The following is a 222,596-nucleotide window of genomic DNA, read 5'->3' on the forward strand; positions in this document are numbered from 1 at the left end:
CCGGGCTGTTTTGTGCCGGATCGGCCTGTCGGCAAGGGCGGCGCATTCTGGTGCTGGACCATGCCCGGAATCCGGCCGAGAAGATCCGCATCTCGGGCGGAGGACGGTGCAACTTTACCAACCTTGCCACTGCGCCGGACCGGTTTCTGTCGCAGAACCCGCGCTTTGCCGCCAGTGCCCTGTCGCGCTATCGCCCCGAACAGTTTGTCCGCCTGATCGAGGGCGCCGGAATCGCCTGGCATGAAAAGACGCAAGGTCAGCTTTTTTGCGATGGCAAGGCGACGCAGGTGACAGGGATGCTGCTGGACCGGATGAAAGGTGCCGAACTGCGGCTGGAGACCGCCCTGTGCCGGGTCAGCCACGACGGTACGGGCTTCGTGATCGAAACGGACAAGGGCCATATCGCCACCTCTCGGGTTGTGGTGGCGACGGGCGGCAAATCCATCCCCAAGATGGGCGCGACGGGCTTTGCCTATGACATCGCCCGGCAGTTCGGGCTGCGGATCGTGGATACCCGCGCGGGCCTTGTGCCGCTGACATTCGCGGAACAGGATCTGGCGCGGTGCCGTCCCTTGGCAGGCGTGGCGGTCGAGGCCGAGATCCGGCACAATGGCGGGCGCTTTCGCGATGCCCTGCTGTTCACCCATCGCGGCCTCAGCGGACCGGTGATCCTGCAGATCTCAAGCTATTGGCAGCCGGGCGAAAGCCTGGAAATCGACCTTGCTCCGGGTCATGACGTGGCCGCGGACCTCAAGGCCATGCGGGCGCAGGCGGGTCGCATGACGCCGGGTTCGGCCCTGGGACGCATCCTGCCCGCGCGCCTTGCCACGGCCATCTGCGCGGAAATGGGGCTGGCCGACGCGCGGCTGGCCGATCAGCCGAATGCGAGGCTGGACCAGGTGGGCGCACGGATCAACCGCTGGCAGGTCCGGCCCGTGGGCACCGAAGGCTATCGCACCGCCGAGGTGACGATGGGCGGGGTGGACACTCGCGACCTGGATGCCCGTACCCTGCAAGCCCGGCGGGTGCCCGGCCTGTCTTTCATCGGCGAATGCGTGGACGTGACCGGCTGGCTGGGGGGCTATAATTTCCAATGGGCCTGGGCGTCCGCCGATGCGGCCGGCCGCGCGCCCTGACCCATGACGGGATCGGCCTTGGCCAGGCGGTCAAAGGCCATCAGCGACGACACCAGGGCCTCCATCCGGTCCAGCGGCACCATGTTCGGTCCGTCCGAAGGGGCATTGTCCGGGTCTTCGTGGGTTTCGATAAACACCCCCGCAACCCCGATCGCCACCGCCGCGCGCGCCATCACGGGCGCGAATTCACGCTGCCCCCCCGATGATCCGCCCTGCCCGCCCGGCTGCTGCACCGAATGGGTGGCGTCCATGATCACCGGCCAGCCGGTGCGCGCCATGATCGGCAGCGACCGCATGTCGGCAACCAGCGTGTTATAGCCGAAGCTGGCCCCGCGTTCGGTCAGCAGGATCCGGTCGTTGCCGGTCGAGACGACTTTTTCGGCGACATTCGGCATGTCCCAGGGCGCAAGGAACTGGCCCTTCTTGATGTTGACCACGGCGCCCGTGTGCCCTGCCGCCAGCAGCAGGTCGGTCTGGCGCGACAGGAACGCGGGGATCTGGATCACGTCCACCGCCTGCGCGGCCGTCTGCGCCTGCTGGGCATCATGAACGTCCGTCAGCACCGGACAGCCCAGCCGGTCGCGCACCGCGGACAAGATGGACAACCCCTCGTCCATGCCGACGCCGCGCCGGCCCGCCAACGAGGTGCGATTGGCCTTGTCGTAGCTGGCCTTGAAGATAAAGCCCGCCCCTGCATTTTCGCAAAATCCGGCCATCCTCTCGGCGATCATCAGGGCATGGTCCAGGGTCTGCAACTGGCATGGCCCGGCGATCACCGTCAGCGGCAGGTCGTTGCCGCAGATCAGGGGGCCGATGGGGACATGCTTGGGCGGGGTCATGTGGATACCTGTTCGCGAAGGATCGAGGCTGTCAGCGACAGCATCAGGTAGATACCAGAAAAGATCAAAAAGGCCACCAGCGTGTTCTGGAACGCCTTGGGATAGGTTGCCTCGTCCGGGGATACGGGCGCCACGGACAGCGACAGGTAACGGACCTGTTTGTTGGCCTCGATCCGGGCGGCTTCCATCTGCGCCGCCGCCGTCGCCATCAGCCCCTGCCGCGTCGCCAGATCGCTTTCGGCGATGCGCAATTCGCCCGAGATCAGCGCCAGAGAACTGCGCGAATCGCTGCCCTGGGTCAACTGGGTCCGCGTCTGCGCGATCATGTCCTGGATCCGCGCGATATCGCCGCGCACCACGTTCACGCGGCTTTGCAAGGGCCGGGGATTGGTCAAAAGCTGGCCGAGTTCCAGCCGCCGGGTCGCAAGCTGGGTTTCCAGCGCGGCGACCTGGTTCATCACAACGGTGCTTTCGGCCACCGGGTCCAGAACACCCAGGGTCCGCTGCAAATCCTGCACCCGGCGCTGCGCGGCCAGAACCTTGGCCTCGGCGTCGCGATAGATGGCGATGGCCCCCTCCATCTGGTCGTCGCGCAGACGCGCGGTCATGCGGTCCACCTGTTCCTCGGCATAGGCGATCAGGGCCAGGGAAAATTCCTGGCTCTGCAGGGGATCGGGGGCGATCACCTCCATGTCGATCATCCCCTCGGTCGGGTCATAACCGATCTTCACCGAGTCCTTGTAGAGCGCAAAGGTTCGTTCGTTCGTTGCCTCGGGCGGCAGCCGCCGGATCGGATCGATCTTCTCCCCCTGAAAGGCCGCCCTGAATCCTTTGTCCGCGTCCAGCCGCAGCATGGCGTCGCGCGATGTCAGATAGCTTTGCACGGCTACGGAATCCGTATTGGTCGCCAGTTGCGACCCGCCCAGCAGACCGCCCAGACCGCTGGCCGTCGCCCCCCCCTGGGTTTCAGCCGACTGGATGCGGAACTGCGACACCGTGGCATAAAGCGGCGTGGCGATGCGGAAATAATACCACCCCGCCAGCGCCGTGGGCAAGACGACAAAGGCCAGCAGCCGCAGGCCCAGCATCACCATGCGCCGCCGGCGGCGCTGCGCGATGTCGCGCTGGACCCTGAAAATTTCGGCGGCGCGCTTTTCTTCGGTCAACGCCTCGCGCGAGGGCAGCGCAGGGGGCTGGGCCGCTGCAGGGGATGCGGTTTTCGGAACGGACGGCACGACCTGCTTGCGCGGCATCACGGCAGGGGCATTGGCCGCCGGGCGGACCTGCGCGCGGTCGCCTTCGCCGGACAGGACCTGACCAAGCGCGGCGCGCTGCAACGGGTCGATGCCGCGCTGGCGCAGCCGCAGAACCACCTCCTCGTCCGAGGCCGCCTCGATCTGGTGCAGCGCCGCGATCCGGCGGGCGATGCGAAACTGCCGGTCGGACAGATTCTCGCGGCGGATCGCGTCAAGCTGCGCGTCCAGGGTGTCGCCGACATCCGCGCGTTGCGTCGGCCGGATATCGGGCAAGCCGTCATCGACGGGATCGGTCCGCATCAGTCTTTCGCGCCGATCGTCCGGGGGGGCGGTCTGCGGGCGCCCCGCACGCCCGACCTGCAGGTCCAAGGCGGCCTGCCCCTTGCTTGACGCGGCATCCGCCTCGGCGACGGGGCGCACCGATTCACTGACCGAAGCGTGATAGCGGCGGACCTTAGGCGGTGTAGTCATAATACTGCTTGGCCTCGGCAAGGGATTCGAAGGAATACAGCCGCCCGTCCCGCAGGATCGCGGCCGAGCGGCAGAATTTTTCGATCGTGGCGGGCTGATGGGACACGATCACGACCGTCGCCGTTCGCAGCCGGTCGTAAAGCACGGCCCCCGCCCGCCGGTTGAATTCTACATCGGTCGTCTGGGGCATTCCCTCGTCGATCAGGTAGATGTCGAATTCCAGCGCCAGTAGCAGCGAAAAGGTAAACCTCTGTCGCATCCCCGCCGAATAGGTCCCCACGGGCATGTCGAAATATTCGTGAATATCGGTCAGCCACCGCGCGAAGGCCGAGACATAATCGGCATCCAGGCCATAGATCCGCGCGATATACCGGGCATTCTCGTTGGCCGAATGCTTTGCAACGATGCCGCCCACAAACCCCAATGGAAACGATATGCGGCATCCGCGCCGGATCGTTCCTTCGTCCGGCTTCTCCAGCCCGCACATCATGTTGACCAGCGTCGTCTTGCCGGTGCCGTTCGGTGCCAGGATGCCCAGCGAATGGCCAGGCTCGACCCGGAAGGACGCCTGGTCCAGGATCACCTTGCGCCGGGTCCCGGTCCAGAACGACTTGGAGACGTTGTCGAATTCCAGCATCGCGATCCCTGCCGCGGCGCGGCCCCCGGCCTGGGCTGACAGGCATTTACAACCTTAGGATGCGTTTTGCGCGCTGTCCAGTTGTCTTGGTTGATGCCCGGCCTTCTTCCCCGTGTCATCTTTCAAAAGTGCTGCATTTTCACTATCTGTTCTTCATGCAGACGCTGAAAGATGCCATCCGCCAATGCCGCATCTGCGCCCCGCGCTTTGCGGCCACCGCCACCGCCCACGAACCGCACCCGATGGTCTGGTTCCGGTCCGCCGCACCCATCCTTGTAGCCAGCCAGGCTCCGGGCATGAGAGTGCAGCACAGCGGCATCCCCTTTGCCGATCGGTCGGGCGACCGGCTGCGGGACTGGATGGGCATGGACAAGGCCACCTTCTATGATCGCGATCGCCTGTCCATCGTTCCGATGGCCTTCTGCTTTCCCGGATATGACCGGAACGGATCGGACCTGCCGCCGCCGTCCGTCTGCGCGGCCACCTGGCGCGAACGCGTCATGGCACCGCTCTGCCCCCGGCTGACCCTGGTTGTTGGCGGTCATGCGATCCGCTGGCATCTGGGCCTGCGCGATGTGACCAGGACGGTCGCATCCTGGCGCGATCACGCGCCGTCGGTCTTTCCCCTGCCACATCCGTCCTGGCGGAATACGGCTTGGCTGCGCCGCAATCCGTGGTTCGAAACCGACCTGCTGCCGGATCTGCGCAGCGCCATCGCGGCCGCCCTGGCCGATGCCATCTGACCTTTGATCCGATTGACAGACTGCGCAAATCCGGCCATCCCAACGCGATGACCACTGATATCCAGATCGCCCGCACCGCCCGCAAGTTGCCCATCGTCGATATCGCGGCCCGCCTGGGACTGGGCGAAGGCGACATCCTGCGATACGGGGCCGACAAGGCCAAGATCGCTCATCACGCGCTGAACGGGCTGACGGACCGCCCGCGCGGCCATCTGGTTCTGGTCACGGCCATCAACCCCACCCCCGCGGGCGAGGGAAAGACCACGACCACCGTCGGTCTTGGCGATGCGCTGAACCGCATCGGCAAGCGCACCACCATCTGCATCCGCGAGGCCAGCCTGGGGCCGAATTTCGGAATGAAGGGCGGCGCGGCGGGGGGCGGCCATGCCCAGATCGTTCCGATGGAGGAGATGAACCTTCACTTCACCGGCGACTTTCACGCCATCACCGCCGCCCACAACCTGCTGGCGGCCATGATCGACAACCATATTTACTGGGGCAACGATCTGGATATCGACACCCGCCGGATCACATGGCGGCGCGTTATGGACATGAACGACCGCGCCCTGCGTGACATCGTGGTGGGGCTGGGCGGCGTGTCCAACGGGTTCTCGCGGCAGACCGGGTTCGATATCACCGTCGCCTCCGAGGTCATGGCGATCCTCTGCCTTGCGCATGATCTGGACGACCTTCACGCGCGTTTGGGCCGGATCGTCGTGGCCTATACCCGCGACCGCCGCCCGGTCACGGCCCGCGACCTGCGGGCCGACGGGGCAATGACGGTGCTGCTGCGCGACGCCCTGCAACCGAACCTGGTGCAGACGCTGGAAAACAACCCCGCCCTGGTCCATGGCGGTCCCTTCGCCAATATCGCCCATGGCTGCAACAGCGTGATCGCCACGGATACGGCGCTGCGCTTGTCCGACTATGTCGTGACCGAAGCGGGTTTCGGCGCCGATCTGGGGGCGGAAAAGTTCCTCGACATCAAATGCCGGCTGGCCGGGCTGGCACCCGCCGCCGCCGTCCTTGTGGCCACCGTCCGTGCGCTCAAGATGAACGGCGGCGTCGCGCGCGAGGATCTGGGGACAGAGAATGTGGCGGCTGTCGTCAGGGGCTGCGCCAATCTGGGCCGCCATCTGGAAAACCTGCGCGGCTTCGGTCTGCCCGTGACGGTCGCCCTGAACCATTTCTTGGGCGACAGCGCGGCCGAAATCGCGGCCGTGCAGGATTACTGCGCCCGTCATGGCAGCACCGCGATCCTTTGTCAGCACTGGGCCAGGGGCGGAGCGGGGGCTGAAGAATTGGCCCGTCGCGTCGTGGACATGGTGGAAGGCGGCGGTGCCGATTTCCGCACGCTTTACCCGGATTCCATGTCCCTGTGGCAAAAGATCGAAACGATCTGCACCCGCATCTATCGTGCCGCCCATGTCGAGGCCCTGTCCGGCGTGCGCGCCCAGCTTGATCTGTGGGAGGAAGGGGGCCACGGCCATCTGCCCGTCTGCATCGCAAAGACGCAGTATTCTTTTTCGACCGATCCCGACTTGCGCGGCGCGCCCGAAGGCCATGTCATTCCGGTCAGGGAAGTGCGGCTGAATGCAGGCGCCGGGTTCGTTGTCGCGATCTGCGGCGAGATCATGACAATGCCGGGCCTGCCCCGCCATCCCGCCGCCGAAACCATCGGCCTGAACGACATGGGCCAGATCGAAGGGCTTTTCTAGGCGGCCATCGACAACCCCGGCCGGGGACTGCTCCAGCGTCGATAAATCGCCGCATGCAGGGCCAGCAGGACGGCAAGCGTGGGCCGCAGGGCCAGCCCGGTTCCCTCGGCCGTTCCGAACCCCATCCGCATGGGAAAGGAACCGTCCGGCCGCTGGCTGGCGATCACATCGGCCAGCATGGCGGACGCGTCATGGTCGGGGTCGATAAGGTACAGACAGAACACCATTTGCGCCAGCGGCATCAGCCGCCCTCTGCGTTCGGCCCAGTCGGCAAAGCGCAGGCAATTGGCAAAAGCATCGCCATAGGTTCTGGCGCGGGCGAAGCGCGGCCGTTCGGCGCCAAATCGGTAACACAGCGCCAAGACGCGCGCATAGGTGTCAACCGACTGGTCCGTCAGCCTTTCATCGGGAACGGGCTGGCGCAGCAACGCCTCGGCCTCGGCCAGAAGCGCGGGGTCCGACGGACCGGACCGCATCATCCGTTCCGGCAGGCCGCCCGGTTCCAGACCGGACGACCGGCTGGCCAAGAGCCATTCCGGCGAAGGCCCTGGGCCAGCCCCCAGCCGATTGCGCAAAAAGACCTGCAACGGCGCCTCGGTTCCCCGAAAGCCGCCGCAAACCTGCGCCGTCAGGGCGATTTCCGCCACCGCGGCGTCTGCAGCATCATCCAGACCGGATGTCGGGTCCAGAAGATTGATCTGCTGGCGCACCCAGTTCTGGCTGCGTGCCGCGATCAGGGTCAGCAACTGGGTATAGGCAGGGCTGTCAGACATGGGCTCGCTCCCTGAACCGCTAGAAAGACAATAAGCGTCGGTTAAGGATTTGGCAGTATTCCGGGCTGGGTGTCACCGTGCAAACTATCACAAACAAGCCGAAAAATCTTTGTATCCTGCCTGCAAGAACCCCGATGTCCCGTCCCGTTACGTCTGCCGACGTTCACCAGCCCGTTGCGCAGGCAAGGGGAACCAGCCGGCAGTCCCATATCAGGACGCGGGTCCAATCTGCCCCTTCGCCTGCCTTTACGTCAAGTGTTAACAGGCGTCGCAGTTCGGCCCCGCCCCCGGTTCCTCGACGACCTTTGTCGCTCTCGCGGGACCACCACGGGAAAGCCAGCTTATAGGAGAACGCGGTCAGGCGTGGACGCGGGTATAGGTTCCCCGACCCTCGAGAATGGTGCGGAACCCGCCCGGCTCGTCCAGGGAAAAGACGATGATTGGCAGGCGGTTGTCGCGCGCCAGGGCAATGGCAGAAGCATCCATCACGCCCAGGTGCTTTTGCAGAACCTCGTCATAGCTGACCTCGCCGTAGCGCTTGGCGTCGCTGAACTTTTTCGGGTCTTTATCATAAACGCCATCGACCTTGGTGCCCTTGAAGATCGCCTCGCAGTTCATCTCGTTCGCGCGAAGCGTCGCGGCGGTGTCGGTGGTGAAATACGGGTTGCCGGTGCCTGCGGCAAAGATCACGATGCGCTTCTTTTCCAGATGGCGGATGGCGCGGCGGCGGATATAGGGTTCGCAAACCTCGTCCATGCGAATGGCGCTGATGACACGGCAGTGCAGGCCCTTGGCTTCCAGCGCCGACTGCATCGCCAGCGCGTTCATGACGGTGGCCAGCATCCCCATGTAGTCGGCGGTCGTCCGCTCCATCCCCTGCGCGCTGCCTTGCAGGCCCCGGAAGATGTTGCCGCCGCCGATCACCATGCAGACCTCGACCCCCATCTTCTGGACCGATTCGACCTCGTTGGCGATGCGGGCGACGGTCGGGGGATGCAGGCCATAGCCCTGATCGCCCATCAGCGCCTCGCCCGAAATCTTCAGCATCACCCTGCCGTATTGCGCGGGCGCCGCGCCTTGATGATTGATCATGTTGGTTCCTTCGTGTCCGCGCCGGTCGCTTTCATCGCGGCGCAAAATGTCGCAAAAGGCAGCCGTGTTCAACCGGCCGAAAGGTATCGTTCGTGACGGATCCGGCCCAGATCGATCCCAGGCGCCATGTCCTGATCGCGGGTCCCACCGCCAGCGGCAAATCCGCGCTTGCGCTGCGGATCGCGCGGACACAGGGCGGGCTGGTCGTGAACGCCGATGCCTTGCAGGTCTGGTCCTGCTGGCGCGTCCTGACCGCGCGCCCTTCGCCGGCCGAGGAGGCTGCGGCCGCCCATGCGCTGTATGGCCACGTGGCCCCGGGCACGGCTTATTCGGTTGGCGACTGGCTGCGGGAGGTGGCAAATCTTCTCGACCAGCGGCTGATCGTCGTGGGGGGAACGGGGCTGTATCTGACGGCGCTAACGCAGGGCCTGGCCCATGTCCCGCAGGTTCCCGCGTCCATCCGGACCGAAGGCGATGCGCGCCTTGCCCGCGATGGCGGACTGGCGCGGATGGTGGCGGACCTTGATCCCGCCACCCGGTCGCGCATCGACATCCGCAACCCAGCCCGTGTCCAGCGCGCATGGGAGGTTCTGGCTGCCACGGGCCGGGGCCTTGCGGACTGGCAGGCCGACATGCCCCCGCCCCTGATCGCGCCCGATCAGGCGCAGCGGATCGTTCTGACGGCGGATCGGGACTGGCTGGCCAACCGGATCGCCCGGCGATTTGACCTGATGCTGGAACAGGGCGCCCTGGACGAGGTTCGCACGATGCTGCCCTTCTGGAACCCCGCACAACAATGGACGAGGGCCATCGGAGCGCCGGAACTGGCCGAAGTTGCGCGGGGAGAAACCGATCTGGCGACTGCAGCCGGACGAGCCATCATTGCCACCCGCCAATATGCAAAATCACAGCGCAGTTGGTTCCGCAGCCGCATGAAGAACTGGCAGATGCTCAGCGCCGAGACAGGGGAATAACACGCAATAATTGTTTTATGCAAAAGCACATTGATCGGAACGCGAATAGCGGCAACAATCAGCCGATAACTTTTTGTTGTGGCGGCCTTCATGTCGGCATTTCAGCAATCGCAGCGGAACATGGGATTTCCGTTTTCGCCCGGCATCATCGGGGCAGGACGGACGGTATCTGCGGGCGATGTGAACTCGCCGGTGGTGTCCGAACCTGCAGATCGGGTACTTCCAGAAAATCCTGCCGTTACATGGCCGGAAAGGCCTGGTTTTGTCACCGCGCGGCAGCCTGAACCGCCTCGGCCATATGCTGCAAAACATCACGACGGGTTTCGGATTCTGCCGCTGGAGGCATTCGCCTGGGGCAGCCGGACCGATCCGTCCAGTCCCTGCACCCGGCCCGATCATGTCCTGATCTGGCTGGTCAAGGGACAGGCCGGGGTGCGTTTTTCATATGGCGAAACCCGGCTGCGGGCCGGTGAGCTTCGATACATCCCGGCGGGAACAGCCTTTGCCACGGTTCCGGATGCGGGGGTCTGCGGTCATGTCGCGCTGATTGCAAGGCGTCTGGCGGACACGGCCGAGCCGCCCCTGCCCTGCCGGGCGATGACGGTTCGTGTTGGCCCGCATGGAGACCAGATCAAGGCGACGCTGCAGGAACTGGCCATTGAAAAGTCAAAGGCGAATGCACGGGCCCTGTCCTGTCTGATCAATCTGTTGTCGCTGCGGCTGGGACTGCTGTCTCGTGGGAATGCCCCGGGTCGCGCGGCACCGAACCCGCCTGACCGGCCATTGGTAGACCGCTTTCTTGATCTGGCACGGCAGAGATTGGGCAGCGCGCAGGCGGTCGCCGAACTTGCGGCTGACCTGCACAGCACCGTCGCGCTGCTGGATCAGGCCTGCATGGCTGCCCATGGCAAGCGGGCCATAGAACTGATCCACGACCTGCAACTGGAATGCGCCGCCCTGCTGCTGCGCAACACGGCCCAGCCGACCCATCGCATCGCGGCAGACCTGGGCTATTCCAGCCATGCCCATTTCGTCAGGGCCTTTGCCGCGGCGACCGGACGGCGGCCGGATGTCTTTCGCGCTCAGTCCGGCTGAACGTCGGCCCGCCGACCGTGAAAGCCGGTGGCGACCACGAATTTCTCGGACGAATCGCTGCGGCTGGCCGGCGGCTTGACATTGGCCACCTTGTCGAAATTGCGCTTCAGCATGGCTTGCATTTCGGTTTCCGCGCCGCCCGCCAGGACTTTGGCGACAAAGGTTCCACCCGGTTCCAGCACGTCGAACGCCAGGCCCGCCGCCGCCTCGACCAGGGCCACGATGCGCAGGTGGTCGGTGCCCTTGTGGCCCGATGACGCGGCGGCCATGTCGGACATCACCACATCGGCAGGACCGCCCAGCCATTCCTTGACCGTTTCGTCAGCGCCTTCGGACAGGAAATCAAGTTGGTGAATTTCGGCCCCGGCAATCGGATCAACCTGTTGCAGGTCGATGCCCAGAACCTTGCCGACCGGTTTTCCGGACTTTTCACCAAGCGCGTTCACGCGTCCGACAGCCACCTGGCACCAGCCGCCTGGCGCGCATCCCAGATCGACGACGCGCGCGCCCGGCACCAGGAACCGGTACTTGTCGTCCAGTTCCAGGATCTTGAAGGCCGCACGCCCGCGATAGCCCTCGCGTCTGGCCCGCGCCACATAGGGGTCATTCAACTGCCGTTCCAGCCACAGCTTGCTGGACAGCTTGCGGCCCTTGGCGGTCTTGACCCGCACCCGCAGGTCGCGCTGCCCGCGCCCGCTGGATTTGCCTTCCCGGCTGCCCGGTGCCTTGGTCATTGCGGCGCCCTTGTCATCATGCCACCCCGTTCAGGCCTTCCGATTCCAGAACTCCATCGCGCACCATCTGGGCATAAAGCAAGCCCTCGCGCAGGCCGCGATCCGCGACCGACAGCTTGCTGGTGGGCCAGATCCGCATCAGGGTTTGCAGGATCGCCGCCCCCGACATGATCAGCGCATGACGTTCCCGACCGATGCGCGGATCGGCCCGGCGTCCATCGGGGCCAAGTTGAAGATAGGATTGAATCACCCGGTCAATCTGGCTGCTGGTCATTTCCAGCCCGTCCACCTTGGTCCGGTCGTAACGGCGCAGGCCCAGGAAACTGGCCGCGACCGTCGTGACTGTCCCCGAGGTGCCGATGATCTGGAACCCCTCGTCGGGCGAGCCCTCGGCATAGGGGGTAAAGCCCGCCAGCATCTCCTCGAAATACCAGCTCATCAGGGCAAAGCGGCCCTGGTCGTCCTCGACATCGGCGAACTGGTCGCGCAGGGTCGCCACCCCCAGCGGCACGCTGATCCAGTCCACCACCCGCGCGCCCCCAGGCTGCGGGTTGCCGAACCCGTCGGCCAGCCGCATGATTGCACGCGGCCGTTCCTTGGGTTCCACATCCTCGAGGTCGATCCATACCAGTTCGGTCGATCCGCCGCCGATGTCCACGACCATCAGCGTCTCGGTCTTGTGGCTGACCAGCGGTGCGCAGGAAATCACCGCCAGCCGCGCTTCTTCCTCGGCGGTGATGATCTCGACAGGCAGGCCGGTTTCGCGCCGGATCGTGCGCAGCAGGTCGCGGCTGTTGCGCGCCCGCCGACATGCCTCGGTCGCCACCAGACGCATGTTGCCCACGCGGTGCTGATCCAGCTTGCGCCGGCACACCTGCAAGGCATGAACCGTGCGCGCCATCGAACTGCGGGACAGCCGCCCCGAAGCCTCCAGCCCCAGGCCCAGTTGCACGGGCTTGGAAAAGCTGTCGATGACCTGGAACTGACTGCCCTTGGGGCGGGCAATCAGCATCCGGCACGAATTTGTGCCCAGGTCGAGGGCTGCATACAGCACCCCTTCCTCGGGTTGTCGGGTGGCAGACGGCTCTACCGTATGATTCGGGAACGCGTCCACACCCGCAGGACGCTTGGGCGTCATGACACACGCCCTCTGATTTCAAGTTAACAGAAAGGTAACGTGCCGGCCTTGTCCGATCAAGGGGCGGCGCAGGATGGATTGCGCAACGGCCGCATTCCGGTCGATAGTGACGGTCCAGACAGCATCGCGGATCGCCATGACCCAGACCGGCTCCCCCCTTTCGGAAGCGACCTTGTCGCGCATCAGCGACAGTTTTGCCCGCCAGGGGCTTATGGCTCATCTTGGCGCAGAAATCGCCGGCATCGGCCCCGGAACCGTCACGATCCGGCTGCCCTTCCGCCCGGAACTGACCCAGCAGCACGGATATTTCCACGGCGGCAGCACGGCAGCGATCGCCGATGCCGCTGGCGGCTATGCGGGCAGCACCCTGATGCCCGACAACAGTTCGGTGCTTACGGTCGAATTCAAGCTGAACCTGCTGAACCCTGCGCAGGGGGACTGCCTCGAGGCGGTGGGACGGGTCATCAAACCCGGCCGGACCCTGACGATCAGCCAGATCGACGTCTGGAGCCTGTCCGGCGACCGGCGGGTCCATGTGGCAACCGGGGTGCAGACCCTGATCTGCGTTCCCCAAAATACCGCATGAAGCCGCAGTTCTGGCAACTGCCCGTCACTGCGCCACCCCCTTGCGACGCCGAAACGCACGGCCTATATCTTCCTTGTCGGGCGCAAGTCCGACTATGGACATAAACGCGCATGGAATAAGCGGATCGGACCCGGGGGCGGTACCCGGCGACTCCACCAGATCACCCTCGTTGGGGGGCCTTGGGGTCGAAACAGGATCGACGAACGTCTAAAGATGTTTGCTTTGTCTCGGTGAGCCACCACCGTTATCGGTGCAAAAAGTACAGTTGCCAACGACAACCGTGCTCCGGTCGCTCTGGCTGCGTAAGCAGCTCGGGTAACCGAAACCTTAAGCCCTTGCGCCTAGCAGCGTAAGGCGGGGCCCGCAGGAGCCTGGCAACAGAATCCTGCACCTTCCCTCCCTCTCCGATGGCCGTGTCAGCAGCCGGATTGTCGGTCGCGGCATGGTTGCAGCTTTCTTGCTGTTGCCTGGCCCGCCCCCCTTTTCAATGCCGGTCATATCCCTATGCTGGCCGCAAATCGAAGGGTATGGGCATGGCGCGTTCAGGAATCGATTATGGCGGAATGATGCGCAGCGCCCTGCAGGGCATGATCGCGGATATTCTGGAACGTGTTGCGGAACACGGCCTGCCGGGCGACCATCATTTCTTCATTACGTTCGACACGCGCGACGAGGGCGTCGAGATGGCGGACTGGCTGCGCGAGCGTTATCCCGAGGAAATGACCATCGTCATTCAGCACTGGTTCGACAACCTGACGGTTGACGACGAAGGGTTCGGCGTCACGCTGAATTTCGGCAATTCGCCCGAACCCCTGCGCATCCCCTTTGATGCGCTGCGGACCTTTGTCGATCCCTCGGTCGAATTCGGTCTGCGGTTCGAGACGCAGGATATCGACGACGATGCGGATGACGAGGGGGACGAAAGCGGCGGTGACAGCCCCGACGACACTCCTCCCGGCGGCGGCGAAGTGGTTCAGTTGGACCGCTGGCGGAAATAGGATTTCAGCCGGCGGCCGATCCGGACATTCGGGTCCGTTGGAATTTTCTAATGCGTCCAGGGGGCGCGGCGGTCGGTGGCAAAGTTTTCGCCGTAACCGCGAGGGCGTATGTTGACGCCGCGCTGATGCGGCGGCTGGACGATATAATCCAGCCCCCTTTCGCGGGCATATTCCTCGGCCTGCTTCAGCGTGTCAAAACGCAGGCGAACCTGGCTCTGGGTATCGTCGCTGCTGGTCCATCCCATCAGGGGATCAAGGTCGCGCTGGTCGGACGGTGGAAATTCCAGAATCCAGGACCGGGTCCGCGCCGTGCCGGACTGCATGGCATTACGGGACGGTTGATAGATGCGGACACGCATTCAGAAAGCTACCTTTCGCGGACGGACGCTGGCCGCGTTATCGCCAATGATGCGGCAGGGATCAAGACCCGGAACGCCTGCCCCTTCCCGGCGTTGAGCCTGCTGCAACCACAGGAGGATACCATGCCATTCCGCACCGCAGCAGCCTTGGGGCTGTTGATGACGCTGCCCGCGGCCGCGCAGGATGCCCTGGCTCCGGCCTCGACCCCGACCGAGGGCCAGGCTGCCATGATCGCCGAGATCAAATCCCCTCAGGGCGAAAGCCATGGCACGGCAACCCTGGCGCCGACCCCTTCGGGGATGATGCTGGTCACGCTGGATCTGACGGGTCTTCCCCCAGGCATCCGGGGTGTGCATATCCACGAAACCGGCGAATGCAGCCCGCCGGATTTCGACTCTGCAGGCGGACATCTGGCGGATGGCAAGGAACACGGGACCATGGCCGAAAATGGCCCCCATCCCGGCGATCTGCCGAACCTTCATGTGCCCGAAGGCGGCGCACTGATGGTCGAGTTCTTTGCGGCAGGGCTGACCCCGGACCTGCTGGGCGACGATGACGGGTCGGCCATCATCATCCATGAACAGCCTGACGATTACGTGGGCCAGCCTGCGGGCAATGCGGGCACACGGGTCGGATGCGGCACGTTTGCCCAGGCTGAATGACCCGATTGGCGGCGTTCGACAGGGCGCCGCCACGGGCAATGCCGTGGCCTCGCGCCATGAGGGGCAATCAGCCCAGCGAAGTGTTTTCCGAATCGAAAGGCCTTTTCATGATCCTGCGCCTTGCCTGTCCGCTGTTGTCCGCGCTGACCCTCGCATCCTGCACGGCGGGACTGCCGCTTACCGTCGATGCGGCGCGATGCGACCCCGTCCGTCACCAGACACTGGTGGGAATGAATATCGGAGAGGTTTACCTGCCAGCGCAGTTGGAACAGCGCATCATCAGCCCCGGCCAGGTCACAGACTTTGCCTATCGGTCCGAACGGCTGAACATTTTTGTCGATCCCAAGGGCTGGATCGAACGGGTTTCCTGCGGCTAGATCGTCAACCCCGGACGCCGGCCACGATGCTTTTGGCCCGTTCGATGGCCTCGTGGATGGACAAGCCGGTCGTATCCAGCAGCACGGCGTCAGGCGCGGGCTTCAACGGCGCTGTCGCCCGCTCGCTGTCGCGCCGGTCGCGGTCGCGCAGTTGTTCCAGCACAGCGTCAGCATCGGTCCCCAGTTCGGCCGCCCGCCGAATGGCCCGTGCGCGGTCCGACGCCGTGACATACAGCTTGACCGCCGCGTCCGGGCAGATGACCGTGCCGATGTCCCGCCCATCCAGAACCGCACCCGGTTCCTGGGCGGCAAAACGGCGCTGATATTCCACCAGCGCATCGCGTACCGCAGGGATGGCCGCCACCCGGCTGGCCGCCTGCCCGGCCTCGGCGCTGCGCAGGTCCGGTCGGGCCAGATCCTCGACCGACAGGGATCGCGCCGCCAGGACCGGATCGCCGCCCTTCGCCCCGGTGGCCCGATACAGCAGCCCCGTATCCAGATGATGAAATCCGAAATGCCCGGCGATTGCGCGGGCGATCGTCCCCTTGCCCGAGGCAGCCGGTCCGTCGATGGCGATGATAAAGGGCATTGCTCCGCCGCTCAGATTTCGGACGCTGCATGACATGGGCCAACAAGGCCGTCCAGCCGGGACGCATGAAAAACGCCGGCCCAGGGGGACCGGCGGTCGTGTGACGAAGCGAAGCGATCAGGCGCCGCTGAGGGTCTTAGCGACCTCGGCCGCGAAATCCTCTTCCTTCTTTTCGATGCCCTCGCCGACAGCCACGCGGGCAAAGCCAGTGATCTCGACCCCGGCCTCTTTCGCGGCCTGCTCGACCGTCAGGTCGGGATTGATCACAAAGGGCTGGCCCAGCAGCGTGTTTTCGCCCACGAACTTCTTCATCCGGCCGGGAATGATGTTGTTCTGGATCACGGCCTCGGGCTTCGGCTTGGCCGAGGCGGCGTTTTCCTCCAGCGCCTTGGCGGTCTGGACCTGCAACTCACGCTCCAGCAAAGCCGGGTCCAGCGTCGCCTCGGACAGGGACAGGGGGCTGGTCGCGGCGATATGCATGGCGAATTGCTTGCCGATGGCCTGGGCCTTTTCCGCATCGCCCTTCAGCGCCACCAGAACGCCGATCTTGCCCATGCCTTCTGCGGCCGCATTGTGGACATAGGACACGACCGTGTCGCCTTCCAGCATGTGCATCCGGCGCAGGGTCATGTTCTCGCCGATGCGGGCGATGGCATCGGTCAGAACCTCGGACACCGGCTTGCCGTTCAGGCGAGTGGCCTTCAGCACCTCGACGTCGTTTTCCGTGGTCAGGGCAATATCGGTGATGTCGCGCACCAGTTGCTGGAAATCGGCATTCTTGGCGACGAAGTCGGTTTCCGAGTTGATCTCGACGGCAACCCCGCGACCGGTCGTGACCTGAACGCCCACCAGGCCCTCGGCGGCAACGCGATCGGCCTTCTTGGCGGCCTTGGCAAGGCCCTTGGTGCGCAGCCAGTCGATGGCGGCGTCTATGTTGCCGTCGGTTTCCGTCAGCGCCTTCTTGGCATCCATCATCCCTGCGCCGGTCGTTTCGCGCAGTTCCTTCACCATCGCGGCGGTGATTGCCATGATCCGTCTCCTTTGTTCAACGCATCAGGCGGGGCATATCCCCGCCTGACGACAAATCCATGAATGTCGCAGAACGCGCGTCGGTCAGGCGTCGGCGGTCGCCTGTTCCTGGGTCGGCTCGTCCAGCAGTTCCTCGGGGGCCTCGGACAGGGCGCCCATGTCCACGCCCGCCGCGCCCATCTGGGCCGACATGCCGTCCAGCGCCGCGCGGCTGGCCAGGTCGCAATACAGCGCGATGGCGCGGGCCGCGTCGTCGTTGCCGGGGATGATATAGTCCACGCCATCGGGCGAACAGTTGGTATCGACCACGGCGACAACCGGGATCCCCAGTTTCCGGGCCTCGAGGATGGCCAGGTCTTCCTTGTTCACGTCGACCACGAACAAAAGGTCGGGCAGGCCGCCCATGTCGCGGATGCCGCCCAGCGAGGCCTGCAGCTTCGACTGCTCGCGCTCGAGCTGCAGGCGTTCCTTCTTGGTCAGACCCTCGGCCCCGCCGGCCATGGTCTCGTCGATGGCCTTGAGACGGCTGATCGACTGGGACACGGTTTTCCAGTTGGTCAGCGTGCCGCCCAGCCAGCGGTGGTTCATATAGAACTGGGCCGAGCGTTCGGCGGCATCCGCGATGGGCTTCTGGGCCTGGCGCTTGGTGCCGACGAACAGCACGCGGCCGCCCTTGGCAACCGTGTCGCGCACGACCTGCAACGCCGCGTCCAGCATCGGTAGCGTCTGCGTCAGATCCAGGATGTGGATGCCGTTGCGGTCGCCATAGATGAATTCCGCCATGCGCGGATTCCAGCGCTGCGTCTGGTGGCCATAGTGAACGCCAGCTTCCAAGAGCTGACGCAGGGAAAATTCGGGAAGCGCCATTCCATGTTCCTTTCCGGTTTGCGCCTTGGCAGGGATTTCAGGACATGTGTCCCAACCGGTGGACCTTTTGCGGATGTCTCCCGCAAGGGCCCTTCCCTGCCTGTGAAGTAGGCGGGCAAATAGACCCGCCAAGGCCGATTTGCAAGAGCCAATGCCCGGCAACCCGGCAAGACATGACGATTCTGTCAATTGTCCGATGTGCCGGTCTGGGGCAGGATGATCCCATGAAGGGTGCATCATGACCAGTCGCCAGTTTTCATTCGGCCGCCAATACGATTTCCATGAACTTCTTGCAGACGGTGTCGTGCACGGAATCGGCATAGTCCTGGCCCTGATCGGGGTGACGGCCCTGATCTTTCATGCCACCTTGTCGGCGCCCCGCGCGGATGTGGTGGCCACCGCCGTCTATGGCACCGGCCTGGTTCTGGCCCTTGCAGCATCGTTCATCTATAACATGCTGCCGCATTCGACGCTGAAATGGCATTTCCGCCGTCTGGATCACTCGGCGATCTTTATCCTGATTGCCGCCACCTATACGCCGTTTCTTCACAAGGCGTCGACCGACCCTACGGTTCAAAAGCTGCTGGTCGGGATCTGGGTCATGGCCACCCTGGGCGTGGCGCTGAAATGCTTTCTGCCCGGCCGTTATGACAAGCTGGCTATCCTGCTTTATATCATGATGGGCTGGAGCGGGCTTGTCGCCTTCCAGCCCATCGCCGACCACCTGCCCCCCGTATCCATGCTGCTGATCGTGATCGGCGGCATCGTCTATACCGTCGGGGTGATCTTTCATGTCTGGCAGCGGCTTCGGTTCCAGAATGCCATCTGGCATGGTTTTGTGGTCACTGCCGCCACGATCCACTATGTCGCCGTGCTGGTGGCGATCTGATAGCGTTATCATATTTTGCGCCGCAGCGCGGCAAACCCTTGCATCGGTCCCTGCCTGCGGGCAACCTGAGCCCGTATCGCCAAGGAAGGCTGTGCCATGAACCCAGAAATCCAGTCGAACCGGACCCGGGCCTTGTGCGGGCTGGCCCCGGTGATTCCGGTTATCGTCATCCGAAATGCCGAACGGGCGGCGGGCCTTGCACAGGCGCTGATCTCGGGTGGGCTGCCGGTCCTCGAGGTGACATTGCGCTCGGACGCCGCGCTGGAGGCCATTCGCGCCATGTCGGCCGTCTCGGGCGGGCATGTGGGCGCCGGTACGGTTCTGACCCCTGACGATGCCAGGCGCGCCAAGGACGCTGGCGCGAGCTTTGCCGTCTCGCCCGGCCTGACCGACCGGCTGATCGCCGCTTGCGAGGATCTGGCCCTGCCGCTGCTGCCGGGCGCGGCCACCGCGTCCGAGGTGATGCGCGCGGCGGATGCGGGCTATCACATGCTGAAGTTCTTTCCCGCCGAGGCGATCGGGGGCGCGCCGGCCCTGAAATCGCTGGCCGGTCCCCTGCCCCGGATCAGCTTCTGCCCGACCGGGGGCATCTCACCCGCCATTGCGCCTGACTATCTGGCGCTGCCGAACGTGGTCTGCGTGGGCGGAAGCTGGATCGCGACCGACGCCGACGTGAATGCCGAGAACTGGGGCGAAATTCAGGAACGCGCCCATGACGCCGCGCGGCTGAACCGGCGCTGATCTTGGCCACAGACCAGCACCGTGCCCGACGAAACGTGATCGTGCTGGTCGCGGCCCAGGCGATTTTGGGCGCGCAGATGTCGGTGATCTTCATCGTTGGCGGCCTTGCCGGCCAGATTCTGGCGCCTTATCCCTGCATCGCCACCCTGCCCCTGTCGATGATCGTTCTGGGATCGGCGCTGACGGCCAGGCCCCTTGCGCGGTTCATGCAGGACCGGGGCCGCCAGGCGGGGTTCATGCTGGCCGTTCTGGCGGGGGGCCTTGGCGCGGCGCTGGCTGCCTGGGGTTTGTCGGCGGGGTCGTTCTGGCTGTTCATGGGGGGCTCGCTGCTGACCGGCGTCTATATGTCGGCGCAGGGTTTCTATCGCTTTGCCGCCACCGACCTTGCGTCCGAGGATTACGCCCCCCGCGCGATCAGTTGGGTGATGGCGGGCGGCCTGGCTGCGGCGATCATCGGTCCCGCCCTGGTGCGCGCGACCGACGGGCTGACGGCGGTGCCGTTCCTGGCGACCTATCTGGCGGTGATCGGTTTGAATGCAATGGGTCCGATCCTGTTCGCCTTTCTGGACAGCCCGCTGCCCGCAAGCCGCGCAACGGGCCCGGACGCGGGCCGCCCCCTGGCCCTGCTGGTGCGCCAGCCGCGCATTGCCGTCGCGATGATCTGCGGAATGGTTTCCTATGCGCTGATGAACCTGGTCATGACCTCGACCCCGCTTGCCGTCGTGGGCTGCGGTTTTGCACCGAGGGATGCGGCCAATATCGTCAGCGCCCATGTGCTGGCCATGTTCGGACCCAGCTTTTTCACCGGCCACCTGATCGCCCGATTCGGGGCAGAGCGGATCGTGGCGGCGGGATTGTTCCTGCTGGCCATTGCGGGGGCGGCCGCCCTGTCGGGGGTCGAACTGGGCAATTTCTTCGCGGCCCTGGTGCTTTTGGGAATGGGCTGGAATTTCGGCTATATCGGCGCCACCGCCATGCTGACCCGCGCCCATGCGCCCGAGGAACGGGGCCGCATCCAGGGGCTGAACGACGCGGTGGTGTTCGGCGGGGTGTTTCTTGCCTCGCTGTCGTCGGGCGGGCTCATGAATTGCAGCGGCGGGTCGGTCGTGGCGGGCTGGAATGCCGTCAATCTGGCGATGCTGCCCTTTCTGGTTCTGGCGGGCGGCGCCCTGATCTGGCTGATGCTGCGCCCGAAGGATGCCCGGTCAGAATAGCGATTTCTGTTCGGGCATCCCGGTCTTTCGTCCGCCTTTGCCGGGCGCGCCTTCGGGGCGAACCGGCAGGCGCTGATCCCCGGCGAACTGCAATTCCAGCCGGACATGCTGCCGGGCATCGGCGATGGATGTGATCACGCCGTTGTCCGGACCTCGCACCACCACGAACCCCCGTCGCAGCGTTTCCTCGTGGCCCAGCGATTGCCGCATCCGGTCCAGCCGTTGCAGGGCCTCGTCCCGAATGCGGATTGCCCGCTGCGCCGCCAGGTCGAGACGCCGCGACAGATCGGCACCTTTCTGGCCCTGTTGCGCGATCGCCCGCCGTGTGGTCGCGATCACGCGCGCGAGAGAGGCATCCAACCGCTCTCCCATGGCTGTCGCCCGGTCGCGGCGCCGTTCCAGCCGCCGGGCTGCGGCTGCGCCCAGCCGATGCGCCAGCCCCTCCAGCCCATGGCCCTTGCGGTCCATGAAGCGGCACAGCAAGGCCAGGGGCATGGGCCGCGCGGCCAGGTGATGACGGCGCGTGCGCAGCAGGGTATGCAGGGCCGGGTCCAGCCTGCCCGACCAGAGATCCAGCCGCTGCCGCGCCCCTTCGGTCAGCGATGCGGGGCGGCCCAATGCGCGAGACAGATCGCGCAGCCGCTGCCGGGGCCGGTCGATGTGATGGCGGCTGCATCGTGTCAGCCTTGCCTGGGATTCGGCCATGCGTGCGGCCAGTTCCGCCAGCACCGGCACAGCCATTTCGGCCGCTGCCGTGGGTGTCGGCGCCCGGCGGTCCGAGGCAAAGTCGATCAGCGTGGTATCCGTTTCGTGTCCCACGGCCGAAATCAGGGGGATGCGGCTTTCGGCGGCGGCGCGGACCACCGCCTCCTCGTTGAAGCCCCACAAATCCTCCAGACTGCCGCCACCCCGCGCAACGATCAGCAGGTCGGGTCGAGGAACCGGCCCGCCCTCTGGCAGATCGTTGAAACCCCGGATCGCCGCCGCCACCTGCGGCGCACAGCCATCGCCCTGCACCGCCACCGGCCAAATCAGGACATGGGTCGGAAAGCGGTCGCGCAGCCGATGCAGGATGTCGCGGATCACCGCCCCCGAAGGCGAGGTGACGACCCCGATCACCCGCGGCAGGAACGGCAGGGGCCGCTTGCGCGACTCGTCGAACAGCCCCTCGGCCGCCAGCGCCTGGCGGCGCTTTTCCAGCATGGCCATCAGCGCGCCAAGGCCGGCAGGCTCGATCTGATCGACGATCAACTGGTATTTCGACTGTCCCGGAAACGTGGTGATGCGGCCCGTGGCGATCACCTCCATCCCTTCCTCGGGGCGTTGGGCCAGCTTGGCCGCCTGCCCTTTCCAGGTCACGGCGGCCAGGACGGAACGGTCATCCTTCAGGTCGAAATAGAGATGCCCGGAAGACGGCCGCGATACCCGTCCGATCTCGCCCCGCACGCGGACCCGGCCGAACTGATCCTCCAGGCTGCGCTTGACCGCCCCGGACAGTTCGGACACCGTGAATTCGTGGGCGTTGCTGCCCGGCGCATCTTCCAGCAATTCCATGCGACTTGTTCCCCTTGGCGGGCCAGACTAGAACGCCCGCGCGGCAAACGAAAGGGCGGCCCCATGAACATCCTGATCCTCGGCGGCGGCGGGCGGGAACACGCCCTGGCCTGGGCGGTCCGGCAGAACCCGAAATGCGACCGACTGATCGTGGCCCCCGGCAATGCGGGCATCGCCAACGTCGCCGAATGCGCCGACCTGAACATCCTGTCGCGCGCCGAGGTTCTGGAATTCGCGCAGGAAAACGCCATCGATTTCGTGCTGATCGGCCCCGAGGCGCCGCTGGCCGCCGGCGTCTCCGACGCGTTGCGCAACGCCGGTTTCCTGGTGTTCGGCCCGTCGCAAGCCGCAGCCCAGCTTGAAGCCTCGAAAGCTTTCACCAAGGAGATCTGCGACGCCTGCGGCGCGCCGACCGCAGCCTGGGCACGCTTTTCGGATGCCGACAGCGCCCGCGATTACGTCGCCCGGCAGGGCGCCCCGATCGTGGTCAAGGCCGACGGCCTGGCTGCGGGCAAGGGCGTGACCGTCGCCGATACGGTCGAACAGGCACACCAGGCCATCGAGGCCATCTTCGAGGGCGAGTTCGGCAAGATGTCGGTCGTGATCGAGGAATTCATGCCGGGCGAGGAAGCAAGCTTCTTCGTTCTGTGCGACGGAACGAACTGCCTGCCCATCGGCACCGCCCAGGACCACAAGCGGGTGGGCGACGGCGATACTGGCCCCAACACCGGCGGCATGGGCGCCTATAGCCCGGCACCCGTTCTGACCCAGGCTTTGCAGGATCAGGTCATGGCACGGATCGTGCAGCCCACGGTGGCCGAAATGGCCGCGCGCGGTACGCCGTTCCAGGGCGTCCTGTATGCCGGTCTGATGATCGACCGCGGTCAGGCCCGTCTGGTCGAATACAACGTCCGCTTCGGCGACCCCGAATGCCAGGTGCTGATGATGCGTCTGGGCGGACAGGTGCTGGATCTGCTGCTTGCCTGCGCCGAGGGGCGGCTGGCCGGAATGTCCGTCCACTGGGCCGACGACCATGCCCTGACGGTGGTGATGGCCGCCCAAGGTTATCCCGGCGACTATCGCAAGGGCAGCGTCCTCACCGGCCTGGACGGTCTGTCCGAAACCAGTTTCGCCATGACCTTCCACGCCGGGACTGCGGCCAGGGACGGCCAGGTCATCGCCGCCGGCGGCCGGGTCCTGGCCTGCACCGGGCGCGGTGCGACCTTGGCCGAGGCGCATGAGCGCGCCTATGCCCAGGTGGATGGGATCGACTGGCCCCAGGGGTTCTGCCGCCGCGACATCGGCTGGCGCGCGCTCTAGCCTTCTTGGCCCCCGTCATGCATCCCCCGCCAGAGGCATCCGGCGGGGCATCCAGACCCCCCAGTCAGGCCCCCCAGTCTCAGGCCCCCAGTCAGGCGGTCGAATACAGCCCTTCATAGATGGGCAGCAGCGTATCCACCTCGAACAAGCTGCTGACCGAGGTGCCGTTCCAGATGTTCAGGATGGCCTGCGCGAACATCGGGGCGGTGGGCACGATGCGGATGTTAGGGGCGGATTTCACCGCCTCGGTCGGCTGGATCGAATCGGTGATGACCAGGGATTTCATGACCGAACTGCTGACCCGTTCTACTGCCGGGCCGGACAGCACGCCGTGGGTGATATAGGCGTGGACCTCGGTCGCGCCGTTGTCGGTCAGAACCTGCGCGGCTTTGACCAGCGTCCCGGCCGTGTCGCAGATGTCGTCCACGATGATGCAGACCTTGCCCGCGACATCGCCGATAACGATCATCTCGGCCACCTCGCCGGCCTTCTCGCGGCGCTTGTCCACGATGGACAGCGGCGCGCCGATCCGGGTCGCCAGTTCGCGGGCGCGGGCCACGCCGCCCACGTCGGGGGACACGACCATCAGATCGTTCATCCGGCCCCGGAAATGATGCTGCACATCCAGCGCAAAGACCGGGGCGGCATACAGGTTGTCCACCGGAATGTCGAAGAACCCCTGGATCTGCGCCGCGTGCAGATCCAGCGTCAGGACGCGGTCGATGCCCGATTCGGTCAGCAGGTTCGCCACCAGCTTGGCGCTGATGGGCGTGCGGGCCTTGGCGCGGCGGTCCTGCCGGGCATAGCCGAAATAGGGAATGACCGCCGTGATCCTGGCCGCCGACGACCGCTTCAATGCGTCGGCCATGATCAGCAGTTCCATCAGGTTGTCGTTCGCGGGGTTCGAGGTCGGCTGGATGATGTACATGTCCTCGCCCCGGACGTTTTCGTACACCTCGACGAAGATTTCTTGGTCGTTGAACTGCTCGACCCGCGCATCGCACAGGCTGACGTTCATGCCCCGGTGCATCGACATCCGCCGGGCAATGGCTGCGGCCAGCGTCCGGTTGGCATTGCCGGAAATCAGCTTGGGTTCTGTCATGACGGGCATCAAGGGGGGCCTTTCGCGGGGATTCGCCAGATTGCGCCCGCCTTACCACCCGGTTAGCCTGCCGGCAAACCGCGAAGGGATGATCGTCATGGCCCATATCGACTATTATTTCGGAACCATCAGCCCATGGGCCTATCTGGCCGGCGACAGGCTGGAACGGATCGCCGAACGCCATCGCGCCACAATTGCCTACAAGCCGCTGGACATCTTGCAGCTCTTCGACCGGACCGGCGGCGTGCGCCCTGCCGACCGCCATCCCAGCCGGATGGAATACCGCGCGCAGGAACTGCCCCGCTGGGCCGATCACCTGGGAATGCCGCTGAATCTCAAGCCCGCCCATTGGCCGGTGAACATGGCGCCGTCGTCCTATGCCATCATCGCCGCGCAAAAGGCGGGAGGCGGCAATCCCGGCGGTCTTGTCCAAGGATTTCTGCGCGCGGTCTGGGCCGAAGACCGCGACATCAGCGACGACGGCGTGATCCGGTCCATCCTGTCGGAACACGGCTTCGATCCCGCGCTGGCCGATTCCGGCCTGTTCGTCGGTGCGGAAACCTATGGCCGCAATCTTGAACAGGCGGTCGAGGCCGGAGTCTTCGGCTCGCCCTTTTATGTCGTCCGCGAAACCGGGCAAAAGTTCTGGGGACAAGACCGGCTGGAGTTTCTGGACAAGCATCTGTCCCGGGCATGACGGGGCTTCACAAGCATCACTGGCCCGGCGATCCGGATCGCCCGGCGCTTGCGCTGCATTGCATGATGGGCAGCGCAGCCTATTGGGGGCCGGTGGCCGAACGTCTGGGCAGGCGGGTCGATCTGCGGGGTTTCGACATGCCGGGTCATGGGCGCAGCGGCCCCTGGGTCGAACAGCCCGGAGGCCCCGATTTCCACACCGCCGTCACCCGCATCGCCGCCAGCTTCATCGACCGCCCGCTGGACCTGATCGGGCACAGCCTGGGGGCCACGGTCGCACTTCGCATCGCGGTGGCCGCACCAGACGCCATTCGCAGCCTGACCCTGATCGAGCCGGTGCTGTTCGCCGCAGCCCCGGACGCCGCTCAGGCCAGCCGGGATCGCATCCTGGCAGACCTGCTGGCCCAAGGCCGGGCCGAGGAGGCCGCACGCTTGTTCATCGACGTCTGGGGCGCCATGCCTTTCGACGATTTGCCGCCGCCCACGCGTGCGGCGATGGTCAGGCAGATCGCCTTCGTCGCGGCGACGGACGAAACCTTGTCCCGCGATGGGGCGAACATCCTGCACGAGGGCGGGCTTGAATCGATCGACGCGCCTGTGATGATCGTTCTGGGCCAACGGTCGCCACCGGTGGTCCATGGCATCGCGCAGGCCCTGGCGCAGCGACTGCCCGATGTCGGCCGCGCCGTGGTTCCCGGCGCCGGCCACATGCTGCCGCTGACCCATCCCGACCAGACCGCCGACGTGATTGCCGTCAATCTCGACCGGTCATAAGGCGACAACCGGTCAGCAGCAGGAATCCTCGAACGCACGCTCCAGAATTTGCACGCGCCCCTGCCGGTCCACCAGGGCAGCATCAAAGCGCAGTTCCGGCAGGGGCGAATGGCCGTGGCTTTCGCAATATTCCAGCGCGGCCTGCATGATACGGCCCTGCTGGGTGCGGCCCAACCGCTGCGCCGCCTCGTCCAGCGTGGCGGCCTGCTTGACTTCGACAAAGATCAGACACGCGCCATCGCGGCAGATCAGGTCGATTTCACCGGCCTTGCCCCGCCAGCGTCGGGCCAGCACCGTCATGCCCCCGGCCTCGGCCAACCGGGCAACGCCTTCCTCGGCCAAGGCACCGGACAGGCAGGCGGCGCGGCCCCGGGCCCGGCGTGCAGAAGAGACCGGCCGGGCAGAGGATGGCCGGTCCAATGTTCCTGCGCGATCCCCGATCATGCCTCATCGTCCTTCTGTATCGCCAACGCGATCTGATACACGTCGCGCCGCGCCAATCCCATGTCGTCCGCGACATCCCGCGCGGCATCCTTGACCGTCATCCGCGACAGCCGGTCCCGCAGCGCCTGCCGGACCCGGTCATCGTTGACCACAGCCGCGCCCGGTCGGTCGATCAGCATCACCACTTCGCCCTTCAGGGCAGCCATCCGGGTATCTTGGGCCAGTTCCCGGGCCGGACCCCGGATCACCTCCTCGAACTTCTTGGTCAGTTCGCGTGCCACGACCGTAATCCGATTCGGGTCAATCTCGCAGATTTCTTGCAATGTCCGGTTAACGCGCCGGGGACTTTCGAACAGGATCACGGTAGCGTCGATGGCCATGGCCTCGTGTAGCCATGTCATGCGCGCGCCGCGGGTCGATGGCGGAAAGCCGGCGAACAGGAACCGGTCGCTTGGCAGGCCCGACAGGCTGAGCGCCACCAGCGGTGCCGAAGGACCGGGGACGGCATGAACGCGGTGGCCCGCCGCCGCCGCCTCGCGCGCCAGCCTGAATCCGGGGTCGGCTACCAGCGGCGTTCCGGCGTCCGAGGCATAGGCAAGGCTGGCCCCTTCGGCCAGGGCCTCCAGCAGCGCAGGACGTGCGCGATCCCCGTTATGATCGTGATAGGGCAGGATCCTTCGCCCGCGCAGGGGGATGCCGTGAATGTCCATCAGGTGCCGCAGCACGCGCGTATCCTCGGCCGCAAGGACATCGGCCGCGTTCAGGACGTCCAGGGCGCGCAGGGTGATGTCGCGCGCGGTGCCGATGGGCGTGGCCACCAGATACAGACCGCCGTCCAGCCGGGCCGCCTCGACATGGGCGTTCAGGCGATGGGGGGGCTGGATGTCCATGGCGATGTCCTTTCCACTGATTGCCAAGCCGGCCGGTTGGTCATAGGCTGCCCGCACCTTGCCGATACCCCAGAGCAGGAAGGTTTCCCATGGTTGTTTCCGCCCCCATCCGGACTGGCACCGGCTTTCGCGGCGTTCTTGCACGGGCCGCAGCCGTCGTGTCGGCCCTTGTCCTGGCCGCCTGCGATCCCGTCGGTGGCACGCAGCAGGCCCGCGGCCCCGCCTTTGGCCCGACGATCGATCCGGGCCAGCCGGTTCGCGTGGCCTTGCTGGCCCCCGGCGGCAGCGGATCGGCCGATCTGGAATGGCTGGCCCGCAGCCTCAAGAACGCGGCGCGGATGGCGGCCGCCGATGCCCAGGGCGCGGCCATCGACCTGCGCGTCTATGACACGGGTTCCAGCACGGAACAGGCGGTGGCCCAGGCAAACGCTGCGGTCGATGCGGGCGCGCAGATCATTGTCGGACCCTTGTTCGCCGAGGCCGCGAACGCCGTGGGCAATGCCATGCAGCCCCGGAACGTGAATGTCCTGTCCTTTTCGAACAACGCCGAGATCGCGGGCGGCAACGTCTTCATCCTGGGCAACAGCTTTGCCAATATCTCGAACCGTCTGGTGGGCTATGGCGTCCGGCAGGGCAAGCGCAACGTCTTTGTCGTGGCCGAGGACGACATCGCGGGCCAGCTTGGCGCACGCGCCATCGAATCGGCGATCGCCCGCAATGGCGCGCGGCTGGCAGGCCGCATCAACCATCCGGTTTCGATCACGGGCATCGACACCGTGACACCCCAGATCGCCGCCGCCGTCCAGTCGGGCCGGGTCGATGCGGTGTTCATGACCGCCAACAACCAGGCGGTGCTGCCCTATCTGACCGAGCGGCTGGCCGCGGCCGGCGTTCGTTCGCCCGTCACGCAGATGATGGGACTGACCCGGTGGGACCAGCCGCCCGGCCGGATGAGCCTGGCGCAGTTGCAAGAGGGCTGGTTCGCGATCCCCGACCAGAACCTGAGGGCGCAGTTCGATGCCCGCTATCGCAGCATGCACGGGGAACAGCCACACGAGCTTGCCAGCCTGGCCTATGACGGGGTGGCCGCGATCGCCTCGCTGGCGCGCAGCGGCAACCGCAATGCCGTGAACACCGTTGGCCTGACACAGAATTCGGGCTTTTCGGGCGTCGGCGGGGTGTTCCGCCTGCGTCCGGACGGAACGGCGGAACGCGCGCTGGCCGTCGCCACGCTGCGGGGCAACCGCCTGGTGATCCTTGACCCCGCCCCGCGCGGTTTCGGCGGCGGCTTCGGGTTCTGATCTTGTCCGACCTGCCGGCACCGCTGTTCGCGCACCCTGCCCCGGCCCTGGCCGGGGCACATTCCATTGGCGATCCTGCCGTCCTGTTGCCGCGTCTGGAAGACGCCCTGTCCGGCCTGACCGACAGCAGGGCCATCCGCGCCCGGACCGTGGCCCTGCTGGCCCAGGTCCGGACCGAGGGAATGGCCGCGATCGAAGCCGGCCTTGCCAGCCATCCCCGCGCCGCGCGCGAAACCGTGCGGGCCATCGCCGGGCTGACCGACGCCATCATGATCGCCGCCCATCATGTCGCCACCCGGTTCCTGCATCCGCCGCAGTCGTCCTCGGAGGCCGAGAAGATGGCGGTTCTGGCGGTGGGGGGCTATGGGCGGGCCGAAATGGCGCCTGCCTCGGATGTGGACCTGCTGTTCCTGACGCCTTGGAAGATCACCGCCTGGGCGGAAAGCGTCGTCGAATCGATGCTGTATATCCTGTGGGATCTGAAGCTGAAGATCGGTTATTCGATCCGCAGCATCGAGGATTGCATTCGCCTGGGCATGGGCGACATGACCATCCGCACATCGCTGGTGGAACATCGCCTGGTCACGGGCCACGCCCCCCTGGCCGAGGAACTGCGCGAACGCCTGTGGGTCGAGCTTTTTTCAAGGACCGTACCCGAATTCGTCGAAGCCAAGCTGGAGGAACGCGCCGCCCGTCATCAGCGGCAGGGGGGGCAACGCTATGTCCTCGAGCCCAACGTCAAGGAAGGCAAGGGCGGCCTGCGCGACCTCCAGACCCTTTATTGGATCGCCAAGTACATCCATCGCGTCGACCGCGCCGTCGAACTGGTCGATCTGGGCGTCTTCACGCGCGAGGAGCATCTGGCCTTCTGGCAGGCCGAGGATTTCCTGTGGGCCGTGCGCTGCCACCTGCACCTGATCGCCGGCCGTCCCGTCGATGTGCTGTCCTTCGACATGCAGGTCGAGGTGGCACGGCGCATGGGATACAGGGACAATTCGGCGCGGCGGGGGGTGGAATATTTCATGCAGGACTATTTCCGCCACGCCACCCATGTCGGAGAGCTGACGCGGGTGTTTCTGACCGAACTCGAGGCCAGGCATGTCCGCTCTGCCCCCTTTCTGGGCCGGATATTCCGGCGCAGGCGCAAGGTGCGTCCCGGTTTTACGGATCAGGGCGGACGACTGGGTATCGAGGACGAGAACGCCTTTCTGGCCGATCCCCTGAACATCCTGCGCCTGTTCGAGGAGGCGCTGCGCACCGGCATCCTGATCCATCCCGACGCGATGCGTCTTGTCGCGGCCAACCTGGATCTGATCAACGACAAGGTCCGGTCCGACCCCGAGGGGATCCGGATCTTCATGGACCTGCTGCTGCGGCATGGAAATCCCGAACGCGGCCTGCGGCGCATGAACGAACTGGGGGTGCTGGCAGCCTTTATCCCGGAATTCGAACCCGTCGTGGCGATGATGCAGTTCAACATGTATCACCATTACACGGTGGACGAACATTCCATCCAGTGCGTCGCCGCCCTGGCCGAGATCGAGCGGGGCGAGCATCCCGACGACCTTCCCCTGTCCAGCGAGATCATGAAAGGCGGCATCAATCGCCGGGTGCTGTATCTGGCGGTCTTCCTGCACGACATCGGCAAGGGCCGGACCGAGGATCATTCGATCCTGGGCGCGCGGCTGGTGCGGCGCATCGCCATGCGCTTCGGCTTTGTGCAGGACGACATCGACACCGTGGAATGGCTGGTCAGGAACCACCTGCTGATGTCGGACGTGGCGCAGAAACGCGACATTGCCGACCCCCGGACGCTGCGCGATTTCGCCAAGGCGGTGAAAACGCGCAAGCGGCTGGACATGCTGCTGGTGCTGACGGTGTGCGACATCCGCGGGGTCGGCCCCGGCACCTGGAACAACTGGAAGGCCGCCCTGTTGCGCCAGTTGCACCACGAAACCGCGCGCCTTCTGGAAAGCGGTCACGAGGCGCTGAACCGCGATCAGCGCCAGAACGAGGCCAAGCGCAGCCTGCGCCACATGCTTGCAGCAAAGGGATGGGAGCCCAGGACATTGCGGGCCGAACTGGGACGTCACTACGACAGCTACTGGTCCGGACTGCCGACCGAAACCCATGCGGCCTTTGCCAGACTGCTGCGCGACGTCACCCCGGACGAGATCCGCATCGACCTGGAGGCCGATCCCCACCGCGACGCGACCCGGGCCGCCTTTGTGCTGGCCGACCATCCGGGAATCTTCTCTCGGCTGTGTGGCGCGCTGACGCTGATGAGCGCGAATGTCGTCGATGCGCGCACCTATACCACCCGCGACGGTTACGCGACGGCGGTGTTCTGGATACAGGACCCCGACGGCAGCCCCTTTGCCGAGGATCGGCTGCCCAAGCTGCGCCAGACGATCCTGCGCATCCTGGCCGGCGAGATCGTCGCCCGGGAAGCCTTTGCCACCCGCGACAAGCCCAAGAAGCGCACGCGGGAATTCCGCTTTCCCACCCACATCACCTTCGACAACGAAGGCAGCGACATCTATACCATCATCGAGGTCGATACCCGCGACCGTCCGGGACTGCTGTACGATCTGACGCGGACGCTGGCGGCGAACCATATCCAGATCGTCAGCGCCGTCATCGCGACCTTCGGCGCCCAGGTGGTGGACAGCTTTTATGTCAAGGACATGTTCGGCCTGAAGCTGCATGGCGAGACCAAGCGCGCCTCCCTTGAACGGAAACTGCGTGCCGCCATTGCCGATGGCGCCAAACGGGCAGAGGCTTGAGTTCATGAAAACCGGACTGGTGCGCGGCTTTCTGTCCGTGGGATCGTGGACATTCGTATCGCGGGTGACGGGCTTTGTCCGCGACATCCTGATGGCCGCCTGGCTTGGCAGCGGCGCGGTGGCCGACGCCTTTTTCGTGGGTCTGTCGCTGCCCAACATGTTCCGCCGCTTTTTTGCCGAAGGCGCCTTCAACACTGCCTTCGTGCCGATGTTTTCCAAAAAGCTGGACGACCGCGCGGATGCCCAGCGTTTCGCGTCCGATGCTTTTTCGGGTCTGTTCATGACCGTCCTTGTGCTGTCGGCGGCGGCGATGGTGTTCATGCCGGGGCTGGTCTGGCTGATGGCGGCGGGGTTTGCCGGGGACGAACGCTTTTCCCTGGCGGTGCAGTATGGCCGGATCATGTTCCCCTATATCCTGCTGATCTCGATGGCCTCGATGATCTCGGGCGTGCTGAACGCCAATGGCCGCTTCATGGCCGCAGCCGCCGCGCCGGTGCTGCTGAACCTGCTGTTCATCGTCGCCATGGCCCTGGCCTGGTTGCAGGGCTGGGACGTGGGCCTGACCTTGGCCTGGGCCACGCCGCTGACCGGCATCGCCCAGCTTGCGCTGGTGTGGTGGGACGCACGGCGCACGGGCTGGTCGTTCCGGCCCCGGCGCCCGCGCCTGACACCTGACATGCGCCGCCTGCTGGCCGTAGCCCTGCCCGCGGCCTTTGCCGGGGGCGTGGTGCAGATCAACCTGCTGGTCGGCCGCCAGGTCGCCAGCCATTTCGAGGGCGCGATCTCCTGGCTGTCCTATTCCGATCGCTTGTATCAGTTGCCCCTTGGCGTCGTCGGCGCGGCGGTGGCGGTGGTGCTGCTGCCCGAACTGGCGCGTCGCCTGCGCGCAGGCGATCACGCGGGGGGACAGTCGGCCTTTTCCCGTGCCACGGAATTCGGTCTGTTCCTGACCCTGCCCGCCGCCTTTGCCATCGCCGTGATCGCCGAACCCATGGTCCGCACCCTGTTCGAGCGTGGCCAGTTCACCGCTTTTGACACCACCCAGACCGCCCGCGCGCTGATCGTCTATGCCTTTGGCCTGCCCGCCTTCGTGCTGCAAAAAATCCTGCAGCCGCTGTATTTCGCGCGCGAGGATACCAGGACCCCGTTCCGCTATGCCCTGTGGTCGATGGTCGTGAACGCCATCGTGGCATTCGGCCTGATGCCTTGGCTGGGCTTTCTGGCGGCGGCGCTTGGCACCACGATTGCCGCCTGGATCATGGTGGCGCAACTGTGGTGGGGCACGCGCGGCATGGGCGACGCCGCCCGCGCCGACGATCGGCTGCGCCGCAAGACGCCGCTGATCGTGCTGTCATCGGCCCTGATGGCGGGGGCGCTGTGGCTGATGATGGATTGGCTGGATGCGGGCGGGATCGGTCGCGTGCCGGGGCTGGCGATCCTGGTCTTTGGGGGCGCCGCGATCTATTTCACGCTCAGCTTCATGACCCGCACCTATCGGCTTTCGGATCTGAAGGCCGCCGTGCGCCGACGCTAGCGGGCGCGGATCTGGTGCAGCACCCGCTGCACCCCGCCTGTGACAAGCACGAAGCTGAGCAGGAAACCCGTGCCAAAACCCGCGATTTCGGCGATCCAGCCATAGCCTGCACCACCAAACGCGATGCCGAAAACCAGTTGAAACCCCAGCAGCATCCCAATCAGGGCAAAGGCCCGCATCCGGTTGGCGTGGACCGCACCCAACCGCGACCAAAGCAGAAAGGTGAATGCCCCCACCAACCCATAGACCGCCGGATAGCCCCCGATCAGCGGCCCAGGCAGGCCCGGCAGCATGGAAATCGCCGCCGTATAGACCAACGCACCGCCGATCGCCGATCCCAGAAACAGCGCCACGACCGCCCAGGGGCGGAATTCGCGCGCGATCATGTTGCCAAGCGCCAGGGTGAACACCACCACGAACAGCGCGTGGGTGAACGATGTGTTGACAAAGCTGTAGGTCACCATGCGATAGGCCTGATCCCAATCGACCGCGCCAACCTGCCACATCCTCTGCACCATCTCGGGCGCAAAGGCGGTTGTCTGCATCGCGCCAAGGCGCAAGCCGATACCCTGTGCGCCGCCGATCAGCCCGGTCCGGCCCAGCATGAACACGATTTCCCCCGCAATGACGGGCAGGGCCAGCGCCCACAGCACGGCGGGCAGCGGGTTGAGGGGCGAGACGGGCATGGCCTGGCGCATCGGGGTTCCTTCGCGGTTGCGGTCGCTTTGGCCAAGGGCTAAGCCACGGGCAGGCAAATTCCAAGCAGGCCCGACATGACCCCGACGACGAAAGTCCGCTTCACGCCACGCATCTTTTCAGGGATCCAGCCCTCGGGGGGGCTGACCCTCGGCAACTATCTGGGGGCGCTCAAGCGGTTCGCGGCCCTTCAGGGCGGCGAGGCCGAAACGATCTATTGCCTGGTGGATCTGCACGCGATCACCGTCTGGCAAGACCCAGAAACCCTGCGCCGCAATATCCGCGAGGCTGCTGCGGCCTTCATGGCGGCGGGCGTCGATCCCCGGCAGTCGATCCTGTTCAACCAGAGCCAAGTATCGGCGCACGCCGAAATGGCCTGGCTGTTCAACACCGTGGCGCGGGTGGGCTGGATGTACCGGATGACCCAGTTCAAGGACAAGGCGGGCAAGAACACCGAAAATGTCAGCCTGGGCTTGCTGGCCTATCCGGCGCTGATGGCTGCCGACATCCTGACCTATCAGGCAACGGCGGTTCCCGTGGGCGAGGATCAGAAGCAACACCTGGAACTGACCCGCGACATTGCAGCCAAGTTCAACCACGACTACGGGGTCGAGCAGTTCCCCCTGACCGAGCCGTTGATCGAAGGCGTGGCAACCCGCGTCATGTCGCTTCGGGACGGCTCCAGAAAGATGTCGAAATCCGACCCCTCGGACGCCAGCCGCATCAACCTTACCGACAGCGCCGACGCCATCGCGCAGAAGATCCGCAAGGCCCGCACCGATGCCGAGCCCCTGCCCGGCAACATCGACGGCCTCAAGGACCGGCCCGAGGCCCGCAACCTGGTCAACATCTATGCGGCACTGGCGGATGAAACGCCCGATCAGGTTCTGGTCCGATTCCAGGGCCAGGGCTTCGGCGCCTTCAAGCCCGCACTTGCAGAGCTGGCGGTAACGTCGCTGGAGCCGATCACCCGGCGAATGAACGATTACCTGGCCGATCCCGCCGAAATCGACCGCATCCTGGGCGCGGGCGCCGTGCGCGCGGACGAGATCGCCACCCCGATCCTGGAGCGCACCAAAGAGATCATGGGACTTTTACGCACCCGGCCTTGACCGCTGTGGCGTCAGACAGCCGCCGCCTGGCCGGCATCCTGCATTGATTGCAGCACATCCGCCGCGATCTCGAAGCTGCGAAGACGCGCGGCGTGATCGTGGATCTGCCCGGTCAGGATCACCTCGTCCGGGCGATACTGACCGATCAAGGCCTGCAACTGGGCGCGCACCTGGGCAGCGTCGCCCACCGCGCTGATCCGCAGGGCCTGATCCACCATGTGCCGCATCGGAGCACCAAGTTCCGCCTCCACGTCACGAACCGGCCGCGGCAACTTGCCGGGCATTCCGGTCCGCAGCCGTGCAAAGGCCAATTGCATCGAACTGCGCAGGTAATGGGCCTCGCGTGCGTCATCGGCGGCAAAGACATTGATGGCGATCATCACCTGCGGACGGTCGTTCCAAGGTCCGGGGCGGAACCGATCACGATAAATGGCGATCGCCTGATCCATGTCCGAGGGGGCAAAATGACTGGCAAAGGCATAGGGCAGGCCCAGATGCGCGGCCAGTTGCGCTCCGAACAGGCTGCTGCCCAGAATCCAGACCGGGACATTCGTCCCCTCGCCCGGCAGGGCGCGGACCGGGGCACCGGGCCGTTCGGGGCCAAGATAGTCCAGCAGTTCCACCACATCCTGCGGAAAGCTGTCGGCCATCGGATCGCGGCGCAGGGCCCTGATCACGGCCCCGTCCCCACCCGGCGCACGGCCAAGCCCCAGGTCGATGCGGTCGGGAAATGCGGTCGCCAGGGTTCCGAATGCCTCGGCCACGGTAAGGGGCGCGTGGTTCGGCAGCATGATGCCGCCTGCGCCCACCCGGATACGCGAGGTCGCTTGCGCGACCAGGCCGATCAGAACCGCCGTGGCCGCACTGGCGATGCCCGGCATGTTGTGATGCTCGGCCAGCCAGAATCGGCGGTAGCCCCAGCCTTCGGCCTTGCGGGCAAGATCCAGGGTGTTCTTGATGGCCTCGCTGGCCTCATGGCCCTCGGGCACCGGCGACAGATCGAGAAGGGAAAACGGAATGGTCATGACGCCGAAATATGATCTCGGCCCGCGAATGCAAGCGTTTCGGCACGAAATATGAAGCAGGCTTTTTCCTTATCCAAACGTCGTGGGAGAGGAATGGCGCACCTCCACGCCACAGGGGGCATGGGCGCCCCCCGACGCCCTCAGCCCATCTTGCGCAGATAGGTCCAGGTGGGCACGCGGGCATTGCGCGCGACCGACCAGCTTTCTGCATCGCCCAGATAGACAAAGCCGCAATTCGTCAGCACCCGGGCCGAGCCCGGATTGTCCTGAAAGACCTCGGCGAACAGGGTGCGGGCCTTGTGCGGATTGGCCCGGACAAGGGCATCGACGGCCTCGGTGGCAAAGCCGGTGTTCCAGAACCCGGCCCCGATCCAGAAGCCGAGTTCGGACTGGCCACCCTCCATCCGCGTCAACGACACCACGCCCAGAAGCTCGGCCAGGCGGTTGGCCGAACCGTCGATGGCCCAGACATCCTCGGTCCGGTCCGCGGACAAGGCACGTGCCACAAAGGCGTCGGACGCGCCGGGCGGCAGAGGATGGGGAATGGCCCGCGTCCCCTCGGCAACCCGCCGGTCGGCAGTATAATGGGCAATCAGGCCCGCATCGGACGGACGCAAGGGTCGAAGCTGGAACCGTTCAGTTTCGATGACCGCCGGAGTCAGCGTGACATCGACCATTTTCAGGTCGTCCAGGGGCGTCCCCTCCCGCATGGGTGCCGACATGACCATTTCTCCTCCCCCAAAAAGAACCGGGGACCGGCTTTCGCCGATCCCCCCTGTAACAGTGAATTGTTAAATCCGGGTTACTCGGCTGCCATCTGCACTGCGGGAACCACCGAAATGAAGGTGCGCCCCTTGAGGCCCTTTCGGAACGTCACCTGACCGTCGGACAGGGCGAACAGGGTGTGATCCTTACCCATCCCGACATTGTCGCCCGGCCACCACTTGGTGCCGCGCTGACGCACGATGATGTTGCCGGCAATGGCTTCCTGGCCGCCGAACAGCTTGACGCCCAGACGACGACCGGCCGAATCGCGACCGTTGCGGGACGAACCGCCTGCTTTCTTGTGTGCCATGGTCCTGTCTCCTTACGCGTTTTCTTTGCTGCGGGCGCCTGCCGCCGTCTTGACGCCGGTGCCGTCCGCACCCTCGGCCAGAACGTCGGTCACGCGCAGCAGGGTCAGTTGCTGGCGATGCCCGCGGGTGCGCTGCGAGCTGTGCTTGCGGCGGCGCTTGACATAGGTGATAACCTTGTCGGCCTTGATCTGGTCGATCACCTCGGCCTGAACGCAAGCGCCGGTAACCAGCGGCGCACCCAGGGTGGACCCGACCATCAGGATTTCGTTGAACTGGACCTTGTCGCCAGCGGCGGCATTCAGCTTTTCAACGCGCAGGACATCGCCAGCCTGCACCTTGTATTGCTTGCCGCCCGTCTTGAGAACCGCGAACATCGCTTCGTTTCCTTCGTTGCCGCGTCCTGTGGCCCCGGACCAAGCCGGCGTTCGGTTTCCCGCCTTCGGACAGCGCATCCCTGGACGGGATGGTTTTGAAAATAACAGACCGGCCAAGGGCGCCTGCCCGGCCGGTGCCCCTGCATATGACGAATCCCCGCCGCCAAGTCAAGCGCACGGCGCCCGGATTTTCCAGGGCGCGGTGGAACCTTGACCCGGATCCCCGCCTTGTCAGCAGGCCATCCAAGGGAAAACTCATGCAATCCTTTACATGCCCCGACTGCGGCAACCGGGTCTATTTCGACAACATGTTCTGCGCCTGCGGGGTGCCTTTGTTCTACGAGCCCGAGGCGCGGGCGATGCAGAACGACGGACAGGCCTGCGCCAATCGCGAAACCATCCAGTGCAACTGGATCGCCGTTCCCGGAGAACCCCTGTGCCGATCCTGCACCATGTCGGACACCGTGCCCGCCCTGCATGTCGGCGACAACCAGCAGTTGCTGGAACGTGCCGAACGGGCCAAACGCTGGGTGCTGGCGAACCTGTCGAACTGGAATTGGTTCACGGACGCCGACCGGGGAATGCGGCCGCGGTTCCAGATGCTGTCGGAAAACACGGGCAGCGGGCGTGCCCAGCAGATCATGATGGGGCACGACAATGGCGAGATCGTCATCAACGTGACCGAGGCAGACGAGCTGATCCGCATCCAGCGGCAGCACAAGCTGGGCGAACAGTATCGCTCGATGGTCGGCCATTTCCGTCACGAACTGGCGCATTTCCTGTTCGATCGCCTTGCCGTCGCATCGGGGTTTCTGGACGAATTCCGTCCCATCTTCGGCGACGAGACCGCCGACTATAACGCGGCCCTGCAAGAGCATTATGCCAATCCCAAGAACCCCGGCGACGAGTTCATCACCACCTATGCGACCGCCCACCCGCACGAGGACTGGGCCGAAACGGTGGCGCATCTGCTGCACATGGTCGATTTTACCGACAGTTTCGTCAGCGCGGGCCTGTCGATGACCGGCGTGCCCGACAAATATCGGCCCTATGCCGACACCGACGCAGACCATCTGCTGAACATCGCGGCCGATGTGGCCATCGCCATCAACGACATCAACCGCGCCCTGGACAATTCCGACCTGTATCCCTTCGTGCTGACCCCCTTCATCCGCGAAAAGATGAAGTTCGCGCATGGCTGGATCAGCAGCCACATCGAACGCGGGGCCTAGGACGCCGCCTTTTCCTCAAGCATCAGCCATTCCTCCTCGGCCGCAGCCAGGGCGTGCTGGCGTTCGGCCAGCGCCTCGGTCGCCTTCCGGAACTTGGCCGGGGCGGACTGGAACAGGTCGGGCTGAGCCAGGAACTCGGACAGCTTGGCGATTTCGGCCTCCAGACGCTCGATCATCGCGGGCAGCGCATCAAGACGGTGGCGTTCGGTGAATGACAGGCCGGTCCTGACGGCTTTCGGTCTTTCGGCCATCGCTTCCGGTTTTTTCGCCGTCTCGGGCTCGACCGGCACATCCTCGCCACGCTGTGCGCGGTAATCTGACCAGCCTCCGGCATAGACGGTGGCGCGGCCGTCACCCTCCATCGCGACGGTGGTATCGGCCACCCGGTCGATGAAATCGCGATCATGGCTGACCAGCAGCACGGTGCCGTCGTAATCGCCCAACAGATCCTGCAGCAGATCCAGCGTTTCCACATCCAGATCATTGGTCGGCTCGTCCAGCACCAGCAGGTTCGACGGCCGCGCCATCAGCCGTGCCAGCAACAGCCGGGCCTTTTCGCCGCCCGACAGGCTGCGCACCGGCGCGCGGGCCTGCGCGTCATCGAACAGGAAATCCTTGAGATAGGCGACCACGTGACACGGCTGGCCGCGCACCATGACCTGATCTGCCCGCCCGGACACGCGCATGTCGGGATCGCCGGTCAGGGATTCCCAAAGCGTCTGGTCGGGGTTCAAGGCCGACCGGGTCTGGTCAAAGATCGCCAGTTCCAGATTGGTGCCCAGTGTCACCGCGCCCTGGTCGGGGGCGATCTCTCCGGTCAGCATCCGGATCAGCGTGGTCTTGCCCGCGCCGTTCGGGCCGACAAAGGCCACCCGGTCGCCCCGGTTCACCCGCAGATCGAAGGGCCGCAGGATCGCTCGGTCGCCAAAGGTCTTGGCGATGCCCCTGGCCTCGATCACCTTCCTGCCCGATTGCGGACCCGAATCCAGCGCCATCGCCGCCGTGCCCTGCCGCCGGATCTGGGCGCTGCGTTCGTCGCGCAGCGCCGCCAGGGCGCGGACCCGGCCCTGATTGCGCTTGCGGCGCGCGCTGATCCCTTCGACGGCCCAGCGGGCCTCGGCCTTGATCTTGCGGTCCAGCTTGTGGCGCGCCTCGTCCTCGGCGGACCAGACGGCCTCGCGCCAGTCCTCGAAACCCTCGAAGCCCCGTTCCTGCCTGCGGACCTCGCCCCGGTCGATCCACAGGGTCGCGCGGGTCAGGCGGCGCAAAAAGGCGCGGTCGTGGCTGATGATGACATAGGCGGCGCGCGTCTGGGACAGGTGATCCTCAAGCCAGCCGATCGCCTCGATGTCCAGATGGTTGGTCGGCTCGTCCAGCAGCATCAGCTCCGGCGCCTGCGCCAGCAACCGGGCCAGCGCGGCGCGGCGGCGTTCTCCGCCCGATGCGGTGGCGACGGGGCGACCGGGGTCGAACTTCAGTCCTTCTGCCGCCATCTGGACCCGGTATCCCTCGGCCTCGGGGAGGCCGGCGGCGGCGAACTGGCCCAGTGTCGCATAGTCCGAAAGGTCCGGGTCTTGCTCCATGTAGCCGGTCGATACCCCCGCCCCCAGCACGATTTCACCCCGGTCGGGTTCCACCAGGCCTGCCATGACCTTCATCAGGGTGGATTTTCCCGATCCGTTGCGCCCCACCAGGGCGACCCGGTCGCCCGGCTGGATGGTCAGGGACAGACCATCGAAGACGGGGGCGCCGCCGTAGGTCAGGGAAATGTCGCTCAGTTGCAAAAGGGGTGCGCGTGCCATAACCGCGCCCTAGCGCGCGGCGCGAGAACGGTCAATGGACCAGCGGCAGGGACTTGCGCCCTGCCGACAACGGTTCCACAACCGCAGCGACACAGACGCAGGGACATCATGGCGCGCAAGATCATCATCGACACGGATCCCGGCCAGGACGACGCGGTGGCGATCCTGCTGGCACTGGCAAGCCCCGAATTGCAGGTTCTGGGCATCACCGTGGTGGCGGGAAACGTGCCTCTGCCGCTGACCTTGCGGAATACCTGTCAGATCGTCGAACTATCCGGGCGCGACGATGTTCCGGTTCACGCAGGTTGCGACCGGCCGCTGGTGCGGCCCCTGGTCACGGCCGAGAACGTGCATGGAACCTCGGGGCTGGACGGGATCGACCTGCCCGAACCGGCCCTGCGACCCCAGCCGGGCCATGCCGTCGATTTCATCATCGACACGCTGCGGAGCGAACCGGCGGGCAGCGTGACACTGGTTCCCATCGGCCCGCTGACCAACATCGCCACGGCCTTTCGCCGCGCGCCGGACATTGTTTCGCGTGTCCAGCAGATCGTGCTGATGGGCGGCGCCTATTTCGAGGTGGGCAACGTCACCCCCGCCGCAGAGTTCAATGTCTATGTCGATCCCGAGGCCGCGTCCGAGGTCTTTGCCTCGGGCATCCCGTTGGTGGTGGTGCCGCTGGACGCCACGCACCAGGCGCTGACCTCACGCGACTGGATCGAAGGGATGCGCGCCCTGCCCGGCCGCTGCGGCCCCGCCGTTGCAAGCTGGACCGATTTCTTCGAGCGCTTCGACAAGGAGAAATACGGCAGCCAGGGCGCGCCCCTTCACGATCCCTGTACCATCGCCTGGCTGCTGCGCCCGGATCTGTTCACGGGCCGGCAAATCAATGTCGAGATCGAACTGGAGGGACGGTTTACTGCCGGCATGACCGTGGCCGACTGGTGGGGCGTAACGAACCGCCCGCCGAACGCTTTGTTCATCCGGCATGTCGATTGCGACGGACTGTTCGGAATGCTGACGGAACGGCTGTCGCGGCTGCCCTAGTTCTGTTGGTCCTGTGGCACGGTCAGGGGCACCGTGCCCTGGCCGTCGCCCAAATCCGCGTCCAGCCGCGCAACCAGGTCGTCGGTCATGTCGATGGCGTCCAGCGACACGAAGACGGTGCGCCGGTCCAGGACAGCGACCGCGCCGCGTTCCTGCATCATCTCGCCCATCAGCGGCAGAGCCGCGCGATAGAAGGCCGCGCGATCGGCCTCGGCCCAGCCATTCAAGTCCTCGACCACCTGGGCGCGCTCACGGCGGATGGCGGTGGCGCGGGCGTCGAAGGCCTCGGCCAGACGGCGGAACTCGGCCGGGTCCAGGGTCGGGCGCTGATCGGTCAGTTCGGACTCTTCGGCGGCAAGCTGGGTCGCAAGGCGCTCGTTTTCGGCCGCGACTTCGCGCCCGGTCTCCTCAAGCACGCGCTGCGTGCGCCGGCCCCAGGCCGATCGGGAAAACAGCGCCTCCTGATCCACGGTCAGAAGGGGGATGGCCGCAACAGGCGACGAATCGGCTGGTGCCGGGATGGTTTGCGACGGCATCGCGGGTGCGGTTGTCCCCCCGCTGGCCGGCCCCTCCTGCGCCGCGACGCCGCCTGCCCAAACGGTCAGGACAAGGGCTGCGATCCGACCGGCAGCCCGCATCAGAACCGGGTGGAGATGGTCAGGTCGAAGTTCTGTTCCTCGTCATAGTCCTCTTGCCGGACCGCTTTCGAGAAATTGAACCGCAGCGGGCCGATGGGCGTCGTCCAGAACAGGGATGCGCCGACGGACGCCCGGATATACATCGAATCGTCAACCGGGGCGCCGCCGGTGCCGATCGTATTGTCCAACCCCCAGATCGACCCGACATCGGCGAACAAGCCGCCCGAGATGCCGTATTCCTCGGGCAATCCGATGGGAAACTGCGCCTCGCTGCGGACGGCCCAGAAGTAGTTGCCGCCAAGCCCGTCCTCGTTCGGGGCGGCCAGATCGCGCGGCCCGATGCCGTTCGGCTCGAAACCCCGGATGCGGGTGCCGCCGCGATAGCGGTCCAGGATCCAGGTCGAATAATCGTCATAGGACAGGATCGCGCCCGCCTCGAACTCGGCGCGCAGGGTCACCTCCTCGCGCCAGGCGTTGCTTTCCACGCCCGCCAGCAGTCCCGTGGTGACGCTTTTCGTGTCGCCCCCCAGCCCCGCGAAATCCTGAGAGAACCGCAGCTTGTAGCTGGTCAGAGGATCAAGCCCGGTGATGCGGGTATCCCATTCGTAGCTGTAGCCCAGGGCCGAGGTGACGCGCTGCCCTTCCTCGGCCTGCAAAAGCTCCGAACTGTCGTCCTCGACCCCGCCCAGGGTTTCCTTGGACAGGCTGTATCGCAACTCCAGCCGGCCGTTCTGCGAGATGGGGAATTCGATGGATGGACGGACCCCCACCGAACGGGTGTCATAGTCGGAATTCAGGCTTTCAGTTTCGTTGTAATAGGTGTTGAAGCCGAACCGCAGGTCGCGACCCAGAAAATAGGGCTCGATAAAGGTCAGGGACGAGGCCTGATCGCCATCGGCGGTCGAGATCGACAGCCCGACCGTCTGGCCCCGGCCCAGGAAGTTGTTTTCCTGCAACGATGCGTTCAGGCCCACGCCCGAGGCCACGCCATAGGAGGCGCCGAAGGACAGCGAGCCGGTCGGCTGCTCTTCGACGTTCACATCGACGATGACCTGTTCCTGGCTGCTGCCTGGACGGCTTTCGACCTGTGCATCGGCGAAATAGCCAAGGGCGCGGATGCGCTCGGCGGCGTTGCGGATTTCGCGCGGGTTGAAGGGGTCGCCTTCGACCGTGTTGAACTGGCGGCGGATCACCTGGTCCAGCGTGGTCGTGTTGCCCTCGATGTCGATGCGTTCGACAAAGATGCGCGGTCCGCGGGTGATGGCAAAGGTAAGGTCCAGCGTCTGGTTCTGCGGGTTGCGCGTCACGCGCGGTTCGATATTGACGAAATTCAGCCCTTGCTGGATCGCCACTGTTTCCATCCGGCGGATGGTATTGTCGATGGCGGCAGGGTTGTAGACATCGCCCCGGCCTACGCGGTTCTGCGCGGCAAAGGCTGCCGTATCGACGCCCGGAATCTCGGACACGGTGTTGACCTGCGCAAAACGGTAACGCGGGCCTTCCTGGATGTTGAAGGTGATGTAGAAGGCGTCGCGTTCGCGCGCCAGTTCCGGGGCCACCGCCTGCACCCGAAAATCGGCATAACCCCGCGAGCGATAGAAGTCGGTCAGAAGCTGTTCGTCCAGTTGCAGCCGTTCCGGCGCAAAGGTGTCGCGCCGGATGAAGGTACGCAGGATGCCCGCCTGCTTGGTATCCAGCACATTGCGGAGGCGACGGTCGCTGAAGGCGCGATTGCCGGTGAACCCGATACGCTCGATCTCGGTGACATTGCCCTCGCGAACCTCGAACACCAGATCGACGCGGTTGTCGCTGCGGCGGATGATGCGGGGATCGACGCGGGCAGCCAGCCGACCCTGCGCGGCATAGGCCTGGGCGATGTTCTGGGCATCCTGCAACGCCTGGCTGGGCTGATAGACCCTGCGCGACTGGCTTCGCACCACCGCGGCCAGTTGTTCGTCGTTGATGCGGCGGTTGCCTTCAAAGCTGATCTGGCTGATCGTCGGGTATTCCTGCACCCGGATCACCAGCACGCCGCCCTGGGGGACGATCTCGACCGTTTCGAACAGGCCGGAATTCTGCAGGCGTTGCAGCGCGTCGTTCAGTTCGCCCGCCGATACATCCTGGCCGCGTGCGATATTGGCATAGGACAGGATCGTCGCCGGCTCGACGCGTTGCGATCCCTCGATCCGGACATCGTTGAACACAAGCGCGGCCGCCGCGCCCGGCATCACCACCACCGGCGAGGCGATTGCCATGGCCGTCACCAGCGCAGCCGCGCCCTTGCCCAGTTTCCGTGTCATCGCTGCCCCTCTTCGTCAGCCCGCATGGACGCTGCTTGCGGCGTCCTTGTTTGGGTCCAGCTTGTGCATCAATCGACCGGTCCTGTCAAAACGCATCGCGCCTCAGGGGCACAAAAGATCGTTCGTCAGGCCGAAAATCATCAGCGACAGGACAGCAGCCATCCCGAACGCCGTCAGCAGGCTGAGGATGCGGTCGGGCGGCGGGCGGCCGGTGACCGCCTCATAGGCGTAAAACATCAGGTGCCCGCCATCCAGGACCGGGATGGGCAGCAGGTTCAGGAACCCGATGGCTGCCGACAGCACGGCGATCCACCACAGGAAATTGCCGCCCCCCGCGCTGGCCGCCTGCCCTGTGCTTTCGGCGATGCTGATCGCGCCGCCCAGGTTGCAACTGTCGATCTGTCCGGAAATCATCGCCCACATGCCCGTCAGCGACGACGAGATGATGCCCCAGGTCTGCGCGATTCCCAGCCCCAGCGATTCCAGCGGTCCGACGCTGCGGGTCGCGGGCTCGAAAAAGCTGGCGCCCCCCGTGACCCCGATCAGCCAGCGGCGTTCGAAACCGCCCCCTTGGGCCGGCAGATCCTGCATCTTGGGCGTCAGCGCCACGTCGATCACGCCCTCGCCCGGTCGCCAGATGCGCAAGGACAGGGCCCTGCCCTCGGCCTCCTCGACGGCCTGACGCATCTGCGCGAAACGGGTGATCGGCTGGCCGTCGATGGCCAGAACCACGTCATTCGCGCGCAACCCCGCCTCGGCCGCGGCGCTGCGGGGGGCTATGCCGCTGATCCGGGCGGGCAGCGGGTCGGGGCCACGGACCGTCATCTGGGCCCCGTCGCGCAGGACATCCCAGGTCTGATGGTCTGCCTGCGGCAAGGTCTCGGCGATCCGGCCGATATCGCGCCAGGTTTCGACCGGCTGGCCGCCAAGCGCCAGGATCACGTCGCCCGGCTGCAATTCGTTCACGACGCCCGGCGGCGAGGCGGCGATGGCGCCCACGCGCGGCTCGTCGGTCGGCAGGCCCTGGAACAGCGCGAAACCGCCAAAGATCAGGATCGACAGGACGAAGTTGAAGACCGGCCCCGCAAGAAGGGTGGCGAACCGCGCCCATAGCGGTGCCCCGGTCAGGGTCTGGCGCCGCAGCGTCGAATCGACGGCCCGCCCCTTGCCCGCGCTGGCGGCATTGTCGTCGCCCAAAAACCGCACATAGCCGCCCAAGGGAATCGCCGCCAACTGCCAGATCGTCCCGTTGCGGTCGCGGCGAGCCAGCAACCGGGGTCCGAAACCGACCGAGAACACCTCGGCCCGGATGCCCGACAGCCTGCCGACATAATAATGGCCGAATTCGTGGACCGTCACGATCACCGCCAGCGCAACGAAAAACGCGGCCAGCGTCCATAGGGTGCCGCCGAATTGCGGAAGAAGGTCGGTCATGCGGCGGCTTTCCTACGTGCTTGGCCGTCCCAGTGCAGGACGGTTTCCAGATCGGCGGGATCATCGCCGAAACCGGACTGCGCCGACAGGGCCTCCAGGGTCATTTCCACGCGAGGCGCCATGTCCGTGAACCCGATGCGCTGGGCGATGAAATCGTCAAGCGCCTGTTCCTTGGCCGCGTTGAAGACCGCGCCGGCCATGCCGCCCGCCGCCATGACCCCGCGCGCAAGACGCAGGGCAGGCCAGCGACCCTCGTCGGGCGCGCGAAAGGTCAGGCTTCCGATGGCGGCAAGGTCCAGCGGCGCGACCGGCAGCGGTGCGCGATGGGGCCAGTTCAAGGCAAAGCCAATGGCATGGCGCATGTCCGGCGCCCCCATATGGGCGATGGTGCCGCCATCGACATGGCTGACCATGGCGTGAACAATGGATTCGGGATGGACCAGAACCCGGATCTGGTCGGCGCGGAGGCCAAAGAGCTCCTTTGCCTCGATCACCTCCATGGCCTTGTTGAACATGCTGGCGCTGTCGATGGTGATGCGCTGGCCCATGGCCCAGTTGGGATGGGTCGATGCCTCGGCCACTGTCGCCGTTGCCAGACGATCCAGCGGCCAGTCGCGGAACGCACCGCCGGATGCGGTAATGGTCACATCCTTGACATTTTCGATATTTTCCTGTCCAAGAGCCTGAAAAACAGCGGAATGTTCTGAATCGACAGGCAGAACGGTTGCGCGGCTGCAATGGGCCGCCTGCCTGATCAAAGGTCCGGCGCAGACCAGTGATTCTTTGTTGGCAAGCGCCAGGATGCCGCCCTGCGACAGGGCGGCCAGGCCCGGTTCCAGCCCTGCCGCCCCGACGATCGCCGACAGCACCCAGTCGGCCGGACGTTGCGCGGCCTCGACCAGGGCGCGCGTCCCGGCGGCGGCCTCGATTCCGCTGCCGGTCAGGGCGGTTGTCAGATCCTCCAGCAGGTCCGGATAGGCTGTCACGGCAATCTCGGCGCGCAGTTCGCGTGCCGTCTGCGCCAAAAGCGAAATGTTGCGCCCGCCTGTCAGGGCGACGACGCGATACGCTTCGGCCCCGCCCGCGCGTCGGATCAGATCGACCCCGTTCCCTCCGATCGAGCCCGTCGCCCCCAGGATGGAAATCCGCCGCATCCCTCAGGTTACCACCGGCAGGGTGGTGAGCAGTCCGATCAGCATGGTCGCCAGGACCGCCCCCGTCACGGCATCGAAACGGTCCATGAAGCCGCCATGGCCGGGGATCAGGTTCGAACTGTCCTTGACCCCTGCCCGGCGCTTGAGCCAGCTTTCCGCGATATCGCCCATCTGCCCGGCCAGGCAGACCAGCGGCGACACCCAGATCAACGACGGATCGCCGCGCCCCGCCATCCACAGGATCAGCCCCAGCAGGATCGCCCCGGCCCAGCCCGCCACGGTTCCGGACCAGGTCTTTTTCGGGCTGAGCGAGGGCCAGAACTTCGGCCCCCCGATCATGCGACCGAAGAAATAGCCCGCCGTGTCGGAAACGATCACGATCCCCATCAGCCACAGCACGAAGTTCAGGCCGTAAGCCTCTCGGAACCCGACAAGCCCATAGGCGACCAGCATGATCGCAAGCCCGAAGATCGCATAGGTCCAGCGGTCGCGGGTGGCGGCGCCGGGGATGCCGGCGACAAGGGGAAACAGCAGGGCCAGGATTGCCAGCGGATGATCGAACAACTGCGCGATCATCTGCGACATGAACGCGATGACCGCCAGCGCGACCGGCCGCCAGGCACCGAAGATGCCCGGATGCAGGCGGGGATTTCGCCAGCCGGTCATCGCGGCAAGTTCCCAAAAGGTGATGGCCGAGATCGCCGCCATCGCCACTTGCAGCCACAGACCCGTAGCCACCGCCAGCATGACGCCAATGCCCAGAAGCACCAGGGTCGAGGCGACGCGCCGCGACAGATCGGCCCATTTGCCCGCAGGCCGGCCTGTCGTTGTGTCGCGCTGCGGCTTCATGCGCCCCCGAAACGGCGCTCGCGCAGGCCGAACCGGTCCAGGATCTGCGCAAGATGATCGGGCGTGAAATCTGGCCACAGGGTCGGCGTGAATTCGTATTCGGCATAGGCCGCCTGCCAGGGCAGGAAATTCGACGTGCGCGTCTCGCCAGAGGTCCGAATCACAAGGTCCGGGTCGGGATGGCCGGCCGTATCCAGACAGGCGGCCAGATCGGCCTCGGTCGGGCGCTCGACCTCGCCGCGGGCGATCTGTTGCGCCAGCCGGGTCGCCGCACGGGTCAGTTCGTCGCGCCCGCCGTAATTGATGGCAACGGTCAGGTTCAACCGCGCATTGCAGGCCGTCCGCGCCTCGATCGAGGACATCAGCCCCTGCAGCTTGTCGTCCAGGCGGTCGCGCCCGCCGATAAAGCGCAGCCGCACGCCCTCGGCGGCCATGCCTTCGGCCTCGTGCTGGATATAACGGCGAAAGATCTTCATCAGACCCAGAACTTCCTCGGTCGTGCGCTTCCAGTTCTCGGTCGAGAAGGCATAGATCGTCAGCCAGTTGACTCCCAGGTCGGGACAGGCTCGGACGATCTGCTTGACGCGCTCGGCCCCCCGGCGGTGTCCCACCAGGCGCGGCCAGCCGCGATTGGCGGCCCAGCGGCCATTGCCGTCCATGATGATCGCGACATGCCGGGGCCGCTGATCGACCCCGCCGGATGTCAACAGCGGTGCGGTTTCAGCGGCCATGGTCGTCCCTCAGACCTGCATGATTTCAGCTTGCTTGCCCTCAAGGGCCTGATCGACGGCGCCGATCATCCGGTCCGTCAGATCCTGGACGGCGGATTCCCAGAATTTCTGGTCGTCCTCGGGCATGCCGCTGGCCTTGCCCTTCCGGATCTGGTCCATGCCGTCACGGCGGACGTTTCGGATCGCCACGCGGGCACTTTCGGCATATTGGGCGGCCACCTTGGTCAATTCCCGGCGGCGTTCCTCGTTCAGTTCGGGGATTGGCAGCATGATAATGGTGCCATTCGTCTGCGGGTTGATTCCCAGGCCGGATTCGCGGATCGCCTTTTCGACCTTTCCGACCATGCCCTTGTCCCAGACATTGATCGTGACCATGCGCGGTTCGGGCACGTTGACGGTGCCCAACTGGTTGATCGGGGTCATCTGCCCATAGGCCTCGACCTGGACCGGCTCGACCATCGAGGCCGAGGCCCGCCCGGTCCGCAGCGACGCGAATTCGTGGCGCAGGCTTTCCATCGCGCCCTTCATCCGCCGCTCCAGATCGTCGATGTCGATTTCGATGTCCTCTGCCATGAAGAAAACTGCCTTTCGTAATTTTGTCCGCTTGTAGCCCCAATGCCGTGGCTTGGCAAAGCCTTTGCCCCCGAAGGCGGCAGGCATTTGCCGTCTGTTTCCACGGCTTTCGCACAAGATCGTGAATGATGCAGGCCCGCCACATGGCCGCGCGCTTTTCCGCCCGCCATGCCGGGCGGTCTGTCTGGCCGGTCGCGCCGCGGCTAACATGGCGCGGGGCGGTGCATCAAGACATCCCCCGAAACCCGAGCAGACGGGCGCAAGCGCGTCCGCGTTACAGGAGCATATCTCATGTCGAAGAAACTTGTTCTCGGCCTTGTGCTGGTGTCGGCCTTTGCTGCGTGCCAGCGTCAGGCGCCCGAGCCCGAGGTTTACGTGCCCGCCCCGGCCCCGATCACGACCGAGCCGGTCTATCAGGGCAAATACGGTTCCTGAATCCGGGCGGCGCCGCGCGGGCGGTCCGGCTGCCCGCGTTCCTCCGCCATGTCCGATCCGCCGCAGGAATTGTCATGCTCAAGCACCGAGGTTTTCCGGGACGCCTGCCGGGCACCGATTTTCAGTTCGTCATCCGCCGCGAAAACCGCAAGAAAGGCGCCACTCCGATCACCCGCCGCGAACGGTTCCGGGACCGCAGACCCGCGGACCGGCGCGCCGATGCAGGCTTTCTGGCCGCCCTGATAGACCATTTCGGCGAAGAACCCTTTGTCCGCGGCAATCTGGACGCTGGCCGCCTGGGCTGGCTGATCGGCCGCGAGGTCAAGCCCGTGGGCGACTTCGATCCCGCCGACTATGACCAGTTGCTTCGGGTGGACATGGCGGCGGCGCAGGAATCGTTTCCCGAACTTTTTGCCCCGGACGAGCGGCCCGACTTCGGCTGGAACGACGAGCCCTGGGATGACGATCCCGATCGGGATTGATGCGCGGCTTGCTGCCACTCGAATCGTCATCACCGCGTCGTCAGTTTGACCTGCACCCAGGCTATGTCATAAAGATCCACGAACGTTCACTGGCCCGATGCGGCCCATAAGATCAGGTAAGACTAAATGACCACTTCGCAGTTCACCCGCGCCGCTGCCGGCGTCTTTGTTCTTCTGGGGCTCGCCGCGTGCGAGCAGGGCTATGGGATGGGCGGGGTTGCGCCCGACGCACAGCGCGCCGCCGGCGGCGCGGTGGCCGGCGCGGTGATCGCCAAGGCTCTGGACGAGGATATCGCGACGGGCGCGGCCATCGGTGCCGTGGGCGGCGCGCTGTGCGACGATGCGGGCGTCTGCCAGCGCCGCTACTGATCCGGTCCTTTCCGTCCAAGAAAAGCCTGGCCGGATTGCAAGGTTGATCCGGCCAATCAACTGACAGGAATATCCCAATGACCAAGTTTCTTGCCATCGCCGCCCTGGTTGGCACCACCGCCATCGCGGGCTGCACCCAGGGGATCAACCCGACCGACACCGACCGTGCGCTGATCGGCGCCGGCGTTGGCGCCACCATTGCCAGCGTGAGCGGCGAGAACGTCGTGAAAGGCGCGGCCATCGGCGGCGCGGCAGGCGCGCTGTGCAACGACGCACGGCTCTGCGAGTGATCCGCTGAGAGGCGGGATGCCTTGCAGACCGCCAGGGCTTTCAGGCCGTCCGGGGACATGCGCCTCCGGACGGCTTTTTCATGGGCCTGACGGAACCGGAACATGACGGGGGGTGCGGCTCTGGCCGATCCCCGTGTGGTGGCCGCCATGATCGGTGGCAGCGTGGTTGCGGGCGGCTGGGTCGTGACGCATCTGTTGGGGGCCGCCCGGGACAGGGCTGCCCGCGCCGAACGGGTGCGGGATGTGCAAGGCGCGCTTTATGCCGAAATCCGGGTCCATGTCGCCACGCTGAAAAGCCAGAACCTGTCCGACTATGGCGCGCAGATGGAGGTTCTTATCGCGCAGGGCAAGGGCTTCTTTCCGGTCATCCCGACCGAACACAACGACCGCCTGTTCAGCGCCATCGTCAACGACATTCACGTTCTGCCGTTCCGCGTGGTCGATCCGGTGGTGCGCTATTACAGCCAGCTTGCCACCATCGGCGCCATGATCGCGGACCTTCGCAAGCTGCGTCTGGACCGGATGGACGCATCGCGCGCCGCCCGCATGTATCGCCATTACATCGAAATGAAGATCGAGGCGATCGACTTGGGGGACGAAGCGATGGCCTTTCTGCTGGCGCATCTCACGGGCGGGAACGCAGCCGTGGACGATTTGATCGAAACGCAGGAAAAAGCCCGCCTTGCGGAAACCAGGGCGGGTCTTGCGTCGTGGATCGAGACTGAACGGGCGCGTCAGCGCCGCGCATAACCCGGCATCGGGCCGGTGCGGCCGGTGACAGGGGGCGGATTGTAGGACGTCGTGTTCATGATGGCCTCCTTATCCTTGAGAAAAAGATAGGCGATCCGGCCCCGAATTTCAATCCCTAGGGCAGCAGTCCCGCCCGGCCGATTTCCTGGCGGCGTAGCGGCAGGCGGTCGATGGCGCGGCTGATTTCCCGGACATCCCACGGCAGGGGCCGACGCTGCTTGACCTGCCCGTCCTTGTCGATGATGACCAGGGAAAATCCCCGGGGATGCAGTGTCTGACGCCACGAACTGTCCGCTTGGGGATCGCTGTCGAAGATCACCACCACATCCCGTTCGGCCAGGACTTCGGCCCTGGCCTCAAGCGCCTGCATCTGCTCGCGAAAGGCCGGATCGTCCGGGGTATCGGCAAAAACCACGACCGGGCGGGCGTTCCACAGAAAATCGGCAGGATCGGATTCCGCCGCCGGCAGGATGCGCAGTTCGGGACGCCGGTCGGGTTCAGCAGGGGGCTGAGCCTTCTCGGGCAGAACGGGCTGTGCCTCGATCCGGGGCGGCGGGGCCTCCCGAGTCGGCCCCATGGCCGCGACCGTCATTGCGAATATCAGCAATATCAACTTCATCGTCACCCCATCCTTGTTCCAGATATAGGATGCCGCCGGCCGCACAAAAGGACTGGCGGCCTGACGCGCCGCCCGCCTGGTATCCCTGCAGCAGGGCCGGCATGACATCACGACAAGGCAGATTGCCTTGTCCGAACGGGTGTGAAAGCCTTGCCGCGCGGCAACGGGGCCATCTGGATGGACAGCGATCAGATCAAGCAGATCATCTGCATCAAATGGGGCACGAAGTTCGGCCCGGAATATGTCAACCGCCTGCACGGGATGATCGGGCGCAACATCACGCCGCCGTTTCGGCTGGTCTGCTTTACCGACGACGGCGCCGGACTGCATCCCGGCATCGCCGTCCGGCCGCTGCCCAAGTTCGACTACAAGGCGCCGGTGAATACCCCCGGCAAATGGCCCAAGTCCTGTTTGTGGGGGGATCTGGGGGATGTCACGGGGATGGTCCTGTTTCTGGATCTGGACGTGGTCGTCACCGGCAATCTCGACCCGTTCTTCAACTTCGGCGATCCCGACGACACCATTCTGGGCCGCAATCCGAACACGCCGCTGGAACGGCTGGGGCAAACCTCGGTCTATCGGATGCAGGTGGGCAAGCTGATGCCCCTTCAGGACATCTTCCGGGCCGACCCGCAAGGTGTCGCGGATACCTATCGGTACGAACAGCGCTTCTTGACGCGCAACGCGCCGGGCGGGGTCAAATTCTGGCCGCGAGGCTGGCTGGCGCATTTCCGGATGCACTCGGTGCCGCCCTTCCCCCTGAATTATCTGCGCGAACCCCGCATTCCGAAAAACAGCCGCATCGTGATCTTTGCCGGCCATTTGAACCCGCCCGATGCCATCGCCGGCCGGTGGCACGAGGACGACGTGCATCGCCCGCCGCTGGATCATTTGCGCAATACCTTTTCGGACAGGCGCCGCGAAGGCTTGTCCGGTCACCTGCGGCATTACCTGCTGCCGGCGACCTGGGTGCGGGATTTGTGGCGCGAATAGCATGACACCTCCGGTGACCCCCATCCGCCTGCCCGACGAGATGGCGATGGCCATCGGTCACGCCGTTTCGGCCTTTGGCTTTCTGGAAGAGGCTTTGAAACGGGCAATCTTTTCCCTGACCCGTCGGGAACTGGGCGAGGATGTGGGCGACAAGGCCCTGCGCCAGTGGCTGCGGCGGATGGACGAGATCGCCGACGACACGCTGGGCACCTTGATCGACAGCTTTGTCGCGGCCATGAAAGGCGCAGGCATCGCCGGTCCCCCTGGGCTGGCCGAGGATCTGCGCGCCATCCGCCTGTCCCGCAACCTGCTGTGCCATGCATCCTGGCGACCGGGACAAGAACCGGGCTACTGGCATCCGACGTTTGTCAACACCAAGGGCGAACGCTATCCTGACGACATGGACCCCGATGCGATTTTCGCGATCCATGCCGCCACGCTGGCTGCGGCGGGGCACGTTCTGGACGTCATGCAGCAGACCGGCATCAACGGCGAATGGCCCAGTCCAGAAGGAAAGGACTGATGCGCCTTACCGCCGATTATCCACCGATCTGGCTGGCGGGCTTCGGACTTGTCGGATGGCTGGCCGGAAGACTGGCTCCTCATGGGCCAGACTGGGTCGCGATCTGGGGATGGGCCATGGTCGTCGTCGGGGTGATGCTGATGGCATGGGCAGTGTGGACGCTGCACCGCGCGCGAACCACCGTGGACCCGCACGGAAAGCCCAGCAGCCTTGTCACATCGGGCCCATTCCGGTTGTCCCGCAATCCGATCTATCTGGCCGATGCTCTGATCCTGGCGGGGCTTTGCCTGGCCTTTCGGGCGCCGCTGGCGGTCCCGCCGCTGGTTGCCGGCTTTGTGGCGGTCATCTCGATCCGCTTCATCCGCAACGAGGAACAGCGCCTGGCCCGTGCCTTTCCCGATGCCTTCAAGACCTACTGCCAGCAGACGCGGCGCTGGCTATGACCGCGGCCTTTCGCGCGTTGCATGACAGCGCGGGCCACGGTAACAGCGGGCAACCTTAGGACAAGAGGCCCTCATGTCGTCCCCCCTTCGCCCCGATCCCCTGAGACTTGGCATCGCCGGGCTTGGCACCGTCGGGATCGGTGTCGTCAAGATCGTCCAGAAACACGCCGACTTGCTGGCCCGTCGCACCGGCCGCCCTGTGGCGATCACCGCCATCTGCGCACGGGACAGACGCAAGAACCGCGATGCCGACCTGTCCGGCTATCGCTGGGAAGACGACGCCATGGCCATTGCCACGGCCGACGACGTGGACGTGTTCGTGGAACTGGTGGGCGGCGACAGCGGCATCGCCAAGGACAGCATCGAAGCTGCTCTGAAATCGGGCAAGGACGTGGTGACGGCCAACAAGGCGCTGCTGGCGGTCCATGGGCAGGCCCTTGCCGAACTGGCCGAATCCCTGGGCCGCACCCTGCGGTTCGAGGCGGCGGTGGCCGGTGGCATCCCGGTCATCAAGACGATGACGGAATCGCTGGCCGGCAACGAGATCCGCCGCGTCATGGGCGTGATGAACGGCACCTGCAATTATATCCTGACCCGGATGGAAAGCGCCGGCCTGCCCTATGAGGCCGTGTTCGAGGAAGCCCGCCAGCTTGGATATCTCGAGGCCGATCCGACGCTGGACGTGGGCGGCATCGACGCGGGCCACAAGCTGGCGATCCTGTCGGCGATCGCCTTTGGAACCCAGGTCAATTTCGATGCCGTGGAGATCGAGGGAATCGAGCGGGTCAGCATCGACGACATCCGCCGTGCCGCCGACATGGGCTATCGGATCAAGCTGCTGGGTGTGGCGCAGATGACTCCGCGCGGTCTGGAACAGCGCATGTCGCCCTGTCTCGTGCCCGCCGACAGCCCGTTGGGCCAATTGATGGGCGGCACCAACATGGTCGTGGTCGAGGGCGACAGCGTGGGCCAGATCGTGCTGCGCGGCGCAGGAGCGGGCGAAGGTCCGACCGCCAGCGCGGTTTTGTCTGATATCGTGGAAATCGCGCGCGGGGTTCGCCTGCCCGTGTTCGGTCAGCCTGCCGGAACCCTGAAGGCCGCCCAGCCCGCGCGGACTGCCGTTCCGGCGGCCTATTACATGCGGCTGGACTTGCAGGACAAGCCAGGCGCCTTGGCCAAGGTGGCGACGGTCCTGGGGGATGCCGGCATTTCCATCGACCGGATGCGGCAATACGGCCAGCACAGCCCGGAAAGCGTGCCGGTCCTGGTCGTGACCCACAAGACCACGCCCGAGGCGATCGACTTTGCCATCGAGGCCCTGCCCCGCACCGGCGTCCTGGTCAGCGCCCCGGTCGAGTTGCGGATCGAGGAAGTGTAATATCCCTTTTCACCGCTGCTTCAAAATGTCCTGCTGAACCGCGATATACCATCCGGCGAGTTGCGCCTTATCAGGAAAGGTCATGATCTTGCGGCTGATCGCCATGGCCCGGCGCGCCGCGCGCAGTTGCGGAAACCCCCATCGTCGACTCAGTCCATCTTTGAGAAGTTCGGCCAGCAGGCGGCGGGACATCAGCAGCGCCCATCGGCGCCGGTCGCGGTCCAAATCTGGGCTGTGCTTGCGCAGCAGATAGGCTGCATTACAGATCGACAAGACCAGTTCCTGCTCCCGGCGGATACGACTAGCCGCAACCTCATGATGATAAATACGGGCTGCAGGAGCCGTACAGATCATTCCGATCCGGCTCAGTCGATAGGAAATGTCGAAATCCTCCCCCGGGCAATAGCTGCGGAAGGCAGATTCGAACGGCTCGCGCAAAAGGGCACTGCGGCGAACTGTCATGCGACAACCGGGCAACTGGATCGTGGGCCTCAGGTCCAAGCCCTGTGCCGCGGCCCAATCCGGCACAGGCGATCCAAAAGGTCCCTCATATGACACAAAGGTTGCCGCGCGGTTCATCAAGAACAGATGTTTCCATAAAAACATCCCAATGTGCGATCCCGCTATGGCACGAGCCCGACCGGATGCGGCGCTTCCTTCCTTTTGCGCCACATCATCCAACGACAACGGAGACGGTCCGTCGCCTCCCGCGATACCTAAAATCATTGCCTTTGTATCAGCTTCGTAAATGCGCATGATGATTTCAGCGCAATCCGCATGCATCAGACTGTCGTCGTCGATCAGCATGCAAATGTCTGCATTACAGGCCGCAATAGCTGTGTTCCGCTGCACTGTCAGAGATCGTTCTGGCGCCGGAAGGTAAACCAGCGGTACGCGATCCCCGACCAGCACCCGGATCCGTTCGCGGTTAGCCTGCCAATCAGAGCTGGCGTCGACGATGACAATTTGATGCGGCGCGCGGGTTTGGGCCATGGCGCAGGTGACGCAATGTTCCAGCATGTCGATGCGATCAAGGGTGGCGACGCACAGGGCCCATGACAGCGAAGCAGTTGCATCGGCATCGGGCGGAGGAGTTAAAGAAGAGTCGGAAAATGACATATGATAACTCGATATGCGCAAGCCTTGTGACACAGATTATTTGCACAACCATCTGTTCAACTTGGCTTTATTTATAAGAGAGAGTAAGGCACCACGGTGTCGTGCCTGAAAGTTGGAGTGTATCAGCTTCCGGCGATGACCCGGACATAGTTGCGCGTTTCGCGATAGGGCGGGATGCCTCCGTATTTCTGCACCGCGCCAGGGCCCGCGTTATAGGCCGCAAGGGCCAGCCGCCAGTTGCCGAACTGGTTGTACATCATTCGCAGGTACCGCGCCCCGCCCTGCAAATTCTGGGCAGGATCGTGGGGATTGACGCCCAGCTTGGCCGCCGTGCCCGGCATCAACTGCGCCAGCCCCGTGGCGCCCTTGTGCGAACGGGCACGCGGATTCCAGCCTGATTCCTGTTGCACCAGGCGCAGGAACAGATCCTCGGGGATGCCATGCTGGCGCGCGGCCTGGCGGGCCAGCGGAATGAAATCGCTGCGTCTGCCGCGATAGGCGGGGATATTGGCCGAAAGTTCGATCTCGGTCGAACTCGATCCCCGCAGGCCCTTGGGCCGCAAGCGGGCCGATTGCTGGTACTGCGTCGCCAGCCGCGAATCCATCAGGCGCGTCTGGCGGGCAAACTGTTCGGCCCGCGACTTGGATGAGCTGCCAGACAGGCGCAGCCCCTCGGCCCCGGCGGGCAGAGCGATGCCTGCGATCAGGATCGCGCACAGACCTGTCCTGACGGTTCGGAAGATGGTCATGTCCCCGTCCCTCGTTGTTGCGGGTTTTGACGCGACTATACAGATTTCGGATCGTCTCGCCAGCATGGCTTTCCGGGCAATGCCCGATCCATCGGCAACAAAGCGCACATTTGCATCGTCCGGGGGGCTGCGCTAGAGCTTGGGCCAAGGACATTATCGCAGGAAAACGTCATGGCAGGCAGCGTCAACAAGGTCATCCTGATCGGCAACCTGGGCGCCGATCCCGAAATCCGCACCTTCCAGAACGGCGGCAAGGTGGCCAGTCTGCGGATCGCCACATCGGAAAGCTGGAAGGACCGCAATTCGGGCGAACGCAAGGAACGCACCGAATGGCACAGCATCGCCATCTATTCCGAACCGCTGGTCCGGGTGGCCGAGCAGTATCTGAAGAAAGGCAGCAAGGTCTATGTCGAGGGGCAGTTGGAAACCCGCAAGTGGCAGGACCAGTCGGGCGCTGACCGCTATACGACCGAGGTGGCGCTGCGCCCGTTCCGCAGCGAACTGACCATGCTGGACGGACGCAGCGGCGGCCCGGGCGGGGGCGGCGGTCGCGACCAGGGCGGCTATGACGATTACAGCCGCGGCGGATCGTCGGGCGGCAGCACTCAAGGCGGCGGCAATCCAGGCGGCGGCAGCCGCAGCGATTACGACGACGAAATCCCGTTCTGAAGGGGCCGGGAACGCGCGCGGACTCAGCGCGCGTCCTGCAAGACCTCCGATAACAGGCCGGCTTGCACCTCGTCGCTGACGAAGGCCTGCCCGATGCCGCGGGCCAGCACGAAACGCAACTGCCCGTCCTGGACCTTCTTGTCCTGTCCCATCAGGTCGATCAGGCGGGAATTGTCCGGCAGATCGCCGGTAATGTCGCGAATGGCGGCGGGCATTCCCATGCGCCTCAGGTGATCGACCACCCGCGAGGGCGATTCCTGGCTGCACAGGCCCATCCGCGCCGAGAGATCAAAGGCCAGCGCACAGCCGATCGCCACGCCTTCGCCATGCAGCAGACGGCCCGAATAGCCCGTGGCGGATTCCAGCGCGTGACCGAACGTATGGCCCAGGTTCAGCAGGGCGCGGTCGCCTTGTTCGGTTTCGTCGCGCACCACGATATCGGCCTTCATGGCGACGCAATGGGCCACCGCCTGCTGGCGCAGGGCCGGTTCGTCGCGCAGGCGGGGACCGTTTTCATCCAGCCAGTCGAAAAAATCCGCGTCCCCCAGAAGGCCGTATTTCGCCACCTCGCCATAGCCGGCCAGAAAATCGCGGGTCGGCAGGGTGTCCAGAACGGCAATGTCGGCCAGCACCAGCGAGGGCTGATGGAAGGCGCCGATCAGATTCTTTCCTCGCTGGCTGTTGATGCCGGTTTTCCCCCCGACGCTGCTGTCCACTTGCGCCAGCAGGGTGGTGGGGATCTGCACGAACCGCACGCCCCGGCGCAGGATGGCGGCTGCAAAGCCCACCAGATCGCCGATCACCCCGCCGCCCAGGGCCACCACCACGTCGCGCCGTTCGACCCGCTGTTCCAGCAGCCATTCGACGCAAGCCGTCAGATGCGGCCAGCTTTTCGTCGATTCGCCTGCGGGCAGCACCAGGGCCTCGGACACGATGCCATGCACGGTCAGCGCGCCTTGTAGCCGCGGCAGATGCAGGGCGGCGACGGTGTTGTCAGTCACGATGGCCACGCGGGGGCGGCGCAGCAGGGGCGCGATCTCGGCCCCGGCGCGGTCGATCAGCCCGGACCCGATACGCACGTCATAGGCGCGGTCGCCCAAGGGAACATGAACGGTGACGGGGTCGGAATGGCGTGTCATGGCGTCTCGTTTGCAAGCTGGGGGTCGGCGGCATGGATGGCGTCCAGAAGCCGCGCCGCCGCGGCATCGACGCTGTCGCCGGGTCGGGCGGGAAAGGTCAGATCCGCCAGGGCATAGGTCGGATCGCGTTCGGCCAGCAGACGGGCCAGCGTTCCCTTGGGATCGGCAGTCTTCAGCAGGGGGCGCGTGCTGCGCTGGCGCACCCGATGCCACAAGGTTTCCAGGTCGCAGGCCAGCCAGACCGACAGGCCCGCCGCGCGGATTGCCGCGCGGTTGCGATCCTGCATCCATGCCCCCCCGCCGGTCGAGATGACGCGCGGCGTATCCCTGAGGATTCGTGCAATGACCTGGGCTTCGCGGTCGCGAAAGAACGCCTCGCCGTCGCGGGCAAAGATTTCCGCAATGGTCATGGCGGCGGCCGTCTCGATCTCGGTGTCGGTATCGGTAAAGGGAACGTGCAACCGCCGGGCCAGTTCGGACCCCAGCACGGTCTTGCCGGCCCCCATCATTCCGACCAGCACGATATGGCGCCTCAGGCGCTGGCGCATGTCACCCCCCGTCCGTTGGGCCGACTGAATGGCGTGATCTTTTGGAAAATGCCATATATATTCCGGCCAGGACGGCAAAAGACCGGCCCCGAGAGACGAAAAACAACGACTGACGAGGCAAATTCGATGCGGCTGCTCAAGGTTCTGGTGGTGCTGATTCTGGCGGCCGTGATTGGCCTCGTGGGCTATGCCTATCTGGGCGACATGCAGCCTGTCCGGTCCGAGGTCCGCAGCCCCATCGGCGCGGCGGCCCCGGTGCCCGTGCCTGACCAGGCCGCGCCGGCTGAAGACGCGGCGACGTCCGAGTGAGGGTTCCGATGCGCCTGCTGCCCGCAGTCGTTCTGTGCGCCTTGTCGTTGCCTGCGCAGGCCCAGCAACCGCTGTCGGCCAGCGACTGGCTGTCGGGCAGCGTGCAGGGGCCGAGCCGCGAAAGCTCGGCCTGGAGGCCTGGCGATCCGCCGCCAGCCGGCGTCCCCGGCGCCCCCGGCCCCAAGCCGGTAGCCGAAACGGCCGAGGTCGGCGCCGTGCAGGTCACGCGTCTGGGAAACGGCAATCCCGACGCGACCGGCCTGATCTCGGCGCGCAAGGCCGGCCTGCCCGCCAGCCTGTGGCAGGGCAGCAGCCCGCAGGCTCTGGCCGACCAGATTTTGCGCACTCCCGCCCGGTTGCCTGCGATGAACGCGCTGCTGGAACGCGTCCTGACGACGCAGTTCATTCCGCCCGTCTCCGATGTCGGGGGCGCGCCGGGCGGTCTGTTCCTGGCCCGCGTGGACCGTTTGCTTGATGCCGGCGCCCTGGACCGCGCGCAGGCCCTGCTGATCGCCGCCGGTCCCAGCGATCCCGAGATTTTCCGCCGCCTGTTCGACATCGCCCTGCTGAAAGGCGACGAAGGGCGCGCCTGCGACATCATGAACACCACGCCCGGCATCGCCCCCAGCTTTTCCGCGCGCATCTTTTGCCTGGCCCAGACCGGTGACTGGGCCGCCGCGGCCCTCAGCCTGAACGGGGCCGAGGCACTGGGGCTGCTGAACAGCGACGAGGCGGTGCTGCTGACGCATTTCCTGGACGATACCTATGTGGACAGCGAGGAACAGCCGCCCGTCCCCGAACGGATGACGCCGATCCAGTTCCGCATCCACGAGGCGATCGGCCAGCCCCTGCCCACCTCGTCGCTGCCGCTTGCCTTTGCCCATTCCGACCTGCGTCCCAACAATGGCTGGAAGGCCCGTCTGGACGCGGCCGAACGATTGGCCCGTGCAGGCGCCATGCCCCCGGCCACGCTGCGCGCGCTTTACAGCGAACAGGCGCCCGCAGCCTCGGGCGGGGTATGGGACCGGTCCGGCGCCATGCGCAGATTCGAGGCATCGCTGGCGGATGGCGATCCCCTGGCGGCGCTGCCCGACGCATTCGACATATTCCGCAGCGCCGGAATGGCCCCTGTTCTGGCCGCGATGATCGCCGCAGACCTGCCCGAGGGGGACGAGGGCCGCCCGGCCGAGATCGCCACCACCCTGCGTCAATGGCAGGGCCTGCCGGTCGCCGCGCCGCTGGAGCCTGACCCGGCCCTGAAGGCCGACCCCTTGCCCCCCCCGGCGACCCGCCTGGGCGAGGCCTTGCTGGGGGCCATGGCCGATGTGGATGCGGGAATGGACGGCGATCTGCCCCGTGCCGCGCGCGGTCTTGCCATGCTGCGCGTCCTTGGGCTGGCGGCCGAGGCGGAACTTGCCGCGGCCCAACTGTCCCTGCTGCCCGCCATGGGGCCGCAGCGATGATGGCCGATCACCGCGCCATATCGGCCTTTCTGGATGCCAAGGCCGCCGAATCCGGATCGGCGCGCAACACCGTTCTGGCCTATGGGCGCGATCTGCGCGACCTGTCGGACTGGCTGGACGCGCGGAACCTGGCACTGGCCGACCTGACGCGGGAACGGATCGAGGATTACCTGACCCACAGCGACGCGCGGGGCCTGTCGCGGGCCACGCGGGCGCGGCGGCTGTCGGCCATCCGGCAGTTTACCCGCTTTGCCCTGGAAGAAGGCTGGCGCAACGATGACCCGGCCATCCGCATCGCCGGGCCGGGGCGGGCCCAGCGTCTGCCCAAGGTTCTGGACAAGGACGAAATCGAAGCCCTTCTGGCCGCGGCCCCCCGGATCGGCCGGAACGAGGCGGAACGGGTCCGCAACCTGTGCCTGATCGAAATCCTGTATGCCACCGGAATGCGGGTCAGCGAGCTGGTGGCCCTGCCCGTGGCCACCTGCCGGGGCGACCCGCGCCTGCTGCTGATTCGCGGCAAGGGCGACAAGGAGCGGATGGTCCCCCTTACCCCTCCGGCCCGCCGGGCGCTGTCGGCATGGCTGGCCATCCGCGACGATGCGCCCAAGGACAGCGCGCTGGGCCGGCTGATCGCCGGCAAGGGCGCGCGCTGGCTGTTCCCCGCCCCCGGCGGCGCCGGACACATGCCGCGCCAGTCCTTTGGCAGGCTTCTGGACGAGATGGCGATATGCGCGGGCGTGCCGCCGTCGCGTGTCACCCCCCATGTCATCCGCCACGCCTTTGCCACCCACCTGCTGGAAGGCGGCGCCGACCTGCGCAGCATCCAGACCCTTTTGGGCCATGCCGACCTGGGCACGACCGAGATCTATACCCATGTCCTGAACGACCGGATGCGTGACCTGGTCCTGACGCATCATCCGCTGGCAAACGACGCCGAGGGACTTGGCCCTGCACCTGTCGAGCCCTAGAAGGGCTCTCATCATTCAGGCAGGAAACCGATGACGATCCGGGCAAGCGCATCGATGCCGACAAACGGCCCGCACGGCGATGCCGGTTCGCAAACCGCCGGCATCGCGCTGCTTCTGGCGGCGATCCTGGGCTTTACGCTGATGGATGCGACGGCCAAGCACCTGACCCAGTTCTATCACCCGGTGCAGGTGGTGTGGGCGCGTTTCATCGGAAACCTGGCGATCTTTGCGGTGATCTTCAGGGCCTCGATGCTGCCCCTGATGCGCACCCGCCGCCCCGGCCTGCAATTTGCCCGGTCAATGATGCAACTGGGATCGGTGGGCCTGTTCTTCACCTCGCTGCAATACATCGGGCTGGCCGAGGCGACGGCGATCATGGACCTGAACCCGGTCCTGATCACGCTGGGCGCGGCCCTGTTTCTGGGCGAACGGATCGGACCCCGCAGGTTGGCGGGCATCGCCGTGGCGCTGATCGGCGCCATGGTCATCATCCGCCCCGGACTGGGCGTCTTTCAGCCCGCCGCCCTTCTGCCCCTGGCCGGGGCCTTCACCTATGCGGCTGGCGCGCTGCTGACGCGGATGGCGCGGACGGATTCGGTTGCCACATCCGTGATGTGGTCGGCGGTGGTCGGCAGCGTCATCACCTCGGCCGCCGTGCCGATGGTCTGGCAGCCGATCCGCGCGGGGGATCTGTGGATCTTTGCCCTGCTGGGTATCTTCGGCACCGCCAGCCAATATCTGCTGGTCCGGGCATTCGCCGTCGCCGAAGCAGGGGTTCTTGCGCCCTTCGGCTATACCGGTCTGGTCTGGGCGGGGTTGTGGGGCTGGCTGCTGTTCGGCCAGTTGCCCGATCCGTGGACGGTGACGGGCGCGGCGATCATCGTCGCGGCGGGTCTTTACGTCTGGTCGCGCGAGGCCCGGTTGACGCGGCCCGTCCGATGATCCGGCCCGAAACCCCTCCCCTCTCCGACCGCATCGCCAATGCCGCGTTTCTTGCTGTGATCGGCCTGGCCGGCCTGCTGCCCTATGAACGGCGCATCCCGGCGGTGGGCTGGCTGTTTGCGCATGTGCTGGCCCCGCTTGCCGGATGGCGGCGGCGCATCCGCGAAAATCTTGCGCTTGCCCGACCCGACCTGACGCCCGCCGAGGTCAAGGCCCTGATCCGCGCCGTACCTGACAATGCTGGCCGGTCGGTGGCCGAAATCTATTCGGCCGAGGAATTCACCAGCCGCATCCGCGACGCTGACCCGCTGGAAGGTCCGGGCCTGCCCGCGCTGGGGGCGGCCTTCGACGCCCATCGTCCGGTCATCGTCGCCTGCGCCCATTTCGGCAATTACGACGCCATGCGGGCGGCCTTGGCCGGGCGCGGCTGGCCGGTGGGCGCGCTCTATCGCCCCATGAACAACGAGGCCTTCAACCGCCACTACATCCCCGCCATCGGCGCCATCGCCCAGCCCCTGTTTCCGCGCGGGCGGGCGGGCCTTGCCTCGATGCTGCGGTTCCTGAAGGGGGGCGGATGGCTGGCGCTGGGCTTCGATCAATACGACCGCCACGGGGCAGAGCTGCGGTTCTTCGGCCTGCCCAGCCGGACGGTCCTGACACCTGCCGAACTGGCCCTGCGCTATGATGCGCTTCTGGTGCCGGTCCACGGCATCCGATGTTCCGACGGGCTGCGGTTCCGGGTTCTTGTGGGCGAACCCATAGAGCCCGGCGAGCCCGGCGCGATGATGCAGGCGCTGAACGACGATCTGGAAATGCTGGTGCGGCGTCACATGGACCAGTGGTTCTGGGTGCATCGCCGCTGGAAATAGGCCCGTTTCCCGCTGGACACAGGCGCGGGGGCCGCCCAGTATCGCGATGCCGCCGCCAAGGGGGAATGGCAATGCTGCCCGATCGCTCCGTCTTTCCACAGGATTTTACCTTTGGCGTCGCCACCTCGGCCTATCAGATCGAAGGGTCGGCCCATGGCGGCGCCGGGCCGTGCCACTGGGACACGATGGCCGCCACGCCGGGCACCATCGCAGACGCCAGCAACGGCAGCCGGGCCTGCGATCATTATCACCGCTGGCCCGAAGATCTGGACCTGATCCGCGATGCCGGCTTTTCGGCCTATCGCTTCTCCACGTCCTGGGCGCGGGTGATGCCGGACGGGGTGACGGTCGATCCGGAGGGGCTGGATTTCTATGACCGGCTGGTGGACGGGATGCTGAAACGCGGCCTGGCCCCTCACCTGACCTGCTATCACTGGGAACTGCCGGCGGCGCTGTCCGATCTTGGCGGCTGGCAGGATCGCGACACCGCCGCGCGCTTTGCCGATTTCTGCACAATCGTCCTGGATCGGCTGGGCGACCGTCTGGCCAGCACCGCGACCTTGAACGAACCGTGGTGCATTGCCTGGCTGTCCTATTTCCTGGGCCATCACGCGCCGGGCCTGCGCGATATCCGCGCCGCCGCCCGTGCCATGCACCATGTCCTTCTGGCGCATGGAACCGCGATCCAAGCTCTGCGGGGCGGGGGCGCGCGGAACCTGGGGATCGTTCTGAACTTCGAAACCGCACAGTCTGCCGACGACAGCCCGGAGGCTGCACGGGCGGCAGCAGTTCAGGATGCGATCTACAATCAGTGGTTCATCCGCGCGATCACGGGCCAAGGTTATCCGCCCCTGGCCCTTGAAGGGCTTGCCCCGCATCTGCCCGACGGGTGGCAGGACGACATGGATCTGATCGCCCAGCCGATCGACTGGCTGGGCGTCAACTATTATACCCGCCGTCTTTACGCCGCTGGCCACGGGCTGTGGCCAGGGGGCGAGGCGGTTCCCGGTCCCCTGCCAAAGACGCAGATGGACTGGGAAATCCGGCCCGAGGGACTGACCGAGTTTCTGGTCCGTCTGAAGACCGATCATGTCGGCAGCCTGCCGATCATCGTGACCGAAAACGGCATGGCCGAGGCGGCGGGCCCGGATGTGACGGACGATCCGCGCCGCATCGCCTTTGTCGGCGATCACCTGCGCGCCGCGCGGGCCGCCATGGATCAGGGCGTGAACCTGCGGGGGTTCTTCTACTGGTCGCTTCTGGACAACTTCGAATGGGCCTGGGGCCTGGGGCCGCGCTTCGGGCTGGTCCATGTCGATTATGCGACAATGGCCCGCACCCCCAAGTCAAGCTGGCACGCCTTCCGCGCCATGCTGACGCCATAGCCCCGCAGTTGCGGCGGGGGGCGGCAGCGGCTATCTGGGACCGAAGCAGAAAAGGAACCCTCATGATCGTCATCGCTGCCGTCGTCATCGGGGCCTTCCTAGGCTGGCGCCGTGCCGGCCAACTGGGCGGAACGCGGCGCGACCGGATGCAATATGCAGCGGCCTTTGCCATGGCCTTCGCGGTTCTGGGCCTGTTTGCCACCGTGATCCTGGACCGGATGGTCTGATGTTCATCCCGTTCCTGGACAGCCTGCGCCGGCAAGGGGTTCCGGTCTCGCTGCGGGAATGGCTTGATCTGATGGCCGGGATGCAGGCGGGCGCTGCGGACTGGTCGGTGGACGGCTTCTATCACCTGGCCCGGCTGGCCCTGGTCAAGGACGAACGCCATATCGACCGCTTTGACCGTGCCTTTGCCGAGGCTTTTTCCGGATTGGAGCAGATCCCGGTCGAGGCGCTTGTGACCGAACAGGCAATCCCCCGCGAATGGCTGGAAAAGCTGGCCGAGAAGCTGCTGACCGATGAGGAAAAGGCGCAGATCCAGGGCAGCGGCAGTTTCGAGGAATTGATGCGCAGGCTGCGCGAAAGGCTGGCCGAACAGCAGGGCCGCCATCAGGGCGGCAACAAATGGATCGGCACTGGCGGCACCTCTCCCTTTGGTGCCCATGGCTACAACCCCGAGGGCGTCCGGATCGGACAGGACGCATCCCGCCACCGCCGCGCCGTCAAGGTCTGGGACAAGCGCGAATTCCGCGACTTCGACGACAATGTCGAACTGGGCACCCGCAACATCAAGGTCGCGTTGAAACGCCTGCGCCAGTGGGCACGGCACGGCGCGGCCGACGAACTGGACCTGCCCGCCACGATCCGCGCGACGGCCGACCACGGCTATATCGACGTGCAGACCCGGCCAGAACGGCGCAATGCGATCAAGGTGCTGCTGTTTCTGGACGTGGGCGGGTCGATGGACGACCATATCCGGGTCGTGGACGAGCTGTTCTCGGCCGCGCGGGCCGAGTTCAAGCATATGAAGCATTTCTATTTCCATAACTGCCTTTACGAAGGCGTATGGACGGACAACCGGCGCCGCTGGACGGAACAGACGCCCACCTGGGACGTGCTGCACCGGTTCGGACGCGACTACAAATGCATCTTCGTGGGCGATGCCAGCATGTCGCCCTATGAAATCGCGGTGCCGGGCGGGGCCAACGAACACTGGAACGCCGAGGCCGGAGAGGTCTGGTTGCGCCGCGCGGTCGAAACCTGGCCCGATCACGTGTGGCTGAACCCGGTGCCGCAGGCGCATTGGGGCTATACCCCGTCCATCGCCATGGTCGGGCAGGTCTTTGAACACCGGATGATGCCGCTGACGCTGGACGGGTTGACGCAGGCGATGCGGATCCTGGGATGACGCTCTGGCACAGGCGGCACCGCTTGCCCATATTGGCACGGTTATGAAGTTCACGCCGATCATCCTGTTGATCCTTTATCTGGCTGCCATGTGGTTCTTTTCCCTGTGGCGCCTGAAACAGGATCTGAACCAGAAATCGACGCCGCTGACCCATCCGCGCCTTACGCCGATGCTGGAACGGCTGGGGCGCGCCATGGACCTGCCCCCCGTCCGCGCCCATGTCTATGAAGTCGAGCCGGTGAACGGCCTTGCCGCCCCGGACGGGCGCATCTTCCTGACCCGCGGCTTCATCCGCAAGCTGGACGCGGGCGAGGTCACGCCCGAGGAACTGGCCAGCGTCATCGCCCACGAACTGGGCCATGTCGCCCATGGCCATGCGCGCCGTCGGATGATCGACTTTGCCGGGCAGAACGCCATCCGCATGGCGCTGGCGACGGTGCTGGGCCGCTTTATCCCCGGCCTTGGAGCGTGGATTGCCGGGCTGATCGCCTCGGCCGTCGCGGCCCGCCTGTCGCGCGACGACGAGTTCGAGGCCGACCGCTTCGCCACAGCGCTGATGATGCGTGCAGGGCTTGGAACCGCCCCGCAGATCTCGCTGTTCCGCAAGCTCGAGCGCCTGACTGGGGGAAAAGGCGCAGCAGCCCCCGCCTGGCTGCTGTCCCATCCCCCGATCCCGCGCCGCATCGCCGCGATCGAGGCGCAAGAAGGCCGCTGGCGTCAGGGGTGAAGGGCCTTGCGCCGACGGCAGGGCATCCTATGCTGCCAGCGCACGACCGGACACCGTCATGACATCACGCTTTCGCCGCCGGATCTCTGCTGTTCGCTGCCATGTTTCGTTGCCTACAGCCGGCCAGCCATGGCGGTGTGAGCAGGCATCCGGTGTTCATGCATGCGTCCCTGGCTTTGGGGTATGCCCGCCCTCCGGGGGCCCCGGGCGATGAAGCCTCCGCGTCCCGTGGCGACCGAAGGCCGCGGCAGCGTGCTGCGCTTTGCCAGATCCTTTCGCCGCGACCTGCTGTCGGCGCTGCCGGAACGGCTTTACCGTGCCTGGATGGCCGATTTTCGCAGCCCCTTGATCCGCAGTCTTCTGTGCAACGACCCCGATCTGATTCGTCTGGTCCTGAAGGACCGACCGGGGGATTTCCCGAAATCCGACCGCCTGCGGACGGGACTTGCGCCCCTGCTGGGGCAATCGGTGTTTGTCACCAATGGCGACCAGTGGGCCGCGCAGCGCCGCATCATCGACCCCGCCTTTGCCGGCGGGCGCCTGAATGACAGCCTGCCGGCCATTCTTGGCGCGGCCGAGGCGCTTGTGGCACGCCTTTCCCCAGGGACCTTGGATATCGAGCCGGAATGCAGCCATGCCGCGGCCGACATGATCTTCCGCGTCCTTTTCTCGACCCCCATCGAATCCCGCACGGCATCCGAAGTGCATCGGGTCTTTCGCGCGCACCAAGAATCGCAGCCGGTGGTCAATCTCGCGGCTCTGCTGCCCTGGCCACGCTGGCTTCCGTTGCCCCATTCCCGCCGCACGCGCCGCACGGCCGCCCGGCTTCGCCATCTGATCGCCGAACTGGTCGATGCCAGGGCGCGGGCCATCCGGGACGGCATCGCCCCCGACGATCTGGCGACCCGCATCATGACCACGGCCGACCCCGTGACGGGTCTGCTGTTCTCGCCAGCCGAGATGGTGGATCAGGTGGCGATCTTCTTTCTGGCCGGCCACGAGACAAGCGCATCCGCGCTGGCCTGGGCGTTATGGCTGCTGGCGGCCAACCCGGCCTGGCAGGATCGCGTTCTGGCCGAGTCCCGGTCGATGACCTCCGACATGGCAGGCGTCAATGCCCTGCGCGTGACCCGCGCCGTATATCGCGAAACGCTGCGCCTTTACCCCCCGGTCCCGATGATGGTGCGCCAGTCCGCGCGAGACGTGACCTTGCGCGGCCGCGTCGTTCCCGCCGGCGCACAGATCATCCTGTCCCCCTGGCATCTTCACCGCCACCAGCGATTGTGGGACCGCCCGGACGATTTCGACCCGGACCGATGGGAGGATCCCGCTGGCCGCGCCAGCGCACGCGAGGCCTTTATCCCCTTCTCTGCGGGTCCGCGGGTCTGTCCGGGCGCGGGCCTTGCGATGATCGAAGGGGCCGTCATGCTGGCCTTTGTGGTGCGCGCCTTTCATCTGGAACCGGGCCCTGTTGCCCCGGTTCCGATTGCGCGGCTGTCGGTTCGCGGGCGCGACGGAATCACCATCCGCCTGACCCGGCGCGAAAACCGATCCGCGCCCCCGCCACCGGCTTGACTTTCCCCCTCGCCGGGACAAAAAGGGCGCCAGTGGGGCCGTAGCTCAGTTGGTAGAGCGCGTCGTTCGCAATGACGAGGCCAGGGGTTCGATTCCCCTCGGCTCCACCAGTCCAAATATCTCACGCGGATTCAGACCCGACCGGCTGGGCAGCGATTTTTGGGGACGAGGTGGTCAGGCTGTCGGTCTGAAGGGCCGTCCTTAGACTGTCCGCGCCCGACATCACCTCGCGATAGATCCGGGCATCTTCCGCATAATGGCGTTCGACAAAGGCGCGAACCTCGGGCATGTCCAGGATGCCGCTGGCCTCGGCGGCGCTTTTCCTGGCCGACAGCACGCGCAACGCGCCGTCCTTGATCCGGGCATGAAGGTCCAGCGGCAGCGTCCGGCGCAGCAGGTCGTTCATCCGATAGGCAATCCCGCCCAGCCGTTTGAAGCGCAGTTCGACATTCTGGTTGCTGCGCGTGCCGGCCTCCATGGGGGTATCGGTGATGCGGCCGATATGAGCGATGAAGTCGGGAACCAAGCTCATGGGGATCAGATGATCGACCATGCACCGGTCGCCGTCGAAGATGAAATCGCGCTGCCGGGCAAAGAAGATGAACTGGTTGGACGGATTGTCCAGTTCCGACGCGACATCCTTGAGAATCGCCAGGGTCAGGGTCTGCAGCTCGTCAGGCGGAATCAGGGTCATCGGCCGCTGGTGATAACGCCACAGCATCTGCCTCAAGGACGAGCCGAAACGCTCCAATGGATCGCGAACCACGGCATAAGAGGTGAACCGTTCCAGAGACGAGTATTCCTGGGGGAAATGCTGCCGCAGCAGCCGCAGCGGAACATGGCCAAAGTCGATCTGGCCCAGAACGGGATGGGTGCCGACCTCTCCCATGGCTATATGGTCGGGGTCGCACTTGACGATCTGTGTCCGCACCGAGGTTCCGGCGCATTTCGGAATGTGGACAAAGACGAATGCGTGGCGGGGGCTGATGATCATACGGCGGTCCTTGCTGGTTCTTGGCGCGTTGAAACCGTTCCCCGGCACGACAATCAAGGACAAATGCCGGCTTTGACCGAAAAAACGGACAGGGGCGCCGGAGCCAGCGGCTACAGGGCGCAGAGGACGGCGGTCAAACGGCCCGAGGGCGGTCGGGCCCCCGTTTCAGCCCGCCAAGGCATCGGGCTGCGGATGCGCCGCAGCTTCGCGGCGATTGCGCAACTCCTCGGCCACCAGAAAGGCCAGTTCAAGCGACTGGCTGGCGTTCAGACGCGGGTCGCAGGCAGTGTGATAGCGGTCGGACAGATCCTCGTCCGTCACGGCGCGGACGCCGCCGGTGCATTCGGTCACGTCCTGGCCGGTCATCTCGAAATGCACGCCGCCGGGGATCGTGCCCTCGGCCTTGTGAACGGCAAAGAACTCGCGCACCTCGCGCAGGATCGAATCAAAGGCGCGGGTCTTGTAGCCGGTCGATGACTTGATGACGTTGCCGTGCATCGGGTCGCAGGACCAGACGACATTGGCCCCCTCGGCCTGGACCGTCCGGATCAGGCGCGGCAGGTGATCGCCGACCTGGCCCGCCCCAAATCGGGCGATCAGGGTCAGCCGGCCCGGTTCGTTGTCGGGGTTGAGCCTGGCCATCAGCACCTTGAGGTCGTCTGCCGTGGTGGTCGGCCCGCATTTCAGGCCGATGGGGTTCTGGACGCCCCGGCAGAATTCGACATGCGCGCCATCGGGTTGGCGCGTGCGGTCGCCGATCCAGATCATGTGGCCCGAACCGGCCACCGGCAGCCCGGTGGTCGAATCGATACGCGCCAGGGCTTCCTCGTATTCCAGCAGCAGCGCCTCGTGGCTGGTATAGAAATCGACCTTGGAAAGCTGGTGCGCGGTGTCCGAATTCACGCCCGCCGCCTGCATGAAGGCCATCGCGTCGCTGATGCGGCCCGCGATGTCGCGGTATTTCGCGGCCTCGGGACCGCCCACGAAATCGGCGATCCAGCTCTGGACGCGGTGCATGTCGGCAAAACCGCCCGTTGAAAACGCGCGCAGCAGATTCAGCGAGGCCGCAGCCTGGGTATAGGCCGCCAGCATCCGCTGGGGGTCGGGCATCCGCGATTCAGCGGTAAAGTCAAATCCGTTGATGATGTCACCGCGATAGGAGGGCAGTTCAACCCCCCCAATCGTTTCAGTCGGGGCGCTGCGGGGCTTGGCGAACTGCCCGGCCATGCGGCCCACCTTGATGACGGGCATCTGCGCGCCCCAGGTCAGCACCACGGCCATCTGCAAAAGCACCTTGAAGGTGTCGCGGATGTTGTCGGCGCTGAATTCGGCAAAGCTTTCGGCACAGTCGCCGCCTTGCAGCAGGAACGCCCTGCCCTGGGCGGCCTGCGCCAGTTCCGCCTTGAGCCGCCGCGCCTCGCCCGCGAAGACCAGCGGGGGATAGCGGCGCAACTGCGCCTCGGCCGCCTGCAGGGCGGCGGGATCGGTATAGTCCGGCATCTGCACGCGCGGATAGGCACGCCAGCCGGCCTTGTCCCAGGACGGGTTGGCTGCGGTCTTGCGAGGCTCCGGCGTCATCATGCGCACTCCGTTCAAAAAGATCGGGACGGTATAGACGGGAACGGCGGAAAGGGAAAGACGGATGACGGCGACGGAGATCCTTGCGGCAGGCCCGAAACCCTGATGATGTGTCGCGATCACGCGCAAAGACTGCCCCTATGCCATCCGACAAGCCACGCCGCTTTACGTTCCTGTTGCTGGACAGGTTCACCATGATGCCGTTCACCGCCGCGATCGAGCCGCTGCGCCTGGCCAACCGTGCCTCGGGCCAGACCCTGTATTCCTGGCGCCTGGTCGCGGTCGCCGGCGATCACGCGACCTGCTCCAACGGCACCAGGGTGGCCCTTGACGGAACGCTGGACGCAGAGCCTGTGCCCGATCGTGGCGACGTCGTCATCGTTTGCGGCGGGACCGATATCGCGCGGGCGGCCACGCGGCCGGTGCTGAACTGGCTGCGCAAGCAGGCGCGCGGGGGCGCCACAATGGGCGCCGTCTGCACCGGAGCCTGGGTCCTGGCCGAGGCCGGTCTTCTGGACGGGCGCAAGGCTACCATCCATTGGGAAAACCACGACGGCTTTGCCGAGGCCTTTCCGCAGGTCGATCTGTACCGGTCGGTCTTTGTCAACGACGGCAACCGGATGACGGCGGCAGGCGGAACCAGTTCCATCGACCTGATGCTGCACCTGATCGCCGATGCCCATGGCGAGGCCCTGGCGACCGAGGTGGCCGACCAGATGCTGCACACGGCCATCCGCACGGACCAGGACCGTCAGCGGCTGTCGATCCCCACACGGATCGGCGTGCGCCACCCCCGCCTTGCCGCCGTCATCGCCCGGATCGAAGGCAACCTGGAAGACCCTATCAGTCCCGCGCAACTGGCGCAGGACGCCGGCATGTCCACCCGCCAATTGGAGCGCCTGTTCCGCAGGTATCTCAACCGCAGTCCGAAACGGTATTACATGGAAACCCGGCTTGCGCGGGCGCGCAACCTGCTGATGCAGACCGACATGTCCATCATCGAGGTCGCCCTGGCCTCGGGGTTTTCTAGCCCGTCGCATTTCTCGAAATGCTACCGGGCACTTTATGGCAGCACACCCTATCGCGAGCGGGGCACGGGGACGGTGTCCCACGCATGAGAAAACGCCGGTGCGGGGTGGCCGCGCCGGCGTCTGGTGGTTTTCCGGTTCCGGTCAGTTCGGAACGGTGGACTGGTTCGGGTCCAGGCCGACATGGGTGCCAAGGGCCTCCATATCGGCCAGCAGCTTGGCGGCGGCGGTCACGACATCCTCTCCCACGGTTTCACGGCGGGATTCGGCGCTGCGGCGGTTACGATGCGCCTCGGCCATCATGTCGTTGAAGATGTCCTGTGTCATCTCGTCCCGCGCATGGCCGCGTTCGGCCAGCAAACTGACCGAGTCCGGGCCGATCTCGACAAATCCGCCGGTGACGGCGAATTCGGTCTGCGATCCGTCGGCGCCGATCACCGTGACCAATCCCGGCCGCAGCGTGACGATGGTGGGCGCATGGCCGGGCATGGCGGTCAGGTCGCCATCCGTGCCCGGCAGGCGCACCTCGCGAACCGGAACAGAGACAAGGCTCCGTTCCGGGGACACAAGGTCGAACTGCATGGTATCGGCCATTTCGCCTCCTTACGCGGCTTCTGCCGCAAGACGCTGGGCTTTCGCCTTCACGTCCTCGATGTCGCCGACCATGTAGAAGGCCGATTCCGGCAGGTGGTCGTATTCACCCGCCACCACGGCCTTGAAGGACGCGATGGTCTTTTCCAGCGGCACCTGAACGCCGTCGGACCCGGTGAACACCTTGGCCACGTCGAAGGGCTGGGACAGGAAGCGCTGGATCTTGCGGGCCCGGGCCACGGTCAGCTTGTCCTCCTCGGACAGTTCGTCCATGCCCAGGATGGCGATGATGTCCTGCAGCGACTTGTACTTCTGCAGGATGCCCTGCACGTCGCGCGCCACCTGATAATGCTCCTCGCCCACCACGGCGGGGTCGAGGATCCGGCTGTTCGAATCCAGCGGGTCCACCGCCGGATAGATGCCCAGTTCCGAAATCGCGCGCGACAGAACGGTCGTGGCGTCCAGGTGGGCAAAGGTCGTGGCGGGGGCCGGGTCGGTCAGGTCGTCGGCCGGAACATAAACGGCCTGGATCGAGGTGATCGAGCCGTTCTTGGTCGAGGTGATGCGTTCCTGCATCGCGCCCATGTCGGTGGCCAGCGTCGGCTGATAGCCCACGGCAGAGGGGATGCGGCCCAGCAGGGCGGACACTTCGGACCCCGCCTGCGTGAAGCGGAAGATGTTGTCCACAAAGAACAGAACGTCGGTGCCCGAGGCATCGCGGAACTGTTCCGCCACGGTCAGGCCGGTCAGGGCGACGCGCATCCGCGCCCCCGGAGGCTCGTTCATCTGGCCATAAACCAGCGCAACTTTCGATTCCACAAGGTTGTCGGGAACAATAACGCCCGATTCTACCATCTCGTGATACAGATCGTTGCCCTCGCGCGTCCGCTCACCCACGCCGGCGAACACCGAGTAACCGGAATGCACCTTGGCGATGTTGTTGATCAGTTCCATGATCAGAACCGTCTTGCCCACGCCGGCGCCGCCGAACAACCCGATCTTGCCGCCCTTGGAATAGGGCGCCAGCAGGTCGATGACCTTGATGCCCGTCACCAGGATTTCGGAACTGGTCGCCTGCTGCGCAAATTCGGGCGCAGGCTGGTGGATCGCGCGACGTTCGGTCACGTTCAACGGCTCGCCCTCGTCAACCGGCTCGCCCACCACGTTCAGGATGCGGCCCAATGTGACATCGCCAACCGGAACGGTGATCGGTCCGCCGGTGTCTGACACCGGCTCGCCCCGGACCAGACCCTCGGTCGCATCCATGGCGATGGTGCGGACAGTGTTCTCGCCCAGATGCTGGGCCACTTCCAGGATCAGCTTCTTGCCGTTGTTGCTGGTTTCCAGTGCGTTCAGGATCGCAGGCAGGTGAGCCTCGAACTGCACGTCAACGACGGCGCCGATCACCTGCGTGATTTTACCAGTGGCCTCTGCCATGTTTCTACCCCTACGTGTCAGAGCGCCTCGGCGCCCGAAATGATTTCGATGAGTTCCTTGGTGATCGCGGCCTGACGCGAGCGGTTGTACTCGGTCGTCAGACGGTCGATCATGTCGCCCGCATTGCGCGTGGCGTTGTCCATGGCCGTCATCCGCGCGCCCTGTTCCGAAGCCGCGTTTTCCAGAAGCGCCGCAAAGATCTGCGTTGCGACCGAACGCGGCAGCAGGTCCGTCAGGATGGCCTCCTCGCCGGGTTCATAGTCATACAGCGCCGACGCCCCGCCAGCGGCCTCGCCCTCGGGCATTTCCGCCGGGATGATCTGGCGCGCGGTGGGAACCTGGCTGATCACGGATTGGAAGCGGTTGTAGAACAGGGTCGCCACGTCGAAATCGCCGGCCTCGAAGCGGTCCAGCACATCATCGGCAATCGCACGGGCATTGTCGTAACCCACGCGCTTGACTTCGGCCATGTCGACATGGCCGACGAACAGGCTGCCATAGTCGCGCTTCAACTGCTCGCGGCCCTTCTTGCCGACGTTCAGGATGGCAACGTCCTTACCTTCGCCGCGCAGGCGGTCGGCATGTTGCCGGGCCAGTTTGACGATGGAACTGTTAAAGCCACCGGCCAGACCGCGTTCCGATGTCAGCACCACCAGCAGATGCTTGCGGTCGTCCCCCGTTCCGGCCAGCAGGCGCGGCGCCGAGGACGAACCGGCCGCATTCGCGGTCAGCCCGGCCATCACCGCCGCCATCCGGTCGGCATAGGGGCGCGCGGCCTCGGCCGCCTCTTGCGCGCGGCGCAGTTTGGCGGCGGCGACCATCTGCATCGCTTTCGTGATCTTCCGCGTGTTCTTGACGCTTCCGATCCGGTTCTTGAGATCCTTGAGGCTGGGCATCTATTTCCCCTCTCAGGCGCGGGTCTTGTTGTATGCGTCCAGAGCGGCCTTGATCGCGTCTTCCAGATCGCCCGAAACCTTGCGGTCGTTGCGGGTCATGTCGTCCAGCAGGTCGGATTTCTGATTGCGCAGGAACTGGATCAGCCCGTCTTCCCAGGCCACGACATCGCGCACCGGCACATTGTCGATATAGCCCTTGGTCCCGGCATAGATCACGATCACGATCTCGGCGTTGGTCAGCGGACGATACTGCGGCTGCTTCATCAGCTCGGTCAGGCGCGACCCGCGGTTCAGCAGGCGCTGCGTCGCGGCGTCCAGGTCGGACCCGAACTGCGCGAAAGCCGCCATCTCGCGGTACTGCGCCAATTCCAGCTTGACCGGACCGGCGACCGATTTCATCGCCTTGGTCTGGGCGGCCGACCCCACGCGGCTGACCGACAGACCGGTGTTCACGGCCGGGCGGATGCCCTGGAAGAACAGTTCGGTTTCCAGGAAGATCTGGCCGTCGGTGATCGAGATCACGTTGGTCGGGATATAGGCCGACACGTCGCCTGCCTGGGTTTCAATGATCGGCAGCGCGGTCAGCGAACCGGCGCCATTGGCCTCGTTCAGCTTGGCCGAGCGTTCCAGCAGACGCGAGTGCAGGTAGAACACGTCGCCCGGATAGGCCTCGCGGCCGGGCGGACGGCGCAGCAGCAGCGACATCTGGCGATAGGCCACGGCCTGCTTGGACAGGTCGTCATAGATAATCAGCGCGTCCATGCCGTTGTCGCGGAAATATTCGCCGATCGCGGTGCCAGAATAGGGCGCCAGGAACTGCATCGGCGCCGGGTCCGAGGCGGTCGCGGCCACGACGGTCGTATAGGCCATGGCGCCGGTTTCTTCCAGTTTCTTGACCAACTGGGCGACGGTGGAACGCTTCTGACCCACGGCGACATAGACGCAGTGGAGCGTCTTCATGCCGTCGGCTTCGCGGCCATTGTAGTTCAACTGGTTCAGGATGGTGTCCAGCGCGATCGCGGTCTTGCCGGTCTGCCGGTCGCCGATGATCAGTTCGCGCTGACCGCGGCCCACCGGGATCATGGCGTCCACGGCCTTGAGCCCGGTCGCCATCGGCTCGTGCACCGATTTGCGCGGCATGATGCCCGGCGCCTTGACGTCGGCGATGCGACGCTCGGTCGCCTCGATCGGACCCTTGCCGTCGATGGGATTGCCCAGGCCGTCCACGACGCGGCCCAGCAGGGCCTTGCCCACCGGCACGTCCACGATTGAACGCGTGCGCTTGACGGTGTCGCCTTCCTTGATGTCGCGGTCGTCGCCGAAGATCACGATCCCGACGTTGTCGGTTTCAAGGTTCAGCACCATGCCCCGGACGCCGCCCGGAAATTCGACCATCTCGCCGGCCTGCACCTTGTCCAGGCCATAGACGCGGGCGATGCCATCGCCCACCGACAGCACCTGACCGACCTCGGCCACCTCGGCCTCCTGGCCGAAATTCCTGATCTGATCCTTGAGGATGGCCGAAATCTCGGCAGCCTGGATTCCCATTATCCGACCTCTTTCATAGCATTCTGGAGGGAGGCGAGCTTCGAGCGGACCGACGAATCGATCATCTGCGAGCCTAGTTTCACAATCATGCCGCCGATAAGGGTTTCATCGACGCGCGTGTTCAGTTTGACTTTCTTGCCCGACTTCTCGGCCAGCGTCCGCGTCAGGCGGGCCTGCTGGTCGTCGGTCAGCGCGACCGCGCTTGTCACGTCGGCCGTGACCTCGCCCCGTTCCTGGGCGATCAGCGCCTGCAACTGGCGCACCAGTTGCGGCAGCACGAACAGGCGGCGGTTCCGCGCCATCAGTTGCAGCGTGTTGGCCAGCACCGTCGAAAAGCCCATCTTCTGTGCAAGCGCCGCGATGGCACGGGCCTGATCGTCGCGGGTATAGAGGGGCGAGCCGATCAGGCTACGCAGATCGGCGCTGTCGGCCAGGGCCGTGCCAAGATCGTCGGTCTGCCGGGCCAGGTCGTCCAGCCCCCCTTCATCCCTGACGATATCGAAGACGGCCTGCGCATAGCGTCCGGCGATGCTCTGGGACATGGAAACAGAGTTGGCCACGGTCATCCTTTACGGTTTGCGCAAACCCCGCTGGCGGGCCGGGCCTTGGTCCGGTCAGTCGCGGGGTGCGGGTCGCATTCGCACGGCTTGTGGGGGGCCGCGCGGAAATCTGCGGCGTCTCTAGCAGGTCGAAACGGTCCGGGCAACCGGCTGGAATGCGGAAAAAACATGCTTTGTGCGCGGGGATTGCCATTGTTTGCGGTCACGGGGCGAAGCGGCCGGAAGATATGCCCGATAGGCCCGGCATGACGATGAGAATCGCGGGCGTGCCGTCCGGCCGCCGAACAGCCCGGCGCGGCCATCCGACGGGGCCGATGGATGTGCGCGCCGGGCGTCACTGGCAACAATACAGGCGGGCATTTTGCCGTTCGCCAGGCGGGCCTGTCACGAACGGAGGCACATTTTAATAAAAGGCTACCTTTTACCTCCTCCCGCATAGGATATTTCGCTGCACTGCGGCAGTTGGCCTTATGGACAGGTTTGTCCCTCTGGATGCGGTCAATGGCGGGGGCCGTTCCTTCGGGTTTTCCCAAGATTGCCGCCCGTCGGCGACCGCGCAGGGCGCGGACCGACGATGCCGTCCAATATCTGCAACGGACTGGGCACATGCACCCGCAGGTCAGGCCCGATGGGCGCGCGCACCTGCTTGGACAGCTCGATCAGGACCACCCCGGCAATCAGGACACGGCTGATGCGCATCCCCGTGCGTTCCCACATCTGGGCGCTGCCCAGCCAGAAGCGCCGGTCCGAAGGGGGAATATAGACAGCCGATCCGTGCCATTCGGGCACGAACCCCGCCTTGCGCGCCTGAGCCTCGATCTGCCCGGTGGTATAACTGCGTCCCAGGCCAAAGGGCGTGCGTTCTGACGCGGCCCACAGCCCCGCGCGGTTCGGCACCATGACGATCATCCGCCCCCCCGGCCCCAGGACTCGCCACGCCTCGGCCAGCAGGGCCTTGGGGTGATCGCTGGTTTCCAGGGCGTGCAGCATCACAAGACGGTCAACGCTGCCGGTCTCCAGCGGCCATGCGGTTTCATCGCACAGAACGCTGTGGTTGGGCAGACCGGCCGGCCAGGCCATGACCCCCTGGGGGCCGGGCATCAGCGCCGTCACCCGCCGGGCGGCAGGCAGATAGGGCCGCAGCATCGGCGCGGCAAAGCCGAATCCCGCCACGGTCATTCCGCTGCACTGGTCTGGCGCCCACCGCGACACAAGGCGGTCCCGCAGGATGCGCTGCACCACGCGCCCCAAGGCACGCTGGTAATAAAAGCTGCGAAGCTCTGCGATGTCGTGGTGCATTGCGCCCCGGCCCGGCATTTGACAGGCTGACCTCATCACAGGATGGGGATTTTGCCAATGCCGCTGGAACTGGTCACTCTGCGCTGCCTTCAGGACAACTACGCCTATTTTCTGCATGGCGACGAGGGCGCGGTCCTGATCGACGCGCCCGAAGTCGATCCCGTTCTGCAGGAATTGTCGGCGCGCGGCTGGCCGTTGCGGGCGATCCTGCTCACGCATCATCATGGCGATCATACCGACGGCGTGGCCGGAATCGTGCGCGAAACGGGCGCCATGGTGATCGGCGCCGCAGCCGACGCCCATCGCCTGCCCCCCCTGGATCTGCGCGTCACGCCCGGCGAGCCGCTGGAGATCCTGGGCGAGCCGGTCGAGGTCATCGACGTCCCCGGTCATACCATCGGTCATGTGGCCTTTCACTTTCCCCGGTCAGGCCATGCCTTTACCGCCGACAGCCTGATGGCGCTTGGCTGCGGACGGCTGTTCGAGGGCACGGCAGACATGATGTGGAACAGCCTGTCGCGCCTGAACGCCCTGCCGCCCGATACGCTGATCTGTTCGGGCCATGACTATTGCGCGGGCAACGGCGCCTTTGCACTGTCGGTCGAACCCGAAAACCCGGCGCTGCGCCGGCGCCTGGAAAACGTCCGGCAAGGTGCCAGCCCCTGCGCCCCGGCCCCTCTGTCCCTGGAACGGGACACCAACCCCTTTTTGCGCGTTGCGGCCCTGCGGCCCCTGTTGAATATGGCAGACGCCACCGATGCAGAGGTCTTTGCCCGCCTTCGGTCCATGAAGGATGCGTTCTGAAAGCCGATCACAAGCAGGCATGGGCGGGCCTGGCGCTTGAAAAACGCACGGGCGCGCATCACATCTGCCTCAACTGTGGGAAAATCCCGGCATCCCGATGAAAAACCACTTGATGCCGGCTCAATTCCACCAAATCTTAACTGTATCGTGACAGTCTGGGCAGGTGGGCACAAGATATGCCCATACCGCCAGTCGACTGGACAGGAGACGACCGTGCCAAGCTTCTCGACAACCCTGGAACAAGCCATTCACCAGGCCCTTGCACTGGCGAACGAACACCGACACGAGCTTGCCACGCTCGAACATCTGCTGCTGGCTTTGACCGAGGAGACGGACGCGGTCAAGGTCATGCGGGCCTGCAATGTCGATCTGGACGAGCTGCGCAAGCTGCTTCTCGATTTCATCGAGGATGATCTGTCCACCCTGATCACCGACGTGGAAGGCTCGGAAGCCGTGCCTACTGCAGCATTCCAGCGCGTGATCCAGCGGGCTGCGATCCATGTCCAAAGCTCTGGCCGGCAAGAGGTTACGGGCGCCAACGTGCTGGTCGCGATCTTTGCCGAACGCGAATCGAACGCGGCCTTCTTTCTGCAGGAAATGGACATGACCCGCTATGACGCGGTCAACTTCATCGCGCATGGCGTGGCCAAGAACCCGTCCTTCAACGAAAACCGCAAGGTTGTCGGTTCGGACGAGCCCGAACAAAAGCAGGCCGAAGCCGCCGCGCCCGAGGCCAAGGACGAGACCGCATTGGGAAAATACTGCGTCGATCTGAACGCCAAGTCGAAAAAGGGCGATGTGGACCCGCTGATCGGCCGCGAGGCCGAGGTCGAGCGCGCCATCCAGGTGCTGTGCCGCCGCCGCAAGAACAACCCGCTGCTGGTGGGCGATCCCGGCGTGGGCAAGACGGCCATCGCCGAGGGCCTCGCGCTCAAGATCACGCGGGGGGAAACCCCCGATGTTCTGGCCGGAGCCACGATCTTTTCACTGGACATGGGCGCGCTGCTGGCGGGCACCCGCTATCGCGGCGACTTCGAGGAACGGTTGAAGGCCGTGGTCAAGGAACTGGAGAACCACCCTGACGCGATCCTGTTCATCGACGAAATCCACACCGTGATCGGCGCCGGCGCGACCTCGGGCGGGGCGATGGATGCCTCGAACCTGCTCAAGCCCGCGCTGGCAGGCGGCAAGCTGCGCTGCATGGGTTCGACCACCTACAAGGAATACCGCCAGCACTTCGAAAAGGACCGGGCGCTCAGCCGCCGGTTCCAGAAGATCGACGTGAACGAACCCACGGTGGCCGACACCATCAAGATCCTGATGGGCCTCAAGCCCAGCTTCGAAAAGCACCACGACCTGCGCTATACCAATGACGCGATCAGGTCGGCGGTGGAACTGGCCAGCCGCTATATCAACGACCGCAAGCTGCCCGACAGCGCCATCGACGTGATCGACGAGGCTGGCGCGGCCCAGCATCTGGTCAGCGAGAGCAAGCGCCGCAAGACGATTTCCCCCAAGGAGATCGAGGCCGTGGTGGCCAAGATCGCCCGCATCCCGCCGAAAAACGTTAGCAAGGACGACGCCGAGGTTCTGCGCGATCTGGAAATGACCCTGAAGCGCGTGGTCTTTGGCCAGGATGCGGCCATCACGGCGCTGTCGTCCGCCATCAAGCTGGCAAGGGCGGGCCTGCGCGAGCCCGAGAAACCCATCGGCAACTATCTGTTCGCCGGCCCCACAGGCGTCGGCAAGACCGAGGTGGCCAAGCAGCTTGCATCCAGTCTCGGGGTCGAGTTGATCCGCTTCGACATGTCGGAATACATGGAGAAACATGCGGTTTCCCGTCTGATCGGCGCGCCTCCGGGCTATGTCGGCTTTGACCAGGGGGGCATGCTAACCGACGGCGTGGACCAGCATCCCCATTGCGTGCTGCTGCTGGACGAGATCGAGAAGGCGCACCCGGATGTCTACAACATCCTGTTGCAGGTGATGGACCATGGCAAGCTGACCGATCACAACGGCCGTCAGGTGGATTTCCGCAACGTGATCCTGATCATGACCTCGAATGCCGGGGCGTCGGACATGCAGAAGGCCGCGATCGGGTTCGGTCGCGACAAGCGCGAGGGTGAGGATACCGCCGCCATCGAGCGGACCTTCACGCCCGAATTCCGCAACCGTCTGGACGCGATCATCAGCTTTGCGGCGCTGTCGCGCGATGTGGTGGTCCATGTGGTCGAAAAGTTCGTGCTGCAACTGGAAGCGCAGTTGATGGACCGCAACGTCCATATCGAGCTGACCCCCGAAGCTGCCGACTGGCTGGCCGAAAAGGGCTATGACGACAAAATGGGTGCCCGCCCTCTGGGCCGGGTCATTCAGGAAAACATCAAGAAGCCGCTGGCCGAGGAACTGCTGTTCGGCCGGCTGACCAAGGGCGGGGTGGTCCGCGTCAAGATCGAGGACGACAAGCCCGTCTTCGACATCACCGGCCCCGACGCGCCCCGGATCGGCAAATCCAAGACGCCGCTGCTGACGGCGGATTGATCGTCAAAACCGATCTGAAAGCCCTGCCCCGGTTCGCCGCGGCGGGGCTTTTGCCTGCTTTAAGGGCGCCAAAGGCACAGTGTTTCGGATCCTTTGATGGGCAAGGAACGCTTTGCGTTCAAACCAGCCTCGCCCGGATCAGCCGACGCAGGGCGTTCCCCATGAACAATTTGCCCTTTTTCAGATCCACGGGCGAAAGCAGGGCTTCCTCGGCCTGGCCCGATTGAATCAATGACTGGCGCAACACGCCCGGCAACAGCCCGCAGGTCAGCGGCGGCGTCAGCAGCCGGTCTCCTCGTTGCAGGAACAGGCTTGTGATCGTGCCTTCGCAAACCTCGCCACGTTCGTTCAGAAGGATCGCTTCGTCGATCCCGGCAGGCAACGCCGCGCGGGCGCGATCATAGACCCGCCGATGAGATGTCTTGATCCGCAGCCATGGATCGGCGCTGTCGATCCGCAGCGAAGCCATCGCCACCTGCCAGAATCCAGGATTTGGCGGCAGCGGCTGACACCTCAGCAGGACCGTTCCCGTGGCATCGACCGACAGCCGCGCCCGCGACACCTGCCCGCGCGGCAGACTGTCCAGAGCAGCCTGAACCTGCCTTCCTTCCAGCGGAAAGCCCACCGCCGCGCATCCCCGCTGCAAGCGGTCGCGATGCAGCGGCCACAGGACGACGCGCCCGTCCGGCTCGACACGCATCGTCTCGAAAACGGTCAATCCTTCGGGGACAGGTCCAGGAATGCGGCCTTGCATATCGCCTCCTCCCATTCGGACCCCGCGCGGCTGTCATGGGTGATGCCGCCGCCGACGTTCAGCCGCAACCGCCCCGGCCCGATCATGACGGGCGTGCGGATCGCCACCGAAAACCGCATCGGCCCGGTCGGATCGATCCAGCCGATCGCCCCACAATAGACCCCGCGCGGGGTCTGTTCCAGTTCGGCGATGATCTCCATCGCGCGGATCTTGGGCGCGCCGGTGATCGAGCCGCAGGGAAACAGGGCGCGCAGGATGTCGGCAAACCCCATGCCATCCGCCAACTGGCCGGTGACGGTCGAGGTCATCTGATGCACCGTCGCATAGCTTTCGACCTGAAACAGGTGCGGCACGCGCACCGTGCCCGGCCGACAGATCCGGCTGATGTCATTGCGCAGTAAGTCCACGATCATCAGGTTCTCGGCCCGGTTCTTGGCCGAGGACGCCAGTTCGGACGACGCCGCCCTGTCCCTGCCGGATGTTGCACCGCGCGCGGCCGTGCCTTTCATCGGGCGGGTCGTGATCTGGCCGCCCTGATCGACCGAAAAGAACAGCTCCGGGCTGCGCGACAGGATCGGACGATTGTCCAGATCGACAAAGGCCCCCTCGCCCACCGGCTGCCGCGCCGCCAGGGCAGCATAAAGGCTCAGCGGATCGCCGCCGCACGGGGCCTCGGTCGGAAAGGTCAGGTTGATCTGATAGGTATCGCCCGCCGCGATATAGTCCCGGATCGCCATGATGGCCCGGTCATAGCGATCGCGCGACCACAGCGGCTGCGCCGGGCCGATCCAGGCCCCGTCGGGATCAGGCAGCGGCGGCGCCGGACGCGGACCGTCGAAGATGCCCAGCAGGATCAGCGGCATGTCGCGATTATCGGGCAGCAGGCCGGACAGCCGCGGGTCCAGCGCATAGCCCAGTTCATAGGACAGGCAGCCTGCCACCCATGCGCCCTTGGCCTGGGCCTCTGCGACGGCCGCCAGGGCCAGCGGAACCTCGGCAGGCGTATCGGCCCGGACAAGGTATGAAGGGTCTGAAAACGACGTACCCGTTTCCAGCGGACCCCGGTCGAAACGGATCAGGCTCACGTGGCGGCCCTGGCCTTGGCCGCCAGATCGCGGACCACGGCAAAGGCGCCCTTGATGCGGTCGGCATCCGATTTCCAGTCGCAGGCCACGAAAATCCTGTTTTCCGTGATCCTGGCCTGGCCCTGATGATCGGTCAGGAATTCGACCAGGCCCGCAGGGTTGGGGAACTTGTCCATGTGGAACTGCACGGTCGCGCCCTTGGGTCCGGCATCCAGCCGCGCGATGTTGGCCCGTTTGGCCATGGCCTTGATGCGGATCACCAGAAGAAGCGTATTGACCTCGCGCGGCAAGGGGCCGAAGCGGTCGATCAGTTCCGCGGCAAAGCCCTCAAGCTCGACCTTGGTGGTCAGCCCCGACAGACGGCGATACAGGCCCAGACGCACGTCCAGGTCGGGGATATAGCTTTCCGGGATCGTCACCGGCACGCCCAGGTTCAACTGAGGCGCCCATTCGTCCTCGGGCGTGCCCTCGATCTCTCCGGATTTCAGCTTGGCGATCGTCTCCTCCAGCATCTGCTGGTACAGTTCAAACCCGACCTCCTTGATGTGGCCGGACTGCTCCTCTCCCAGCAGGTTGCCGGCCCCGCGCAGGTCCAGATCCTGCGACGCCAGGTTGAATCCCGCGCCCAGCCCGTCGATGGATCCCAAGAACTTCAGCCGCCGCATCGCCTGCGGTGTCAGAGGCTGGCGCGGTTTCGTGGTCAGATAGCAATAGGCACGGGTCTTGGACCGGCCCACCCTGCCCCGGATCTGATACAACTGCGCCAGGCCGAACATGTCGGCCCGCCAGACGATCATGGTGTTCGCCGTGGGAATATCCAGGCCGGATTCGACGATCGACGTCGCCACCAGCACGTCATGGCTGCCGTCGTAAAAGGCGTTCATGCGTCCATCCAGATCGCCAGCCGCAAGCTGGCCATGGGCGACCAGATAGTTGATCTCGGGCATGTTTTCCGTCAGCCAGTGTTCGACATCGGGCAGGTCGGTCAGGCGCGGGACCACGAAGAAACTTTGCCCGCCGCGATACTTCTCGCGCAGCAGGGCCTCGCGGATGGTGACGCTGTCGAATTCGCTGACATAGGTTCGGATCGACAGGCGGTCTACCGGCGGCGTGCCGATCACCGACAGGTCGCGCACCCCGGTCAGGGACAGTTGCAGCGTGCGCGGAATGGGCGTCGCGGTCAGCGTCAGCACATGGATGTCGCTGCGCAGTTCCTTGAGCCGTTCCTTATGGGCGACGCCGAAATGCTGTTCCTCGTCGATGATCAGCAGTCCCAGGTTCTTGAAGCGCACCTGCTTTGCCAGCACGGCATGGGTGCCCACGACAATATCGACGCTGCCGTCCGACAGGCCCGTGCGGGTAGTCGCGGCATCTTTGGCGGACACGAAGCGCGACAGGGGACGAACGACGATGGCCGTACCCCGGAAACGGTCGGCAAAGGTCTTGAAATGCTGCCGGGCCAGCAGCGTGGTCGGCGCCACCACGGCCACCTGCATCCCCTGCGACGCGGCGATGAAGGCCGCGCGCATCGCCACCTCGGTCTTGCCGAATCCGACGTCGCCCACGATCAGCCGGTCCATCGGACGGCCAGCCGCCAGATCTTCGGCCACATCGTCGATGGCGGACAGTTGATCGTCGGTTTCGGAATAGGGAAAACGCGCGGCAAAGGCCTGCCAGTCGTGATCCTCTGGCTCCAGGACCGGGGCGGGACGCAGCAGGCGTTCGGCGGCGACCCGCATCAGCTTGTCGGCAATCAGCCTGATGCGTTCCTTGAGCCGCGCCTTGCGCGCCTGCCAGGCCCCGCCGCCCAACCGGTCCAGCAGCCCTTCCTCGTGACCATAGCGGGACAGCAGTTCGATATTCTCGACCGGCAGATACAGCCGGTCCCCGCCCGCGTATTCCAAGGCCACGCAGTCATGGGGCACGCCCATGGCCTTGATCGTTTCCAGCCCGGTGTAACGGCCGATGCCGTGTTCGACATGGACGACCAGATCGCCCGGCGTCAGGCTGGTGGTGTCGCGCAGGAAATTGTCGGCCTTGCGGCGTTTTCTGGCGCCCCGGATCAGCCGGTCGCCCAGCACGTCCTGTTCGGAAATGACCGCCAGCCTGCCAAGCGCCTGCCCGTCGGCGACAAACCCTTCGTCCAGCGGCCAGACGGCAAGGCCTACGGCTCCCGGTTTTTCGGGCAGATCGCGGATATCGGTGATGGCCTTGGCACCGGCCATCCCCTCATCCGCCAGCAACCCCGTCAGGCGTTCCCGCGCGCCGTCCGAAAAACTGGCGATCACCACGCGATGATCCTTGGAAAGCGCCTTCACATGATCCGACAACGCCTTGAACAGATTTATGCTTTCGGCCTGCCGCTCGGGGGAGAAGTTGCGCCCCGCGCGCCCGCCTGCGTCCAGCACCCCCGGCCCTGGTGGCTGCGGCAGAACCGACAGCCGCAGTACACGGTGATGCGACAGCCAGTCATTCCATTCGTTTTCGGTCGGAAACATCGCTTCGGGCGGCACGGGCTTGTACACCGTATCGCTGCGGCCCTTGGCGGCCATGGCGGCCTTGCGCGCCCCGAACTGTTCGTCGATCATCGCCCGGCGGGCGTCGACGACCTGCCCCACATGATCGTCCAGCATGACCGAGGCGCCGGGCAGATAATGGAACAGGCTTTCCATCCGGTCGTGAAACCAGGGCAGCCAGTGCTCCATTCCCGCGGTCTTGCGGCCGGCGCTGACGCTTTCGTACAACGGATCGTTGGTGCCGCCGCCGTATTCCGTGCGATAGTTCTGGCGAAACCGTGTGATCGCATCCTGATCCAGGATCACCTCAGACATCGGCGCCAGTTCGATGCGGGACAGCTTTTCGGTGGTGCGCTGCGTTTCGGCATCAAAGCGGCGCGCGCCGTCCAGTACATCGCCGAACAGATCCAGCCGCACGGGGCCGGACTCTCCCGGCGGAAAGATGTCGATGATGCCGCCCCGAACAGCATAGTCGCCGGGTTCGGTCACCGTGGGCGATTGCGTGAAGCCCATGCGCGCCAGGAAATCGCGCAACGCCCCTTCGTCGATGCGGTCGCCCACGCGGGCCACAAAGCTGGCGCCCCGGACGACATCGCGCGCGGGCACCCGCTGCAGCACCGCATTCAGCGTGGTGAGCAGCACGAACGGCCCCTTGACCGCCCCCTGCGCCAGCCCGGCAAGCGTCGCCATCCGCGCCGCCTGGATGTCTGGCGAGGGCGAGACCCGGTCATAGGGCGTCGTGTCCCATGCGGGAAAATCCAGCACCGTCAGTCCGGGCGCCAGGAACGCAAGGGCTGCGCGCATCGCCGCCATCCGCCGGTCGTCGCGGCCGATGTGGATGACAGGGGCGCCCTTGTTTTCGGGGCGCGCGGCCTCGCGCGCGATCAGGGCGGCGTCATAGCCTTCGGGCGCGCCGGAAAGGATCAGGTGTTCGGCCATGGGCGTCAGGTAAAGTGCCGCGCGGCGGAGTCAAGTTCAGAAACCATAGGGATGGATCACCGACCACAAGGCACCCAAAAGCGCCGTCGTCGCGACCGAGATCATGGACAGGATCGTGACAAGCCGTCTGTGGATCACCATCCGGCGCAGAACGGCGGCGCCAACCTCGGCCACGGGTCGGGCCCCTTGTTCGGCCTGTGCCAGCAGCGGGACAAGACGGCGCGCCAGCCCCAGGCGCAGCCAGACCAGGATCGCCCAAGGCAGCAGCAGCAGGAACGAGGCCAGCGCCAGTTCCAGACCATAGCCGAACCCCATGATTGCAAGCGAGGTCAGTACGAAGGCGCCAAGGGCCAGCATGGCCGCCCCCTCGCGCCGCCCGACCTGCCATTGCGGCAGAACCAGCGACAGCCAGTCCAGCAGATGCAGAACGACTGGCGAATCGCCCTGGCCAGAGTCCATGGCGGCGCGGGCGCGGCTGACGATCTCGACCGGAATTCCGATCACGGCACGGCCGGTCAGGGACCAGGTGCCGATCACCACAAGCCAATACCAGATCGTGCCAAAGGACCGGCTGTCCAGAAAGCCGATCAGGCTGTCGAATTGCGGCACGTGGGTTTCCTTGTTCTTGGTCGCGGGCGACCTTAGAACGGTCGGACGCCAAGGAAAAGCCGTCCCGGAACAGGAACATGCCCATGCCGACGCCGATCATCGCCCCCTTTCCCGCCTCGCGCCTTCGCCGGCTGCGCCGTACCCCCGCGATCCGCGCGATGGTGTCCGAGTGCGACATCACGCCCGCCAACCTGATCTGGCCGATCTTCGTGACCGAGGTTCCCGGGGCCGAGGGCGCGATCCCCTCGATGCCGGGAGTGGAGCGCCTGACACTGGACGGGGCCAAGCGCGCGGCGGAACGGGCGGCAAACCTGGGCATTCCTGCCATCTGCATCTTTCCACATTCCGATCAGAATCTTAGAACAGAAACCTGCGAAAGGGCGTGGGATGCCGACAACATCGGCAACCGCGCCATCCGCGCGGTCAAGGAAACCGTTCCGGACCTGGCGGTGATGACCGACATTGCCTTGGACCCTTACAACGCCAACGGCCATGACGGCATTGTCGTGGACGGCGAAATCCTGAACGACGAAACCGTCGAGGCCTTGGTCCGCATGGCCTTGGTCCAGGCGGAAAGCGGCGCCGACATTCTTGGCCCCAGCGACATGATGGACGGTCGCATCGGCGCCCTGCGCGGCGCGCTGGAACAGGCGGGCCACAAGCATGTGGCGATCCTGTCCTATGCGGCCAAGTTCGCCAGTGCCTTTTACGGCCCGTTCCGGGATGCGGTCGGCGCCTCGGGCCGGCTTGTGGGCGACAAGAAAACCTATCAGATCAACCCCGCCAACCGGGGCGAGGCGATCCGCTGCGTCGCCCGCGACCTGGCCGAAGGCGCCGATATGGTGATGGTGAAACCCGGCCTGCCCTATCTGGACATCTGCCGCGCCGTAAAGGACCAGTTCGGCGCGCCGACATTCGCCTATCAGGTCAGCGGCGAATACGCGATGCTGGAAGGTGCGATCCGCAACGGCTGGCTGTCGCGCGATGCGATGATGGAAAGCCTTTTGTGTTTCCGCCGTGCGGGTTGCGACGGCATCCTCACTTATTTCGCCCCTCAGGTGGCCGAGGCGGTCCGGTCCTGATGTCCTGCAAGGGCGCGGTGGCAGACAACCGCCGCCGGCCGGGAACCGCGTGACAGTGCCCCACAAAGGGATTACCCTTCGCCCCAACGGGCCGGAACGCGCCCGGCGGTCAGATCGAGGGCAAGGGATGGGCAGTTCCAGACTTATCAACCGGCGCATGGCGCTGGCCTGCGGCGGCAGCGCGTTGGTGCTGGCGGGGTGCAGCAATGCGGTCGGGACCAATGCGGCGGCCGAACTGGATGCCCGCGTCGATGCCACGCACCAGTATCTGATCCAGAACTATCCCTCGGCACAGACCCTGGTGCAGAATGCACGCGGCGTCCTGTATATGCCGCTGATGACCGAGGCCGCGCTTGGCATCGGCGGGGCCTATGGGCAGGGCGCGCTGCGCATCGGCGGGGCCACGGTGGATTACTATTCCGCCACCCGCGCCACGGTGGGTTTCCAGGCGGGGGCGCAGCAATACGCGCATGTGCTGATCTTTCAGACCGACGGGGCTCTGGGCTCGTTCCGGGCATCACCGGGATGGCTGGCCGGGGCCAATGCCTTTTATGCGATCCCCCAGGGCGGCATGGCGCTGGGCGCCGACACGATCACGGCACAATTGCCTGTGGTGGCGATGATCTTCGGTCAGGCCGGGTTGATGGCAGGGGCCTCGATCGAGGGAACGAAATACACCCGCGTCATTCCTTCGGAAATCCCCCGGCTGGGCTTTGGCGGCCTGGGACTGCCGCAGATGGGCCAAGGCTAGGACTGCGTCAGGTGCCGCAGCCCGTGCGTGACATCGGCGCGCACGGCCAGCCGCAGGGCGGGCTCGTCCCCGGCCCGCAACGCAGCCAGGATCATCCGGTGGTGGCGCGGCGGCTCGTTGCGCTTCACCCGGCCATACAGCGCCCGCATGGTGGGTCCCAGTTGCAGCCAGATCGTTTCCAGCATCGCCAGCATGGCCGGGGCCTGGGCGCGCAGATACAGCATCCGGTGAAAATCCAGGTTGCAGCGGATATATCCCACCGCGTCGTGGTTTTCGACCGCATCGGCAATGCGGGCGTTCATCTGCGCCAGCCGGTCGATCAGGGCGAAATGCGCGCGCGGCAGGGCCCGGGCGGCCAGTTCCGGCTCGATCAGCGCGCGCAGGGCGGCCAGTTCCTCGATCCGGTCGTCCGACAGCGCCGGGGTCGAGACACGCCCCGAGGCCGAGATTGTCAGCGCGCCTTCGGCCACAAGGCGCCGCACCGCCTCGCGCGCGGGGGTCATCGACACGTGATGATCGCGGGCGATGCCGCGCAGGGTCAGCGCCTTTCCGGGCGGCAGTTCGCCCAGCATGATGCGGGTGCGCACGTTGCGATACACCTGTTCATGCGCAGAGAGGTCGGCGGGACGGGCTGGCGCGTTCATGTCCCGCATGTGATCACAGCCGCAGGGCCTGTCAATCCCCGCAGGGATCCCTGAACCGCCAGGCCATCAGCCCCGCCCCATTCTGCCGCAGCCAGGCGCGTTCGCCAATATGGCCCGGATACAACGCCTCGACCGTGGACCAGAAGCGGGGGGAATGGTCCATGTGGCGCAGATGGGCCACTTCGTGCGCGGCGACGTAATCCAGAACCGCGGGCGGCGCCATCGCCAGCCGCCAGGAAAACATCAGCCGTCCGTCGGTCGTGCAACTGCCCCAGCGGGATCGCGTGTCGCGCAGTACCAGCGCGCGATAGCCCTGCCCCAATGCGGCGGCATGACGGTCGCACGCGGCACGCAGACGCTCAGCCGCCTGGTGTTTCAGAAAGGCCTGCGTCACCGGACCGGCCGGACGGCTGGCCGGCAGCAGCAGGGCAGTCCCTTCGATCCGGGCCGCCCGAACGGCGGCGGGGGTCAGCGTCAGCCCCTGGCCCATCACCGGCATGACAGCGCCATGCCGGACGATGCTGGGCTGGGGGCGCCGCCCCGTCGCCTCCAGCAGCCAGCGGGACTTGGATTCCGCGAATGCCGCGCCTTGGGCCAGGGACACCCCGGCCGGCAGCGTCAGCACCACCGGCCCGCCGTCGCGCGGCACCCGCAGCGTCATGCGCCGCGCGCGGGGGGACCGGCGGCAGGCAATCCGCAACCCGTTGGCGATGGTGAACGCTTCGGCCATCCGCCTGTCCTTGCCCTGCCCTGCGGTCCCTGTCAGAAAAGCCTTTGACACCCCCCCGTGCCTGTGGCAGGGGGACCACCGATTTCCCTAAACGCGGCGGAAGGAGAATGCCATGCCCAAAGAGGAATGGGGCACGAAACGCCTGTGCCCGCACTGTGCGACGCGGTTTTATGACCTGCGCGCCAATCCGATGACCTGCCCCGCCTGCGGGAACACGTTTTCGCTGGAAAGCCTGACCGACAGCCGCGGCAAGACGCTGGTCACCGAAAAGACCGCCGTGCGCGACGACGAGGATCTGGTGGACGAAGAGGAGGATCTGGGCGACGACGCCGGCGAGCTGGACGACGATCTTCTGGAAGAGGACGATGACGACGGCGACGTGTCGCTGGACGACATTGCCGATGTCGCGGAAAGCGACGAAGACTGAAACGGAGGCCGGTCGCAGGACCGGCCTTTTCCGTTTCGCCTTAGCCGAGCGTCAGGTTCTGCTCGACCACCGCCTCCATCGAGACGTGGCTGGATGTGTTGTTCACAAAGGGCAGGGTCGAGATCTTTTCGGCCATGATCCGCCGGAAATCCGCCATGTCACGCGACCGGACCTTGAGCATATAGTCGCACCCCCCGGCGATCATGTAGCATTCCTCGACCTCGGGGATGGCGCGGACGGCCGCATTGAACTGCTGCAATGCAGCCTCGCGCGTGTCGCTCATGCTGACTTCAAGATAGGTCACATGGGTCAGTCCCAGCTTCACGGGCGACAGGATGGCCCGATAGCCGGTGATCAGGCCGATCTCCTCCAGATGCCTGATGCGCAGGGACACGGGCGTCTTGGACAGGCCGACCTTGCGGGCCAGTTCGGCCACCGGGATTCGGGCATTGCAGAGCAGTTCGACCAGAATCTTGTGATCCAGCGCATCCAGTTTGACGGTCATCCCAAAAATCCTTCATTCTTTGGCCGGATCGACCGCGTTATATCCCATATTCAGGCCCCTGGCCCGCGCAGGTTGGGATATACAGTCCGGGTCAGTCAAGGAGTCAGGTCATGTCGTCCTCCGTCAGCGCCAGGGTTTTTTCCACAGAGGCCAAGTTTGCGGATGAGGCACCCCTTCTGGAACGCCTGGCCGATCAGGCCGCCCTGTCAGCCCAGGCCCGTGCGACCATCGCGGCCCGTGCCGCCGATCTGGTGCGCCGCATCCGGGCCGAGGCGCGGCCCAGCCTGATGGAACACTTTCTGTCCGAATACGGCCTGTCCACCCGCGAGGGCGTGGCCCTGATGTGCCTGGCCGAGGCGATGCTGCGCGTTCCCGACCGCACCACCATCGACGCGCTGATCGAGGACAAGATCGCCCCCTCGGACTGGGGCCGGCACCTGGGCGAGGCATCGTCTTCGCTGGTCAATGCCTCGACCTGGGCGCTGATGCTGACGGGCAAGGTGCTGGACGACGAGGGTGACGGGATCGCCGGCACCCTGCGGCGCGCCATCCGCCGCGTGGGCGAACCCGTGATCCGCACCGCCGTGGGCCGCGCCATGAAGGAAATGGGCCGCCAGTTCGTGCTGGGCCAGACCATTGGCGACGCGCTTGACCGCGCCCGCAAGCGCGAGGCGCAGGGTTTCACCTATAGCTACGACATGCTGGGCGAGGCCGCGATGACCGGCGCGGATGCCGCCCGCTATGCCCAGGCCTATGCCGATGCCATCGCGGCCATCGCCGGGGCCTGCGACAAGGGATCGGTCGAACGCAACCCCGGCATCTCGATCAAGCTGTCGGCGCTGCATCCGCGATACGAGGTCGCGCAGGAAACCCGCGTGATGCACGAGCTGGTGCCGGTCGTCCTGCGGCTGGCGCAGCAGGCCCGCGCCGCGAACATGGGCATGAACATCGACGCCGAGGAGCAGGACCGGCTGGTCATCTCGATGAAGGTGATCGAGGCGGTGCTGTCGGACCCCTCGCTGGCCGGGTGGGACGGGTTCGGCGTGGTGGTGCAGGCCTATGGCAAGCGCGCGGGCCGGACGATCGACTGGCTGCACGATCTGGCTGTCCGGCTGGATCGGCGAATCATGGTGCGGCTGGTCAAGGGCGCCTATTGGGACAGCGAGGTGAAGCGGGCCCAGGTCGAGGGCCATCCGGGCTTTCCGCTGTTCACCAGCAAGGCCGGCACCGATGTCAGCTATATCGCCAATGCGAAAAAGCTGATCGGCCATGCCGACCGGATCTATCCGCAGTTCGCCACCCATAATGCCCACACGGTCGCCGCGATCCTTGAGATGGCAGGCGATACCGCCTTCGAATTCCAGCGGCTGCACGGCATGGGCGAACGGCTGCATGATATCGTTTTGCGCGAAAATGCGGGACGGCCGGGGGGGGCACGCTGCCGCATCTATGCGCCGGTGGGGGCGCATCGCGACCTGTTGGCCTATCTGGTGCGGCGGCTGCTGGAGAACGGCGCCAACAGCAGCTTCGTGAACCAGATCGTCGATGAGGCCGTCACCCCCGAGGAAGTCGCCCGCGATCCGTTTGGCGCGCTGGCCACGGCCAAGGCCCCGGCATCGCTGCGGGCGCCTGCCGATCTTTACGGCGCGTCGCGCCGCAATTCGGCCGGGTTCGACCTGTCGGACGAACAGACGCTGGCCCGGATCAATGCGCTGCGCGACGTGGCGATGCCCGATGTGGCGCCGCTGACCGTCTCGCAGCCTGCCGGAACGGTGCAGGATGTGCTGAACCCCGCCACCGGGGACAGACTGGCCGGGGTGATGATGGCCGATGCCCCCACGGTCGCGCGGGCCATCGACGACGCGCGTCCCTGGGATTTGCCTGCCGCCGAACGCGCCGCCGTCCTGCGCCGTGCCGCCGATCTGTACGAGGAAAACTTCGGCCCGATCTTCGGCATCCTCGCGCGCGAGGCCGGCAAGACTCTGCCCGATGCCGTCGCCGAACTGCGCGAGGCGGCGGACTTCCTGCGCTATTACGCGGCCGAGGGCGAGACCAACCCCGGCGCGGCGCGCGGCATCGTCGGCGCGATCAGCCCGTGGAACTTTCCCCTGGCGATCTTCACCGGCCAGATCGCGGCGGCGCTGATGGCAGGCAATGCCGTCATTGCCAAGCCCGCCGAGGCGACGCCAGTCATCGCCGACCTGGGTGTCAAGCTGCTGCATCGGGCGGGCGTGCCGCTGTCCGCGCTGCAACTGCTTCCCGGTCGCGGCAGCGTGATCGGCGCAGCGCTGACAGCCGATTCCCGCGTCAAGGGGGTGGTCTTTACGGGCTCGACCGCGACGGCAAAGACCATTGCCCGGACCATAGCGGCAACCCTGGCCCCCGGCACGCCGCTGATCGCGGAAACCGGCGGACTGAACGCGATGATCGTGGATTCGACCGCCCTGCCCGAACAGGCGGTGCGCGACATCGTGAACGGCGCCTTCAGGTCGGCCGGGCAGCGGTGTTCGGCCCTGCGCTGCCTGTATGTCCAGGAAGACATCGCCGGGCACGTGATTCCCATGATCCAGGGCGCCATGGACGAGCTGGTCTTGGGCGATCCGTGGGATCTGGCCACGGATGTCGGCCCGGTCATCGACGCATCGGCGCGGGACGCCATCGCCGGCTATATCGCCGCCAACGCCAGCCGGGTCATTCACAGTCTGGAGGTGCCTGCCCAAGGCACATTCATCCCGCCGACCATGCTGCGGGTGGGGGGCATCGCCGATCTTGAACGCGAGATCTTCGGCCCTGTCCTGCACGTCGCCACCTTTCGCGGCGACGAACTGGACCGCGTCGTGGCCGACATCAACGCCCGTGGGTTTGGCCTGACCTTCGGGCTGCATACCCGCATCGACAGCCGTGTCCAAGCGGTGTCGGACGCGATCCATGTCGGCAACATCTACGTGAACCGCAACCAGATCGGTGCCGTCGTGGGCAGCCAGCCCTTTGGCGGCGAAGGGCTGTCGGGAACCGGCCCCAAGGCGGGCGGGCCGCGCTACCTGCCGCGCTTCTTTGCCTCTGCCGTGCCGGGCGAGGCTGGTGGCGACTGGCAGGGTCCGGCCGATGAGTCAGGCATTCAGGCCCGGCTGATCGCCCATCGGTCACGCAAGATCGACGAGTGCCTGATGCCCGGACCCACGGGCGAACTGAACCGTCTGACCGCCCATACCCGCCCCCCGGTCCTGTGCCTCGGGCCCGGCGCAAAGACCGTCGCGGCCCAGGTGGCCGCCGTCGTGGTTTTGGGGGGTGACGCGGTCGGGGCGGACGGCCCCCTGCCCCCTGACGCGCTGACCCGCCTGCCCGCCATGGGCGCCGTTCTGTGGTGGGGGGACGATGCGAAAGGCAGGCTCTATGCCCAGGCCCTTGCCGCGCGCAAGGGCGAGATCGTCCAGCTTGTGACCGGAATGCCCGACCTTGCCCATGTTGCCCATGAACGCCACCTGTGTGTCGATACCACCGCCGCCGGCGGGAATGCCACGCTGCTGGCAGGATAGGAATTCCCGCGGATGTTTCTATTTGGATAGACTTATCCATTGCCGAACACGCCTGCGTCGGGCAATCAGCCTTGTGCATCGCATGACCAGACCTGTCTTTTAAGAAGCGCCCTGCTTGCAAAAATCTTCTTCGGGTGGGTTTTTATAAAAACGGCCTGTCTCTCGCATCATCATGGCCTTGCTTTTCCTGCATTTCATCCAATAGTTGATAAGCCTGCTGCTTATTCTCCGAGACAGCAAAACTTTGCCGGTTAAGGTTTCACATCAGTGGCGGGATGCCATTGATTCGGTGATTGTCTCAGGAGAGTGGCTTGTATATCAATTTATTGGCGGCGGTTGCCGTCACGTCCGTCATGGCCGGACAAGCAGGCGCGGCGACCTATACGGTTGCGGAATACGACATGCAGGTCCGGTATGAGGGGACAGGGTTTACCAGGGCGTATGTTTTATCGTTGCCTGACCTTGAGACCGTTTACGAGGGCAGTATCCCCGCTGGTGATACAACGTACGGCTTTGATAGCTATCTGTTCGGCAAACCGCAGATAGGTACGATTTTTCAATTCCAGTTAAAGATTGTTCATCCTCATGTTCCGATCTACGATTTTTTTTATGACAACGGCGGGCGCGCCCCGGTCTGCCAATTGGGACCGTGGGATTGTACCAGTGTTAATATCACAAACATCAACGGCAACCACATACGCTTTGGGTGGGACGATATATTTTCGGCCTCGGTCACACTCACGAAAGGATCTGTTCTAGATATAAACTTCTGGTCAGCCTATGCCAGCCATGACGGCCCTTATCCTTTTCGTATTTCAGAGGATGGTCGTTATGGTTATGAATACCGCGACGAATACTCCCAGTTCACCATCCTCGACATAAAAGACCTGGCGCCGGTGCCGCTGCCCTCGGCCATCGCTCTGCTGCCTCTGGGTATCGGCGCCCTGGCCTTTATGCGCAAACGCCGCCGCCTCGTGGCCGGCTGACCCGCAACTGCCGGCAAGGCAGGGGCCGGGATCGCCTGGCCCCTTTGAAATTTCCAACATCATGGAAAGATAACGCGCACCAATAAAAACAGTGAAATGGTGCCCGGAGGCGGATTCGAACCACCGACACGCGGATTTTCAATCCGCTGCTCTACCAACTGAGCTATCCGGGCAACCGGCGCGACGTTTCGGACGCGTGGCGTGACGGGTGTTTACGGGCGCTGGGCGCCCCTGTCCAGACCCCCGTCGCGGTTTTTTTCACCCTCGTCCGGGGCAAGGTCATCCAGCGGGCCGCCTGGAATGACATAGCTGCCGCGCAGCCAGCGGCCCAGGTCGATATCGGCGCAGCGCTTCGAACAGAACGGGCGATAGGCGGGCTCGCTGGTCTTCCGGCAGATCGGACAGGCCATCACCGATCCCCGTTTGACAAGCGATGGAGCGGAATGCGGTCGCGCTTGCGGTTGATCTCGTAAAGGCCCATCGTGGTCCAGCCGATCAGCGAGGTTTCGGCGCTCTCGCTCTTGAAGGCCGCGCGCAGAACCTGATCCAGCGTCGCCCGGTCGCGCTTGGGAATGGGGGCAAAGTCGATCACCACCTGCCCGCCCAAGCCCCGGAGGCGCAGTTGCCGCGGCAGGTCGCGCGCCAGGGCGATGTTGGCCTTGAGGGCGGCGGCCGGGCTGGTATCGCTGCCGGTGTTCACGTCGATGGCGACCAAGGCCCGGGTCGGCTGGATGGCGGCATGGCCACCACCGGGCAGCGCGACGTCGGGCGACAGCAGCATGTCCACCGCCTCGAGCACGCCGCAACGTTCAAGGCTGTCGTCGCCCTGTTCGACGCTGTCCGGTTCGGGGTCGGCCCATTCCATCCAGGCCAGTTCGTGGGGTGTCGGCGCGCCCAGCAGCAGTTCTGGCGGGCCGGCCCCCTCGGCCATGACCCGGACGCATAGCTCCAGAAGGCCCTGCATCTCGGCCTCGATCTCATCGAGCGGTGCGGTTTCCGCCAGGCTTCTGAAGATGATGCCGGTCCCGGCCGGCGGCCCGGCAGATTCGCCCAAGGTCGTCAGGTCTGCCCGAACCCCCTCGTCGCGGATGCGGCGCGAGACGTTGATTCCGGGTGCGCCCGGCGTGACCAATACATGACGGCCGCGAAACAGGATGCGTGCGGTCAGGGGAATGGCCTTGCCGTCCTCGGCCACGCCGGCGACTTGGACCAGAAGCGACTGCCCCTCGGCCAGACCGGACCGGTCACGCAGATAGCCGCGCTGCCCTTCGGGCAGGCGGACGAACACCCCGCCCTGACCTTTCATCAGTCGTTCGACCGTGCCACGGCAGATGTCGCCGGGCGTCAGGGACGCGATGTCGCCCGCATCGACGAACAGGTCGATCAGGCGCCCTTCGTCCAACAAGGCGGCGGCCTCGGCGCCAAACAGCCGGCCCAGAACGATCTGACGTCCCTTCATCGCGCATCCTTTCCCGCGGTGATACCCGATGCTGCCAGCATGGCGGCGGTTTCCGACAGCGGCAGACCGACGACCGACGAAAACGATCCCTGTATCCAGGGGATGAACGCGGCGGCTGCCCCCTGGATCGCATAGGCCCCGGCCTTGCCCTGCCAGTCGCCGTGATCGAGATAACGTTCCAGTTCAACCGCCCCTATGGGCCGCATCCGGACAATGGTTTCAACCAGGCGGTCGCGCATCGTTCCGGCATGGCGGATCACCACCGCCGTAAGGACGCGATGGCGGCGGCCAGACATCAGGCGCATGAAATCCCCCGCCTCGGCGCGCGACATGGGCTTGCCGAGAATGCGCCGCCCCACGGCGACGGTGGTGTCGGCGCATATCAGAACATCGCCGGACGGGACTTCGACCGCATCGGCCTTGGCGCGCGCGATCCGGCGGACATAATCGCGCGCCGCCTCGCCTTTGAGCGGGGTTTCGTCGATGTCGGCACTGCGGATTTCGTCCGGAACAATCCCGATCTGCCCCAGCAATTGCAGGCGGCGGGGGCTGGCAGAGCCCAGGATCAGGCGCGGGCAGGACACGGCCATCGCGGCGCCCCCCGTCAAACCGACCGCCGAGGGACGAGCGACATCACTTGAAGCGGTAATTGATCCGGCCCTTGGACAGGTCATAGGTGTTCATTTCCACCTGAACCTTGTCGCCCGCCAAAACACGGATGCGGTTCTTGCGCATCTTTCCTGCCATATGTGCGATGATCTCATGGCCGTTTTCCAGCTCGACCCTGAACGTCGCATTGGGCAGGAGTTCCTTTACGACACCCGGGAATTCGAGCATTTCTTCCTTGGCCATGGTCACTCCATTCTGATCGACCCGCCTGATTCGGGACCGTGGTTACATGCGTCGGCACCGCTGGGATTTCAAGCCCAAACAGCCGATCACACGGCCGAGGCGAGCCGCGCCGGCCCCTCCTCGGCGGTCATGGAAGGGTCGGTCAGGACGCGGAACGGGTCGCTGTCCGCAAGATCGGCAGGCGGCAGATCCGGCAATGGTTCCACCCGGTTCAAGGGCTGCTCGACGGGCTTGTGGGACGGGTCGTAAAGGCGGATGGCATAGCAGCCGGCGGATTCGCCCAGCTTGCCCCTGGCCAGAACCTGGCCCGTGCGTGTTTCCAGCCGCGCCTCGGCCAAGGTGACGCGCGGCAGCGCCAGCAACGTGCCCGGCTTCAGCGCGCGCAATTCGCCCAAAGTGATCCGGCGCCGGCACAGGATGCCCATCACCTCGACCGGGGCGGCGGTCACGGTTTCGGCCAGGGTCACGACGGCCGCAGCGCCGGGGGCGGTGGACGCCGGGCCTGGGGAGGCCGCAAGCCGGGCCTGGGACGTTTCGGCGCCGTGGGGCACGGCAATGAGGATCTGGCCCTCGCGGGTTTCGGTCCCGCCCAGCCGCAGATCGAGGGCCAGGCTGCGATAGGCCCGATCCTCCAGCATCAGGATCAACGGGCGGGGATCGTCCAGATGCGTTGCATAGCGGTACCCATCCAGCGATCCGTAACCCTCGATCCCCGCCATTTCGGTGGCCAGTTCCGCCATGACCGCATTCACGAAATCCACGCAGATCGCCGCATCGCTGCGCGTCACCCGGCGCCGTTCGGCGGGGCGGGACGTGACGCGGCCCAGGGCCTGCACTTCGATCAGGGCCGTCACCGTCTCGAAACCCAGCGCCATGACGCCCAACTGGTCGCCCGGCCCCTGCAGAACCACAAGAAGGCCCTGTTCTGGCAGAAGTTCGGGCAGCTCGGCCAGCGTGGTCGCGCCGGGCCGCACCTCGACCGGCAGAACCGGCATCCGGTACAGGCGTTCCGCTGCGCGACCGACCGCCATCGCCGCGGCACGGGCCGGGGATATAGGCTGGGGCTGCGGCAGGCGCGCGGGTTTGCCGGGACCATTCTGCGCACGGGCGAGCAGCAATGCCCGCAACCGCTCTGCCTGACCTGATTGCGCCATGATCACCCCGAATCGCCGATTATCCGCAGCCACCTTTGCAAGAACCGGTTGAGAAAGGGTTTACGCCCGATGCCGCCACCCCGCGTCCGAGGGAACCGGCGGTCGGCGCGGCAGCACGACACGAAAGGCCGCGCCACCCTGTCCGGGCAGATAGGTGATCTCACCCCCCAGGTTCGCCATGATCTCCTTGCAGATGGCCAGGCCCAGGCCCGCGCCGCCGGCCCGGGCCGGGTCGTTCAGACGAGCAAACTTTTCAAAGATCAGCGCCTGCCGCGCCGGCTCGATCCCCGACCCGTTATCGGCGATGTCGATCTGCGCGCCTCCCTGCAGGACCCGGATGACCCGGATGATCAGCACCGGATGTTCGGCATCGCAGTATTTGCGGGCATTGCTGATGACATTGATCAGCACCTGCAACAGCCGGTCCGCATCGGTGATGATGCCCACATATTCAGCCAGTGGGTCGCGTTCGACCCGGAAATGCCGTTCGGGCCGGGTCGCCGAGGCCGCGGTCAGTGCACGGTCGATCAGGTCGTGCAGGGTGACGGGCATCACCGACAGCCGGGCCTGTCCGCTCTCCAGAACGGACAGGTCCAGCAGGTCGTCCAGCAGCCGGGTCAAACGCCCGGCCTCGTCATGGATGATGCCCGCGAAGCGGCTGCGCTCCTCGGGCGTCAGGGTCGGGTTCTTGAGGATTTCCGAAAAGGCCCTGACCGACGTCATGGGGGTGCGCAATTCATGACTGATCTGGCCCAGAAAGGCGTCCTTCTGGACCGACAGGGCCGTCAGCTTGTCATTGGCCTCGTGCAACTGTCGGGCCGTGCGGGCCAGTTCGGCGGTGGCATTTTCCAGACGCTGGGTTTCCTCTTTGGCGCGCTGCGCCTCGTCGGCGACCTGCATGAGGTCGGATACGGTCAGTTTCACCCCGCCCGCCACGCTGTCGATCATGGCATGCGCCGTGGCCGACCCGATCGAGCCCGCCAGCCGCCGTTCCAGGCGGGTCAGAAAGCCGGGCGTCAGGTCGGGCAGATAGCCGGACTTGCCTTGCAGAGCGGCTTCGGTCTGGAAAAAGCGCAGCGCATCCTCGGCCCCCCAGACGCGGCGCGCCATGACCAAGAGCGGCTCGGCCTGATCGACGCCGCGTGCGACGCGGCTGTGGCGGATCGGGTCCACCGCGCTGACGAAGGACAGGCCCTGCAGACGCTCTACCGGATCGGGCATGCCAAAGATGGACAACGCGATGAAGGCCAGCGTGTTGACCGCAAGCGACAGCAAGATCGCAAAGGCCAGCGGATCGACCTCGGGCGGGACGGGCAAAAGGCCGTCGATGCCCAGCGAGGGCAGAAAGATCATCAGCATCCACAAAAGCGACCCCGTGCCGACACCGGCATAGGCCCCCTGCCGGTTGGCGCCGCGCCACAGCAGCCCGCCCAGCATTGCAGGCATCACCTGCGCCATGCCGGTAAAGGCCACCAGCCCCATCGAGGCCAGGGCGGCGGTCCCGCCGCTGGCCTGATAATAGGTCCAACTGACCGCCATCATCGCCAGGATCGCCAGCCGCCGGGCGTTCAGGACAAACCCGCGCAGATCCTCGGGATCTCCCGACTGCGGCCTGCGGCGCAGGGTCAGCCACAGGGGCGTCAGCCAGTGGTTCGAAATCATCGTGGACACCGCGATCGTGCAGACCACGACCATCGAGGTCGCCGCCGAAAAGCCGCCCAGAAAGACAAGAAAGGCCAGCCAGTTCTGGCCCGACTGGGCAGGCAATGTCAGAACGTAGAGGTCGGGGTTGGCATCGGCGGGCAGCACGTCGCGGCCCATCACGGCGATGGGCAGGACAAACAGCGACATGGCGAACAGATAGGCCGGAAAGGCCCATCCGGCGGTTGCCAGACGATCCTCGTCGGCAGCCTCGACGACCAGAACCTGAAACATGCGCGGCAGCGCGATCACCGCGGCACCCGACACCAGGATCAGCGCGGTCCAGCGGTCGGGTTGCAGCAGCCAGCCCCGGTTTTCGGGATCGGTTGCGGTGCGGTGGATACGATCCACCATGTCGGCGGGGCCGTCGGCCAGCCCCCAGACCACAAAGATTCCCAGGGCCAGAAAGGCCAGGATCTTGACCACCGCCTCAAGCGCGATGGCGGTGACGACCCCGTGGTGACGCTCGTCGGCGGCCAGGTTGCGGGTGCCGAAGATGATGGTGAACAGCGCCAGACCCGCCGCCACCCACAGCGCGGTGCCCTGCATCCCGGCCACGCGGATGTCGCTCAGGCCATCGGTGGCGAAAACCTCGAAGGACAGGCTGACCGATTGCAGTTGCAGCGCGACATAAGGCGTCGCGGCGACCACCACGATCAGCGTGACAAGGCCAGCAAGACGGTTCGACTTGCCGAACCGGGCCGAGATCAGATCCGCGATCGAGGTGACGTGATGCATCCGCGCCACCCGCACCAGCCGCCGCAGTCCCCACCACGCGCCCGCAAAGACGATCGTCGGCCCCAGATAGATGGTGGCGAATTCCAGCCCCGACCGGCTGGCATATCCCACCGCGCCGTAAAACGTCCAGGCCGAGCAATAGACAGACAGCGACAGCGTATAGACGACCGGATGATCCAGCCATCGCACCTTGCCCCGCCCCGCCGCCCGGTCCGCCGCAAAGGCCACGCCGAACATCAGCGCGACATAGGCAAGGCATCCCGCGACAAGGGCTTCAAACGGCATGGTCGTCGGGCCTGGGGTCAGTGATGGCGCGGCTTGCGCGCAGCGTCGTGGCATCGGCGCGGCGCAGGGTCCGATGCAGCATCCATATCGCCACGATCAAGGCGGCCCACAGACCGAACAGCCAGATTGCCCCGCCCGCGGAACTGATCCGTTCGGGCATCCACCAGACCGGCACCAGAACCAGCAGCAGGGCCAGCACCGGCATAACACGCGCCGCATCGCCCAGGCGGCGGCGGCGGAACGAGGCGCGTTCAAGAAACAGCGGCCGGTCCGGCATGGCGCGCCGTCAGACCAGCATCCTGCGCACGACAGCGCGCAGGTCATCATTGGCAAAGGGCTTGGCCAGCACCTCGTCCGCCAGAGGCACATGGGCCTGCCCCCGCGCGGTCAGCAGCAAAACGGGGGTGGCGGCGATAGAGGGGTCATGATCGCCGCGCAGTTCCGCCAGAATCTCGGTTCCCGAACGATGCGGCAGCATCACGTCAAGAATGACCAGTCGCGGCTTTGCGCCCCGGATCGCTTCGATCCCGCCCAGACCATCGCCGTGCAGCGCCACCTGCCAGCCGTCCCGGGACAGAATGAACTGCACCGCATGAGCGATATTGGGCTCGTCCTCGATGATCAGGATATCGGGCATCAGGCGCCGGCCCCCTTGCTGGCGTTTGTCACGATAATGTGTCGCCAGGCCACGGCCTGTCAAAGCCTGTGTTCACGCGGTCGCCAGGATCGACGGTTCGCGCCGGGCCGGGCAGCCGATGCGCGGGCAGATGCGGCAGGCTGGGCCGATCGGCAGGCCGGCCTCCCCCGGCTGGCCTGCCTCCTCGGGCAGGATCAGCATCTGCGCATGGCTCAGCACCGGGCCCTCCACGCCCAGCGGCTGATGCCGCGTCGCCAGCGACAGTGACCGGAAACGACGACCTGACGGCGCCTGAAGCCTTGCGGCAATGGCGGTCTGCGGCTGCGCCAGCGCCTGGAACAGGGGCCACAGCGGGCAGGCATCGCCCGGCCGAGCCAAAGGAAAGCCCGGCGACGGGCTGCGCAGGATCAGGGCGCCCGATCCGTCGCAAATCAACAGCCCGGCGTTTTCAAAGCCTCTCGGCTTCAGGTCCGCCAGGCGGCGCATGACCAGATCCAGCGGCTGTTGCAGACGGGCCGCCATGCGCAGGGGATCGGGTTCCAAGGCCGCGGCGTCGGTCAGCACCCTGTCTGGCAGAACAGCGCGGTCCCGGGTCAAGCGGTCCAGATGATCGCGCGCCAGGGTGCGCGCAGCGTCCGAAGCCAGGTCGGCCGCCTCATCGACAGGCGGGGCGCCAGCGGCAATCCATGCCTCGACCTCTTCCTGGGGGGTGAAGATCGCCCCCTGGGTATCGAAGCTGTCCAGATAGGCCACAAGGGCCTGTGCGGTGCGCGACAGGCGCAGGCTGTCGCCGTCCAGATTGGCATGGAACCGGTCGCGCCAGTCCGGGGGGATCTCTCCGCCCTCGGCCAGGATCGAGGCCGTGGACCGGATCGAGGTCACGGCCGACAGCACCTCGTGCAGCGTGGTCAGCAGGTAAGGGTCTTGGGTCATCCGGTCGGACAGGGTGACAAGCTGCCGCTCCAGCCCCTCGGCCCGACGTGCCGTGGCGATCAGCACCGCCGCCCAGCCGGGAAAACGGGCCAGCATCTCGGGGGCCTGGTCCAGTTCGGCCGCGACCTCGGCGGGCAGGCGCGCCGCAGCCTCACGCAGGGCGGCGATCCGGGCCTCCTCGCGCCCTTCGGCCAGTTCGGCGGCCGGCACATCCAGAGCAGCGGCCAGCCGAACCACCAGATGCTCGCCCACGGGGCGGCGGTTGTGTTCGATCAGATTCAGATAGGCCGCAGAAATGCCCGCCGCCCGAGCGACATCGGCCTGCCGCCGCGACAAGGCCAGGCGTCGTTCGCGGATGCGTGTTCCCGTCAGGATCCGGCTGTTGCTGCGCGTCATCGCCCGATCAAAGCCTGCCCTCCGGCCCGGCGCAAGATGCAACGGAATCTTGACCTTTATGCGTCATGGTCGGGGCATGATTCACCCCTATCCCGTCATCCAGCCCCAGGCGGCCCTTGCCCGGATCACTTTGCAAACGCTAGAGCATCCTTTGCAAAGAAGGGGACATGGGATGGCTGCACAAAAGATCTATGCCGGCAATTCGCTGCGCGAGACACGGGGGCGCAGTGGACTGACACAGCGGCAGTTTGCGGAACGGCTGGGGGTATCCCTGCCCTATCTGTCGCAGATGGAAAACAACCACCGCCCGATCTCGGTCGGGGTTCTGGTGAGGCTGGCGCAGGAATTCGGCGTCGATCTGTCGAAACTGGCGACAGGCGATGCGGAACGCATGGTGATCGACATGCAGGAGGCGCTGGCCGATCCGCTGTTCGACGCGATGCCGCCGCCGGCCGACCTGCGGCTTGCGGCCACCAACGCCCCGGCCTTTGCCCGCGCCTTTCTGGACCTTTACCGCATCCACCGCCAGGGCCAGGAACGTCTCGCCGCCCTGGACGAAGCAATCGGCGCCTCCAGCCGGAACGCCCTTTCCACCCCCTGGGAGGAGGTGCGGGACTTTTTCCATTACCGCGATAATTACCTGGACGCGGTGGACCGGGCGGCGGAACGCTTTGCCTGTCCGGCGGGCCAGCGGCTGGACCCCTGGCAAGCGGGCGTCGCCGCCCTGGCACAGCAGAACCTGCGGGTCACGCAGGTCGAATTGCCTGCCCATGCCGTGTTTCATCGTGCCGGTCCGGACATCCAGGTCAATGCCGCGGCCGAACGTCCGACGCAGGTATTCCAGTTGCTGCATCTGGTGGCGCTGGAACGCCATGCCGACCTGCTGGAAGCCACGCTGGATCAGGCCCGGTTCCGCAGCCCGACCGCGCGCGCGGTGGCGCGGGTGGGGCTGGCCAACTATTTCGCGGGGGCAGCACTGATGCCCTACCGTATTTTTCTGGCAGCAGCGCAGGCCGAACGACATGACCTGGAACGACTGGCGCATCGATTCGGCGCCTCTCTGGAACAGGTGGCACATCGGCTGTCCACGCTGCAACGGACGGGTGCAAAGGGGGTGCCGTTCTTTTTCGTGCGGGTGGACCAGGCCGGAACCATCACCAAGCGCCATTCCGCGACCCGGTTGCAATTCGCCCGCTTCGGCGGCGCCTGCCCGTTGTGGAACGTCCATCAGGCCTTTGAACAGCCGGGACGCTTTTTGCGGCAACTGGCCGAAACCCCTGACGGAGTGCGCTATCTTCTGATGTCGCGCGACGTGTCCAAACATCCGGGCGCCTTCAACGCCCCCGTCCGCCGCTTTGCCATCGGCCTGGGCTGCGAGATCGCCCATGCGGGCAGCGTCGTTTACGCTGACGGACTGGATTTGACCCGGCCGCGCGCTTTTGAACCCATCGGCATCTCGTGCCGGATCTGCCCCAGATCGGACTGCCATCAGCGGTCGGTGCCGCCAATCGACCGTCCCCTCCGGATTCCTGCCAATCGGAACGGCCCCCTGCCCTATGAAATTTGCTAGCAATTTCAGGCCGTCATTTCCCAGGTCGGCGGAAACTCGCGCGCAAGGGCAAGGATTCGCGCATTGCGGGAACCCGATTGTCCGGGGATGTTGCCAAGAAGGCACAGCTACGGTTTACCCGCTGGCACCAGGAACAGAACGTCCGGCCCGATCCGGATGCCACCTCGGGGGACATGATTTGCCAAATGCGACAAGCCGTCTGAATGCCACGCTGGAACGGCTTCTGCCGGAAAAGCGCCTGTTCCTGCGGTCCGGAGAAAATGCTTGCTTTGTCCGCCTGCGTCCGGCGACCCAGCTTGCCGCCCTGGGGGGAATGGGCCTGGTGTTCGGCTGGACGCTTGTCGCGACCTCGATCCTGGCCATCGACGCGGTCACCACGGCGGGATCGCGCGACGGCACCATGCAAACGCAGGCCGCGGTCGAGCGCCGCCTGGCTCAACTCTCGGCTGAACGCGACGCGCGTGCAGCCGAGGCGCTGGCCGCGCAGAATCGCTTTGCCGTCGCGCTGGATCAGGTGTCGCAGATGCAGACGCAACTGCTCGCATCCGAAGAGCAGCGTCGCGAACTCGAAGCCGGATTGCAGGTGGTCCAATCCTCGCTGGGCGATGCGTTGGTCGCCCGCAACGACGCCCTGGGCACCCTGGCGGCCGACGCCCAACCCGATGCCGTCCGCCAGGACGAAGTGGCGGCAGCGCTGGATATCCTGACCAGCGAACTGCGCCAGGCCGCCGACGAACGTGCCAGTGCCCTGCAAGAGGCCGAAGCCGCCCGCAGCGAGGCGCAGGAACTGGCGCTGGAGCGCGATGAGATCCTGGCGCGCAACGACGAGATCCTGGCCGAGGTCGAAGATGCCGTCACCATTTCGGTGGAACCGCTGGACGATGTGTTCCGGTCGGTCGGCATGGACCCCGATGATGTGCTGTCCACGATCCGCAGCGGCTATTCCGGGCAGGGTGGGCCGTTGACGCCCTTGTCGCAATCCACCCGCGGCAATGCCGCGCTGTCGAACACCGAAAGCAAGGCCCGGCAGATCATCGTGACGCTGGATCAGGTGAACACCTATCGGATCGCCATGGAAAAGCTGCCCTTGGCGATGCCGGTGACGCAGTCGTTCCGCTATACCTCGAATTTCGGGCCGCGCTGGGGACGCAAGCACGAGGGGATCGACATGGCGGGTCCGGTGGGCACCCCCATCCAGGCAACCGGAGACGGGGTGGTGATTTTTGCAGGCCGATCGGGAGCTTATGGAAATCTCATCAAGATCCAGCACGAGTTGGGGGTCGAGACACGCTATGCCCATCTGTCGCGAATCCGCGTCAAGGCTGGCCAAAGGGTGTCGCAAGGAGAGCGGATCGGTGATATGGGCAACACAGGACGCTCGACCGGTTCGCACCTGCATTACGAGGTGCGGATGAACGGTCGGGCGGTCGACCCGATGAGCTTCATCAAGGCTGCAAGCAATGTTCAGTAAGACCCGCGTGACCGAAAAACCGCAAACCCCCCCCGCCCCGTCCGCAATGCCCGACCTGCCCGCCGCGACCCCCGGCCATGACCGCATCGACGCGCCCGCCACGCCCGCCGCACGGCGCAGCACGCCGTCGGTCCTGTCGTCGGATCTGACGGTCACCGGCAATATCCGCACCGAAGGCGACATCCAGATCGAGGGCACCGTCGAGGGCGACATCCGCGCCCATCAACTGGTGATAGGCGAAAGCGCCACCATCCGGGGCGAGATCGTGGGCGACGAAGTGGTCGTGAACGGCCGCGTGATCGGGCGCGTGCGCGGCCTGAAGGTTCGCCTGACCGCCACCGCGCGGGTCGAGGGAGATATCATCCACAAGACCATCGCCATTGAATCGGGCGCACATTTCGAAGGTTCGGTCCAGCGGCAGGAAGATCCCCTTGCCAACGGCCCAACCAAGAAGCTGGCCGCACCGACCGCCGAATAAGGCCCCTGTGCCGTTTCGTGACGATGCCCTGCCCGCGACAGCGGGCGGTTCCGGCATCTGCAGGCCATTGTCCACTTTCGCGCCGGGATGCATAAAGCCTCTTTGCATCTGGCAAAGTGGTGCTGTCCGACCTGGGCTAGGCTTCGGGCGCAAATCTGAGGAGAAAACACATGAAACTGGTTCGCCATGGCGCACGCGGCGCTGAACGTCCGGGAATTCTGGATGCGGATGGCCGGGTGCGCGACCTGTCGGCGCATGTGTCCGACATTTCGGGCACCACGCTGACCACCCACGGCCTTCAGGCCCTGCGCGTCCTTGACCCGGAAACCCTGCCGCTGGTCCACGGCATACCCCAGCAGGATCTGCGACTGGGCCCCTGCGTGGCCGGGGTGGGCAAGTTCATCGGCGTGGGGCTGAACTATGCCGATCACGCGGCCGAGGCGGGCATGGACGTCCCGACCGAGCCGATCCTATTCACCAAATGGACAAGCTGCATCACCGGCCCCGACGAGGATCTGCATCTGCCCAAGGGTTCGACCGCAACCGACTGGGAGGTGGAACTGGGCATCGTCATCGGGGACGGCGGTCAGGACATTGCCCAGAACCAGGCCCACCGGCACATCGCCGGTTTCTGCGTCATCAACGACATCAGCGAACGCGACTGGCAGTTGCGCCAGGGCGGCACCTGGGACAAGGGCAAGGGCCATGATGGGTTCGGCCCGATCGGCCCCTGGCTGGTCACGCTGGACGAAATCCCCGACCCCCGCGCCCTGCGCCTGTGGCTTGCGGTGGACGGGCACCGCTATCAGGACGGCACCACCGCGACCATGGTGTTCGGCCCCGAGGAAATCGTGTCTTACGCATCCCGGTTCACGACGCTTCATCCCGGCGATGTGATTGCCACGGGCACCCCGCCCGGCGTTGGCATGGGGCAGAAGCCGCCGGTCTATCTGCGGTCGGGACAGGTCATGGAACTGGGCATCGACGGGTTGGGACAGCAGCGTCAGCGGGTGGTCTGAGCCATGGCCCGGCCGCCATCCATCATCGTCACCGGCGCCGGCAGCGGCATCGGGCGGGCCACCGCCCGGCGGTTTCTGGATGCGGGTTGGCGCGTCGCGCTGCTGGGCCGCCGGGCGGATATCCTGGCCGATACCGCGACCGGACGGCCCGCGCTGATCCTGCCCTGCGATGTCACGGACGAAGCCGCCGTGGATGCGGCCTTCGACCGATGCGCTGCCGAGTGGGGGCGGCTTGACGCGCTGTTCAACAATGCCGGTCGCGGTGCAGACCCGGCCCTGCCCGATGCGATGGATGCCGACACCTTCCGCGATGTGGTGGCCGTGAACGTGACGGGCATGTTCCTGTGCGCCCGCGCGGCATTCCGAATCATGCGGGCGCAAACCCCCCGGGGCGGTCGGATCATCAACAATGGCTCGATCGCGGCCCATGCGCCCCGGCCGGGATCGGTGGCCTATACCACGTCGAAACATGCGGTGACGGGCCTGACCAAGTCCCTGTCGCTGGATGGGCGCCCTTTCGACATCGCCTGCGGCCAGATCGACATCGGCAATGCGGCGACCGAATTGCTGGCCCAGGTCAGCGTCAACAGCCCCGGTGCCGAACCCTCGATGGATGTGGGTGTCGTGGCGGATGCGGTGTTGCACATGGCCGGTTTGCCCCGTGGGGCCAATGTGCAGTTCATGACCGTGATGGCCACCGCCATGCCGTTCATCGGACGGGGCTGACCGCCCGAGGCATGAGATTCCCGGCATCGCGGCCCCGTAACACCGCGCCAGGATGGAAAAAGACAGCCCTTATTCGCGAAACCGGCTTACCAGCGCCGCCTGCACGGGGGGCGTCACGAATTTCGAGACGTCGCCGCCCAGCCGGGCGATTTCCTTGACCAGCTTTGATGCGATGGCCTGACGGCGGGCGTCGGCCATCAGGAAGACCGTCTCGATGCTGGCGTCCAGGGCGCGGTTCATCCCGACCATCTGGAATTCGTATTCGAAATCGGCTACGGCACGCAGCCCGCGCACGATGACCTGCGCCCCCACGTCGCGGGCGCAGTCGATCAGCAGGTTCTCGAACGGATGGACGATGATCTCGCCCCCGGTGCGGGGGATGATCTGGTCGCATTCAGCCTGCACCATGGCGACGCGATGGTCCAGGTCAAACAGGGGAGACTTGTCGCGGTTGATCGCCACGCCGATCACCAGCCGGTCCACCAGCGCCATGGCACGCTGGATGATGTCCACATGACCCAGCGTGATGGGATCGAAAGTACCTGGATAAAGACCGATGCGCATCAACTGGCGTCCCCGTGCTTGCCCTTTTCAAAGGCAAAGCGGATTGCCAGGAAAATTGCAAGCAATCGCCGGCCCGTCAGGACCCCATGATCATCCCGGTCAGCGCCTCTTTCTCGGCGGCGAGTTCCTTGAGCCGTCCGCTGACGGCATCGCCGATCGACACCACGCCCAGCATGGCGCCCGTGTCGTCCACGACCGGCATGTGGCGGAACCGCCCGTGGGTCATGCGTTCCAGGATGTCCAGCGCGTCGTCGCCCATGGTGCAGGTCTGGACCGAGCGGGTCATCACCTGACCGATGGGCTGCGACAGCACCCCGGCTCCATGGGTGCCAAGCTGATGCACGACATCGCGCTCTGACAGAATGCCCTGCGGCGTCCGTCCGTCGTCCGATACCACCACGGCGCCCACCCCGTGCTTGGCCAGCAGCGCCGCGGCATCCGCCAAGGTTGCGTCCGCGCGGATGGTGAGCATTGTCTGCGCCTCGATCCCCGGCTTGCCCGAGGTGGATTTCATCGACAGCAACTGCTTGACAAGCATCAGAGGCCCTCCGTGGCGCAATTCGTGACGCGTTGGTTCCCTCCACCTTTTCCCTCGAAGCCGGTTCCGTCAAGCCCGCATGGATTATCAACGCCAAGCTGACGTTCCAGGCGCGCGACTTCGGCCCGAATGCCCTGGGCCAACAGGTCGGCCAGAAGCGACAGGCGGCGCGACGCCCGGTCGTCGGCGTGGCGGATCAACCAGAAGCTGCGCTTCAGGACAAGGCGGTCGGGCAGGACGACCCGGACACCGGGGGCAAAGGGGATGGCAAAGTCATGCACGATCCCCACCCCGGCCCCGACCCGGATCGCCTGCATCTGCACCGACACGGAATTCGACGTGATCGCCGCCGTCTGAACCCCGGTTTCCGACAGGTAATCCAGTTCCCGGTCGAAGATCATGTCGGGGATATAACCGATCATTCGATGATGCCGCAGGTCTGCCAGATCACGGATCGGCGGGGCGGCGCGCAGGTAATCGTCATGCGCGGCCAGATGCAGGTGGTAATCGGTCAGCCTTTGCACCGTCAGCCGCCCGGTATCGGGCGGGGACACGGCAATCGCCATGTCGGCCTCGCGCTTGGTCAGGTTAACCACGCGCGGCAGGGCGACGATCTGGATTTCCAGCCCCGGATGGGCGATGCACAGATCGCGCGCCACCTGCGGCAACAGATAGTTCGCGCAACCGTCCGGGGCGCCGATGCGAAGCTGGCCGGTCAGCCCGGCGTCCCGGCGAGTGGCCTCGGCGGCGGCGTTGGCGCCCTGTTCGGCGGCTTCGGCCGGGGCCACCAGCCGCGCCCCCTCGGCCGTCAGCGCGTATCCCTGCGGGGTCTTGGCAAACAGCGCGGCCCCCACCGCACCCTCCAGCCGGGCAATGCGCCGCCCGATGGTTGACGCGTCCATGCCCAGCCGGCGGCCGGCGCCGGACAGGCTTTCCGTCCGTGCGACCGCCAGAAAGATGCGCAAATCGTCCCAGTCCATCCCGCCCCTTTGCAGAAACGCAAAACGTCTTTGCCGACCTTCCTCTTTATCCCGCAAATCCGCAAGGCTATGGTCACGCGAACCGCGCAACGGAGGATGCGATGAAAGAGATTCACCACTGGATCGACGGCTCGGAATACAAGGGAGCCTCGGGCCGGTTCAGCGACGTCTTCAACCCCGCCACCGGCGAGGTCCAGGCGAAACTGTCGCTGGCCACCAAGGCCGAGATGGATCACGCCGTCGAACGCGCTGCTGAAGCCCAGGTCGCCTGGGGCGCCACCAACCCGCAGCGCCGCGCCCGCGTGATGATGGAGTTCGTTCGGCTCATCAACCGCGATATGGACACGCTGGCCGAGGCACTGTCGTCGGAACACGGAAAGACCTTTCCCGACGCCAAGGGCGACATCCAGCGCGGGCTGGAGGTGATCGAATTCTGCATCGGTGCCCCCCACCTGCTGAAGGGCGAATTCACCGACAGCGCCGGTCCCGGCATCGACATGTATTCCATGCGCCAGCCGCTGGGCGTGGTGGCGGGCATCACGCCCTTCAACTTTCCGGCCATGATCCCGCTGTGGAAGATGGGCCCCGCGCTTGCCGCCGGGAACGCGATGATCCTCAAGCCGTCGGAACGCGACCCTTCGGTGCCGCTGATGCTGGCGCAACTGCTGCAAGAGGCCGGGCTGCCCGATGGCGTCCTGCAGGTCGTCAACGGCGACAAGGACAGCGTGGACGCGATCCTGGACAGCCCGGTCATCCAGGCCGTGGGCTTCGTCGGGTCCACCCCGATCGCGCAGTACATCTATGAACGCGCGGCGGCGACCGGCAAGCGCGCGCAATGCTTTGGCGGCGCCAAGAACCACATGATCATCATGCCCGATGCCGATCTGGACCAGGCCGCCGACGCCCTGGTGGGCGCGGGCTACGGGGCTGCGGGCGAACGCTGCATGGCGATTTCCGTCGCGGTGCCGGTGGGCGACAAGACCGCCGACGCGCTGATCGAACGGCTGGTGCCGCGGATCGAAAAGCTGAAGGTCGGCCCCTGGACCGCCGGCAACGACGTGGATTACGGCCCGGTCGTGACCAGGGCCGCCAAGGAAAACATCCTGCGGCTGGTGCAGTCGGGCATCGACCAGGGCGCCGAACTGGTCGTGGACGGTCGCGACTTCAACCTGCAAGGCTATGAGAACGGCTTCTTCGTCGGTCCGCACCTGTTCGACCGCGTGACTCCGGACATGGACATCTACAGAACCGAAATTTTCGGCCCGGTCCTGTCCACCGTCCGCGCCAAGTCCTATGAGGAGGCGATTGGCCTGGCGATGGATCACGAATACGGAAACGGCACCGCGATCTATACCCGCGACGGCGACACCGCCCGCGATTTCGCCAACCGCATCAACATCGGCATGGTGGGAATCAACGTGCCGATCCCCGTGCCGCTGGCCTATCACACCTTCGGCGGCTGGAAGAAATCCGGCTTCGGCGACCTGAACCAGCACGGCCCCGACGCTTTCCGGTTCTATACCCGGACCAAGACGGTCACGGCCCGTTGGCCGTCCGGCATCAAGGAAGGCGGCGAGTTCAACTTCCGCGCGATGGACTGACAGGCAAGGGCGGGGCAATCCCGCCCTTTTCGCCTGCGACGGTCTGCAATCCGCGACCGCGGCCGGACAAATTGACCAAATAGACAGCTACCGCTTTTCAACAGATAGGATAGTTATGTCTGTGTTAGTTGGTTTCGGTGTAAGCGGTTGAAATTGTTGAGTGGCCCTGCCCTTTTTGGCAGGGCCGGTCGACTTGCTGCTGAACCGGGTTGTTCAGGGGCAAGTCACCATGCGGACATTCTGCGCGCAAGACGATTCCTGCATATATTTCTTTCCGGGGATGGGGTATCGCCCGGTCGCCCAGGCGATCCAGCGGGATCAATACGGCGACCATGCGGTGCTGATCGTCGGCGATGATTCCCCCCTGGAGGGCAAGGTGCCGCCGGGATGGATGATGACGGATCTCCCGGTCGAGCCCTATGCCCCGCTTGGCGGCCCATCCGTCCTGGCAGGCCTGACCCCGGCGACCCTGGCCGGCGGCGGCTTCGCCGTGCCCGCCATCGCTTCCTGGGGCGGCGGCGGCTCGGGCGGATCGGTCCTGCCCCGGTTTCCGGGCGTGCCCCCCGATACGGGCGGCCCCGGCAATCCGGGCCGCACCACGCCAAGGCCCGAGCTTCCGCCGATCGGAGGCGATTCGTCCGAGCCGCCGGTGATCGGCAACACCTCGACCCAGCCGCCCGCGGGCCCCGACCTGCCCCCCCTTGCACCGGTTCCAGGACCAGAAGCGGGCGTGATGCTGATTTCGGCGCTTGTCGTCCTGACGCTGATGCAGGGCGCGTGGCGACGTCTGCACGGCTGACGGCAAACGCCCCTTGCGGCCAGACGGCAAGCAGGCTTCCATGGCGCAAAGGCCGGAAGCAGACATGACCGAAGAACCGGATTTCACACTGGGGATCGAGGAGGAATATCTTCTGGTCGATCCCGACACCGGCGATCTGTCCCCCGCGCCGGACGGCATGATGGCGGCCTGCCGTTCGGCCCTGGGCGATCGTTTCAGTCCCGAGTTCCTGCGCTGCCAGGTCGAGGTCGGCACCCCCGTATCCCCCACCATCGCCGAGGCGCGCGGCCATCTGGCCGACCTGCGCCGGACGGTGGCGCGGATCGCCGGCGATTACGGCCTTGCGCCGATCTCGGCGTCCTGCCACCCCTTTGCCGACTGGCGCGACCAGCATCACACCGACAAGGACCGTTACCACCAGTTGTCGCGCGACATGGCCGCAGTGTCGCGGCGGATGCTGATCTGCGGAATGCACGTTCATGTCGGCATCCCCGACCGGGCGATGCGCATCGACCTGATGAATCAGCTGACCTATTTTCTGCCGCATCTGCTGGCGCTGTCGGCCTCCAGCCCGTTCTGGCTGGGCGGCGACACCGGGCTTGCATCCTATCGCACCACGGTTTTCGCCGGAATGCCCCGCACCGGCCTGCCCCCGCATTTCGCAAGCTGGGAGGATTTCGAGCGACCGTTGCAGGTTCTGGCCGACCTGGACGTGGTCGAGGATGGCAGCAAGATCTGGTGGGATCTGCGGCCGTCGCATGGCTTTCCGACGCTGGAGACGCGCGTCTGCGACGCCTCGCCCCGCCTGGCCGACACGATCACGCTGGCGGCCCTGATCCAGGCGACCTGCCGGATGCTGTGGCGCCTGTCGCGCCAGAACCAGCGATGGCGGCAGTATGATACCCTACTGATCGGGGAAAACCGCTGGCGGGCCGCACGATATGGCATGGCCGAGGGCATCATCGACTTTGGCGCCCGCCGGATCATCCCCTTCGGCCAGGCGATCGAGGACTGGCTGGCGCTGATCGCCCCCGACGCCAACCGCCTGGGCAGCCAGCCCCATGTGGCCCAGGCGCGCGAGATGGTCCAGGGCGGCGGATCGGCCGCCCGCCAGCGCGTCGTTCTGGCCCGCGCCATCGCCGCAGGCGCAACCCGGCCCGAGGCCCTGCGCGAGGTGGTCCGTAGCCTGGTCCAGGAATTCCGGGAGGGGTTGTGATGACTTGCCAGAAGGCGGCATTCCGGGTTCAAATGAACAATCGTTCAATTCATCGTCCAGAGGAGGGTCGGGCATGGATTTCGCACTGACCGATGAACAGGCGGCCATCTTCGACATGGCGCGCGATTTCGGCCGGACGCGCATCGCCCCCCATGCCCGCGACTGGGAGGATGCAGGCACGATCCCCCGCGAACTGTGGGCCGATGCGGCCGAACTGGGCCTGGGCGGGATGTATGTATCCGAGGATTACGGCGGCACCGGCCTGTCGCGGCTGGATGGCACCCTGGTGTTCGAGGCCCTGGCGATGGCCTGCCCGTCCGTCGCGGCCTTTCTGTCGATCCACAACATGTGCGGCGGCATGATCGACAGGTTCGGGTCTGACGCCTTGAAAGACCGCTGGCTGCCCGGCCTGTGCAGGATGGAAACGATCTTTTCCTATTGCCTGACCGAACCGGGCAGCGGGTCGGATGCCGCCGCCCTGCGCACCCGCGCGGATCGGACCGGCGAGGGCTGGCGGCTGAACGGGACCAAGGCCTTCATCTCGGGCGGGGGGTATTCCGACGCCTATGTCGCCATGGTCCGCACCGGCGGCGACGGGCCGCGCGGCATCAGCGCGATGGTCGTGCCGGACGGCGCCCCCGGCCTGTCCTTTGGGGTGCCGGAACACAAGATGGGCTGGCGCGCCCAGCCTACCGCGCAGGTCCAGTTCGACGACTGCGAGGTGCCCGCCGACAACCTGCTGGGCGAGGAAGGGCGCGGCTTTGCCTATGCCATGGCGGGGCTTGACGGGGGGCGGCTGAACATCGCCGCGACCGCATTGGGCGGCGCGCAGGCGGCGTTGGACGCCACGCTGGTCTATATGGGCGAACGCCGCGCCTTTGGCCAGAACCTCGACCAGTTCCAGGCCTTGCAATTCCGGCTGGCCGACATGGAAACCGCGTTGCAATCAGCCCGCATCCTGCTGCGCCAGGCGGCATGGAAGCTGGACACCGGGGCGCCGGATGCCACCCGGTTCTGCGCCATGGCCAAGCTGCACGTGACCGACCGCGCCTTTGACGTGGCGAACGGCTGCCTGCAACTGCATGGCGGATACGGCTATTTGGCCGACTACGGGATCGAGAAGATCGTGCGCGACCTGCGCGTCCATCAGATCCTGGAAGGCACAAACGAGATCATGCGCCTGATCGTCGCGCGGGCGATGCTGGCCGAACGGGGGTAACATGCTGACCGAAGGGACAAGATGGCAGACCTGAACATCCGCAAGGCGGGCCGCGCCGGGCGCATCACCTTTACCCGGCCCCAGGCGCTGAACGCGCTGACGCATGACATGGCCCTGTCGATCCATCGCGCGCTGAACGGCTGGCGCGACGATCCCGATGTGGCCTTGGTCGTCATCGACGCCGAAGGCGAGCGGGCCTTTTGCGCGGGCGGCGACATCGCGGCGATCTATCGCGCCGCGCTGGCCGGCGATCATGCCGTCGGGCAACGATTCTTTGCCGACGAGTACCGCATGAACGCGGCCATCGCCGATTATCCGAAACCCGTCACGGCCTTCATGGGCGGCTATGTCATGGGCGGGGGCGTGGGCGTGGGCGGCCATGCCAGCCACCGCATCGTCGGCGACACGACGCAGATCGCCATGCCCGAATCCGGGATCGGCCTGATCCCCGACGTGGGCGGAACCTGGCTTTTGTCCCGCGCACCGGGGCATATCGGCGAATACCTGGCCCTGACGGGCGCGCGGATGCGGGCGGGCGATGCGATCCTTGCGGGCTTTGCCGACATCTACCTGCCCGAGGATCGCTGGCCCGGCCTGATCGCCGGGCTTGAGGAAACGGGCGACACCTCCCTGATCCGGGGCGAGGCCCCGGCACCCGCGCCTCTCAGGGACCGCGACCTGTCCGCCTTTGCGGGGGCCGACCTTGCCGCCGTGATCGACGCCCTGACCGAGGATGGCGACGCCCGGACCATCAATGTGCTGTGGGGCAATTCCCCCCTGTCGATGGAAGCGGGGCTTATCATGGTTCGCGCCGCGCGGAACGACCGGCGGATGCAGCACTCGCTGGCCCGCGAATACCGGTTTACCCATCGCGCGACGCAGCACAGCGACTTTCTGGAAGGCGTGCGTGCCCAGATCATCGACAAGGACCGACGCCCGCAATGGAAGGCCGATGCCGGCCCCGGCCATGTGGCGGCCATGCTGGCGCCGCTGGGGCCGGACGAACTGACATGGGAGGATCGGACATGAGGGTCGCGTTCATCGGACTGGGCAACATGGGCGCGCCCATGGCCCGCAATCTGCATGAGGCCGGACACCCGGTCACGGGCTTTGACACCGCCGCCCGCCCCGAGGGGCTGGCCCTGGCCGACAGCGCCGCCGCCGCCGTGGCGGATGCCGATGCGGTCATCACCATGCTGCCCAACGGGGACATCCTGCGCGCCGTGGCCGGTCAGGTCATCCCCGCGATGAAGCCGGGCGCGGTTCTGTGCGATTGTTCCACCGTCGATGTGGACAGCGCCCGCGCGGTGGCCGACCAGGCGCGGGCAGCGGGGCTGGAGGCCCTGGACGCCCCGGTTTCGGGCGGGATCGGCGGGGCGCAGGCGGGCACGCTGACCTTTATGGTCGGTGGTTCGGATCAGGCCTTTGCGACCATGCGGCCGCTGTTCGACATCATGGGCCAGAAGGCCGTCCATTGCGGCGACAGTGGCGCGGGGCAGGCGGCCAAGATCTGCAACAACATGATCCTGGGGGTCACCATGATCGCCACATGCGAGGCGTTTGCCCTGGCCGATCGTCTTGGCCTCGACCGGCAAAAGATGTTCGACGTGGTGTCCACCTCGTCAGGGTCGAGCTGGTCCCTGAACAGCTATTGTCCCGCGCCGGGGATAGGGCCGAAATCGCCCGCCGACAACGGCTATCGCCCCGGTTTCGCCGCCGAGCTGATGCTCAAGGATCTGGATCTGTCGCAGACCGCCGCCGCAGCCGTGGCGGCCGAGACGCCCATGGGCAATCTGGCCCAGCGCCTTTACCGGCAGTTCGTGGATCACGAAAACGGCCGGGGACGCGACTTTTCGGCAATACTGACACGTTTCGTTGAAAAAGACCCCGAGAACGGCGGAACTGCCTGATCGAGGGGGAACCCGCACGGCCCGCCGCATGTTGGTTTTTCGCACAGGAAGAGAGCTGCAAGAGCCTGCCATGATCCCGAAACCCGCCATGATCGCGACCGCTGTTGCCGGGGTCATCGCTGTTGCGCTGACCGCCAGCTTTGGCCTTCAGGCGCAGGGAACGCCGGCCACGCCCCCCCGGATCGAGGCGCCCCGGCTGATGCCCGGAGATGTGCTCCGGGCCGATCAGGTCCGTATCATCGAGAACCCCGGCCAATACGGTCTTGGGTCGGGCGTGCGCGGCAGCCGCTATGCCATTGCCGAAGGTCACCTGATCCGCATCGGCCCCAAGAGCCTGCGGGTCCAGTCGGTCATCCGCACCAAGGTCAGGCCGGTGGACTGATCGGAAAAGGGTTGGAGCGGGTGATGGGAATCGAACCCACGTATTCAGCTTGGAAGGCTGCTGCTCTACCATTGAGCTACACCCGCATGGGGACGATATAGGCGAGGCAGCCAGCAGGCGCAACCGTCAACGGCGCGCCTGAAAAAACCCTTGCAGGATCGCGCGGGCATCGTCCGCAGCAATCCCGCCATAGACATCGGGACGATGATGGCACTGGGGATGGTCGAAAACCCGCGCGCCGTGGTCCACTCCGCCCATCCGGGGGTCGCTTGCCCCATAATACAGCCGCCCGATCCGCGCGGCCGAAATGGCCGCGGCGCACATCGGGCAGGGCTCCAGCGTCACCCACAGGTCATGGCCCGGCAGGCGTTCGGACCCTGCGGCGCGACAGGCGGTCCGGATCGCCAATACTTCGGCATGGGCCGTCGGGTCCGATAATTCGCGCGTGCGGTTGCCGGCTGCCGCCACGACCCGGCCCGCCGGGTCCACGACCACCGCCCCCACCGGCACCTCACCCCGCAGGGCGGCGGCCCTTGCCTGGTCCAGGGCCAGCGCCATATGAGAAACGAAAGGGCTCATGCGCCGGTTGTCGCAGGGGCCTTGCCGGCACGCAAGCCGCCCTTTCCACGCTCCCGCGCATCCGCTAGAAGCGCGGTCTTGCCACCGCAGCGATGCGCAGGAGATCGTCATGACCGAAGAAACTACCCCCCCCTCAGCGGATCAATCCGCGGACCGCATCGCCAAGGTGATGGCCCGCGCAGGCGTCGCCAGCCGCCGCGAAGCCGAGCGGATGATCCTGGAAGGTCGGGTCACGGTGAACGGAAAGAAGATCGACAGCCCCGCCTTGGACGTGCTGGCCGGCGATCGCATCACCGTGGACGGCAAGCAACTGGACGAACCCCAAGAAACGCGGCTGTGGCTGTATTACAAGCCGCTGGGGCTGGTGACGACTGAATCCGACGAAAAGGGGCGGCAGACGGTGTTCGATGCCCTGCCCCGCGACCTGCCGCGCGTGATGACGATCGGGCGGCTTGACCTGACATCCGAAGGACTGCTGCTGCTGACCAACGACGGCGAGCTGAAACGGCGGCTGGAACTGCCCTCGACCGGCTGGCTGCGGCGTTATCGCGTGCGGGTGAACGGCACGCCCAGCGACATGACCTTTGACCCCCTGCGCCGCGGCGTGACCATCGACGGCGAGGATTTCGCCCCCATGGAGATCAAGCTGGACAGCCAGCAGGGTGCGAATGCCTGGTTGACCGTCGGAATCCGCGAAGGCAGGAACCGCGAGATCCGCCGCGCCATGACCCATGTGGGCCTGCAGGTGAACCGCCTGATCCGCATCGGATACGGTCCCTTCAAGCTGACCGGCATGGAAAAGAACGAGGTGGTCGAGGTCAAGCGCCGCGTGCTGCGCGACCAGTTGGGCGGCCTGCTGACGGGCGATGACACCGCCCCCAAGGACCGCGCGATGCGCCCCCGCGGGGCCGAAGGGCCGCGCCGCGAGGAGGGAGAGCGTCGCGGTCCCCGGCCCGAGGGCGAAGGCCGCTTTGCCCGCAAGCCCGGTCCCCCGCGGGGCGACGGCGACCGCCCTGCCCGATCCTGGTCCGGTCGGCCCGGCAAGCCCCACCCCGGCGGGGCCGGCGACGAAACCCGACCGCGTTTCGGGGCAAAATCCGGCGCCCCTCGCGACGACACCGACCGTCCTGCGCGGCCCTGGGCCGGCAAACCCCGCGCGGAAGGGGCCGACCCGCGGCCTCGTCCCGCCAAGCCTGCGCGCAAGGACTGGGGCGGCGACCGGCAAAGCGGCGCCGAGACCCCGCGCGGCGAACGTTCGGAAAGCGGGCGCGCTTTCAAGCCCCGCCGTGATGGCGACGGGCCCGACCGCGCGCAGGGCTTCAAGGGGCGGGGCGCTGCCAAGCCGGACGGCTTGGGGCCGCGCAAGGACGGCAAGCCCGCCGGGGAACGCAGTTCCAAACCGCAAGGCGGCGGCAAGCCGAGAGCCGACAAGGCGGGGGGCGGCCGGGCCTTCGGCAAGCCGGGCGGGTCAAGGCCCCCGGCAGGGGCGCCCGGCGGCAAGCCCCGGTCCGGCGACGCGCCGCGCGGACGCCCCGGTGGCGGCAAACCGGGCGGCCGCCCCCAGGGCAAGCCACAGCGTTGAGCCGGACAGGGCCGCCAACCCCATCGGCGGCCCTGTCCAGGCTCACTTGGTCAGGATCAGCTTGCCCGCGCGGGTAATGCGCAACTGATAGATCTGTTCGTCCAGAATGATGAGAGCCTGATTCCCGCCTTTTGTCAGGGCCGTGGCATCATGCTGGGGAATGCGCGCCAGAACGCTGGCACCAGGCTGCTGGAATTCTGCGGGACGTATTGCGGTCATGGTTGCCTCATGGATTTCGTGATCTCCTGAAAAACTGACAAATTACATCGGGATTGTCAAAGCAAAAGAGTCAGAAATTCAGAGCCGCTCATGGGGTTCAAGAAAACCTGATTTATCGCAAGGCATTAGGACTCAGACAGGCATGTCGTCAGGGTGTCCGCGATGCCTGTCATCAAATCGGCATACAGATCTTCCCCTGCCGATCCGCTTCCTTCGGGCGACAGTTCGCCCGCCATGCGGATGCCGGTTCCCTCGGTGATGGCGCCGATTGCCCTCGGATCGCTTGCATATTCCGGAAAGGCGCAGACCGCGCCGGATTCGGCAATCCTGTCGCGGATCGCGCTCAGCCGTGCAGCCGAGGGCGTGGAGGCATCGCCCAGCGACACCGGGATGGCAGGCTTCAGGCCGAAATGGTCGGTGAAATAGCCATATGCATCGTGAAAGACGACAAAGCTTTTGTCCGCATGGGGGGCCAGTCGCGATTGCAGGTCGCGGTCCAGGCTGGCGATCCGATCCGCAGCCGCCTTGGCGTTCGCGGCATAGGTGTCGCGTTTTTGCGGATCTGCCTCGCCCATGATTTCGGCAATCGCCGCCAGCCAGACCCGCGCATTGTCCGGGTCGAGCCAGGCATGAGGATCGGTCGCATTCTCGTGATCATCATGGCCCTGGTCATCATGGCCCTGATCGTCGTCATAGGCGCGCAGATGTGTTCCGGCGACTTCCAGCAGGCGCAGTTGCGCGATATCGCCCGCCAGCGTCGCCGCTGCTCGATCCAGCCAGGGGGTCAGTTCCGGCCCCGTCCAGACCAGCAGGTCTGCTTCTTGCAGGCTCTGGGCATCGGATGGGCGCATCTGATGGTGATGCGCGCTGGCGCCCTGCGGCAGCAGAACCCGAACCTCCCCCTCCGCGTCCATTACTTGCAGCACCAGCGATGCGGTGACGGGCGTATCCGCCACCACCTGGATAGATTGCGCCCAGGCCGGAACCGCCGTCAGGAATGCAAGAATGGAAAGCAAAAGACGCATGGGATGTCCTTTCGTTGGATTGCGGACCCGTCCTTGCCCTGTTATGTGATAACACGTCAATAGAAATGTAATAAGGTAACACGCGTTGCCCGAACCGCTTGAGCCCGAACCGCTTGAATCAGTCCCCGCAGCATTTGCCCCTCATGACCACCGCGCCTGTGAAACCCGTGTCCTGGACGAGGCTGCGGATCGGCTGGCGGAGCTGGGCGGCCGCCTGACACCGGTGCGTCGCCGGACGCTGGAAATCCTGTTGGAATCCCATCGTGCCATGGGCGCTTATGAGGTGCTGGACCGGCTGGCGACCGAAGGCTTTGGCCGACAGCCGCCGGTCGCCTATCGGGCGCTGGAATTTCTGGTGGAACACGGCCTGGCCCATCGGTTGCAGCGCCTGAACGCCTTTGCCGCCTGCCTGCATCCCGGCCGCGACCACGCCCCCGCCTTTCTGATCTGCCGGGCCTGCGATGCGCTGGCCGAACTGCCCGCGGCGCCCGTTCGGGCGGCGCTGGCAGACCTTGCCGCCGACACGGGCTTTATCATCGAACGCGCCACCATCGAGGCGGTCGGCCTTTGCCCTGTCTGCGTCAAGGCCGCCGCATGAGTGCCCTGATCGAGGCCCGCAACCTGACCATCCACCGGACTGGCAGCACCGAGCCGGTCCTGCGCGATGTCGATTTCCGCATCCTTTCGGGCGAGATCGTGACCGTCCTGGGGCCAAACGGATCGGGAAAATCCTCGCTGGTGCGCGCTTTGCTGGGTCATCTGCCGCTGGCGGCGGGCCGCATCACGCGCCGCCCCGACCTGCGCGTCGGCTATGTTCCCCAGCGGATGCAGTTCGAGACGGCCATCCCCATGACCGTGCGACGTTTTTTGTCCCTGCCCCGCCGGATCGGCGACGATGCTGCGGCCCTGGTTCTGGCCCGCACCGGGGCCGACGGGATGCAATCGCGCCAGATGACGCAGCTTTCGGGCGGCCAGTTCCAAAGGGTGCTTCTGGCCCGCGCGCTGCTGCACGACCCGCACCTGCTGGTCCTCGACGAGCCGACGCAGGGTCTGGACCAGCCGGGCATCGTCGCCTTCTATCGTCTGATCGAGGAGGTGCGCCGACAGACCGGGGCAGCGGTGCTGATGGTCAGCCATGATCTTCTGGTGGTGATGCGGGCATCCGATCGCGTGGTCTGCCTGAACGGCCATATCTGCTGCGAGGGTTCGCCCGACCATGTCAGCGGCGCCCCGGAATACCGCGCCCTGTTCGGGACGGGGGCCGAGGGCACCCTGGCCCTTTATCGTCACCATCATGATCACGACCATGACGGCGATGAAGCCTGCGATCGTCACCATCACCCTGCCGGGGCATCCTGATGCTGGACGATTTCTTTGTTCGCGCCATGCTGGCCGGGCTGGGGGTGGCGGCGGTCGCCGGTCCCCTGGGCAGCTTCGTCGTCTGGCGGCGCATGGCCTATTTCGGCGATTCCACCGCCCATGCCGCGATTCTGGGCGTGGCGGTCAGCCTGGCCTTCAATATCTCGGTCTATGCGGGCACGATGCTGATCGCGCTGGCCATGGCCTTGGCGGTATCGGCCCTGGTGACCCGGGGGCAGGCCATGGACACGATGCTGGGGGTGCTGTCGCATTCGGCCCTTGCGGTCGGTCTGGTGGCGATCAGCTTTGTGCCCCAGGCGCGCTCTGACCTGTCGGCCTATCTGTTCGGCGATATCCTGTCGGTCGGGCGTGGCGATCTGGCGCTGATCTGGACGGGGGCAGCAGGGGTGCTGGCTGTCGCGCTGTGGCGTTGGCAGCGCCTGCTGACCGCTACGGTGTCCGAGGATCTGGCCATGGCCTCGGGGATCGACCCCCGGGTCGAGCGGATCGTGCTGTCTCTGGGCCTTGCGGTTGTGGTGGCCTTGTCGATTCGCGTGGTCGGTTCGCTGCTGATCTCGGCGCTGCTCATCATTCCCGCCGCGACCGCGCGCGGATTGTCGCGCACGCCCGAGTGGATGGCAGGCATGGCCACGCTGATTGCCGGCCTTGCGGTGATGGTCGGCCTGACCGCCAGCCTGCATCTGGACACGCCGGCAGGGCCATCCATCGTGACGGCTGCGGCAGGGATCTTTGGCCTGACCCAGGCGTTCCGCCGCAATCCGTAGCAGGATTGTCACACCCCCGGAATGCGCCCCGCAGAACCCGGAACCAAGGGCTGCGGGGGGTGTTGGCCAATATGCAACAGTCTGCAAAGACCCGCGACGGATTTGAATTGATGCGCCTTTCAAACAATCCGGGAGTATGCAACTGTCGCCTCGATGTTGCCGGTGACGGCAGCCTTCAACGAAACGGAGCATGATCATGACCAAATTCGCTACCTTTGCTGCCGCTCTCGGCCTGACCGCCTCGTCGGCTCTGGCCGGTGGCTATGTCGCCCCCGTCGTCGACGTCGAACCCGTCGTCGTGGAAGAGCGTCCCGCCTCGACCAATGCCGGCCTGGTGGTTCCGGCCCTGCTGCTGCTGGGCGTCATCGCCGCCGTCGCTTCTGACGACGACGACTCCCCGGACGCGACCCCCGGCGAAGAAGACTGATTTCCAGCGGAGCCTCGGTTCCGTCAGGATCAGGGCTGGTCTTCGGACCGGCCCTTTTCGTTGTGCTCGACACAGCACGCCTCCGGGCCTAGCATGGATCGTGCAAGGGTTTCCTGTCCGGGGGGACATCATGGAACGATTGCTGATCCTGACATTGCTGGCCATGCCCGTACCCGCGGTTGCCCAGTCCGAGGTCGAGGACGGGCTTGGCCTGGTCGAACGCGGCCTTGGCATCATTGCCGAAAACCTGCGCAACGAATTCGGCCCCGATCTTGACCAGTGGGCCCAGGACATGGGGGTTGCCCTGTCCGACATGGCGCCGATGCTGCGCGATCTGGCCGTGCTGGTGGACGATCTTGGCCATTACGAGATGCCCGAGCGTCTGGAAAACGGCGATGTGCTGATCCGGCGCAAGGCCGATGCCCCGCCCCCGCCGCCGCTGGGGGATCTGCCGGGCGGTGGCGATGGCCCCTCGCCCGCCCTTCCCGATGTTCCGGTCGATCCCGACCAGCCGGAAATCCAGCTTTAGCCGGCGGTGTCCCGGACATGGCCGCCACGCCCCTTCGCCCCACCGATGAGGATGCACGTCGGTCCGCGCGGGGGATGCTGGCCGTCATGCGCCACGCCACCCTGGCCGTCAACGACCCCCAGACCGGCCACCCGCATCTGTCGCGCATTGCTTGCCAGCCCGATGCCGGCGGCCTGCCGCTGGCGCTTTTGTCCGGGCTGGCCGTGCACAGCCGCATTCTGACCCTGGACCCTCGGGCCGCGCTGTTGATCGAAGCGCAGCGGGATCGCGGCGATCCGATGACCTGGCCGCGGTTGTCGTTGCAGGTTGTGGCCAGGATGGTGCCCCGCTCGGAAACCCTGCGGCGGCGCTGGCTGGCCGCGCATCCCAAGGCGGCGGTGTTCATCGACCTGCCGGATTTCCGGTTCTGGCGGCTTGAACCGCAGTCAGGCCTGCTGAATGCCGGCTTCGGATCGGCCTTTCGCCTGACATCCGCCGATCTGACGACCTGTCCATGAGGAACGCCAAGCCTCTTGTCGCAGCAGGGCCGACGGCAAGGTGCGGGTTCGGGCCGGGACAATAGGGCAAACGATGCCGACAGGGGGCCCGACCGGACTTCAGAAGTGGATTGCCCGGCCATAGGCGTCCAGCACCGCCTCGTGCATCATCTCGGACAGGGTCGGATGGGGAAAAACGGTTTCCATCAGTTCCTGTTCCGTCGTTTCCATCTGACGGCCGATGACATAGCCCTGGATCAGTTCCGTCACCTCGGCGCCGACCATGTGCGCGCCCAGAAGCTCGCCGGTCCTGGCGTCGAACACGGTCTTGATCATGCCCTCGGGCTCGCCCAGTGCGATGGCCTTGCCATTGCCCATGAAGGGGAACCGGCCGACCTTGACCTCGTGGCCCAGTTCCTTGGCCTTGGCCTCGGTCAGGCCCACCGAGGCGACCTGCGGATGGCAATAGGTGCAGCCCGCGATGGACGACGGCCTGACCGGGTGCGGATGCCCGCCGGCGATCAGTTCGGCCACCATGACGCCTTCGTGGCTGGCCTTGTGCGCCAGCCAGGGCGCGCCGGCGACATCGCCGATGGCATACAGTCCCTCGACTCCGGTACGGCAGTATTCGTCGGTCAGGACATGGGTGCGGTCCACCTTGACGCCCAGATCCTCCAGCCCCAGGTTTTCCACGTTGCCGACAATGCCCACGGCGGAAATCACCGTGTCGAAATCCTGCGTTTCGGTCTTGCCTCCGGTTTCGATGTGAGCGGTGACAGTGACGCCCTTGCGGTCCAGCTTCTTGACCGTGGCCTTTTCCAGGATCGTCATGCCCTGCTTGACGAAAGCCTTCCTGGCAAAGGCGCTGATCTCGGCATCCTCGACGGGCAGCACGCGGTCCATCACCTCGACCACCGTGGTGTCGGCGCCCATCGTGTTGAAGAAGCTGGCGAATTCGATGCCAATGGCGCCCGATCCGATGACTAGAAGCCGCTTGGGCATATGCGGCGGCACCAGTGCGTGCTTGTAGTTCCAGACCAGCTTGCCGTCCGGCTCCAGCCCCGGCAGTTCGCGGGCGCGGGCGCCGGTGGCCAGGACGATGTTCCTGGCGGTCACCTCCTCGGTGCCCTTGTCGGTCTTGACGCTGACCTTGCCCGGCGCCGTCAGCCGCGCCTCGCCCATGATGGTCGTGACCTTGTTCTTCTTGAACAGATGGCCGATGCCGCCGGTCAGTTGCTTGGCGACGCCGCGCGACCGCTGCACGACCTTGTCCAGATCGAAGCCGATGCCCTGCGCGGACAGCCCGAAATCCTTGGCACGGTGCATCAGGTGGAACACCTCGGCCGACCGCAGCATCGCCTTGGTCGGGATGCAGCCCCAGTTCAGGCAGATGCCGCCCAGATGCTCGCGTTCGATGCAGGCCACCTTCAGGCCCAGTTGCGCACCCCGGATCGCGGCGACATAGCCGCCGGGTCCGGCACCGATCACCACCATGTCGAAATTCTGGGCCATGAGGCTGTTCCTGTCTGCTGTCGATAGTTCAGCGTTAAACCATCGTGCCGGGGCCGACAAGCAGGGCAGTCATGCCGCCGGGCGGTCCACGGGGGGCGTCTGGCGTTCGTCCAATGCGGCCTCGACCGCGACGGTCGTGGCGCTTGGCGCGATGACGGCATAGTTGCCCTGCTCCTCGGGGGTCAGGGCGCGGCGACGCGTCGTGCGCCAGCCGGCATAGACCGTCAGAAGCGCCAGCAGCGCCAGCATATGTATCCAGAATCCGTCGGGCCCCAGCACCTCCATCAGCCAGCCGGTGATGAGCGGCCCGCCCATCGACCCGATCCCGTAGATGAATAGCAATCCCGCCGAGGCCGAGGCCATGTCCGCCTGGTCCAGATAGTCGTTGGTATAGGCCAGAAGCAGCGCATAGATCGGATTGGCGATCCCGCCCATCAGCGCCCCGGCAATCACCAAGCCCAGGATGCCGGGCTGTGCCGCCACCACGATCACTCCTGTCGCGGTGCCGACCGCCGCAAGCAACAGCACCAGCCTGCGCCGGTCATAGCGATCGGAAATCCAGCCGATCGGATATTGCAGCACCAGACCACCCGCATAGCTGGCCGCGACGAAAGCCGAAATCTGGGCCACCGACAGCCCGACCGCGGCCCCCCAGACCGACGACATGCCCGACAGCGCCGCAAAAACCCCGCCCATCAGGAAGATCCCCACGCAGCCCAGCGGCGAGGCGCGGTAAAGGCGCGCAAAGCTCATCCGCTTGATGGTCTGGAAGGGCGGCGCCTGCTGGCGCGACAGAAGGATCGGCATGAAGGCCAGCGACACCATGACCGACGCGATGATGAACAGCAGGTATCCCCCCGGATCGCTGGTGTTCAACATGGCCTGTGCCGTGACGATGCCCAGCAATTGCACGATCATGTAGGCTGACAGCGTCCGGCCGCGATTCTCGTTCGTCGATCCGGCGTTCAGCCAGCTTTCGGACGTGATATAGACGCCGCAAAAGCAATAGCCGATGATCATCCGTAGCACCGTCCACCAGATCCAGTTCGGCTCGACCGCATAAAGCACCAGGACGGACGAGATCATCGAGCCCAGGGCGGCGAAGACCCGGACATGGCCCACGTTCTTGATCAGGCGCGGCACGGTCAGGCTGCCCAGCAGAAAGCCCGCGAAATAGCCCGACATGACCACGGACATCTGCAGGGTCGGAATCCCTTCCAGCCCGCCGCGAATGCCCAGCAGCGTGCCCTGCATCCCGTTGCCAACCATCAGCAGCAGGATGCCCAGGAACAGGGGCCATGTGCTTCGCAAAACGGAAATCATCGCAGTTTGTCTCATGTCAGGCGGGAACGCCCCGGTTGTGGCCGATCCGGGCAGGAACGGCTATCGGGAAACCGACCTCAGGGGATCAGCAGCGACGCATCGCCATAGCTGAAGAACCGATAGTTCTGCCGGACGGCATGGTCATAGATGGCGCGGATGCGGTCCTGCCCCATCAGCGCCGACACCAGCATCAGCAGCGTCGATTTCGGCAGGTGGAAATTGGTCATCAGCCCGTCGGTCACGCGAAAGCGATAGCCCGGATAGATGAAGATGTCGGTGGTTCCCCGGAACGGCTGCATCCGCCCGTCCGGGCCGGCCGCCGATTCGATCAGGCGCAGCGCCGTGGTGCCAACCGGGATGATGCGCCGCCCCTGGGCCCGCGCGCGGTTAATGGCCTCGGCGGCGTCTTGGCCGACCTCGCCCCATTCGGCATGCATCCGGTGGGTGGTCACGTCCTCGACCTTGACGGGCAGAAAGGTGCCGGCGCCCACATGCAGGGTGACATGGACGAATTCGATCCCCATCGCAGCCAGCCGGCCCAGCAGGGCGGCGTCGAAATGCAGGCTGGCGGTCGGTGCCGCGACCGCGCCCTTTCGTTTCGCCCAGACGGTCTGGTAATCCTGGTGGTCCTGTGCGTCCGGCGGTCGCAGTGCGGCGATATAGGGCGGCAGCGGCATCGCCCCCACCTGCGCCAGCGCGGCATCGAAGGCGTCGCCCTGGGCATCGAAACGCAGGCATACCTCGCCCCCGGCGATCGAGACGACCTCGGCCGACAAGGCGTCGCCGAACCGGATCGCCTCTCCTGCCCGCAGCTTTCGCAGGGGTTTGGCCAAGGCCCGCCAGCCGTCGGGGACGGGCTCCAGCAGCGTGACCTCGATTGCAGCGGTGGCATCGCCCTGCGGCGTGGCACGGGTGCGGCTGCCCCGGAGACGTGCGGGAATGACCTTGGTGTCGTTCAACACCAGAACGTCGCCTGCCCGCAGGATGCCCGGCAGGTCGGATACCCGCCGGTCGGCGATCCCCTCTCCTTCGGCCAGCAGCAGGCGCGCAGCCGTGCGGGGGCGGGCGGGCCGCGTGGCGATCAGCGCGGGCGGCAGGTCGAAATCGAAATCGGTCAGCTTCATGGCCGCGCTTCTGCGTCCGCCTGTCCTTCTGGTCAAGACGCCGCCGGCATCTTAGCAAAAAAGTCGGCTTTACTTTCCTGACAGATTCGCTAGCTTTCCGGCGAACCAGGAGCCCTGCGATGATCGTTTGCCATTGCACGCAAATTTCGGACCACGATATCCGGGCGGCCATCGACTGGATGCGCGCCGCCGATCCCCAGACGATCATCACGCCGGGCAAGATCTACCACGCGCTTGGCCGACGCGCGGATTGCGGCGGATGCATGCCGCTCTTTCTGGACACCATGCGCGACTGCGATAATCTGGGCGTAGCCCCGCCGATTTTGCGGGTGAAATCAGGTATTGCAAAGGATATGCACCATGAAGGGCGACGCAAAGGTCATCGAGTATCTGAACGCAGCGCTGCGGTCTGAACTGACTGCGGTCAGCCAGTACTGGCTTCATTACCGGCTGCAGGAAGACTGGGGCTTTGGGCGCATCGCTGACAAGTCGCGCGAAGAATCCATCGAAGAGATGCATCACGCAGACCGCCTGATCCAGCGAATCATCTTTCTGGAAGGGCATCCCAACCTGCAAAAGCTGGACCCGCTGCGGATCGGGCAGACTCTGCGCGAAACGCTGGATGCCGATCTTGCCGCCGAACACGAGGCGCGGACTCTGTACCTGGAGGCGCGCGAATACTGTTCCAGCATCAATGACCAAGTGTCCAAGTCCTTGTTCGACGACCTGATCAAGGACGAGGAAGGTCATATCGACTTTCTGGAAACGCAGATCCATCTCTACGAGACCATCGGCGCCCAGAACTATGGCCACCTCAATGCCAAGCCCGCCGACAAGGCGGAATAGGACGAGGGGCTATCCCAGCCAGTCCCGCGCCAGGTCGGGCAATTCGTCGAAATGCCCGATCAGGGCATCCGGGGCCAGGCGGGAAATCGCCTCGCCCTCGGGTCCGAAGGACACCAATGCGACCCGGACCCCGGCCGCCGCGGCCGTCTTGCGGTCGGTTTCGGTATCACCGACCAGAAAGGATGCGGCGACATCGCCCCCCGCACGTTCGACTGCTGCGCGATAGGGGCGCGGATCGGGCTTGCGCACCGGCAGCGTATCGGCGGCGACCAGCGCGGCAAAACGGTTCCTGACCCCCAGGGCGGTCAGCAGCGTCTCGGCAAGACCTTGGGGCTTGTTGGTGCAGACGGTCATGATGTGCCCATCGGCCAGCAGCCGGTCCAGCGCATCCTCGACCCCCGGATACAGGCGGGTATGGACGGCGATATTGCGGCCATAGTAATCCAGCAGGCGGGGGTAATCCTCGTCCTCGGCCCCCGGCGGCAGCAGCAGATCGCCTCCCATCCGGCCATAGCCCGCGCGCAACATCGCCCGCCCGCCGTGGAACGCCGTCAAGGCATCCACCGTCGGGTCCAGCGCCACGTCGATGCCGCGCGCCGCAAAGCAGGCGTTTGCCGCGGCGATCAGGTCGGCCGATGTGTCCGCCAACGTGCCGTCCAGGTCAAAGACCACCGTTCCCGCCATGCCTGCCCCTTTTCGTTTTCGCAACGATCCGACACCAAAGGTGAACGCGCAGGGCTTTTCCCTGCGCCCTGCCCCGATTAGAACGCCAGGCAGGAAATGAAAACAGGCGACAAGGGGCGGGCATGTCCGACAAACCGGTGGCGATCGTGGTTCTGGCGGCCGGCCAGGGCAGCCGGATGCAATCCGACCTTCCCAAGGTGCTGCACCGGCTGGGGGGCGTCCCGCTGGTCGGCCATGCCCTGGCCGTGGCGCGCACGCTGGAACCCGAACAGGTCATCGTGGTCGCGGGCCACGGCGCCCATCATGTGACCCGTGCCGTGGGCAGGATCGATCCCGACGCGCGGATCGTGCTGCAGCCCGAACAGCTTGGCACCGGCCATGCGGTCCGTCAGGCGCTGCCGGAACTGGAGGGATTCGAGGGGAAAGTGATCGTCCTGTACGGCGACACCCCCTTTATCAGCGAGGAAACCCTGGCCGCCCTGGCCGCCCATCCCGCCGATCTGGTGGTGCTGGGCTTCGAGGCCGAGGATCCGGGCCGTTATGGCCGTCTGATCGTCAGCGCGCGCGGCCTTGAACGCATTGTGGAGTACAAGGACGCCGATGCGGCGACCCGCAACATCGCGCTGTGCAACTCGGGGGTGATGGCGCTCGAGGCCGCGTTGCTGCGGCAACTGATCGTGCGGCTGGGCAACGACAACGCCTCGGGCGAATATTACCTGACCGACCTCGTGGCCCTTGCACGGGCCGAAGGGCGCCGCGCCGATGTCGTGACCTGTGACGAATCGGAAACCCTTGGCATCAACACCCGTGCCGAACTGGCCTCGGCCGAGGCGGTCTTTCAGGACCGGGCCCGCCGGCAGGCCCTGGAAAACGGCGTGACCCTGTGCGATCCGGCAACCGTCTGGTTCGCCCTGGACACGGTGATCGGCCGCGATGCGGTGATCGGCCAGAACGTCATCTTTGGCCCCGGCGTGACGGTGGAATCCGGTGCCGAGATCCTGCCCTTCTGTCATCTGGAAGGCTGCCATGTCTCGGCGGGGGCGACCGTCGGGCCGTTCGCGCGGCTGCGTCCCGGCGCCGAACTGGGCAGCGACGTTCACGTCGGCAACTTCGTGGAAATCAAGAATGCCGTGCTGGACGAAGGCGTCAAGGTCGGCCACCTGACCTATCTGGGCGATGCCCATGTGGGCGAACACACCAATATCGGCGCCGGCACCATCACCTGCAACTACGACGGCGTGATGAAGCACCGGACCGAGATCGGCGCCCGTGCCTTTATCGGCAGCGACACCATGCTGGTGGCCCCGGTGCGCGTCGGCGACGACGCCATGACCGGATCGGGCTCTGTCGTCACCCTGGACGTGCCCGACGGCGCACTTGCGCTGGGCCGGGCGCGTCAGGACAACAAGCCCGGCCTTGCCCTCCGCCTGATGGCGGCCTTGCGCGCGAAAAAGGAGGCACGCTGATGTGCGGCATTATCGGAATCCTCGGCTCTCACGAGGTATCGCCGCAACTGGTCGACGCGTTGCGTCGGCTGGAATACCGGGGCTATGACAGCGCGGGGGTGGCCACAGTCGATGCCGGCGGCCGGCTGGACCGGCGTCGCGCGGTGGGCAAGCTGGTCAACCTGTCCGACCGGCTGGTCCATGATCCCCTGCCCGGCCACATCGGCATCGGCCATACCCGCTGGGCCACCCATGGCGCCGCGACCGAGGTGAACGCCCACCCCCACCAGTCGGGCCGCGTGGCGGTGGTCCACAACGGCATCATCGAGAATTTCCGCGACCTGCGCGCCGAGCTGGCCGAACACGGCATCCAGCCGCAATCCCAGACCGACACCGAAACCGTGGCGCTGCTGACTGCGCATCACATGGACGCGGGCCTGTCCCCGGTCGATGCCGCCCGCAAGACGCTGGCCCGGCTCAACGGCGCCTTTGCCCTGGCATTCCTGTTTGAGGGCGAGCACGATCTGATGGTTGCCGCGCGAAAGGGCAGTCCCCTGGCCATCGGCCATGGCACGGGCGAGATGTTTTTGGGGTCCGACGCCGTGGCGCTTGCGCCCTTTACCGACCGGATCACCTATCTGGAGGACGGCGACCACGCCGTCCTGACCCGCGCGGGCGTGCAGGTCTTTGACGCCGATGGCAACCAGACCCATCGGGCCGAGGCGCGGATCGACACCGGTTCGACCGCCATCGACAAGGGCGGCTATCGCCATTTCATGGCCAAAGAGATCGCCGAACAGCCGGTGGTGATCGGGGATGTTCTGAACCATTACATCAAGAACGACCGGATCGTGTTGCCGGACGGCCTGGATTTCAGGGACGTGGACCGCCTGTCGCTAGTCGGCTGCGGCACGGCGCATCTGGCGGGCCATGTGGCGAAATACTGGTTCGAACAGTTGGCGGGCCTGCCCTGCGACATCGACGTGGCGTCCGAGTTCCGGTATCGCGAACCGCCCTTGTCGCCCCGAAGCTGGTTCATCGCCGTCAGCCAGTCGGGCGAGACGGCCGACACCCTGGCGGCGCTGCATTACGCGCGCGGACGGATTGCGCGCACGGTGGGACTGGTGAATGTCGGCACATCGGCGATCGCGCGCGATGCCGACATCGCCCTGCCCACCCTTGCGGGGATCGAGGTCAGCGTTGCATCCTCCAAGGCGTTTACCTGCCAGTTGACGGTGCTGGCGATCCTGGCGCTGAAGGCGGCCCATGACCGGGGGCGCCTTGACGACGACGCGCTTGGCCGCCATCTGGAAGACCTGCGCAGCATTCCCGGCCTGATGCAGCAGGCGCTGAACCTGTCAGACGATTGCCGGACGCTGTCGGAATGGCTGTCGCAGGCCCGCGACGTGCTGTTTTTGGGCCGGGGCGCGCTGTATCCGGTGGCCCTGGAAGGGGCGCTGAAGCTCAAGGAACTCAGCTATATCCATGCCGAGGGTTATGCGTCGGGCGAACTCAAGCACGGCCCGATCGCGCTGATCGACCGGGACGTGCCGGTGATCGTGCTGGCGCCGCATGACGCGCTGTTCGAAAAGACCGTATCGAACATGCAGGAGGTGATGGCCCGTCACGGCCCGATCCTGCTGTTGTCTGACGACGCGGGATTGGCCTCGGCCAGCCACGGGACGCAGGCGGTGCTGCGGATGCCGTCGGGCGGCGGCGCGTTCCAGCCGATCCTGTATGCGATCCCGATGCAGTATCTGGCCTATCACACGGCCGTCGCCAAGGGCACCGACGTGGACCAGCCCCGCAATCTGGCGAAATCGGTCACGGTGGAATAAGAAAGGCGCGCGGGCAGCCCCCGCACGCCCATACCGTCAGGCAACGCTGGCGCGGCCCTCGGCGGCAATGCGCGCATCCAGTTCCAGAACCTGATGCACGGCATTCGCCGCCTCGGCCCCTTTCTTGACGAAGTGGTCGCGGTAGAAGCCGGTCAGCAGGTCCGTTTCCTGGTAATTGTGCGGCGTCAGCGAAACCGAAAAACACGGCACGCCGGTTTCCAGCCCGACGGTCATCAGGCCGTTCACGACGGCGCCCGCCACGAAGTCATGGCGATAGATGCCGCCATCGACGACCAGCGCGGCGGCGACCACGGCGTCAAATTTGCCGGTCTGGGCCAGCTTCTTGGCCAGCAGCGGCATCTCGAACGCGCCGGGAACGTCATAGGCCACCACCTCGGCACCGGGCATGAGCTTCTTCTGTTCGGCCAGAAAGCCTTCGTGGGCACGGTCAACGACATCGGAATGCCAGCGGGCCTTGATGAATGCGATACGGGGGGTCTTGTGGGTCATCTTTCAGGAACCTTACGTTAGCTTGCGTACGGTCCCAGGACACGAGCCATGACCGCCCTTGGGAAAGGACGCGGCCACGGTTCTCTTTCATCCAGACTATACTGTCGGCCCCGGAGTTTCACCGGATCTGCTGACCCCTTCGTTTCCGAAGGGCGCTCGCGGGCTGTGACCGCCGGTGGGGAATTGCACCCCGCCCTGAGAACATTCCATAAATAACAGTCAAGGCCGCGTTCGCCAAGGGGGCTTTGGAATTATTGACGCCGCGCCATGGCCTCGGCTACGGCCCTGTGCAATTGATCCTCGCCATAGGGCTTGCACAGCAGAACCGCCTGTGGGGGGCAATCGGGGGGCAGCGCGCTGTCGCCCGTGGCATAGACCACCGCTAGACCGGGGCGCATCCCGACGGCCTGCCGGGCCAGATCGTTTCCATTCATGTCGGGCAAGCCCAGGTCGGTCAGCAGCAGGTCGAAGGTTTCCTGGCCCAGGCTGGCCAGAGCGGGCGCCCCCTTGCCGGCCTGAACGACGCGGTGGCCGCCCTCCTCCAGCATGATGGCCGTGTCGGCGCGGATCAGCGAATTGTCCTCGACCAGCAGGATCGACAACGGACGGCCATCCGCGCCATCCTGATTCCCGTCCGGCTGGGAGGCAGAGCCGCCACCGCCTTCGGGGCGGGCCTGCCGGGCATTGGCGATGACATGGCGCAGGCGCCGGGCCAAGGCTTCGTGGGTATAAGGTTTTGACAGCAGTTCGATCCCCGGGTCCAGCCGACCGCCATGAACGATCGAATTCTCTGTATAGCCCGACGTGAACAGCACGCCCAGTCCGGGCAGGATCTCTTGCGCGCGCCGTGCCATGTCCCGGCTGGTCAGGGAACCCGGCATCACCACATCCGTGAACAGCACGTCGATATCCGCGCCGCTCTCGACAACCGCCAGGCCCGATTGCGCATCGCGCGCCGTCAGCACGCGATAGCCTAAGGAACCCAGAAGATCGACCACCGTGGTGCGCACGGCGTCGTCATCCTCGACCACCAGAACGGTTTCGCTGCCCCCGAGGATGGGTCCGGTATAGCGCGGCAGGTCCGGCTCTTCCTCGGCATCCGCTCGGGGCAGATACAGGCGAATGGTGGTGCCCTGCCCCGGCTCGCTGTAAACGGCCACATGGCCGCCCGACTGCTTGACAAAGCCATAGACCATCGACATGCCAAGACCCGTTCCGCGACCCTCGGGCTTGGTGGAAAAGAACGGATCGAAGATCCGCGCCACGATATCGCCGCTCATGCCGCAGCCGGTGTCGGTCACGGCCACCATCACGTAATCGCCCGCCGTGACATCCCCTGCGACCGTGGCATAATCCTGGTCAAGCTGGGTGTTCATCATCTCGATGGTCAGGCGGCCGGGGCCATTCATGGCGTCGCGGGCATTGATCGCCAGATTGAGAAGCGCGCTTTCCAGTTGGGCGCGATCCACGCAGATGTTCCACAGATCCGCCGGCACGATCACCTGCACGTCGATCGTCTCGCCTAGGGACCGGCGCAGCATCTCGTCCATTTCGCTTAAAAGCCGGCCAGGCTGGATGACCCGGGGCTCCAGCGGCTGCCGTCGGCCAAAGGCCAGAAGCTGGCTGGCCAGCTTGGCGCCGCGCGCCACGGCGGTCAGGGCCTGGTCCACCCGCTGCCCGGCGCGGTCGTTGCCCGCCACATCGCGCGCCAGCATTTGCAGGTTTCCCGCGATCACCTGCAACAGATTGTTGAAGTCGTGGGCGACCCCGCCGGTCAACTGGCCCATCGACTCCATCTTCTGCGCCTGGTGCAGGGCGTGTTCGGTCTGGCGATGGCGCGCGACCTCGTCGCGGACACGGGCCTCCAGCGTTTCGTTCAACTGGCGCAACTGATCCTCGGCGCGCAGCCGATGAGCGATCTGACGCTGCATATCCTCGGCCTGGGCCTGCAATTCGGCCTCGCCCAGACGCCGGTCAGTGATGTCGGTATGGACACCGACCCATTCCACGATTTCGTCGCGATGATCCAGCATCGGCACCGCGCGGACGGCAAAGACCCGGTATTCCCCATCGGCGCGGCAGACGCGGTGTTCCCATTCAAAGGTTCTCCGCGCGGCGACTGCGCGTTCCCATGCGTCGACGGTGGCCTGCCGGTCGTCGGGGTGAATGGCCTGCGACCAGCCATAACCCTGGCATTCATCGACGGTCTGCCCTGTCAGGGCGGTCCAGCCCCGCTGTTCGCCGGTCATCCGGCCATCAGGCCCGTTGGTCCACAGGATGCCATGCACCGCATCGACCGCCGCGCGGAACCGCTCATTGCTGTGGCGCAGGCTGGTCTCGATCTGCTTGCGGTCCTCGACATCGATCAGGATCATGTAGACGCCGTCGATCCGACCGTCGCCCGTCGTTCGCGGCAGGCAGCGCATTTCGAAGGTGCGTGGCCGATCGCCGGGCAACTGGACCACGGCATCGACATTCACCGTTTCCCCGTTCCGGGCGCGATGCAGCAAATCGTTGGTCGTAGCCGCCTGTTCTTCCCCCAGAACATCGGCAATCCGGCGGCCGAGAACCTGATCGAGCGCGACGCCGAATACCTCCAGAAAGCACCAGTTGGCAAAGCGGAAGACCAGCGTTTCGTCCAGAAAGGCCACCAGTATCGGCAGCGCGTCCGACAGGCGATACAGTTCGGCCCGGCTGTTGATCAGGGCCTGACGCGCCCGCACCGTTTCGGTGATGTCCAGAGCCGTGCACAATACACCGTCCACGTCGATGCCTGCCTCATCATGGATCGGGCTATAGAACAGATCCAGAATGACCTCTTCAGGTTGGCCGTTCCGGTTCAGCACGATGGGGTGTTCGCGAAAGGCCTGCACCTCGCCCCGCAGGCCGCGTTCCAGGACCGCCTTGTTGAAGTCCCACATTTCGGGCCAGATCTCGGGAACCCTGCCGCCCAAGGCGCGGGGGTGGTTATGGCCCACGATGCCGATAAAGGCGTCGTTGTAGATCACAACATGATCCGGCCCCCACATCAGCACCTGGGGAATGGGGGAATTGACCAGCGAATTGACGTTGACCCGCAGGTGCGGGGGCCAAGACCCGATCGGTCCCAAGGCCGTGCCGGCCCAGTCGAACCGGCGAACCAGATCGCCGCATATCCCCCCGTCCACGGGCCATGCGGGCACCGCCGCCTCAGTCGTCATTCGCGTCCCGCCGATCCGTGTCACCCGCGGAGGGCATGATTAAGCCTTATTCCGCAGCGCCGCAAGTTGCGACACAGGGGATTTTTGTTTACGCCCACAGGACCATGGTGCGGACCAGCCGGTCCAGAGGCCTGTCGCGGAAAAGGAGATCACATGGCACGCACGGGCGGGGCATTGGTGGTGGATTGCCTGATGGCGCTGGGCGCGACCAAGGCCTTCGGCATTCCGGGCGAAAGCTATCTGGCGGTGCTGGACGCGCTGCACGACACACAGGGGCGGCTGGATTTCGTGCTGTGCCGTCACGAAGGAGGCGCCTCCTTCATGGCGTCCGCCTGGGGCAAGCTGACGGGCAGTCCGGGCGTCTGCCTTGTGACGCGCGGCCCCGGCGTCACCAATGCCGCCATCGGCATTCACACCGCGATGCAGGACAGCGTGCCGATGCTGGTTCTGGTGGGCCAGGTCGGGACCGACATGACCGGGCGCGAGGCGTTTCAGGAAATCGACTATCCGGCGGTCTTCGGCAGCATGGCGAAATGGGCCGCCCAGATCGACCGGGCCGACCGCATTCCGGAAATCCTGGCCCGCGCCTGGAAGACCGCCACCACCGGGCGTCCCGGCCCCGTCGTGATCGCCCTGCCAGAGGATGTGCTGACCGCCGTCACCGATGCCCCGCCCCTGACCGGCCCCGCGCCCATCGCCGCCCCCGCGCCCCTGTCCCAGGCGATGGACCGGACGATGGCGATGCTGGCCGGCGCCCGGCGACCGCTGATCCTGACGGGCGGCGCGTCCTGGAGCGAGGCGGGCCGCGCCGCCCTGCAACGCTTTGCCGAGGCCTCGGACATCCCGGTTCTGGCGGCCTTCCGGTCCCAGGACGCCTTTGACAACCATTCGCCGGTCTATGCGGGCGAAGCGGGCGTTGGAATGCCGCCCCATGTGCGCCGCCTGATGGCGGAATGCGATGTGCTGCTGGCGGTCAATATCCGCTTTGGCGAGATGACGACCGACGGATACAGCCTGCTGAGGGTGCCGCAGCCCGAACAGGCGGTGATCCATGTCCATGCCTCGGACGCCGAGATCGGCAAGATCTATCAGCCCAGCCTGGGCATCCAGGCGGGGGCCGATGCCTTTGCGGCCCTGCTGCGCCCGGTGGCGGGCGGCTGGGCCGACTGGCGCAAGGCTGCGCGGCAGGGATACCTGTCCTCGATGCAGGCCCCCGCGCAGCCCTCGCCGGTGGACATGGTGGCGGTGATGGACCATCTGCGGGCCTGCCTGCCCGGCGATGTGATCGTCACGCATGGCGCCGGCAATTTTGCCGTCTGGCCCGACAAGTTCCTGTGCTATGGGGTCGATGCGCGGCTGCTGGCACCGCAGTCGGGGGCGATGGGCTATGGTCTGCCCGCGGCCATCGCGGCCCGCATCGCCCATCCGGGGCGCACGGTGCTGTGCTTTGCAGGCGACGGCGATTTTCAGATGACCTGCGCGGAACTGGCCACCGCCATGCAGGCGGGCGCCCAGCCCGTCGTGCTGGTTCTGAACAATGGCATCTACGGCACGATCCGCGCCCATCAGGAACGCCAGTATCCGGGGCGCGTGTCGGGCACCACCATGGTCAATCCCGATTTCGTGGCGCTTGCCAAAGCCTATGGCTTTCATGCCGAACGTGTTGCAGACACAAGGGATTTCCCAGCCGCCTTCGACCGCGCCCTGCAATCGAAAACGGGCGGCCTGCTGGATCTGGACATCGCGCCCGAGGCCCTGACCCCGCGCCAGACCCTGACCCAGATGCGCGAGGCGGCGTTGACCAAAGGGCCGGCCTAGACCGCGATCCCGTGCCGCCCGGCCAGGTCGGTAAAGAACTGCCAGGCGACCCGGCCCGACCGGGCGCCGCGCGTGGCCTGCCATTCGATCGCCTCGGCCCGCAGGGTGTCGGGCGCGACCGTCACGCCATAGGCTGCGCAATATCCCTCGACCATGGCCAGATATTCGTCCTGAGAACAGGGGTGAAAGCCCAGCCACAATCCAAATCGGTCGGACAGCGATACCTTTTCCTCGACCGCCTCGCCGGGGTGGATGGCGGTGGCGCGTTCGTTGTCGATCATGTCGCGCGGCATCAGGTGACGGCGGTTCGACGTGGCATAGAGGATGACATTGCCGGGGCGTCCGCTGATGCCGCCGTCCAGCACGGCCTTCAAGGATTTGTACTGCGTATCGTCGTGGCTGAAGGACAGGTCGTCTGCGAACAGCAGGAAACGCCGGCCGGCCTCATGCCCCAGGATCGCCAGCAGGCGTCCGACCGATCCCAGATCCTCGCGCGCGATCTCGACCAGAACCAGCGGCAGGTCCTGGGCCACCGCCTCGGCATGGACGGCCTTGACCAGGGACGACTTGCCCATCCCCCGCGCGCCCCACAGCAGGGCGTTGTTCGCGCCAAAGCCCCGCGCGAACTGCAAGGTGTTGTCCAACAGGATCTGCCGGGCGCGGTCGATGCCGATCAGTTGCATCAGATCCACCCGGCTGACCGTCTCCACGGCTTCCAGCCGATCGGGATCGGGATGCCAGACATAGGCTGCGGCCTCGGCAAAACTGGGAACCGGCACGGGCGGCGGGGCCAGACGCTCAAGCGCGTCGGCAATCCGCCCCAGCGTGTCGGTCATGCCTTTTCTTTCTCGTCATCCTCGTCCCACAGCCCGTCGGCACGCAGTTGGGCCTCGCGCCGACGCTCTATCCGGCGGATCAGATGGATCGAGATTTCGTAAAGACTGAAGATGGCCATGAAAAGGACGACCTGCGACATCACGTCCGGGCCGGGCGTCACCACGGCAGCCATCGTCAGGATGCCTACCACGGCATAGCGACGCATCGATTTCAGTCCCGCCGAGGATACCAGTCCGGCCTTGCCCATCAGAGTCAGCAGAACCGGCAACTGAAAGCTGAGACCGAAGGCAAGGATGAATTTGGTCGTCAGGGACAGGTATTCGTTCACCGACCCCTGAAAGACGATGCCCGCCATCGGGTTGTCAACCGGCGCAGCCCCGGCCGGATCGTCGGGCAATGTCAGCGGCCCCTGCTGGAAGCCCAGGAAGAAATCATAGGCCAGCGGCAGGATCGCATAATAGGCAAAGGCCGCGCCCACAAAGAACATCAACGGCGAAGCCAGCAGAAACGGCAACAGGGCAGCCTTTTCCTTGCGGTAAAGACCAGGAGCCACAAAACGCCACAACTGGTAGCCGATGATCGGGAAAGCAAGAATGAACCCCCCGAAGAACGAAATCCTGATGGCGACCAGAAACCCCTCTTGCAGCTTGACCAGGATCAGCCCGCATTCCTGACCGCGCGTTTCCAGGGCATTGCAGATAGGAAGCGTCAGAAAGTTGTAGATGGGGTTCCAGACGACATAGGACAGGCAGGTCGCCACGACGAAAGCCAGCAGCGACCACAAAAGGCGCGTGCGCAGTTCGGCCAGATGCTCGATCAGCGGGGCCGAACTCTCGTCGAGATCGTCCTGCGGTTGGGGTTTGGCAACCACGTCAGTCGTCTTTCCTGTCACTGCGGCGCACGGCGCGCAGTTGTCGTTTTCCGGCACCCACATCCTCGGCCATGTCGTCGGATGCCGGTGCGGCGGGAATGGGGGCGACGGTCTTTACCCCGTCAGAGCCTGCGGTCTCCACGGGCACGGAAGACATAGTGGCCGGGGGCTTGGGGGCCACCGGGTCCCGTTCGGCACGCCTGTTGTTCTGCGGCAGCTTTGGATCCCATTTTTCGAACCGGTCGGCAGCCCGGTCAAGAGCATCCAGCCCCAAGGATCGTTTGGACGTCAGCGTCCGGATGTCGTTGAGCGACTTTGCCGCCTCGTCAATACCGGTATTTTTTGCCGCATCGTCCATTGCACTGGTGAATTCGCGCGCCATGCTCCGCGCTTTGGCCGTAAAGCGGCCAAGCGCGTGGAACAGATGAGGCAGGTCCTTTGGCCCGACAACGATCAACGCGACGATGCCGATCAGCAAAAGCTCGGTCCAGCCGACGTCGAACATGGCCCTGCCTTAGCTGCGGTCGGTCGCGTGCGGCGTCACGTCGCGCGCGGTCTCGCCTGGCATGGGGCGCACGGGATCGACGGTCGGACGAACGGTTGTCTCGCCATGCACGGTATGCGTATTGTGCGTGCTGTCTTCGATTTCCTTGGCGCCATCGTTCACACCGCGCTTGAAGGCCGTGATCCCCTTGCCGACTTCACCCATCAGCGAGGACACCTTGCCGCGGCCGAACAGCACCAGCACGACGACCGCGATCAGAAGAAGGCCGGGAAGGCCGAGATTGTTCAGCATCAGAAGCTCCCTTGTCGTGCGGCCGATGCCGCCCGCGGGTGATATGTATTCCCTGGAGCGGGCGAATGCAAAGCCCGAATCCGTGATAGTCGCCCCGGCCGCCCCCGATCCGCCTTGGCAGACCGCAAGGCGCGGGCGATAAGCGCGCATGGACCTGTCGATCTATGTGACCGCCTTCGTGACGCTGTTCGTGGTGATCGACCCGATCGGCCTGGCGCCCGTATTCATTGCCCTGACGCCCGGCATGACCGCCGCACAGCGCCGCCGAATCGGCATGCGCGCCCTGGTGATCGCAGCGGTGCTGATGACGATTTTCGGCATTGCGGGCGAATCCATCCTGTCGGCCATTGGCATCTCGATTTCCGCATTCCGCATCGCGGGTGGCCTTCTGCTGTTCCTGACCGCCCTGGACATGCTGTTCGAACGCCGCACCCAGAGGCGCCAGACCCAGGGGGACGCCGATCCCCTGCACCATGACCCGTCGGTCTTTCCGCTGGCAATGCCCTTGCTGGCGGGGCCAGGCGCGCTGGCCTCGATGATTCTTCTGACGGGCGAGGCGCAGGGCCTGGGTCACATGGTCATGGTCAATCTGGTGATGCTGGCCGTGCTGGCCATCGCCATGGTGCTGTTCGTGATCGCCACCCCCCTGGCCCATGCGCTTGGGCAGACGGGGGTGATGGTCGTGACCCGGCTGCTGGGGATGCTGCTGGCGGCGCTGTCAGTGCAGTTCGTGATCGACGGGCTGAAGGGATCGGGGCTGTTCCCATGAGCGGCGGCGACACCCTGCAACTGACCTATTATGCCGTCCTGCTGGTGGTGATTGGCGGGGCGATGCTGTTCGAGCTTGCAGGCCGGGGCGGCCGGATGCTGCGCCAGATTGTCCTGTGGATAGTGATTTTTGTCGGGGTGGCCCAGGCCGCGACATGGTGGATGGGCGGTACCGCCCCCAGGCAGCAGGTTCTGGAAGGCGGCAGGATCGAGATCCCCGTGGGCCGCGACGGCCATTTCCACCTGACCGCGCAGGTCAATGGTCGGGACGTGCGCTTCATGGTCGATACCGGCGCGTCGTCCATCGCCCTTGGCCCGGCGGATGCGCGGCGGATCGGACTGGACCCCGACGATCTGGCCTATGTCGGCACCGCCATCACCGCCAATGGCCAGGTCCAGACCGCCCCCGTCACGATCGAGGAAATCGCCATCGGGGACATCGTGGACCGCAATGTCCCGGCCTGGGTGATCGGCGCCGATCTGGACGGATCGCTGCTGGGCATGTCCTATCTGCGCACCTTCGCCCGCGTCAGCTTTGAAGGTGACCTGCTGATCCTGGAACGATAGGCTCAGTCCAGGAGCAGGGGCGGTGTCGGCCCGCTCTCCTCAAGGTGCCAGACCGCCTGCCAGCGTCCGCCCGCGCGCTCCAGCGTCAGGAAGTTCCTTTCGGCAACATAGCGGTGCTTCTGACCCGGCAGCGGACGGATGCGGATCGGATGACCCGGCAGGGGCGCCTCTCCCAGGCCCGCGAAGAGGCCCAATGCGCGGGCATAGCCCTTGGGCGGTGCCCGATGCGAGATTCCCGAGGCGACAAGCTGGTGGATCAGGGTGTCATGCGGCCCCATCTCGGCACGGGTGGCCAGATGGATTTCTCCGGACAGGATGGTCACAGGCGCGGTTTTCCGCATCCGCAGAATCTGACCCAGCATCCGCCGCCATTCGTCGCGATGGGCATGGCTTTGCCACTGGTCGCGCAGGTCATCCTCGTAGTGCTGCATCCGGGGCACGGCCATCATCAGCGTTTCCAGCAGCGACAGGCGCGGCCCCAACAGCGGCACACTGGACACCATGAAGACATGATCGCCCGCAGGCTGCATGGTTTCGACCGCAGCCCAGCCCCCCGGACCCATCACCCGCTGGCGGCGGCGTTCGGACCGCAGGTCGGGGGCGAACAACGTCACCCCCGGCAGGTCGCGCCGCCAGCCCAGGCTGCTTCCTGTCGGGTCGGCGAACAGGGCGGGCACGTCGGCATCCGTCGCGCCATGCTGGAACAGCAGGTACATCCGTCGTGCAACCCCGAACAGGGCCTGCCCCACCGCCGATTCCGTGCAGCTTTCGGGCAGCGACCCCCATCCATCGCAGATGTCATGGTCGTCCCAGACCGACAGGGACGGCACACCGGCGAACAGGCCGGCGCACGCTTCGGCCGCCAGGACCATCATGTAGCGTTGGGCGAACCTGTCTTCCAGATGACGGACCAGATCGGCCAGATCGGCGGATGACGGGGACTCGGGCACCCGCTCCGGCCAGTCTTCCGACAAGGGTTGGCCGCGCGTCGCCTCGTCGGCATAGATCTGGTCGCCCCCTTGCAGCAGCAGCGCAAAGGGCGCGCGGGCGTGATCGGCCCGCAGTTGCGCCCACATCAGATTGCGTTCGGCGGAATCGCGGTCCAGATCGCCGTTTTCCTCGCCATTGCAGGAGACGAAGGCAAAGCGGATGTCGCCATCCAGCCGGGTGACGACAGCATGGTCGCGCCCGTCAAGCCGATAGCCTGCATCGCCCGGTGCCAGGTGGAAATCATGGCGCCAGACCGACAGGCCCGCAACCCGCGCCAGCAGGACGGGCGCAACCGTTTCGGCCCCCGCCTCGACCGGTCCCGGCGCGGGCGCCCCATCGGGCCGGATGGTGACGGCCGCAAGGCGCATCCCCTTGGCGTCGCAGCCCCGAAAATGCAGGATCGGTACCGCGGAACCCTTTATGTCGGCCATGCTTTCTGTGCACCCCTATGGATCGTCTGGCCTTCACATAATCGTCCCGACGCGGATTGCACCCCGTCACCCGGCCAGCGGTTCCAGGCGGGCCAGTTCCTGCGCATGGCTGGCCAGACCGGGAACCAACGGGAACAGGTCGGCCTGCAGGGCATGATAAATATCGGGCTTGCCGGTGAACTGGCCTGATGCTGGTCGGCCTGCGGTCCCCGCCTCGGGAAACCAGCCGCCCCGGCCATGGTCGATCAACGCCGCGTCGGCAAAGCGCCACAGGCGGCGATACCAATCCTCGTCCCCCGGCCGGGGATCGGCCTTGAGCAGCGCAGCCAATGCGCCGATCGCCTCGGTCACGGGCCACCAGTAGCGGTCAGCCCGCGATACCCGGCCGTTGAAATCCAGCGTATAGGCCAGCCCGCCGCCCGAGTCCCAGGCGTCGGGCAATGCCGTTTCGACCAGACGGCGCGCCTGATGGACGGCATCGGCACCGGGCCGCCCCGCCAGATCCCACCATTGCAGCAGCAGCCGCGCCATCTCGAAGGAATGGCCGGGGGTGGTGCCCGCGGGGCGGAACATCGGATTGCCCGCATAGGCATGATCGGGCCGCCAGTCCGCATCGTAATGTTCTGGAATGCGCCAGTCCTGCGTGGCAGCCTGCCCGGCAATGAAGAAATCAAGGATGCGCCCGGCGCGGTGCAGGTATTCGGACTCTCCCGTGGCCTCGTGCGCGGCCAGCAGGGCTTCGGCCCCATGCATGTTGGCATTCATGCCGCGATAGGTCGAAAAGACCTGCCAGTCGCGGGTGAATTCGTCGGCGAACAGTCCCGCCTCCCTGTCCCAGAACCGGTCGTCCAGAACGGTGGCGATGTCGGCCAGCAGCCGGTCGGCATCGGGATGCCCGGCCATTCTGGCCGTGGATGCGGCCAGCATCACGAAGACATGCCCATAGGCCAGCTTGGTGCCCTCAAGCACGTCGCCGTCCCGCACCGCCCAGACATAGCCGCCATGCCGCCCGTCGCGATGGGTGCGCCACAACAGCTCCATGCCCCGGTCGATGATATCCGCCCGGTCGGGGCGCCCGGCCATCCGGGCCAGTCCGTACGAATGGATCAGCCGCGTCGTGACATGCAGTTCCAGCGCGCGATCGGGCAAAGGCAGGCCGTCCCTGTCCAGCATCCGGAAACCCCCATCCGCGCCTGGGCTGGCATCGAAAAAGTCGAGGGCGCGCAGGGCATCGCGAATCAGGAAACTCCGATGGGCCGGGTCGTCCAGCCACCGGATCGCACCGTCCGCTCCGGGTTCTGCGTGGTTCATGGGCCGTTTCCTTTCAATTCGCGCAAATCCTTGCGACTGCACCCCTTGCAATATCGCGGTTCGTCTGCCATCTGCCATTGCAGCGGTACCGGGCCCCTCTGGCGACAGCAATGTCGTGATGTCGGACCGCATCGAGCGTGTACTCGATGCAGGATGGCCCCGTCTGTTGAAGCCCTGGCATCGATGCACAACAGCAACGATGAGGGCATTATGGAAATCCTGCTACTTTTGGTGATGGGCAAGCCGCTTTGGATGTGGCTGCTGTTCATCGCCCTGGTGATCGCGCTTCTGGCTTTCGACCTGGGGGTGCTGCACAAGGACGATCACGAAATCGGCGTTGCCGAAAGCCTGCGCATGTCGGCCATGTATATCGTTCTGGGCCTGACTTTCGCGGGCTTCATCTACTGGCAGATGGGGACCGAAGCGACGGCCCAATACCTGACCGCCTTCGTGGTCGAAAAAACCCTGGCGATGGACAACATCTTTGTCATCGCGCTGATCTTCGGCTTTTTCGCCATTCCCCGCGAATATCAGCATCGGGTCCTGTTCTGGGGTATCCTGGGGGTGATCGTGCTGCGCGGCATCATGATCGGCCTGGGGGCCACGATCGTCGCCAACTATCACTGGGTGCTGTACATCTTTGCGCTGTTCCTTGTCTTTACGGGCATCAAGATGCTGTTCGCCAAGGAGGAATCGCACGACCTGCATGACAACAGGCTGGTGCAGTTCATGCGCCGCCGCTTTCACGTCACCGACGAACTTCATGGGCAGAAATTCATCGTCAGGCTGCCCGAACCCAAGACCGGCAAGATCGTTCGCCATGCCACGCCCCTGCTGCTGGCCCTTGTGATGATCGAGATTGCGGATCTGGTCTTTGCTGTCGATTCCGTCCCGGCGGTCTTCACGATCACGACCGATCCTTACATCGTCTATACCTCGAACATCTTTGCGATCCTGGGTCTGCGGGCCTTGTATTTCGCGCTGGCCGCCATTCTGCACCGCTTCAGCTATCTGAAATATGCGCTGTCGGTTCTGCTGGTCTTCATCGGGTCCAAAATCTTCATTGCCGATGCAATGGGCTGGGAAAAATTTCCGCCGACCTGGTCGCTGGGCATCACCTTTGCAATCCTGGGCGCGGGCGTGGTCTTTTCGCTGTGGAAAACCAACAGCGACAAGAAGAACCATATGTCCGCCTCTGCCCCTGGCGAATAACGCCGATACCCTTGCCAGGGCGCCCGGCACGGCGCCCTGGCCGTCTTTCTGTCCGGCAGGCCGCCTTGATGTCTTTGCACGGGCGCGCGCTTCGTGCAGATTGCACGAAGCCTGGTTTGCTGGAAAAAAGCCTAGATGATTATCGAAATTCTTGTTGTGCTGCTGCTGACGATGTTCAACGGCGTTCTGGCCATGTCCGAACTGGCCATCGTCTCGGCCCGGCCGGCACGGTTGAAGGTCATGGCGGCCGAGGGCAGCAAAGGGGCGCGGATCGCGCTGGAACTGGGGACAGACCCCGGCCGGTTCCTGTCCAGCGTCCAGATCGGGATTACCCTTGTCGGGGTGCTGTCGGGCGCCTTTTCGGGCGCGACGCTGGGGGCACGATTGTCAGCGGCGCTGATCGACAGCGGGCTGTCCCCGGCCCTGGCGCAGGCGCTGGGCGTGGGCGGCGTCGTGGTGCTGATCACCTATCTGTCGCTGATCATCGGCGAGCTGGTGCCCAAGCAGATCGCCCTGCGCGCGCCCGAAGGCGTTGCCACCCGCATTGCCCCCCTGATCCTGTTCATTTCCCGTATTGCCGCGCCGATTGTCTGGATTCTGGACAAGTCGGGCAAGGCGGTCCTGACCCTGCTGGGCCAGGCGGGCGAATCCGACCGCGGCATCTCGGATGAGGAGATCCGCGTCATGCTGTCCGAGGCCCGCAGCGCGGGCGTCATCGAGCAGGCCGAAACCGAGATGATCGCAGGCGTCATGCGCATTGCCGACCGGTCGGCGCGCGGGCTGATGACCCCGCGCCACGAGGTCGAGACGGTGGACCTGTCCGAACCGCCCGCCGACATCCTGCAACGCTTCCGAGACAGCCGGCGGTCGCGTTTCCTGGTGCGCGACGGGTCCGACGACGACATCATCGGCGTGATCAGCCTGCGCGACTTCATGGCGGGCGACGTGACCGACCTGCGCCCTCTCGTGCAGGAGGTGCCGGTGATCCGCGACGGCCTGCCCGCCCTGAACGTCATCGAGGAACTGAAGGCCAGTCCCGCCCATATGCTTCTGGTCTATGACGAATACGGTCATTTCGAGGGCGTCGTGACGGCGATGGACCTGCTCGAGGCGATTGCGGGCGATTTCCCCGAACCGGGCGACGACGAACCCAAGGCCGTGCAGCGCGACGACGGAAGCTGGCTGGTCGCGGGCTGGATGCCCGCCGACGAGTTCGCCGAGATGATCAATATCAACCTGCCCGAGGATCGGGATTATGAATCGGTGGCCGGTCTGGTCCTGGACCGCGCGGGTGTCCTGCCTGACGTCGGCGCTCATGTCACGGTCGCCGGCTGGCGGATCGAGGTGGTCGACCTCGATGGCCGGCGGATCGACAAGGTTCTGGTATCGCAACTGGCCGAGGCCTGAGGGCGTGACGATTTGGGCTTTCGCGGGCGGGCAGGCCGCCCCTAGTATGGCGCTGCCAGCCAGGAGACGCGCATGTTGATGAAATCCTACCGGGGCGCGACCTTTGACTGGTCCGATCCGTTTCTGCTGGACGATCAACTGTCCCAAGAGGAACGGATGATCCGCGACAGTGCGGCGGCCTTTGCGGCCGACCGGCTGGCCCCGCGCGTCACCGACGCCTATCTGAACGAGACGACCGACCCCGAGATCTTTCGCGAGATGGGGGCTGCGGGGCTGCTGGGCGTGACGGTGGACGATGCCCATGGCGGCGCCGGCGCGTCCTATGTGGCCTATGGCCTGGTCGCGCGCGAGATCGAGCGGATCGACAGCGGATACCGGTCGATGGCCTCGGTGCAAAGCTCGCTGGTGATGTTTCCCATCGAGGCCTATGGCAGCGAGGCGCAGAAGCGGCGCTATCTGCCGAAACTGGCCGCCGGCGACTTCATCGGTTGCTTCGGCTTGACCGAGCCCGATGCCGGGTCCGACCCCGCCGGAATGAAGACGCGCGCCCGCAAGACCGACGGCGGCTATCTGCTGAACGGCGCGAAGACGTGGATCTCGAACAGTCCGATCGCCGATGTGTTCGTGGTCTGGGCGAAATCGGACGCCCATGGCGGCAAGGTCCGCGGCTTTGTGCTGGAGAAGGGCGCCAAGGGCCTGTCGGCGCCCCGGATCGAGGGCAAGCTGTCCTTGCGCGCCAGCGTCACGGGCGAGATCGTGATGGAGGATGTCGAGGTGGGCGAGGACGCGCTGCTTCCGAACGCCGAAGGCATGGGCGGCCCCTTCGGCTGTCTCAACCGCGCGCGCTACGGCATTTCCTGGGGCGCCATGGGGGCGGCCGAGGATTGCTGGTTCCGGGCGCGGCAATACGGGCTGGACCGCCACCAGTTCGGCCGCCCGCTGGCCGCGACGCAACTGTTCCAGAAGAAGCTGGCGGACATGCAGACGGAAATCGCCCTTGGGCTGCAGGCGTCCCTGCGCGTTGGACGGCTGTTCGACGAGGGCCGGTTTGCCCCGGAAATGATTTCCATCGTCAAGCGCAACAACTGCGGCAAGGCGCTCGACATTGCCCGCATGGCCCGCGACATGCATGGCGGCAACGGCATTTCCAGCGAATACCACGTGATCCGCCACGCCCAGAACCTGGAAACCGTGAACACCTACGAAGGCACGCACGACGTCCACGCCCTGATCCTGGGCCGCGCCCAGACCGGGATCCAGGCCTTTGGCTGAACCGCCGCTGACAGGGCTTCGCGTCGTCGAACTGGCCCGCATCCTGGCCGGGCCGTGGATCGGACAGACCCTGGCCGACCTGGGGGCCGAGGTCATCAAGGTGGAATCCCCCGAGGGCGACGACACCCGCCGCTGGGGCCCACCCTTCATCGACCGTCCCCGCGCGGACGGCACGGTCGAACGGGTCGCGGCCTATTTCCACGCCGCGAACCGTGGCAAGACCTCGGTCCTGTGCGACTTCAAGGATGCGGGCGACCTGGACCGGCTGCGCGGGCTGATCGACCGGGCCGACGTGGTGATCGAGAACTTCAAGGTCGGCGGATTGCGCCGCTTCGGGTTGGATTATGAGACGCTGGCGGTTCGCAATCCGGGGCTCGTCTATGCCTCGGTCACCGGTTTCGGACAGGACGGGCCGCGCGCCCTGCAGCCGGGATACGATTTCCTGATCCAGGGCCTGTCCGGGATCATGGACCTGACCGGCGATCCGGCAGGGGAGCCGCAGAAGGTCGGCGTGGCCTGGATCGACATCTTCACCGGTCTGTATGGCGTGATCGCCGTGCAGGCGGCGCTTGCGGAACGCGAACGGTCGGGGCGTGGACAGCATCTGGACCTGTCGCTGCTGGATTGCGGGGTGGCGGTACTGGCCAATCAGGCGACGAATTATCTTTTGGGTGGCACGGTGCCGCACCGGCTGGGCAATGCGCATCCGAACATCGTGCCCTATCAGCTTTTCCCCGCCAGCGACGGCCACCTGATCGTCGCCTGCGGCAACGACCGGCAATTCGCGGCACTGTGCCGGGTGCTGGGTCTGCCCCACCTGCCCGCCGATCCCGATTTTGCGACCAATCCGGCCCGCGTGGCCCATCGCAGCCGGCTGGTGCCGATGCTGGCGACAGCGACGTCGCAACGGCCCCGCGCCGACCTGATCGCGGCGATGGAGGCTGCGGGCGTGCCCGCAGGCCCTGTCAACGACGTGGCCGAGGCGCTGTCCGACCCCCAGATCGCCGCCCGCGCCCTGCGCATCGCGCCGGAAGGCATCGCCGGCCTGCGCACGCCGATCCGCCTCGGCCGCAGCCCCCTGACCCACAACCGCGCCGCACCTGCAATGGGCGAGGGAGAGTGGGCCTTTGGGAACGACGCGGGGCAATAACAGCCCAAAGGAGCAAGAGCACCTTCGGGGGTTCGGCCTGGCAATGCCGGCGGCGAGCCATGCCATCGGAGGCGCAGGACGGACCAAACTCGACCGAGATCCTTTGGCTGGGGCCGCAAGCCGAAGCTCGGCACTTGGAATACGTGAACCAACTAGCCTGCGCCGACCGCGGGCGCATCATCATCGGTGACGCCTTCGACGCGGGGTGCGCAAGAGGGCGGCTTGGCGCATGTGCATCCGCCACGGCGCCCGGGCGACCTACACGATACGGATGCGGCCGGGTTCGACAGGATAGGGGCAACCTGCCCCGAACCAGTCCTTCAAGGCCGAAATGGCCGTCATATCCAAGTCGTGCCGATCCTGCCCGAATTTGTCCGGCACCGCCTGTGAGGTAGCGAACGCCACGCGATGGCGGCTGTCGGGATTCAGAGGGCGGCCATCGGGGTCAAATGCCGTCTCGATGCGGTGCCCTGCCGGATTTTCAAGTTTCGCGTTGATGGTCAGCCCGCAGAACCGTTTGACATAGCCGCCGCGCTGCCGGAACGGATCGCCGGAAAAGGTCGCCTCGAGGTTTTCCTCCATCATCGCCACGATCTCGGCACCGGTCAGGGTGACAACGCCGATCGGGGGATTGGTCGGGATGATGCACCACAGATCGTGCATCGTCACCGGGCCGGCGGGGATCGGAGCGCCATAGCGCCAGCCGTTCGAGAACGCGATTTCCGTATCGGCGGCTTGGGCTATGGCCGCGACGAGCGCGTCGTCCATGGGGGCGTCCATGCAGGTTCCGCGGTGCAGGATGCGGTCGCTATGTCCGACGGTCTGGCGGCGCAGATCGGACGCCGGGGTCACGGCCTTGGCCACCAGTGCCGCCACCTCGGGGTCTGCGGGCAGATCTTCGGTGATAGGGATCAGGCAGTGCTGCCGCCCGACGATACGTCCGCTTTCGATGTCCAGATCCAGCCGCCCGAGAAAGCTGCCGTGGCAGCCCGACTGGATGATGATGGTGTCGTCGACCATCCACGGCCGTTCGAGGCGGTTGTGTGTATGCCCCGACAGGATCACGTCGATGCCTTCGACAGCCTGGGCCAGTGCGCAGTCCTGCGGCAGGCCCAGATGGGACAGAACGACGATCAGGTCGCACCCCTCGGCCCGCAGCCGCGCAGCATGATCGCGGGTCTCATCGATACCGTCGGTAAAGCGCAGCCCTGTCGAGAAGGCGGGCGGCATGGTCTTGTCAAGGATCGTCGCCGCCAGCCCGATCACGCCGATCCCCAGGCCCTGGACGGGACAGACGGTGGTCGGGTCGAAGCGCGGCGCACCGCCGTGCTGGGGATGGCAATTGGCGGCCAGCATCGGATAGGTCAGCATTCCGGACAACCGCGCCGCCTGCGCCGGGCCATAGGCAAAGTCCCAATGCCCGGTCATGGCCGACAGGCCCAGGGCGTTCAGAACGGGGACTGCCGCCTCTCCACGGGTTTGGGTGACGGCTGGTGTGCCGTGAAACGTGTCGCCGTTGTCAAAGGCCAGCACGGTGCCGGGCGCTGCCGCCCGAGCCTTGTTCAGCACCGCGGCGATGCGCGCATAGCCCCCCATAGTCAGCAGCGACGGCCCCTCGGCCGTCCAGATCAGTTCCGGATGGGGTTCCAGATAGCCATGCGTGTCGTTCATCTGGAACAGGGTAATTCTGGGCATGTGCGGCTCGCTCGTGTCAGACAGAAATCCGCAAGGGACAGGGCAACCTTAAACCAACCTTAAGATTTCGCGTGCCGTGGACATATTGCGCACGCCAGGCGTCCCCTGCTTTGGCTGTCTCGTCTTGCGGTTCCGCCGGTCGTATCAGGCCGATTGGCGCGAATGCAGCGCGCCCGCGCCTCTGTTTCAGGTTGATTCACAACAAAAAACCCCCGCCAGTCGGGCGGGGGTTGATACGGTCAGACTGAGGTGCTGGTCACTCTCGGTTGCCCATGAACTGCAGCAGGAACATGAACAGGTTCAGGAAGTCCAGGTAAAGCTGCAAGGCGCCCATGATGGCGGACTTGCCCAGAAAATCCCGGTCCGAACCGGCCAGTTGCAGATAGGTGTTCTTGATGTTCTGCGTGTCATAGGCGGTCAGACCCGCAAAGATCAGCACGCCCAGGATCGAGATCGCGAACTGCATGCCCGGCGATTGCAGGAAGATGTTCACGATGGATGCCACGATCAGGCCGATAACGCCCATGATCAGGAAGGTGCCCCATCCCGAAAGGTCCTTTTTGGTGGTGTAGCCCCACAGCGACAGGCCGGCAAAGGCGATCGCCGTCACCAGAAAGGTCTGGACGATGGAATAGGACGTATAGACCAGAAAGATCGAGCTGAGCGACAGGCCCATCATCGCTGCAAAGCCGTAGAACAGAAAGGTCGCACCCTGCACCGACAACCGGTTGAGCGCGGCGCCGAAGGCAAAGACCATCAGCAGCGGCGCGAACATGATCACCCATTTCAGCGGCGAGGCATAGATCGCGACGCCAAGCTGCGTCAGTTGCCCCGACGCATCGACGGCGGCGGCGCTGATTCCATAGGCCGCGACGGCGGTTACACCCATGCCGACCGCCATCAGCCCATAAACCTTGTTCATGTAGGCGCGCAGTCCTTCGTCAACCGCCGCAGTGCGGGCGCCGACGCTCTGCGTGGTGCGGTACGTGTTGTAATCGGCCATCAATGTCTCCCCTGTGAGGCATGCCGGAGGCTACTCCGACTTATGTCGGTCATATTGGCACGGTTTCGCCATCTTTCAATGCGTCACCGTCCGTAATCTGCACAGGATTGCAAGCTTGTTACAACCGCCTGTCCCTCCGTGTGGCGTTGCCTGCAAGCTGGCCATCGCGGATCGGCGGAAGGTCTGCGACCTTCTGGCACCTGTTCGCGCTGCGGTTGTGAGGCTGCCTGATTCGGTCAGCAAGCAAACTTTTGTTCCCCAGAGTTTTCGTCAACGGCCTCATTCCCTTATCCCCAAGGGCCTCGACGAGCGGCCATACCTGTCTTTTTGGTCAGAATAGGCCCTGTTAACCAGCTTAACACTCGAAAATTGAGAAGCGTTAAGGTAGTGCTTCCTTAGATTGCAGAAGGTGGTAACGATGAAACACGGTGTAGATGTTCATGTTGGCAAGCGTATCCGTCACCGTCGCTGGATGATCGGAATGACGCAACAGCAACTGGCCGACAAGGTTGGCATCAAGTTCCAGCAGATCCAGAAGTACGAAACCGGAATGAACCGGGTGTCGGCGTCCCGCCTGTGGGACATTGCCCGCGCAGTGGACGTTCCGGTCAGCTTCTTCTTCGAAGGTCTGACCGAGGGCGAGATCCGCGACGAGGTCACGGGCGATATCCTGGCCGACAAGGAGGCGCTGCAACTGGTGCGTGCCTACTATACGATGCCGGTCGCGCAGCGGCGTCAGATCTTTGAACTGGCGCGCGTGTTGTCCGACGCCGCCTGACGGTTCCGGCCGCTGGACATTGTCCTGTCACGTGCCTGATACGATCCGGTGAATCAAATGCGTCCTGCCGCCACTGGCAGGACGTTCCCGTTCAGGTTAGTCCTGTCGGCACCTATGAACGCCGGGGACAGCCATGCAGGATGCGCAGGACATCATCGACGCGGCGCACCGTGCGGCCGATGCCGCGCGGGCGGCCATCCTGCCTTTTTTCCGCACCACCGACCTGACCGCCGACAACAAGCGGCCGTCGGGCTTTGACCCCGTGACCGAGGCGGACCGCGCGGCCGAACGCGCCATGCGCGCGGTTCTGGGAGCCCTGCGCCCCGAGGATGCGATTCTGGGCGAGGAATTCGGCGCGATCCCTGGCACCAGCGGGCTGACCTGGATTCTTGATCCCATCGACGGCACGCGGGCATTCCTGTGCGGCGCAGCAAGCTGGGGAATACTGATCGGCCTCTCGGACGGCCGCAATATCGTCTATGGCATGATCGACCAGCCCTATATCCGCGAGCGGTTCGAGGGGGGCTTGGGCCTTGCGTGTCTGGCGACCGACGCGGGCATACGGCCCTTGGCCGTCCGGTCCGGGGTCGATCTGGCCGGCGCGACGTTGCTGACCACCTTTCCAGAAGTGGGAACCGAGGCCGAAGCCGAGGCCTTTCGCCGGGTGTCGGCACGCACGCGGCTGACGCGCTATGGCCTGGACTGCTATGCCTATGGTCTTCTGGCCCTGGGCCAGGTGGACCTGGTGATCGAGGCCGGCCTGCAAGCCTATGACATCGCCGGGCCGATGGCGGTGGTTCAGGCGGCCGGAGGCATCGTCACCGACTGGCAGGGAGGCTCAGCGCATCAGGGCGGACAGGTCATCGCCGCAGCGACCCCTGCCCTGCATCGTGCCGCATTGGATTTGTTGAACGGGGATACCGCATGACCGACCAGACCCCTGCCCCGGACAGTCACCACATCGACGACGAATTCTTGCCCCGCCGCGCCTTGATGGACCGGATCGACGCAGCCATCGACGCCGGCGACGCGGCCCAGCTCAATACCCTGCTGGAGCCGATGCACGGCGCCGACATCGCCGACATCATCGAACGCCTGGTTCCCGTCCGGCGCCGTGCCTTCCTCAGCCTCTATTCGGGCGAGATCGACGGCGAGATCCTGTCCGAGATCGACGATTCGATCCGCGACGAGGTGATCGACCAGCTTCCGGCCGAGGTCATCGCCGAAGCCGTCCGCGAGATGGACAGCGACGACGTGGTCGATCTGGTCGAGGACATGGACGAGCCGGACCGGCAGGAAATCCTGGCCGCCCTGGACGCCACCGACCGCGCCGCCGTTCAGCAGTCGCTGGCCTATCCCGAATATTCTGCCGGCCGCCTGATGCAATCCGAGGTCGTGACCGCGCCGGAACACTGGACCGTGGGCGAGGCCGTGGCCTTTCTGCAATCCGAGGACTGGCTGCCCGAGCAGTTCTATCACATCGTTCTGGTGGATCCGCGCCGTCATCCGCTGGGCTATGTCACCCTGGGCCGGCTGCTGGCCTCGGCCCATGCCACCCCCTTGCGCGACATCACCGAAGACAGCTTCCGCACCATCAGCGCCTTTGCCCAAGAGGCCGACGTGGCCTATGTCTTCAACCAGTATCACCTGATCTCGGCCCCGGTGGTGGACCGCGACGACCGGCTGGTGGGCATCATCACCATCGACGACGCCATGTCGGTCCTGGACGAGGAGCATGAGGAAGACATCCTGCTGCTGGCGGGGGTGGGCGAGGAATCGAGCCTGACCGACAGCGTGATCCAGACCACGCGGCAGCGCGTGCCCTGGCTTGCCGCAAACATCCTGACGGCGGTGGCCGCGGCATCCGTGATCGGACTGTTCGAAGGGTCGATCGCGCAACTGGTGGCCTTGGCGGTGCTGATGCCCATTGTCGCCTCGATGGGCGGCAATGCCGGCACGCAGACCCTGACGGTGGCGGTGCGCGGCCTGGCGACCAAGGGATTGACCAAGGACAATTCGGTTCGCGTGATCCGTCGAGAGGTTGTCGTGGGGATGGTGAACGGCGCGGTCTTCGGCCTGGCCATTGGAACGGTGACATGGTTCTGGTTCGGCAACTTCGGCCTGGGCGCGGTGATCGGGCTGGCCATGGTCATCAACCTGACGGTCGCCGCGCTGGCGGGTATCCTGGTGCCGCTGACGCTGGACAAGCTGGGGGCGGACCCGGCACTGGCCTCGCCCACCTTTGTCACGACGGTAACGGATGTTGTGGGATTTTTCGCGTTTCTGGGCCTTGCAACGGTGATGTTGCTATGAACGACCCCGACAAGGCTGCCCTGCGGGTCATGGCCCTGGCTGCCCGCGACCGGGGCGGCGATCAGGACACCCTGACCCGCCACCTGACCGCGGCGTTGGCGCCGCATCGAGGCAAGGTTCTGTCGGGTTACTGGCCGATGCGGGGCGAGGCCGATCCCCGCCCCGCCATGGCAGCCCATGACGGGCCGGTCTGCCTGCCGGTCGTGCCCGGCCGGGCCGTACCGCTGCTGTTTCGGCGATGGGATGGCAAGCCTCTGGTGCCCGGCCCATTCGGCACATTTCATCCGCCTGATTCGCAGCCTGTGCTGCGCCCCGAAGTGCTGATCGTGCCCCTTGCGGGCTTTGACCGCCAGGGTAACCGGATCGGCTATGGCGGGGGATATTACGATCGGACCCTGCAATTGCTGCGCGAAACGGCGCCTGTCACCGCGATCGGTCTGGCATTCGCGGTGCAGGAACTGCCCGAGATTCCGGACGAGCCGTTCGATCAGCCGTTGGACCTGATCGTCACGGACCAGGGGATCCTGACGCCGCATCGGTGATGGCGTCGTCTTCGTGGCAGTTTTGCATCAGTTGTGCAAAAGCCAGGGATGACCTGTGGACAGCCCTGTGGGTAACTGCGGGATGACATACCATAAGCCATTCATAAATAACATTTATTCTTGTCATGACCCTTGTTGAAGAGTGGTTTTCCCTCGGCCTTGTGCGAGAATCGCTGACGCGGCTGATCTGACCCCGGTCAAGCGGGCTTTGTGTTTTATCCACAGATAAGAATTGTTGCACTCATTGTTTGATGGGATCAGTCTTGTGGCCTGTAGCGTTGTTCATACCAGATGTGGTGGCATCTAAACGACCAGCACCAGGAACCGCTGCTTCTGTAACCGAACCCGGCCGGGCGGTGCCGCCTGGACCCGTTGCCTTGGGCAAGGGGATGGCTGTCTGCCGCGTGGCGCAGGTCGCGGAATCGAGGGACGAGGACATGAAAGGGCTACGGGCATGAAGATCGAACGGCGTTTGACCACCCCGGACGGGGGCGCATACGGCGACATCGCCTTTACCACGACCATCAGCGAAATCCGCAACCCGGACGGCACGATCGTCTTTCGCAACGACCGGGTGGAAGTCCCGCAAGGCTGGAGCCAGGTTGCCAGCGATGTCATCGCCCAGAAGTATTTCCGCAAGGCGGGCGTCCCTGCGGCACTGAAGCGCGTCAAGGAAAAGGGCGTCCCGGAATTCCTGTGGCGCAGCGTTCCTGACGAGGCTGTCTTGGCGGACCTGCCCGTCGATCAACGCTATGGCGGCGAAACCAGCGCCCGGCAGGTGTTCGACCGGATGGCGGGTGCCTGGACCTATTGGGGATGGAAGGGCGGCTATTTCAGCACCGAGGCCGATGCCCGCGCCTATCACGACGAGATGCGCTTCATGCTGGCCCGGCAGATGGCCGCGCCGAACAGCCCGCAATGGTTCAACACCGGCTTGCACTGGGCTTACGGCATCGACGGCCCGTCGCAGGGGCATTTCTATGTCGATTACCAGACCGGCAAGCTGGTGAAATCCGACAGCGCCTATGAACATCCCCAGCCCCATGCCTGCTTCATCCAGTCGGTCAGCGACGATCTGGTGAACGAGGGCGGGATCATGGACCTGTGGGTCCGCGAGGCGCGCCTGTTCAAATACGGCAGCGGCACCGGCACGAACTTCTCGTCGCTGCGCGGCGAAGGGGAACGGCTGTCCGGCGGCGGCAAGTCCTCGGGCCTGATGGGCTTTCTGAAGATCGGCGACCGCGCGGCAGGCGCGATCAAGTCGGGCGGCACCACGCGGCGCGCGGCCAAGATGGTGATCTGCGACATGGATCACCCCGACATCGAAGCCTTCATCAACTGGAAGGTCATCGAGGAGCAGAAGGTCGCCTCGCTGGTGGCCGGATCCAAGGCGCACGAGGCACGCCTGAACGACATCTTCGCCGCCATCCGCACAGGCGGTGGCGAGACCGATCCGGCGCAGAACGGCGGATTGAAGGCCGCGATCCGCGCCGCCAAGCGCGCGATGATCCCGGAAACCTACATCAACCGTGTGCTGCAATACGCACGGCAGGGCTTCGACAGCATCGAATTTCCGACCTATGACACCGACTGGGACAGCGAAGCCTATGTCAGCGTCTCGGGGCAGAATTCCAACAACTCGGTCCGGGTGACGGACGCCTTCCTGAAAGCGGTGCGCGACGATGCCCCGTGGGAACTGATCCGCCGCACCGACGGCACAATTGCCAAGACCGTCAGCGCCCGCGAATTGTGGGATCAGATCGGCCACGCCGCATGGGCCTGCGCCGATCCCGGCATCCAGTTCCACGACACGGTCAACGCCTGGCATACCTGCCCCGAGGACGGGCCGATCCGCGGGTCCAACCCGTGCAGCGAATACATGTTCCTGGACGACACGGCCTGCAACCTGGCCTCGATGAACCTGCTGACGTTCTATCGCGACGGCCGTTTCGACGCCGATGCCTATGTCCACGCCACGCGCCTGTGGACCGTGACGCTGGAGATCAGCGTGCTGATGGCGCAGTTCCCCTCCAAGGAAATCGCGCAGCGTAGTTATGACTTTCGCACGCTGGGCCTGGGCTATGCCAATATCGGCGGCCTTTTGATGAACATGGGCCTGGGCTACGACAGCGACCAGGGCCGCGCGCTGTGCGGCGCGCTGACGGCCATCATGACGGGCGTGGCCTATGCCACCAGTGCGCAGATGGCGGCCGAACTGGGCGCCTTCCCCGGCTATGCCAGGAATGCCAGCCACATGCTGCGGGTGATCCGTAACCACCGCGCGGCGGCGCACGGCACCGGCGCCTATCACGGCGTCAACGTCGCCCCGGTCGAACTTGACGGCGACAGCTGTCCCGACGCGCGGCTGGTGGCCATGGCCCGGCGCGCCTGGGACGAGGCTCTGGCCCTGGGCGAGGATCACGGTTTCCGCAACGCCCAGACCACGGTGATCGCGCCGACCGGCACCATCGGCCTGGTGATGGACTGCGACACCACCGGGATCGAGCCGGACTTCGCGCTTGTGAAGTTCAAGAAACTGGCGGGCGGCGGCTATTTCAAGATCATCAACCAGTCGGTCCCGGCTGCCCTGGCAACCTTGGGCTATGCCCCCGCGCAGATCGAGGAGATGGTGGCCCATGCCGTCGGCCATGCCAGTCTCGGCAATGCGCCCTTTATCAACCACACCGCGCTGGCCGGTCACGGCTTCGGCCTGGCCGAGATCGAGAAGGTCGAGGCATCGCTGGCTACGGCCTTTGATATCCGCTTCGTCTTCAACCAGTGGACGCTGGGCGAGGATTTCTGCAAGGGCACGCTGGGCATTCCCGCTGCCAAGCTGGCTGACCCGACCTTCGACCTGCTGCGTCATCTGGGATTCACCAAGGCCCAGATCGACGCGGCCAACGACCATGTCTGCGGCACCATGACCCTGGAGGGCGCGCCGCACCTCAAGGCGGAACACCTGCCGGTCTTCGATTGCGCCAATGCCTGCGGCAAGACCGGCAAGCGTTACCTGTCCGTGGACAGTCACATCCGCATGATGGCCGCGGCGCAGTCCTTCATCTCGGGGGCGATCAGCAAGACGATCAACATGCCCAACAGCGCGACCATCGCCGACACGCTTGCGGCCTATGAATTGTCTTGGTCGCTGGGCATCAAGGCCAACGCGCTTTACCGCGACGGCTCCAAGCTGTCCCAGCCGCTTGCATCCGCCCTGGTCGAGGACGACGAGGAGGCCGAGGAAATCCTGGCCACCGGCAACACTCAGGAAAAGGCTGGCGTGATCGCCGAAAAGATCGTCGAGCGGATCATCGTCAAGGAGGCCGTGCGCAGCCACCGCGAAAAGCTGCCGCAGCGCCGCAAGGGCTATACGCAAAAGGCCATCGTCGGCGGCCACAAGGTCTATCTGCGCACCGGCGAATACGACGACGGCAAGCTGGGCGAGATCTTCATCGACATGCACAAGGAAGGCGCGGGCTTCAGGGCGATGATGAACAATTTTGCCATCGCCGTGTCGGTGGGTCTGCAATACGGCGTGCCGCTCGAGGAGTTCGTGGATGCCTTCACCTTCACCCGGTTCGAACCCGCGGGCATGGTGCAGGGCAACGACAGCATCAAGAACGCGACCTCGATCCTGGACTATGTGTTCCGCGAACTGGCCGTCAGCTACCTGGACCGCACCGACCTGGCCCATGTCAAGCCAGAAGGCGCCCGTTTCGACGACCTGGGCAGCGGAGAGCGCGAGGGATTGAACGTCACCCCCGTCAGCGAGCAGGCCGAGTTGAAATCGCTGACCATGCTCAAGCAGATCAGCAGTGCCGGATACCTGCGCAAGCGGCTGCCTCAGGATCTGATGGTTCTGCAGGCGGGCGTGTCGGCCACCGCCATCCTGGCGACCGAGCCCGCTGCCCTTGATGCCCGCGCCAAGGCCCGGATGCAGGGCTACGAGGGGGACCCCTGCGCCGAGTGCGGAAACTATACGCTGGTCCGCAACGGCACCTGCATGAAGTGCAACACCTGCGGCGGGACCAGCGGCTGTAGCTGAGCGTTCGCAGCAGGGACGACCATGATCTCTGCCGCCTGATCCCTGGGCGGCGGATGATCGGTTTTCAAAGGCAAGGTGCGAAATTCGCATTCGGCAAAGCATCCGGGTGAAAAATCCGTCCTGTGTCTTTGGGATGTACGGTGACGGAGGGTATGCCCCTGCTGACTTACCTTACTCCATTCTGGCCCGCGCAGATTCATTCCGATTCCGAAAATCCCCCAGCACCCCGTTCGGCTTCTTCACCTTTCTTGAGCAACCCTTCCTTCCGGTCCGGGATGAGCTGGGGAAAATCTAGGCAACTGCTACGTCTCAACCTCTTTGCTGATTGACAGGTATCTTCTTGCAGCCTTAGCTTGGGAACTGTGCAAGGCAACTGCGCCAGTACGCACAGATCCGACGAAATTCACATAACGGCAACTTCGCCCTGGGCACTCGCTGCCTCAGGGCTGTTTCACGTGGACATGAACTTGGGACGCATCTCGCTTCAGATCGGTCTGCTGTTCTCGACCGAGGGGCCCTACTCCACGGTCGCCCAGGCACTTCTGAACGGGGCGATTTTGGCTTGCGATGAGGTAAACAGGGATCCGTCCCTGCATGTGCAGCTAGAGCCTTTCCACGTCAACCCTCGTGGGCAATTGGGAAATTACCAAGCCGGGATCCAGTCCATGCTGGATCGGGGCATTATCCATGTCTGCGGCTGCTATACCTCCTCAAGCCGCAAGGAAGTTCTGCCGATCATCGAGAAGCACGATGCGCTGTTGTGGTATCCCAGCCATTATGAAGGCTTTGAAACATCACAGAACGTAATCTATACCGGATCCTCTCCGAACCAGCATCTGACGCCGCTTATCGGCTTTCTGTTTCAGGAATACGGCAGGACGGCCTATTGCATTGGGTCGAATTACATCTGGGCTTGGGAAAGCAACCGCGTCTTCCGCGAAGGCATTACGCGCCTCGGGGGACAAATCGCAGCCGAACGATACGTGCCGGTGGGAGAAATTGACTTAGACCAGTATGTCAGCGAAATCCTGAAGCTGCGGCCGGACTACATCTTCAATTCGCTGATTGGATCGTCGTCCTATGAGTTCCTTCGGCGGCTGCGCCGGGCCTGCGCCGCTGTTGGGATTGACCAGCGGCAGGACATGCCGGTGGCAAGTTGCACGTTATCCGAACCAGAACTGCACGCCATCGGCGCCGAGGCGGCGGACGGACAGATAACCTCCAGTGTCTATTTCTCGTCGCTTCAAACGGCACGCAATGCCGTCTTTGTTGCAGCCTATCGTCATGCTTTTCCGAATGGACCGGTCGCCTGCGTCGACGCGGAGTCCAGCTATATCGCCATCCACCTGCTGGCACGCGCCGTCGCGCGGGCGGGTTGCCAAGAGGTCGCCCGGGTACGCGCCGCGGTGCCCGCCTGCCAATTCGATGCACCGCAGGGGCCGGTGAAGATCGACCCGGAGACCATGCATGCATGCCTGACTCCGCATATCGCGGTCTCTCGGGCGGATTATGAATTCGACGTGCTGATCCAAAGCCCTGGCCCGGTGCAGCCCGATCCGTATCTGGTCCAGTGGTCGCGCACCCTGGAACCGCCTTCCTTTCCCTCGCAACTGAGGATCGTGAAATGAAACAGCCCCGTTTGACGCAGAACTTCCGCGATTTTCGAGCATCGATCATCACGTCCGACAGCCGCACGACCAACACGCTTCAAACTGTGCTGCCGCGACTGGGGCTGAGGGTCGATGCCATCGGCCAGACCCTGCCATTCGAGCCCGCGCCCGGGCCGCGCGTAGTCTTCATCGACGGCGATATGGCGCTGCCCTTTGCGGGTGAAGAACCTGACCTGCCCTTGGAATGCGCCATTGTAGGCCTGATCGGATCCGAGGCTCCCAGTCGATTGCGGGGGCTGGTCAGTCTCGGCGCGCAGGCTTTCGTGACCAAACCCGTCCACAGCGGATCGGTCTATTCCGCACTGTTTCTGGCGGTCAATTCCTTCAACCGCAGCAAGGCGATTCAGGCTCAGATCGAGGATCTGAAACAGCGTCGAAAAGGCCGTGCCCATGTCCTGCGCGCCGTGACCGCGATGGTGCTGCGCGACGGGATCGGCCCCGACCAAGCCTACGACAGCCTGCGTCGCAGTGCCATGCGCGCCCGCCAAAGTGTCGAGGATTTTTGCGAGGCGCTGCGTGCTTCAGAATACAACGAGGACGAAGAAGCCTCGCCGACCGAAGAAAGGCGACGCTGGGCCTGATATCCACGTCACACACCAATAAGGAGTTGAAAATGTTGAGAACATCACGAGGCGCCGCTTCGGCGCTCGGAGTCCTGTTGCTTGCCGGTGCTGCATTCGGACAGGATGCAGAACCGATTAAGCTGGGTGTCTTGGAAGACCAGTCTGGCGATTTCGCCCTTGCCACTATCGGCAAGGTGCACGCGATCCAACTTGCAGCAGAAGAGATAAATGCTGCCGGTGGCATCGACGGCCGACCGCTGGAGCTTGTCGAGTACGACACCCAGTCTGACAACACCCGTTATCAGGAGTTCATGCGCCGGGCCCTGCAGCGCGACAAGGTGGATGTCGTTTTTGCAGGCTTTTCCTCGGCCTCGCGTGAGGCCTATCGCCCTATCGTCAACCAGTTCGATGGGCTGGCTTTCTATAACAACCAGTATGAAGGCGGGGTCTGCGATGCGAACATGATCGTAACGGGCGCTGTTCCAGAACAGCAATTCTCGACCCTGCTGCCCTATATGATCGAGAACTATGGCCCGAACGTTTATACGATCGCCGCCGACTACAATTTTGGTCAAATCTCGGCCGAATGGGTGCGCAACATCGTCGCAGAAAATGGCGGCACCATGGTGGGCGAGGAATTCATTCCTCTGGGAGTGTCGCAGTTCTCCCAGACGATCCAAAACATCCAAGGCGCCAAGCCGGACTTCGTCGTGACGCTGCTGGTGGGCACCGCGCAGGCGTCTTATTACGAACAGGCGGGCGCGGCGAACCTGAACCTGCCGATGGCCTCTTCGGTGAACGTGGGGCAAGGCTATGAACACAAGCGGTTCACGCCGCCCAGTCTCAAGGACATGTATGCGACCGTGAACTATGTCGAGGAGATCGACAGCCCTGCCAGCAAGGAATTCGTTGAAAAGTTCCGCGCCAAGTTCCCGGACGAGCCCTATATCAACCAGGAGGCCAGCAACTCCTACGCTGCGGTCTATCTCTACAAGCAACTGGTTGAGCGCGCGAAGTCAACCGAATTGGCCGAGATCCGCAAGGTGATTGCCGAGGGAGATGTCTGCGTCGACGGGCCTGGCGGCCAGATGTGCATCGACCCCAAAAGCCAGCATGTCTCGCACACGATCCATCTGGCGCATGTCACCGAGGACCATTCAGTCGAGTTTCCGACCAAGTGGGAGGCGATCAAGCCTTATTGGCTGGGCGAGGCGGGCTGCGATCTGACCGTCAGCGATCCAAGCGAACAATACACGCCGTCGAACCCGCCCCCGGCGAACGGCTGATCCCTGCTTTGTCCGGGCGGCCCTGCCCGCCTGGACGCCACCACGATCAAAGGGGCCGTCTTGTGGACATCTTCAATCTGATCTTCAGCTTTCTTTACCAGTTCGGCGATGCCTTCGCCTTTCTGGTTCTCAGCGCCTGCGGACTGGCCGTCATCTTTGGCATGATGGGCGTCATCAATCTTGCTCATGGCGAGTTCATCATGTGCGGGGCATATGTCTCTACCAGCGCGGCCCATGCAGGTCTGCCCCTGCCGCTTGCCATCATTGCCGGGGCAGTTGCCGCAGGTATCGCGGGCATGATCGTCGAACTGGCTGTGATCCGCCCTCTGTATCAGCGCCCCCTGGACACCATCGTCGCAACCTGGGGCATTTCCATGATTGTGACGCAAGGAACGCTGATTGTCCTAGGCCCCAGCATGCAGGGCGTTGGCACCCCCTTCGGCAGCTTCACGCTGGGCGGCTATTCCTATTCCGTTTATCGCGTCATCCTGATGATCGCCGCCGTGGGCACCTTGGTCCTGTTGTGGCTGATGTTCACCCGCACGCGGTTTGGCCTTTTGTCGCGTGCTACTATCCAAGTCCCCCATGTGGCCGAGGCTATGGGCGTCAACACCAACCTGATCTACAGCCTGACCTTCGGTCTTGGCGCAGGGCTGGCCGGACTGGCGGGCGGGCTCTACGCACCAACGATGACACTGGTGCCCACCATGGGCGCGTCCTTCATGGTCGAGGCCTTTGTCACCGTCGTCGTCGGCGGTGCCGACATCTTCCTGGGAACGGCCCCCGCCGCCGCCATCCTTGGCATCATCAAAGCGGCGCTGACCGGCTGGCAGGGACAGCTTGCGGGCCAGATCGGTCTGTTGATTGCCGTCATCATCGTCATCCGCATCCTGCCCCGCGGGATCAGCGGAAAAATCCTGAAAGAAAGGGCCTGAAAATGGCCGACCACTCTCGGTTGCGCGCGGCTCTCCGCCTGATCGAAGGGCCGCAGACCATCGGCCGCGGCCCGAAATTCTGGATGGGCTTTGCCATCGTCCTGGCTGGCGCCTGCGCCTATCCGATGTTCGCCGACAGCTACGATGTCGGCAACAACGTCTATTTCTTCAACTGGTTGTTCATGGCCATGGGCCTCTCGCTGATCTGGGGCTATGGGGGATCGCTGAGCTTCGGACAGACGGCGTTCTTCGGTGTCGCGGGCTATTGCTATGGCGTCCTGACGATCAACCTGGGCGATGCCTATGGACTGACCCTGCTGTCAACTCTGATAGCGGTAGGGTTTAGCGCACTCTTTGCCGCTGTGCTGGGTTATTTTCTGTTCTTCGGACGCATCAACGGCGTGTTTTTGGGCATCGTATCGCTTTCGGTGACGCTGGTGCTGGAACGCTTCATGGCGCAGACCGCCGGCCCACAGTGGGCCATCGGCTCGGCGCGGCTGAACGGGTTCAACGGCATGGGGGGCATGCCTTCGCTGACGATCCCCTGGCCGGGCGGGAGCATCGTGCTGTTTCCAGATCTGCCGCTGTACTACCTGACGCTTGCGCTTCTGGTGGTGATCTATCTGGCCCTGCGCATGCTGGTCAACTCGCGCTTCGGCAACGTTCTGGTCGCGATCCGCGAAAATCCGCAGAGGGCCGAGATGCTGGGCTATGACATTCGAAAGTTCCAACTGGGCGGGTTTGTCATCGGGTCAGCCTTGGCGGGGCTGTCAGGGGTGCTTTACACGTCCTGGGGGAACTACATCACACCCGCCTCGATGGGGATGACCGCCGCCGCGCTGCCCATCGTCTGGGTCGCAGTCGGGGGGCGCGGCGACCTGACGACGACGCTTGTGGGCACCCTGGCAGTGCTGATCGTGTTCCAGCGGCTGACAATCCACGGCAGCCAGTATGCCCTGGTCGTCATGGGCATCCTGCTGGTCGTGACCGTCCTGGTTGCCCCACGCGGCATTGTGATGGGCGTCGCGGATGCTTCAAGCCGCCTGATTCGCAGAAAGGACACCCGCTGATGGCCATTCTGGAAACCCGCAAGCTGAACAAGCATTTCGGCGGCCTGCATGTCACCGGCAACATTGATTTCACCCTCCAGCCTGGTGAAATGCATTGCCTGATTGGTCCGAACGGTGCAGGCAAAAGCACCTTCTTCCGCCTTATTCTGGGCGAGCATCACCCCGACAGCGGCCAGATCCTGTTTTCTGACGAAGACATCACCCGTACCAAATCTTTCCAGCGCATCCGCAAGGGCATCAGCGTCAAGTTCCAGGTACCGGGCATCTTCAAGGAACTGACCACTCGCCAGAACCTTGTCATTGCCCTGCAGCACCATGTCCCATCGGGAAATCTGGCCGAGGAGGTGGACCGACTGCTGGAGTTTCTGAAGCTGTCGCAGGATCACGCCCAACTTGCTGGCAACCTCAGCCACGGCCAGAAGCAGTGGCTAGAGATCGGGATGGCGATTGCCCTGAAGCCGCGGCTGTTGCTGCTTGATGAACCGACTGCGGGAATGACACCCGACGAAACCCATGCCACGGGCGAGATGCTGCATCGGCTGAACGCAGCCGGCATGACGGTTTTGGCGGTCGAGCATGACATGGCCTTCGTGCGCCAGATCGCCCACCGGGTGACCGTGCTGCATCTGGGCAAGGTGTTTGCGCAGGGCAGCATCAACGACATCACCGCCGATCCCCGTGTCGCCAAGATCTATCTGGGAGAGGTCGATGCCTGAACCCCTTTTGCAAACATCTGCTCTTAATGGCGGGTATGGCGGCAAGCCAGTTCTGCAAGGCGTCGATATCGAGGTGAACGAAGGCGAGATTGTCGCGATCATTGGCCGCAATGGTGTCGGCAAGTCCACACTGATGAAGACGCTGATCGGGCTCTTGCCAATCCAGCGGGGGTCAATCCGGATAAGGGGCCAACAGGTAGACGGTCTATCGGCGCATCGCCGCGCACGCCTTGGCATCGGTTATGTCCCGCAGGGACGCGATGTCTTCCCCCGCATGACCGTGCTAGAGAACCTGATGGTCGGCCAGTCGATCTCTGGCCGCAAGCTGGATGGCAAGATCGAGGAGGTCTATCACTACTTCCCCATTCTTCAGGAACGCGCCAGCCAACGAGCCGGCACCCTGTCGGGCGGCCAGCAGCAGCAACTTGCCATCGGTCGGGTGCTGATGGGCGGGCCCTCGCTCGTCCTGCTGGACGAACCCTCGGAAGGCATTCAGCCGAACATCGTCCAGTCGATCGCCAGGATCATGGTGGACCTGAACGCGAAATCCGGCCTTGGGGTGGTCTTCGTCGAACAGAATATCGATATGATCCGCGCCATGGCGCAGCGCTGCTATGTCATGGACAAGGGTCGCATCACCACCGCGCTGACCCGTGCCGACCTGGACGATCAGGCCCTCATCCGCAGCTATCTGTCCGTCTGACTTCTATCCAAGAAAGGTATTCACATGAGCTGGTTCGAAGATTCCATCATGGCCCGCAAGGCCGTCGCCAAGGGAGAGGCACGGGCCGAAGCCTCGCTGACCGAGGCCCAGCAGGGCAAGTATCACTACGTCTACAGCGCAGCGATCCCGCCGGTACTCAGGATCGACCCCGGCACGGTCCTGACTTGCGAGACCCATGACGCTTTCGAGGGCGCGATCACCTCGGAATCGGACAAACCCACCGAGAAGCTGAACTTTCCGTTCCTCAATCCGCAGAATGGGCCGGTCTGGATTAACGGCGCGGAAAAAGGCGACACCATTGCCGTCCATATTGACAGCATCGTCCCGCGCGGCTCCCAACCCCGGGGCACGACCGTTATCATGCCCGAGTTCGGCGGCCTGGTCCCGACGGCAGACACAGCCCTGCTGACGGCACCCCTGCCCGAACGCGTGCGCAAGCTGCATGTTACGGCCGAGGAAGGCACCGTTTGGAACGACCGCATCACCCTGCCTTACGAGCCCTTTATCGGCACGATCGGCACCGCCCCGCAGATCGAGGCGATCTCCTCGCTGGTGCCCGACTATTACGGCGGCAACATGGACCTGCCGGACGTAGCCCCCGGCGCGGTGATCTATCTGCCTGTCCAGACCGAGGGCGGGTTCCTGTTCCTGGGCGACTGTCATGCCGCACAGGGCGATGGAGAACTGTGCGGGGTCGCGATCGAACATCCTACGGTCACGACCGTGCGCGTGGACCTGATCAAAGGCTGGACGATCAAGACACCGCGGCTGGAGAACGAAAGATTCTACATGACCATCGGCTCTTCGCGCCCGATGGAAGATGCCGCCCGCGGCGCCTATCGAGAGTTGATCCGGTGGATGGCGGCCGATTTCGGCTTTGACGAGATCGACGCCTATATGCTGCTGACCCAGTGCGGTCGCATCCGGCTGGGCAACATGGTTGACCCGAAATACACGGTCGGCGCATCGGTCCTTAAATCCATTGCCGGGACCGCCCGATGAAAGACACACTTCCCCCTTTGGGTGACCTGACGGTCACCGGGATTCGCAAAGGTCTGGCCAGCGGAGCCTTTACCGCCGAGGAACTGATATCAGCGGCCATCGCGCAGATGCAGGCGACGAACGGCATCTATAACGCGGTCATCTTCGCAAACGACGCGGCGTTGGAAACGGCCCGCGACATCGACCGCCGGATTTCCGCAGGCAAGCCTGTGGGTGCCTTGGCGGGCGTTCCCATCGTGGTTAAGGATCCGATGGACATGGTGGGCTTTCCGTCCACCGCAGGCTGGCGGCTTCTCAATTCGGCTACCGGAGGCATCGACCTGATGCCGCAACGCGACAGCCCCGTGGTGGCGCGCATGCGCGCCGCCGATGCCGTGATCATCGGCAAGACCAATGTGCCGATCCTGAGTTGGACCGGAACACATGCCGATGACAGCTGGGCAGGTCCGACGATTAATCCGGCCGCGCCTGACCGTGTGCCAGGAGGTTCCAGCGCAGGCTCTGCGGCTGCTGTCGCCGCACATATGGCGGTCGTCGGCCTGGCCGAAGAAACCGGTGGCTCCATCCAGAACCCAGCCTCGGCGCAGGCTCTGGTGGGAATCAAGCCGACCATCGGTCTGGTGCCCAATGCCGGCGTCGTCCCGCTGTCAGCCAACCGCGACGTTGTAGGGCCTGTTGCGCGCACGGTGGCGGATGCCGCCGAATGCCTGACCCTGCTGGCAGGCTTCACGACCGAGGACCCGAAGACACTGGCCTCTGTCGGAAAGGTTCCGGCAGGCGGCTATGCAGCAGGATTGTCACCCGACGGGCTGCGGGGCAAGCGACTGGGGCTGTATGGTCCTGGCTGGCGACCGGACATCCTGTCTGACGAGGCCATGCAGCTTTATGAACGCGCAAAGCGCGAACTGACGGCAGCGGGTGCGATCTTGATCCCGGATCCTTTCGCCGGAACAGATTTTGCAAGTCTGCGCCAGATCACGCCTGGAACACCGTTCTTCGACGGGCGCGGCCTTGAATCGTTGCCCTATGACATGACCTGCTACCTGCATCGCCTTGGGCCAGACGCCGCGCTGAAATCTTGGAGAGATTTTGTCGATGCCACGGCCTCCGAGGATGTTTTGGCAAAGGGCGCGATCCTTGGCTATTTGCACGAACTGCCGGATTTTGCGCCTTGCCTTGCCGATCCCGAAACACCTCCTGCCCTGCCCGCCTTCACCGAGCTGAAACGACAGTACTTGGAGCTGCTGGAACTTGTCTTCGCGCAGCACAATCTGGACGGCCTGGTATATCCTCAAATGCTGAATGAACTTCCCCGCGTGCATTCTGGAGAGGCGATCCGCGAAACCACCGTGGGGGAATTAAACATTGCAGGTATTCCAGGTATTACGGTTCCTGCCGGATATTACGCTTCGGGGGCGCCCTTTGGCCTGATCTTCCTGGGCTTGCAATGGTCGGAAGCCGAACTGCTGAACCAGGCTTATGCATACGAGCAGGCAACGCGCCACCGCCGGCCTGCCGTCTGACTCAAAAGGGGCGGGAAAGGCCAAACAAAGATATTCCCACGCGGTTCATCCCATGACCCGGTCGGCCAGGCTGTGAAGGTCGGGTTCCGAGGCCTTGGGAACGATCCGGTAGGCGGCATTGACAAAGCAGAAGATCGCGAACCCCGCCAGTCCCAGGCAGACGGCGACAACAAGGAAGCGACCGTAGGCCTGGCTGGAAAGCCAGGAAAAGGCCTCGCCCACGCCGCCCGCCTCCTGCGGATCGGCGCGCCAGGCGGCGAACAGGAACAGCCAGCCGATCACCCCGATGACGAGGCCATGCGCCATTACCCCCGCCTGCAGGACCGGGCTCCAGCGGCGCGTGAAGCGGTTGGCCCGCAGATGTTTGCGGAACTCGCCCTTCCAGCCCTGTCGCAGATAGTATCCGCCCGCCCCCAGGATCAGAACGGCAACAAGGCCGATGATCCAGCGGCCGCCCGGCCATTCCATGACCTGTCCCACATGGCGAGGGATGCTGGAGCCGTCTGACCCGCCGCTGCTGCTGAACAGCAGGGAAAAGGCAAGCATGCCGATCCCCAGGTGGATGCCGCCGGTCACGACCATCCCGATGCGGGCAATGATGCCCTTTCCATCGGTGCCGTAGTCCTCGAGGTCAAAGGCGGCATCGACAACACGCCAGATGGCATAGGCCAGCATTCCAAGCAGGATAAGGAACAGGACCATCCCTCCGCCCCAGGTGTTCTCGAGCCAGCCGAGGGCCGAAGACGTGTCCTGCGCCTGACCGCCCCGCCAGATCGAATAAAGAGAGATGCCGGCGACGGCCAGATAGACAAGCCCCCGGCCCAGATAGCCGACGCGCATGACCGGGATCGCCCAGCCCATGTCTTTCGCAGCCATGCCTTTCATGCGGTATGCCTTTCGCTGTCGGCGCCTGACCGTCGGATGTGTATTACGGCTTTCGGTGCAACGTTTTCCTATACCGCCCGGATCATCTTGCCGGGCTATTTTGCCAGTCGGCCTTTACACAAGCAGCAAGCGCGGCGGACAATGCCTTGAAAACCCGCCCACCACAACACCGCCCACAGGCTCTGGCGGACCAGCAGCGTGGCGGCGAGGATGTCCAGCGGCTCGCCAGAGCGGCTTTCCAGGTTTACGACTGGGTTCACGTCGCGTGGCCCAAAAGACGCGGCATTGCCCAAGATTCACATATCATGGTGGCAGAGAGGATGGGACCGGGGTCGAACCTTCTCAGAGCGCGGTCAAACAAGAAAAACCCACTGTCAGACCGGTAAATGTCTCATTTTAATATAATTTTCTCTGAAGCCTTCGTTGTGCTGCCCATGCAGCGCGCGAAAGGAGTCGAAGATGCAGGAAACTTGTTTGCATCACAGGGAGCTAGCAGCACGCGGGAAAATCAGCCCGAGGACCCTCGAGCGGTTGCGTTGGTTCAGGGACGGCCCCCAATCTCTGAAATCTACGGTCGTGTAATCTATAGAATTGAAGGCATAGGCGCCCCAGCGATCCTAAGCGACTGCCGCTGCTGCTGCCCCGGTGTTCAGGAACAACCGGGGTGACAGGAACGGCGTGTTGGCTGGTAGGTCGGCTGTTCATGCTCGACCACAGCGCCTGATACCTCGTCTACCACCCGCACCCCTACGGAACTACCATTGGGCGAGGCTGCAATAAACAGGGTCAGGGCGCCTCAGGTGGCAAAGCCGAAACTCGCCCCCATGTCGGTCAGCGTCGGCGCGCCGATGCCGTCGTTTGTGATTACCTGCCAACGGGTGTGCCTCCCGCGCGGGAATCCGATGCCGATGCAGTCGATTGGCCGTGGCCAGCGTCAGCGTGGTGGCAAGCGCTGCGGTGGAGCCGTAGAGGCCGAAGAAGCTCAAGCGCCTTCGGCAGATGCCATGCTGGGCAATGTGGTTCTGAAGGATCTTCTGGGAAAGCCCTGACGACTCCAGTTGTGGGGCAGGATGTAGGGAAACAGGAGATGGCCTTCAGAATATCAGCGTAACGGTCTTGGGCAACGTGGTCGATCCAAAATACTCGGTAGGCGCGTCCATCGCGAAGCGCTATGTAAGGTGAAGTTAGTCAGCGGGAGAAAAACAGCATGGATCTTGGACTGAAAGGCCTTAAAGCGCTGGTGACAGGCGGCAGCAAGGGGATCGGGAGGCGTTGCGCCGAGATCCTCGTAGACGAGGGGGCGCAGGTCGCGATCTGTGCGCGCACCGAGGCGGATGTAAAAGCGGCTGCAGCGGAACTTGGTGCGCATGGCACGGCTGTCGATGTGTCGAATAAGGCTGCGCTTGAAGCATGGGTGACGGCCAGCGCCGAAGCGATGGGTGGCATCGACATCGTGATCGGGAACGTCTCGGCGCTCGCCGTGGCGGATGACGAAGCCGCTTGGCAGGCCGGGTTCGAGATCGACATGATGCATTGCGTGAGGATGGTAAACGCGGCCAAGCCGTGGCTCGAGGCGTCGGATGCTGCATCGATCACACTCATTTCCTCTGTCTCGGGTCGTGAGATCGATTTCACCGGCCCGGCCTATGGCGCGTTCAAGGCAGCTTTAGTGCATTACTCCCAAGGTTTGGCATACAAACTGGCGCCAAAGGGAATCCGGGCGAACACGGTGTCGCCGGGCAATACATATTTTGACGGCGGCATCTGGAACCAGATCGAAACCGGGAACCCGGAACTGTTTGCGACCGCGATGGCGCTGAACCCAATGGGCCGCATGGCCAAACCTAAGGAAATCGCCCGCGGCGTAGTGTTCTTGGCGAGCCCCGCGTCGAGTTTCACCAGCGGCACCAACCTGGTGATCGACGGCGCGTTGACGAAAGGTGTCCAGCTGTGAAGCACACTCTTGCGAGGTGCTGGCAGACTGAGTCCAACTAATCTTAGCTCAAGCAGTGACGTAGTGCCGTCGCTGCTCTACAGATACTTCGCAGGGATGAAGACCAACTTCCGCTCGGTGAATGCCCTCATGAAAGCCGGAGCACCCTACACTTTGATTGTCGGGCACAACCCCACGACCATTGGGGAATTCGGTACGACACTGATACTCCATCCCACTTGGCAAACTTGGCGGTATCTATTGGATGGAGCATCGATGAACTAATTCCGTTACAGACTTTCAAGCGATATGGGTATCATGTGAGCAACGCGGTAGCGGCTGAAACGCGAATAACTCTTCGAAAAGCATAGTCCGTGTGTAGGGATTTCTGAGGCTTCTGCATTGGGGCGAAGTACCTGAGGAAAGCCAGCAAGCGCCTTGTCCCACGAGCGCGCGTGGTGGATGTGGTGCGAATATCAGTCGCTTATGTCTGAGCACATGCAGCTTGCCGTAAGCCAGTTGTACCGAGAGCAGAAAGTCAAAAAAGCCATACAGTCCATTGCGCCGTGAGGGGCTCCGCCACGGCTTCAGCCATGCTCGCGCGCCTCATCTCCAAGGTCGATTTGTGTTCCATCTCACGAACGCCACTGGCGTCGACGTGTTCAGCCTACGTCGTAAAAACCGCGCAAGTCCAAATGCTTGCAAGCTATTCACCAAATTGGCGCAGTCATGAGGTCCGGAGAATATCAGCCCCTAGAGACCGCTTCCGGCCCGTCTGGCACCGAGGCCAGTGCTCAGCCCCACCGGCATAACCCCCGAAAACAACGGAAAAATCCGGCCGCAGCCGGATCGGGAGAACGCTTTCGCGAGGGCAAGTGGCGGAGACGAAGGGATTCGAACCCTCGAGGCGGTTTCCCGCCTGCACCCTTAGCAGGGGTGTGCCTTCGACCACTCGGCCACGTCTCCGCTGGCCGGTATAGGGGGGGCCATGGACAGTGACAAGGGCTTTTTCGTAGCCCGCCGGGCCTCTGCAACGCGCCTCAATCCCGGCGCCGGAAGGTTGCGTAGTGGGGCGCCCGACCTTCGCGCAGGGCCTTTTGCTCGTAGCGGGTGCTGGGCCAATCGTCCCATGCGGCGGGGCTTTCGGACAGCAGGTCGAAGCCTGCCGCCGGCACCTCCTCCAGCGCCTGGCGCATGTAGTCGGGAATATCGGTCGCCACCCGAAACTCGGCGCCGGGCTTCATGATCCGGGCCAGGGGGATCAGGTGTTCCGGGGTCACAAAGCGGCGGCGGTGATGACGGGCCTTGGGCCAGGGATCGGGATAATTGAGAAAGGCCCGGCTGATCGACGCATCCGGCAGCACGTCCATCAGATCGCGCGCATCGCCCGGATGGACGCTGACATTGCTGACCCCCGCGCTGCGGATCTTGCCCAGCAGCATGGCGACCCCGTTGATGAACGGCTCGCAGCCGATGATGCCGATGCGGGGGTATCGTGCGGCCATGTGAACCATATGCTCGCCCCCGCCAAAGCCCACCTCCAGCCAGACCGGGCGGTCGTCGCCAAAGATCGCCCTCGGGTCGATCGGATGGCGGTCGGGGTTATCCTGCACGGTGATGCCGCGCGGTCGCAGATCGCCCAGATCCTCGGCCAGATATCCTTTCTGGCTTTGCCGCAGGGTCTTGCCATGCCGCCGACCATAGAAATTGCGGCGCGGCGGGTTCGGATCGAAGGCGGGTTTGATCATGTCTGACATGGCCGGGGGATTGCACCGCCCCGCGTGGCGGGTCAAGGCCCCCTGCCCTGGCCTATTCCCCCATCAGCCGGCTGATGATGACCGTCACCTCGGGCTTCTTGCCGATCTCCTCCATAGAGACCTGGCGGGCAATGCGGCGGATGGCCTCGTCCATCTTGGCGTCGTCGCGGACAACCCGGGCATCGGCGCCTTCCAGAAACTCTGACAACTCGCCCTCGATATGGGCGGCCAGATCTTCGCCGCTGCGGGTGCGCCCGGCCAGGCCCATCAGTTCGACCCAGGCATCGGGCAGGACGTTATCGTCCTCGTCCACGATCACGCTGACAAGCGCGTGGCCGTTCAGTGCCATGCGGATGCGGTCGCGGGCGATGCCGTCCATGGACCCGACAAGGACGGTGCCGTCCAGATACAGGCGGCCCGTTTCGACCTGATCGACGATCCGGGGGGTGTCGCCCGTCAGGTCCAGCATGGTACCGTTGGTGGCGATTTCCGCCGCGATCCCCCTGCCCCGCGCAAGCAGGACGTGTTCGCGCAGATGCAGGTGTTCGCCATGCATGGGAATGACCACATCGGGCTTGAGCAGTTCGTGCAGGGCCTCGATGTCGGGACGGTTGGCGTGGCCTGAAACGTGATACAGCCCGTCGTCGGCGTCAAAGACATCCACGCCCAGTTCGCTGAGGGCGTTCATGATGCGGCCCACCGCGCGTTCGTTGCCCGGAATGGTCTTGGAACTGAACAGGAAACTGTCGCCTTCCTTCAGCATCAGGCCCAGATAGCGGCCACGCGACAGTTGCGCACTGGCGGCGCGGCGTTCGCCCTGAGACCCGGTTGCCAGCAGCATCACCTGGTGGCGCGGCAGGCCCGCGGCCTCTTCAGGGCCGATGGTGTCGGGGAAATCGGTCAGCACGCCGGTTTCCATGCCGACGGCCACCATCTTGCGCATGGCGCGGCCCAGCAGGCAGACCTTGCGGCCGCTGGCAATGGCAGCGTCCGACAGGGTCTTGAGCCGGGCGATGTTGCTGGCGAATGTGGTGGCGACCACCATGCTGCGCTGCGCCATCACCCATTCCAGGATGGGATTGGCCAGCACCGCCTCGGACCGGCCGGGATGGGTGGAAAAGATGTTGGTGCTGTCGCAGGTCAGAACCTTGACGCCCCGGCCCTCGGCCGCGATGTCGTGCCAGATGATCGGATCGAAGGGATCGCCCACGACCGGGGTTCCGTCCAGCTTGAAATCGCCGGTATGCACGATCCGGCCGGCTGGCGTGTCGATGACAAGCGCCGCGCTTTCGGGGATGGAATGGCTGACAGGCACGAACTGCACGGTAAAGGGGCCGACCTGCGTGACCTCGGGGCGGGGGCCGGTGATGGTGACCGCCGAGGCCGGATGGCCCGCTTCTTCCAGCTTGAGGCGCACGAGGGCACCGGTGAAGGGCCGGGCATAGATCGGCACGTTCAGCCGCCCGTAGAGATGGCCCAGGGCGCCCAGGTGATCCTCGTGTCCGTGGGTGATGAAGATCGCCTCCAGCCGGTTACGGTTCTGTTCCAGCCAGGTCAGGTCGGGCATGATCAGGTCGATGCCGGGGCTCGCCTCCATGTCGCCAAAGGTGACGCCCAGATCGACCAGGATCAGGCGTTCGCGTCCGGGCTGACCATAGCCATAGACATAGGCGTTCATGCCGATTTCGCCTGCGCCGCCCAGCGGCAAATATATCAGGCGTTCAGCCATTGCCCATCTCCTTGTTGTAATCGTGTATCAGCCGCAGCCCGTGCATTGTCAGATCGTCCTCGATTGCGTCGAACAGGTCAAACCCCTGATCGAACAAAGGTGCAAGCCCCCCGGTTGCAATGACCTTCATGGGCCGGTCGCGTTCGGCGCGAACCCGCGACACCACCCCGTCCACAAGACCGATATAGCCCCAGAATATCCCGGACTGGAGGCAGGCCACCGTGTTTGTGCCGATCACCCTGGCCGGGCGGGTCACATCGACATGCGGAAGGCTGGCCGCGCCCATGTGCAGCGCCTCGAGCGACAGGTTCACCCCCGGCGCGATGACGCCGCCGATATAGGCTCCGTCGGTATCGACCACATCAAAGGTGGTCGCAGTGCCGAAATCCACCACGATCAGGTCGGGTCCGTGCCGGTCAAAGGCCCCGACCGTATTGACCAGACGGTCGGGACCGACCACCGTGCCCGCATCGACGCGCGGCGGCACCGGCAGCAGGCATTCGGGTTTTCCTACCACCAGCGGCCGGGTGTCAAAATATCGGCTGCACAGGACGCGCAGGTTGAACATCACGCGCGGCGCGGTTGAACTGATGATGCAGGCGTCGATGTCCAGACCGAACTTGCGTCCCGCAATAAGGGTGGACAGCCAGACGAAATATTCGTCCGCCGTGCGCCGGTGATCGGTGGCGATGCGCCAGGTCGCCAGGAACCGGTCGCCGTTCCAGATGGAAAACACCGTGTTGGTGTTGCCGGTGTCGATGCACAGAAGCATGGCTCAGGCTCCGGTAAAAAAGATGTCGGCCGCAGGAATGACCTGCCGTCCACGCGGCCCGGTCAGGATCAAGGCGCCGCTGTCGTCGATCCCCTCGAAGCGGCCGGTAGTCCGGGTGGCGCCGGTGCGCGCGGTGATCGTGTCGCCCAAGCGGGCGGCGCGGGCCAGCCAGGCGCGCCGGATCGGATCAAAGCCGCCATCTTTCATCCGGGCCTGCCAGTCGGCAAAGGCCGTGGCAAGTGCGGGCAACATCTCGTCGGGGGTAACGGTCAGACCCGTTTCACCCTGCAGGCTGACGGGATGCAGCGCGTCGGGTTCCACGGACAAGGTATCGGGCACCGTCAGCAGATTGATCCCGATGCCGATGGCAAGCGCCTGAATCGACGAACCGGATCCGACGCCCTCAAGCAGGATTCCCGACAGTTTGCCGCCGTTCAGCAGAACGTCGTTCGGCCATTTCAGCGCCAGGATCGGATGGGGACCGCACAGTGCGCGCACCGCGTCATGAACCGCCAGTGCCGCAACAAAGGAATACCGTGCGGCCTCGGCCGGGCCGCCCTGCGGATGCAGCAGCAGCGTGGCCGCGAAATTGCCGGGGGGATCGGCCCAGGCCCTGCCCCGGCGACCACGGCCCGCTGTCTGCCGGCGGGCCATGATCCAGGTGGGGCCGGTCAGGCCAGGGGCGCTGCGCATCGCCTCGGCATTGGTGCTGTCCACATCGTCTAGGACGCGGCAGGCCACGCCCTCTGGCCAGGAACCGGCGGGGCGGTCAGTCAAGGACGGCCGTTTCGGCGGCAACGGCGTCGGCAGCAGCGGCTTCGGCGACAGGCGCCCCGACCAGCGATTCTGCCGCCGTGGCGGCCGCCGTATCGACGCCCCACATCGACACGGCCCCGATCAGCAGCAGCGCGGCAGGCACCATCAGGGCCAGATACTGCACGGCGTCCATGCGGCTTTCCACCACCTCGGTTTCGGCGCCGAAGAACATGTAATAGACGATGCGCAGGTAATAAAACGCCCCGATGACCGATGCGATCACGGTCAGAACCGCAAGCCACGCCATGTCAGCCTGAATAGCTGCGGCGATCACCCCATATTTGGCGAAAAAGCCCAGGAACGGCGGCACGCCGGCCATGCTGAACATCAGGAACAGCACCGCAAAGGCCTTGAGCGGCTCGGCCTGGGCAAAGCGGTTCAGGCTGTCCAGGTCGCTGACCGGGCGGCCGTCGCGTTCCATCGACAGGATGAAGGCAAAGGTGCCGACATTCATGACCGCATAAATTGCCATATAGATCAGCATGGCCTGCACGCCAAAGGCCGTTCCGGCGGCCAGTCCCACCAGGGCAAAGCCCATATGGGCAATGGACGAATAGGCCATCAGCCGCTTGATGTTGCGCTGTCCGATGCCCGCGACCGACCCCAGGAACATCGACAGCACCGCCAGGGCCGCGACGATCTGGCCCCAATCGCCCGGCACGTTGCCAAAGGCGTCAAACATCAGCCGCGCGATCAGCGCCATGGCGGCGACCTTGGGTGCGGTGGCCAGAAAGGCCGTGACCGGCGTGGGCGCGCCTTCGTAGACATCGGGCGTCCACATGTGAAAGGGCACGGCCGACACCTTGAACGCCAGGCCGACCAGCAGGAAAACCAGACCGAACAACAGGCCCAGCGACAACTGGCCGCCCACCACCGTCTGCACGATCCCCGCAAAGCTGGTCGTCCCCGAGAAGCCGTATACCAGCGAGGCGCCGTAAAGCAGCATCCCCGAGGACAGCGACCCCAGCACGAAATACTTCAGCCCCGCCTCGGACGACCGGGCGCTGTCGCGGAGCATGGCCGCCGTGACATAAAGGGCCAGCGATTGCAGTTCCAGTCCGACATACAGGGCCAGCAGATCGCCCGCCGACACCATCATCATCATGCCGACCGACGCCAGCGCGATCAGGATCGGATATTCGAACCGCAGCAGCCGGTGCCGGTCCATGTAATCGGCGCTCATTGCCAGAACGGCAGCGGCGGACATCAGGACCGTGACCTTGGCGAAACGGGCAAAGGCGTCGTCGATGAACATGCCGTAAAAGGCGACATTCGCCGGACGGTCGGCCATCCCCACATACAGCCCCGCCAACAGCAGCACCACGACGGTGGTCCACAGGATCGGGCGTGCCATGGCGTCCTTGCCGAAATAGGCCCCAGCCATCAGTGCGGCCATCGCATAGATCGCCAGCGCAAGTTCCGGCAGGATGGTCGAAAAATCGAGCGCGGTCATCATGCGTTCCTCAATGGCTGGCATCAGCCGTGTCCGCCTGAGCGGTCACGGCCAGCCCGTCGCGTCCGTCATGCGGCAGGGCCTCGTTGTAATCGACCAGCAGCGCCTGGACGGCGGGGCCAGTGATGTCGGTCACCGCGCGTGGATAGATGCCCAGATACAGGGTCATCGCGATCAGCGGCACGAAAACCCATTTCTCGCGCGGGGTCATGTCGGCGATGCCGCGCAGGCTTTCCTTGACAAGCGCGCCCAGGGTGACGCGGCGATAAAGATAAAGCGCATAGCCGGCCGACAGGATCACCCCGGTCGCGGCCACGAAGGCCACCCAGGTGTTTGCCTTGAAGGCTCCCAGCAGCGTCAGAAATTCCCCGACAAAGCCCGAAGTGCCCGGCAGGCCCACATTGGCCATGGTAAAGAACATGAATACCAGCGCATAGACCGGCATCCGGTTGACCAGCCCGCCATAGGCGTCGATTTCGCGCGTGTGCATCCGGTCATAGATCACCCCCACCAGAAGAAACAGCGCGCCCGAGATGAAGCCGTGGGACAGCATCTGGAAGATCGCCCCATCCACCCCCTGCTGGTTTGCGGCAAAGACGCCCATGGTCACATAGCCCATATGCGCGACCGAGGAATAGGCGATCAGCTTTTTCATGTCGGTCTGGGCCAGCGCCACCAGCGAGGTATAGACGATGGCGATGGCCGACATCCAGAAAACCAGCGGCTGCAACAGGTCGCTGGCGACCGGAAACATCGGCAGGCTGAAGCGCAGGAAGCCATAGCCGCCCATCTTCAGCAGCACCGCGGCCAGCACCACCGACCCGGCGGTCGGCGCCTGAACGTGGGCGTCGGGCAGCCAGGTATGGACCGGCCACATCGGCATCTTGACCGCGAAGCTGGCAAAGAAGGCCAGGAACAGCAGCGTCTGCATTCCGCCGACGACGGTAAAGCCCAGCACCCGCATCGTTTCGGACGGAAAGTCATAGGCCAGCAGTTGCGCGATGTCGGTGGTCCCCGCCGTGCGGGCCATGGCGACCATGGCGACCAGCATCAGCACCGAGCCGAGAAAGGTGTAGAGAAAGAACTTGAACGCCGCATAGATGCGGTTCGCGCCGCCCCAGATGCCGATGATCAGGAACATCGGGATCAGGCCTGCCTCGAAGAACAGATAGAACAGGATCAGGTCCAGCGCGGTGAAAACGCCGATCATCAGCCCTTCCAGCACCAGAAAGGCGATCATGTATTCCTTGACGCGCGTCTTGACGTCCCAGGTGGACAGGATCGTGAGCGGCATCAGGAAGGTGGTCAGCATCACGAACAGGACCGAAATCCCATCCACGCCCATCCGATAGCGCAGGCCCATGATCCAGGCATGATCCTCGACGAACTGGAAGCCGGTATCGGCCGGATCGAACCCGGCCAGCACAAAGAGCGAGATCAGAAAGGTCGCCGTCGTCGCGATCAGGGCCAGCCACTTGGCGTTGCGTTGCGCGTCTTCGTCCTCGCCGCGCAGGAACAGGGCCAGGATACCCGCCGCGATGATCGGCAGGAAGGTGATGATCGAAAGAAGGTTCGTCATGTCAGTGCGCGCCTCGCGTCATCACCCAGATCAGCAAGCCCACGATACCGACAACCATCGCAAAGGCATAATGGAACAGATAGCCCGACTGCACCCGGCCCGCGAAGCGCGTCAGGCGCGGGATGATTCCCATGGCCACCCCATTGATGGTGCCGTCGATAATCGTTCCGTCGCCGCCCGTCCACAGAACCTGTCCGATCCATCGCGCCGGCTGCACGAACAGGACGTGATAGATCTCGTCGAAATACCATTTGTTCAGCAGGAACCGGTACAGGGCCGGCTGCTGCGCCGCCAGCCGCGCCGGGGCAGCGGGGTAACGGATATACATCAGCCAGGCCAGACCAAGCCCGGTCAGCATGGCGACAAAGGGCGACAGCTTTACCCATGTGGGCACGTAATGGGCATCGTGCAGCACGGTGTTGTCCGACCGCATGAAGATCGCGCCGCTTTCCCACCCTGCCAGGACCTGCTGTCCCTCGTCGGCCGATCCCGCAGCGGGGTCGCTGGCGGCGCCGGCGGGGGCGCCATGCGCATCTTCGGCCAGCGCGCCCTCCAGTGCCTCGCCGGGGCCGGCCTCGGCCTGTTCGGCGTGGGTATCGGGCAGTCCAAAGAACCGCGGCACGTCGTCGCCGAAAAAGCTGCCGTACCAGATCATGCCGGCAAAAATCGACCCCAGCGCCAAGACGCCCAAGGGAACAGTCATCACCGGGGGGCTTTCATGCGCATGGTGATGCGCGTGCAGCGGATCGTGATGGTCCTGCCCGTCATGGCCATGCGCCCCGGAGTGACCGCCATGGGCGGGCACGGGCTGCACCTCCTCCTCGGTCTTGATTTCGGCGTCCCAGACCTTTTGCGGGCGCGGTTCGCCCCAGAAGGTCAGGAACATCAACCGCCAGGAATAAAAGCTGGTCATCAGCGCGGCGATCACCAGCAGCCAGAAGGCATAGCCCACGCCCGAGGCATAGGCGCTTTCGATCACCGCATCCTTGGACAGGAAACCCGCAAAGCCGATATGGGTCAGCGGAATGCCGACGCCGGTGATCGCCAGCGTGCCGATCAGCATGGCGGCAAAGGTCAGCGGAATCTTTTTACGCAGCCCGCCGTAATTGCGCAGATCCTGTTCATGATGCATCGCATGGATAACCGAACCGGCACCCAGGAACAGCATCGCCTTGAAGAAGGCATGGGTGAACAGGTGGAACATCGCCACCGAATAGACGCCCACGCCCGCCGCCACGAACATATAGCCCAGTTGCGAGCAGGTCGAATAGGCGATCACGCGCTTGATGTCGTTCTGCACCAGGCCCACGGTCGCGGCGAAGAAGGCGGTCGAGGCGCCGATGATCGTCACGAACATCTTGGCCTCGGGGGCGAATTCGAACAACGGCGACATGCGGCAGACCAGGAACACCCCTGCCGTCACCATGGTCGCGGCATGGATCAGCGCCGACACCGGGGTCGGGCCTTCCATCGCGTCGGGCAGCCAGGTGTGCAGAAAAAGTTGTGCCGACTTGCCCATGGCGCCGATGAACAGCAGCACCGCCAGCAGGTTCGCGGCGTTCCAATCGGCCCACAGGAAATGGACCTGCGCCTGTGCCAATTCATCCACCTGGGCGAAGATCGCATCGAACTGGATCGATCCGGACATCCACCAGAGCCCGAAAATCCCCATCAGGAACCCGAAGTCGCCCACGCGATTGACGATGAACGCCTTCATGGCGGCGGCATTGGCAGAAGGCTTGCGGTAATAGAACCCGATCAGCAGGTACGAGGCAACGCCCACACCCTCCCAGCCGAAAAACATCTGCAACAGATTGTCGGCCGTCACCAGCATAAGCATGGCAAAGGTGAAGAAGGACAGATAGGCGAAGAACCGCGCCTTGTAGTGTTCGTGATGGGTCCAGTTGTCGTCATGGGCCATGTAGCCCATGGAATAAAGGTGAACCAAGGCCGATACGGTGGTCACGACGATCAGCATGATCGCCGTCAGCCGATCCAGCCGGATGGCCCATTCGCTGGTGAATTCCCCGGACACGATCCAGTCCAGCACCGGAATGTGCTGGGTCTGCCCGTCAAAGCCCGCGAACACGATCCATGAAAACAGCGCGCAGACGGACAGGACGCCGGTGGTCAGCAGCATCGCGGCCCGTTCGCCCGTGATGCGCCAGCCGAAACCCGCAATCAGCGCCGCAACAAGGGGCGCGAACAGGATGAATTGCACCATGACCGATCAGCCCTTCATCATGTTGACGTCGTCCACGGCGATGCTGCCGCGGTTGCGGAAAAAGACCACCAGGATCGCCAGGCCGATGGCGGCCTCGGCGGCGGCCACCGTCAGGATGAACATGGTGAAGACCTGTCCGGCCAGGTCATCCAGATAAGCGGAAAAGGCCACGAAGTTGATGTTGACCGCCAGAAGGATCAATTCGATCGACATCAGGATGACGATGACGTTCTTTCGGTTCACGAAAATGCCGAACACCCCGGCGACGAACAGGATCGCCCCCACGACAAGGTAATGTGTCAATCCGATCATCGTCTTTCGTCCCTCCGGGTTCTGTTCACCCGATTCATCTGGACAGGTTGCAGGAACGCCCTACAGCCCCTGTCCCGGCTTCACGTCGCGCAGTTCCATGGCCTTGGCCGGATCGCGATACATCTGTTCCAGCACGTTCTGGCGCTTGATGTCGCGGCGGTGGCGCATCGTCAGGGTGATGGCCCCGATCATCGCGACCAGCAGGATCAGCCCCGAAATCTGGAACGGCAGCAGATAGCGGTCATACAGCACCAGGCCGATGGCATTGGTGTTCTGGGTTTCGACAACCATCGGCACGGACCGCAGCCCCTCGGCCGCGATCGAGCTTTCCCAGCCGCCCACGGCAATGGCAAGCTGGGCGAACAGGACGATGGCGATAAGCGCGGCAAGCGGCAGATAGCGTGCCAGTTCGCCCTTCAGTTCGGCAAAATCGACGTCCAGCATCATGACCACGAACAGAAATAGCACGGCCACGGCGCCGACATAGACGATCACCAGCAGCATCGCCACGAATTCCGCGCCCTGCAGCACGAACAGCCCGGCCGCCGAGATGAAGGCCAGGATCAGCCACAGGACCGAATGCACCGGGTTGCGGGACAACACCACCATGAAGCCCGACAGGCAGACCGAAACGGCGAACAGGTAAAAGGCAAAAACCATCATGACGACTGTTTCCCTTCCTGTTCGCTGAAAACGCCCTGAGCAACCTCAAGGGCCTTCTGCATGGCGGGGATACCGCCGAACATCCCCATCTGATAGATCACCTCGGCCACCTCGCGCGCGGTGGCGCCGGCCTCGATCGCGTGGCGGATGGTCAGGCGCAACTGCGGCTCGGCATGGGCCCCCAGCACGGTCAGCGCGGCCACTGTCACCAACAGCCGCGTCTTGGCGTCCAGACCATCGCGATTGAAGGTGCGCCCGAACCACATTTCCAGCATGTCCGCCGGCATGGTCGGGATCATCTTCTCGAACGCGCGGGGGTCCAGGGTTTCCAGTGCAGGATTGAAGGCCCGGGCCATTTCCTGGCCCGACTGCATCATCTGCTGGAACAGCTTGGAGAATGCCTCGCTCATCGGTAGGGCGCGTCGATGGCAAGGTTGCGGGCGATCTCGGCTTCCCAGCGGGCGCCGTTGTCCAAGAGCTTCTGCTTGTCGTAGAACAGTTCCTCGCGCGTTTCGGTGGCAAATTCGAAGTTCGGCCCCTCGACGATGGCGTCGACCGGACAGGCCTCCTGGCAGAAGCCGCAATAGATGCACTTGGTCATGTCGATGTCATAGCGCGTGGTGCGGCGCGAGCCGTCCTCGCGCGGTTCGGCGTCGATGGTGATGGCCTGCGCGGGGCAGATCGCCTCGCACAGCTTGCAGGCGATGCAGCGTTCCTCGCCGTTCGGGTATCGGCGCAGGGCATGTTCACCCCGGAAGCGCGGAGACAATGGACCCTTTTCATGCGGGTAATTGATGGTCGCCTTGGGCGCGAAGAAATACCTCACCCCCAATCCGAACCCCTTGATGAAGTCGAACAGCAGGAAATACCTGGTAGCGCGGGCGATGTCGAAGGCCATTCAGAACTCCTCTCCCTGCTTGGGCGCGGCAAAGCGGTCGAAGGCTGCCACGTATTCGCGGATCCGCGCGCCGTCGCGGGACTGTTCGGCGCTATCCAGATTGTTGGCCAGGAAATGCGCGAACTCGATCTTGTCGGTTTCGGACGCATTGGCCAGCATTTCGGCGATGCGGTTGGAATAGGCCATGGCTCATGCTCCTGCCCAGCGGGCCCAGAACGACCCGAACACTTCGTAACGCGCCAGAAACGCGACCAGAACGACCCAGCCCAGCGACAGCGGCAGGAACACCTTCCAGCCGATCCGCATCAACTGGTCATAGCGATACCGGGGGACGATCGCCTTGACCATGGCGAACATCCAGAACCAGAAGACCATCTTCAGAAACATCCAGATGGCGCCGTCCGGGATGCCCGGAATGGGCGACAGCCAGCCGCCGAAGAACAGCAGCGAAATCAGCGCGCACATCAGCCAGATGGCGATGTATTCGCCCGCCATGAACAGCAGATAGGGCGTGGAGGAATACTCGACCATGAAGCCCGCGACCAGTTCCGACTCCGCCTCGGCCAGATCGAAGGGGGGGCGGTTGGTTTCGGCCAGCGCGCTGACGAAGAACAGCACCAGCATCGGCAGATGCGGCAGCCAGTACCAGGACAGCAGACCCGCCCCTGCCTGCGCCTCGACAATGGCGGTGATGTTCATCGACCCGGTCGAGATGATGACGCCGATGATGATCAGGCCCAGACTGACCTCGTAGGAAATCATCTGCGCCGCCGCCCGCAGCGCCGACAGGAACGGATATTTCGAGTTCGAGGCCCAGCCGCCCATGATCACGCCATATACCTCGAGCGACGAGACGGCGAAGATGAACAGGATGCCCACGTTGATGTCGGCCATCACCCAGCCCGGCGCAAAGGGGATCGCTACAAAGGCCAGCAGCGCCAGCGTCATCGACAGGAACGGCGCCAGAAAGAAGATGAACTTGTCCGCCCCCGCGGGAATGACGATTTCCTTCAGAACGTATTTCAGCGCGTCTGCGAAGGTCTGCAACAGGCCCCAGGGGCCGACCACGTTGGGACCACGCCGCATCTGCACGGCCGCCCAGATCTTGCGGTCGCCATAGACGAGAAAGATCAGCGACAGCATGACGAATGCGATCACCGCCAGCCCCTGCGCCAGCAGGATCATCGTTATGCCCAGAGAGGATGTCCAGAAATCAGCCATGCCCGTCCCCATCTCCTACGCCGCGGGAATGCCGCGCGCCTTGCATTCTCGCAAGGTTTCGTTCGTTTCCATCACCCGCAGACCCATCGGCTTGCCTTCGGACAGCGTGAATGCGGCCCCGATCAGCAGCTTGCCGTTGCGCGTGTCCTGCAGCGTGCGCACATGGCGACCGTAAGCCTTGTCATGCCGGCTGGCCCAGCCGGCCAATGCGCAGGTGGCATACGAGAAGGCGATATCGACGTCCACCCCCTTGCGCAAGTTCGCCGTCACCTCGACCAGATCGGACGATCCGTCGGGACCAAGGGGGGATACGCGGGCACCCATGAAATCCTGCGGATCGACCGGGGTGGATCCATTCCATGCAGGCAGCGCGGGCTGCATGCGGGCCGCAAAATCCTCGAGTGCCTTTTCCTGGGCTGTCTGGCGCGGCGGCAGGTCGGCCGCCGCCACGCCGTCCAGATTCAGATCCAGATTGGCGTTCAAGGCCATCAGGTCGGCTTCGGTCACGGCAAAGGCGTCCTGCCCTCCGGGACTGTCCAGAGCCATGGTGGACACGCTGCCATCGGGTTCCAGAATCATGATTTCGCCCGACTTGGTCGAAATTCGTGCCAGCGTCAGGGGCGCCTTGCCATCCACTGCGCCGGGGGCGGCCAATCGGGCGGTCAGCGTCTGGGGCTTGGGCAGGGGCCGCCCGTCGCCGGCGTCCTGTCCGCAGCCGACCAGCACCGCAGCCCCGGCCAGAGCCGTGGCAATGATCCGTGGCTGGCGGGACGCTGGCCGCATGGCGGTTACTCGGCCGCCAGGGCGGGCGCATGACGCGCGGCGGCCATGCGGGACAGTTCCCCCATCAGCGGCGAACAGCGCGCGATCGGGTTCGTCAGATAAAAGTCCCGGATTGCCGGACGAAACGCCCCGCGGCCCATGTCCAGGCGCGGCAAGGGCTGCCATTCGTTTTCCGGCACCTGGTCGATCTGCGCCAGATGCGGCACTACCCCGACAAGGGCGCGGCGCAGTTGCGTCAAACTGTCCCAAGGCAGCGTCGCCTCCAGTTCCGCCGACAAGGCGCGCAGGATTGCCCAGTTCTCCTTGGCCTCGCCGGGCGCAAAGTTCGCGCGCAGGGCCAGTTGCGGGCGGCCTTCGGTGTTGACGAACAGGCCGTTTTCTTCGGTGTAGCAGGCGCCGGGCAGGATGACGTCCGCCCGATGCGCACCCCGGTCGCCGTGGCTGCCCTGATAGATCACGAAGGCACCGGGGGCGATATCCACCTCGTCGGCGCCAAGGTTATAGACCACATCGGCCGCGTCGATGGCCGCAACCATCCCGCCGTCGGTCACTGCACCCACGTCCATGGCGCCGACACGGGATGCCGCGGTGTGCAGGACCAGCAGCCTGCAATCGTCCAATTCGCAGATACGCATGGCATTGGCCAGCACGGCCTCGCCGTCCGCCTCGCGCAGGGCGCCCTGGCCGACGATCACAAGGCCAGGCGTGCCCGCGCTGGACGTGAAATCCCCCTCGACCAGACGCGACAACGTGGCGCGGTCATCGCCGTGGTGGTGATAGTCATAGGTCAGGTCCGCCGCCTGCCCCACAAGGGCGATCTGCGCGCCATGCATCCAGGCCTTGCGGATGCGGGCGTTCAGGACCGGCGCCTCGTCGCGCGGGTTGGTGCCGATCAGCAGGATGCGTTTCGCGCTGTCGATGTCCGCGATCGTCGCCGTGCCGACATAGGCCCCGCGATTGCCCGCAGGCAGCCGTGCCCCATCCGTGCGGCATTCGACATGTCCGCCCAGGGCTTCGACCAGTTGCCTGAGGCTGAAGGCAGCCTCGACCGGGGCCAGATCGCCGACCAGGCCCGCAACCCTGCGACCCTTCATGGCCGTCGCGGCGGCAGTCAGAGCCTCGTCCCAGGTGGCGGGACGCAGCTTGCCATTCTCGCGGAGATAGGGTCTGTCCAGCCGCTGCCGGCGCAGCCCGTCCCAGACGAAGCGGGTCTTGTCGCTGATCCATTCCTCGTTCACGCCGTCGTGATTGCGCGGCAGGATGCGCATCACCTCGCGGCCCTTTACGTCCACGCGGATGTTGCTGCCCAGCGCGTCCATGACGTCGATGGTCTCGGTCTTGCGCAACTCCCAGGGTCGCGCCTTGAAGGCATAGGGCTTGCTGACCAGCGCGCCCACCGGGCACAGGTCGATGATGTTGCCCTGCAGGTTCGAGGCCAGCGTCTCGTTCAGATAGCTGGTGATCTCGCTGTCCTCGCCCCGGCCCGTCTGGCCCATCTGGCTGATGCCCGCGACCTCGGTGGTGAATCGGACGCAGCGCGTGCAGGAAATGCAGCGGGTCATGTGGGTTTCGACCAGCGGTCCAAGGTTCAGCTCCTCGGCCGCGCGCTTCGGCTCTCGATACCGGCTGAAATCCACGCCGTAAGCCATTGCCTGATCTTGCAGATCGCATTCGCCGCCCTGGTCGCAGATGGGACAGTCCAGCGGATGGTTGATCAGCAGGAACTCCATCACGCCCTCGCGGGCCTTCTTGACCATCGGGCTGTTGGTGCGGATTTCGGACGGCGCGCCGTCCGGGCCGGGCCGCAAATCCTTGACCTGCATGGCACAGGACGCGGCGGGCTTGGGCGGTCCGCCCACGACCTCGACCAGGCACATCCGGCAGTTCCCCGCAATCGACAGTCGTTCGTGATAGCAGAACCGCGGAATCTCGATCCCGGCCAGTTCGCAGGCCTGGATCAGGGTCAGGTTGGGATCGACCTCGATCTCGGTCCCGTCGATCTTGATGGTGCGCAAATCGGCCATCGGCGTTCTTCCTTACCTGGCAACCAGAAGCGATCCCGCGATCGTCTTCCGTTCTATCTCTTGCTGCCCCAGACGGCAGAATGTCTCGGGCTGGCCGTTCACCACCCCGTTGGCGGTCATGTAGCGGTCGGCCTGGGCATAGATGCGGCGGCGTTCGTCGCGGCTGTCCAGAAAGGCATCGATTTCGGCCTCGCTGTAGCCTTGGTTCAGCGCATAACGCTTCAGCTTGCGGGCCTCGTTGAAGGCCCTGATGATCCGGGCGTCCAGATCGGGGCAGCCCCGGCGCAACATGTCGGCGACGCGCGCCTGGACCAGACTGTCGTTGATATGACGTTCTGCGGACAACGGCGGCAGCGCGGCGGCGGGGCCGGCACAGGCGGCGGCGATGGCAAGGGCGGCGACGATGGTGCGGGTCATGGCATGGACCTTTGGTTGGCGATGTCCCTTGACATATCCCCCCGCCCGGCCTTTCGCCCGACACGACCCCGCGACAGCGGCGTGATATGCCGCCAAGCCCCTCATTCCGCCGCCATCGCCCCCATGCGGCCGGTGCGCTTGGCCTTGATGCGATCCTCTATCTCCTCGCGGAAATTGCGGATCAGGCCCTGAATCGGCCAGGCGGCCGCATCTCCCAGGGCACAGATGGTGTGGCCCTCGACCTGCTTGGTCACGTCCAGCAGCATGTCGATTTCCGCCACCTCGGCATCGCCGCGCACCAGACGCTCCATCACCCGCATCATCCAGCCGGTGCCCTCGCGGCAGGGCGTGCATTGACCGCAGCTTTCGTGCTTGAAGAACTTGGACAGCCGCCAGATCGCCTTGATGACGTCGGTCTGCTGGTCCATCACGATCATGCAGGCCGTGCCGAAGGACGACCGCAGATCGCGCATCCCGTCGTAATCCATGATGGCATTCTCGCACTGCTCGGCCGTCAGGACCGGGCAGGACGCGCCGCCAGGGATCACCGCCTTGAGGTTCTTCCAGCCACCGCGCACGCCGCCGCCATGCTTGTCGATCAACTCGCGCATGGGGATGGACATGGCTTCCTCGACCACGCAGGGCGTGTTCAGATGGCCGGTCAGGCCGAACAGCTTGACGCCCGCGTTGTTCGGACGGCCAAAGCCCGCGAACCATTCCGGCCCGCGCCGCAGGACGGTCGGCACGACGGCAATGGATTCGACGTTGTTCACCGTGGTCGGGCAGCCGTAAAGCCCCGCGCCCGCCGGGAAGGGGGGCTTCATGCGCGGCATTCCCTTCTTGCCTTCCAGGCTTTCCAGCAGCGCTGTTTCCTCGCCGCAGATATAGGCTCCCGCGCCGTGGTGCAGGTACAGGTCGAAATCCCAGCCGGACCCTGCCGCGTTCGCGCCCAGCAGTCCCGCGTCATAACATTCGTCGATGGCGGCCTGCAGCGCCTCGCGCTCGCGGATGAATTCACCGCGGATATAGATATAGGCCGCGTGCGCGCCCATGGCGAAGCTGGCGATCAGCGCGCCTTCGATCAGCGTGTGCGGATCGTGGCGCATGATCTCGCGGTCCTTGCAGGTCGCGGGTTCGGATTCGTCGGCGTTGATCACCAGATAGGACGGCCGCCCATCGCTTTCCTTGGGCATGAACGACCATTTCAGGCCGGTCGGGAAACCCGCCCCGCCGCGTCCCCGCAGGCCCGAGGCCTTGACCTGTTCCACGATCTTGTCCCGGCCCCGGCCGATGATTTCGGCGGTGCCGTCCCAATGGCCGCGCTTTTTCGCCCCGGCCAGGCTGCGGTCGCCCATCCCGTAGATGTTGGTGAAAATGCGATCCTGATCTTTCAGCATCCTGTTCTCGATCCTCTCATCCGGGCGTCAGGCCTTCCTGCGCCGCCAGATACGCCAGGTCACGATCAGCGACCAGACAAAAGCACCCATGGCGGCCAGATCCGCCAGAAAGGCCCACCGGGCGGGCCACCCGTATTCGCGCCCCAGCAACTGCACCAGCAGCCAGCCGCAGATCGTGACCACCAGCACGATCCCGACCAGCCGCATCTGTCTCGCATCCCTTTCAGGGCCGGACGCGGCCATCAGCACCCCCGCGCCGGAGCCAAGAAGCCGAAACCGCGCATCGCACCCGGCCAATGCCCACAAGAGATCTGCGGCTGCATCACGAGGGGCTCCGATCATCCTTTTGTTCCCGTTCCTCGACCGCCCGGATGCCGGCGGGGTTGCGGTCTGATACCGGACGCGCGGCGGATGCCGCCTGCGCCTCTTGCACGGTCACGCCGGTCGCATCGGCGGGCTCGCCCTCGGCCGGATGCGGTTCTGTTTCAGGGGCCGTATCGACGCCGGACTGGTCATCCACGGCCGCCTCGGGGGTCCGCAGCCATTTCGACAGGATCGGCACCTCGGTTCCATCGATCCGCCTGACCGTATCGCCAAGGTCGCGGGCAAGGGCGACACTGGCGTTGCGTTCGTCGGCCTGTCCCCGCAGATCGGCCAGCGCCGTCGGACCACCCAGCGGTTCGGACGAGAAGCGCCCGTTCTGCGGCCCAGGCAGCGGCACCTGCCCGGCCGAAAATGCGTCGATCAACGCCTCCAGCGCGGCGGGCGTCAGATCCTCGTAAAAATCCTTGCCGATCTGGGCCATGGGGGCATTGGTGCAGGCGCCAAGGCACTCGACCTCCTCCCAGCTGAACTTGCCGTCCGCCGACAGGGTGTGCGGCGCGGGCGCGATCTTGCGCTTGCAGACATCGATCAGGGCCTCGGCCCCGCAGATCATGCAGGTCGTGGTGCCGCAAATCTGGATGTTTGCCACCGATCCAACAGGTTGCAACTGGAACATAAAGTAGAAGGTGGCCACTTCCAACGCCCGGATATAGGCTATTCCCAGAAGTTCGGCGCAGTATTCGATGGCGGGCCGGGAGAGCCAGCCCTCTTGCTCCTGTGCGCGCCACAGGATCGGAATGATCGCCGACTGCTCACGCCCTTCGGGATATTTCGACATCTGGACCTGTGCCCATTCCAGATTCGCCGGGGTGAATTCAAAGCTGTCCGGCTGGACGGGCGAAAGACGGCGCAGCATCAGCGGTCAACCTCTCCGAATACGATATCCATCGTTGCGATGATGGCGGGCACGTCGGCCAGCAGATGGCCCTTGGCCATCCAGTCGATCGACTGTAAATGCAGAAATCCCGGCGCCCGCAGCTTGGCGCGATAGGGCTTGTTGGTGCCGTCGCTGACCAGATAGACGCCGAATTCGCCCTTGGGCGCCTCGACCGCCGCATAGACTTCGCCTGCGGGCACCTTGAAGCCCTCGGTATACAGCTTGAAATGGTGGATCAGGCTTTCCATGTCGCGCTTCATGTCGACGCGCCGGGGCGGCGTGATCTTGCCGCGCGCCAGCACGTCCCCCGCAGGTTCGGCCCGCAATTTACGGATCGCTTGCTGCATGATCCTGGTCGATTCCCGCATCTCCTGCATGCGGATCAGATAGCGGTCATAGCTGTCGCCATTGCGACCCACCGGGATCTGGAAATCGAATTCGTCATAGCATTCATAGGGCTGCGACCGCCGCAAATCCCAGGCAAGACCCGACCCCCGCGCCATCACGCCGGAATAGCCCCAGTCCAGGCAGTCCTGTTCCGTCGCGATCCCGATGCCGACCAGCCGCTGCTTGAAGATGCGGTTTTCGGTCAGAAGCGTATCCAGATCGTCCACGAGCCTGGGGAACTGCTCGCACCACGCCTCGAGATCGTCCAGAAGGTCTGGGGAAAGATCCTGATGGACGCCGCCGGGGCGGAAATAGGCCGCGTGCAGCCGGGCACCGGAGGCACGCTCATAGAACACCATCAGTTGCTCTCGGGCCTCGAACCCCCACAAGGGCGGGGTCAGCGCGCCGACGTCCAGGGCGCCGGTAGTCAGGCCCAGAAGGTGGTTCAGGATGCGCCCGATCTCGCAATACAGAACCCGGATCAGGCTGGCCCGACGCGGCACCACGGTGCCCGTCAGCCGCTCGATCGCCAGGCACCAGGCATGTTCCTGGTTCATGGGCGACACGTAATCCAGACGGTCGAAATAAGGCAGGTTCTGCAGATAGGTCCTGCTTTCCATCAGCTTTTCAGTGCCGCGATGCAGCAGGCCGATATGCGGGTCGGCGCGTTCCACGACTTCGCCGTCCAGTTCCAGCACCATGCGCAGCACGCCATGGGCTGCCGGATGCTGGGGACCGAAGTTGATGTTGAAATTGCGGATCTTCTGTTCGCCGACCAGCATGTCGGACGAGCCGTCGTCGTACTGGTTGGTGCGGATATCGCCGTCCATGGCCTTACCCCTTGGTCTTTTCGTCGCCGGGCAGCACGTATTTCGCGCCCTCCCACGGCGACAGGAAATCGAACTGACGATATTCCTGCGTCAGGTGAACGGGCTCATAGACCACCCGCTTCTCGGATTCGTCATAGCGGACCTCGACATAGCCGGTGGTCGGAAAGTCCTTGCGGAGGGGATAGCCGCTGAAACCATAGTCAGTCAGGATGCGGCGCAGGTCGGGATGCCCGGCGAACAGGATGCCGAACATGTCGAATATCTCGCGTTCGAACCAGTTGGCGCAGGGAAAGATCCGTATGGTCGAGGGAACCACCTCATCCTCGCGCACCGCGACCTTGAGGCGGATGCGCTGATTCTGGTACATCGACAGCAGATGCCAGACCACGTCGAACCGCTGGGGCCGCTGCGGATGATCGACGGCGGTGATGTCCACCAGGGTCGAGAACCGGCAGGAACTGTCGCTGCGCAGGAATTCGATCAGATCCATGATCCCCGACACGGTCGAGGTCACCGTCAACTCGCCAAAGGCCAGTTGCGTCTCAAGAACCTGATCCGGGCAGCGCAGGGCAATATGCTCGGCCAATTGCTCCAGTGCGTCGATGTCGGGATATACCGCCATGGCCTATCTCACCAGCGTTCCGGTGCGCCGGATACGGCGCTGAAGTTGCAGGATGCCGTAGAGCAACGCCTCGGCCGTGGGGGGGCAGCCGGGAACATAGATGTCCACGGGCACGATTCGGTCGCAGCCACGCACCACGGAATAGCTGTAGTGGTAATAGCCGCCGCCATTCGCGCAGCTTCCCATGCTGATGACATAGCGCGGCTCGGGCATCTGGTCATAGACCTTGCGCAGGGCGGGGGCCATCTTGTTGGTCAGCGTGCCAGCCACGATCATCAGGTCGGACTGGCGCGGAGAAGCACGCGGCGCGGTGCCGAAGCGTTCCACGTCATAGCGCGGCATCGAGGTTTGCATCATCTCGACCGCGCAACAGGCCAGGCCGAAGGTCATCCAGTGCAGGCTGCCGTTGCGCGCCCAGTTGATGATGTCCTCGGTCGTGGTCAGCAGGAAGCCCTTGTCCTGCAATTCGCGGTTCAGGGCGGCGGTCGCCACCTCGCGGTCGGGACCCGCCGTGTTCGCTCCGGTCATCACGCCCATTCAAGCGCACCTTTCTTCCATTCGTAGGCAAAGCCCACGGTCAGCACGCCCAGAAACACCATCATCGACCAGAAGGCCGCGTCCGACAGGACCGCAAAACTGACCGCCCAGGGAAACAGGAAGGCCACTTCCAGGTCGAAGATGATGAACAGGATCGACACCAGATAGAACCGCACATCGAATTTCATCCGAGCGTCGTCGAAGGCGTTGAAGCCGCATTCATAGGCGCTGACCTTTTCGGGGTCCGGGTTGCGCACCGCGACGACAACGGCGGCAAGGATCAGGATCAGGGCCAGCGCCGAAGCCATACCTGCAAAGACGAGGATCGGCAAATAATCCTGAAGCAAGATTTCCACGGGCAAGTTCCCCCTGTCGGCCGCGGAACACAATGGCTGCCCGCGACGGGTTGGCTAGGCGCCCGTTTAGACCCGCGCGCCCGCCGGGTCAACGGGCGCCAATGTCGCATGGCCGCAGGCGTTCCCGGATTGTCCCAGGCCTTGACCCGCTTCGGTTTCGGCAAATCAGCAACGTCACCAACGAAAAAAGGCAGCCCGAAGGCTGCCTTTCCCTGTGCCGGTCGCGGCTGTCAAAGCCCGGCGGCCTGGCAATCCGCAAGAGTGATGACTTCCATGTTGACCGTGCCCGAGAACTCGTCGTTGTTCGGGTTGCCGTCATTGCCGGATGTGTCATCGACAGGCGTGTCGGCCGTCGCGGCGGTGGCCGGGTCCGGCATGTCGTTGTCCGGGTTGCCTTCGTTGCCGGTGGTCGGTTGCGCACCGTCCATGGTGCCGGCATTCTCGACCGGGTCGGTGGTGCTGTCGTTGTCGATGTTGCCGCTTGCCGGGTCGGGGGTTTCGGAATTCGACCCCATGGCCAGGGTCTGGCAATGCTCGGTCACGGCGGCCAGATCGGCGTCCGACACCTCTTGCCCGCCAACCATGGTCTGAGCAAAGGCGGCAGGGGCCAGGCAAAGCGAGGCCGCAAGGGCGATCGGGGCGGTCAGGGTCTTGATGAACATGGTGTCCTCCAGTGGGGTCAAGCGATATTGCCACTCAACCCGGTGGCGCGCCGGTTGTTCCATCGGCAAAAAGCATGGTGAAACCCGGACGGTCGGCCGCCCCGCGGTGCGGCGGCGGCAGCGGCGGCGGCAAGGCGATACCGTTGTGGTGCCGAACGCGGGATGATGGCTTGCCGCGCCCCAAAGGGTCCGGCAAAAAGGGCGGCATTGCCGCGCCATGCCAGACAGGAAGCATTCCATGACCGACACGCCCCCAAGCACGCCTCTTGCGAGGACTGCCGTGATCGTCCTGGGAATGCACCGGTCCGGGACATCGGCGCTTGCCGGTGTTCTGGGACAACTGGGCGCGGCTCTTCCCCGTGACCTCATGGGGGCGTCCGAGATGAACGCCAAGGGATTCTTTGAATCGAACCTTGTGATGGACCTGAACGACCGCATCCTGGCATCCGCCGGGCTGGCCTGGTGGGACACGCGCCGCCTTTCGGCGGACTGGCTGCAAGCGCCGGCGGCCGAAACCTTTCTGTCCGAGGCGTGCGACGTCCTGCAGTCGGACTTTCAGGATGCCCGGCTGTTCGTGATGAAGGATCCCCGGATCTGCCGGATGATGCCCTTCTGGCGAACGGCCCTGGAACGGTTCGGTGCGCGCCCGATGGTGGTCCATACCCACCGCCCGCCCATGGACGTGGCGGCATCGCTGGCCCGCTGGGCAGGGCATGACACGGAATACAATCTGCTGCTGTGGCTGCGGCATCTGCTGGATGCCGAGGCTGACAGCCGCGATCTGCCCAGGGTCTTCACCAGCTATCACATGCTGCTGGAGGATTGGGAGGCCGCGATCGCGCGCATCACCGGGGGGCTTGAGATCGACTGGCCCCGGGGACTGCCGGAGGCCGGCGACGACATCCGCGCCTTTCTCAGCCACGACCTGCAACATTTTTCGAAAACCGGCACCCATGGCGTCCCCCTGCCCGCCATGCTCCGGACGGTGCTGGACATCCTGGACCGCTGGGCGGCAGAGGGAGAGGATCACAAAGATCAAGCCGTGCTGGACGACCTGCGAGCGCACCTGGATCGCGTATCGCCCCTTTATGACGAACTGGCGATGCGATCCGCTCTGCGCAAGTCCGAGACGAAGACGCTATCCGCCGCGCTGGATGAAAAGACCAACCACTTGGCCCGGGAAACCACCAGGCGAGAGCACCTGGAACACCTGCAAGCAGCGCTTCAGGACCGCTATGCCACGTTGCAAGGGGATCTGGATGGGGCCGAAGCCCGGCTTCAGGACATGTCCCGCCGCGCGACCGAAGCCGCCGCGGCTGCCGACCTCGCCCGCGTCGAGTTGGAGCGGACCCGCCTGCGGCTGATGGCCGAGCGCGATGCGGCGCTTGATCTTGCCCGTAGGCGAGAGGCCGAATTCCTGTCAAGCACGTCCTGGAGGGTGACAGCCCCCCTTCGGCTCGTGTCGCGGGCGGTGCGGCGGATGCTGTGAGTCGCGGTCCGGCCCCCCGCCGTTGCGCAATCGCGTGCAAAAGGGTATCTGTGGGCAACCGCGACGGAAAAGGACACAGCCTTGCGCGACCTTCGCATCCCCGACCAGCGACATCCGGAAAAGGCCCACCGGCCCGACCAGGCGCAACCCAGGAAGCCCGACTGGATCAGGGTCAAGGCGCCGACCTCGGACGGCTACAAGCGCACGCGCGACATCATGAGGGACAACCGCCTGTCCACCGTGTGCGAGGAAGCGGGCTGCCCGAACGTGGGCGAATGCTGGTCACAGGGCCACGCGACCATGATGATCATGGGAGAGATCTGCACGCGCGGCTGCACCTTCTGCAACGTCGCCACCGGCAAGCCCAATGCCCTGGACGTGTTCGAACCCGGACGGGTGGCCCATGCGGTCCAGAAACTGGGGCTGAAGCATGTCGTCATCACCAGCGTTGACCGCGACGACCTGGACGACGGCGGGGCCGATCATTTTGCCCAGACCATCCGCGCCATCCGCCACCGCAGCCCCGATTCCACCATCGAGGTTCTGACCCCCGATTTCCTGAAGTCCAGTCCCGGCGCGCTTGAAACCGTGGTCGAGGCGCGGCCCGATGTGTTCAACCACAACCTTGAAACCGTGCCGGCGCTGTATCCTGCCGTCAGGCCCGGCGCCCGCTATTTCCATTCGCTGCGCCTGCTGCAAAAGGTCAAGGAACTGGATCCGGCGATGTTCACCAAGTCGGGCATCATGGTTGGCCTGGGCGAGGATCGCGGCAGCGTGCTGCAGGTCATGGACGACATGCGCGCGGCCGACATCGACTTCATGACCATCGGCCAGTATCTGCAACCGACGCCCAAGCATCACCGCGTGGACCGTTTCGTCACACCCGAAGAATTCGCGGGCTATGAAAAGGCGGCTTATGGCAAGGGCTTCCTGATGGTATCGGCGACGCCGCTGACCCGGTCCTCCTATCACGCAGGCGACGACTTCGCGCGGCTGCGTCAGGCACGGCTGCACAAATTGGGCCGCGCCTGACCCTCTTGCAAATCCCTGCGGCCCGATTTAGTCCGAATGCAGAAGGCCCGAGTGGCGGAATGGTAGACGCAGCGGATTCAAAATCCGCCGCCGCAAGGCATGTCGGTTCGAGTCCGACCTCGGGTACCAGCCTTTCCTGCAACCTATTGAAAAGCCTCAGCTAAGTTCAATCTTGGCCAAGGCGTAGAACATGGCGGCATACACATCAGCACGACATACCCTTCATCAAGGTCGGGATGTTTGCTTCGTGCTGCGGGTTCCTGTGAAACCACTGCATGTCCCCAAAGATCGCGTGCCGACCAAATCCCCTGCCTCACGTTGCACACCCTGGGGAAAGGCGTTGGAAGGCGCGGGCGCGCTGATCCGCGGCGCCCGGTGCCTGATCGACTTCATGATCAACCGATGCCGCCCCTTCATCTTCGCCACAGCATCCTGGCCCATGCTGGCGGTAGCCGGGCAAAGGCCGCAGGCTCCCCTGCTGGGCAGCCAGATCGTGCCGCAACCATGGATCTTGCGCCCAGGCTTCAGGCACGCGGCTTCGGTGCAAGCGGCGTGATCGGCATATCGCTTACGGTAAGCCGCGTCCCTGCAAAACTCACCGGTGCAGTGTCCTGCACGGGCAAATGACTTTATCCTTCCTGCCTGACCGTCACGTCGCCGAGCGGAGGCGCCTGCACCGTGCCGACCTTACGGAAGGCGGCTTCCACAAGGTCGGTTATGCTGCGCTGAAGCTCCGTCACATTCTGGCCCGTCTTGAAGGCGTCGTATTTGTGGAGTCCCTCGAGCATGCCGGCATTGGCGACGACGCTGTATCGCCGGGCGGGATCGAGAACGCTTTCGCCCACCCGGATCTCGCCCACCCGCTCGCCTTGGGGCCGCCTCAGGTCCGCCGACCACGTAAGACCATCGGTCTGGATGAGGCCGCCCACCGCTTCCAGCGGATCGCCCGGTGCCTGGTTGGTGGCGCTCTGCTCCAGGATCTCCCTGATCTCGGCGCCGGTCAGCGTCAGCGTCGCGGGCTTGGTCGGGTGGGGAAGGAGAGCCGTCAGGGCCTCGCGCGTGATGGGTCCCGCATTAAGCGACACGCCGTATCCCACGCCCGGCATGAAGGCGATCTCCGCCCCGGTCTCCTCGCGCAGGATGCGCCCGACTAGCTTGTCGAATGGACTCTCGGAACTGTGCTGACGCCCGATCCGCTCTGCGGCGGTGGCGATGACTTCCTCCAGCGCCTCACGATGCGGCGCGCGCAGCTCGGCCACGAGGGCGGCGATCTCCGGATCCTCGCCCACCTCGTCAACCCAGAGCGGGTGCATCGATCCCGTGACCTCCGTCACCGCGCCGCCGCGCAGGCGGATCGTGACCTGGCCCAGCATGGCGCCGTCCGAAAGCGCCTGGACCAGCCAGCCCCCGCCGACGCGTTCGGGCGGCGTGATCAGGTCATGCGAATGGGCGCCGATGACGAGGTCGATCCCTTCGACCTCCTCTAGCAGCTTCTCATCCACCGACTTGCCCTGGTGCGACACCACGACCACCACCTCGGCCTCGCGCCGCAGCTCCGGCACCAGCCGGCGGGCCGCCTCGATTCCGCTTGTAAAGGAAAGCCCGTCGATATTCTTGCGGTCGCCGGTCAGAGGCGTGTTGTGGTAGCCCAGCGCGAGGAGGGCGACTTTGACGCCACCGACCTCCATCATGCGCACCGGCTCTCCGAACAGGGGTTCGCCTGTCGAGTCGTCGATGACGTTCGCGCCACGGATCGGGAAGTCGGCCAGTTCGCTGAGCCTGCGGGTGCGATCGAGACCGTAGTCGAAGTCGTGATTGCCGAGCGCCATGAAATCGTAGCCGACGGCGTTCATCAGGCGGATGTTGGCCTCGCCTTGGGTCAGGTTGCCGAGGAGGTCGTCCGAGAACGTATCGCCGCCATCGACGAGCACCACGTTGCTGGCTCCCCGTTCCGCGCGATGCGCAGCGACCGCCGCCGCGAGCGCCGCAAAGCCCCCGATGTGACCGGCCCGCTGGAACTCCGTGCCGTCGCCGCCGGGGTCGCCGGTATGCGCCGTGGCGTTCCCGGGCGCCACCTCGAAGGCCATGTGGCGGCCATGGAAATCATTGGTGTGCAGAATCGTAAATGAATACTCCACGTCCTGCTCCTGGGCTTCGAGGGACCGCGCGAAGGGCAGCGTCATTCCCATTGCCATCGCTGTTCGTCGGCTGATCATGAAAACCCCCTCGGGAAAGTTGGATAGCAATGCGGGAGTCCAGTCCCGGCTTGGTCGCGGTTACAACATAGAAATATTGTAATCTTTGAATTAATCAAGGCAGATCAGCCCCTGCCGCCCCAACGGCTAGGGAAGCATGGTCCCTGGACCGTATCGCGGGCGAGGTTCCTCAGCTTCCTGCCGGACGGCTGCGGATACATCCGTTCGGGCGAAATCATGGCCCATAGAGAGAAGCGGATGTTCAGCATGTAAGCCTGCGCGGTCGATGATCCTGTTCCCGCGGGGCTGTAGGCTGGCCGGGTCGGACATCTCATCACCAAGGCACCTGCCCCCGCATCTGCCGGGGCCGGAACAACGGAACCTCCACGGCCGAAAGCTGCCCCTAGGCAAGCCTGGTTGTCGTCTTTAGCATCGGGTCATGAAGGAACTGACCTTGCGCCAGATCGAGGTGGTGCGTGCCGTGCTGATTGCAGGCACGATCCAGGGCGCGGCCAACCTGCTGAACGTGTCGGCCCCCGGCATCAGCCGGCTTATCAAGCATACCGAGGACGGCTTGGGGATCCGCCTGTTCGAACGCCGCGCAGGCGTCTTCGTCCCCGCCGCCGAGGCGCATTCGATCTTTGCCATGCTCCAGCAGGTCCATCACCAGATGGAAAACCTGAACGCCGCGGTGGGGTCGCTTCGCAAGGGACAGGGCTTTACGCTGTCGTTCGCCTCGGCCCCCTCGATCGCCAACTTCATCGGGGCGCGCGTCATCCGCGGCCTGCGACACCGCTTTCCCGATCTGGATGTCGATCTGAACATCCTCAAGATCGAGGAAACGCTGGACTATCTGCTGCTTGAGCAGGGCGAGGTCGTCATCATGTCGTCCCGCCTGGACAATCCTGCGCTTGAAAACATTCCCCTGTGCGAAGGCCGCATCGTCGCCATCATGCCCGAAGGCCATCCCCTGACGCAGAAATCGGCGGTGTCGATCCGCGACCTTGCGCGATTTCCCTTTATCGGTGTCGATCCTGACGATCCTTACGGGCGCCAGCTTTCCCAGCCGTTCACGGATGCCGGGCTGGCGGTCCGGCACGCGATGCGCGGCCGCTTCGCCCAGACCCTTGTCAGCCTGGTCCGGCACGGGCTGGGCGTGGCCGTGATCGACGAGTTTTCGGTGGCCGAGGTCTATATGCCCGGCCTGGTCCGCAGGCCGCTGATCGAGCCGGCGACGATCACCGCATGGTCGGTCCAGAAACAGGGCCGCCAGTTGTCCAGTTTCGCGGAACTGACGGTTCATCTGTTTCGCACGGAATTGTCCAAGGCGCGGGCGCGCGAACTGTGGGACGGGCCTGGCTGATTAACATCATGTTTCGATAGTGTAGAACTTGGTATTTGCGGTTACGAAGCTTTTCCGGCACATCCGCAGCATCACCCCAGGAGGATGGGGCACCCGAGGAGGAAAGACATGCAGAACCTGTTCTATGGCGCCGCGCTGGCGCTTGGCCTTGCCACGACGCCGGCTTTGGCGGAATATCCCGAACGCGACATCCAGGGCATCATCCAGTGGGGCGCAGGCGGATCGACCGACACCGTCAGCCGTTCGCTGACCCCCCATGCCGAGAAAATCCTGGGCGCCAGCGTGATCTTGCAGAACGTGACGGGCGGCGTCGGCGCCATCGGCCTGAACCAGGCCGAACGTGCGGATGCCGACGGCTATACGCTGCTGTTCGGGGCGGAAAACCCGCTCTTGTACAAGATCATGGGTCTGGGCGACAAGGATTACGCCGACTTTGTGCCGATCAACATCATCGCGCGCGGCATCCCGATCCTGGTGGCGCAGCCCGACGCGCCCTTCGACACCTTCCCCGAGATGATCGCCTATATCAACGAGAACCCCGGCGAGGTCCGCTTCGGATCGACCGGGCCTGGCGGCCTGCCGTCGGTCGTGACCGCGATGATCAATGCCAAGACGCCGATCGACGTGACCTCGGTTCCCTATGACGGCGATGGTCCGGCGCTGACCGCCCTGCAGGGCGGGGCCGTCGATGTGATGCCCGCCGTCCTGGGCGCCGCGCTTGAACCTGTGCGCGCCGGCAACCTGAAGGCCATTGCGATCTTCGACACCCAGGCGGTCGAGCAGTTGCCTGACACCCCGGCGATCACCGACACCAACCCGGAATTCGCCGATGTGCTGCCCTGGGGTCCGTTCTTCGGTGTCTTCGTCAAGGCCGGCACTCCGGATGACGTGGTGGCCAAGCTGACCGATGCCTATGCCCAGGCGACGCAGAACGCCGACTTCCTGTCGATGATGGATGGCCGCGGCTTTCGCATGCTGTCGCTGAGCGGCGCCGAAGCGCAGGAGTTCCTGGACACCTGGCAGCGCCAGACCGCCTGGACGCTGTTCGACGCCGGTATCGCCAAGAACTCGCCGGAAGATTTCGGCATCGCCCGTCCCTGATCCGTCCCCTGCCGCCCCGCGCACCCGCTGCCGGGGCGGCATCCCGATCCGTTGATGCCCTGGACGCGCCCTGCCGGGCCGGACGGCAAGGAAGGACAATCCATGACCCCGACACAACCCCCGGCGCCAGCCGCCGTCGATCCGATCCCCGAACCTGCACCGGGCCGGCGCCCCGGAGAGCTGGTCTTCAATATCGCCATCCTGCTGGCCAGCCTGTTCCTGCTGTATTCCGCCTATGGCATTTCGGGGTTCGAGGCGTTGTCGGCGCCCGGCGCCGTGCCCATGGCCACGACCGCCATCATGTCGGTCTGCGCCATCATCATCCTGCGCGACAGCCTTCGCAAGCGCAGCGACACCGCGCAAACCGTCGGGCGCGACATCCTGCCCCTGTCGGTCATCGTCACCATCGCGATGATCGCAGGCTATGCGCTGGCGCTGCGGCCCTTGGGCTTCCTGCCGACCTCGGTTCTGTTTCTGCTCATCATGGCACGGTTCCTGTCGAAACGGTCCTGGGGGTTCTGTCTGGCCGTGTCGGTGGGAACGGTCCTGGTCATCTGGATCATCTTCCGGCTGATCTTTTCGGTGCTGATGCCGCAGGGAATCGTTCCCGAGGGGCGCATCATCTCTGCCATCTCATCGCTGTTCTGAGGCCGCCATGGACATCATCTCGAACCTGCTGATCCCGATCGTCAATCTGGACCTGCTGCTGCTGATCGCCGTGGGCACCTTTGCGGGCATCTATGTCGGCGCGATCCCCGGCCTGTCGGTCACCATGGCCGTGTCTATCCTGATCTCGTTCACCTTCTCGTGGGAGGTCTATCCGGCGCTGGCGCTGATGATCGGCATCTACATGGGCGGGGTCTATGGCGGCTCGCGCACGGCGATCCTGCTGAACATCCCCGGCGCGCCCTCCGCCATCGCCACCGCGCTGGACGGCTTTCCCATGGCCCAGCAAGGCCGCGCCGGAGAGGCGATCGGCATCGTCACCGTCGTCTCGTTCATCGGTGGGTTCCTCGGCATCATCGCCTTGGCCCTGTTCGCGCCGTTCCTGTCCGATTTCGCCATCGGCTTCCAGCCGCGCGACTTCATGCTGCTGGCGATCATGGGCATCCTGCTGGTCGGATCGCTGTCGGGCGACAGCCTGGTCAAGGGCGTCTTCGCCGGCGCGCTTGGCATCGGCATCGGCGCGGTGGGCATGGACCCGCTGACGGTGCAGGACCGCTTTGTCTTTGGCATCCCGGACCTGCGCGGCGGCATCTCGTTCGTGGCGGTGATGATCGGCCTGTTCGGCGTGTCCGAGACGCTGGCCCAGTTGCACAGCATCCACACCCCGGCCGTGCGCCAGAAGATCACCAATATCGTGCCGAGCTGGGCAAAGGTCCGCAAACACCTGCCGCTCGGGCTGCAGACCTCGACCATCGGCACCGTGGTGGGCGCCCTGCCCGGCACCGGCGGCGACATCGCGGCGCTGATGGCCTATGACCACGCCCAGCGCGTGACCCGCAACCCCGAGGTGCCCTTCGGCAAGGGCGCGATCGAGGGGCTGGTCGCCCCCGAAACCGCCAACAACGCCGCCGTCGGCGGGGCCTTCATCCCGATGATGACGCTTGGCATTCCGGGAGACGCGGTCACCGCCATCATGATCGGCGCGCTGTTCATCCACGGCCTGAACCCCGGCCCGATGCTGATGATCGAACAGCCGGACATGTTCTGGTTCATCGTCAGTTCGCTGACCCTGGCCAACATCTTCATGCTGATCTTCGGGCTGACCGGCATCCGCCTGTTCGTCCGCATCGTCGAACTGCCGCGCACCGTCCTGCTGCCGGTCATCATGGTCCTGTCGATCGTCGGCGCCTATGCGATCAACAACAGCGTCACGGACGTGTACTGGATGCTGGGCTTCGGGGTGCTGGGCTATTTCATGCGGCTCTACGGCTATCCGCTGGCGCCGATCATCCTGGGGGTGATCCTGTCGCGCCTGCTGGACGACAACTGGCGCCGGGCGATCATCAGCGAACGCGATGATTTCGGGGCGATGATGATGGGCATCTTCACCAGCCCGCTGTCGCTGTCGCTGTTCCTGGCGGTGGTGCTGATCGTGGCGACCAGCACGCCATGGTGGAAACGCTGGCGCGCCCGCAAGGCGGGTGTGGTCGCGTCGCAGGGCCAGAAACCATGACCGATACCATCCGCCTGGGCCTGATCGGCGACAACATCGCCGCTTCGCAGTCGCCGCGCCTGCATCGGCTGGCAGGCCAGCAGAATGGCCGCCGCGTCACCTATGACAGCCTGATCCCCGCCAGCGAGGGGGCGGATTTCGACGTCCTGTTCGACCGGTGCAGGACCATCGGTTATCGCGGCATCAACGTGACCTATCCCTACAAGGAACGGGTCACGGCCAAGGTGCGGATCGACGATCCCCTGGTCAAGGCCGTGGGGGCGGTCAACACGGTGCTGTTCGACGCCGACGGACCGCGCGGCTTCAACACCGACTATTCCGGCTTTGTCGCGGCCTATCGCCGGGTGCGCGGCGATGCCGCGCCGGGGCCGGTGCTGATGATCGGCGCGGGCGGCGTTGGCCGGGCGGTGGCCTTTGGCCTTGTGGCGTTGGGGGTCGGCGAACTGCGCCTGGCAGACCGCGACGCGGCCAAGGCCGAAACCCTGGCCAAAGCCCTGCGCGCCGCAAGTCCCGGCCGACATGTGGTGGTCGGCACCGATGCCGCGGCCCTGGCGCCCGGCGCATCCGGCCTGGTCAACTGCACCCCCGTCGGCATGGTGGGCTATGACGGCACCCCGCTGCCCGCCGACCGGATGGCCGGGGCGGAATGGGCCTTTGACGCGGTCTATACGCCGGTCGAGACGCAATTTCTGAGCAAGGCCGGGGCGGCGGGGTTGCAGATCATCTCGGGCTATGAACTGTTCATCGGCCAGGGCGTCGATGCCTGGGCGCTGTTCACCGGCCTGCCGCTGGACGAGGATCGGCTGCGCGCGGATCTGGCGGCGGGACGGGACGTGTCATGAAGACCTCGATCGCCACCGTCACCCTGTCGGGCAGCCTGACCACCCGGCTGGCCGCCATCGCGGCCGCCGGGTTCGATGGCATCGAAATCTTCGAACAGGATTTCCTGGCTTCGGATTTCGCCCCTGCCGAGGTCGGCCGGATGGTGCGCGACCACGGGCTGGAAATCACCCTGTTCCAGCCCTTCCGCGACTTCGAGGGCCTGCCCGAGCCCCATCGCAGCCGCGCCTTTGCCCGCGCCGAACGCAAGTTCGACCTGATGAACCAGTTGGGAACCGACCTGATCCTGGTCTGTTCCAGCACCCACCCCGCGGCCCTGGGCGGCATCGACCGTATGGCAGCGGATCTGCATGACCTGGGCGATCTGGCTGCCCGCCATGGCATCCGCATAGGCTTCGAGGCGCTGTGCTGGGGCCGTTTCGTCAACGACCACCGCGACGCCTGGGAAATCGTGCGGCGGGCCGATCATGCCCAGGTCGGGTTGATCCTGGACAGCTTTCACACCCTGGCCCGCCGGATCGACCCCGATTCGATCCGCGCCATTCCGGGCGACCGGATCTTTTTCGTCCAGTTGGCGGATGCACCCGCCATCGACATGGACCTGCTCTATTGGTCGCGCCACTTCCGCAACATGCCGGGCGAGGGCGATCTGGACGTGACGGGCTTCATGCGCGCCGTCGCCGCCACCGGCTATGCCGGACCGCTGAGCCTGGAAATCTTCAACGACCAGTTCCGGGCCGGCCTGCCGCGCATGGTGGCCCAGGACGGCCATCGCAGCCTGATCGCGCTGATGGACCAGGTGCGCCGCCAGCAGCCGGCGATTCCTGTGGCCCTGCCCGACTTTCCCCCGCCCGCCCCTGTCGAACGGGTCGAGTTCGTCGAATTCGCCACCAGCGACAGCGAGGCTCCGGCGCTTGAATCGCTGCTGTCGTCGGTCGGGTTCGAGCCGTCGGGCCGCCATGTGACGAAACCCGTGACGCTGTGGCGACAGGGACCGGTCAATGTCCTGGTCAACACCGACCCCACCGGATTCGCCCACAGTTCCTATGTCGCGCATGGCACGACCGTATCGGAAATCGCCCTGATCGTCCCCGATGCCCAGGCCGGATTTGCGCGCGCGACCGCGTTGCTGGCCCAGCCGCATCAACAGGATCGGGCAGCCGGCCAGCTTGCCATTCCCGCCATTCGCGGAGTGGGCGGCAGCGTGATCCGCTTTCTGGACGAAGGCCCGGATCTGGCAAGGATCTGGAAGATCGACTTCGACTCCCGCGATGCCCTGCCGGGCGCCGGGCTGACGGGCATCGACCATATCGGCCAGACCATGGCCTATGACGAGATGCTGTCCTGGTCGCTGTTCTACACCTCGATCTTCGACGCCGAAAAGGCGCCCATGGTCGATGTGGCCGACCCCGACGGTCTTGTGCGCAGCCAAGCCGTGCGATCCGGCGGGTTGCGCGTCACCCTGAACGGTGCCGAGACACGCCACACCCTTGCCGGCCGCTTCATCGAGGACAGCTTCGGCGCATCGGTTCAGCATATCGCCTTTGCCACCAGCGACCTCTTTGCCACGGCCGCCGCCTTGGCCGGGCGGGGTTTTGACACGCTGCGGATCGGCGCCAACTATTATCAGGACGTGCAGGCCCGCTTTGGCCTGGACGACGATCTGGTGGACCGGATGCAGGCAGCCTCGATTCTTTATGACGAGGACGCGCAGGGCCGGTTCTTCCAGCTTTACAGCCAGCCGCGCGCCGACGGCTTTTTTATCGAGATCGTGGAGCGCCGGAACGGCTACTCCGGCTACGGCGCCCCCAACGCCCCCTTCCGCATCGCCGCCCTGAAACGCGCGTCGCGACCGGCAGGGATGCCGCGGCGGTAAAGGCAATCCTGTCCGCCCCGGTCCCCAATGGGACACTTCGCCGAAAGTGTTGTCGTCGCGCATGGACAGTGGCAGGCAAGACCATTAGACGAGCCTCGTTCGATGCGTTTGCAGCGGCGATTGTTTTCAATGGGGGGTTGAATCCCGTGATACATCGAGTCCTTGGCCTGTTCCGGCGATACGCCGCGCACCATGCCCAGATGCAAAAGCCTGGCTTTCCGCTTTGGGATGGGAAGGGCAAGACCTTCGGCCACATCGATCGAATCGCCGTGCGCGAGGGCCGCCTGTACGTCGAAGGCTGGGCCCTGTCGCCACGGGTGGGGCTGAGCAACGCCGAGGGCGCGGTGGAACAAAGCCCCAGCCTGCCACGCAACGATGTCCTGGCCAGCCGGGACAGCGGCGGCATCCAGACCCCCGGATTCGTTCTGGACCTGCCGCTCAGCCTCGACCATACGGCCTTCTGGGCGGATGTGGGGGATCGTCGGCATGTCCACCTTCTGCCCCGGATCACGCCGCGCGATCTTCGCCGCATGAAGCTGGCGCAGACGGGTCCGTTTCTGCGCGATGGCCTGCACGCCCTGCCCGCGGCGCTGCACTGGTGGCGGCACCGCGACCCGCTGTCGGTTGCACGCATCAAGACGGCCTTTGGCCTGAACACCGTCACCCGGTCAGGCCATCTGAACCCCCAGCTTTTCGCCGAGGACGTCCCGACCGTCGACACCCCGCCCGAAGCCTTGTTCCGCACCGGCATCACCATCGTGCTGCCCGTCTTCAACGCACTCGACCTGCTGCCCGAGGCCCTTGACCGCATCCTGACGCATACCGATCTGTCCTGGCGTCTTATCCTGGTCGAGGACTGTTCGACCGACCCCCAGGTCCGCCCCTGGCTGCGCGACTGGCGGGCGGGGTTGTCCCCCGACATCGCCGCCCGCGTCTCGCTGATCGAAAACGACACCAACCTGGGCTTCATCAGGTCGGTCAACCGGGCCTTCGCGGCGGCGCTGCCGCATGGCGATCATGTCGTGCTGCTGAATTCGGACGCCTTCGTGCCGGCGGGCTGGGCCAGCCGCCTGATCCGCCCGCTGCTGGACCACGATCATGTGGCCACCGTGACGCCCATGTCCAACGACGCCGAGATCTTCAATATCCCCGCCATCTGCCAGCGACAGGCGTTGCGGCCCGGAGAGGCCGACGCGATCGACCGGGTTGCCGCCGGCTTCTTTCCCGGAGCGGATCTGGCCGACGCGCCGACCGGCGTCGGATTCTGCATGGCGATGAACATCGCTTTTCTGCGCAAGCTGCCGGAACTGGATACCGTCTTTGGCCGGGGCTATGGCGAAGAGGTCGACTGGTGCCAGCGCGCGCGCAAGCTGGGCGGCCGGCATCTGGGCCACGGCGGGCTGTTTGTGGAACATCGCGGCGGCACCTCCTTCGGCTCGGCCGAAAAGCTGCGGCTGATCCAGAAGAACGGCGAAACGATCTCGCGCCGGTATCCCGCCTATGACGCCGAGGTGCAGAATTTCATCCGGCAAGACCCCCTGAATTCCCCGCGCCTGGCCCTGGCCTTGGCATGGGCGGGACAGCGCCAGCAGGGGCTTGTCCCGGTCTATGTGGCCCATGACATGGGCGGCGGTGCTGAACATTACCTTCAGGACCGGCTGCAATCCGACCTGCGCGACGATGCGGCGGCGGTGGTGCTGCGCGTGGGCGGCCTGTCGCGCTGGCAGCTTGAACTGCACAGCCCGCATGGCGTCACCCGGGGGGAAACCGACGACACTGCCTTTGTGAAGAAGCGCCTTCTGGACCTGCTGCCGGCCCGCAGGATCGTCTATTCCTGCGCCGTGGGTGACCGTGACCCGATGTCCCTGCCCGCGATCCTGACATCGCTTGCCCATGGCCCCAAAGACCGGATCGAGGTGCTGTTTCACGATTACCTGCTGCTCAGCCCCGCCTATACGCTGCTGGGCAGCGACGGGGCATGGCACGGCGTTCCCATGCCGGGGATCGACAGCGACCCCGTGCACACCGCCCTGCGTCCGGACGGGACCAGGGCCGGTCTGGGCGACTGGCGCGCGGCCTGGGGACATTTGCTGCAGGCGGCCCACGGCATCACGGTGTTTTCCGAGAACAGCCGGTCGCTGGTGACGCAGGCCTATCCGCAGATCGCCGACAAGGTGACGGTCAGGCCGCACAGGCTGCTGGCGGATGTTCCGCGCATTCCGCCGGGCCGGTCCGACGACGGTGTGCCGGTGATCGGCGTGCTGGGCAACATCGGCTATCAAAAGGGCATAACGGTGCTGCGCGACCTGTCGCAGCTTCTGGACCGCACCGGCCAGGCACGCCTGGTCGTCATCGGCAATGTCGATCCCGCCTATCCGCTTGGCGCATCGGCCCATATCCACGGAGACTACCGCATCGAGGACATCCCCGCCCTTGTCGCGCGCTATGGCATCAGTCGCTGGTTCATTCCGTCGATCGGCCCCGAGACGTTTTCCTATACGACGCATGAGGCGATCGCCACCGGCCTGCCCGTTTTCGGCTTCGATCTGGGTGCACAGGGTGATGCGATCCGGGCGGCGGCATCCTCTCGCGGGGGGGGGACAATCTCCCTGGACGAGGGGCAGCACGACATCGAAACCCTGCTTGCCTTCCTCTTGGATGCTCCTGCCGCCCGGCAACATGTGGCCTAAGCCCTTGGCCGGGCTTGTCCCACCTTCAATGCCATCACCCAGTCGAGACCAATTTCGTGACCGATGCAATCTTTGATCCGGAGGCCCATCAGGGCCGGTATGACTTCTGGATGCGCACACCCGCGCCCCGCAAGGTGTATGCTATTCTTTTTACACCCCGCAGCGGCAGCAGTTGGCTGACAAGTGTTCTTACAAAGACACGGATGATGGGAACCCCTGGAGAGTGGTTCAATCCAACCCTCATGACCTCAAGCTCAAGATCGAAAGGCGCGCGAAATCTTGAGCAGTTCATCGAGACGATCAGCCGTCACGAGGCCCATGGCGGAATTTTCGGTTTCGAGATTACATATTACCAAATGATGGCCGTATTCGGTGACGAAGCCTCTTTCATCGAGAATTTTAGGAACTCGACGTTTTTTTGGTTGATCCGAAAAGATATTGTCGCCCAGGCCGTATCGCTGGACAAGATGGTTCAAACCAAGGTCAGCCACGCCTCCAACCATGATGAAGGCGAGATTATCGCCAGCGATAGCGCATATGACTACAATGGATCACGTATCAAGGAATGGATCAGCCACATCCGCAATGCCGAAAAGGCGACCGAAAACATGATCAAAACTTTCAGCCTGCGCCCGATACGGCTTGCCTATGAACCCATGATGGCGTCAGGGGCAACAGAGGTGGCAAGGATTTTCCGTAACGAACTTGGTATAACGGACGACATCCCGCCTGATCTGGAAACGGATCACCGCAAGATCGGGACTGAAAAGAACAATGTTTTCGCTGAACGGTTCAGAACGGACTATCCACAGTTCATCAAGACACTGGAGAACGAGCGTGCCGACATGCTGGCGGAATTTCCCTGAGCAAGCAGTCTTTCTGTTGAAATGTCATGCCTGACCTGCGCCCAGGCATTCCGGCTGGCCTTCCTGATTACCCTTTTGCCGGTATGGCGTGGCTTTTGCCTATCTTTCCCCTCACCCCCTCGATCATCACATAGATCACCGGCGTGATCAGCAGCGTCAGGACGAAGGCCAGCGACAGGCCGCCGACGATCACGGCGCCGATGGCGCGGCGGCTTTCCGATCCGGCGCCGGTCGCGATGGCCAGCGGCACCGCGCCAAGAATAGTGGCGATGGTGGTCATCAGGACCGGACGCAGACGGGTTACGGCCCCCTCGCGGGCCGCCTCGACCAGAGGCTTGCCCTCGTCGCGCAACTGGTTGGCGAATTCGACGATCAGGATCCCGTTCTTGGCCATGATGCCGATCAGCAGGATCATCCCCACCTGGGAAAAGACGTTCACCGTTCCCCCGGTTAGCCACATGGTCAGGACCGCGCCCGCCAGGCCCAGGGGCACCGTCAGCATGATCGTCAGCGGCGTTCGGAAGCTTTCGAACTGCGCGGCCAGGACCAGAAACACGATCACCAGCGACATCGCGAACACCGTGGCGATGCCGCCGGCGCTGTCCAGATAATCGCGCGCCTGCCCGTCCCAGGCCAGGACCGAGCCCGCGGGCAGGTCGGCGGCCGCTTCCTCGACCGCGGCCATGGCGCCGGCCAGATCGGTGCCGGGTGCAATGTCGGCCTCCATCCCGACCGAGATCAGCCGGTCAAAGCGGTTGATCGCTGGGGCCGTGGCGCCGGTCTCGACACTGGCAAAGGCCGACAGGGGGATTAGGTCGCCCCGGTCGTTGCGCAGAAAGACCGACAGCATGTCCTCGACGGAATTGCGATCCTCGGGCGAGGCTTGCAGGATCACCGGATATTGCCGTCCGTCGCTGGTGTATTCCCCGACGCTGCGCGAGGCGAACAGCACCTGCAGCGTCTGGGCGATGGTATCGGCCGACAGGCCCAGATCCTGTGCGCGGGCGCGGTCGATGGACAGGTTCGCCCCCGGCTGGTTGGCGGAATAGCTGACCTCGACCGAGGCAAGGCGGGGATCGCCTTCCAGTTCCGCCGCCAGGTCGTCCGCCCAGGCGGCGGTGCGCCCGACATCAGGCCCGCCCAGCATCCAGGTGACATTACCCTGCCCGCTGGACAGCCCCAGGCCCCCCGCCGCACGGACAAAGACCGCGGCCTCGGTGATGCGGGACAGTTGGGGCCGCAGATCGGCGATGACCTGATCGACCGAGATGTCACGTTCGTCCCAGGGGGCGAGGTTCACGAACAGCAGCGACCGGCGCACCTCGCCCCAGGTGCCGACAATGGTGGTGACATTGGTGACCGTGCCGTTCTCGCGCAGGGGTTCCAGAAGCGCCTCGACCTGGCGGGTGGCGGCATCGGTATAGGCAAGGCTGGATCCCTGGGGCGCATTGACGATGATGCGGATCTGGCCGCGATCCTCGTCCGGGGTCAACTGGCGGGGCAGATGCTGATAGACGGCCAGAGAGGCCGCCATGGCAAAGGCCGTCACGGCCATGATCGGCACCGGCCGGGCGATCAGCCGGTCCAGAACGGCGCCATAGGCCCGCTCCAGCGCGCCGATGATCCGGTCCATGCCGCGGGTCAGCAGGTTGGGCCGTTCCTCGCGCGGCATGATCCGGGCCGCCAGAACCGGCGACAGGGTCAGCGCCACAAGGGCCGAAACCGCGACCGCGACCGCCAGCACGATGCCGAATTCGGCGAACAGCTTGCCGATTTCGCCTTCCATGAAGCTGATCGGCACAAAGACCGAGATCAGCACGGCAGTGGTGGCAATCACCGCAAAGCTGACCTGCGCGGCGCCGTCCCGTGCCGCTTGCAGACGGGATTTGCCCATGGCGCGGTGCCGCTGGATGTTTTCCAGCACCACGATGGCGTCGTCCACCACCAGGCCGATGGCCAGGATCAGCGCGAACAGCGTCAGGATATTGATCGAAAATCCCAGGGCCAGCATGGCCAGCCCCGCCCCCAGGGCGGAAACCGGGATGGTGACAACGGGAATCAGCGCCAGGCGCAGCGATCCCAGGAACAGGAAGATCACCGCAATGACCAGGCCCACGGCCTCGGCAAAGACCTTGAGAACCTGCGCGATCGAACTTTCGATGAACACCGCCTCGTCCGCGGTGACGGCCAGTTGCATCCCCTCGGGCAGCGTCGGCGCGATCCGGTCCAGCTCGGCCCGCACCGCGCGCGAAATGGCGACCGTGTTCGCCTGCGCCTGGGGCTGGATACCCAGCCCCAGCGAGATCACGCCATTGGCACGAAAGATGGACTCTCGCTGTTCCGGCCCTTCCTCGATGGTGGCCACATCGCCCAGCCGCAGGGGGCGGCCGCTGTCGTCGGCGCGGATGACGACCTGGCGGAACGTGTCGGCGGTGGAAAAGCGGGTCTGGGCCAGAACCTGCAACTGCCGGGCGCCGGTCTCGATCTCGCCCGCGGGCAGTTCGATGTTGTTGGCCTGCAGCGCCGCAATGATATCGCCCGTGGTGATCCCGTATGCGGCCATGCGGGACTGGTCCAGCCAGATGCGCATGGCAGGCGAACGGGCGCCGAAAGTAGCCGTGTTGGCGACGCCCGGCAGGCGGGACATGCGATCCACGATGAAGCGGTCGGCATAGTCCGACAGTTCGATGGGGCTCATGTCCGGACTGGACAGGGACAGACGCAGAACCGGGTCGCCCTCACTGTCGTTCTTGTCCACCTGGGGGCGGTCCGCCTGTTCGGGCAGCCGGCCGACGATCCGGTCCACGGCGTTGCGCACGTCGTTGGCGGCGGCGTCGATGTCGCGCCCTGAATCAAAGGTCAGGACGGTGCGCATCCGGCCCCGCTCGGATTCCGTTTCCATGGCGGTGACGCCCGTCACGCCCGCCAGCGCCCCCTCGATCAGCGAGGCGACCTGGCTGTCCACCACGTCGGGGGCGGCACCGGTATATTCCACCCGGACAGTGATCTGCGCCGCCTCGATCTGGGGCAGTTCGCGGACCGGCAGACGGCTGATCGCCACCGCACCGATCAGGACGATCAGCAGGTTCAGCACCGCCGCCGTGACCGGGCGACGCAGGGACAGGTCGGGCAGGCTCATCCCCCTCCCTCCGGTCCCGGGGGTGCTGCATCCACACGTCGTTCGCGGGCGACAGGCTCGATTCCGGCCCCGTCAACGACGCGATGCAGGTTCGTCACGATCACCTGCGCCGAGGCCGGCAGACCCGACACGACCTCGACCAGTCCGTCCTGCTGCTGGCCGGTGACGATCACGGCCTGCCGGGCCGTATCGCCTTTGGCCAGCATGACCAGGGTGCGATCACCCTCGACCGTCAGCGCATTTTCGGGAATGGCGGGGCGGCGGCGTTCGTCCAGCACCAGCCGGGCCTGAAGGAACATCCCCCCCGCCAGCGCGCTGTCGCGGTTGTCCAGTTCGGCCCGCAGGGCAAGGCTGCGGGTGGCGGCATCGACACGGCTGTCGATATGGGTGATATCGCCCTCGAACACCCGCCCCGGCCATGCGGCCGAGGTCAGTTCGACCCGCTGGCCGCGTTGCAGCCGGGGCAGAAGGGTTTCGGGCACGGCGAAATCGACCAGGATCGTCGAGGAATCGTCCAGCGTCGTTACGGTTGTTGCGGTATCGATCACCTGCCCTTCGACCAGATCGGTCAGGCCGACGATGCCGGCGAACGGTGCCTTCAGGACACGATCCTCGAGCGCCACGAGGATGCGGTCGCGTTCGGCCTCGGACCGCAAGAGTTCGGCCCGCGCGGTCTGATAGGCCGCGTCCGAGGCGCTGCCCGTGCGGTTCAGGCTCTGCTGGCGGTCAAAGGCGGCCTGCGCCTCGGCCACGGTGGCTTCGGCGGCGCTCAGGTCGGCCTGCTCGGCCCGGCTGTCCAGTTCCAGCAGAACCTGCCCTTCGCTCACGTGGTCACCGGGCTGAAAGGCGATGCTGGCGATGCGACCGCCGGACTGGGGCAGCAGATCGACCGCCCGATGGGCGCGTGCCGTGCCCACGGCGGTCACGGCGTCGGCAAAGGTCACGGTTTCGGGGGCGATGGTTTCGACCCGCAAGGGGCCATCCCCGCCCCTGGCGGTCGCGGCAGGCTCGGGCGCCGCCAGCAGCCGTTCGGTCAGCCACATCCCGCCCACGGCGGATGCCAGGATCACCACCAGCCCAAGGATGATCCTTGCCGCACGCATGTCCGTCTCCTTTTGGGCGTCATGGGCTTAGAACACGCGAAACGCGCATCGGGAACAACCCTTATTGCCCTGGTCCCGGACATGTGATGTTTCAGGCGACCGATCGGCAGACAGGGGCGGCCGCCTGGATCGCAGGTCAGCCCCCGGCGATCCGCGCCAACAGGGCAGCGGCCTCTTGTCGTGCGGAGTCGGATTCCGGTACCGCCGCGGCGATGTCGCGCAGCAATTCGGTCGCGCGCGGCAGGTTGCCTGCGGCTGCTTCGACCTGGGCCAGATGCAGCGCGATCTCGGGGCGGCGCCCACCATCGGCGTCATGGGCCGCGCGCAGGGCCGCGACCGCGTCACCCGTGCGCCCGGTCAGGAACAGCAGCCAGCCCTTGGTGTCCAGAATGCTGGCATTGCCCGGTTGCAGACTGTCGGCGCGCAGGGCCATGTCCAGCGCACGGTCCAGATCGCGGTTCTGCCGGGCCAGGAACCAGGCAAGCTGATTCAGCGCGACAAAGGACCGGGGATCCAGATCGACCGCACGTTCATACGCGGTCCGGGCCAGATCGTCCTGTCCGGTTCCTTCGGCCAGCACGCCCTGCATCAGCCGTCCGTTCAGGTCGTCATGCACGGCCAGGGCCAAGGCCAGATGGTCCAGCGCCCCATCCCCCTGTCCGGCGCGGGCCAGAAGGTCAGCCTTGAGACGATGGGCCGCCGCAAGGCGGGGCGACGCGGCCAGCGCCCGGTCCAGACCGGCCAGGGCGGCAGCACGATCCGTGTCGCCAAGGCTGCGGGCCTGCAGCAGCTCTGGCAGGGCCGCGCCTGGCTTGCTTGCAGCCGCCGCCGCAAAGGCATCGCGTGCCGGTCCCGCCAGCCCCGCGCTGTCGAGCATCATTCCCAGCACAAGCGGCCTGCGGACCGCATCGTCATGCAATGGGGCCAGGTCGGCAGGCGCCATCCCCTCGAACCGCAGTCCCGGCAGCGGCTCGCCGGTGCGGGTCAGTGCGTCCAGAACCTGGCCATCCGGGACCTGTCCCACGCCAGCCAAGGCCGCAAAGGCGCGGCCCAGGGGATGATCGGGCAGGTTGCCGCCGGGCTTTTGTCCCATGGCGACCGTCAAGCCCATCGCAACCAGACCCGAAGGATCGACACCTTCTGCCTGCCGGGCATGATCCCGGGCCGCCGCAAGATCGCCCGCCATCGCCGCCGCCAGCGCCAGCAACAGGGCACGGTCGGGCGAGGGATCGAGACGCGACAGCGCCGCGGTGGCGGTCGCGCCCTGCCCTTCATGCAGGGCGATCTGCGCCTGTGCCAGACCGGGTTCGGCCAGGATGCCGCGGTGCCTGTCCAGGACGCGCCGGGCTGCATCAGGATCGCCCCCGGACAGATGCGCCTGGATCAGGCGGGCGGCGGCGTCGGAATGGCCCGGATCGGCCTCGAGGCACCGGGCCAGCAGCGGCGCGCCAGCAGGCCCTTGCAAGGCGGCAAGGGCCATCAGCGCCGGGCAATCGTCAGGGGCCAGTTCGACGGCCCGACCAAGCGCCTGGGCAGCACGGCCGATATCGCCAAGTTCCGCCAGAACGATACCCAGATTGGTCAGAAAGGGGGCACCTTTCGGGCCACGCTCGACCGCCGCGGCGAAATGATTGGCCGCACCGGGCAGGTCGCCGTGAAGGGCGGCAATGGTTCCCGCGACATTCCGGGCATAAGCGTTGGCGGGATCGGCCGCGATGGCGGCCCCGGCGGCGGTGCGGGCGGTGGCCAGATCCCCCGCCTGTCGGGACAGCAGGGCCATCGCGATCTGCCCCCATGGCTCGGCCTCGGTCGGTGCGGCATCGCCCATGGCCAGCCGGGCAGCCCGGTCCTGGCCGGCCGCGGCCCGGGCGGTGGCCACCAGATGGCGCAGCAGGCGATTGTCCGGCTGGGCGGACAGCAGCCCCTCGCCCTCTTGCAGCAGGGGACCGATATTCCCCGTGGCCCCCAGATCGCCGGCCAGACGGTCCACGGCCTGCCTGCGCGACAGGGCATCCATGGCCATGTCGCCCATCCGGGCGGTTCCATCAGACGCAACCGGGGCGGCGTCGACGGGCAGCGCCGCCGCAAGGCTGGCGGCTAGCAGAAGAATGACGATCTTGGGCATCGGCGTTGTTCCTGATGAGGCGGAAACGCCGGAAGTCCCGGCGTCCCCGATGATCGTGGTTGCAGCCGTCAGGATTTCCGGCGGCGCATCACGCCCAGGCTGCCCAGGCTGCCGATCAGCAGCCAGGCCGCCGCAGGCAGCGGGATCGGCGCCGGATTGTTGCCGCCGAACAGCGTCAGCGTATCCGTGGCGGTCGAATTGTCATCGAATGTCGCCGTGACCTTGAAGACGTTCGCCCCTGCCGTGATCTGCCAGCTTGGCAACGAAAAGTTGCCCAGCCCGTCGATGCCGACATTGGCCAGCACCGTGCCGTCCGGCAGTTCCACGTCCACCTGGCTGACGCCTACCAGGTTTCCCGAGGTGCCGCTGAAGATGCCGATCAGCCCCGACAGGTCGCTGGCATTGGTAAAGTTGCTGAACGACCCGCCGCCTTGGCTGGCGATGTCCTGCATGGTTGACACGCTGCTGCCCGGCAGGCCGACGCTGTGGACCGTGATACCGGCGGCATTCGCGACGGCTGCCGCCGCCCCCGGATCACCGGACGAGAAGCCGTCGGAAAACACCACCATCTGCCTGGACCGCCCCGATGTGCCGTTTGCCGCGATTTCGGACACGGCACCATCGATTCCAGCGCCGATATTGGTGCCGCCGCTGGCGGGCGTGCCGTCAATGGCCGCCGTGATCGGCGCCAGGTTCGAGGTCGGGGTCAGGTTCAGCGCCGTGAACGCGCCGCTGGTGAAGCGGACCACGCCCACCGAGGTCTGCAGGGTGGGCAGGGCCGAAGCCAGCGCGTTGGCCGCATCCTTTTGCCACTGCTGAAGCGACTGGCCGGATACGACGCTGCTCATGCTGCCCGACGCATCCAGAACGAACATCAGATCCAGGCCGCTGCCGCCGGTCCCGAACCCGTCGGCCCGTCCGGTGATGGGCGACACATTCGTTCCGACCGCATAGCTGCTGCCGTCGGCGGGGGCGGTCCACTGTACAATGCCCGCCGCCAGGACGGGACCACCCGCCAAACCAAACCACCCCGCCGCCAGAGCGGCGCCGGCATATTTCAAGGTATCATGGAACATTCTGTCTCTCTCCTCGATAAACCCCCTGGTGGGGATAACTAGTTGAAAAACCATTATGTCCGGAAAAACCGGATACAATGATTCCAGACTAATGAAAGCATTCTCCAAAGTGATCTCCTCGTCAATAAATATTTATTAAAAGAGCTTTTTCAAAGGTAATTTTCTCTGTTTCGGAGAAATAATTATACTGTAATCTCTCCGTGGTTGTTTTTGTGGATAATTTGTTTTGTTTACTCTCATTTTGTCTATATCATTACCTCCGCCAATATCTTTTCCGGGGGTTTCCGGCAGAAGACCTGATGGACCCAAGACCTGCAGAGGAACTGGTCATGGCAGTTGCCTCTGATCCCCCGTCAGCCTGTCTCGAAGCCTTGAGAAGCGGCTTCCTTGTTGAAACGAAAGATATTTGAAAAGGGCCAAGGAACTGAAATAGCGCAGGACCGAAAAGTGGCGCTTGGGTCAAAGAGCCTGCCGGGACTTTCGCGGAGATGGCCGTAAGCCCGGCAATGAATCCGCCTAAGCCCGCGAATGGTCACGACATGCTCGGGCCCGGTTCGTCCCCTGCCGCGAACGGTCAGAACGGTGTCTTGCTGATGACTGGATCAGGGGAAGCGCCTTATTGTCGACCTTGGCCGCGCTTATCTGTTGCTGCGGTATCGGACCGGATGCTGCGCCCGGGGGGAGGAGCCGGCTCTGCCCCGCTCGGGTCGCTTTGTTGCTGCCCGCCATAGCCAGCGCCCGGCCAGGATGCAGGGCAATCCCAGCAGCAGCCCGGCCCATCCGCCGCCGACATAGCCCAGCGCGATCTGCCACCAGGTCGCATCCAGAATCCACAGGACAACGGTCGCGGCAATCGAGCCCGCCAGAATGGCCATCAGCACAAGAACGATCAAGACCAGCCCCACAGGCATGGCAGGGTGGTCGGGAGAATTGCGGACAATCCCGGCACGGGATCACACCACGCCAGATCAGTGAAACCGCATGGACGGCTATGCGGAAAGCCGGTCATTCCTGCAACAGACACGATTTTGCCCTTTTCAGGACAAATTGCCTGCCAAGGCTTAAAAAGCCGTTAAGAAACGCCCGGAGAGTGTGAGGATCGGGCGCGCCCCTCGCCCGAAATCTGACCGTTGCGATCCTGGATGGCCGGTGCGGCACCGAAACCGCGCACCCCCCGACGAAAGGCCGCCCTTTTGGGGCGGCCCTGTGTGTTGTTGCGAGGGTGGCGCGGGGTTTGGCCCCGCCCCGTCCTTACTTGAGGATCTTGCTGACCACGCCGGCGCCGACGGTG

The 222,596-nt window shown here is 65.1% G+C and carries 214 protein-coding genes, 5 tRNA genes, 1 other RNA gene and 1 riboswitch (1 of these 221 only partly in view); of the genes, 109 read left to right on the plus strand and 111 right to left on the minus strand.

Going from position 1 to position 222,596, the window contains the following annotated elements; translation table 11 throughout:
* Window positions 1–1,136: the 3' portion of a BaiN/RdsA family NAD(P)/FAD-dependent oxidoreductase gene (locus EYE42_RS01960; protein ID WP_130989612.1), read on the plus strand. Its footprint begins 40 nt before the window's first position; only the last 1,136 of its 1,176 coding nucleotides appear in the window; its start codon lies off the left edge, out of view; the stop codon is at window positions 1,134–1,136.
* Here the strand turns inward: EYE42_RS01960 and kdsA are convergent.
* The 3 genes from kdsA to EYE42_RS01975 are packed head-to-tail and all read right to left on the minus strand — an operon-like array spanning window position 1,082 to window position 4,339.
* Window positions 1,082–1,975 carry a 3-deoxy-8-phosphooctulonate synthase gene (gene kdsA / locus EYE42_RS01965; RefSeq protein ID WP_130989613.1) on the minus strand — a complete coding sequence of 298 codons (894 nt, stop codon included), beginning with the start codon at window positions 1,973–1,975 and terminating at the stop codon, window positions 1,082–1,084. The two genes, EYE42_RS01960 and kdsA, sit on opposite strands and share 55 nt — an antisense overlap.
* Window positions 1,972–3,702, minus strand: a complete 1,731-nt coding sequence (locus EYE42_RS01970) for a KpsE/RkpR family capsule polysaccharide export protein (RefSeq protein WP_130989614.1) — start codon at window positions 3,700–3,702, stop codon at window positions 1,972–1,974. Before EYE42_RS01970 ends, kdsA begins: the two co-directional genes overlap by 4 nt.
* Window positions 3,686–4,339, minus strand: a complete 654-nt coding sequence (locus EYE42_RS01975) for an ABC transporter ATP-binding protein (RefSeq protein WP_130989615.1) — start codon at window positions 4,337–4,339, stop codon at window positions 3,686–3,688. Before EYE42_RS01975 ends, EYE42_RS01970 begins: the two co-directional genes overlap by 17 nt.
* Window positions 4,340–4,494: 155 nt before the next feature.
* Here EYE42_RS01975 and EYE42_RS01980 point away from each other — a divergent pair, with 155 nt between their 5' ends.
* Both EYE42_RS01980 and EYE42_RS01985 read left to right on the plus strand, forming a co-directional pair.
* Window positions 4,495–5,082 (plus strand): uracil-DNA glycosylase family protein, encoded by a 588-nt coding sequence (locus tag EYE42_RS01980; protein ID WP_130989839.1) that lies wholly within the window; start codon window positions 4,495–4,497, stop codon window positions 5,080–5,082.
* Window positions 5,083–5,129: 47 nt separating this feature from the next.
* Window positions 5,130–6,800 (plus strand): formate--tetrahydrofolate ligase, encoded by a 1,671-nt coding sequence (locus EYE42_RS01985; protein ID WP_130989616.1) that lies wholly within the window; start codon window positions 5,130–5,132, stop codon window positions 6,798–6,800.
* Here EYE42_RS01985 and EYE42_RS01990 read toward each other — a convergent pair.
* Complete coding sequence (locus EYE42_RS01990; RefSeq protein WP_130989617.1) at window positions 6,797–7,573, minus strand: hypothetical protein; 777 nt, start codon at window positions 7,571–7,573, stop codon at window positions 6,797–6,799. The genes EYE42_RS01985 and EYE42_RS01990 overlap by 4 nt on opposite strands.
* Before the next feature lie 357 nt (window positions 7,574–7,930).
* Window positions 7,931–8,665 carry a UMP kinase gene (pyrH, locus tag EYE42_RS01995; protein WP_130989618.1) on the minus strand — a complete coding sequence of 245 codons (735 nt, stop codon included), beginning with the start codon at window positions 8,663–8,665 and terminating at the stop codon, window positions 7,931–7,933.
* 92 nt (window positions 8,666–8,757) lie between these two features.
* Between pyrH and miaA the strand changes: the two genes are divergently transcribed.
* Both miaA and EYE42_RS02005 read left to right on the plus strand, forming a co-directional pair.
* Window positions 8,758–9,639 carry a tRNA (adenosine(37)-N6)-dimethylallyltransferase MiaA gene (gene miaA / locus EYE42_RS02000; protein ID WP_130989619.1) on the plus strand — a complete coding sequence of 294 codons (882 nt, stop codon included), beginning with the start codon at window positions 8,758–8,760 and terminating at the stop codon, window positions 9,637–9,639.
* Between the two features lie 432 nt (window positions 9,640–10,071).
* Complete coding sequence (locus EYE42_RS02005) at window positions 10,072–10,734, plus strand: helix-turn-helix transcriptional regulator (RefSeq protein WP_165455682.1); 663 nt, start codon at window positions 10,072–10,074, stop codon at window positions 10,732–10,734.
* Here EYE42_RS02005 and EYE42_RS02010 read toward each other — a convergent pair.
* Both EYE42_RS02010 and EYE42_RS02015 read right to left on the minus strand, forming a co-directional pair.
* Window positions 10,722–11,468: an RlmE family RNA methyltransferase gene (locus EYE42_RS02010; RefSeq protein WP_130989621.1), complete on the minus strand. Its 747-nt coding sequence runs from the start codon at window positions 11,466–11,468 to the stop codon at window positions 10,722–10,724. The two genes, EYE42_RS02005 and EYE42_RS02010, sit on opposite strands and share 13 nt — an antisense overlap.
* Window positions 11,469–11,484: 16 nt before the next feature.
* On the minus strand, window positions 11,485–12,606 hold the full coding sequence (locus tag EYE42_RS02015) for a Ppx/GppA phosphatase family protein (RefSeq protein WP_130989622.1): 1,122 nt from the start codon (window positions 12,604–12,606) through the stop codon (window positions 11,485–11,487).
* Between the two features lie 136 nt (window positions 12,607–12,742).
* Here EYE42_RS02015 and EYE42_RS02020 point away from each other — a divergent pair, with 136 nt between their 5' ends.
* From EYE42_RS02020 to EYE42_RS02030, 3 genes are all read left to right on the plus strand, one after another.
* Window positions 12,743–13,192 (plus strand): PaaI family thioesterase, encoded by a 450-nt coding sequence (locus EYE42_RS02020; protein ID WP_246020552.1) that lies wholly within the window; start codon window positions 12,743–12,745, stop codon window positions 13,190–13,192.
* A gap of 36 nt (window positions 13,193–13,228) precedes the next feature.
* Window positions 13,229–13,584: a transfer-messenger RNA gene (gene ssrA, locus EYE42_RS02025) on the plus strand.
* Window positions 13,585–13,725: 141 nt separating this feature from the next.
* Entirely contained in the window at window positions 13,726–14,190 is a 465-nt protein-coding gene (locus EYE42_RS02030) for an SspB family protein (RefSeq protein ID WP_130989623.1), read from the plus strand.
* Between the two features lie 47 nt (window positions 14,191–14,237).
* On the opposite strand, the gene EYE42_RS02035 is transcribed toward EYE42_RS02030, so the two are convergent.
* Window positions 14,238–14,549 (minus strand): ETC complex I subunit, encoded by a 312-nt coding sequence (locus tag EYE42_RS02035; RefSeq protein WP_130989624.1) that lies wholly within the window; start codon window positions 14,547–14,549, stop codon window positions 14,238–14,240.
* Window positions 14,550–14,672: 123 nt separating this feature from the next.
* Here EYE42_RS02035 and EYE42_RS02040 point away from each other — a divergent pair, with 123 nt between their 5' ends.
* Window positions 14,673–15,212 carry a superoxide dismutase family protein gene (locus EYE42_RS02040; protein ID WP_130989625.1) on the plus strand — a complete coding sequence of 180 codons (540 nt, stop codon included), beginning with the start codon at window positions 14,673–14,675 and terminating at the stop codon, window positions 15,210–15,212.
* 107 nt (window positions 15,213–15,319) lie between these two features.
* Complete coding sequence (locus tag EYE42_RS02045; protein ID WP_165455683.1) at window positions 15,320–15,589, plus strand: I78 family peptidase inhibitor; 270 nt, start codon at window positions 15,320–15,322, stop codon at window positions 15,587–15,589.
* Between the two features lie 4 nt (window positions 15,590–15,593).
* Here the strand turns inward: EYE42_RS02045 and EYE42_RS02050 are convergent, their stop codons facing one another.
* The 3 genes from EYE42_RS02050 to rpsB form a co-directional block, all read right to left on the minus strand.
* The gene (locus tag EYE42_RS02050) at window positions 15,594–16,178 is read right to left on the minus strand and encodes a (d)CMP kinase (RefSeq protein WP_130989627.1); all 585 of its coding nucleotides are present in this window, start codon (window positions 16,176–16,178) and stop codon (window positions 15,594–15,596) included.
* A 117-nt stretch (window positions 16,179–16,295) separates the two neighbouring features.
* A complete protein-coding gene (gene tsf, locus EYE42_RS02055; protein ID WP_130989628.1) occupies window positions 16,296–17,207 on the minus strand; it encodes a translation elongation factor Ts in 912 nt (303 codons plus the stop codon).
* Between the two features lie 84 nt (window positions 17,208–17,291).
* On the minus strand, window positions 17,292–18,074 hold the full coding sequence (gene rpsB / locus EYE42_RS02060) for a 30S ribosomal protein S2 (RefSeq protein ID WP_130989629.1): 783 nt from the start codon (window positions 18,072–18,074) through the stop codon (window positions 17,292–17,294).
* Window positions 18,075–18,312: 238 nt separating this feature from the next.
* Here rpsB and trhA point away from each other — a divergent pair, with 238 nt between their 5' ends.
* The 3 genes from trhA (at window position 18,313) to EYE42_RS02075 (ending at window position 20,918) form a co-directional block, all read left to right on the plus strand.
* The gene (gene trhA / locus EYE42_RS02065) at window positions 18,313–18,963 is read left to right on the plus strand and encodes a PAQR family membrane homeostasis protein TrhA (RefSeq protein ID WP_130989630.1); all 651 of its coding nucleotides are present in this window, start codon (window positions 18,313–18,315) and stop codon (window positions 18,961–18,963) included.
* A 96-nt stretch (window positions 18,964–19,059) separates the two neighbouring features.
* A complete protein-coding gene (gene eda, locus EYE42_RS02070; protein ID WP_130989631.1) occupies window positions 19,060–19,704 on the plus strand; it encodes a bifunctional 4-hydroxy-2-oxoglutarate aldolase/2-dehydro-3-deoxy-phosphogluconate aldolase in 645 nt (214 codons plus the stop codon).
* Window positions 19,704–20,918, plus strand: a complete 1,215-nt coding sequence (locus tag EYE42_RS02075) for an MFS transporter (RefSeq protein ID WP_425466552.1) — start codon at window positions 19,704–19,706, stop codon at window positions 20,916–20,918. Before eda ends, EYE42_RS02075 begins: the two co-directional genes overlap by 1 nt.
* Here EYE42_RS02075 and xseA read toward each other — a convergent pair.
* A complete protein-coding gene (gene xseA, locus EYE42_RS02080; RefSeq protein ID WP_130989632.1) occupies window positions 20,910–22,472 on the minus strand; it encodes an exodeoxyribonuclease VII large subunit in 1,563 nt (520 codons plus the stop codon). The two genes, EYE42_RS02075 and xseA, sit on opposite strands and share 9 nt — an antisense overlap.
* Before the next feature lie 63 nt (window positions 22,473–22,535).
* Between xseA and purD the strand changes: the two genes are divergently transcribed.
* Window positions 22,536–23,792, plus strand: a complete 1,257-nt coding sequence (gene purD / locus EYE42_RS02085) for a phosphoribosylamine--glycine ligase (RefSeq protein WP_130989633.1) — start codon at window positions 22,536–22,538, stop codon at window positions 23,790–23,792.
* Between the two features lie 91 nt (window positions 23,793–23,883).
* On the opposite strand, the gene EYE42_RS02090 is transcribed toward purD, so the two are convergent.
* On the minus strand, window positions 23,884–24,903 hold the full coding sequence (locus EYE42_RS02090; RefSeq protein WP_130989634.1) for a ribose-phosphate pyrophosphokinase: 1,020 nt from the start codon (window positions 24,901–24,903) through the stop codon (window positions 23,884–23,886).
* 88 nt (window positions 24,904–24,991) lie between these two features.
* Here EYE42_RS02090 and EYE42_RS02095 point away from each other — a divergent pair, with 88 nt between their 5' ends.
* Complete coding sequence (locus EYE42_RS02095; protein ID WP_130989635.1) at window positions 24,992–25,591, plus strand: 2-hydroxychromene-2-carboxylate isomerase; 600 nt, start codon at window positions 24,992–24,994, stop codon at window positions 25,589–25,591.
* A complete protein-coding gene (locus EYE42_RS02100) occupies window positions 25,588–26,364 on the plus strand; it encodes an alpha/beta fold hydrolase (RefSeq protein ID WP_130989636.1) in 777 nt (258 codons plus the stop codon). Before EYE42_RS02095 ends, EYE42_RS02100 begins: the two co-directional genes overlap by 4 nt.
* 12 nt (window positions 26,365–26,376) lie before the next feature.
* On the opposite strand, the gene EYE42_RS02105 is transcribed toward EYE42_RS02100, so the two are convergent.
* Complete coding sequence (locus tag EYE42_RS02105; protein ID WP_130989637.1) at window positions 26,377–26,808, minus strand: YraN family protein; 432 nt, start codon at window positions 26,806–26,808, stop codon at window positions 26,377–26,379.
* A complete protein-coding gene (gene rsmI / locus EYE42_RS02110) occupies window positions 26,805–27,698 on the minus strand; it encodes a 16S rRNA (cytidine(1402)-2'-O)-methyltransferase (RefSeq protein WP_130989638.1) in 894 nt (297 codons plus the stop codon). Before rsmI ends, EYE42_RS02105 begins: the two co-directional genes overlap by 4 nt.
* A gap of 89 nt (window positions 27,699–27,787) precedes the next feature.
* Here rsmI and EYE42_RS02115 point away from each other — a divergent pair, with 89 nt between their 5' ends.
* The 3 genes from EYE42_RS02115 (at window position 27,788) to murJ (ending at window position 33,319) form a co-directional block, all read left to right on the plus strand.
* The gene (locus EYE42_RS02115; RefSeq protein ID WP_130989639.1) at window positions 27,788–28,999 is read left to right on the plus strand and encodes a penicillin-binding protein activator; all 1,212 of its coding nucleotides are present in this window, start codon (window positions 27,788–27,790) and stop codon (window positions 28,997–28,999) included.
* Window positions 29,000–29,064: 65 nt separating this feature from the next.
* Window positions 29,065–31,785 (plus strand): [protein-PII] uridylyltransferase, encoded by a 2,721-nt coding sequence (locus EYE42_RS02120; RefSeq protein WP_425466553.1) that lies wholly within the window; start codon window positions 29,065–29,067, stop codon window positions 31,783–31,785.
* Between the two features lie 4 nt (window positions 31,786–31,789).
* Window positions 31,790–33,319, plus strand: a complete 1,530-nt coding sequence (gene murJ / locus EYE42_RS02125; protein WP_130989641.1) for a murein biosynthesis integral membrane protein MurJ — start codon at window positions 31,790–31,792, stop codon at window positions 33,317–33,319.
* On the opposite strand, the gene EYE42_RS02130 is transcribed toward murJ, so the two are convergent.
* Window positions 33,316–34,017: a rhomboid family intramembrane serine protease gene (locus EYE42_RS02130; protein ID WP_130989642.1), complete on the minus strand. Its 702-nt coding sequence runs from the start codon at window positions 34,015–34,017 to the stop codon at window positions 33,316–33,318. The genes murJ and EYE42_RS02130 overlap by 4 nt on opposite strands.
* Before the next feature lie 75 nt (window positions 34,018–34,092).
* Between EYE42_RS02130 and trpS the strand changes: the two genes are divergently transcribed.
* Window positions 34,093–35,127 carry a tryptophan--tRNA ligase gene (gene trpS, locus EYE42_RS02135; RefSeq protein ID WP_130989643.1) on the plus strand — a complete coding sequence of 345 codons (1,035 nt, stop codon included), beginning with the start codon at window positions 34,093–34,095 and terminating at the stop codon, window positions 35,125–35,127.
* An 11-nt stretch (window positions 35,128–35,138) separates the two neighbouring features.
* Here the strand turns inward: trpS and EYE42_RS02140 are convergent, their stop codons facing one another.
* From EYE42_RS02140 to rplU, 4 genes are all read right to left on the minus strand, one after another.
* Complete coding sequence (locus EYE42_RS02140) at window positions 35,139–36,152, minus strand: LLM class flavin-dependent oxidoreductase (protein ID WP_211657882.1); 1,014 nt, start codon at window positions 36,150–36,152, stop codon at window positions 35,139–35,141.
* 140 nt (window positions 36,153–36,292) lie between these two features.
* Window positions 36,293–36,829 carry a GNAT family N-acetyltransferase gene (locus EYE42_RS02145; protein ID WP_130989843.1) on the minus strand — a complete coding sequence of 179 codons (537 nt, stop codon included), beginning with the start codon at window positions 36,827–36,829 and terminating at the stop codon, window positions 36,293–36,295.
* Between the two features lie 125 nt (window positions 36,830–36,954).
* Window positions 36,955–37,227: a 50S ribosomal protein L27 gene (gene rpmA / locus EYE42_RS02150; RefSeq protein ID WP_130989644.1), complete on the minus strand. Its 273-nt coding sequence runs from the start codon at window positions 37,225–37,227 to the stop codon at window positions 36,955–36,957.
* A 12-nt stretch (window positions 37,228–37,239) separates the two neighbouring features.
* Window positions 37,240–37,602, minus strand: coding sequence for a 50S ribosomal protein L21 (rplU, locus tag EYE42_RS02155; protein ID WP_130989645.1), 363 nt, complete (start codon window positions 37,600–37,602; stop codon window positions 37,240–37,242).
* A 257-nt stretch (window positions 37,603–37,859) separates the two neighbouring features.
* On the opposite strand from rplU, the gene EYE42_RS02160 reads away from it, so the two are divergent.
* Entirely contained in the window at window positions 37,860–38,834 is a 975-nt protein-coding gene (locus EYE42_RS02160; protein ID WP_130989646.1) for a zinc-binding metallopeptidase family protein, read from the plus strand.
* Here the strand turns inward: EYE42_RS02160 and EYE42_RS02165 are convergent.
* Entirely contained in the window at window positions 38,831–40,636 is a 1,806-nt protein-coding gene (locus EYE42_RS02165; RefSeq protein ID WP_130989647.1) for an ABC-F family ATP-binding cassette domain-containing protein, read from the minus strand. The two genes, EYE42_RS02160 and EYE42_RS02165, sit on opposite strands and share 4 nt — an antisense overlap.
* Before the next feature lie 108 nt (window positions 40,637–40,744).
* Here EYE42_RS02165 and EYE42_RS02170 point away from each other — a divergent pair, with 108 nt between their 5' ends.
* The gene (locus EYE42_RS02170) at window positions 40,745–41,683 is read left to right on the plus strand and encodes a nucleoside hydrolase (protein ID WP_130989648.1); all 939 of its coding nucleotides are present in this window, start codon (window positions 40,745–40,747) and stop codon (window positions 41,681–41,683) included.
* Here EYE42_RS02170 and EYE42_RS02175 read toward each other — a convergent pair.
* From EYE42_RS02175 to frr, 7 genes are all read right to left on the minus strand, one after another.
* The gene (locus EYE42_RS02175; protein WP_165455684.1) at window positions 41,680–42,219 is read right to left on the minus strand and encodes an OmpH/Skp family outer membrane protein; all 540 of its coding nucleotides are present in this window, start codon (window positions 42,217–42,219) and stop codon (window positions 41,680–41,682) included. The two genes, EYE42_RS02170 and EYE42_RS02175, sit on opposite strands and share 4 nt — an antisense overlap.
* A 101-nt stretch (window positions 42,220–42,320) precedes the next feature.
* Window positions 42,321–44,621: an outer membrane protein assembly factor BamA gene (bamA, locus tag EYE42_RS02180; protein WP_130989650.1), complete on the minus strand. Its 2,301-nt coding sequence runs from the start codon at window positions 44,619–44,621 to the stop codon at window positions 42,321–42,323.
* A 102-nt stretch (window positions 44,622–44,723) separates the two neighbouring features.
* Complete coding sequence (rseP, locus tag EYE42_RS02185) at window positions 44,724–46,055, minus strand: RIP metalloprotease RseP (RefSeq protein WP_130989651.1); 1,332 nt, start codon at window positions 46,053–46,055, stop codon at window positions 44,724–44,726.
* Window positions 46,052–47,209 carry a 1-deoxy-D-xylulose-5-phosphate reductoisomerase gene (dxr, locus tag EYE42_RS02190; RefSeq protein ID WP_130989652.1) on the minus strand — a complete coding sequence of 386 codons (1,158 nt, stop codon included), beginning with the start codon at window positions 47,207–47,209 and terminating at the stop codon, window positions 46,052–46,054. Before dxr ends, rseP begins: the two co-directional genes overlap by 4 nt.
* Before the next feature lie 3 nt (window positions 47,210–47,212).
* Entirely contained in the window at window positions 47,213–48,058 is an 846-nt protein-coding gene (locus tag EYE42_RS02195) for a phosphatidate cytidylyltransferase (protein ID WP_130989653.1), read from the minus strand.
* Window positions 48,055–48,789, minus strand: a complete 735-nt coding sequence (gene uppS, locus EYE42_RS02200) for a polyprenyl diphosphate synthase (RefSeq protein ID WP_130989654.1) — start codon at window positions 48,787–48,789, stop codon at window positions 48,055–48,057. Before uppS ends, EYE42_RS02195 begins: the two co-directional genes overlap by 4 nt.
* A gap of 9 nt (window positions 48,790–48,798) precedes the next feature.
* Window positions 48,799–49,362 carry a ribosome recycling factor gene (frr, locus tag EYE42_RS02205; protein ID WP_130989655.1) on the minus strand — a complete coding sequence of 188 codons (564 nt, stop codon included), beginning with the start codon at window positions 49,360–49,362 and terminating at the stop codon, window positions 48,799–48,801.
* A gap of 291 nt (window positions 49,363–49,653) precedes the next feature.
* On the opposite strand from frr, the gene EYE42_RS15915 reads away from it, so the two are divergent.
* The 5 genes from EYE42_RS15915 (at window position 49,654) to EYE42_RS02225 (ending at window position 51,688) form a co-directional block, all read left to right on the plus strand.
* Window positions 49,654–49,797 carry a hypothetical protein gene (locus tag EYE42_RS15915; protein ID WP_165455685.1) on the plus strand — a complete coding sequence of 48 codons (144 nt, stop codon included), beginning with the start codon at window positions 49,654–49,656 and terminating at the stop codon, window positions 49,795–49,797.
* A 74-nt stretch (window positions 49,798–49,871) separates the two neighbouring features.
* A complete protein-coding gene (locus EYE42_RS02210; protein WP_130989656.1) occupies window positions 49,872–50,279 on the plus strand; it encodes a hypothetical protein in 408 nt (135 codons plus the stop codon).
* A gap of 126 nt (window positions 50,280–50,405) precedes the next feature.
* Window positions 50,406–50,648, plus strand: a complete 243-nt coding sequence (locus EYE42_RS02215) for a hypothetical protein (RefSeq protein ID WP_130989657.1) — start codon at window positions 50,406–50,408, stop codon at window positions 50,646–50,648.
* A 77-nt stretch (window positions 50,649–50,725) separates the two neighbouring features.
* Window positions 50,726–50,938: a YMGG-like glycine zipper-containing protein gene (locus EYE42_RS02220; RefSeq protein WP_165455686.1), complete on the plus strand. Its 213-nt coding sequence runs from the start codon at window positions 50,726–50,728 to the stop codon at window positions 50,936–50,938.
* Between the two features lie 102 nt (window positions 50,939–51,040).
* Window positions 51,041–51,688, plus strand: coding sequence for a hypothetical protein (locus tag EYE42_RS02225; RefSeq protein WP_130989658.1), 648 nt, complete (start codon window positions 51,041–51,043; stop codon window positions 51,686–51,688).
* Window positions 51,689–51,803: 115 nt separating this feature from the next.
* Here the strand turns inward: EYE42_RS02225 and EYE42_RS02230 are convergent, their stop codons facing one another.
* Window positions 51,804–52,307: a DUF4174 domain-containing protein gene (locus EYE42_RS02230; protein ID WP_130989659.1), complete on the minus strand. Its 504-nt coding sequence runs from the start codon at window positions 52,305–52,307 to the stop codon at window positions 51,804–51,806.
* Window positions 52,308–52,484: 177 nt separating this feature from the next.
* Here EYE42_RS02230 and EYE42_RS02235 point away from each other — a divergent pair, with 177 nt between their 5' ends.
* From EYE42_RS02235 to EYE42_RS02250, 4 genes are all read left to right on the plus strand, one after another.
* Window positions 52,485–53,300, plus strand: a complete 816-nt coding sequence (locus tag EYE42_RS02235) for a glycosyl transferase (RefSeq protein ID WP_130989660.1) — start codon at window positions 52,485–52,487, stop codon at window positions 53,298–53,300.
* A 13-nt stretch (window positions 53,301–53,313) separates the two neighbouring features.
* Window positions 53,314–53,823, plus strand: a complete 510-nt coding sequence (locus EYE42_RS02240) for a hypothetical protein (protein WP_130989661.1) — start codon at window positions 53,314–53,316, stop codon at window positions 53,821–53,823.
* Window positions 53,823–54,266, plus strand: a complete 444-nt coding sequence (locus EYE42_RS02245) for a methyltransferase family protein (protein ID WP_165455687.1) — start codon at window positions 53,823–53,825, stop codon at window positions 54,264–54,266. Before EYE42_RS02240 ends, EYE42_RS02245 begins: the two co-directional genes overlap by 1 nt.
* A 73-nt stretch (window positions 54,267–54,339) precedes the next feature.
* On the plus strand, window positions 54,340–55,644 hold the full coding sequence (locus EYE42_RS02250) for a homoserine dehydrogenase (RefSeq protein ID WP_130989663.1): 1,305 nt from the start codon (window positions 54,340–54,342) through the stop codon (window positions 55,642–55,644).
* Between the two features lie 9 nt (window positions 55,645–55,653).
* Here the strand turns inward: EYE42_RS02250 and EYE42_RS02255 are convergent, their stop codons facing one another.
* Both EYE42_RS02255 and EYE42_RS02260 read right to left on the minus strand, forming a co-directional pair.
* Window positions 55,654–56,763 (minus strand): glycosyltransferase family 2 protein, encoded by a 1,110-nt coding sequence (locus tag EYE42_RS02255; protein ID WP_130989664.1) that lies wholly within the window; start codon window positions 56,761–56,763, stop codon window positions 55,654–55,656.
* Window positions 56,764–56,885: 122 nt separating this feature from the next.
* Window positions 56,886–57,512, minus strand: coding sequence for a lytic transglycosylase domain-containing protein (locus EYE42_RS02260; protein ID WP_130989665.1), 627 nt, complete (start codon window positions 57,510–57,512; stop codon window positions 56,886–56,888).
* A gap of 171 nt (window positions 57,513–57,683) precedes the next feature.
* Here EYE42_RS02260 and ssb point away from each other — a divergent pair, with 171 nt between their 5' ends.
* Window positions 57,684–58,181 (plus strand): single-stranded DNA-binding protein, encoded by a 498-nt coding sequence (ssb, locus tag EYE42_RS02265; RefSeq protein WP_130989666.1) that lies wholly within the window; start codon window positions 57,684–57,686, stop codon window positions 58,179–58,181.
* Between the two features lie 23 nt (window positions 58,182–58,204).
* Here the strand turns inward: ssb and aroB are convergent, their stop codons facing one another.
* Window positions 58,205–59,320 carry a 3-dehydroquinate synthase gene (aroB, locus tag EYE42_RS02270; RefSeq protein WP_130989667.1) on the minus strand — a complete coding sequence of 372 codons (1,116 nt, stop codon included), beginning with the start codon at window positions 59,318–59,320 and terminating at the stop codon, window positions 58,205–58,207.
* Entirely contained in the window at window positions 59,317–59,898 is a 582-nt protein-coding gene (locus EYE42_RS02275; RefSeq protein WP_281277796.1) for a shikimate kinase, read from the minus strand. The genes aroB and EYE42_RS02275 overlap by 4 nt, the downstream gene beginning before the upstream one ends.
* Before the next feature lie 96 nt (window positions 59,899–59,994).
* On the opposite strand from EYE42_RS02275, the gene EYE42_RS02280 reads away from it, so the two are divergent.
* From EYE42_RS02280 to EYE42_RS02325, 11 genes are all read left to right on the plus strand, one after another.
* Window positions 59,995–60,177, plus strand: a complete 183-nt coding sequence (locus EYE42_RS02280) for a hypothetical protein (RefSeq protein WP_130989669.1) — start codon at window positions 59,995–59,997, stop codon at window positions 60,175–60,177.
* An 8-nt stretch (window positions 60,178–60,185) separates the two neighbouring features.
* A complete protein-coding gene (locus EYE42_RS02285) occupies window positions 60,186–61,640 on the plus strand; it encodes a hypothetical protein (protein WP_130989670.1) in 1,455 nt (484 codons plus the stop codon).
* Window positions 61,637–62,608, plus strand: a complete 972-nt coding sequence (locus EYE42_RS02290; RefSeq protein ID WP_130989671.1) for a site-specific tyrosine recombinase XerD — start codon at window positions 61,637–61,639, stop codon at window positions 62,606–62,608. The genes EYE42_RS02285 and EYE42_RS02290 overlap by 4 nt, the downstream gene beginning before the upstream one ends.
* A gap of 30 nt (window positions 62,609–62,638) precedes the next feature.
* Window positions 62,639–63,550, plus strand: coding sequence for a DMT family transporter (locus EYE42_RS02295; RefSeq protein WP_130989672.1), 912 nt, complete (start codon window positions 62,639–62,641; stop codon window positions 63,548–63,550).
* Complete coding sequence (locus tag EYE42_RS02300) at window positions 63,547–64,419, plus strand: lysophospholipid acyltransferase family protein (RefSeq protein ID WP_130989673.1); 873 nt, start codon at window positions 63,547–63,549, stop codon at window positions 64,417–64,419. Before EYE42_RS02295 ends, EYE42_RS02300 begins: the two co-directional genes overlap by 4 nt.
* A 71-nt stretch (window positions 64,420–64,490) precedes the next feature.
* Window positions 64,491–65,804, plus strand: coding sequence for a GH1 family beta-glucosidase (locus tag EYE42_RS02305; RefSeq protein ID WP_130989674.1), 1,314 nt, complete (start codon window positions 64,491–64,493; stop codon window positions 65,802–65,804).
* Between the two features lie 62 nt (window positions 65,805–65,866).
* On the plus strand, window positions 65,867–66,031 hold the full coding sequence (locus EYE42_RS15920) for a hypothetical protein (protein WP_165455688.1): 165 nt from the start codon (window positions 65,867–65,869) through the stop codon (window positions 66,029–66,031).
* Window positions 66,031–67,212, plus strand: coding sequence for a vWA domain-containing protein (locus EYE42_RS02310; RefSeq protein ID WP_130989675.1), 1,182 nt, complete (start codon window positions 66,031–66,033; stop codon window positions 67,210–67,212). The genes EYE42_RS15920 and EYE42_RS02310 overlap by 1 nt, the downstream gene beginning before the upstream one ends.
* Before the next feature lie 43 nt (window positions 67,213–67,255).
* On the plus strand, window positions 67,256–67,939 hold the full coding sequence (locus EYE42_RS02315) for a M48 family metallopeptidase (RefSeq protein ID WP_130989676.1): 684 nt from the start codon (window positions 67,256–67,258) through the stop codon (window positions 67,937–67,939).
* A gap of 210 nt (window positions 67,940–68,149) precedes the next feature.
* Entirely contained in the window at window positions 68,150–69,514 is a 1,365-nt protein-coding gene (locus EYE42_RS02320) for a cytochrome P450 (protein WP_130989677.1), read from the plus strand.
* A 34-nt stretch (window positions 69,515–69,548) separates the two neighbouring features.
* A tRNA-Ala gene (locus EYE42_RS02325) sits at window positions 69,549–69,624 on the plus strand.
* A gap of 11 nt (window positions 69,625–69,635) precedes the next feature.
* On the opposite strand, the gene EYE42_RS02330 is transcribed toward EYE42_RS02325, so the two are convergent.
* Window positions 69,636–70,508 carry a sulfotransferase family 2 domain-containing protein gene (locus EYE42_RS02330; RefSeq protein ID WP_130989678.1) on the minus strand — a complete coding sequence of 291 codons (873 nt, stop codon included), beginning with the start codon at window positions 70,506–70,508 and terminating at the stop codon, window positions 69,636–69,638.
* A 165-nt stretch (window positions 70,509–70,673) separates the two neighbouring features.
* The gene (locus EYE42_RS02335) at window positions 70,674–72,089 is read right to left on the minus strand and encodes a class II 3-deoxy-7-phosphoheptulonate synthase (protein WP_246020554.1); all 1,416 of its coding nucleotides are present in this window, start codon (window positions 72,087–72,089) and stop codon (window positions 70,674–70,676) included.
* Between the two features lie 137 nt (window positions 72,090–72,226).
* Between EYE42_RS02335 and EYE42_RS02340 the strand changes: the two genes are divergently transcribed.
* Window positions 72,227–73,204 carry a GlxA family transcriptional regulator gene (locus EYE42_RS02340; RefSeq protein WP_130989679.1) on the plus strand — a complete coding sequence of 326 codons (978 nt, stop codon included), beginning with the start codon at window positions 72,227–72,229 and terminating at the stop codon, window positions 73,202–73,204.
* A 54-nt stretch (window positions 73,205–73,258) separates the two neighbouring features.
* Here the strand turns inward: EYE42_RS02340 and EYE42_RS02345 are convergent, their stop codons facing one another.
* The 6 genes from EYE42_RS02345 to EYE42_RS02370 form a co-directional block, all read right to left on the minus strand.
* The gene (locus tag EYE42_RS02345) at window positions 73,259–73,708 is read right to left on the minus strand and encodes a F0F1 ATP synthase subunit epsilon (protein ID WP_130989680.1); all 450 of its coding nucleotides are present in this window, start codon (window positions 73,706–73,708) and stop codon (window positions 73,259–73,261) included.
* A gap of 9 nt (window positions 73,709–73,717) precedes the next feature.
* A complete protein-coding gene (gene atpD, locus EYE42_RS02350; protein ID WP_130989681.1) occupies window positions 73,718–75,142 on the minus strand; it encodes a F0F1 ATP synthase subunit beta in 1,425 nt (474 codons plus the stop codon).
* A gap of 17 nt (window positions 75,143–75,159) precedes the next feature.
* Entirely contained in the window at window positions 75,160–76,038 is an 879-nt protein-coding gene (locus EYE42_RS02355; RefSeq protein ID WP_130989682.1) for a F0F1 ATP synthase subunit gamma, read from the minus strand.
* A gap of 12 nt (window positions 76,039–76,050) precedes the next feature.
* Complete coding sequence (gene atpA / locus EYE42_RS02360) at window positions 76,051–77,586, minus strand: F0F1 ATP synthase subunit alpha (RefSeq protein WP_130989683.1); 1,536 nt, start codon at window positions 77,584–77,586, stop codon at window positions 76,051–76,053.
* Entirely contained in the window at window positions 77,586–78,146 is a 561-nt protein-coding gene (locus EYE42_RS02365) for a F0F1 ATP synthase subunit delta (RefSeq protein WP_170309483.1), read from the minus strand. Before EYE42_RS02365 ends, atpA begins: the two co-directional genes overlap by 1 nt.
* 498 nt (window positions 78,147–78,644) lie before the next feature.
* Window positions 78,645–79,445 carry a class I SAM-dependent methyltransferase gene (locus tag EYE42_RS02370; RefSeq protein ID WP_130989685.1) on the minus strand — a complete coding sequence of 267 codons (801 nt, stop codon included), beginning with the start codon at window positions 79,443–79,445 and terminating at the stop codon, window positions 78,645–78,647.
* A gap of 57 nt (window positions 79,446–79,502) precedes the next feature.
* Here EYE42_RS02370 and gloB point away from each other — a divergent pair, with 57 nt between their 5' ends.
* Both gloB and clpA read left to right on the plus strand, forming a co-directional pair.
* Complete coding sequence (gloB, locus tag EYE42_RS02375; protein WP_130989686.1) at window positions 79,503–80,249, plus strand: hydroxyacylglutathione hydrolase; 747 nt, start codon at window positions 79,503–79,505, stop codon at window positions 80,247–80,249.
* Between the two features lie 213 nt (window positions 80,250–80,462).
* Window positions 80,463–82,787: an ATP-dependent Clp protease ATP-binding subunit ClpA gene (gene clpA / locus EYE42_RS02380; protein ID WP_130989687.1), complete on the plus strand. Its 2,325-nt coding sequence runs from the start codon at window positions 80,463–80,465 to the stop codon at window positions 82,785–82,787.
* Window positions 82,788–82,905: 118 nt separating this feature from the next.
* Here the strand turns inward: clpA and EYE42_RS02385 are convergent, their stop codons facing one another.
* Genes EYE42_RS02385 through EYE42_RS02400 form a run of 4 tightly spaced genes read right to left on the minus strand, consistent with a single transcriptional unit; the run spans window position 82,906 to window position 88,690 of the window.
* On the minus strand, window positions 82,906–83,505 hold the full coding sequence (locus EYE42_RS02385) for an aminotransferase class IV (RefSeq protein WP_165455690.1): 600 nt from the start codon (window positions 83,503–83,505) through the stop codon (window positions 82,906–82,908).
* Window positions 83,502–84,626, minus strand: a complete 1,125-nt coding sequence (locus EYE42_RS02390) for an aminodeoxychorismate synthase component I (RefSeq protein WP_130989689.1) — start codon at window positions 84,624–84,626, stop codon at window positions 83,502–83,504. The genes EYE42_RS02385 and EYE42_RS02390 overlap by 4 nt, the downstream gene beginning before the upstream one ends.
* Window positions 84,623–88,081, minus strand: a complete 3,459-nt coding sequence (gene mfd / locus EYE42_RS02395) for a transcription-repair coupling factor (RefSeq protein WP_130989690.1) — start codon at window positions 88,079–88,081, stop codon at window positions 84,623–84,625. Before mfd ends, EYE42_RS02390 begins: the two co-directional genes overlap by 4 nt.
* Window positions 88,082–88,117: 36 nt before the next feature.
* Complete coding sequence (locus EYE42_RS02400) at window positions 88,118–88,690, minus strand: hypothetical protein (protein WP_130989691.1); 573 nt, start codon at window positions 88,688–88,690, stop codon at window positions 88,118–88,120.
* Window positions 88,691–88,773: 83 nt separating this feature from the next.
* Between EYE42_RS02400 and hemB the strand changes: the two genes are divergently transcribed.
* Both hemB and EYE42_RS02410 read left to right on the plus strand, forming a co-directional pair.
* The gene (gene hemB, locus EYE42_RS02405) at window positions 88,774–89,772 is read left to right on the plus strand and encodes a porphobilinogen synthase (RefSeq protein ID WP_130989692.1); all 999 of its coding nucleotides are present in this window, start codon (window positions 88,774–88,776) and stop codon (window positions 89,770–89,772) included.
* Window positions 89,773–89,899: 127 nt separating this feature from the next.
* Complete coding sequence (locus EYE42_RS02410) at window positions 89,900–90,523, plus strand: lipid-binding SYLF domain-containing protein (RefSeq protein WP_130989693.1); 624 nt, start codon at window positions 89,900–89,902, stop codon at window positions 90,521–90,523.
* Here the strand turns inward: EYE42_RS02410 and EYE42_RS02415 are convergent.
* A complete protein-coding gene (locus EYE42_RS02415) occupies window positions 90,520–91,167 on the minus strand; it encodes a GntR family transcriptional regulator (protein WP_130989694.1) in 648 nt (215 codons plus the stop codon). The genes EYE42_RS02410 and EYE42_RS02415 overlap by 4 nt on opposite strands.
* Window positions 91,168–91,198: 31 nt before the next feature.
* On the minus strand, window positions 91,199–91,897 hold the full coding sequence (locus tag EYE42_RS02420; protein ID WP_130989695.1) for a M48 family metallopeptidase: 699 nt from the start codon (window positions 91,895–91,897) through the stop codon (window positions 91,199–91,201).
* 112 nt (window positions 91,898–92,009) lie between these two features.
* On the opposite strand from EYE42_RS02420, the gene EYE42_RS02425 reads away from it, so the two are divergent.
* A complete protein-coding gene (locus EYE42_RS02425; protein WP_130989696.1) occupies window positions 92,010–92,324 on the plus strand; it encodes a TIGR02300 family protein in 315 nt (104 codons plus the stop codon).
* A 40-nt stretch (window positions 92,325–92,364) separates the two neighbouring features.
* On the opposite strand, the gene EYE42_RS02430 is transcribed toward EYE42_RS02425, so the two are convergent.
* On the minus strand, window positions 92,365–92,829 hold the full coding sequence (locus EYE42_RS02430; protein ID WP_130989697.1) for an Lrp/AsnC family transcriptional regulator: 465 nt from the start codon (window positions 92,827–92,829) through the stop codon (window positions 92,365–92,367).
* Between the two features lie 110 nt (window positions 92,830–92,939).
* Here EYE42_RS02430 and putA point away from each other — a divergent pair, with 110 nt between their 5' ends.
* Window positions 92,940–96,365: a bifunctional proline dehydrogenase/L-glutamate gamma-semialdehyde dehydrogenase PutA gene (putA, locus tag EYE42_RS02435; RefSeq protein WP_130989698.1), complete on the plus strand. Its 3,426-nt coding sequence runs from the start codon at window positions 92,940–92,942 to the stop codon at window positions 96,363–96,365.
* 311 nt (window positions 96,366–96,676) lie between these two features.
* Window positions 96,677–97,351, plus strand: coding sequence for a VPLPA-CTERM sorting domain-containing protein (locus EYE42_RS02440; protein ID WP_130989699.1), 675 nt, complete (start codon window positions 96,677–96,679; stop codon window positions 97,349–97,351).
* A gap of 97 nt (window positions 97,352–97,448) precedes the next feature.
* On the opposite strand, the gene EYE42_RS02445 is transcribed toward EYE42_RS02440, so the two are convergent.
* The 10 genes from EYE42_RS02445 to EYE42_RS02490 all read right to left on the minus strand — a co-directional run bounded on the left by EYE42_RS02445 (window position 97,449) and on the right by EYE42_RS02490 (window position 105,506).
* Window positions 97,449–97,524 (minus strand) — tRNA-Phe (locus tag EYE42_RS02445).
* A gap of 39 nt (window positions 97,525–97,563) precedes the next feature.
* On the minus strand, window positions 97,564–97,761 hold the full coding sequence (locus tag EYE42_RS02450; protein WP_130989700.1) for a DNA gyrase inhibitor YacG: 198 nt from the start codon (window positions 97,759–97,761) through the stop codon (window positions 97,564–97,566).
* Window positions 97,761–98,810 (minus strand): ribonuclease E/G, encoded by a 1,050-nt coding sequence (locus tag EYE42_RS02455; protein WP_130989701.1) that lies wholly within the window; start codon window positions 98,808–98,810, stop codon window positions 97,761–97,763. The genes EYE42_RS02450 and EYE42_RS02455 overlap by 1 nt, the downstream gene beginning before the upstream one ends.
* Window positions 98,807–99,400 carry a Maf family protein gene (locus EYE42_RS02460; RefSeq protein ID WP_130989702.1) on the minus strand — a complete coding sequence of 198 codons (594 nt, stop codon included), beginning with the start codon at window positions 99,398–99,400 and terminating at the stop codon, window positions 98,807–98,809. Before EYE42_RS02460 ends, EYE42_RS02455 begins: the two co-directional genes overlap by 4 nt.
* Window positions 99,401–99,443: 43 nt before the next feature.
* Window positions 99,444–99,662 carry a translation initiation factor IF-1 gene (infA, locus tag EYE42_RS02465; protein ID WP_036636451.1) on the minus strand — a complete coding sequence of 73 codons (219 nt, stop codon included), beginning with the start codon at window positions 99,660–99,662 and terminating at the stop codon, window positions 99,444–99,446.
* 86 nt (window positions 99,663–99,748) lie between these two features.
* Window positions 99,749–100,816 carry a flagellar motor switch protein FliM gene (locus tag EYE42_RS02470; protein WP_130989703.1) on the minus strand — a complete coding sequence of 356 codons (1,068 nt, stop codon included), beginning with the start codon at window positions 100,814–100,816 and terminating at the stop codon, window positions 99,749–99,751.
* Window positions 100,817–100,876: 60 nt separating this feature from the next.
* Window positions 100,877–103,540: an ATP-binding protein gene (locus EYE42_RS02475; RefSeq protein ID WP_130989704.1), complete on the minus strand. Its 2,664-nt coding sequence runs from the start codon at window positions 103,538–103,540 to the stop codon at window positions 100,877–100,879.
* Window positions 103,530–103,817, minus strand: a complete 288-nt coding sequence (locus EYE42_RS02480; RefSeq protein ID WP_211657883.1) for a hypothetical protein — start codon at window positions 103,815–103,817, stop codon at window positions 103,530–103,532. Before EYE42_RS02480 ends, EYE42_RS02475 begins: the two co-directional genes overlap by 11 nt.
* Before the next feature lie 9 nt (window positions 103,818–103,826).
* Window positions 103,827–104,177 carry a response regulator transcription factor gene (locus EYE42_RS02485; RefSeq protein WP_130989705.1) on the minus strand — a complete coding sequence of 117 codons (351 nt, stop codon included), beginning with the start codon at window positions 104,175–104,177 and terminating at the stop codon, window positions 103,827–103,829.
* Window positions 104,178–104,249: 72 nt separating this feature from the next.
* Entirely contained in the window at window positions 104,250–105,506 is a 1,257-nt protein-coding gene (locus EYE42_RS02490) for a helix-turn-helix transcriptional regulator (protein WP_130989706.1), read from the minus strand.
* Window positions 105,507–105,678: 172 nt separating this feature from the next.
* Between EYE42_RS02490 and EYE42_RS02495 the strand changes: the two genes are divergently transcribed.
* The 5 genes from EYE42_RS02495 to EYE42_RS02515 all read left to right on the plus strand — a co-directional run bounded on the left by EYE42_RS02495 (window position 105,679) and on the right by EYE42_RS02515 (window position 110,770).
* A complete protein-coding gene (locus EYE42_RS02495; RefSeq protein ID WP_130989707.1) occupies window positions 105,679–107,076 on the plus strand; it encodes a helix-turn-helix domain-containing protein in 1,398 nt (465 codons plus the stop codon).
* A 178-nt stretch (window positions 107,077–107,254) separates the two neighbouring features.
* On the plus strand, window positions 107,255–108,547 hold the full coding sequence (locus EYE42_RS02500; RefSeq protein WP_246020555.1) for a DUF5930 domain-containing protein: 1,293 nt from the start codon (window positions 107,255–107,257) through the stop codon (window positions 108,545–108,547).
* Window positions 108,537–109,025, plus strand: a complete 489-nt coding sequence (locus tag EYE42_RS02505; protein ID WP_130989709.1) for a bactofilin family protein — start codon at window positions 108,537–108,539, stop codon at window positions 109,023–109,025. The genes EYE42_RS02500 and EYE42_RS02505 overlap by 11 nt, the downstream gene beginning before the upstream one ends.
* A 170-nt stretch (window positions 109,026–109,195) precedes the next feature.
* Entirely contained in the window at window positions 109,196–110,044 is an 849-nt protein-coding gene (locus EYE42_RS02510) for a fumarylacetoacetate hydrolase family protein (protein ID WP_130989710.1), read from the plus strand.
* A gap of 3 nt (window positions 110,045–110,047) precedes the next feature.
* Window positions 110,048–110,770: an SDR family oxidoreductase gene (locus tag EYE42_RS02515; RefSeq protein ID WP_130989711.1), complete on the plus strand. Its 723-nt coding sequence runs from the start codon at window positions 110,048–110,050 to the stop codon at window positions 110,768–110,770.
* 69 nt (window positions 110,771–110,839) lie between these two features.
* Here the strand turns inward: EYE42_RS02515 and coaD are convergent, their stop codons facing one another.
* The 3 genes from coaD to EYE42_RS02530 form a co-directional block, all read right to left on the minus strand.
* Window positions 110,840–111,334 carry a pantetheine-phosphate adenylyltransferase gene (coaD, locus tag EYE42_RS02520; RefSeq protein ID WP_130989712.1) on the minus strand — a complete coding sequence of 165 codons (495 nt, stop codon included), beginning with the start codon at window positions 111,332–111,334 and terminating at the stop codon, window positions 110,840–110,842.
* Between the two features lie 76 nt (window positions 111,335–111,410).
* Window positions 111,411–111,872 carry a CBS domain-containing protein gene (locus EYE42_RS02525; protein WP_130989713.1) on the minus strand — a complete coding sequence of 154 codons (462 nt, stop codon included), beginning with the start codon at window positions 111,870–111,872 and terminating at the stop codon, window positions 111,411–111,413.
* Entirely contained in the window at window positions 111,872–112,852 is a 981-nt protein-coding gene (locus EYE42_RS02530) for a LysR family transcriptional regulator (protein WP_130989714.1), read from the minus strand. Before EYE42_RS02530 ends, EYE42_RS02525 begins: the two co-directional genes overlap by 1 nt.
* Before the next feature lie 101 nt (window positions 112,853–112,953).
* On the opposite strand from EYE42_RS02530, the gene EYE42_RS02535 reads away from it, so the two are divergent.
* The 7 genes from EYE42_RS02535 to EYE42_RS02565 all read left to right on the plus strand — a co-directional run bounded on the left by EYE42_RS02535 (window position 112,954) and on the right by EYE42_RS02565 (window position 119,958).
* Entirely contained in the window at window positions 112,954–114,453 is a 1,500-nt protein-coding gene (locus tag EYE42_RS02535; RefSeq protein ID WP_130989715.1) for a CoA-acylating methylmalonate-semialdehyde dehydrogenase, read from the plus strand.
* A gap of 229 nt (window positions 114,454–114,682) precedes the next feature.
* Window positions 114,683–115,252, plus strand: coding sequence for a hypothetical protein (locus EYE42_RS02540; protein ID WP_130989716.1), 570 nt, complete (start codon window positions 114,683–114,685; stop codon window positions 115,250–115,252).
* A gap of 64 nt (window positions 115,253–115,316) precedes the next feature.
* Window positions 115,317–116,447: a carboxylate-amine ligase gene (locus EYE42_RS02545; protein WP_130989717.1), complete on the plus strand. Its 1,131-nt coding sequence runs from the start codon at window positions 115,317–115,319 to the stop codon at window positions 116,445–116,447.
* A gap of 73 nt (window positions 116,448–116,520) precedes the next feature.
* Window positions 116,521–117,666, plus strand: a complete 1,146-nt coding sequence (locus tag EYE42_RS02550; protein ID WP_130989718.1) for an acyl-CoA dehydrogenase family protein — start codon at window positions 116,521–116,523, stop codon at window positions 117,664–117,666.
* Window positions 117,667–117,687: 21 nt separating this feature from the next.
* Window positions 117,688–118,695: a 3-hydroxyisobutyryl-CoA hydrolase gene (locus EYE42_RS02555; RefSeq protein WP_130989719.1), complete on the plus strand. Its 1,008-nt coding sequence runs from the start codon at window positions 117,688–117,690 to the stop codon at window positions 118,693–118,695.
* Window positions 118,692–119,576, plus strand: a complete 885-nt coding sequence (gene mmsB, locus EYE42_RS02560; RefSeq protein ID WP_130989720.1) for a 3-hydroxyisobutyrate dehydrogenase — start codon at window positions 118,692–118,694, stop codon at window positions 119,574–119,576. Before EYE42_RS02555 ends, mmsB begins: the two co-directional genes overlap by 4 nt.
* A 70-nt stretch (window positions 119,577–119,646) precedes the next feature.
* On the plus strand, window positions 119,647–119,958 hold the full coding sequence (locus EYE42_RS02565) for a hypothetical protein (RefSeq protein WP_130989721.1): 312 nt from the start codon (window positions 119,647–119,649) through the stop codon (window positions 119,956–119,958).
* 12 nt (window positions 119,959–119,970) lie between these two features.
* Here the strand turns inward: EYE42_RS02565 and EYE42_RS02570 are convergent.
* A tRNA-Gly gene (locus tag EYE42_RS02570) sits at window positions 119,971–120,044 on the minus strand.
* A gap of 40 nt (window positions 120,045–120,084) precedes the next feature.
* Window positions 120,085–120,537 carry a nucleoside deaminase gene (locus tag EYE42_RS02575; RefSeq protein WP_130989722.1) on the minus strand — a complete coding sequence of 151 codons (453 nt, stop codon included), beginning with the start codon at window positions 120,535–120,537 and terminating at the stop codon, window positions 120,085–120,087.
* 109 nt (window positions 120,538–120,646) lie between these two features.
* On the opposite strand from EYE42_RS02575, the gene EYE42_RS02580 reads away from it, so the two are divergent.
* Window positions 120,647–122,119, plus strand: a complete 1,473-nt coding sequence (locus tag EYE42_RS02580) for a pseudouridine synthase (protein ID WP_130989723.1) — start codon at window positions 120,647–120,649, stop codon at window positions 122,117–122,119.
* A gap of 42 nt (window positions 122,120–122,161) precedes the next feature.
* Here the strand turns inward: EYE42_RS02580 and hemP are convergent, their stop codons facing one another.
* Both hemP and EYE42_RS02590 read right to left on the minus strand, forming a co-directional pair.
* A complete protein-coding gene (gene hemP, locus EYE42_RS02585; protein ID WP_130989724.1) occupies window positions 122,162–122,338 on the minus strand; it encodes a hemin uptake protein HemP in 177 nt (58 codons plus the stop codon).
* A 125-nt stretch (window positions 122,339–122,463) separates the two neighbouring features.
* A complete protein-coding gene (locus EYE42_RS02590) occupies window positions 122,464–123,363 on the minus strand; it encodes a zinc ABC transporter substrate-binding protein (RefSeq protein ID WP_130989725.1) in 900 nt (299 codons plus the stop codon).
* Between the two features lie 85 nt (window positions 123,364–123,448).
* Here EYE42_RS02590 and EYE42_RS02595 point away from each other — a divergent pair, with 85 nt between their 5' ends.
* The 6 genes from EYE42_RS02595 (at window position 123,449) to EYE42_RS02620 (ending at window position 126,960) form a co-directional block, all read left to right on the plus strand.
* Window positions 123,449–123,961 (plus strand): Fur family transcriptional regulator, encoded by a 513-nt coding sequence (locus tag EYE42_RS02595; RefSeq protein WP_130989726.1) that lies wholly within the window; start codon window positions 123,449–123,451, stop codon window positions 123,959–123,961.
* Complete coding sequence (locus EYE42_RS02600) at window positions 123,958–124,722, plus strand: metal ABC transporter ATP-binding protein (RefSeq protein WP_130989727.1); 765 nt, start codon at window positions 123,958–123,960, stop codon at window positions 124,720–124,722. The genes EYE42_RS02595 and EYE42_RS02600 overlap by 4 nt, the downstream gene beginning before the upstream one ends.
* Complete coding sequence (locus EYE42_RS02605; protein ID WP_130989728.1) at window positions 124,722–125,507, plus strand: metal ABC transporter permease; 786 nt, start codon at window positions 124,722–124,724, stop codon at window positions 125,505–125,507. Before EYE42_RS02600 ends, EYE42_RS02605 begins: the two co-directional genes overlap by 1 nt.
* Window positions 125,508–125,703: 196 nt before the next feature.
* Window positions 125,704–125,934: a hypothetical protein gene (locus EYE42_RS02610; protein ID WP_425466550.1), complete on the plus strand. Its 231-nt coding sequence runs from the start codon at window positions 125,704–125,706 to the stop codon at window positions 125,932–125,934.
* Between the two features lie 130 nt (window positions 125,935–126,064).
* Window positions 126,065–126,463 carry an AAA+ family ATPase gene (locus EYE42_RS02615; protein ID WP_130989730.1) on the plus strand — a complete coding sequence of 133 codons (399 nt, stop codon included), beginning with the start codon at window positions 126,065–126,067 and terminating at the stop codon, window positions 126,461–126,463.
* Window positions 126,464–126,480: 17 nt separating this feature from the next.
* Window positions 126,481–126,960 carry a pyridoxamine 5-phosphate oxidase gene (locus EYE42_RS02620; RefSeq protein ID WP_130989731.1) on the plus strand — a complete coding sequence of 160 codons (480 nt, stop codon included), beginning with the start codon at window positions 126,481–126,483 and terminating at the stop codon, window positions 126,958–126,960.
* A gap of 99 nt (window positions 126,961–127,059) precedes the next feature.
* On the opposite strand, the gene lpdA is transcribed toward EYE42_RS02620, so the two are convergent.
* From lpdA to queA, 3 genes are all read right to left on the minus strand, one after another.
* The gene (gene lpdA / locus EYE42_RS02625; protein ID WP_130989732.1) at window positions 127,060–128,451 is read right to left on the minus strand and encodes a dihydrolipoyl dehydrogenase; all 1,392 of its coding nucleotides are present in this window, start codon (window positions 128,449–128,451) and stop codon (window positions 127,060–127,062) included.
* Window positions 128,452–128,520: 69 nt separating this feature from the next.
* Window positions 128,521–129,774 (minus strand): MFS transporter, encoded by a 1,254-nt coding sequence (locus tag EYE42_RS02630; RefSeq protein WP_130989733.1) that lies wholly within the window; start codon window positions 129,772–129,774, stop codon window positions 128,521–128,523.
* A gap of 77 nt (window positions 129,775–129,851) precedes the next feature.
* The gene (queA, locus tag EYE42_RS02635) at window positions 129,852–130,898 is read right to left on the minus strand and encodes a tRNA preQ1(34) S-adenosylmethionine ribosyltransferase-isomerase QueA (protein WP_130989734.1); all 1,047 of its coding nucleotides are present in this window, start codon (window positions 130,896–130,898) and stop codon (window positions 129,852–129,854) included.
* Between the two features lie 119 nt (window positions 130,899–131,017).
* Here queA and EYE42_RS02640 point away from each other — a divergent pair, with 119 nt between their 5' ends.
* Window positions 131,018–131,311 (plus strand): (2Fe-2S)-binding protein, encoded by a 294-nt coding sequence (locus EYE42_RS02640; RefSeq protein WP_130989735.1) that lies wholly within the window; start codon window positions 131,018–131,020, stop codon window positions 131,309–131,311.
* The gene (gene bfr, locus EYE42_RS02645; protein ID WP_130989736.1) at window positions 131,259–131,744 is read left to right on the plus strand and encodes a bacterioferritin; all 486 of its coding nucleotides are present in this window, start codon (window positions 131,259–131,261) and stop codon (window positions 131,742–131,744) included. The genes EYE42_RS02640 and bfr overlap by 53 nt, the downstream gene beginning before the upstream one ends.
* A 9-nt stretch (window positions 131,745–131,753) precedes the next feature.
* Here bfr and EYE42_RS02650 read toward each other — a convergent pair whose 3' ends face one another.
* Entirely contained in the window at window positions 131,754–132,428 is a 675-nt protein-coding gene (locus EYE42_RS02650) for an HAD hydrolase-like protein (RefSeq protein ID WP_130989737.1), read from the minus strand.
* Between the two features lie 122 nt (window positions 132,429–132,550).
* On the opposite strand from EYE42_RS02650, the gene glmU reads away from it, so the two are divergent.
* Together glmU and glmS are read left to right on the plus strand one after the other, a co-directional pair.
* A complete protein-coding gene (gene glmU / locus EYE42_RS02655) occupies window positions 132,551–133,894 on the plus strand; it encodes a bifunctional UDP-N-acetylglucosamine diphosphorylase/glucosamine-1-phosphate N-acetyltransferase GlmU (RefSeq protein WP_130989738.1) in 1,344 nt (447 codons plus the stop codon).
* Window positions 133,894–135,711, plus strand: a complete 1,818-nt coding sequence (glmS, locus tag EYE42_RS02660) for a glutamine--fructose-6-phosphate transaminase (isomerizing) (RefSeq protein ID WP_130989739.1) — start codon at window positions 133,894–133,896, stop codon at window positions 135,709–135,711. Before glmU ends, glmS begins: the two co-directional genes overlap by 1 nt.
* A gap of 36 nt (window positions 135,712–135,747) precedes the next feature.
* Here glmS and EYE42_RS02665 read toward each other — a convergent pair whose 3' ends face one another.
* Both EYE42_RS02665 and EYE42_RS02670 read right to left on the minus strand, forming a co-directional pair.
* Window positions 135,748–136,221: a 6,7-dimethyl-8-ribityllumazine synthase gene (locus tag EYE42_RS02665; protein WP_130989740.1), complete on the minus strand. Its 474-nt coding sequence runs from the start codon at window positions 136,219–136,221 to the stop codon at window positions 135,748–135,750.
* Window positions 136,222–136,296: 75 nt separating this feature from the next.
* Window positions 136,297–136,428, minus strand: a riboswitch (FMN riboswitch).
* A gap of 44 nt (window positions 136,429–136,472) precedes the next feature.
* Window positions 136,473–139,421 (minus strand): hybrid sensor histidine kinase/response regulator, encoded by a 2,949-nt coding sequence (locus EYE42_RS02670; RefSeq protein ID WP_130989741.1) that lies wholly within the window; start codon window positions 139,419–139,421, stop codon window positions 136,473–136,475.
* 153 nt (window positions 139,422–139,574) lie between these two features.
* On the opposite strand from EYE42_RS02670, the gene EYE42_RS02675 reads away from it, so the two are divergent.
* Complete coding sequence (locus tag EYE42_RS02675; protein ID WP_130989742.1) at window positions 139,575–141,239, plus strand: thiamine pyrophosphate-dependent enzyme; 1,665 nt, start codon at window positions 139,575–139,577, stop codon at window positions 141,237–141,239.
* On the opposite strand, the gene EYE42_RS02680 is transcribed toward EYE42_RS02675, so the two are convergent.
* Genes EYE42_RS02680 through EYE42_RS16265 form a run of 4 tightly spaced genes read right to left on the minus strand, consistent with a single transcriptional unit; the run spans window position 141,236 to window position 143,743 of the window.
* Window positions 141,236–142,075 (minus strand): ATP-binding protein, encoded by an 840-nt coding sequence (locus EYE42_RS02680; RefSeq protein WP_130989743.1) that lies wholly within the window; start codon window positions 142,073–142,075, stop codon window positions 141,236–141,238. The genes EYE42_RS02675 and EYE42_RS02680 overlap by 4 nt on opposite strands.
* Window positions 142,072–142,947, minus strand: coding sequence for a twin-arginine translocase subunit TatC (gene tatC / locus EYE42_RS02685; protein WP_246020556.1), 876 nt, complete (start codon window positions 142,945–142,947; stop codon window positions 142,072–142,074). The genes EYE42_RS02680 and tatC overlap by 4 nt, the downstream gene beginning before the upstream one ends.
* Before the next feature lies 1 nt (window position 142,948).
* Window positions 142,949–143,452: a Sec-independent protein translocase protein TatB gene (tatB, locus tag EYE42_RS02690; protein ID WP_130989745.1), complete on the minus strand. Its 504-nt coding sequence runs from the start codon at window positions 143,450–143,452 to the stop codon at window positions 142,949–142,951.
* Between the two features lie 9 nt (window positions 143,453–143,461).
* Window positions 143,462–143,743 carry a twin-arginine translocase TatA/TatE family subunit gene (locus tag EYE42_RS16265; protein WP_246020557.1) on the minus strand — a complete coding sequence of 94 codons (282 nt, stop codon included), beginning with the start codon at window positions 143,741–143,743 and terminating at the stop codon, window positions 143,462–143,464.
* Window positions 143,744–143,891: 148 nt separating this feature from the next.
* Here EYE42_RS16265 and EYE42_RS02700 point away from each other — a divergent pair, with 148 nt between their 5' ends.
* Window positions 143,892–144,512: a MarC family protein gene (locus tag EYE42_RS02700; RefSeq protein WP_130989746.1), complete on the plus strand. Its 621-nt coding sequence runs from the start codon at window positions 143,892–143,894 to the stop codon at window positions 144,510–144,512.
* Window positions 144,509–145,078, plus strand: a complete 570-nt coding sequence (locus EYE42_RS02705; protein WP_130989747.1) for a retropepsin-like aspartic protease family protein — start codon at window positions 144,509–144,511, stop codon at window positions 145,076–145,078. The genes EYE42_RS02700 and EYE42_RS02705 overlap by 4 nt, the downstream gene beginning before the upstream one ends.
* A gap of 2 nt (window positions 145,079–145,080) precedes the next feature.
* Here the strand turns inward: EYE42_RS02705 and EYE42_RS02710 are convergent, their stop codons facing one another.
* The gene (locus EYE42_RS02710; protein ID WP_130989748.1) at window positions 145,081–146,499 is read right to left on the minus strand and encodes an alkaline phosphatase D family protein; all 1,419 of its coding nucleotides are present in this window, start codon (window positions 146,497–146,499) and stop codon (window positions 145,081–145,083) included.
* Window positions 146,500–146,565: 66 nt separating this feature from the next.
* Window positions 146,566–147,810, minus strand: coding sequence for an AGE family epimerase/isomerase (locus tag EYE42_RS02715; protein WP_130989749.1), 1,245 nt, complete (start codon window positions 147,808–147,810; stop codon window positions 146,566–146,568).
* A 183-nt stretch (window positions 147,811–147,993) separates the two neighbouring features.
* On the opposite strand from EYE42_RS02715, the gene EYE42_RS02720 reads away from it, so the two are divergent.
* The 4 genes from EYE42_RS02720 (at window position 147,994) to EYE42_RS02735 (ending at window position 152,851) form a co-directional block, all read left to right on the plus strand.
* A complete protein-coding gene (locus EYE42_RS02720; RefSeq protein ID WP_246020558.1) occupies window positions 147,994–149,022 on the plus strand; it encodes a TerC family protein in 1,029 nt (342 codons plus the stop codon).
* Between the two features lie 135 nt (window positions 149,023–149,157).
* Complete coding sequence (locus EYE42_RS02725; protein ID WP_130989750.1) at window positions 149,158–150,429, plus strand: hemolysin family protein; 1,272 nt, start codon at window positions 149,158–149,160, stop codon at window positions 150,427–150,429.
* A 72-nt stretch (window positions 150,430–150,501) separates the two neighbouring features.
* Window positions 150,502–151,701 carry an acyl-CoA dehydrogenase gene (locus tag EYE42_RS02730; protein WP_130989751.1) on the plus strand — a complete coding sequence of 400 codons (1,200 nt, stop codon included), beginning with the start codon at window positions 150,502–150,504 and terminating at the stop codon, window positions 151,699–151,701.
* The gene (locus EYE42_RS02735) at window positions 151,694–152,851 is read left to right on the plus strand and encodes a CaiB/BaiF CoA transferase family protein (RefSeq protein ID WP_130989752.1); all 1,158 of its coding nucleotides are present in this window, start codon (window positions 151,694–151,696) and stop codon (window positions 152,849–152,851) included. Before EYE42_RS02730 ends, EYE42_RS02735 begins: the two co-directional genes overlap by 8 nt.
* 258 nt (window positions 152,852–153,109) lie before the next feature.
* Here the strand turns inward: EYE42_RS02735 and EYE42_RS02740 are convergent, their stop codons facing one another.
* On the minus strand, window positions 153,110–154,546 hold the full coding sequence (locus EYE42_RS02740) for a bifunctional metallophosphatase/5'-nucleotidase (protein WP_130989753.1): 1,437 nt from the start codon (window positions 154,544–154,546) through the stop codon (window positions 153,110–153,112).
* A gap of 256 nt (window positions 154,547–154,802) precedes the next feature.
* The gene (locus EYE42_RS02745) at window positions 154,803–155,549 is read right to left on the minus strand and encodes a Bax inhibitor-1/YccA family protein (protein ID WP_130989754.1); all 747 of its coding nucleotides are present in this window, start codon (window positions 155,547–155,549) and stop codon (window positions 154,803–154,805) included.
* Window positions 155,550–155,967: 418 nt separating this feature from the next.
* On the opposite strand from EYE42_RS02745, the gene EYE42_RS02750 reads away from it, so the two are divergent.
* The 14 genes from EYE42_RS02750 (at window position 155,968) to EYE42_RS02815 (ending at window position 172,713) form a co-directional block, all read left to right on the plus strand.
* On the plus strand, window positions 155,968–156,327 hold the full coding sequence (locus EYE42_RS02750) for a helix-turn-helix domain-containing protein (protein WP_130989755.1): 360 nt from the start codon (window positions 155,968–155,970) through the stop codon (window positions 156,325–156,327).
* Between the two features lie 133 nt (window positions 156,328–156,460).
* The gene (locus tag EYE42_RS02755) at window positions 156,461–157,255 is read left to right on the plus strand and encodes an inositol monophosphatase family protein (protein WP_130989756.1); all 795 of its coding nucleotides are present in this window, start codon (window positions 156,461–156,463) and stop codon (window positions 157,253–157,255) included.
* Complete coding sequence (gene mgtE, locus EYE42_RS02760) at window positions 157,252–158,640, plus strand: magnesium transporter (RefSeq protein ID WP_130989757.1); 1,389 nt, start codon at window positions 157,252–157,254, stop codon at window positions 158,638–158,640. The genes EYE42_RS02755 and mgtE overlap by 4 nt, the downstream gene beginning before the upstream one ends.
* Window positions 158,637–159,182 (plus strand): 5-formyltetrahydrofolate cyclo-ligase, encoded by a 546-nt coding sequence (locus EYE42_RS02765; RefSeq protein ID WP_130989758.1) that lies wholly within the window; start codon window positions 158,637–158,639, stop codon window positions 159,180–159,182. Before mgtE ends, EYE42_RS02765 begins: the two co-directional genes overlap by 4 nt.
* Window positions 159,183–159,636: 454 nt before the next feature.
* Window positions 159,637–163,224, plus strand: a complete 3,588-nt coding sequence (locus tag EYE42_RS02770) for a vitamin B12-dependent ribonucleotide reductase (RefSeq protein ID WP_130989759.1) — start codon at window positions 159,637–159,639, stop codon at window positions 163,222–163,224.
* Between the two features lie 461 nt (window positions 163,225–163,685).
* On the plus strand, window positions 163,686–164,852 hold the full coding sequence (locus tag EYE42_RS02775; protein WP_211657887.1) for a transporter substrate-binding domain-containing protein: 1,167 nt from the start codon (window positions 163,686–163,688) through the stop codon (window positions 164,850–164,852).
* Window positions 164,849–165,475, plus strand: a complete 627-nt coding sequence (locus tag EYE42_RS02780) for an ANTAR domain-containing response regulator (protein ID WP_130989760.1) — start codon at window positions 164,849–164,851, stop codon at window positions 165,473–165,475. The genes EYE42_RS02775 and EYE42_RS02780 overlap by 4 nt, the downstream gene beginning before the upstream one ends.
* 32 nt (window positions 165,476–165,507) lie before the next feature.
* On the plus strand, window positions 165,508–166,743 hold the full coding sequence (locus tag EYE42_RS02785; RefSeq protein WP_130989761.1) for an urea ABC transporter substrate-binding protein: 1,236 nt from the start codon (window positions 165,508–165,510) through the stop codon (window positions 166,741–166,743).
* 62 nt (window positions 166,744–166,805) lie between these two features.
* Window positions 166,806–167,678: an ABC transporter permease subunit gene (locus tag EYE42_RS02790; RefSeq protein ID WP_130989762.1), complete on the plus strand. Its 873-nt coding sequence runs from the start codon at window positions 166,806–166,808 to the stop codon at window positions 167,676–167,678.
* 2 nt (window positions 167,679–167,680) lie between these two features.
* Entirely contained in the window at window positions 167,681–168,748 is a 1,068-nt protein-coding gene (locus EYE42_RS02795) for an ABC transporter permease subunit (protein WP_130989763.1), read from the plus strand.
* Complete coding sequence (locus EYE42_RS02800; RefSeq protein ID WP_130989764.1) at window positions 168,748–169,464, plus strand: ABC transporter ATP-binding protein; 717 nt, start codon at window positions 168,748–168,750, stop codon at window positions 169,462–169,464. Before EYE42_RS02795 ends, EYE42_RS02800 begins: the two co-directional genes overlap by 1 nt.
* Window positions 169,457–170,167 (plus strand): ABC transporter ATP-binding protein, encoded by a 711-nt coding sequence (locus tag EYE42_RS02805; protein WP_130989765.1) that lies wholly within the window; start codon window positions 169,457–169,459, stop codon window positions 170,165–170,167. The genes EYE42_RS02800 and EYE42_RS02805 overlap by 8 nt, the downstream gene beginning before the upstream one ends.
* A gap of 24 nt (window positions 170,168–170,191) precedes the next feature.
* Entirely contained in the window at window positions 170,192–171,190 is a 999-nt protein-coding gene (locus tag EYE42_RS02810; protein WP_130989766.1) for an acetamidase/formamidase family protein, read from the plus strand.
* Window positions 171,187–172,713, plus strand: coding sequence for an amidase (locus EYE42_RS02815; RefSeq protein WP_130989767.1), 1,527 nt, complete (start codon window positions 171,187–171,189; stop codon window positions 172,711–172,713). The genes EYE42_RS02810 and EYE42_RS02815 overlap by 4 nt, the downstream gene beginning before the upstream one ends.
* Before the next feature lie 45 nt (window positions 172,714–172,758).
* Here EYE42_RS02815 and EYE42_RS02820 read toward each other — a convergent pair whose 3' ends face one another.
* Window positions 172,759–173,598, minus strand: a complete 840-nt coding sequence (locus EYE42_RS02820) for a DUF1206 domain-containing protein (RefSeq protein WP_246020559.1) — start codon at window positions 173,596–173,598, stop codon at window positions 172,759–172,761.
* A gap of 800 nt (window positions 173,599–174,398) precedes the next feature.
* Between EYE42_RS02820 and EYE42_RS16095 the strand changes: the two genes are divergently transcribed.
* Together EYE42_RS16095 and EYE42_RS02835 are read left to right on the plus strand one after the other, a co-directional pair.
* On the plus strand, window positions 174,399–174,647 hold the full coding sequence (locus EYE42_RS16095) for a hypothetical protein (protein ID WP_170309484.1): 249 nt from the start codon (window positions 174,399–174,401) through the stop codon (window positions 174,645–174,647).
* Window positions 174,648–174,805: 158 nt separating this feature from the next.
* Complete coding sequence (locus EYE42_RS02835) at window positions 174,806–175,552, plus strand: SDR family NAD(P)-dependent oxidoreductase (RefSeq protein WP_130989768.1); 747 nt, start codon at window positions 174,806–174,808, stop codon at window positions 175,550–175,552.
* Window positions 175,553–176,407: 855 nt separating this feature from the next.
* Here EYE42_RS02835 and EYE42_RS02840 read toward each other — a convergent pair.
* From EYE42_RS02840 to EYE42_RS02960, 25 genes are all read right to left on the minus strand, one after another.
* Window positions 176,408–176,497, minus strand: a tRNA-Ser gene (locus tag EYE42_RS02840).
* Window positions 176,498–176,571: 74 nt separating this feature from the next.
* The gene (gene trmB / locus EYE42_RS02845; protein WP_170309485.1) at window positions 176,572–177,279 is read right to left on the minus strand and encodes a tRNA (guanine(46)-N(7))-methyltransferase TrmB; all 708 of its coding nucleotides are present in this window, start codon (window positions 177,277–177,279) and stop codon (window positions 176,572–176,574) included.
* 61 nt (window positions 177,280–177,340) lie between these two features.
* Window positions 177,341–179,017: a ribonuclease J gene (locus EYE42_RS02850; protein WP_130989770.1), complete on the minus strand. Its 1,677-nt coding sequence runs from the start codon at window positions 179,015–179,017 to the stop codon at window positions 177,341–177,343.
* On the minus strand, window positions 179,010–179,789 hold the full coding sequence (locus tag EYE42_RS02855) for a type III pantothenate kinase (RefSeq protein WP_130989771.1): 780 nt from the start codon (window positions 179,787–179,789) through the stop codon (window positions 179,010–179,012). Before EYE42_RS02855 ends, EYE42_RS02850 begins: the two co-directional genes overlap by 8 nt.
* Before the next feature lie 3 nt (window positions 179,790–179,792).
* Entirely contained in the window at window positions 179,793–180,566 is a 774-nt protein-coding gene (locus tag EYE42_RS02860) for a biotin--[acetyl-CoA-carboxylase] ligase (RefSeq protein WP_246020560.1), read from the minus strand.
* Window positions 180,559–182,058, minus strand: coding sequence for an NADH-quinone oxidoreductase subunit NuoN (nuoN, locus tag EYE42_RS02865; protein WP_130989850.1), 1,500 nt, complete (start codon window positions 182,056–182,058; stop codon window positions 180,559–180,561). The genes EYE42_RS02860 and nuoN overlap by 8 nt, the downstream gene beginning before the upstream one ends.
* A gap of 10 nt (window positions 182,059–182,068) precedes the next feature.
* Window positions 182,069–183,637: an NADH-quinone oxidoreductase subunit M gene (locus EYE42_RS02870; RefSeq protein WP_130989772.1), complete on the minus strand. Its 1,569-nt coding sequence runs from the start codon at window positions 183,635–183,637 to the stop codon at window positions 182,069–182,071.
* Window position 183,638: 1 nt separating this feature from the next.
* Window positions 183,639–185,861: an NADH-quinone oxidoreductase subunit L gene (nuoL, locus tag EYE42_RS02875; protein ID WP_130989773.1), complete on the minus strand. Its 2,223-nt coding sequence runs from the start codon at window positions 185,859–185,861 to the stop codon at window positions 183,639–183,641.
* A gap of 6 nt (window positions 185,862–185,867) precedes the next feature.
* Window positions 185,868–186,173 carry an NADH-quinone oxidoreductase subunit NuoK gene (nuoK, locus tag EYE42_RS02880; protein ID WP_130989774.1) on the minus strand — a complete coding sequence of 102 codons (306 nt, stop codon included), beginning with the start codon at window positions 186,171–186,173 and terminating at the stop codon, window positions 185,868–185,870.
* A 60-nt stretch (window positions 186,174–186,233) separates the two neighbouring features.
* Entirely contained in the window at window positions 186,234–186,836 is a 603-nt protein-coding gene (locus EYE42_RS02885; RefSeq protein WP_130989775.1) for an NADH-quinone oxidoreductase subunit J, read from the minus strand.
* Window positions 186,833–187,246 (minus strand): carboxymuconolactone decarboxylase family protein, encoded by a 414-nt coding sequence (locus EYE42_RS02890; protein ID WP_130989776.1) that lies wholly within the window; start codon window positions 187,244–187,246, stop codon window positions 186,833–186,835. Before EYE42_RS02890 ends, EYE42_RS02885 begins: the two co-directional genes overlap by 4 nt.
* A complete protein-coding gene (gene nuoI, locus EYE42_RS02895; RefSeq protein ID WP_130989777.1) occupies window positions 187,243–187,734 on the minus strand; it encodes an NADH-quinone oxidoreductase subunit NuoI in 492 nt (163 codons plus the stop codon). Before nuoI ends, EYE42_RS02890 begins: the two co-directional genes overlap by 4 nt.
* Complete coding sequence (locus tag EYE42_RS02900) at window positions 187,735–187,920, minus strand: hypothetical protein (protein ID WP_130989778.1); 186 nt, start codon at window positions 187,918–187,920, stop codon at window positions 187,735–187,737.
* Window positions 187,921–187,923: 3 nt separating this feature from the next.
* On the minus strand, window positions 187,924–188,955 hold the full coding sequence (nuoH, locus tag EYE42_RS02905) for an NADH-quinone oxidoreductase subunit NuoH (RefSeq protein ID WP_130989779.1): 1,032 nt from the start codon (window positions 188,953–188,955) through the stop codon (window positions 187,924–187,926).
* A 15-nt stretch (window positions 188,956–188,970) separates the two neighbouring features.
* Window positions 188,971–189,738: a hypothetical protein gene (locus EYE42_RS02910; protein WP_130989780.1), complete on the minus strand. Its 768-nt coding sequence runs from the start codon at window positions 189,736–189,738 to the stop codon at window positions 188,971–188,973.
* Between the two features lie 5 nt (window positions 189,739–189,743).
* Window positions 189,744–191,762, minus strand: coding sequence for an NADH-quinone oxidoreductase subunit NuoG (gene nuoG, locus EYE42_RS02915; protein ID WP_130989781.1), 2,019 nt, complete (start codon window positions 191,760–191,762; stop codon window positions 189,744–189,746).
* A gap of 12 nt (window positions 191,763–191,774) precedes the next feature.
* Window positions 191,775–192,179 (minus strand): DUF5333 domain-containing protein, encoded by a 405-nt coding sequence (locus EYE42_RS02920; RefSeq protein WP_130989782.1) that lies wholly within the window; start codon window positions 192,177–192,179, stop codon window positions 191,775–191,777.
* A 101-nt stretch (window positions 192,180–192,280) separates the two neighbouring features.
* The gene (gene nuoF, locus EYE42_RS02925) at window positions 192,281–193,576 is read right to left on the minus strand and encodes an NADH-quinone oxidoreductase subunit NuoF (protein ID WP_130989783.1); all 1,296 of its coding nucleotides are present in this window, start codon (window positions 193,574–193,576) and stop codon (window positions 192,281–192,283) included.
* A gap of 27 nt (window positions 193,577–193,603) precedes the next feature.
* Window positions 193,604–193,918 carry a DUF5337 domain-containing protein gene (locus tag EYE42_RS02930; RefSeq protein WP_425466551.1) on the minus strand — a complete coding sequence of 105 codons (315 nt, stop codon included), beginning with the start codon at window positions 193,916–193,918 and terminating at the stop codon, window positions 193,604–193,606.
* Window positions 193,899–194,816: an NADH-quinone oxidoreductase subunit NuoE gene (gene nuoE, locus EYE42_RS02935; protein WP_130989784.1), complete on the minus strand. Its 918-nt coding sequence runs from the start codon at window positions 194,814–194,816 to the stop codon at window positions 193,899–193,901. The genes EYE42_RS02930 and nuoE overlap by 20 nt, the downstream gene beginning before the upstream one ends.
* Entirely contained in the window at window positions 194,816–196,054 is a 1,239-nt protein-coding gene (locus EYE42_RS02940) for an NADH-quinone oxidoreductase subunit D (RefSeq protein ID WP_130989785.1), read from the minus strand. The genes nuoE and EYE42_RS02940 overlap by 1 nt, the downstream gene beginning before the upstream one ends.
* Before the next feature lie 4 nt (window positions 196,055–196,058).
* The gene (locus EYE42_RS02945; RefSeq protein WP_130989786.1) at window positions 196,059–196,676 is read right to left on the minus strand and encodes an NADH-quinone oxidoreductase subunit C; all 618 of its coding nucleotides are present in this window, start codon (window positions 196,674–196,676) and stop codon (window positions 196,059–196,061) included.
* Window positions 196,677–196,679: 3 nt separating this feature from the next.
* Window positions 196,680–197,213 carry a NuoB/complex I 20 kDa subunit family protein gene (locus EYE42_RS02950; protein WP_130989787.1) on the minus strand — a complete coding sequence of 178 codons (534 nt, stop codon included), beginning with the start codon at window positions 197,211–197,213 and terminating at the stop codon, window positions 196,680–196,682.
* Window positions 197,204–197,569 carry an NADH-quinone oxidoreductase subunit A gene (locus EYE42_RS02955; RefSeq protein WP_130989788.1) on the minus strand — a complete coding sequence of 122 codons (366 nt, stop codon included), beginning with the start codon at window positions 197,567–197,569 and terminating at the stop codon, window positions 197,204–197,206. Before EYE42_RS02955 ends, EYE42_RS02950 begins: the two co-directional genes overlap by 10 nt.
* A gap of 230 nt (window positions 197,570–197,799) precedes the next feature.
* Window positions 197,800–198,231, minus strand: a complete 432-nt coding sequence (locus tag EYE42_RS02960; RefSeq protein ID WP_130989789.1) for a hypothetical protein — start codon at window positions 198,229–198,231, stop codon at window positions 197,800–197,802.
* 238 nt (window positions 198,232–198,469) lie between these two features.
* On the opposite strand from EYE42_RS02960, the gene EYE42_RS02965 reads away from it, so the two are divergent.
* The 4 genes from EYE42_RS02965 to EYE42_RS02980 all read left to right on the plus strand — a co-directional run bounded on the left by EYE42_RS02965 (window position 198,470) and on the right by EYE42_RS02980 (window position 201,308).
* Window positions 198,470–199,720 (plus strand): sulfotransferase family protein, encoded by a 1,251-nt coding sequence (locus tag EYE42_RS02965; protein ID WP_165455691.1) that lies wholly within the window; start codon window positions 198,470–198,472, stop codon window positions 199,718–199,720.
* A gap of 81 nt (window positions 199,721–199,801) precedes the next feature.
* Entirely contained in the window at window positions 199,802–200,752 is a 951-nt protein-coding gene (gene lipA / locus EYE42_RS02970; protein WP_130989791.1) for a lipoyl synthase, read from the plus strand.
* 45 nt (window positions 200,753–200,797) lie between these two features.
* Window positions 200,798–200,881: transfer RNA gene (locus EYE42_RS02975), tRNA-Leu, on the plus strand.
* A 61-nt stretch (window positions 200,882–200,942) separates the two neighbouring features.
* Entirely contained in the window at window positions 200,943–201,308 is a 366-nt protein-coding gene (locus EYE42_RS02980; protein WP_130989792.1) for a hypothetical protein, read from the plus strand.
* Between the two features lie 73 nt (window positions 201,309–201,381).
* On the opposite strand, the gene EYE42_RS02985 is transcribed toward EYE42_RS02980, so the two are convergent.
* The gene (locus EYE42_RS02985) at window positions 201,382–202,935 is read right to left on the minus strand and encodes a bifunctional metallophosphatase/5'-nucleotidase (protein WP_165455692.1); all 1,554 of its coding nucleotides are present in this window, start codon (window positions 202,933–202,935) and stop codon (window positions 201,382–201,384) included.
* Between the two features lie 451 nt (window positions 202,936–203,386).
* Here EYE42_RS02985 and EYE42_RS02990 point away from each other — a divergent pair, with 451 nt between their 5' ends.
* The 8 genes from EYE42_RS02990 to EYE42_RS03025 all read left to right on the plus strand — a co-directional run bounded on the left by EYE42_RS02990 (window position 203,387) and on the right by EYE42_RS03025 (window position 213,862).
* On the plus strand, window positions 203,387–204,310 hold the full coding sequence (locus EYE42_RS02990) for a LysR family transcriptional regulator (RefSeq protein WP_130989794.1): 924 nt from the start codon (window positions 203,387–203,389) through the stop codon (window positions 204,308–204,310).
* A 108-nt stretch (window positions 204,311–204,418) separates the two neighbouring features.
* Window positions 204,419–205,411 carry a Bug family tripartite tricarboxylate transporter substrate binding protein gene (locus EYE42_RS02995; RefSeq protein ID WP_130989795.1) on the plus strand — a complete coding sequence of 331 codons (993 nt, stop codon included), beginning with the start codon at window positions 204,419–204,421 and terminating at the stop codon, window positions 205,409–205,411.
* Between the two features lie 102 nt (window positions 205,412–205,513).
* Window positions 205,514–206,059: a tripartite tricarboxylate transporter TctB family protein gene (locus EYE42_RS03000; RefSeq protein ID WP_211657884.1), complete on the plus strand. Its 546-nt coding sequence runs from the start codon at window positions 205,514–205,516 to the stop codon at window positions 206,057–206,059.
* A gap of 7 nt (window positions 206,060–206,066) precedes the next feature.
* Window positions 206,067–207,590, plus strand: coding sequence for a tripartite tricarboxylate transporter permease (locus tag EYE42_RS03005; RefSeq protein ID WP_130989796.1), 1,524 nt, complete (start codon window positions 206,067–206,069; stop codon window positions 207,588–207,590).
* Window positions 207,587–208,432 (plus strand): shikimate dehydrogenase family protein, encoded by an 846-nt coding sequence (locus EYE42_RS03010; protein WP_130989797.1) that lies wholly within the window; start codon window positions 207,587–207,589, stop codon window positions 208,430–208,432. Before EYE42_RS03005 ends, EYE42_RS03010 begins: the two co-directional genes overlap by 4 nt.
* On the plus strand, window positions 208,429–210,306 hold the full coding sequence (locus tag EYE42_RS03015; RefSeq protein ID WP_130989798.1) for a bifunctional sugar phosphate isomerase/epimerase/4-hydroxyphenylpyruvate dioxygenase family protein: 1,878 nt from the start codon (window positions 208,429–208,431) through the stop codon (window positions 210,304–210,306). The genes EYE42_RS03010 and EYE42_RS03015 overlap by 4 nt, the downstream gene beginning before the upstream one ends.
* Window positions 210,307–210,452: 146 nt before the next feature.
* On the plus strand, window positions 210,453–212,996 hold the full coding sequence (locus tag EYE42_RS03020) for a glycosyltransferase (protein WP_130989799.1): 2,544 nt from the start codon (window positions 210,453–210,455) through the stop codon (window positions 212,994–212,996).
* Window positions 212,997–213,052: 56 nt separating this feature from the next.
* Window positions 213,053–213,862 (plus strand): Stf0 family sulfotransferase, encoded by an 810-nt coding sequence (locus EYE42_RS03025; RefSeq protein WP_130989800.1) that lies wholly within the window; start codon window positions 213,053–213,055, stop codon window positions 213,860–213,862.
* Between the two features lie 67 nt (window positions 213,863–213,929).
* Here the strand turns inward: EYE42_RS03025 and EYE42_RS03030 are convergent, their stop codons facing one another.
* The 5 genes from EYE42_RS03030 to EYE42_RS03050 form a co-directional block, all read right to left on the minus strand.
* Window positions 213,930–217,001: an efflux RND transporter permease subunit gene (locus tag EYE42_RS03030; protein WP_130989801.1), complete on the minus strand. Its 3,072-nt coding sequence runs from the start codon at window positions 216,999–217,001 to the stop codon at window positions 213,930–213,932.
* On the minus strand, window positions 216,998–218,104 hold the full coding sequence (locus EYE42_RS03035; RefSeq protein ID WP_130989802.1) for an efflux RND transporter periplasmic adaptor subunit: 1,107 nt from the start codon (window positions 218,102–218,104) through the stop codon (window positions 216,998–217,000). Before EYE42_RS03035 ends, EYE42_RS03030 begins: the two co-directional genes overlap by 4 nt.
* A gap of 136 nt (window positions 218,105–218,240) precedes the next feature.
* Window positions 218,241–220,229: a tetratricopeptide repeat protein gene (locus EYE42_RS03040; RefSeq protein ID WP_130989803.1), complete on the minus strand. Its 1,989-nt coding sequence runs from the start codon at window positions 220,227–220,229 to the stop codon at window positions 218,241–218,243.
* Window positions 220,230–220,297: 68 nt separating this feature from the next.
* Window positions 220,298–221,305: a VWA domain-containing protein gene (locus EYE42_RS03045; protein ID WP_165455693.1), complete on the minus strand. Its 1,008-nt coding sequence runs from the start codon at window positions 221,303–221,305 to the stop codon at window positions 220,298–220,300.
* Window positions 221,306–221,943: 638 nt separating this feature from the next.
* Entirely contained in the window at window positions 221,944–222,198 is a 255-nt protein-coding gene (locus EYE42_RS03050; protein ID WP_130989804.1) for a hypothetical protein, read from the minus strand.
* Between the last annotated feature and the right edge of the window lie 398 nt (window positions 222,199–222,596).

Origin of the sequence: Paracoccus subflavus (genome assembly GCF_004310345.1) — a bacterium.
GTDB classification, from domain to species: Bacteria; Pseudomonadota; Alphaproteobacteria; order Rhodobacterales; family Rhodobacteraceae; genus Paracoccus; species Paracoccus subflavus.

Excerpts from the sequence above, each read along its gene's own strand:
- kdsA (WP_130989613.1), bottom strand. The coding sequence starts at position 1,975 with ATGACCCCGCCCAAGCATGTCCCCATCGGCCCCCTGATCTGCGGCAAC.
- EYE42_RS01970 (WP_130989614.1), bottom strand. The coding sequence starts at position 3,702 with ATGACTACACCGCCTAAGGTCCGCCGCTATCACGCTTCGGTCAGTGAA.
- EYE42_RS01975 (WP_130989615.1), bottom strand. The coding sequence starts at position 4,339 with ATGCTGGAATTCGACAACGTCTCCAAGTCGTTCTGGACCGGGACCCGG.
- EYE42_RS01980 (WP_130989839.1), top strand. The coding sequence starts at position 4,495 with ATGCAGACGCTGAAAGATGCCATCCGCCAATGCCGCATCTGCGCCCCG.
- EYE42_RS01985 (WP_130989616.1), top strand. The coding sequence starts at position 5,130 with ATGACCACTGATATCCAGATCGCCCGCACCGCCCGCAAGTTGCCCATC.
- EYE42_RS01990 (WP_130989617.1), bottom strand. The coding sequence starts at position 7,573 with ATGTCTGACAGCCCTGCCTATACCCAGTTGCTGACCCTGATCGCGGCA.
- pyrH (WP_130989618.1), bottom strand. The coding sequence starts at position 8,665 with ATGATCAATCATCAAGGCGCGGCGCCCGCGCAATACGGCAGGGTGATG.
- EYE42_RS02010 (WP_130989621.1), bottom strand. The coding sequence starts at position 11,468 with ATGACCAAGGCACCGGGCAGCCGGGAAGGCAAATCCAGCGGGCGCGGG.
- EYE42_RS02015 (WP_130989622.1), bottom strand. The coding sequence starts at position 12,606 with ATGACGCCCAAGCGTCCTGCGGGTGTGGACGCGTTCCCGAATCATACG.
- EYE42_RS02020 (WP_246020552.1), top strand. The coding sequence starts at position 12,743 with ATGACCCAGACCGGCTCCCCCCTTTCGGAAGCGACCTTGTCGCGCATC.
- EYE42_RS02030 (WP_130989623.1), top strand. The coding sequence starts at position 13,726 with ATGGCGCGTTCAGGAATCGATTATGGCGGAATGATGCGCAGCGCCCTG.
- EYE42_RS02035 (WP_130989624.1), bottom strand. The coding sequence starts at position 14,549 with ATGCGTGTCCGCATCTATCAACCGTCCCGTAATGCCATGCAGTCCGGC.
- EYE42_RS02040 (WP_130989625.1), top strand. The coding sequence starts at position 14,673 with ATGCCATTCCGCACCGCAGCAGCCTTGGGGCTGTTGATGACGCTGCCC.
- EYE42_RS02045 (WP_165455683.1), top strand. The coding sequence starts at position 15,320 with ATGATCCTGCGCCTTGCCTGTCCGCTGTTGTCCGCGCTGACCCTCGCA.
- EYE42_RS02050 (WP_130989627.1), bottom strand. The coding sequence starts at position 16,178 with ATGCCCTTTATCATCGCCATCGACGGACCGGCTGCCTCGGGCAAGGGG.
- tsf (WP_130989628.1), bottom strand. The coding sequence starts at position 17,207 with ATGGCAATCACCGCCGCGATGGTGAAGGAACTGCGCGAAACGACCGGC.
- rpsB (WP_130989629.1), bottom strand. The coding sequence starts at position 18,074 with ATGGCGCTTCCCGAATTTTCCCTGCGTCAGCTCTTGGAAGCTGGCGTT.
- trhA (WP_130989630.1), top strand. The coding sequence starts at position 18,313 with ATGACCAGTCGCCAGTTTTCATTCGGCCGCCAATACGATTTCCATGAA.
- eda (WP_130989631.1), top strand. The coding sequence starts at position 19,060 with ATGAACCCAGAAATCCAGTCGAACCGGACCCGGGCCTTGTGCGGGCTG.
- xseA (WP_130989632.1), bottom strand. The coding sequence starts at position 22,472 with ATGGAATTGCTGGAAGATGCGCCGGGCAGCAACGCCCACGAATTCACG.
- purD (WP_130989633.1), top strand. The coding sequence starts at position 22,536 with ATGAACATCCTGATCCTCGGCGGCGGCGGGCGGGAACACGCCCTGGCC.
- EYE42_RS02090 (WP_130989634.1), bottom strand. The coding sequence starts at position 24,903 with ATGCCCGTCATGACAGAACCCAAGCTGATTTCCGGCAATGCCAACCGG.
- EYE42_RS02095 (WP_130989635.1), top strand. The coding sequence starts at position 24,992 with ATGGCCCATATCGACTATTATTTCGGAACCATCAGCCCATGGGCCTAT.
- EYE42_RS02100 (WP_130989636.1), top strand. The coding sequence starts at position 25,588 with ATGACGGGGCTTCACAAGCATCACTGGCCCGGCGATCCGGATCGCCCG.
- EYE42_RS02105 (WP_130989637.1), bottom strand. The coding sequence starts at position 26,808 with ATGATCGGGGATCGCGCAGGAACATTGGACCGGCCATCCTCTGCCCGG.
- rsmI (WP_130989638.1), bottom strand. The coding sequence starts at position 27,698 with ATGGACATCCAGCCCCCCCATCGCCTGAACGCCCATGTCGAGGCGGCC.
- EYE42_RS02115 (WP_130989639.1), top strand. The coding sequence starts at position 27,788 with ATGGTTGTTTCCGCCCCCATCCGGACTGGCACCGGCTTTCGCGGCGTT.
- murJ (WP_130989641.1), top strand. The coding sequence starts at position 31,790 with ATGAAAACCGGACTGGTGCGCGGCTTTCTGTCCGTGGGATCGTGGACA.
- EYE42_RS02130 (WP_130989642.1), bottom strand. The coding sequence starts at position 34,017 with ATGCGCCAGGCCATGCCCGTCTCGCCCCTCAACCCGCTGCCCGCCGTG.
- trpS (WP_130989643.1), top strand. The coding sequence starts at position 34,093 with ATGACCCCGACGACGAAAGTCCGCTTCACGCCACGCATCTTTTCAGGG.
- EYE42_RS02140 (WP_211657882.1), bottom strand. The coding sequence starts at position 36,152 with ATGACCATTCCGTTTTCCCTTCTCGATCTGTCGCCGGTGCCCGAGGGC.
- EYE42_RS02145 (WP_130989843.1), bottom strand. The coding sequence starts at position 36,829 with ATGGTCGATGTCACGCTGACTCCGGCGGTCATCGAAACTGAACGGTTC.
- rpmA (WP_130989644.1), bottom strand. The coding sequence starts at position 37,227 with ATGGCACACAAGAAAGCAGGCGGTTCGTCCCGCAACGGTCGCGATTCG.
- rplU (WP_130989645.1), bottom strand. The coding sequence starts at position 37,602 with ATGTTCGCGGTTCTCAAGACGGGCGGCAAGCAATACAAGGTGCAGGCT.
- EYE42_RS02160 (WP_130989646.1), top strand. The coding sequence starts at position 37,860 with ATGCAATCCTTTACATGCCCCGACTGCGGCAACCGGGTCTATTTCGAC.
- EYE42_RS02165 (WP_130989647.1), bottom strand. The coding sequence starts at position 40,636 with ATGGCACGCGCACCCCTTTTGCAACTGAGCGACATTTCCCTGACCTAC.
- EYE42_RS02170 (WP_130989648.1), top strand. The coding sequence starts at position 40,745 with ATGGCGCGCAAGATCATCATCGACACGGATCCCGGCCAGGACGACGCG.
- EYE42_RS02175 (WP_165455684.1), bottom strand. The coding sequence starts at position 42,219 with ATGCCGTCGCAAACCATCCCGGCACCAGCCGATTCGTCGCCTGTTGCG.
- bamA (WP_130989650.1), bottom strand. The coding sequence starts at position 44,621 with ATGACACGGAAACTGGGCAAGGGCGCGGCTGCGCTGGTGACGGCCATG.
- rseP (WP_130989651.1), bottom strand. The coding sequence starts at position 46,055 with ATGACCGACCTTCTTCCGCAATTCGGCGGCACCCTATGGACGCTGGCC.
- dxr (WP_130989652.1), bottom strand. The coding sequence starts at position 47,209 with ATGCGGCGGATTTCCATCCTGGGGGCGACGGGCTCGATCGGAGGGAAC.
- EYE42_RS02195 (WP_130989653.1), bottom strand. The coding sequence starts at position 48,058 with ATGAAGCCGCAGCGCGACACAACGACAGGCCGGCCTGCGGGCAAATGG.
- uppS (WP_130989654.1), bottom strand. The coding sequence starts at position 48,789 with ATGGCCGCTGAAACCGCACCGCTGTTGACATCCGGCGGGGTCGATCAG.
- frr (WP_130989655.1), bottom strand. The coding sequence starts at position 49,362 with ATGGCAGAGGACATCGAAATCGACATCGACGATCTGGAGCGGCGGATG.
- EYE42_RS15915 (WP_165455685.1), top strand. The coding sequence starts at position 49,654 with ATGTCGAAGAAACTTGTTCTCGGCCTTGTGCTGGTGTCGGCCTTTGCT.
- EYE42_RS02210 (WP_130989656.1), top strand. The coding sequence starts at position 49,872 with ATGCTCAAGCACCGAGGTTTTCCGGGACGCCTGCCGGGCACCGATTTT.
- EYE42_RS02215 (WP_130989657.1), top strand. The coding sequence starts at position 50,406 with ATGACCACTTCGCAGTTCACCCGCGCCGCTGCCGGCGTCTTTGTTCTT.
- EYE42_RS02220 (WP_165455686.1), top strand. The coding sequence starts at position 50,726 with ATGACCAAGTTTCTTGCCATCGCCGCCCTGGTTGGCACCACCGCCATC.
- EYE42_RS02225 (WP_130989658.1), top strand. The coding sequence starts at position 51,041 with ATGACGGGGGGTGCGGCTCTGGCCGATCCCCGTGTGGTGGCCGCCATG.
- EYE42_RS02230 (WP_130989659.1), bottom strand. The coding sequence starts at position 52,307 with ATGAAGTTGATATTGCTGATATTCGCAATGACGGTCGCGGCCATGGGG.
- EYE42_RS02235 (WP_130989660.1), top strand. The coding sequence starts at position 52,485 with ATGGACAGCGATCAGATCAAGCAGATCATCTGCATCAAATGGGGCACG.
- EYE42_RS02245 (WP_165455687.1), top strand. The coding sequence starts at position 53,823 with ATGCGCCTTACCGCCGATTATCCACCGATCTGGCTGGCGGGCTTCGGA.
- EYE42_RS02250 (WP_130989663.1), top strand. The coding sequence starts at position 54,340 with ATGTCGTCCCCCCTTCGCCCCGATCCCCTGAGACTTGGCATCGCCGGG.
- EYE42_RS02255 (WP_130989664.1), bottom strand. The coding sequence starts at position 56,763 with ATGTCATTTTCCGACTCTTCTTTAACTCCTCCGCCCGATGCCGATGCA.
- EYE42_RS02260 (WP_130989665.1), bottom strand. The coding sequence starts at position 57,512 with ATGACCATCTTCCGAACCGTCAGGACAGGTCTGTGCGCGATCCTGATC.
- ssb (WP_130989666.1), top strand. The coding sequence starts at position 57,684 with ATGGCAGGCAGCGTCAACAAGGTCATCCTGATCGGCAACCTGGGCGCC.
- aroB (WP_130989667.1), bottom strand. The coding sequence starts at position 59,320 with ATGACACGCCATTCCGACCCCGTCACCGTTCATGTTCCCTTGGGCGAC.
- EYE42_RS02280 (WP_130989669.1), top strand. The coding sequence starts at position 59,995 with ATGCGGCTGCTCAAGGTTCTGGTGGTGCTGATTCTGGCGGCCGTGATT.
- EYE42_RS02285 (WP_130989670.1), top strand. The coding sequence starts at position 60,186 with ATGCGCCTGCTGCCCGCAGTCGTTCTGTGCGCCTTGTCGTTGCCTGCG.
- EYE42_RS02290 (WP_130989671.1), top strand. The coding sequence starts at position 61,637 with ATGATGGCCGATCACCGCGCCATATCGGCCTTTCTGGATGCCAAGGCC.
- EYE42_RS02295 (WP_130989672.1), top strand. The coding sequence starts at position 62,639 with ATGACGATCCGGGCAAGCGCATCGATGCCGACAAACGGCCCGCACGGC.
- EYE42_RS02300 (WP_130989673.1), top strand. The coding sequence starts at position 63,547 with ATGATCCGGCCCGAAACCCCTCCCCTCTCCGACCGCATCGCCAATGCC.
- EYE42_RS02305 (WP_130989674.1), top strand. The coding sequence starts at position 64,491 with ATGCTGCCCGATCGCTCCGTCTTTCCACAGGATTTTACCTTTGGCGTC.
- EYE42_RS15920 (WP_165455688.1), top strand. The coding sequence starts at position 65,867 with ATGATCGTCATCGCTGCCGTCGTCATCGGGGCCTTCCTAGGCTGGCGC.
- EYE42_RS02310 (WP_130989675.1), top strand. The coding sequence starts at position 66,031 with ATGTTCATCCCGTTCCTGGACAGCCTGCGCCGGCAAGGGGTTCCGGTC.
- EYE42_RS02315 (WP_130989676.1), top strand. The coding sequence starts at position 67,256 with ATGAAGTTCACGCCGATCATCCTGTTGATCCTTTATCTGGCTGCCATG.
- EYE42_RS02320 (WP_130989677.1), top strand. The coding sequence starts at position 68,150 with ATGAAGCCTCCGCGTCCCGTGGCGACCGAAGGCCGCGGCAGCGTGCTG.
- EYE42_RS02330 (WP_130989678.1), bottom strand. The coding sequence starts at position 70,508 with ATGATCATCAGCCCCCGCCACGCATTCGTCTTTGTCCACATTCCGAAA.
- EYE42_RS02335 (WP_246020554.1), bottom strand. The coding sequence starts at position 72,089 with ATGATGACGCCGGAGCCTCGCAAGACCGCAGCCAACCCGTCCTGGGAC.
- EYE42_RS02340 (WP_130989679.1), top strand. The coding sequence starts at position 72,227 with ATGCCATCCGACAAGCCACGCCGCTTTACGTTCCTGTTGCTGGACAGG.
- EYE42_RS02345 (WP_130989680.1), bottom strand. The coding sequence starts at position 73,708 with ATGGCCGATACCATGCAGTTCGACCTTGTGTCCCCGGAACGGAGCCTT.
- atpD (WP_130989681.1), bottom strand. The coding sequence starts at position 75,142 with ATGGCAGAGGCCACTGGTAAAATCACGCAGGTGATCGGCGCCGTCGTT.
- EYE42_RS02355 (WP_130989682.1), bottom strand. The coding sequence starts at position 76,038 with ATGCCCAGCCTCAAGGATCTCAAGAACCGGATCGGAAGCGTCAAGAAC.
- atpA (WP_130989683.1), bottom strand. The coding sequence starts at position 77,586 with ATGGGAATCCAGGCTGCCGAGATTTCGGCCATCCTCAAGGATCAGATC.
- EYE42_RS02370 (WP_130989685.1), bottom strand. The coding sequence starts at position 79,445 with ATGCACCACGACATCGCAGAGCTTCGCAGCTTTTATTACCAGCGTGCC.
- gloB (WP_130989686.1), top strand. The coding sequence starts at position 79,503 with ATGCCGCTGGAACTGGTCACTCTGCGCTGCCTTCAGGACAACTACGCC.
- mfd (WP_130989690.1), bottom strand. The coding sequence starts at position 88,081 with ATGGCCGAACACCTGATCCTTTCCGGCGCGCCCGAAGGCTATGACGCC.
- hemB (WP_130989692.1), top strand. The coding sequence starts at position 88,774 with ATGCCGACGCCGATCATCGCCCCCTTTCCCGCCTCGCGCCTTCGCCGG.
- EYE42_RS02410 (WP_130989693.1), top strand. The coding sequence starts at position 89,900 with ATGGGCAGTTCCAGACTTATCAACCGGCGCATGGCGCTGGCCTGCGGC.
- EYE42_RS02415 (WP_130989694.1), bottom strand. The coding sequence starts at position 91,167 with ATGAACGCGCCAGCCCGTCCCGCCGACCTCTCTGCGCATGAACAGGTG.
- EYE42_RS02420 (WP_130989695.1), bottom strand. The coding sequence starts at position 91,897 with ATGGCCGAAGCGTTCACCATCGCCAACGGGTTGCGGATTGCCTGCCGC.
- EYE42_RS02425 (WP_130989696.1), top strand. The coding sequence starts at position 92,010 with ATGCCCAAAGAGGAATGGGGCACGAAACGCCTGTGCCCGCACTGTGCG.
- EYE42_RS02430 (WP_130989697.1), bottom strand. The coding sequence starts at position 92,829 with ATGACCGTCAAACTGGATGCGCTGGATCACAAGATTCTGGTCGAACTG.
- putA (WP_130989698.1), top strand. The coding sequence starts at position 92,940 with ATGTCGTCCTCCGTCAGCGCCAGGGTTTTTTCCACAGAGGCCAAGTTT.
- EYE42_RS02450 (WP_130989700.1), bottom strand. The coding sequence starts at position 97,761 with ATGGCCTGTCCGATCTGCCGGAAGACCAGCGAGCCCGCCTATCGCCCG.
- EYE42_RS02455 (WP_130989701.1), bottom strand. The coding sequence starts at position 98,810 with ATGAAGGGACGTCAGATCGTTCTGGGCCGGCTGTTTGGCGCCGAGGCC.
- EYE42_RS02460 (WP_130989702.1), bottom strand. The coding sequence starts at position 99,400 with ATGGCCGTGTCCTGCCCGCGCCTGATCCTGGGCTCTGCCAGCCCCCGC.
- infA (WP_036636451.1), bottom strand. The coding sequence starts at position 99,662 with ATGGCCAAGGAAGAAATGCTCGAATTCCCGGGTGTCGTAAAGGAACTC.
- EYE42_RS02470 (WP_130989703.1), bottom strand. The coding sequence starts at position 100,816 with ATGGCGCAATCAGGTCAGGCAGAGCGGTTGCGGGCATTGCTGCTCGCC.
- EYE42_RS02475 (WP_130989704.1), bottom strand. The coding sequence starts at position 103,540 with ATGCCGTTTGAAGCCCTTGTCGCGGGATGCCTTGCCTATGTCGCGCTG.
- EYE42_RS02480 (WP_211657883.1), bottom strand. The coding sequence starts at position 103,817 with ATGCCGGACCGGCCGCTGTTTCTTGAACGCGCCTCGTTCCGCCGCCGC.
- EYE42_RS02485 (WP_130989705.1), bottom strand. The coding sequence starts at position 104,177 with ATGCCCGATATCCTGATCATCGAGGACGAGCCCAATATCGCTCATGCG.
- EYE42_RS02490 (WP_130989706.1), bottom strand. The coding sequence starts at position 105,506 with ATGACGCGCAGCAACAGCCGGATCCTGACGGGAACACGCATCCGCGAA.
- EYE42_RS02495 (WP_130989707.1), top strand. The coding sequence starts at position 105,679 with ATGGCTGCACAAAAGATCTATGCCGGCAATTCGCTGCGCGAGACACGG.
- EYE42_RS02505 (WP_130989709.1), top strand. The coding sequence starts at position 108,537 with ATGTTCAGTAAGACCCGCGTGACCGAAAAACCGCAAACCCCCCCCGCC.
- EYE42_RS02510 (WP_130989710.1), top strand. The coding sequence starts at position 109,196 with ATGAAACTGGTTCGCCATGGCGCACGCGGCGCTGAACGTCCGGGAATT.
- EYE42_RS02515 (WP_130989711.1), top strand. The coding sequence starts at position 110,048 with ATGGCCCGGCCGCCATCCATCATCGTCACCGGCGCCGGCAGCGGCATC.
- coaD (WP_130989712.1), bottom strand. The coding sequence starts at position 111,334 with ATGCGCATCGGTCTTTATCCAGGTACTTTCGATCCCATCACGCTGGGT.
- EYE42_RS02525 (WP_130989713.1), bottom strand. The coding sequence starts at position 111,872 with ATGCTTGTCAAGCAGTTGCTGTCGATGAAATCCACCTCGGGCAAGCCG.
- EYE42_RS02530 (WP_130989714.1), bottom strand. The coding sequence starts at position 112,852 with ATGGACTGGGACGATTTGCGCATCTTTCTGGCGGTCGCACGGACGGAA.
- EYE42_RS02535 (WP_130989715.1), top strand. The coding sequence starts at position 112,954 with ATGAAAGAGATTCACCACTGGATCGACGGCTCGGAATACAAGGGAGCC.
- EYE42_RS02540 (WP_130989716.1), top strand. The coding sequence starts at position 114,683 with ATGCGGACATTCTGCGCGCAAGACGATTCCTGCATATATTTCTTTCCG.
- EYE42_RS02545 (WP_130989717.1), top strand. The coding sequence starts at position 115,317 with ATGACCGAAGAACCGGATTTCACACTGGGGATCGAGGAGGAATATCTT.
- EYE42_RS02550 (WP_130989718.1), top strand. The coding sequence starts at position 116,521 with ATGGATTTCGCACTGACCGATGAACAGGCGGCCATCTTCGACATGGCG.
- EYE42_RS02555 (WP_130989719.1), top strand. The coding sequence starts at position 117,688 with ATGGCAGACCTGAACATCCGCAAGGCGGGCCGCGCCGGGCGCATCACC.
- mmsB (WP_130989720.1), top strand. The coding sequence starts at position 118,692 with ATGAGGGTCGCGTTCATCGGACTGGGCAACATGGGCGCGCCCATGGCC.
- EYE42_RS02565 (WP_130989721.1), top strand. The coding sequence starts at position 119,647 with ATGATCCCGAAACCCGCCATGATCGCGACCGCTGTTGCCGGGGTCATC.
- EYE42_RS02575 (WP_130989722.1), bottom strand. The coding sequence starts at position 120,537 with ATGAGCCCTTTCGTTTCTCATATGGCGCTGGCCCTGGACCAGGCAAGG.
- EYE42_RS02580 (WP_130989723.1), top strand. The coding sequence starts at position 120,647 with ATGACCGAAGAAACTACCCCCCCCTCAGCGGATCAATCCGCGGACCGC.
- hemP (WP_130989724.1), bottom strand. The coding sequence starts at position 122,338 with ATGACCGCAATACGTCCCGCAGAATTCCAGCAGCCTGGTGCCAGCGTT.
- EYE42_RS02590 (WP_130989725.1), bottom strand. The coding sequence starts at position 123,363 with ATGCGTCTTTTGCTTTCCATTCTTGCATTCCTGACGGCGGTTCCGGCC.
- EYE42_RS02600 (WP_130989727.1), top strand. The coding sequence starts at position 123,958 with ATGAGTGCCCTGATCGAGGCCCGCAACCTGACCATCCACCGGACTGGC.
- EYE42_RS02605 (WP_130989728.1), top strand. The coding sequence starts at position 124,722 with ATGCTGGACGATTTCTTTGTTCGCGCCATGCTGGCCGGGCTGGGGGTG.
- EYE42_RS02610 (WP_425466550.1), top strand. The coding sequence starts at position 125,704 with ATGACCAAATTCGCTACCTTTGCTGCCGCTCTCGGCCTGACCGCCTCG.
- EYE42_RS02615 (WP_130989730.1), top strand. The coding sequence starts at position 126,065 with ATGGAACGATTGCTGATCCTGACATTGCTGGCCATGCCCGTACCCGCG.
- EYE42_RS02620 (WP_130989731.1), top strand. The coding sequence starts at position 126,481 with ATGGCCGCCACGCCCCTTCGCCCCACCGATGAGGATGCACGTCGGTCC.
- lpdA (WP_130989732.1), bottom strand. The coding sequence starts at position 128,451 with ATGGCCCAGAATTTCGACATGGTGGTGATCGGTGCCGGACCCGGCGGC.
- EYE42_RS02630 (WP_130989733.1), bottom strand. The coding sequence starts at position 129,774 with ATGATTTCCGTTTTGCGAAGCACATGGCCCCTGTTCCTGGGCATCCTG.
- queA (WP_130989734.1), bottom strand. The coding sequence starts at position 130,898 with ATGAAGCTGACCGATTTCGATTTCGACCTGCCGCCCGCGCTGATCGCC.
- EYE42_RS02640 (WP_130989735.1), top strand. The coding sequence starts at position 131,018 with ATGATCGTTTGCCATTGCACGCAAATTTCGGACCACGATATCCGGGCG.
- bfr (WP_130989736.1), top strand. The coding sequence starts at position 131,259 with ATGAAGGGCGACGCAAAGGTCATCGAGTATCTGAACGCAGCGCTGCGG.
- EYE42_RS02650 (WP_130989737.1), bottom strand. The coding sequence starts at position 132,428 with ATGGCGGGAACGGTGGTCTTTGACCTGGACGGCACGTTGGCGGACACA.
- glmU (WP_130989738.1), top strand. The coding sequence starts at position 132,551 with ATGTCCGACAAACCGGTGGCGATCGTGGTTCTGGCGGCCGGCCAGGGC.
- glmS (WP_130989739.1), top strand. The coding sequence starts at position 133,894 with ATGTGCGGCATTATCGGAATCCTCGGCTCTCACGAGGTATCGCCGCAA.
- EYE42_RS02665 (WP_130989740.1), bottom strand. The coding sequence starts at position 136,221 with ATGACCCACAAGACCCCCCGTATCGCATTCATCAAGGCCCGCTGGCAT.
- EYE42_RS02670 (WP_130989741.1), bottom strand. The coding sequence starts at position 139,421 with ATGACGACTGAGGCGGCGGTGCCCGCATGGCCCGTGGACGGGGGGATA.
- EYE42_RS02675 (WP_130989742.1), top strand. The coding sequence starts at position 139,575 with ATGGCACGCACGGGCGGGGCATTGGTGGTGGATTGCCTGATGGCGCTG.
- EYE42_RS02680 (WP_130989743.1), bottom strand. The coding sequence starts at position 142,075 with ATGACCGACACGCTGGGGCGGATTGCCGACGCGCTTGAGCGTCTGGCC.
- tatB (WP_130989745.1), bottom strand. The coding sequence starts at position 143,452 with ATGTTCGACGTCGGCTGGACCGAGCTTTTGCTGATCGGCATCGTCGCG.
- EYE42_RS16265 (WP_246020557.1), bottom strand. The coding sequence starts at position 143,743 with ATGCTGAACAATCTCGGCCTTCCCGGCCTTCTTCTGATCGCGGTCGTC.
- EYE42_RS02700 (WP_130989746.1), top strand. The coding sequence starts at position 143,892 with ATGGACCTGTCGATCTATGTGACCGCCTTCGTGACGCTGTTCGTGGTG.
- EYE42_RS02705 (WP_130989747.1), top strand. The coding sequence starts at position 144,509 with ATGAGCGGCGGCGACACCCTGCAACTGACCTATTATGCCGTCCTGCTG.
- EYE42_RS02710 (WP_130989748.1), bottom strand. The coding sequence starts at position 146,499 with ATGGCCGACATAAAGGGTTCCGCGGTACCGATCCTGCATTTTCGGGGC.
- EYE42_RS02715 (WP_130989749.1), bottom strand. The coding sequence starts at position 147,810 with ATGAACCACGCAGAACCCGGAGCGGACGGTGCGATCCGGTGGCTGGAC.
- EYE42_RS02720 (WP_246020558.1), top strand. The coding sequence starts at position 147,994 with ATGCACAACAGCAACGATGAGGGCATTATGGAAATCCTGCTACTTTTG.
- EYE42_RS02725 (WP_130989750.1), top strand. The coding sequence starts at position 149,158 with ATGATTATCGAAATTCTTGTTGTGCTGCTGCTGACGATGTTCAACGGC.
- EYE42_RS02730 (WP_130989751.1), top strand. The coding sequence starts at position 150,502 with ATGTTGATGAAATCCTACCGGGGCGCGACCTTTGACTGGTCCGATCCG.
- EYE42_RS02740 (WP_130989753.1), bottom strand. The coding sequence starts at position 154,546 with ATGCCCAGAATTACCCTGTTCCAGATGAACGACACGCATGGCTATCTG.
- EYE42_RS02745 (WP_130989754.1), bottom strand. The coding sequence starts at position 155,549 with ATGGCCGATTACAACACGTACCGCACCACGCAGAGCGTCGGCGCCCGC.
- EYE42_RS02750 (WP_130989755.1), top strand. The coding sequence starts at position 155,968 with ATGAAACACGGTGTAGATGTTCATGTTGGCAAGCGTATCCGTCACCGT.
- EYE42_RS02755 (WP_130989756.1), top strand. The coding sequence starts at position 156,461 with ATGCAGGATGCGCAGGACATCATCGACGCGGCGCACCGTGCGGCCGAT.
- mgtE (WP_130989757.1), top strand. The coding sequence starts at position 157,252 with ATGACCGACCAGACCCCTGCCCCGGACAGTCACCACATCGACGACGAA.
- EYE42_RS02765 (WP_130989758.1), top strand. The coding sequence starts at position 158,637 with ATGAACGACCCCGACAAGGCTGCCCTGCGGGTCATGGCCCTGGCTGCC.
- EYE42_RS02770 (WP_130989759.1), top strand. The coding sequence starts at position 159,637 with ATGAAGATCGAACGGCGTTTGACCACCCCGGACGGGGGCGCATACGGC.
- EYE42_RS02775 (WP_211657887.1), top strand. The coding sequence starts at position 163,686 with ATGAACTTGGGACGCATCTCGCTTCAGATCGGTCTGCTGTTCTCGACC.
- EYE42_RS02780 (WP_130989760.1), top strand. The coding sequence starts at position 164,849 with ATGAAACAGCCCCGTTTGACGCAGAACTTCCGCGATTTTCGAGCATCG.
- EYE42_RS02785 (WP_130989761.1), top strand. The coding sequence starts at position 165,508 with ATGTTGAGAACATCACGAGGCGCCGCTTCGGCGCTCGGAGTCCTGTTG.
- EYE42_RS02795 (WP_130989763.1), top strand. The coding sequence starts at position 167,681 with ATGGCCGACCACTCTCGGTTGCGCGCGGCTCTCCGCCTGATCGAAGGG.
- EYE42_RS02800 (WP_130989764.1), top strand. The coding sequence starts at position 168,748 with ATGGCCATTCTGGAAACCCGCAAGCTGAACAAGCATTTCGGCGGCCTG.
- EYE42_RS02805 (WP_130989765.1), top strand. The coding sequence starts at position 169,457 with ATGCCTGAACCCCTTTTGCAAACATCTGCTCTTAATGGCGGGTATGGC.
- EYE42_RS02810 (WP_130989766.1), top strand. The coding sequence starts at position 170,192 with ATGAGCTGGTTCGAAGATTCCATCATGGCCCGCAAGGCCGTCGCCAAG.
- EYE42_RS02815 (WP_130989767.1), top strand. The coding sequence starts at position 171,187 with ATGAAAGACACACTTCCCCCTTTGGGTGACCTGACGGTCACCGGGATT.
- EYE42_RS02820 (WP_246020559.1), bottom strand. The coding sequence starts at position 173,598 with ATGAAAGGCATGGCTGCGAAAGACATGGGCTGGGCGATCCCGGTCATG.
- EYE42_RS02835 (WP_130989768.1), top strand. The coding sequence starts at position 174,806 with ATGGATCTTGGACTGAAAGGCCTTAAAGCGCTGGTGACAGGCGGCAGC.
- trmB (WP_170309485.1), bottom strand. The coding sequence starts at position 177,279 with ATGATCAAACCCGCCTTCGATCCGAACCCGCCGCGCCGCAATTTCTAT.
- EYE42_RS02850 (WP_130989770.1), bottom strand. The coding sequence starts at position 179,017 with ATGGCTGAACGCCTGATATATTTGCCGCTGGGCGGCGCAGGCGAAATC.
- EYE42_RS02855 (WP_130989771.1), bottom strand. The coding sequence starts at position 179,789 with ATGCTTCTGTGCATCGACACCGGCAACACCAACACGGTGTTTTCCATC.
- nuoN (WP_130989850.1), bottom strand. The coding sequence starts at position 182,058 with ATGACCGCGCTCGATTTTTCGACCATCCTGCCGGAACTTGCGCTGGCG.
- EYE42_RS02870 (WP_130989772.1), bottom strand. The coding sequence starts at position 183,637 with ATGACGAACCTTCTTTCGATCATCACCTTCCTGCCGATCATCGCGGCG.
- nuoL (WP_130989773.1), bottom strand. The coding sequence starts at position 185,861 with ATGGTGCAATTCATCCTGTTCGCGCCCCTTGTTGCGGCGCTGATTGCG.
- nuoK (WP_130989774.1), bottom strand. The coding sequence starts at position 186,173 with ATGATCGGATTGACACATTACCTTGTCGTGGGGGCGATCCTGTTCGTC.
- EYE42_RS02885 (WP_130989775.1), bottom strand. The coding sequence starts at position 186,836 with ATGATGGTTTTTGCCTTTTACCTGTTCGCCGTTTCGGTCTGCCTGTCG.
- EYE42_RS02890 (WP_130989776.1), bottom strand. The coding sequence starts at position 187,246 with ATGAGCGAGGCATTCTCCAAGCTGTTCCAGCAGATGATGCAGTCGGGC.
- nuoI (WP_130989777.1), bottom strand. The coding sequence starts at position 187,734 with ATGGCCTTCGACATCGCCCGCGCTACCAGGTATTTCCTGCTGTTCGAC.
- EYE42_RS02900 (WP_130989778.1), bottom strand. The coding sequence starts at position 187,920 with ATGGCCTATTCCAACCGCATCGCCGAAATGCTGGCCAATGCGTCCGAA.
- nuoH (WP_130989779.1), bottom strand. The coding sequence starts at position 188,955 with ATGGCTGATTTCTGGACATCCTCTCTGGGCATAACGATGATCCTGCTG.
- EYE42_RS02910 (WP_130989780.1), bottom strand. The coding sequence starts at position 189,738 with ATGCGGCCAGCGTCCCGCCAGCCACGGATCATTGCCACGGCTCTGGCC.
- nuoG (WP_130989781.1), bottom strand. The coding sequence starts at position 191,762 with ATGGCCGATTTGCGCACCATCAAGATCGACGGGACCGAGATCGAGGTC.
- EYE42_RS02920 (WP_130989782.1), bottom strand. The coding sequence starts at position 192,179 with ATGACCCGCACCATCGTCGCCGCCCTTGCCATCGCCGCCGCCTGTGCC.
- nuoF (WP_130989783.1), bottom strand. The coding sequence starts at position 193,576 with ATGCTGAAAGATCAGGATCGCATTTTCACCAACATCTACGGGATGGGC.
- EYE42_RS02930 (WP_425466551.1), bottom strand. The coding sequence starts at position 193,918 with ATGATCGGAGCCCCTCGTGATGCAGCCGCAGATCTCTTGTGGGCATTG.
- nuoE (WP_130989784.1), bottom strand. The coding sequence starts at position 194,816 with ATGCTGCGCCGTCTTTCGCCCGTCCAGCCGGACAGCTTTGAATTCACC.
- EYE42_RS02940 (WP_130989785.1), bottom strand. The coding sequence starts at position 196,054 with ATGGACGGCGATATCCGCACCAACCAGTACGACGACGGCTCGTCCGAC.
- EYE42_RS02945 (WP_130989786.1), bottom strand. The coding sequence starts at position 196,676 with ATGGCGGTATATCCCGACATCGACGCACTGGAGCAATTGGCCGAGCAT.
- EYE42_RS02950 (WP_130989787.1), bottom strand. The coding sequence starts at position 197,213 with ATGGGCGTGATGACCGGAGCGAACACGGCGGGTCCCGACCGCGAGGTG.
- EYE42_RS02960 (WP_130989789.1), bottom strand. The coding sequence starts at position 198,231 with ATGTTCATCAAGACCCTGACCGCCCCGATCGCCCTTGCGGCCTCGCTT.
- EYE42_RS02965 (WP_165455691.1), top strand. The coding sequence starts at position 198,470 with ATGACCGACACGCCCCCAAGCACGCCTCTTGCGAGGACTGCCGTGATC.
- EYE42_RS02980 (WP_130989792.1), top strand. The coding sequence starts at position 200,943 with ATGGCGGCATACACATCAGCACGACATACCCTTCATCAAGGTCGGGAT.
- EYE42_RS02985 (WP_165455692.1), bottom strand. The coding sequence starts at position 202,935 with ATGACGCTGCCCTTCGCGCGGTCCCTCGAAGCCCAGGAGCAGGACGTG.
- EYE42_RS02990 (WP_130989794.1), top strand. The coding sequence starts at position 203,387 with ATGAAGGAACTGACCTTGCGCCAGATCGAGGTGGTGCGTGCCGTGCTG.
- EYE42_RS02995 (WP_130989795.1), top strand. The coding sequence starts at position 204,419 with ATGCAGAACCTGTTCTATGGCGCCGCGCTGGCGCTTGGCCTTGCCACG.
- EYE42_RS03000 (WP_211657884.1), top strand. The coding sequence starts at position 205,514 with ATGACCCCGACACAACCCCCGGCGCCAGCCGCCGTCGATCCGATCCCC.
- EYE42_RS03005 (WP_130989796.1), top strand. The coding sequence starts at position 206,067 with ATGGACATCATCTCGAACCTGCTGATCCCGATCGTCAATCTGGACCTG.
- EYE42_RS03010 (WP_130989797.1), top strand. The coding sequence starts at position 207,587 with ATGACCGATACCATCCGCCTGGGCCTGATCGGCGACAACATCGCCGCT.
- EYE42_RS03015 (WP_130989798.1), top strand. The coding sequence starts at position 208,429 with ATGAAGACCTCGATCGCCACCGTCACCCTGTCGGGCAGCCTGACCACC.
- EYE42_RS03030 (WP_130989801.1), bottom strand. The coding sequence starts at position 217,001 with ATGAGCCTGCCCGACCTGTCCCTGCGTCGCCCGGTCACGGCGGCGGTG.
- EYE42_RS03035 (WP_130989802.1), bottom strand. The coding sequence starts at position 218,104 with ATGCGTGCGGCAAGGATCATCCTTGGGCTGGTGGTGATCCTGGCATCC.
- EYE42_RS03040 (WP_130989803.1), bottom strand. The coding sequence starts at position 220,229 with ATGCCCAAGATCGTCATTCTTCTGCTAGCCGCCAGCCTTGCGGCGGCG.
- EYE42_RS03045 (WP_165455693.1), bottom strand. The coding sequence starts at position 221,305 with ATGTTCCATGATACCTTGAAATATGCCGGCGCCGCTCTGGCGGCGGGG.